Origin of the sequence: Flavobacterium sp. CAN_S2, assembly GCF_015752255.1 — a bacterium.
Lineage (GTDB): Bacteria > Bacteroidota > Bacteroidia > Flavobacteriales > Flavobacteriaceae > Flavobacterium.
Genome location: NZ_JADOVA010000001.1, coordinates 1,326,444 through 1,557,129 on the forward strand (window position 1 = coordinate 1,326,444; position 230,686 = coordinate 1,557,129).

Annotated in this window: 188 protein-coding genes, 2 tRNA genes and 2 pseudogenes (2 of these 192 only partly in view); 112 read left to right on the forward strand and 80 right to left on the reverse strand. The window is 35.6% G+C overall.

What is annotated here, in order from left to right:
- The 9 genes from IWX80_RS06030 to IWX80_RS06070 form a co-directional block, all read right to left on the reverse strand.
- Positions 1-506, reverse strand: partial view of a CoA transferase subunit A gene (locus tag IWX80_RS06030; protein WP_196852584.1) — the 5' portion only. 196 nt of this gene lie to the left of the window's left edge; only the first 506 of its 702 coding nucleotides appear in the window; the start codon lies at positions 504-506; its stop codon lies off the left edge, out of view.
- A gap of 185 nt (positions 507-691) precedes the next feature.
- Positions 692-3,001 (reverse strand): penicillin-binding protein 1A, encoded by a 2,310-nt coding sequence (locus tag IWX80_RS06035; RefSeq protein WP_196852586.1) that lies wholly within the window; start codon positions 2,999-3,001, stop codon positions 692-694.
- 9 nt (positions 3,002-3,010) lie between these two features.
- Positions 3,011-3,490: a gliding motility lipoprotein GldH gene (locus IWX80_RS06040; RefSeq protein WP_113635905.1), complete on the reverse strand. Its 480-nt coding sequence runs from the start codon at positions 3,488-3,490 to the stop codon at positions 3,011-3,013.
- Positions 3,474-4,748 (reverse strand): PSP1 domain-containing protein, encoded by a 1,275-nt coding sequence (locus tag IWX80_RS06045; RefSeq protein ID WP_196852587.1) that lies wholly within the window; start codon positions 4,746-4,748, stop codon positions 3,474-3,476. Before IWX80_RS06045 ends, IWX80_RS06040 begins: the two co-directional genes overlap by 17 nt.
- Before the next feature lie 186 nt (positions 4,749-4,934).
- Complete coding sequence (gene trhO, locus IWX80_RS06050) at positions 4,935-6,302, reverse strand: oxygen-dependent tRNA uridine(34) hydroxylase TrhO (RefSeq protein WP_196852588.1); 1,368 nt, start codon at positions 6,300-6,302, stop codon at positions 4,935-4,937.
- A 164-nt stretch (positions 6,303-6,466) separates the two neighbouring features.
- On the reverse strand, positions 6,467-6,877 hold the full coding sequence (locus tag IWX80_RS06055; protein ID WP_091172289.1) for a BrxA/BrxB family bacilliredoxin: 411 nt from the start codon (positions 6,875-6,877) through the stop codon (positions 6,467-6,469).
- A gap of 102 nt (positions 6,878-6,979) precedes the next feature.
- Positions 6,980-8,131, reverse strand: a complete 1,152-nt coding sequence (locus IWX80_RS06060) for a lycopene cyclase family protein (protein WP_196852590.1) — start codon at positions 8,129-8,131, stop codon at positions 6,980-6,982.
- Between the two features lie 36 nt (positions 8,132-8,167).
- The gene (locus IWX80_RS06065; RefSeq protein WP_196852591.1) at positions 8,168-8,635 is read right to left on the reverse strand and encodes a thioredoxin family protein; all 468 of its coding nucleotides are present in this window, start codon (positions 8,633-8,635) and stop codon (positions 8,168-8,170) included.
- Entirely contained in the window at positions 8,635-10,878 is a 2,244-nt protein-coding gene (locus IWX80_RS06070) for a TonB-dependent receptor (protein ID WP_196852957.1), read from the reverse strand. The genes IWX80_RS06065 and IWX80_RS06070 overlap by 1 nt, the downstream gene beginning before the upstream one ends.
- Before the next feature lie 178 nt (positions 10,879-11,056).
- Here IWX80_RS06070 and IWX80_RS06075 point away from each other — a divergent pair, with 178 nt between their 5' ends.
- Genes IWX80_RS06075 through IWX80_RS06085 form a run of 3 tightly spaced genes read left to right on the forward strand, consistent with a single transcriptional unit; the run spans position 11,057 to position 12,989 of the window.
- Entirely contained in the window at positions 11,057-11,704 is a 648-nt protein-coding gene (locus IWX80_RS06075) for a metal-dependent transcriptional regulator (RefSeq protein WP_196852592.1), read from the forward strand.
- Positions 11,705-11,706: 2 nt separating this feature from the next.
- Positions 11,707-12,525: a ZIP family metal transporter gene (locus IWX80_RS06080; protein ID WP_113635924.1), complete on the forward strand. Its 819-nt coding sequence runs from the start codon at positions 11,707-11,709 to the stop codon at positions 12,523-12,525.
- 47 nt (positions 12,526-12,572) lie between these two features.
- Entirely contained in the window at positions 12,573-12,989 is a 417-nt protein-coding gene (locus tag IWX80_RS06085; protein ID WP_196852593.1) for a hypothetical protein, read from the forward strand.
- 2 nt (positions 12,990-12,991) lie between these two features.
- Here IWX80_RS06085 and IWX80_RS06090 read toward each other — a convergent pair whose 3' ends face one another.
- The 5 genes from IWX80_RS06090 to IWX80_RS06110 all read right to left on the reverse strand — a co-directional run bounded on the left by IWX80_RS06090 (position 12,992) and on the right by IWX80_RS06110 (position 18,683).
- Positions 12,992-13,120, reverse strand: coding sequence for a FeoB-associated Cys-rich membrane protein (locus tag IWX80_RS06090; protein ID WP_113635929.1), 129 nt, complete (start codon positions 13,118-13,120; stop codon positions 12,992-12,994).
- Between the two features lie 66 nt (positions 13,121-13,186).
- Entirely contained in the window at positions 13,187-15,415 is a 2,229-nt protein-coding gene (locus IWX80_RS06095; RefSeq protein WP_196852594.1) for a TonB-dependent receptor family protein, read from the reverse strand.
- Between the two features lie 111 nt (positions 15,416-15,526).
- On the reverse strand, positions 15,527-17,629 hold the full coding sequence (feoB, locus tag IWX80_RS06100) for a ferrous iron transport protein B (protein ID WP_196852595.1): 2,103 nt from the start codon (positions 17,627-17,629) through the stop codon (positions 15,527-15,529).
- The gene (locus IWX80_RS06105; protein ID WP_091172304.1) at positions 17,623-17,865 is read right to left on the reverse strand and encodes a FeoA family protein; all 243 of its coding nucleotides are present in this window, start codon (positions 17,863-17,865) and stop codon (positions 17,623-17,625) included. The genes feoB and IWX80_RS06105 overlap by 7 nt, the downstream gene beginning before the upstream one ends.
- 152 nt (positions 17,866-18,017) lie before the next feature.
- Complete coding sequence (locus IWX80_RS06110; RefSeq protein WP_196852596.1) at positions 18,018-18,683, reverse strand: SCO family protein; 666 nt, start codon at positions 18,681-18,683, stop codon at positions 18,018-18,020.
- 230 nt (positions 18,684-18,913) lie between these two features.
- On the opposite strand from IWX80_RS06110, the gene IWX80_RS06115 reads away from it, so the two are divergent.
- On the forward strand, positions 18,914-20,977 hold the full coding sequence (locus IWX80_RS06115; protein WP_196852597.1) for a M13 family metallopeptidase: 2,064 nt from the start codon (positions 18,914-18,916) through the stop codon (positions 20,975-20,977).
- Positions 20,978-21,039: 62 nt separating this feature from the next.
- Here the strand turns inward: IWX80_RS06115 and IWX80_RS06120 are convergent, their stop codons facing one another.
- From IWX80_RS06120 to IWX80_RS06140, 5 genes are all read right to left on the reverse strand, one after another.
- The gene (locus IWX80_RS06120) at positions 21,040-21,975 is read right to left on the reverse strand and encodes a DMT family transporter (RefSeq protein ID WP_196852598.1); all 936 of its coding nucleotides are present in this window, start codon (positions 21,973-21,975) and stop codon (positions 21,040-21,042) included.
- Between the two features lies 1 nt (position 21,976).
- On the reverse strand, positions 21,977-22,780 hold the full coding sequence (locus IWX80_RS06125) for an SDR family oxidoreductase (RefSeq protein ID WP_196852599.1): 804 nt from the start codon (positions 22,778-22,780) through the stop codon (positions 21,977-21,979).
- A gap of 11 nt (positions 22,781-22,791) precedes the next feature.
- Positions 22,792-25,110, reverse strand: a complete 2,319-nt coding sequence (locus IWX80_RS06130; protein WP_196852958.1) for a M28 family peptidase — start codon at positions 25,108-25,110, stop codon at positions 22,792-22,794.
- Positions 25,111-25,214: 104 nt separating this feature from the next.
- Positions 25,215-25,565 carry a hypothetical protein gene (locus IWX80_RS06135; protein ID WP_196852601.1) on the reverse strand — a complete coding sequence of 117 codons (351 nt, stop codon included), beginning with the start codon at positions 25,563-25,565 and terminating at the stop codon, positions 25,215-25,217.
- A complete protein-coding gene (locus tag IWX80_RS06140; protein WP_121363973.1) occupies positions 25,562-27,091 on the reverse strand; it encodes a bifunctional GNAT family N-acetyltransferase/carbon-nitrogen hydrolase family protein in 1,530 nt (509 codons plus the stop codon). Before IWX80_RS06140 ends, IWX80_RS06135 begins: the two co-directional genes overlap by 4 nt.
- A 186-nt stretch (positions 27,092-27,277) precedes the next feature.
- On the opposite strand from IWX80_RS06140, the gene IWX80_RS06145 reads away from it, so the two are divergent.
- Positions 27,278-27,610 carry a single-stranded DNA-binding protein gene (locus IWX80_RS06145; protein ID WP_196852602.1) on the forward strand — a complete coding sequence of 111 codons (333 nt, stop codon included), beginning with the start codon at positions 27,278-27,280 and terminating at the stop codon, positions 27,608-27,610.
- A gap of 83 nt (positions 27,611-27,693) precedes the next feature.
- On the opposite strand, the gene IWX80_RS06150 is transcribed toward IWX80_RS06145, so the two are convergent.
- The 5 genes from IWX80_RS06150 to metG form a co-directional block, all read right to left on the reverse strand.
- Complete coding sequence (locus IWX80_RS06150) at positions 27,694-28,323, reverse strand: CatA-like O-acetyltransferase (protein WP_196852604.1); 630 nt, start codon at positions 28,321-28,323, stop codon at positions 27,694-27,696.
- A gap of 175 nt (positions 28,324-28,498) precedes the next feature.
- Positions 28,499-29,755, reverse strand: a complete 1,257-nt coding sequence (locus IWX80_RS06155) for an OmpA family protein (RefSeq protein WP_196852605.1) — start codon at positions 29,753-29,755, stop codon at positions 28,499-28,501.
- Positions 29,756-30,035: 280 nt separating this feature from the next.
- A complete protein-coding gene (locus IWX80_RS06160; protein WP_196852606.1) occupies positions 30,036-30,722 on the reverse strand; it encodes an HAD family hydrolase in 687 nt (228 codons plus the stop codon).
- Between the two features lie 11 nt (positions 30,723-30,733).
- Entirely contained in the window at positions 30,734-32,155 is a 1,422-nt protein-coding gene (locus tag IWX80_RS06165) for a hypothetical protein (RefSeq protein WP_196852607.1), read from the reverse strand.
- 33 nt (positions 32,156-32,188) lie between these two features.
- Positions 32,189-34,249 (reverse strand): methionine--tRNA ligase, encoded by a 2,061-nt coding sequence (gene metG, locus IWX80_RS06170; RefSeq protein WP_196852608.1) that lies wholly within the window; start codon positions 34,247-34,249, stop codon positions 32,189-32,191.
- A 219-nt stretch (positions 34,250-34,468) separates the two neighbouring features.
- Between metG and IWX80_RS06175 the strand changes: the two genes are divergently transcribed.
- From IWX80_RS06175 to proC, 9 genes are all read left to right on the forward strand, one after another.
- A complete protein-coding gene (locus IWX80_RS06175) occupies positions 34,469-35,176 on the forward strand; it encodes a hypothetical protein (protein ID WP_196852609.1) in 708 nt (235 codons plus the stop codon).
- Positions 35,177-35,326: 150 nt separating this feature from the next.
- Positions 35,327-35,497: a hypothetical protein gene (locus IWX80_RS06180; protein WP_196852610.1), complete on the forward strand. Its 171-nt coding sequence runs from the start codon at positions 35,327-35,329 to the stop codon at positions 35,495-35,497.
- Between the two features lie 68 nt (positions 35,498-35,565).
- Complete coding sequence (locus IWX80_RS06185) at positions 35,566-36,105, forward strand: DMP19 family protein (protein ID WP_196852611.1); 540 nt, start codon at positions 35,566-35,568, stop codon at positions 36,103-36,105.
- Between the two features lie 270 nt (positions 36,106-36,375).
- A complete protein-coding gene (serS, locus tag IWX80_RS06190) occupies positions 36,376-37,647 on the forward strand; it encodes a serine--tRNA ligase (RefSeq protein WP_196852613.1) in 1,272 nt (423 codons plus the stop codon).
- Positions 37,648-37,740: 93 nt separating this feature from the next.
- Positions 37,741-39,516: a tetratricopeptide repeat protein gene (locus IWX80_RS06195; protein WP_196852614.1), complete on the forward strand. Its 1,776-nt coding sequence runs from the start codon at positions 37,741-37,743 to the stop codon at positions 39,514-39,516.
- Between the two features lie 70 nt (positions 39,517-39,586).
- Positions 39,587-39,898 (forward strand): DUF4286 family protein, encoded by a 312-nt coding sequence (locus tag IWX80_RS06200; RefSeq protein WP_196852616.1) that lies wholly within the window; start codon positions 39,587-39,589, stop codon positions 39,896-39,898.
- Between the two features lie 173 nt (positions 39,899-40,071).
- Positions 40,072-40,851, forward strand: coding sequence for a 16S rRNA (adenine(1518)-N(6)/adenine(1519)-N(6))-dimethyltransferase RsmA (gene rsmA, locus IWX80_RS06205; RefSeq protein ID WP_131907873.1), 780 nt, complete (start codon positions 40,072-40,074; stop codon positions 40,849-40,851).
- Positions 40,841-42,193 carry a magnesium transporter gene (mgtE, locus tag IWX80_RS06210; RefSeq protein ID WP_196852618.1) on the forward strand — a complete coding sequence of 451 codons (1,353 nt, stop codon included), beginning with the start codon at positions 40,841-40,843 and terminating at the stop codon, positions 42,191-42,193. The genes rsmA and mgtE overlap by 11 nt, the downstream gene beginning before the upstream one ends.
- A gap of 163 nt (positions 42,194-42,356) precedes the next feature.
- Entirely contained in the window at positions 42,357-43,133 is a 777-nt protein-coding gene (proC, locus tag IWX80_RS06215; RefSeq protein ID WP_196852620.1) for a pyrroline-5-carboxylate reductase, read from the forward strand.
- A gap of 246 nt (positions 43,134-43,379) precedes the next feature.
- Here the strand turns inward: proC and IWX80_RS06220 are convergent, their stop codons facing one another.
- Complete coding sequence (locus IWX80_RS06220) at positions 43,380-43,829, reverse strand: PA2169 family four-helix-bundle protein (RefSeq protein WP_196852621.1); 450 nt, start codon at positions 43,827-43,829, stop codon at positions 43,380-43,382.
- Positions 43,830-44,163: 334 nt separating this feature from the next.
- Between IWX80_RS06220 and IWX80_RS06225 the strand changes: the two genes are divergently transcribed.
- Both IWX80_RS06225 and IWX80_RS06230 read left to right on the forward strand, forming a co-directional pair.
- On the forward strand, positions 44,164-44,571 hold the full coding sequence (locus tag IWX80_RS06225) for an MFS transporter (protein WP_196852623.1): 408 nt from the start codon (positions 44,164-44,166) through the stop codon (positions 44,569-44,571).
- A 108-nt stretch (positions 44,572-44,679) separates the two neighbouring features.
- Positions 44,680-45,060 carry a Dabb family protein gene (locus IWX80_RS06230; RefSeq protein ID WP_196852624.1) on the forward strand — a complete coding sequence of 127 codons (381 nt, stop codon included), beginning with the start codon at positions 44,680-44,682 and terminating at the stop codon, positions 45,058-45,060.
- A 114-nt stretch (positions 45,061-45,174) separates the two neighbouring features.
- Here the strand turns inward: IWX80_RS06230 and nhaA are convergent, their stop codons facing one another.
- The gene (gene nhaA / locus IWX80_RS06235) at positions 45,175-46,344 is read right to left on the reverse strand and encodes a Na+/H+ antiporter NhaA (protein ID WP_196852625.1); all 1,170 of its coding nucleotides are present in this window, start codon (positions 46,342-46,344) and stop codon (positions 45,175-45,177) included.
- A gap of 145 nt (positions 46,345-46,489) precedes the next feature.
- On the opposite strand from nhaA, the pseudogene IWX80_RS06240 reads away from it, so the two are divergent.
- Both IWX80_RS06240 and IWX80_RS06245 read left to right on the forward strand, forming a co-directional pair.
- Positions 46,490-47,428: pseudogene (locus tag IWX80_RS06240) on the forward strand (2-hydroxyacid dehydrogenase); the annotation flags it as partial.
- A 457-nt stretch (positions 47,429-47,885) separates the two neighbouring features.
- Complete coding sequence (locus IWX80_RS06245) at positions 47,886-48,167, forward strand: TM2 domain-containing protein (RefSeq protein WP_113635993.1); 282 nt, start codon at positions 47,886-47,888, stop codon at positions 48,165-48,167.
- 149 nt (positions 48,168-48,316) lie between these two features.
- On the opposite strand, the gene IWX80_RS06250 is transcribed toward IWX80_RS06245, so the two are convergent.
- Positions 48,317-50,119 carry a GNAT family N-acyltransferase gene (locus tag IWX80_RS06250; protein ID WP_113635995.1) on the reverse strand — a complete coding sequence of 601 codons (1,803 nt, stop codon included), beginning with the start codon at positions 50,117-50,119 and terminating at the stop codon, positions 48,317-48,319.
- Between the two features lie 115 nt (positions 50,120-50,234).
- Here IWX80_RS06250 and IWX80_RS06255 point away from each other — a divergent pair, with 115 nt between their 5' ends.
- The 3 genes from IWX80_RS06255 to IWX80_RS06265 all read left to right on the forward strand — a co-directional run bounded on the left by IWX80_RS06255 (position 50,235) and on the right by IWX80_RS06265 (position 53,368).
- Entirely contained in the window at positions 50,235-50,996 is a 762-nt protein-coding gene (locus IWX80_RS06255) for an exodeoxyribonuclease III (protein WP_196852626.1), read from the forward strand.
- 164 nt (positions 50,997-51,160) lie between these two features.
- On the forward strand, positions 51,161-52,102 hold the full coding sequence (locus IWX80_RS06260; protein WP_196852627.1) for an OmpA/MotB family protein: 942 nt from the start codon (positions 51,161-51,163) through the stop codon (positions 52,100-52,102).
- Between the two features lie 228 nt (positions 52,103-52,330).
- The gene (locus IWX80_RS06265; RefSeq protein WP_196852628.1) at positions 52,331-53,368 is read left to right on the forward strand and encodes an aldo/keto reductase; all 1,038 of its coding nucleotides are present in this window, start codon (positions 52,331-52,333) and stop codon (positions 53,366-53,368) included.
- 52 nt (positions 53,369-53,420) lie between these two features.
- Here IWX80_RS06265 and IWX80_RS06270 read toward each other — a convergent pair whose 3' ends face one another.
- The 9 genes from IWX80_RS06270 to panC form a co-directional block, all read right to left on the reverse strand.
- The gene (locus IWX80_RS06270) at positions 53,421-55,388 is read right to left on the reverse strand and encodes a transglycosylase domain-containing protein (protein ID WP_196852959.1); all 1,968 of its coding nucleotides are present in this window, start codon (positions 55,386-55,388) and stop codon (positions 53,421-53,423) included.
- 203 nt (positions 55,389-55,591) lie between these two features.
- The gene (locus IWX80_RS06275) at positions 55,592-56,032 is read right to left on the reverse strand and encodes a hypothetical protein (protein ID WP_196852629.1); all 441 of its coding nucleotides are present in this window, start codon (positions 56,030-56,032) and stop codon (positions 55,592-55,594) included.
- Between the two features lie 43 nt (positions 56,033-56,075).
- A complete protein-coding gene (locus IWX80_RS06280) occupies positions 56,076-56,480 on the reverse strand; it encodes a hypothetical protein (protein WP_334682244.1) in 405 nt (134 codons plus the stop codon).
- Positions 56,481-56,600: 120 nt separating this feature from the next.
- A complete protein-coding gene (locus IWX80_RS06285; RefSeq protein ID WP_196852631.1) occupies positions 56,601-57,125 on the reverse strand; it encodes a hypothetical protein in 525 nt (174 codons plus the stop codon).
- A 125-nt stretch (positions 57,126-57,250) separates the two neighbouring features.
- The gene (locus IWX80_RS06290; protein WP_196852633.1) at positions 57,251-58,462 is read right to left on the reverse strand and encodes a GAF domain-containing sensor histidine kinase; all 1,212 of its coding nucleotides are present in this window, start codon (positions 58,460-58,462) and stop codon (positions 57,251-57,253) included.
- Between the two features lie 339 nt (positions 58,463-58,801).
- Positions 58,802-60,163: a DNA repair protein RadA gene (radA, locus tag IWX80_RS06295; protein ID WP_196852634.1), complete on the reverse strand. Its 1,362-nt coding sequence runs from the start codon at positions 60,161-60,163 to the stop codon at positions 58,802-58,804.
- Positions 60,163-61,311 (reverse strand): alpha/beta hydrolase, encoded by a 1,149-nt coding sequence (locus tag IWX80_RS06300; RefSeq protein WP_196852636.1) that lies wholly within the window; start codon positions 61,309-61,311, stop codon positions 60,163-60,165. Before IWX80_RS06300 ends, radA begins: the two co-directional genes overlap by 1 nt.
- A 223-nt stretch (positions 61,312-61,534) precedes the next feature.
- The gene (panD, locus tag IWX80_RS06305; protein WP_196852638.1) at positions 61,535-61,885 is read right to left on the reverse strand and encodes an aspartate 1-decarboxylase; all 351 of its coding nucleotides are present in this window, start codon (positions 61,883-61,885) and stop codon (positions 61,535-61,537) included.
- Between the two features lie 14 nt (positions 61,886-61,899).
- Positions 61,900-62,748 carry a pantoate--beta-alanine ligase gene (panC, locus tag IWX80_RS06310; RefSeq protein ID WP_196852639.1) on the reverse strand — a complete coding sequence of 283 codons (849 nt, stop codon included), beginning with the start codon at positions 62,746-62,748 and terminating at the stop codon, positions 61,900-61,902.
- Positions 62,749-62,856: 108 nt separating this feature from the next.
- Here panC and IWX80_RS06315 point away from each other — a divergent pair, with 108 nt between their 5' ends.
- From IWX80_RS06315 to IWX80_RS06345, 7 genes are all read left to right on the forward strand, one after another.
- Positions 62,857-63,663: a glycogen/starch synthase gene (locus tag IWX80_RS06315; protein WP_113636017.1), complete on the forward strand. Its 807-nt coding sequence runs from the start codon at positions 62,857-62,859 to the stop codon at positions 63,661-63,663.
- 20 nt (positions 63,664-63,683) lie between these two features.
- Positions 63,684-65,345 (forward strand): DUF4270 domain-containing protein, encoded by a 1,662-nt coding sequence (locus IWX80_RS06320; protein ID WP_196852641.1) that lies wholly within the window; start codon positions 63,684-63,686, stop codon positions 65,343-65,345.
- Positions 65,346-65,354: 9 nt separating this feature from the next.
- Positions 65,355-67,202, forward strand: coding sequence for a glutamine--fructose-6-phosphate transaminase (isomerizing) (glmS, locus tag IWX80_RS06325; RefSeq protein ID WP_196852642.1), 1,848 nt, complete (start codon positions 65,355-65,357; stop codon positions 67,200-67,202).
- A 378-nt stretch (positions 67,203-67,580) separates the two neighbouring features.
- Positions 67,581-70,406, forward strand: coding sequence for a carboxypeptidase-like regulatory domain-containing protein (locus IWX80_RS06330; RefSeq protein WP_196852643.1), 2,826 nt, complete (start codon positions 67,581-67,583; stop codon positions 70,404-70,406).
- A gap of 34 nt (positions 70,407-70,440) precedes the next feature.
- Positions 70,441-71,934, forward strand: a complete 1,494-nt coding sequence (locus tag IWX80_RS06335) for an SGNH/GDSL hydrolase family protein (RefSeq protein WP_196852645.1) — start codon at positions 70,441-70,443, stop codon at positions 71,932-71,934.
- A gap of 260 nt (positions 71,935-72,194) precedes the next feature.
- A complete protein-coding gene (gene atpD / locus IWX80_RS06340) occupies positions 72,195-73,706 on the forward strand; it encodes a F0F1 ATP synthase subunit beta (RefSeq protein ID WP_113636027.1) in 1,512 nt (503 codons plus the stop codon).
- Between the two features lie 80 nt (positions 73,707-73,786).
- Entirely contained in the window at positions 73,787-74,068 is a 282-nt protein-coding gene (locus IWX80_RS06345; protein WP_196852647.1) for a FoF1 ATP synthase subunit delta/epsilon, read from the forward strand.
- A gap of 48 nt (positions 74,069-74,116) precedes the next feature.
- On the opposite strand, the gene IWX80_RS06350 is transcribed toward IWX80_RS06345, so the two are convergent.
- From IWX80_RS06350 to IWX80_RS06375, 6 genes are all read right to left on the reverse strand, one after another.
- Positions 74,117-74,659 (reverse strand): GNAT family N-acetyltransferase, encoded by a 543-nt coding sequence (locus IWX80_RS06350; RefSeq protein ID WP_196852648.1) that lies wholly within the window; start codon positions 74,657-74,659, stop codon positions 74,117-74,119.
- 77 nt (positions 74,660-74,736) lie between these two features.
- Complete coding sequence (locus IWX80_RS06355) at positions 74,737-75,210, reverse strand: DoxX family membrane protein (protein WP_196852649.1); 474 nt, start codon at positions 75,208-75,210, stop codon at positions 74,737-74,739.
- A gap of 121 nt (positions 75,211-75,331) precedes the next feature.
- Positions 75,332-76,888, reverse strand: a complete 1,557-nt coding sequence (locus tag IWX80_RS06360) for a phosphatase PAP2 family protein (protein WP_196852651.1) — start codon at positions 76,886-76,888, stop codon at positions 75,332-75,334.
- Positions 76,878-77,801 (reverse strand): hypothetical protein, encoded by a 924-nt coding sequence (locus tag IWX80_RS06365; RefSeq protein ID WP_196852653.1) that lies wholly within the window; start codon positions 77,799-77,801, stop codon positions 76,878-76,880. Before IWX80_RS06365 ends, IWX80_RS06360 begins: the two co-directional genes overlap by 11 nt.
- Before the next feature lie 82 nt (positions 77,802-77,883).
- The gene (locus tag IWX80_RS06370) at positions 77,884-79,011 is read right to left on the reverse strand and encodes a hypothetical protein (protein WP_334682248.1); all 1,128 of its coding nucleotides are present in this window, start codon (positions 79,009-79,011) and stop codon (positions 77,884-77,886) included.
- Positions 79,012-79,491: 480 nt separating this feature from the next.
- Positions 79,492-80,031, reverse strand: coding sequence for a hypothetical protein (locus IWX80_RS06375; RefSeq protein WP_196852654.1), 540 nt, complete (start codon positions 80,029-80,031; stop codon positions 79,492-79,494).
- Positions 80,032-80,327: 296 nt separating this feature from the next.
- Here IWX80_RS06375 and IWX80_RS06380 point away from each other — a divergent pair, with 296 nt between their 5' ends.
- From IWX80_RS06380 to IWX80_RS06400, 6 genes are all read left to right on the forward strand, one after another.
- Positions 80,328-81,479, forward strand: coding sequence for an aminotransferase class I/II-fold pyridoxal phosphate-dependent enzyme (locus tag IWX80_RS06380; protein ID WP_196852655.1), 1,152 nt, complete (start codon positions 80,328-80,330; stop codon positions 81,477-81,479).
- Between the two features lie 47 nt (positions 81,480-81,526).
- Positions 81,527-81,691, forward strand: a complete 165-nt coding sequence (locus IWX80_RS16955) for a GxxExxY protein (RefSeq protein ID WP_334682249.1) — start codon at positions 81,527-81,529, stop codon at positions 81,689-81,691.
- Between the two features lies 1 nt (position 81,692).
- A complete protein-coding gene (locus IWX80_RS16960) occupies positions 81,693-81,920 on the forward strand; it encodes a GxxExxY protein (RefSeq protein ID WP_334682250.1) in 228 nt (75 codons plus the stop codon).
- Between the two features lie 56 nt (positions 81,921-81,976).
- Complete coding sequence (bioD, locus tag IWX80_RS06390) at positions 81,977-82,594, forward strand: dethiobiotin synthase (protein ID WP_196852656.1); 618 nt, start codon at positions 81,977-81,979, stop codon at positions 82,592-82,594.
- A gap of 85 nt (positions 82,595-82,679) precedes the next feature.
- Positions 82,680-83,951, forward strand: a complete 1,272-nt coding sequence (bioA, locus tag IWX80_RS06395; RefSeq protein WP_196852657.1) for an adenosylmethionine--8-amino-7-oxononanoate transaminase — start codon at positions 82,680-82,682, stop codon at positions 83,949-83,951.
- Between the two features lie 94 nt (positions 83,952-84,045).
- Positions 84,046-85,203, forward strand: coding sequence for a beta-ketoacyl synthase N-terminal-like domain-containing protein (locus IWX80_RS06400; protein WP_196852658.1), 1,158 nt, complete (start codon positions 84,046-84,048; stop codon positions 85,201-85,203).
- 57 nt (positions 85,204-85,260) lie between these two features.
- Here the strand turns inward: IWX80_RS06400 and IWX80_RS06405 are convergent, their stop codons facing one another.
- Positions 85,261-88,545 (reverse strand): T9SS sorting signal type C domain-containing protein, encoded by a 3,285-nt coding sequence (locus IWX80_RS06405; RefSeq protein ID WP_196852659.1) that lies wholly within the window; start codon positions 88,543-88,545, stop codon positions 85,261-85,263.
- A gap of 240 nt (positions 88,546-88,785) precedes the next feature.
- The gene (locus tag IWX80_RS06410) at positions 88,786-89,283 is read right to left on the reverse strand and encodes a regulatory protein RecX (protein WP_196852660.1); all 498 of its coding nucleotides are present in this window, start codon (positions 89,281-89,283) and stop codon (positions 88,786-88,788) included.
- 398 nt (positions 89,284-89,681) lie between these two features.
- Between IWX80_RS06410 and IWX80_RS06415 the strand changes: the two genes are divergently transcribed.
- The 3 genes from IWX80_RS06415 to IWX80_RS06425 all read left to right on the forward strand — a co-directional run bounded on the left by IWX80_RS06415 (position 89,682) and on the right by IWX80_RS06425 (position 104,084).
- On the forward strand, positions 89,682-94,742 hold the full coding sequence (locus IWX80_RS06415; protein ID WP_196852662.1) for a glycine-rich domain-containing protein: 5,061 nt from the start codon (positions 89,682-89,684) through the stop codon (positions 94,740-94,742).
- 256 nt (positions 94,743-94,998) lie between these two features.
- The gene (locus IWX80_RS06420; RefSeq protein WP_196852663.1) at positions 94,999-99,921 is read left to right on the forward strand and encodes a T9SS sorting signal type C domain-containing protein; all 4,923 of its coding nucleotides are present in this window, start codon (positions 94,999-95,001) and stop codon (positions 99,919-99,921) included.
- Positions 99,922-100,184: 263 nt separating this feature from the next.
- Entirely contained in the window at positions 100,185-104,084 is a 3,900-nt protein-coding gene (locus tag IWX80_RS06425) for a T9SS sorting signal type C domain-containing protein (protein ID WP_196852665.1), read from the forward strand.
- Positions 104,085-104,150: 66 nt separating this feature from the next.
- On the opposite strand, the gene bioB is transcribed toward IWX80_RS06425, so the two are convergent.
- The 3 genes from bioB to IWX80_RS06440 all read right to left on the reverse strand — a co-directional run bounded on the left by bioB (position 104,151) and on the right by IWX80_RS06440 (position 106,992).
- Entirely contained in the window at positions 104,151-105,236 is a 1,086-nt protein-coding gene (gene bioB, locus IWX80_RS06430; RefSeq protein ID WP_091172407.1) for a biotin synthase BioB, read from the reverse strand.
- Between the two features lie 276 nt (positions 105,237-105,512).
- Complete coding sequence (locus tag IWX80_RS06435; RefSeq protein WP_196852667.1) at positions 105,513-105,968, reverse strand: hypothetical protein; 456 nt, start codon at positions 105,966-105,968, stop codon at positions 105,513-105,515.
- A 94-nt stretch (positions 105,969-106,062) separates the two neighbouring features.
- Positions 106,063-106,992, reverse strand: coding sequence for a bifunctional riboflavin kinase/FAD synthetase (locus IWX80_RS06440; RefSeq protein WP_196852668.1), 930 nt, complete (start codon positions 106,990-106,992; stop codon positions 106,063-106,065).
- Positions 106,993-107,206: 214 nt separating this feature from the next.
- Here IWX80_RS06440 and IWX80_RS06445 point away from each other — a divergent pair, with 214 nt between their 5' ends.
- Positions 107,207-109,906, forward strand: coding sequence for a zinc-dependent metalloprotease (locus IWX80_RS06445; protein WP_196852670.1), 2,700 nt, complete (start codon positions 107,207-107,209; stop codon positions 109,904-109,906).
- A gap of 53 nt (positions 109,907-109,959) precedes the next feature.
- Here the strand turns inward: IWX80_RS06445 and pth are convergent, their stop codons facing one another.
- The 3 genes from pth to IWX80_RS06460 form a co-directional block, all read right to left on the reverse strand.
- On the reverse strand, positions 109,960-110,634 hold the full coding sequence (pth, locus tag IWX80_RS06450; RefSeq protein ID WP_196852673.1) for an aminoacyl-tRNA hydrolase: 675 nt from the start codon (positions 110,632-110,634) through the stop codon (positions 109,960-109,962).
- 285 nt (positions 110,635-110,919) lie between these two features.
- Entirely contained in the window at positions 110,920-111,531 is a 612-nt protein-coding gene (locus IWX80_RS06455) for a 50S ribosomal protein L25/general stress protein Ctc (RefSeq protein WP_073205004.1), read from the reverse strand.
- A gap of 42 nt (positions 111,532-111,573) precedes the next feature.
- Entirely contained in the window at positions 111,574-112,515 is a 942-nt protein-coding gene (locus tag IWX80_RS06460) for a ribose-phosphate pyrophosphokinase (protein ID WP_091172416.1), read from the reverse strand.
- Positions 112,516-112,804: 289 nt separating this feature from the next.
- Between IWX80_RS06460 and IWX80_RS06465 the strand changes: the two genes are divergently transcribed.
- Positions 112,805-112,884, forward strand: a tRNA-Leu gene (locus IWX80_RS06465).
- Between the two features lie 40 nt (positions 112,885-112,924).
- On the opposite strand, the gene IWX80_RS06470 is transcribed toward IWX80_RS06465, so the two are convergent.
- Entirely contained in the window at positions 112,925-113,923 is a 999-nt protein-coding gene (locus IWX80_RS06470; protein WP_196852674.1) for a GntR family transcriptional regulator, read from the reverse strand.
- 144 nt (positions 113,924-114,067) lie between these two features.
- Here IWX80_RS06470 and IWX80_RS06475 point away from each other — a divergent pair, with 144 nt between their 5' ends.
- From IWX80_RS06475 to IWX80_RS06505, 7 genes are all read left to right on the forward strand, one after another.
- Positions 114,068-115,078 carry an aldose epimerase family protein gene (locus tag IWX80_RS06475; RefSeq protein WP_334682252.1) on the forward strand — a complete coding sequence of 337 codons (1,011 nt, stop codon included), beginning with the start codon at positions 114,068-114,070 and terminating at the stop codon, positions 115,076-115,078.
- 1 nt (position 115,079) lies between these two features.
- Entirely contained in the window at positions 115,080-116,180 is a 1,101-nt protein-coding gene (locus IWX80_RS06480; protein WP_196852678.1) for a glycoside hydrolase family 53 protein, read from the forward strand.
- 6 nt (positions 116,181-116,186) lie between these two features.
- Positions 116,187-117,236, forward strand: coding sequence for a glycoside hydrolase family 53 protein (locus tag IWX80_RS06485; RefSeq protein ID WP_334682253.1), 1,050 nt, complete (start codon positions 116,187-116,189; stop codon positions 117,234-117,236).
- Positions 117,237-117,430: 194 nt separating this feature from the next.
- Positions 117,431-119,857 (forward strand): DUF4982 domain-containing protein, encoded by a 2,427-nt coding sequence (locus IWX80_RS06490; RefSeq protein ID WP_196852680.1) that lies wholly within the window; start codon positions 117,431-117,433, stop codon positions 119,855-119,857.
- A gap of 94 nt (positions 119,858-119,951) precedes the next feature.
- The gene (galK, locus tag IWX80_RS06495) at positions 119,952-121,121 is read left to right on the forward strand and encodes a galactokinase (protein WP_196852682.1); all 1,170 of its coding nucleotides are present in this window, start codon (positions 119,952-119,954) and stop codon (positions 121,119-121,121) included.
- Entirely contained in the window at positions 121,122-122,174 is a 1,053-nt protein-coding gene (locus IWX80_RS06500) for a UDP-glucose--hexose-1-phosphate uridylyltransferase (protein WP_196852683.1), read from the forward strand. It begins immediately after the preceding gene.
- A 19-nt stretch (positions 122,175-122,193) separates the two neighbouring features.
- The gene (locus tag IWX80_RS06505) at positions 122,194-123,864 is read left to right on the forward strand and encodes a sodium/sugar symporter (protein WP_196852684.1); all 1,671 of its coding nucleotides are present in this window, start codon (positions 122,194-122,196) and stop codon (positions 123,862-123,864) included.
- A 226-nt stretch (positions 123,865-124,090) separates the two neighbouring features.
- Here the strand turns inward: IWX80_RS06505 and IWX80_RS06510 are convergent, their stop codons facing one another.
- Positions 124,091-124,435 carry a toxin-antitoxin system YwqK family antitoxin gene (locus IWX80_RS06510; RefSeq protein ID WP_113636409.1) on the reverse strand — a complete coding sequence of 115 codons (345 nt, stop codon included), beginning with the start codon at positions 124,433-124,435 and terminating at the stop codon, positions 124,091-124,093.
- Between the two features lie 227 nt (positions 124,436-124,662).
- On the opposite strand from IWX80_RS06510, the gene aspS reads away from it, so the two are divergent.
- From aspS to IWX80_RS06600, 18 genes are all read left to right on the forward strand, one after another.
- Positions 124,663-126,408, forward strand: a complete 1,746-nt coding sequence (gene aspS / locus IWX80_RS06515; RefSeq protein ID WP_196852685.1) for an aspartate--tRNA ligase — start codon at positions 124,663-124,665, stop codon at positions 126,406-126,408.
- A 132-nt stretch (positions 126,409-126,540) separates the two neighbouring features.
- The gene (locus IWX80_RS06520) at positions 126,541-126,735 is read left to right on the forward strand and encodes a cold-shock protein (protein ID WP_007137066.1); all 195 of its coding nucleotides are present in this window, start codon (positions 126,541-126,543) and stop codon (positions 126,733-126,735) included.
- Between the two features lie 287 nt (positions 126,736-127,022).
- Complete coding sequence (locus IWX80_RS06525) at positions 127,023-127,388, forward strand: NADH-quinone oxidoreductase subunit A (RefSeq protein WP_113664546.1); 366 nt, start codon at positions 127,023-127,025, stop codon at positions 127,386-127,388.
- Positions 127,389-127,466: 78 nt separating this feature from the next.
- Entirely contained in the window at positions 127,467-128,015 is a 549-nt protein-coding gene (locus IWX80_RS06530) for an NADH-quinone oxidoreductase subunit B (protein ID WP_196852686.1), read from the forward strand.
- Positions 128,016-128,018: 3 nt separating this feature from the next.
- Complete coding sequence (locus tag IWX80_RS06535) at positions 128,019-128,540, forward strand: NADH-quinone oxidoreductase subunit C (protein ID WP_196852687.1); 522 nt, start codon at positions 128,019-128,021, stop codon at positions 128,538-128,540.
- Positions 128,541-128,575: 35 nt separating this feature from the next.
- Positions 128,576-129,814: an NADH-quinone oxidoreductase subunit D gene (locus tag IWX80_RS06540; protein WP_196852688.1), complete on the forward strand. Its 1,239-nt coding sequence runs from the start codon at positions 128,576-128,578 to the stop codon at positions 129,812-129,814.
- Between the two features lie 49 nt (positions 129,815-129,863).
- Positions 129,864-130,394 carry a complex I 24 kDa subunit family protein gene (locus tag IWX80_RS06545; RefSeq protein ID WP_196852689.1) on the forward strand — a complete coding sequence of 177 codons (531 nt, stop codon included), beginning with the start codon at positions 129,864-129,866 and terminating at the stop codon, positions 130,392-130,394.
- Between the two features lies 1 nt (position 130,395).
- A complete protein-coding gene (gene nuoF / locus IWX80_RS06550; protein WP_196852690.1) occupies positions 130,396-131,763 on the forward strand; it encodes an NADH-quinone oxidoreductase subunit NuoF in 1,368 nt (455 codons plus the stop codon).
- 18 nt (positions 131,764-131,781) lie between these two features.
- On the forward strand, positions 131,782-132,831 hold the full coding sequence (locus IWX80_RS06555) for a 2Fe-2S iron-sulfur cluster-binding protein (RefSeq protein ID WP_196852691.1): 1,050 nt from the start codon (positions 131,782-131,784) through the stop codon (positions 132,829-132,831).
- The gene (nuoH, locus tag IWX80_RS06560; RefSeq protein WP_196852692.1) at positions 132,824-133,876 is read left to right on the forward strand and encodes an NADH-quinone oxidoreductase subunit NuoH; all 1,053 of its coding nucleotides are present in this window, start codon (positions 132,824-132,826) and stop codon (positions 133,874-133,876) included. Before IWX80_RS06555 ends, nuoH begins: the two co-directional genes overlap by 8 nt.
- Positions 133,877-133,990: 114 nt before the next feature.
- The gene (locus IWX80_RS06565; RefSeq protein WP_113664538.1) at positions 133,991-134,536 is read left to right on the forward strand and encodes a NuoI/complex I 23 kDa subunit family protein; all 546 of its coding nucleotides are present in this window, start codon (positions 133,991-133,993) and stop codon (positions 134,534-134,536) included.
- Positions 134,536-135,048, forward strand: coding sequence for an NADH-quinone oxidoreductase subunit J family protein (locus tag IWX80_RS06570; RefSeq protein ID WP_196852693.1), 513 nt, complete (start codon positions 134,536-134,538; stop codon positions 135,046-135,048). Before IWX80_RS06565 ends, IWX80_RS06570 begins: the two co-directional genes overlap by 1 nt.
- A gap of 1 nt (position 135,049) precedes the next feature.
- Entirely contained in the window at positions 135,050-135,370 is a 321-nt protein-coding gene (gene nuoK / locus IWX80_RS06575) for an NADH-quinone oxidoreductase subunit NuoK (RefSeq protein WP_066079401.1), read from the forward strand.
- Between the two features lie 6 nt (positions 135,371-135,376).
- The gene (gene nuoL / locus IWX80_RS06580; protein WP_196852694.1) at positions 135,377-137,263 is read left to right on the forward strand and encodes an NADH-quinone oxidoreductase subunit L; all 1,887 of its coding nucleotides are present in this window, start codon (positions 135,377-135,379) and stop codon (positions 137,261-137,263) included.
- A 105-nt stretch (positions 137,264-137,368) separates the two neighbouring features.
- Positions 137,369-138,811, forward strand: a complete 1,443-nt coding sequence (locus tag IWX80_RS06585) for a complex I subunit 4 family protein (protein WP_196852695.1) — start codon at positions 137,369-137,371, stop codon at positions 138,809-138,811.
- 13 nt (positions 138,812-138,824) lie between these two features.
- Positions 138,825-140,195, forward strand: a complete 1,371-nt coding sequence (locus tag IWX80_RS06590; protein WP_196852696.1) for an NADH-quinone oxidoreductase subunit N — start codon at positions 138,825-138,827, stop codon at positions 140,193-140,195.
- Between the two features lie 197 nt (positions 140,196-140,392).
- The gene (locus IWX80_RS06595) at positions 140,393-141,109 is read left to right on the forward strand and encodes a DsbA family oxidoreductase (protein WP_196852697.1); all 717 of its coding nucleotides are present in this window, start codon (positions 140,393-140,395) and stop codon (positions 141,107-141,109) included.
- 53 nt (positions 141,110-141,162) lie between these two features.
- Positions 141,163-142,146 (forward strand): Gfo/Idh/MocA family protein, encoded by a 984-nt coding sequence (locus tag IWX80_RS06600; RefSeq protein ID WP_196852698.1) that lies wholly within the window; start codon positions 141,163-141,165, stop codon positions 142,144-142,146.
- A 75-nt stretch (positions 142,147-142,221) separates the two neighbouring features.
- Here the strand turns inward: IWX80_RS06600 and IWX80_RS06605 are convergent, their stop codons facing one another.
- Complete coding sequence (locus tag IWX80_RS06605) at positions 142,222-142,818, reverse strand: hypothetical protein (protein ID WP_196852699.1); 597 nt, start codon at positions 142,816-142,818, stop codon at positions 142,222-142,224.
- Between the two features lie 188 nt (positions 142,819-143,006).
- Between IWX80_RS06605 and IWX80_RS06610 the strand changes: the two genes are divergently transcribed.
- The gene (locus IWX80_RS06610) at positions 143,007-143,879 is read left to right on the forward strand and encodes an AraC family transcriptional regulator (RefSeq protein WP_196852700.1); all 873 of its coding nucleotides are present in this window, start codon (positions 143,007-143,009) and stop codon (positions 143,877-143,879) included.
- A 95-nt stretch (positions 143,880-143,974) separates the two neighbouring features.
- Here IWX80_RS06610 and IWX80_RS06615 read toward each other — a convergent pair whose 3' ends face one another.
- Positions 143,975-144,637, reverse strand: a complete 663-nt coding sequence (locus tag IWX80_RS06615; protein ID WP_196852701.1) for a hypothetical protein — start codon at positions 144,635-144,637, stop codon at positions 143,975-143,977.
- Positions 144,638-145,029: 392 nt separating this feature from the next.
- Here IWX80_RS06615 and IWX80_RS06620 point away from each other — a divergent pair.
- The 4 genes and pseudogenes from IWX80_RS06620 to IWX80_RS06630 form a co-directional block, all read left to right on the forward strand.
- Positions 145,030-146,103, forward strand: a pseudogene (locus tag IWX80_RS06620) (Y-family DNA polymerase); the annotation flags it as partial.
- Between the two features lie 54 nt (positions 146,104-146,157).
- Positions 146,158-146,304 (forward strand): DUF4113 domain-containing protein, encoded by a 147-nt coding sequence (locus IWX80_RS16965; protein ID WP_334682290.1) that lies wholly within the window; start codon positions 146,158-146,160, stop codon positions 146,302-146,304.
- Positions 146,295-146,735, forward strand: a complete 441-nt coding sequence (locus IWX80_RS06625) for a LexA family protein (protein ID WP_196852702.1) — start codon at positions 146,295-146,297, stop codon at positions 146,733-146,735. The genes IWX80_RS16965 and IWX80_RS06625 overlap by 10 nt, the downstream gene beginning before the upstream one ends.
- A gap of 260 nt (positions 146,736-146,995) precedes the next feature.
- Positions 146,996-147,808 (forward strand): TlpA family protein disulfide reductase, encoded by an 813-nt coding sequence (locus IWX80_RS06630; protein ID WP_334682275.1) that lies wholly within the window; start codon positions 146,996-146,998, stop codon positions 147,806-147,808.
- 77 nt (positions 147,809-147,885) lie between these two features.
- On the opposite strand, the gene IWX80_RS06635 is transcribed toward IWX80_RS06630, so the two are convergent.
- The 5 genes from IWX80_RS06635 to IWX80_RS06655 all read right to left on the reverse strand — a co-directional run bounded on the left by IWX80_RS06635 (position 147,886) and on the right by IWX80_RS06655 (position 154,819).
- Entirely contained in the window at positions 147,886-151,059 is a 3,174-nt protein-coding gene (locus IWX80_RS06635; protein WP_196852704.1) for an efflux RND transporter permease subunit, read from the reverse strand.
- Between the two features lie 77 nt (positions 151,060-151,136).
- Entirely contained in the window at positions 151,137-152,198 is a 1,062-nt protein-coding gene (locus tag IWX80_RS06640; protein ID WP_196852705.1) for an efflux RND transporter periplasmic adaptor subunit, read from the reverse strand.
- A gap of 5 nt (positions 152,199-152,203) precedes the next feature.
- Positions 152,204-153,544, reverse strand: a complete 1,341-nt coding sequence (locus tag IWX80_RS06645; protein WP_196852706.1) for a TolC family protein — start codon at positions 153,542-153,544, stop codon at positions 152,204-152,206.
- Positions 153,545-153,546: 2 nt separating this feature from the next.
- Positions 153,547-154,143, reverse strand: a complete 597-nt coding sequence (locus IWX80_RS06650) for a TetR/AcrR family transcriptional regulator (RefSeq protein ID WP_196852707.1) — start codon at positions 154,141-154,143, stop codon at positions 153,547-153,549.
- Positions 154,144-154,297: 154 nt separating this feature from the next.
- The gene (locus IWX80_RS06655) at positions 154,298-154,819 is read right to left on the reverse strand and encodes a YceI family protein (protein WP_196852708.1); all 522 of its coding nucleotides are present in this window, start codon (positions 154,817-154,819) and stop codon (positions 154,298-154,300) included.
- 210 nt (positions 154,820-155,029) lie between these two features.
- Between IWX80_RS06655 and IWX80_RS06660 the strand changes: the two genes are divergently transcribed.
- On the forward strand, positions 155,030-156,004 hold the full coding sequence (locus tag IWX80_RS06660; RefSeq protein WP_196852709.1) for a polyprenyl synthetase family protein: 975 nt from the start codon (positions 155,030-155,032) through the stop codon (positions 156,002-156,004).
- 157 nt (positions 156,005-156,161) lie between these two features.
- A complete protein-coding gene (locus IWX80_RS06665; protein WP_196852710.1) occupies positions 156,162-156,512 on the forward strand; it encodes a hypothetical protein in 351 nt (116 codons plus the stop codon).
- Here IWX80_RS06665 and IWX80_RS06670 read toward each other — a convergent pair whose 3' ends face one another.
- Complete coding sequence (locus tag IWX80_RS06670; RefSeq protein WP_196852711.1) at positions 156,513-157,844, reverse strand: alkaline phosphatase D family protein; 1,332 nt, start codon at positions 157,842-157,844, stop codon at positions 156,513-156,515. It abuts the gene before it with no gap.
- 8 nt (positions 157,845-157,852) lie between these two features.
- The gene (locus IWX80_RS06675) at positions 157,853-158,395 is read right to left on the reverse strand and encodes a hypothetical protein (protein ID WP_196852712.1); all 543 of its coding nucleotides are present in this window, start codon (positions 158,393-158,395) and stop codon (positions 157,853-157,855) included.
- A 120-nt stretch (positions 158,396-158,515) separates the two neighbouring features.
- Between IWX80_RS06675 and IWX80_RS06680 the strand changes: the two genes are divergently transcribed.
- From IWX80_RS06680 to IWX80_RS06690, 3 genes are all read left to right on the forward strand, one after another.
- Entirely contained in the window at positions 158,516-161,290 is a 2,775-nt protein-coding gene (locus IWX80_RS06680; protein WP_196852713.1) for a 2-oxoglutarate dehydrogenase E1 component, read from the forward strand.
- 83 nt (positions 161,291-161,373) lie between these two features.
- Positions 161,374-162,612, forward strand: coding sequence for a 2-oxoglutarate dehydrogenase complex dihydrolipoyllysine-residue succinyltransferase (gene odhB / locus IWX80_RS06685; protein ID WP_196852714.1), 1,239 nt, complete (start codon positions 161,374-161,376; stop codon positions 162,610-162,612).
- Between the two features lie 405 nt (positions 162,613-163,017).
- Positions 163,018-165,906: a T9SS type A sorting domain-containing protein gene (locus IWX80_RS06690; RefSeq protein ID WP_196852715.1), complete on the forward strand. Its 2,889-nt coding sequence runs from the start codon at positions 163,018-163,020 to the stop codon at positions 165,904-165,906.
- Between the two features lie 76 nt (positions 165,907-165,982).
- Here the strand turns inward: IWX80_RS06690 and IWX80_RS06695 are convergent, their stop codons facing one another.
- On the reverse strand, positions 165,983-166,423 hold the full coding sequence (locus tag IWX80_RS06695; protein ID WP_196852716.1) for a retropepsin-like aspartic protease: 441 nt from the start codon (positions 166,421-166,423) through the stop codon (positions 165,983-165,985).
- A gap of 136 nt (positions 166,424-166,559) precedes the next feature.
- Here IWX80_RS06695 and IWX80_RS06700 point away from each other — a divergent pair, with 136 nt between their 5' ends.
- From IWX80_RS06700 to IWX80_RS06715, 4 genes are all read left to right on the forward strand, one after another.
- Positions 166,560-167,339 (forward strand): TatD family hydrolase, encoded by a 780-nt coding sequence (locus IWX80_RS06700; protein WP_196852717.1) that lies wholly within the window; start codon positions 166,560-166,562, stop codon positions 167,337-167,339.
- Between the two features lie 65 nt (positions 167,340-167,404).
- Positions 167,405-168,541: a 1-acyl-sn-glycerol-3-phosphate acyltransferase gene (locus IWX80_RS06705; protein ID WP_121363892.1), complete on the forward strand. Its 1,137-nt coding sequence runs from the start codon at positions 167,405-167,407 to the stop codon at positions 168,539-168,541.
- A complete protein-coding gene (locus IWX80_RS06710; RefSeq protein WP_196852718.1) occupies positions 168,531-169,559 on the forward strand; it encodes an asparaginase in 1,029 nt (342 codons plus the stop codon). The genes IWX80_RS06705 and IWX80_RS06710 overlap by 11 nt, the downstream gene beginning before the upstream one ends.
- A gap of 61 nt (positions 169,560-169,620) precedes the next feature.
- Positions 169,621-169,707 (forward strand) — tRNA-Ser (locus IWX80_RS06715).
- 126 nt (positions 169,708-169,833) lie between these two features.
- Here IWX80_RS06715 and IWX80_RS06720 read toward each other — a convergent pair.
- The 3 genes from IWX80_RS06720 to gnd are packed head-to-tail and all read right to left on the reverse strand — an operon-like array spanning position 169,834 to position 173,548.
- Positions 169,834-171,252 carry a gluconokinase gene (locus IWX80_RS06720; RefSeq protein ID WP_196852719.1) on the reverse strand — a complete coding sequence of 473 codons (1,419 nt, stop codon included), beginning with the start codon at positions 171,250-171,252 and terminating at the stop codon, positions 169,834-169,836.
- A gap of 19 nt (positions 171,253-171,271) precedes the next feature.
- Entirely contained in the window at positions 171,272-172,591 is a 1,320-nt protein-coding gene (locus tag IWX80_RS06725; RefSeq protein WP_196852720.1) for a gluconate:H+ symporter, read from the reverse strand.
- 57 nt (positions 172,592-172,648) lie between these two features.
- Positions 172,649-173,548, reverse strand: coding sequence for a phosphogluconate dehydrogenase (NAD(+)-dependent, decarboxylating) (gnd, locus tag IWX80_RS06730; RefSeq protein WP_196852721.1), 900 nt, complete (start codon positions 173,546-173,548; stop codon positions 172,649-172,651).
- Positions 173,549-173,844: 296 nt separating this feature from the next.
- On the opposite strand from gnd, the gene IWX80_RS06735 reads away from it, so the two are divergent.
- On the forward strand, positions 173,845-174,546 hold the full coding sequence (locus IWX80_RS06735) for a porin family protein (RefSeq protein WP_196852722.1): 702 nt from the start codon (positions 173,845-173,847) through the stop codon (positions 174,544-174,546).
- Here the strand turns inward: IWX80_RS06735 and IWX80_RS06740 are convergent.
- Entirely contained in the window at positions 174,541-175,146 is a 606-nt protein-coding gene (locus IWX80_RS06740; protein WP_196852723.1) for a hypothetical protein, read from the reverse strand. The genes IWX80_RS06735 and IWX80_RS06740 overlap by 6 nt on opposite strands.
- 221 nt (positions 175,147-175,367) lie before the next feature.
- On the opposite strand from IWX80_RS06740, the gene IWX80_RS06745 reads away from it, so the two are divergent.
- The 12 genes from IWX80_RS06745 to IWX80_RS06795 all read left to right on the forward strand — a co-directional run bounded on the left by IWX80_RS06745 (position 175,368) and on the right by IWX80_RS06795 (position 191,070).
- Positions 175,368-177,809, forward strand: a complete 2,442-nt coding sequence (locus IWX80_RS06745) for a bifunctional UDP-N-acetylmuramoyl-tripeptide:D-alanyl-D-alanine ligase/alanine racemase (RefSeq protein ID WP_196852724.1) — start codon at positions 175,368-175,370, stop codon at positions 177,807-177,809.
- Between the two features lie 93 nt (positions 177,810-177,902).
- Positions 177,903-178,319 carry a large conductance mechanosensitive channel protein MscL gene (mscL, locus tag IWX80_RS06750; RefSeq protein ID WP_091172689.1) on the forward strand — a complete coding sequence of 139 codons (417 nt, stop codon included), beginning with the start codon at positions 177,903-177,905 and terminating at the stop codon, positions 178,317-178,319.
- Positions 178,320-178,532: 213 nt separating this feature from the next.
- Complete coding sequence (locus IWX80_RS06755; protein ID WP_196852725.1) at positions 178,533-179,522, forward strand: aspartate-semialdehyde dehydrogenase; 990 nt, start codon at positions 178,533-178,535, stop codon at positions 179,520-179,522.
- 156 nt (positions 179,523-179,678) lie between these two features.
- Positions 179,679-180,023: a hypothetical protein gene (locus IWX80_RS06760; RefSeq protein WP_196852726.1), complete on the forward strand. Its 345-nt coding sequence runs from the start codon at positions 179,679-179,681 to the stop codon at positions 180,021-180,023.
- Positions 180,024-180,097: 74 nt separating this feature from the next.
- The gene (locus IWX80_RS06765; protein WP_196852727.1) at positions 180,098-182,482 is read left to right on the forward strand and encodes a TonB-dependent receptor; all 2,385 of its coding nucleotides are present in this window, start codon (positions 180,098-180,100) and stop codon (positions 182,480-182,482) included.
- Positions 182,483-182,504: 22 nt separating this feature from the next.
- Entirely contained in the window at positions 182,505-183,065 is a 561-nt protein-coding gene (locus IWX80_RS06770; protein ID WP_196852728.1) for a type 1 periplasmic binding fold superfamily protein, read from the forward strand.
- Positions 183,066-183,215: 150 nt separating this feature from the next.
- Positions 183,216-183,614, forward strand: coding sequence for a DUF1016 N-terminal domain-containing protein (locus IWX80_RS16970; protein WP_334682281.1), 399 nt, complete (start codon positions 183,216-183,218; stop codon positions 183,612-183,614).
- Between the two features lie 90 nt (positions 183,615-183,704).
- A complete protein-coding gene (locus tag IWX80_RS16975) occupies positions 183,705-184,232 on the forward strand; it encodes a PDDEXK nuclease domain-containing protein (RefSeq protein ID WP_334682282.1) in 528 nt (175 codons plus the stop codon).
- Positions 184,233-184,666: 434 nt separating this feature from the next.
- On the forward strand, positions 184,667-186,769 hold the full coding sequence (locus IWX80_RS06780; RefSeq protein ID WP_442899833.1) for a prolyl oligopeptidase family serine peptidase: 2,103 nt from the start codon (positions 184,667-184,669) through the stop codon (positions 186,767-186,769).
- 314 nt (positions 186,770-187,083) lie between these two features.
- Positions 187,084-187,479, forward strand: a complete 396-nt coding sequence (locus tag IWX80_RS06785; protein ID WP_233549982.1) for a (deoxy)nucleoside triphosphate pyrophosphohydrolase — start codon at positions 187,084-187,086, stop codon at positions 187,477-187,479.
- Positions 187,476-190,616: a DEAD/DEAH box helicase gene (locus tag IWX80_RS06790; RefSeq protein WP_196852730.1), complete on the forward strand. Its 3,141-nt coding sequence runs from the start codon at positions 187,476-187,478 to the stop codon at positions 190,614-190,616. The genes IWX80_RS06785 and IWX80_RS06790 overlap by 4 nt, the downstream gene beginning before the upstream one ends.
- A 139-nt stretch (positions 190,617-190,755) precedes the next feature.
- The gene (locus IWX80_RS06795) at positions 190,756-191,070 is read left to right on the forward strand and encodes an HPF/RaiA family ribosome-associated protein (RefSeq protein WP_196852731.1); all 315 of its coding nucleotides are present in this window, start codon (positions 190,756-190,758) and stop codon (positions 191,068-191,070) included.
- Between the two features lie 96 nt (positions 191,071-191,166).
- Here IWX80_RS06795 and IWX80_RS06800 read toward each other — a convergent pair whose 3' ends face one another.
- Complete coding sequence (locus tag IWX80_RS06800) at positions 191,167-192,750, reverse strand: L,D-transpeptidase family protein (protein WP_196852732.1); 1,584 nt, start codon at positions 192,748-192,750, stop codon at positions 191,167-191,169.
- A 627-nt stretch (positions 192,751-193,377) separates the two neighbouring features.
- On the opposite strand from IWX80_RS06800, the gene IWX80_RS06805 reads away from it, so the two are divergent.
- On the forward strand, positions 193,378-195,840 hold the full coding sequence (locus tag IWX80_RS06805; protein ID WP_196852733.1) for an AsmA family protein: 2,463 nt from the start codon (positions 193,378-193,380) through the stop codon (positions 195,838-195,840).
- Between the two features lie 4 nt (positions 195,841-195,844).
- Positions 195,845-196,351 (forward strand): nuclear transport factor 2 family protein, encoded by a 507-nt coding sequence (locus tag IWX80_RS06810; protein WP_196852734.1) that lies wholly within the window; start codon positions 195,845-195,847, stop codon positions 196,349-196,351.
- A gap of 91 nt (positions 196,352-196,442) precedes the next feature.
- Here IWX80_RS06810 and IWX80_RS06815 read toward each other — a convergent pair whose 3' ends face one another.
- Both IWX80_RS06815 and IWX80_RS06820 read right to left on the reverse strand, forming a co-directional pair.
- A complete protein-coding gene (locus IWX80_RS06815; protein WP_196852735.1) occupies positions 196,443-198,488 on the reverse strand; it encodes a M13 family metallopeptidase in 2,046 nt (681 codons plus the stop codon).
- 142 nt (positions 198,489-198,630) lie between these two features.
- Positions 198,631-200,235, reverse strand: a complete 1,605-nt coding sequence (locus tag IWX80_RS06820) for a L,D-transpeptidase family protein (RefSeq protein ID WP_196852736.1) — start codon at positions 200,233-200,235, stop codon at positions 198,631-198,633.
- 233 nt (positions 200,236-200,468) lie between these two features.
- Between IWX80_RS06820 and trmB the strand changes: the two genes are divergently transcribed.
- The 13 genes from trmB (at position 200,469) to IWX80_RS06885 (ending at position 210,564) form a co-directional block, all read left to right on the forward strand.
- Positions 200,469-201,146, forward strand: coding sequence for a tRNA (guanosine(46)-N7)-methyltransferase TrmB (trmB, locus tag IWX80_RS06825; RefSeq protein WP_113636606.1), 678 nt, complete (start codon positions 200,469-200,471; stop codon positions 201,144-201,146).
- A gap of 46 nt (positions 201,147-201,192) precedes the next feature.
- The gene (locus tag IWX80_RS06830; RefSeq protein WP_196852737.1) at positions 201,193-201,828 is read left to right on the forward strand and encodes a LysE family transporter; all 636 of its coding nucleotides are present in this window, start codon (positions 201,193-201,195) and stop codon (positions 201,826-201,828) included.
- Positions 201,829-201,878: 50 nt separating this feature from the next.
- Positions 201,879-202,208: an MGMT family protein gene (locus tag IWX80_RS06835; protein WP_196852738.1), complete on the forward strand. Its 330-nt coding sequence runs from the start codon at positions 201,879-201,881 to the stop codon at positions 202,206-202,208.
- Between the two features lie 198 nt (positions 202,209-202,406).
- Positions 202,407-203,534, forward strand: coding sequence for an Mrp/NBP35 family ATP-binding protein (locus IWX80_RS06840; protein WP_113636608.1), 1,128 nt, complete (start codon positions 202,407-202,409; stop codon positions 203,532-203,534).
- A 70-nt stretch (positions 203,535-203,604) separates the two neighbouring features.
- Positions 203,605-203,844: a NifU family protein gene (locus IWX80_RS06845; RefSeq protein WP_073205171.1), complete on the forward strand. Its 240-nt coding sequence runs from the start codon at positions 203,605-203,607 to the stop codon at positions 203,842-203,844.
- 187 nt (positions 203,845-204,031) lie between these two features.
- Positions 204,032-204,349 carry a 2Fe-2S iron-sulfur cluster-binding protein gene (locus IWX80_RS06850; protein WP_035668621.1) on the forward strand — a complete coding sequence of 106 codons (318 nt, stop codon included), beginning with the start codon at positions 204,032-204,034 and terminating at the stop codon, positions 204,347-204,349.
- A gap of 87 nt (positions 204,350-204,436) precedes the next feature.
- Positions 204,437-204,799 (forward strand): S-adenosylmethionine decarboxylase family protein, encoded by a 363-nt coding sequence (locus IWX80_RS06855; RefSeq protein WP_196852739.1) that lies wholly within the window; start codon positions 204,437-204,439, stop codon positions 204,797-204,799.
- Positions 204,800-204,801: 2 nt separating this feature from the next.
- Positions 204,802-206,028 carry a DUF4178 domain-containing protein gene (locus IWX80_RS06860; protein WP_196852740.1) on the forward strand — a complete coding sequence of 409 codons (1,227 nt, stop codon included), beginning with the start codon at positions 204,802-204,804 and terminating at the stop codon, positions 206,026-206,028.
- A 4-nt stretch (positions 206,029-206,032) separates the two neighbouring features.
- On the forward strand, positions 206,033-206,218 hold the full coding sequence (locus tag IWX80_RS06865; RefSeq protein WP_113636522.1) for a hypothetical protein: 186 nt from the start codon (positions 206,033-206,035) through the stop codon (positions 206,216-206,218).
- 20 nt (positions 206,219-206,238) lie between these two features.
- Positions 206,239-206,454, forward strand: a complete 216-nt coding sequence (locus IWX80_RS06870; RefSeq protein ID WP_196852741.1) for a DUF350 domain-containing protein — start codon at positions 206,239-206,241, stop codon at positions 206,452-206,454.
- Positions 206,447-207,964, forward strand: a complete 1,518-nt coding sequence (locus IWX80_RS06875; RefSeq protein ID WP_196852742.1) for a polyamine aminopropyltransferase — start codon at positions 206,447-206,449, stop codon at positions 207,962-207,964. Before IWX80_RS06870 ends, IWX80_RS06875 begins: the two co-directional genes overlap by 8 nt.
- Positions 207,942-209,567 carry an NAD(P)-binding protein gene (locus IWX80_RS06880; RefSeq protein WP_196852743.1) on the forward strand — a complete coding sequence of 542 codons (1,626 nt, stop codon included), beginning with the start codon at positions 207,942-207,944 and terminating at the stop codon, positions 209,565-209,567. Before IWX80_RS06875 ends, IWX80_RS06880 begins: the two co-directional genes overlap by 23 nt.
- Positions 209,548-210,564, forward strand: coding sequence for a hypothetical protein (locus IWX80_RS06885; RefSeq protein WP_196852744.1), 1,017 nt, complete (start codon positions 209,548-209,550; stop codon positions 210,562-210,564). The genes IWX80_RS06880 and IWX80_RS06885 overlap by 20 nt, the downstream gene beginning before the upstream one ends.
- A 108-nt stretch (positions 210,565-210,672) precedes the next feature.
- Here IWX80_RS06885 and IWX80_RS06890 read toward each other — a convergent pair whose 3' ends face one another.
- From IWX80_RS06890 to IWX80_RS06920, 7 genes are all read right to left on the reverse strand, one after another.
- On the reverse strand, positions 210,673-211,569 hold the full coding sequence (locus tag IWX80_RS06890) for a serine/threonine protein phosphatase (RefSeq protein WP_196852745.1): 897 nt from the start codon (positions 211,567-211,569) through the stop codon (positions 210,673-210,675).
- 81 nt (positions 211,570-211,650) lie between these two features.
- The gene (locus tag IWX80_RS06895) at positions 211,651-212,424 is read right to left on the reverse strand and encodes an SGNH/GDSL hydrolase family protein (RefSeq protein WP_196852746.1); all 774 of its coding nucleotides are present in this window, start codon (positions 212,422-212,424) and stop codon (positions 211,651-211,653) included.
- Between the two features lie 63 nt (positions 212,425-212,487).
- A complete protein-coding gene (locus tag IWX80_RS06900; protein WP_196852747.1) occupies positions 212,488-213,270 on the reverse strand; it encodes a DUF3050 domain-containing protein in 783 nt (260 codons plus the stop codon).
- A gap of 92 nt (positions 213,271-213,362) precedes the next feature.
- Positions 213,363-214,541: an acyl-CoA dehydrogenase family protein gene (locus IWX80_RS06905; RefSeq protein WP_196852748.1), complete on the reverse strand. Its 1,179-nt coding sequence runs from the start codon at positions 214,539-214,541 to the stop codon at positions 213,363-213,365.
- A gap of 234 nt (positions 214,542-214,775) precedes the next feature.
- Positions 214,776-215,438 carry a tRNA1(Val) (adenine(37)-N6)-methyltransferase gene (locus IWX80_RS06910; RefSeq protein ID WP_196852962.1) on the reverse strand — a complete coding sequence of 221 codons (663 nt, stop codon included), beginning with the start codon at positions 215,436-215,438 and terminating at the stop codon, positions 214,776-214,778.
- Positions 215,439-215,581: 143 nt separating this feature from the next.
- Positions 215,582-216,106: a ribosome maturation factor RimM gene (gene rimM, locus IWX80_RS06915; protein ID WP_121363864.1), complete on the reverse strand. Its 525-nt coding sequence runs from the start codon at positions 216,104-216,106 to the stop codon at positions 215,582-215,584.
- Between the two features lie 15 nt (positions 216,107-216,121).
- A complete protein-coding gene (locus IWX80_RS06920) occupies positions 216,122-216,679 on the reverse strand; it encodes a 30S ribosomal protein S16 (RefSeq protein WP_196852749.1) in 558 nt (185 codons plus the stop codon).
- Positions 216,680-216,878: 199 nt separating this feature from the next.
- On the opposite strand from IWX80_RS06920, the gene IWX80_RS06925 reads away from it, so the two are divergent.
- Together IWX80_RS06925 and IWX80_RS06930 are read left to right on the forward strand one after the other, a co-directional pair.
- Positions 216,879-217,358 carry a DUF6252 family protein gene (locus tag IWX80_RS06925; RefSeq protein WP_196852750.1) on the forward strand — a complete coding sequence of 160 codons (480 nt, stop codon included), beginning with the start codon at positions 216,879-216,881 and terminating at the stop codon, positions 217,356-217,358.
- A gap of 153 nt (positions 217,359-217,511) precedes the next feature.
- On the forward strand, positions 217,512-217,874 hold the full coding sequence (locus IWX80_RS06930) for an RNA recognition motif domain-containing protein (protein ID WP_099713722.1): 363 nt from the start codon (positions 217,512-217,514) through the stop codon (positions 217,872-217,874).
- 158 nt (positions 217,875-218,032) lie between these two features.
- Here IWX80_RS06930 and leuB read toward each other — a convergent pair whose 3' ends face one another.
- From leuB to leuC, 4 genes are all read right to left on the reverse strand, one after another.
- The gene (gene leuB / locus IWX80_RS06935; RefSeq protein WP_196852751.1) at positions 218,033-219,094 is read right to left on the reverse strand and encodes a 3-isopropylmalate dehydrogenase; all 1,062 of its coding nucleotides are present in this window, start codon (positions 219,092-219,094) and stop codon (positions 218,033-218,035) included.
- 33 nt (positions 219,095-219,127) lie between these two features.
- Complete coding sequence (locus IWX80_RS06940; protein ID WP_196852752.1) at positions 219,128-220,654, reverse strand: alpha-isopropylmalate synthase regulatory domain-containing protein; 1,527 nt, start codon at positions 220,652-220,654, stop codon at positions 219,128-219,130.
- Between the two features lie 138 nt (positions 220,655-220,792).
- On the reverse strand, positions 220,793-221,389 hold the full coding sequence (gene leuD, locus IWX80_RS06945) for a 3-isopropylmalate dehydratase small subunit (RefSeq protein ID WP_196852753.1): 597 nt from the start codon (positions 221,387-221,389) through the stop codon (positions 220,793-220,795).
- A 183-nt stretch (positions 221,390-221,572) separates the two neighbouring features.
- Positions 221,573-222,967: a 3-isopropylmalate dehydratase large subunit gene (gene leuC, locus IWX80_RS06950; protein ID WP_196852754.1), complete on the reverse strand. Its 1,395-nt coding sequence runs from the start codon at positions 222,965-222,967 to the stop codon at positions 221,573-221,575.
- Between the two features lie 641 nt (positions 222,968-223,608).
- Here leuC and dnaE point away from each other — a divergent pair.
- From dnaE to IWX80_RS06970, 4 genes are all read left to right on the forward strand, one after another.
- Complete coding sequence (gene dnaE / locus IWX80_RS06955) at positions 223,609-228,153, forward strand: DNA polymerase III subunit alpha (RefSeq protein ID WP_196852755.1); 4,545 nt, start codon at positions 223,609-223,611, stop codon at positions 228,151-228,153.
- Between the two features lie 176 nt (positions 228,154-228,329).
- A complete protein-coding gene (locus IWX80_RS06960; protein WP_196852756.1) occupies positions 228,330-229,241 on the forward strand; it encodes an outer membrane beta-barrel protein in 912 nt (303 codons plus the stop codon).
- A gap of 331 nt (positions 229,242-229,572) precedes the next feature.
- Positions 229,573-229,890 carry a thioredoxin gene (gene trxA / locus IWX80_RS06965; protein ID WP_024980008.1) on the forward strand — a complete coding sequence of 106 codons (318 nt, stop codon included), beginning with the start codon at positions 229,573-229,575 and terminating at the stop codon, positions 229,888-229,890.
- A gap of 167 nt (positions 229,891-230,057) precedes the next feature.
- Positions 230,058-230,686, forward strand: the 5' portion of a protein-coding gene (locus IWX80_RS06970) for a DUF58 domain-containing protein (RefSeq protein ID WP_196852757.1). It continues 310 nt past the right edge of the window; the window shows 629 of its 939 coding nt (coding positions 1-629); the start codon lies at positions 230,058-230,060; its stop codon lies beyond the right edge, outside the window.

Consider the following 230,686-nt stretch of genomic DNA (forward strand, 5'->3'; position numbering starts at 1 on the left):
TTGAAAACTAGGTTTCCGGCTTCGTCACCTTTCCATGCTTTTACAATGGCAAAATCAGAGTTGAAAGCGTGTTCCATAACATGCATTTTACCATTAAATTCACGAACTTCTTTACCTTCGGCTACTTCAGTTCCATAACCGGCTGGTGTGAAAAAAGCCGGAATTCCTGCTTGTGCCGCACGACAACGTTCTGCTAAAGTTCCTTGAGGAATAAGATCTACTTCTAGTTCTCCAGAAAGCATCTGACGTTCGAATTCGGCATTTTCGCCTACGTAAGAAGAAATCATTTTTTTTATTTGGCGCTTTTGCAAAAGAAGTCCAAGACCAAAATCATCAACACCTGCATTATTTGAAATACACGTTAAATCCGTAGTTCCTTTTTTTACTAATTCGGCGATAGAATTTTCTGGAATACCACATAATCCAAAACCGCCAAGCATTATAGTCACCCCGTTTTCAATTCCTTGAAGGGCATCCTGAACGTTATTTACTTTTTTGTTAATCATATAAGTGATTTGCTATTTGTCGAATATTTATCTAATGATGAATTTTGTTTTAAGTTGTCTAGGAATCTCAAGATATAGTTCCATGGTCGAATGCCCTAGCCCAGATAGCAGTGAAAATCCTTTTTGAGGTTTTGTACCGAAAAAAAGATTGCAACATATAGCTGGAATAGCTCCTAATGAAAATTTTACAATTCAAATTCTTCGGTATCTTGTTCTACGGCCGTCGTGTCTACTACTTTTCTAGGTACGTAACAGTCTACTTTTATCGAGAGATTTGCAGGTCTTTCAAAGCTTTCCTTAGAAACTTTAAGGGCTGGATCAGCATAACAGAGTTTCATAAAATAACCCCAAACTGGCAATGCTGCTGTGGCTCCCTGACCGTAAGTGATGCTTTTGAAACGTGCCGAACGGTCTTCACAACCTACCCAAACTCCAGTTACCAGATTAGGAACCATTCCCATAAACCAACCATCAGATTGGTTTTGAGTAGTTCCTGTTTTTCCTGCAATTGGATTTTTGAAAGAGTACGGGTAACCTGTCCAACGGTTGTCTCCGTTACCGCCGCCAGTAGTTCGTAAACGGTCTCCAGAACCGCCTTCGGTTACACCTTCAAGCAATTTGACAACTGCATAAGCGATATCTTTATTTAAAACATCATGAGACTCAGGAATTGGTTCGTAGATTATCACGCCACTTTTATCTTCAATTTTAGATATAAATTGTGGTTTCATATAAACGCCTTGATTGGCAAAAGTGCTATAAGCAGCAACCATGTCTTCAACAGTTATTTCTACTGCTCCCAAAGCAATGGAAGGCTGCAAAGGAATCTCTGATTTTACACCTAATTTGTGTGCTAAATCAACAACAGCTTCTGGACCTACTTTGTCCATTAATTTTGCTGAAACAGTGTTTATAGAATTGGCCAAACCTCTTTTCAAAGTAACCATTCCGCGGTATCTGTTGTCGGAGTTTTTTGGTTCCCAATCTTCCGTAACATTATGACGCCCTTTTCGAATCATGAATGGTCCATCAATAATTGAGTCACACGGAGACATATTCAGTTGTTCGATAGCGGTCGCGTAAACGAATGGTTTGAATGTAGAACCCACTTGTCTGGCACCTTGCCCTACGTGATCGTACTGAAAATATTTATAATTGATTCCACCAACCCAAGCTTTTATATTACCGGTTTGTGGCTCCATTGCCATCAATCCGGATTGCAAAAAGTGTTTGTAATAGCGAATAGAATCCAGTGGTGTCATGATGGTGTCTTTTTCTCCTTTCCAAGAAAAGACGGTCATTTTTGCTTTTTCACTGAATGATTTTATAATTTCCTCCTCGCTTTTGTCCATTGATTTCATCACTGCCCAACGGTTAGAGGATTTCATCGCTTGATTTAATATTTTTTGTGTTTCAGCGGTTGAAATGTTCACAAAAGGAGCATTTTTATTTCCTTTAGATTGAATGAAAAACTCTTCTTGAAGGTTTGCCATATGCGCCGAAACCGCTTCTTCAGCGTGTAATTGCATTCTGGAATCAATCGTAGTGTAAATTTTCAGACCGTCTTTGTAAATATCATAATCAGAACCATCCGATTTTTTATTTTCTTCGGCCCATTTTTTCATGTAATCACGTAGGTATTCTCTGAAATAGGTCGCCGTTCCGTCTTTATGCGTCTCTAATTTGAAATTCAATTTTATCGGTAAACTTTGCAGCCTTTCTTTTTCAGCTTCGGTAATGATTTTTCCTTTTTGCATTTGCAAAAGCACTACGTTTCTGCGGTTTTTTACACCTTGTGGATTTCTGATAGGATTATATAAACCAGAATTTTTAAACATTCCCACTAATATAGCTGATTCGCTGATGGTTAAATCCTTTGGTTCTTTAGAAAAATAAGTTTTAGCAGCTGAACTGACACCAACAGAATTGTTTCCAAAATCATACACGTTGCAATACATGGCAATGATTTCATTTTTAGTGTATTGTCTTTCTAATCGAATAGCGATAATCCATTCTTTTATTTTTTGTACAATTCTAAAAGGCAAAAATTTAGATCCTTCTCCGTGAAATAATTGCTTGGCTAATTGCTGTGTCAATGTACTTGCTCCACCACTGGTTCCAAAACTAGAAACAGCACGTAAAGTTCCTCTTGCATCAATACCGGAATGATCATAAAAACGAGCATCTTCGGTAGCAATTAAAGCTTGAACTAAATTTTTTGGTAAATCGGAATATTTTAGTTGCGATCTATTTTTTTCGAAATATTTACCCAAAACCACTCCGTCAGCCGAAATGATTTCTGTCGCTAAGTTAGAATCGGGATTTTCTAAGTCTTCAAAAGAAGGCATAGAACCGAAGATTCCCCAAGAAGCAAACAGGAAAAATAAACCTACACTTCCGAGGCCGATAAAGAATATTTTCCAAAATTTCCTTTGATAATGTGCAACATCTTTGACAGTACCTTTTGCTTGATTGTTATTTTTTTTGATAGCCATAATACTATTTTATTCTTTTTTTTCTATTCTAAAACCTACCTCTGTAATTCCATCTAAAGCTGTCACACCCGGAACTTTTCCGTTTTCTCTCACCGCCTGTTTGATGTGGACTTTGTATTTTGAGCGGAACTTTACATTCTCCTTATAAAAGAGTTTGCTTTCTTTTATGTCCGTAAATCCATCGCCTAATAATGTTCCGTCCGGATCTGCCATTTGGTATTCAAGCGTGTCCACTTTTGTAAAACCATTTGGTAGTTCTAAAGCCACGATTAAAAACAAATTATTGTATTGATAATCGTTATTAGCCCTTAAATTCACAAATAAATTGTATCGTTTTGTGGAATCTAATTCCGGTAAATTGAAGGTAACAATGCTGTCTTTATGCCAGCTGCTTCCAACAGACTTATATTCATCAAAAACTCTTTTTTTATCACATGAAGAAAAGAGAATCACCACTAAAAGAAGTAAAGCGCTATTTTTTATCCACATTTTTAGTAATAATTATTGGTTTTCTAGGCTCTGCAGGTTTTTTATCAGCAGGAGCTTGGCGGTTATTGTTTGCAGGTTTATTGTTATTTGCAGGCTTATTATTATTGGCTACAATTACATTTTCTCCCGCAGGTTTGCGTTTTTTATTTGGTTTTTTCTTTGCTTTAGGTTGGTCAAAACGTGTTAAACTTTCCTGCCCCATAGCATTATTAAAGTTTTTCTCTGGCTCAACAATTAACTCAATAGCATAATCTTCTAACGAAGAAACTTTATTTTTTAATTTGTTTTCAGCAACAATTTCTTTGACCTGATCAATTTTCAATACATGCCAATTGGCGAAGTTATTGGTATAAGCAAACCACATTAAACCTTTGAAAATATCTTGTTTCTGACAAATAGCATCTCCTTTTTCGGTAACTAATTTTGTTTCGAAATCAGGGAAATGTTTCAAAGCATCCATGTACGTATCTAGCTCATAATTCAAGCAGCATTTTAACTTTCCGCATTGTCCAGCCAGTTTTTGTGGGTTCAAAGACAGTTGTTGGTAACGCGCCGCGGAGGTGTTTACACTTCTAAAATCCGTCAACCAAGTTGAACAACACAGCTCTCTTCCGCAAGAACCAATTCCGCCTAAACGAGCTGCTTCCTGACGGAAACCTACTTGTTTCATCTCGATACGAGTGCTGAATTCTTTAGCAAAATCCTTAATTAAAGCTCTAAAGTCAATACGGTCATTTGCAGTGTAATAAAACGTAGCTTTTGATCCATCACCTTGAAATTCAATATCCGAAATTTTCATTTCCAGTTTTTGAGCAATCGCCAGTTCACGTGCCCGAACCTTCATAGGCTCTTCACGATCTCTTGCTGCTGACCAAATATCAATATCTTTTTGGGATGCTTTTCTATATATTTTCGGAATTTCATTGCTTGCAGGATTGGCTCCTTTTTTCTTCATTTGAATTTTAACTAATTCTCCTGTCAAAGTTACAATTCCAATATCGTGACCCGGAGAAGCAACAGTAGCAACGATGTCGCCCATGCTTAACGTTAATTTCTCTGTATTGCGGTAAAATTCTTTTCGTCCGTTTTTGAAACGTACTTCAACACAGTCAAAAGGTGCGTCGCCATTAGGCAAACTCATATTAGAAAGCCAATCGAATACCGTTAATTTATTGCAGCTATCGGTGCCGCAAGTCCCATTATTTTTACAACCCTTAGGTGCGCCACCATCAGAAGTTGAACAACTTGTACATGCCATAATCTTATATGTAGTGTTGCGACGAGCACAACTTAAGTTCTTAAAACGTTTAATGTGTAAAGATAGTATTTTTTAATTTTACGGAACAACGCCTATTTGTGCCAATACATCATAAAATTTTAATAAAAAAACCCATTACAAATCAGCTTGTAATGGGTTAATTTCATAGGATTTTATCCTAAATATTTAATCTGTAATTTTATATAATTTATCAGATAATCGAATTCGGAATGGCAATTTGAAGGTACAAGTATCTCCCGAAACTGCTTTTTCTTGTGCTAAATCGTTCACCAGCATTTCTTCGATTACTACTTTTTGTTCTCCGGTTGTGGAACCTTTGATTAAAATCGTATCGCCAATTTTGATTTCATTTTCTTCAATTAAAAATTGACCAATACTTGCTTTTGGAAAAAAATGTGTTCCTTTTCCAATATAAACTTTCTTAACTTTTGGTTCTTTTTTAACGGCAGTCCCGACGCTTCGGGATGGTTTTTCTGCAACAAAAACACCGTGCGTTTCTTCGTTGTTTTTGAAAGTCAAAACGTCTGATTTTCCTTTTTTGAAAATCTTATTGCCGTTTTTAATTCCTCTGCGAATGGCTTTTTGCTCTTCTTCCGGCAAATGAATCACGCTCACACATTCAGCAGAACAGCAACCTTCCATTTTTTCTTTGCAAGAATCACATTGGATAAAAAGCAAATGACAGCCTTCGTTCACGCAATTCGTATGCACGTCACAAGGTTCACCACATTGATGGCATTGGGAAACAATATCGTCCGTTATTCTTTCGCCCAAGCGGTGATCAAATACGAAGTTTTTACCAATGAATTTACTTTCTAATCCTTCGGCTTTTACTTGGCGCGTATATTCAATAATTCCGCCTTCGAGTTGGTACACGTTTTCAAAACCTTTGTGTTTGAAATAAGCACTGGCTTTCTCGCAACGAATTCCTCCGGTGCAATACATCAATAGTTTTTTGTCTTGTTTGTGTTCAGCAAGTTGTTCTTCGATGATTGGTAATGATTCCCGAAAAGTATCTACATCTGGTTTTATGGCTTTGGTAAAATGTCCAATTTCACTTTCGTAATGATTTCGCATATCGACCACAATCGTGTTTGGGTCTTCTAGAAGTTCATTAAATTCAGCTGCTTTTAAGTGAATTCCAATATTCGTAACATCAAAAGTTTCATCAACTAAACCATCAGCTACAATCTTGTCACGGACTTTTACTGTAAGCTTCAAAAACGAGTGATCATCTTGTTCTACTGCAATATTCAATCGGATTCCTTTCATGAAATCGTAGACTTCGATGGAATCTTTGAATGCGTAGAAATTATCGGCAGGCAATGATAATTGGGCGTTGATTCCCTCATTGGCGACATAAATTCGACCCAAAACTTCAAGAGAGTTCCACGCCAGAAATAATTCGTTACGAAATTGTGTTGGATTTGAGATTTGCGCATAAGCATAGAAAGACAGCGTAAGACGTTGTTTTCCGGCATCATCAATCATGATGGCTCTTTCCTCTGCGCTTAATGTGTTATACAGTTGCATGCTATAAACAGTTTTAAGTTGAGAAATATATTTTTTGCAAAAGTAGCCAAAAAGGTTTAAAGAGGCAAAGTTTTGAAGGAACTAAGGTTTACAAATTTTACAAATAAAAAACCCTTTCAAAGTTTTACACTCTGAAAGGGTTGATTTATACTATAATGTAAATTTTAGCAATACTCGTTGAAAGCGTCTTTCAAGTTTTCAGCAATTAGTTCTGCTGGACGACCTTCAATGTGGTGACGCTCTAGCATGTGCACTAATTCTCCGTTTTTGAACAAAGCCATACTTGGCGATGATGGAGGAAAAGGGAACATGTGTTGTCTTGCAGCATCAACTGCATCTTTGTCAACACCTGCAAAAACAGTGATTAAATGGTCTGGTTTTTTAGCGCCATCTAAACTCATTTTTGCTCCTGGACGTGCGTTTCTAGCAGCACAACCACAAACCGAATTTACAACTACAAGCGTTGTTCCTTCTAATTTCATTGCGTTTTCTACTGCTTCAGCACTATGTAAATCTTGAAAACCTGCAGCTGTTAATTCCGCTTGCATTGGTTTTACCATTTCTTCTGGATACATATCTTTTTTATTTTAAATCAATAATAAATTCTAGTTGCAAAGTTACAAAGTTTACAATCAAGAATTGGAGTTCAATTATAAAGTTTTGTTATAGTTTGATTGTTATTTTATTGCTTTGAAAGCCACATGAAAAATAGCTTTAATAAATAGCATTTTTGGACATTTTAAAATCACCTGAATGTCTTCAATAAAAGAGGTTTCCTCGTCTAAGAATTTAAAAATCAAACTTGGATTTCCTTTCTTGAACATCGAAGAAAAAATGTGGGAACCCAATTCGTTTTTTCGGTCTAAAATATCTAATAATAATAAATCATAAAACCAGAATTTGGACTTTTTATGAAATTTGGTGAAGTCGGTTTCCCTTTGAAGAAACGCCACTAATTCACTTGATTTTTTATCGGAATTTTTGAAAGTATAACCGGTACTTGCTTTGGTCCAACCGCCGGAAGTTCCTATATTTAGTACGTTTTTAGTATTCGCTTTCCAAAAAGGATAACACGTCATCGGGATGCTGCCTTGCTCTTTTTCGACGATTTCATAATTCGTTATCCCCAATTTTTCGATGTATTGCTGGATTTCGTTTTCGTATTCCTCCGTCTTTAAATGCTGGTGCGAAAACAAAGTGTATTCCAGTAAAGCTTCGGTTTTTGATGTGGGCAACACGTACATAAAACGAGTATTTCCTTTTTGCTCTACCGAAAAATCCATAAAAGTAGCTTGCTCTGAATTGAAAACAAGCTGTTCACTTTTGATAAACCAGCCAATAAAATGCTGTTGTAAAACAGGATATTTCGTCTGGCTTTCTGCTTTGTGTCTGTTGTAAATACTGTTGAATAATTTTGAGCACGAAAAGGATTCACTTTCGGTTTGTACCAGAATTATAGTTTCGGATTCTTCAATTTCTAAGACTTTATTAGTTAGAAAAGTGATATTTTCTTGTTTCGAAAGCAAGTCAAATACCTGCGTGTAAAAATCCAGTCCTTTGACCATATTGTAGTGATACGGTTGCAAGTCTAAATCCCTGCGAAAGTTTTCATTGGCAAACAAAGCCGAATCCCATTTCTTTGAAATTGATTGTTCCCAAAGTGAATCGTTCGTTTTCCAAAAACACCATGTTCTGTCGTTGGTTTTTTTAGTATTTTCATCCAATAATAAAATACTCTTGTCCTTAAATGTACCGGATTGTACCATTTTATACACGGTCATCAAAGCCGATAATCCTGCGCCGGTAAAAATATAATCGTAGTGTTTCATTTGGGAATTTGACATTTCCCCCAAAAATAGGCAATTTTATTCTTTTAGTTTGGCTAAAATCAGCTTTAATTCTTTTGGTTTTAAGTAGCCACTGTGCTGAAAAATAATTTCGTTTTCACTGTTCAAAACACACAAAACAGGAAAGTTCAATTGCTTATTTATTGTTCCTAATGAGATGGCCAGTTCATGTGTTCCGGAGTTATTTCCCGTAGGTTTGAATTGAAAAGTGGTTTTGTTGAAAACAACTGTTCGCTTTTCTTCGGCATTGAAATCAACAAAATAAAAACCAGTGTTAAGCTCCTTGATGATTTCCTCGTTTTTGAAAGTGGTGTTTTTCATTGCATGACAAAATTGACACCAATCGGTTTGAATGAAAACAATCGTTTTTTTCTTTTCAATACGTTGTAAACTGTAGATTTCTTCGAATGAAACTGAATGCAATTGTGCGAATCCAGCCGGAATCGCACAGCATAAAAGCAACAGTACATAAAGATTCTTTTTCATTATTTTAAGGTATAGCGAAGTCCGAAAAAGCTTCTGATTCCTTGGTTCGGTCCATAGACATAAGTTGTGTCAAATGTTAATCCATAAGGATTTTCAGGTGTTGCCAGCACTTGACCGTTCGTATCGTACGTTACATTTTTATCAAAAGGATCATTGGTTCTAGCAATCAAAAACGGGTTATTTTGTTTGGGTAAAAAGTTCAACAGGTTTTTAATTCCGGCGTACAATTCAAAGTTTTTCAAGCCAGAATACGTGAATTGAATGTTTTGCAAACTGTACCAAGGCGATTCCTGAGCGCGAGGATCTAAAGCGCTCAAAAGAGGCAATTGCATCGGGCTGTACACATTTCCGGTGTAATCTACATTCAAATCAAGTGATTGAATTTTATATGAAACGCTCCAGGTAGCCGTAAATTTTTCGGTTAGAAAAGGTGTTTCTTTTCGGCCATTTTCAACGTTTTTATTGTCTAACAAGGAAGCGCCAGTGATAATTTTTAATCCATTTGGAAAATTGAAATCGATATTTGTACTGATTCCTTGGCTTATCGCATAACCGTTGATGTTGTCATAAATAATTTGGTTGGGATTGGTATCATAATCCGACACAATTTTATTGCTGAATCGCGTATGGAAAAAGGAAGTTTCAATTCCAATAAAGGTCCCGTTATCAAAATTTATCTTCTTGATATAATTCAAATTGGCATTTATGGATTGTTCCGGTTTCAGGTTATTGGCAATTATAATTTCACGAGCACCAGTCAAAGCAGCATGATCTTCGGTAAATAAATTCACCACTCTAAAACCCGTTCCAGCATTCAAACGAATGATATTATTGTCGTTCAATTTCCATTTATACGCGATTCTTGGCGTTAGGATACTTCCGTGAAAAGAGTTGTAATCGTAACGCATTCCCAGTAATAGCTTGTGTTTTTCAGTAAAAGTGATTTCGTCTTGAACAAAAATTCCCGGTAGCCACGTTTTTTCTGGGTTGTTGTTTCCCAGTTTTGAAGTTGCCGGTGTATTGTCATCGTAATAATTGTAACGGGTGGCAATTCCGGTAAGCAAATCATTTTTTCCTATTTTTTTGTCCCAAGTCAATTGTAGAAAACCGATTTTTTGATTGGCTATATAACTCGTTGTGCCGTAGCGGCTGTCTTGAAAATGTACATTCCCTGAAAAAGACAGCATCAGTTTTTCCTGAAAAGGCAATTGGTAACTTCCAATCAATTCCGCTCGTTTGGTATAAATGCTTTCGCCATAGATTTCGTCTTCGCCGCGGTGTTTTTTCTCCCAACGCACATCCCCGCCAAAACGGTCTTCATAAACGCCACGCGCCGCAATGGTAAACAATCGATTTTCTTTTCTGTCGAAAGTCCATTTTTGAAAAAGGGAAATTCGGTCAGAAAGGGAAACATCAGTAAAACCGTCGTTATCGTTGTCAGTTTTTTGATTGTAGCTGAAATAATTTAAACCTAAAAGTGCCGTGGCTTTCTTGCCAACATTGAGTTTCACTCCTAAATCAACATTGGTTTCCAACCAAGAAGTAGTAAACACATCCGTGGAGAATAGGGGAGCGCTTGTTGGGTTTTTAGTAATGATGTTGATCAAACCGCCCACAGCTTCGCTGCCGTATAAAGACGAAGCGGGACCTTTTACGATTTCAATTCGTTCCACCAATGAATTTGGAATTCCTGATAAGCCATACACCGTGGATAAACTGCTCACGATAGGCATTCCGTCGATTAGAACCAAAGTATACGGACCTTCCAGCCCATTAATATGAATATCACCGGTATTGCAAACGCCACAATTCAGTTGCGGCCGGACTCCATTTACATTCTGTAATGCTTCATAAATACTGGCTGTTGGGTTTTTCTTGAAAAATATTGGAGAATAAACTTCGACAGGAACAGCACTTTCTAATCTTTTTACCGCTTTTAATGTTCCCGAAACCACTACTTCGTTGAGTTGGTTTTCGGTACTAGAAAGTTCAAAATCCTGAATGTTGCTTTCATTACTTTTGACAATTATATTCTTTTTTAAAGTTTGAAAACCGTCTGCAACAATTTGTAATTTATAATTTCCCTCAGCAATATCCGCTATGCTGTAATTTCCCAAACTATCCGTTTGGGTGGCGTATTTTGTTCCAATCAAAAATACATGAGCCTCCGAAACTCCTTTTTTTTCTGATGAAACAATTCCCGAAAGACTCGTTTTTTCTTGGCTGTAGCCAAAGTGGAACATCAGAAAAATTGATATAATATATAATTTTTTCACTGTACTTAAATTAAATTTAGACAAAGCTAAAAATTATATTTTGCAAAACAAATTTTTTAATTACATTTGTATCAATAACTTAATTGATTTAGCGAGAAGTCTGAAATATGAAATTAAAAAACGTTAATCTTCAATCTTAAATTAAATGACCTTTTCAGAAGAAAATTATCTCAAGACCATTTACCACCTTACTTCCGTTTCGGATGCAGATATTAGCACTAATGCCATTGCTGAAAAAATGGAAACCAAAGCATCGTCCGTTACTGATATGCTTAAGAAACTCTCCGAAAAAGACTTAGTGAACTACGTAAAGTACCAAGGCGTTTCCCTTACTGATAAAGGGAAATTAGCGGCGAAGATGATCGTTAGAAAACACCGTCTTTGGGAATGTTTTCTGGTGGAGAAATTGGATTTTTCTTGGGATGAGGTGCACGATATTGCGGAACAATTGGAACACATCAAATCTGAAAAACTCATCAATAAACTCGATGATTTTCTCGGAAATCCTACCGAAGATCCGCACGGAGATCCCATTCCGGATGCTCAAGGAAGAATTATAAAAGTAGAAAAACAACTGCTTTCTGAATTCGAGAAAAACCAAATCGGGATTTGTGTGGGTGTCAAAGATACTTCTTCTGATTTTTTAAAATATTTAGACAAACAAGAAATTGCTTTGGGTTCCCAAATTGAAATTATCGAAAAGGAAAGTTTTGATTCCTCTTTCAGAATTCGGGTTGGAACCAAAGAAATAACCATTTCAAATAAAATAGCCAGTAATTTATATATCAAATAATTATGTTTCAATCTATAGTAGATTATTTCACAAGCATCGACCCAATATTAGCCGCTTTGTATGCGAGTTTGTTCACGTGGTTTCTGACCGCGTTAGGAGCTTCGTTTGTTTTTATGTTTAAAACCATGAATCGTACTGTTCTTGACGGAATGCTCGGGTTTACGGGAGGTGTTATGGTTGCGGCCAGTTTTTGGAGTTTATTGGCTCCAGCCATAGAAATGACGGGTGGTGAAGGATTTGCGAAAGTTATTCCTGCAGCTTTTGGTTTTTTCCTTGGTGCGCTTTTTATATTTGGAATTGATAAAGTGTTGCCGCATTTGCATATCAATTTTAAAGTTACCGAAGGAATCAAATCGCCTTGGCAACGTACCACATTGTTGGTTTCCGCAATTACACTGCACAATATTCCGGAAGGATTGGCGGTTGGAGTTCTTTTTGGTGGTGTTGCTGCCGGGATTCCAGAAGCTTCTATCGCGGGTGCTGTTACGTTAGCAATTGGTATTGGAATTCAAAATTTTCCAGAAGGAATTGCTGTTGCCATGCCGTTGCGCAGAATGGGAATGAGCCGATGGAAAAGTTTTATGTACGGACAATCTTCAGCATTAGTAGAGCCGGTTGCCGCTGTTTTGGGTGCTTTTGCAGTAACATTTTTTACCCCAATTTTACCGTACGCTTTGGCTTTTGCAGCAGGCGCGATGATTTTTGTAGTGGTCGAGGAAGTGATTCCGGAAACACAACAGGACAAAAATACGGATATTGCCACGCTTGGATTCGTTGGAGGATTTATCGTGATGATGGTTTTGGATGTTGCTTTGGGGTAAGAATGTATTGGTTTTAAAAAGAATATAGTAATCCGTAAACATAACGTATGAAAAAGTCAATTCTATTCCTTTTTATGATGATCAGCAGTGTAGCTTTGGCGCAAAGCCCAAAATCACAAAAAGTTAAATACACAACTATAAAGCAAAAAGTATGTCCTAATCAAAAAGGATTTCAGTTGGTTTTAAAGGCAATTGTTTCTGATTCTCGTTGCCCTGAAGGTGTGACTTGTATTTGGGCGGGAGAAGTTAGTGCTGTTGTTTCGGTCTACAAAGATTCAAAATGGATTGAAGATACGACTTTAGTGTTTTCGATGAAAAACGAAGAAGACAATAAAAAGTGGTTCACTAAATATCTGCCTGAAAAACAAAAGAAGATAAAAAACATTGGTGTAGTGCCGTATCCAAAAGAAGGAAGCAAGATTAATCCGGAAGAGTATTATCTGAAAATTGGTTATCTAAAGTAATATTAGCTACAACCACAATCACCGCTGCCACAATCTTTATCGGATTTTTTCTTTTTGAAAAAGAATTTTTTAATCAAAAAAGTCAGTGCTATTCCGAGTGCTAAAAAAGCTAAAATTTCTTGAATTTCCATATTGTAAATATAAGAAAAAGCAACCCCAAAAGGTTGCTTTTTTGCGTTAAACTAATGACAAAGTTTTTACAACTGAGCCATGATTCCAAAGTTAATTCCAAAAGGCTGCCCTGGTCGTAAACCTGCAGGAACTCTAGAAACTGCGTATTCTTTGTCCAATAAATTAATAATATTTCCCATCAAACTAATGTGTTTGTTGAGGTGATATTTAGCCGAGAAATCTATAATGAAATTTGAAGCAACTCTGTTGTTTGCCGGAATCGTTCCAATACCCGCTTCAGTTCTGAACGCATCTACGTATTTTCCGCTAAGGGCAAAATTGAATTTTTCAGTTTCAAATGCGGTTGTGATAGCCAACTGATTTTTGGCGATGTATGGAATTTCGTCCCCGCTTTCTACAGTCCCCCAAATCGTGCTGTTGAAATTATTTTTCAATTCAGTATCCGTAAAAGTATAGGAAATGGTAACGGGTAGTTTAAACCCTTTTTCTCTGTTGTTGATAACATCGTAGGTTGCCAGCACTTCAATTCCTTTTACGATAGCTCCTCCGGCATTGAACAAATCTCCAGTCCCTGCTCCTCCGCCCGACATCGAATCGGAACCTTGAAGATTTGAAAAGTTGTTGTAATATCCAATGATTTCACCTTGCAACGCATTTTTGTGAAAACGGAACCCTAATTCGGTGTTCAAACTGCTTTCTGCATCTTCTCCAGCTTTCACACCTGGAGGTGAAAACCCTTTGTGAACGCTTGTAAAAATGTTGTAATCGTGGTTTATTTTATACAAAATCCCCATTCCTGGAATCCAAACATTTGTTTTGTTACTGGCTTTCGCCAAAGATGTTCCCGCTCTGATTACATCATTTGTCCCATAATTCAACGAATTCAATTTGATGTCTTCATAACGAATTCCGGGTGTGAAAGTGAATTTATCAATACTCAAATTGTAAAGAATATGCGCTGCAATGGCTTCGGCTTTTACTATAGCATTGGCATCAGTTCCTGGAGTTCCGTTACTGGTTCTGTTCATCACACCGTTTTGAATTGCATATCCGTCAACCCATTGGAAACGATCTTCAAAGTCTTCGTGGTAGCGGATTCCAAAATCAATATCGTGTTTTGTTTTTCCGGTTTCAAAAGTGTAGTTTGCTACGGTTTGAATCCCTTTTGCTTCATAACCACGGTTGTTCGCTTTTACCAATAAAGCGTTGCTTATCGTGTTGTCAGCACCTGTTATTGCTCGGTATTCTGCATTGTAAGTGTCAGGATCTGTTAGAATGTTATTGATGCTGACCTTTGATGCACCAACCTTTACGGCATCTAATTTGTACCAGTTTCTGGCAAATTCATTTTTGTATGCTTTGGTAGTAATACTAAAGTTTTCAAACGGTTTAATCAAGTGCGTCAACATGATTTGTTTGTGCTCGGTTTCAATATAATCTTCATTGGAACCCAAATATCTTCGGTATGGATTGTTATCGTAATCGGCATCAGTTAAACCAAGGTAGGTTTCGTTTGCCAAATCTTCGCTGTACTGAATTTTTGCAGTTAAAGATTGGTATACTTTTGCATCAGCATTTGTATTAATCCTGAATTTTGCCACATAATCGTTTCCTTGAAAACCGGTATTTTTTGAGCTGTTGTCAATTTTTTTGAATCCATCAGAATTTCGGTTGTTGTATTCTAAAACGTAACCAAAATTTTTGTGTTCATCGCCAATATTCACATAGGTCTTTTTGGTGTTAAAACTTCCAATACTAGCTATTACACGACCTGAAAACCGATTTGGTATTTGAGTCGAAACCATATTCATGGCGCCTCCAGTTGTGTATGGACCGTATTGGATTTGGCTTCCGCCTTTCAATATCTCGAAAGATTGCATTCTGTTTACCGTTGGGAAATAATAGGCAGCGGGAGCTGAGTATGGAGCTGGAGCAATAAGAATTCCATCTTCCATCAAGGTTATTTTTTCACTTCGATTTGGGCTGGTTCCTCGCATTCCAATATTTGGACGTAAACCAAAACCATCTTCTTCTTGGATAGTAACTCCGGGAACAGTTCTTAGAATTCGGGAAACATCGTCGTAGTTGAAGGTTTTTAATTCTTTTGGAGAAATAAAATAAGTAGAACCGGCTTTGTTTTTAGCTTTAAATTTACTGCCAACGATCGCATCAGTAGTGATGATGACTTCATTTAAACTTTCAATACTGTCTTTTTGGGTTTTCGAAAGTTCCTTTTCTTGCGCAAACAAAGCTGATGTAACTAATAGTGAAGCTGCAATTATATTATTCCTCATTTTTATTTAGATTAATTCTACGCTGCAAAGGTAAAATCGAAATCTTATTTAGACAAATTAAAAATAGTAAAATTGTAAAATTTAACGTTTGTTGATTAAATAAAGGAGGTTTTATTTCAGGATTTGGTAAGCAATTAAAGCCACAACATAAGCAAATCCGGACATGAAGATCAATTGTCCGGCTGGCCATTTCCAAGAATTGGTTTCTTTTTTAGTAACCGCAAGCGTACTGGCACATTGCATCGCAAAAGCATAAAACAACAGTAATGATATTCCAGAGGCAAAGTTGAAAATCTTTTCTCCGGTAACGGGATTGATTTCGGCAGCCATTTTATTTTTGATGGTAACTTCATTGTCGCTTCCACCTACGCTGTAAATCGTAGCTAATGTTCCCACAAAAACTTCTCTGGCAGCAAAGGAACTGATGATGGCAATTCCTATTTTCCAGTCATAACCTAATGGTGAAATGGCAGGTTCGATGGCTTTTCCCATGATTCCAATATAGGAGTTTTCCAGTTTTTGCGATGCGACAGCATTTTCAAATTCGGTTTCAGGCAACGGATTGTTTATCGTATTCTCAATGACAATTTTTTCAGCATTATTGAATTTTTCTCCTGGACCATAAGAAGCTAAAAACCACAATACGATCGAAATAGCCAGAATTATTTTTCCGGCACCAAAAATAAAAGCCTTTGTTTTTTCGATGACATTGATTCCCACATTCTTGAAAAGCGGTAATTTATAATTCGGCATTTCTACTACAAAGTATGTTTTTCCTTTAATTTTAAGGATTTTATTCAAAATGTAAGCGGAGAAAATAGCCATTCCAAAACCTAGAAGGTACAACAACATCAAAGTCATTCCTTGCATGTTCAGAAATCCAAAAACACGATTGTCCGGTATTACGAGTGCAATAATGATAGCGTAAACAGGTAATCTGGCAGAACAAGTTGTGAATGGAGTTACCAGAATCGTAATTAGTCTTTCTTTCCAGTTTTCTATATTTCGGGTTGCCATAATTGCAGGAATCGCACAAGCGGTACCTGAAATAAGTGGCACTACGCTTTTGCCTGATAAACCAAATTTACGCATGATTTTATCCATCAGGAAAACTACTCGGCTCATGTAGCCGCTTTCTTCCAGTATTGAAATAAACATAAATAAGAAGGCGATTTGTGGTATAAATATCAAAATCCCTCCAATTCCCGGGATGATTCCCTGCGAAATTAAATTGGTTAAAACTCCTGCTGGCAGTTCTTCGGCAGCAAGCGTGCTCAACGAAGCAAAAGAAGCATCGATGAAGTCCATAGGAATCTTAGACCATTCGAAAATGGATTGGAAAATGACAAACAAAATCAAAAAGAAAATTACGTACCCCCAAACTTTATGCGTCAGCACGCGATCGAGTTTGCTACGGTAATCTCGTGCAACTGAAGAATCGATTTTTAAACCTACTTTCAGCACATCATTGATGAATTGATAGCGCTTTATGGTTTCTTTTTGCTGCAGGCGTTTTAAATCAGAGTGCGATTTAGTAAACGAGCTTCGGATTTCATTTCTTTCTAAATTCAGGAAATTTACGTCTTGCGTAATCACCAACCATAATTTATAAAGCAATTGATTTGGGAATGCTTTGCGTAAACTGTTGAAATAATCCGGATCAATTACGGAGGCATTCAGGCAAGGTTCGCTTGAAATGGTTCGATAACTGACAATCAAATTTTTCAACTCGTCAATTCCATATCCTTTTCTGGAACTGATTAGTGCAATCTTTGTTTTTAGGTGTTCTTCAAGATACGGAATATCCAGCGTAATCCCTTTGAATTTCATTCTGTCAGCCATATTGATGACCAATATAGTTGGGATTTCTAAGTCTTTTATTTGGGTAAAGAGAAGTAAGTTTCGTTTTAAATTTTCCACATCGGTAACGACAAGCGCGACATCAGGATATAATTTATCGTTTTTGTTTAGCAATAATTCAATGACAACATTTTCATCAATGGAACTGGCGTTCAGGCTGTATGTTCCAGGTAAATCCAGAATATTTGCCTTTATATTATTGGGTAATTTGCAGAAACCTATCTTTTTTTCAACGGTAATTCCGGGATAATTCCCCACTTGTTGATTCAAACCCGTAAGTTGATTAAAAACGGAAGTTTTACCCACATTCGGATTACCAATCAAAGCGACATTGATATTTTGTTTGCTTACCATAAGTTGGTTTTTATAATGTCAACCTCAATTTCTTTTGCAGTTTCCACCCGAATTGCTACATGCGAACCATTAATATTCAAATATAAAGGATCTCCAAAAGGAGCAATTTGAAGTAATTCAACCATATTGCCAGGCAAGCAACCCATTTCCAATAATTTTAATGGAACAGTGTCGATGTCAAAGTCTTTTATAATGGCTTTTTCGCCTTTTTTGAGAGAATGTATCGTTGTTTGCAAACCTTATTTAGATTGAATTAAGATTGCAAAAATACACATTTTAATACAAACACAAATGATAAATATCACATTTATACGGTAATTAAAACAAATCGATCCAACAGATAATCCAGCGGTTTTCTTTATGTAAAGGGTATTCATTTGAATACTTCTTATTCGTTACTCAAAAAAGTAATGTCTTCGATTAATCGTTTCATATCCTCTTTATTGGTGCCGTCATAAAACCCACGAACTCTTCTTTTGGTGTCGACCAAAACAAAATTTTCGGTATGAACCATATCGTATAATTCACTTGGTTTTCCAAGTTTCACGGCCAAATAGGATTTTCTGGCCATAGTATAAATTTCTTTTTTATCTCCTGTAACTAAGTTCCATTTGTTATCATCAACATTATGTTTTTTGGCGTAAGCCTTCAAAACTGGAACGCTGTCTGTTTCCGGAAAAACAGTATGAGACAGTAATTTTACTTTTGGATTATTGGCGAAAGCTTTTTGGATATCAGATAAGTTTGTGGTCATTTTTGGACAAATGGATCCGCAAGTGGTAAAGAAAAAATCAGCCACATATATTTTGCCTTCGTAATCTTTTTGGGTGATAGTTTTTCCGTTTTGGTTGATGAATGAAAAATCAGCAATCGTGTGGTATTTGCTTTTGTACTGAACGGTGCTGTCCACTAATTCCGGATTTACATCTGCAGGATTGAAAATGGGAAGTGTTTTTTTTGGCTTTAAAGCCGAATAAAATAAGGTTAAAATGATTGCCGAAAGAACAATGAAAACCCCAAAAAAGAGACGGTATTTTTTAAAAAACTCTGACATAGTGCTATTTTGATGCAAAAATACGAAAACGGGATTTGTTTTTAATTCAAATTAACACAATCTTATTTTAAGCAGATTACTTCCAAATAAAGCATATAAAATTATTTTTTTTGATTAAACCTTTTAGAAAAATTGAAGTCAAATAAAGATGTTTTCGTAAATAATTGATTTTAACTAAAAATCAAATAATTTATTAATAGCTTTGTTAACCTAACTAAAAACTAAAAAAAATGAAGAAAAACAGCAATAAGCAACTGCTTTTTGTGATTCCCGCAATTATGGGCTTTGCGGTGAGTCAAGCGCAAACCGCTCCGGCAGCTAAGGAACCGGGAATCAATGTGAATTACATGGATAAAAACGTGAAACCAAGTAATGATTTCTTTCGCTACGTGAATGGAACTTGGTTGGACAACACGGAGATTCCAGGTGACAGAACACGTTGGGGTAGTTTTGACGAATTGCGTCAACGAACTGACGCGGATGCTTTGGCAATTTTAAAAGAAGCCACGACAAATCCAATCTACAAATCGAATACAGATCAAGGAAAAGCGATTAATCTTTATAAATCTATTTTAGATACTGTAGGAAGAAACAAGTTAGGAATAGCGCCTTTGAAACCGTACTTGAAAAAAATTGATGCGGTTAAAAATGCTAAAGATTTAGAGGCTTTATTGATTGAAATGGAACCTATCGGAGGCATTGGATTTATGGGTGCCGGTGTAGGAACGGATGCAAAAAACAGCAGTAGAAACGTGATTAATTTAGGTCCTGGTGGCGTAGGTTTACCAGACAGAGATTATTATGTTTCTGAAGATGCCGATTCTAAAGAGAAACGTGCGAAATATGTTTTACACGTTGCCAAAATGTTGCAATACTTGGGCGATAAGCCTGCTGTTGCAAAAGCTAATGCTGATAAAATTCTGGCTCTTGAAATTGCCATGTCTAAACCAAGATTAGACAGAGTAGAACGTAGAGACCGTCGTAAGTCTTATAACCCAATGACATTGGCTGAATTGAGTAAATTGACTCCATCCATCAACTGGAATAATTATTTCACAAAAATTGGATTGACAAAAGTAGATACCGTAATCGTATCACAACCTAAATACATGACCGCTTTAGAAACTATTTTCAAAGAAAATAAAGTGGAAGACTGGAAAGCATACATGCGTTGGAGTTTATTGAACAGAGCTTCAAGCCAATTGTCTACTGAAATTGAAAATGCAAACTTTGAGTTTTACGGAAAAACGTTGACTGGTGCTGTAAGCCAGAGACCACGTGATGAAAGAGCACTTCAAACGATCAATGGAGCAGTTGGTGAAGCATTAGGGAAATTATATGTTGAGAAAAAATTTCCGGCTGAAGCCAAAGTAAAAGCGGAGAAAATGATCAAAAACATCTTCTTGGCTTTCGAAAACAGAATCAATAATTTATCTTGGATGTCTGCAGAAACAAAAGTAAGCGCGCTTGCTAAATTGCATAAATCAAGAATTAAAATTGGATATCCTGACAAATGGAAAGACTATTCAGCCTTGACGATTAAAAGTCCAGAAGAAGGTGGAACCTATTTTGATAACTCAAAAAACATGGCAAAATGGCGTTTTGAGGAAAACATAGCTGAGTTGAATAAGCCAGTTGATAAAGAAAGATGGGGAATGTCTCCACAAACGGTAAATGCCTATTACAATCCTTCAAACAATGAAATTGTATTCCCGGCAGCTATCTTGCAACCGCCTTTTTACAATTACCAAGCGGATGAAGCTGTAAATTATGGTGGAATCGGTGGGGTTATTGGACACGAAATTTCACATGGTTTTGATGATTCAGGTTCCCGTTACAATGCTGACGGAAACTTAGTAGACTGGTGGACGGCTGAAGATTTGAAACAATTCTCTGCTTTAACCGGAGCATTAGCTGCACAATACAGCGCATTGGAGCCATTGCCAGGAACTTTTGTAGATGGTAAATTTACTCTTGGTGAAAACATCGGAGATTTAGGTGGAGTAAATGCCGCTTATGATGGTTTACAATTGTACTTGAAAGAAAACGGAAATCCGGGATTAATTGACGGATATACTCCGGAACAGCGTTTCTTTATTTCTTGGTCAACAATCTGGCGTTCAAAAATGCGTGATGAAGCGTTGAAAAACCAAGTGAAAACAGACCCGCATTCTCCAGGAATGTACCGAGCTTATGTTCCTTTGCAAAATATAGATACGTTTTATAAAGCGTTCGATATCAAAGCAAATGACGGAATGTACATTGCACCAGAAAAACGTGTAAGAATCTGGTAATCGGTTTTTAAAACATATAAAAAATCCCATTCGTTCAGTCGAATGGGATTTTTGTTTTTACATTATTTCGCTATTGTTTTCCGACCTTTCCTCAACGAATAATTCACCAGATACAATCCAAACAATGTAACGCTTCCGCCTATGGCTATTGCGGTGTTAAGTGTTTCGCCAAAGATAAAAGCACCCAGAAGCACGGCAATAATGGGGTTGATATAGGAATAAACACTGCTAATTTCAGCAGGAAGATTTTGAAGTGCATAGATAAAGGCAATGAAAGTAAGGATGGAGCCAAAAACAACTAAATAAGCGATAGACCACCAGGAAATCGCTGGAATTTCGCTTAAACTTACAGATATTCCAGTTGCGCCGGTATAGGCAAAAACTAAAATACTCGACAAAAACATTTGTATTCCTAAGCTAAAATAAGGATTAAAAGTTGCCGCTTTTTTCTTCGTGTATAACGTCCCAAAAGCCCATGTCAATGTAGAAACTACCGAAATAATTATTCCGAATCTGAAATTTGGAATCAAAAAATCACTCAAATGGTCGTAAAAAATAACGCAAACGCCACTAAAACTGATTATCAAACCCATAACTGATAATCTGGACAATCGTTCGCCTCTGAAAAAAGTAATGATCACAATCCATAAAGGGACGCACGCACCAATTATTGCGCCTAAACCGCTACTAATATACTTGACGCCCCAAGTACTTAATCCGTTGCTTAAAACAAAATTAAGAATGCTTAGAATGATGATTGTTTTCCATTGTTTCCCCTTTGGCCAAGGTGCTTTTTTAAACAAAAAATAGGAAATATAAAGGAATCCTCCCAGAAATTGTCTGATAGCGACAAGTTGCAAGGCAGGCATATGTTTTACGCCTTCTTTTGAAGCAATCCAAGTGGTTCCCCAAAAAAAACTGACCCAGCACAATGCCAAAATAGGTAATCCAATAGCGCTAACTTTCGACGAAACAGCATTCTTAATTTTAGTTCTCACGTTACAAATTTGGTTTCGTAAAAGTATACTTTAAAACGTTTTCAATACGAGCACTTAAAATTATTTTTCCACCAGAATTTTGTTCAGAATTAAACTTTGGCAAAGCCAAATTCAAATCCATAGCCTTTTGAGTATAGTACAGTTTTCGCGAAGGATGTGATGGAGCCACCGCATTGAAGGTTTCATTCCAAGAATCCGTTTCAATAATTTTTAGAATTATACCAATACAATCGTCCTGATGAATTAAGTTAACGGGCGCATCAGGATTGTCCAAATTCTCACGACCAGCCAAGAATTTTATTGGATGACGGTCTTCGCCAATTAAGCCGCCAAAACGCAAAACAGTTGTTTTGAAATTTATATTGCTTTGCAAAAGCTGTTCGGTTTCCAGTAGTTGTTTCCCGCTTTCCGTATACGGTTTTGCAATAGTTTCTTCAGTAACAAAAATCTCGTCATCATTATAAACCGATGTTGAGCTAATGAAAAGCACTTTTTCGACAGATGATTTTTCTATAAACGAAATTACATTTCTAATCTTTGAAACAAAATTTTCTGTGCCTGAGCCGCGAAGTTTCGGCGGAACATCGATAATCAGAATTTCAGAATTTTCTAGAAATTCAGTTACGTTTCCAGAGGTTTTATTTTCTGAAAGTGCAATTAAAAAAGGTTTAATTCCGGCATTTTTTAATATTGCTATTTTCTCATCAGAAGTTGTCGAACCTTTTACTGAAAACCCATTTTTAAGTAACGCTTTCGCCAAAGGATAACCCAACCAACCACAACCCAGAATACTAATTTTTGTCATTTTTTAAAAAATTAATTAACTTTCAAACTGTCTTTCACAATTGTTAAACTATCTTTTACAACAGGAGTAGTTACAGCTGCATCCAAAGTATTCCCAACAACCGGACTCGCTTTTATTTTTTGTCGAATGACCACTGCATCGTTCAGAACAAACGGGGTTGGCATCATCCAGTTTTCTCTTTTTGTGATTTCAAATAATGGGTTTGACAACAAATCAAATGAACTTTCTAACAGTTCCATATCTAAAACTGTTGAAACATTCATGCTGAACTGAATTTCTAAAGGAGCATTTCCAACGACATAATAACTCAATATTTTCTTTCCTTTTCGTTGGTAAAGTGAGTTTTTCTGACCTAAAGTGGTTACGCCATTTGCTTTGAAATTATGAATTTCCATTTTTTCATTGGCAAAAATATCATAGCGATTAACATTTCGATTTGGGGAAATTTTTATTCTCAAATACCGTTGATTGCCTACGATTCGGTCTTCCAGAAATTCAATAGTTGGTTTCTGAAGGTCTTTTTTAGGTGCATTTGTCGCGTATGTAAAACCAGAATTGTATTTGCTGAACAAAGGAATTTCGTTCAAATTGGTTGCGTTTTTCGGGTTTTCACCCAAATAGCCTTTGGTCCAGGAATCAAGATTGGTGTCATACGTTGTCCAATTGGCTTGGTCTGTATCGGTATTATAGATATACAATAAACTGTTTGATTTTGCTTTGCCAGCTTTGTAACCGGATTCGGAGTGTGCTTTCGCAAAAAAGCCAATGGAAAGCAAAAGAAGGATTATGGACCAAATTCCCTTTTTGGCGAAAGCCCCAAAAACCGGCAACAATAAGCCAAAAGTCAGCACTGTAAGAATAGCACTTCCAAAAAGCACTTTTAGTCCCAAACCGATAGGAAACATTTGGATAAAAGGCGCTATGATTAGCAAAGTGGGAATGCTTAATAGGAGATTTAATGTTTTGTTCGATTTTTGAGTCACTATAAAAAGCCCAAAAATCAATAGCCCAAAGTACACTGGAATAATCAAAAATCCTGCTCCTGGTAAAACAAAAGCTAGAATTCCGTTGATGATAATCCATAAAAATAATGGCGCTGCATAATGATTGATAGTTACTTTTCGCTCTGAGAATAAATGATAAAAGACCATACTTATCGCTACGGATAATAACACAAAAGCGGCAATATAAGCATGTCCGTTATAGGTAAATCCGTTCAGCAAATCATTGTATTGCGGATAGGCCATTAACAAGCCTTTCCACCCGAAAAAAGTGATTAATCCAGATGCAAATATTGAACTTAATAGTGGTATAAATCCTTTGCCGATTTCCCTAAACGACAAAATGCGTTTGGCTTTTCCTAAAAACAACAGAAAAATAAACAGCGCCAATGCAAGTATTACCATGGGCAAAACCCAACTGAAAGGATAACTTATAAAGGTGTACGGAATGGTAAAATAGACGTAATCTTCGCTGGCTTGTGTTGTGTTTAAATCAGTGTTTGAGAAATAATTTAATAGCGGCATCAAATAAGAACCTTGATGTGCTAACGTGTTTTTGTTCAAATGATGGATGTCATCTTGGGCGGTGTGATAGTTAAAATGGTCATCTATAAAAGCAAAATTATAACCTTGAATGTTGCCTTGTTCTCTGAAAACGGTCAAATCGGTATCATTGGGTAACATTTTATAAATGCTGTACATTAAGGAATTAGAAACTGGAAAAGTCGCTTTTGCGGAAGCGAACTCTTTTACTAATCCTGCATTTCCTTTGTTAGTTTCCATCAGCATATAGCTTGGACCGGATGAGCCGCGTGCTTCAAAATTTAAAACTAAGCCGACTTCTTTAGCCCATTGATGTTGGGTTACAAAAAGTGCAGCGCCATTCAGTCCTAATTCCTCAGCATCTGAAAACAGAATAATTATGTCGTTTTTATGCGGCGTTTTATTGTACAAGAAAGCACGAACACTTTCCAGGATTGTTGCTACACCAGAACCCGCATCACTTGCTCCAGGAGAGTAGGAATGTGGTGCGCTGTCATAGTGTGAAAGTAACAACAATGCTTCGGAGCTATTGGAACCTTTAATTCGGGCCAAGATGTTTTTGGACTTTACCAGATTTCCCCAATCGCTGAGCGTATATCCTTCCTGAATAGAAGTTTCCAGTCCTAATTTATTTAGTTCTTTTACGAGATAATTTGCGACTACTTCATGATTTGCAGAACCTACAAAATGTGGTTGTTTTGAAATGGCTTCTACTTGATTTAAGGCTCTTTTTGTTGAAAATTCAGCAAGTGAACCTTCATCGTCAGAAGTCCCTTTTGGCATCATCGTAATGTAAATTAACACTAGAATTAATAGGATGAATAAGCCGGCAAAAATTGAAAAATAGTCTTTTTTCATGGTAGGTTAGGTAGATTTGGGGATTTACGGTATTAAATGTCTTTTTTAACTAACATATAAAAATCATTTTCTAAAATCATGTATCCTTGGTCATACAAGAAATAGTAGGTATTTCCTGTTTTGGTTTGGAGGATATTGGTAAAAAATTCAAAATCAAAGCCTTTACTTAACAATTTTGCTCGTGTGGCTTTTGATTTCCCGTCGGTGTTTAGCTCAGATAGAATGCGGTAATTTTTGCGCAACTTATTGTTGATGTTGCGCATAAAATTAGTACTGTCTTTGTTTATTTTATTGTTGAAAGCATTACGACAACCGTCGCTACAAAACTTTTTGTCTTCCCGGCCTACAATTTTTTCTCCACATTCTAAGCAGGTTTTGTTCATGGATTTATTTTTTTGATGTCGTATAAGTCAGTTCTGCGGTCTTTTAGAATACGAACACTTCCATGCTCGTGAAGTTCTTTCAGTAAGTCTAAATCTACATCGACTATCAGTGTCATTTCCGTATTTGGAGTTGCTTCGGCTTTTATTCCGTTACTTGGAAAAGCAAAATCAGAAGGTGTAAATACTGCTGATTGTGCATATTGAATGTCCATGTTGTTTACCTTTGGAAGATTACCAACACAACCTGCGATGGCTACGTAACATTCGTTTTCTATCGCTCTGGCTTGTGCGCAGTGTTTGACTCTGGTATACGCATTTTGAGTATCTGTCAAGAACGGAACAAATAAAATATTCATTCCCTCATCTGCCAGTAATCTCGAAAGTTCTGGAAATTCGACATCGTAACATATTACGATTCCAATTTTACCACAATCGGTGTCAAAAGTCTTAATTTGTGATCCACCTGTCATTCCCCAATGCTGTACTTCGTTTGGAGTGACATGGATTTTAGCATACATCTCAGAAGTTCCATCTCTTTTGCAAAGAAAACCAACATTATATAATGTACCGTTTTCTAAATACGGCATGCTTCCTGTGATGATGTTGATATTGTAAGAAATAGCCAATTCCTGGAAACGTTTGCGAACAGGTTCTGCATGTTTTGCTAATTCCCTAATCGCATCGGCTTCTGATAAATGATTGTAATCCGCCATCAAGGGAGCTGTGAATAGTTCTGGAAATAGCGCAAAATCACTGCCGTATCCTGAAACGACATCGACAAAAAATTCGCATTGTTCGAATAAAGCTTCCAGATTATTTAGTTGACGCATTTGCCATTGAACAAGTCCTAAGCGGATAACGCTTTTTTTGAGGTTTATTAATTTTGGACTTTCGTCGTAATAAATATTGTTCCATTCCAGTAAAACTGCAAATTCTTTTGAATCGGTATCACCTTCCAAGTAGTTTTTCATCACTCGGATTACGTGAAAATCATTACTCAACTGGAATGAAAGTACGGAGTCGTGTAATTCTTTTCTCTTTACTTTCTCGATATAAATTTTTGGAGTAAGTGTTGCTGCATGCTGCCCATAGTTAGGAATTCTTCCGGCAAACACAATTGCTTTCAAATTTAATTGTTCACACAATTCTTTTCGGGCATCATACAATCGTCTTCCAAGGCGCAGTCCTCTATAATTTGGATGAATAAATACATCTATTCCGTATAAAACATCTCCTTTTGGGTTGTGGGTAGAGAAGGTATATTTTCCAGTTATATCAGAGTAATTGTGGTTTTTGTCTACTAAACTTTCGTCAACAATTAGAGACAAAGCAGAGCCAACTACTTTTCCATCTACCAAAATTACCAATTGACCTTCAGGAAAAAGGCTTAATAATTTTTCAATATGATGTTCTCTCCAGTAGGAACCTACCATTTCCGGATACGATTCTACCATGGAGTTTTTCAACTCTTTGTAGTCATCAAATTTCAGATTTCGTAACTCTACTTTGTTTATTTTGGTTTGCATAAAAATTTTATTTTTATCAAATATAGCGAATTTTTCCCATTTACAAACGTTTACAAATAGTTACAACCGAAAGTAAATAGTTAGTAACCGAATAGTTTTTGATTGTCATCGCATCTTTGCAGTGTTGATTTGAAATAACAATTCAACAAATAACTTATATATACTAACATTTAAATTTTACACGCCATGAGTACATTAAGAAACAAAGTACAGTTAATTGGACACGTTGGGAATGATCCGGAAATCAAATCATTTGATGGAGGAAAAAAGTTGGCCAATTTTACGTTAGCTACAAACGAAAGCTACAAAAACGACAAAGGAGAAAAAGTAGAAGAAACCCAATGGCATAAATTAGTGGCTTGGGGAAAGACAGCTGAAATCATAGAAAAATATGTTACAAAAGGAAAGGAAGTAGCAATAGAAGGAAAACTAACCCATAGAAGTTATGATGATAAAAACGGAGAAAAGCGATATGTCACGGAAGTTGTGGTAAATGAAATAATGCTTTTAGGAAAATAAAATTAGTTTCCAATAGTATGTCCCGGTTTGCAGTGAAATTCAGCTGCAAGCCGGGACTTTTTTTTAACAAAAATTGAGCTTTTTTATCGATTCATTAACTCCTGAAAATAATCCACAAATTGTCCCAGATGAAAGCCGTCCATTAGTCCGTGATGAACATGAACTGACATTGCCATGGTTCTTTTGCCGTTGTCAGCAATTTTCATTTTTCCAAACGAAATCTTTGGGCAACTATCTGGAAAAGTAAAACTTCGGGCATGCGATAAAGAGGTAAAATCGAGCCACGGAATTGCCGAAAAGTGAATAACATTATCTTCATCAAATGTTCGGGTAAAAAGTCCGGTTGTGGTTTGAATACGGGCAATCTCTGTCGCAGCTATTCCTTTGAAAACAGCAAAATCGGAGTCGTATTCAATTAAAGAAAAACCAAACGCACCATCTGCACGGCCAATAGTTGCCGAAGCATTTATTTGGTCACAAATATATATTTGGTCATCAGAAATCCGATAGCGAAAAGATTCAATCGCATTCACTGCTACCAATGTTTTATGTAAATAGTAACTGAAAAAAGAAGCTTTCAATGTTTTTGCATTGGCGTAAGCTTTGCTACAATCAATTTCAACAGTGGCACCAAAGAAAGGTTCTTCAAATTGTCTGAAAAAATGGAAATGTTCTTTTCTAGGCCAGTTTTCTATATCTAAAAGGGTTTTCAAAATGCGTAATTTTATTTGTTTTTCAAAAGTACTGCTAATCTTTTAAATCATAAATCCGTTTTTTCGAATTTTTATTTTAAAGAAATAAGATGACGTTTTCAAATGGAAACATAAAGGCATAAAAAAACCCTAAAAGAAATTTCCTTTAGGGTTTTTAGAGAATATTGAGAAAGAATTATTTTACTATGAAAGTAACTCTTCTAACTAATTTTCTTGCAGCGTCAGAATTTTTATCAACTGAAGTATCTTCACCAGCACCAACTATATTCAATCTTGATGCATCGATATTAGCTTTTACTAAAGTGTTTTTTACATTATTTGCTCTTGCAGTAGATAATTTATCATTGTATTCAGATCTTCCTAATTCGTCAGCGTGACCAATAATGTCAACTGAAGCAGAAGGATTGTTTCTCAAATATGTTAAGATGAAATCTGTACCTTCTGTAGAAACATTTGTAGGAGTTGATTTGTTGTAGTCAAAATAAACAGCAACATAACCACCGTTGATTAAACTTTTGATTAAATCATTATTGTAAATAATAGATCCGTCACCAGTATTTCCTGCATAATTTTTCAAGATATATGCTTCAGTTTCGTCAGCAACATTGTTGTTATTCTTGTCAACTGATTTTCCTTTAGTATCAACCATTGCACCTGCAGGTGTATTAGCTTCTTCATCTAAATAATCAGCTACACCATCTTTATCAGTGTCTAGCATTTTATTTTCGATAGCCATGAATCTTTGGTCAATTGCGTCGAATCTACCTTCATTGTCAATTACCCAGTCAGCATGTTTTTCGTTTTTACCTAAGTAAACTGTTAAACCTACTGTACCATTAAAAAGAATTCCTGAAAATCCTCTTTCAGCTGGAATACTAGCACCATCAAAAGCAGCATCTTGTGTAGCATTAAAGATTGTTGTGAAATCTCCTGTCAAAGCAATTCTGTTTGAAAGTTTGATTTGACCTGTTACACCAGCAATGAAGTTACCCATTCTGTCTTTCAAAGCAGAGTTTTGATCTTCTAATTGCGCTAAACCAAAACCAGCATGACCAATTAAACCAAGTGTATTAGTCCAAGTTTCAAAATTCATGATTCTTCCTAAGTTAGCAACAGCTTGTAAGTCGGCTCTGTAATATTTAGTATCAAAATCAACTGAATTGTTTTTTCCTTCGAAACTGTTCATTCCAAAATCAGCTTTCAAACCAAATTTGTTATTAAACATATATCTAACTCCAAGATCAGCAACGAATGGACTTGGTGTAGATGTGAAATAACCAGCAGTCATTGGTTGTTGTGGTTTGTTAACACCACCTGCAATTTCGATAGACCATTTGTTAAAGTCAGTTCCTGTACTTTTTACAGTTTCTGTTTGTGCGCTCAGAGTTGTTATAGCTGAAGCAAAAACTAATGTAAGTATGATTTTTTTCATTGTATAAAAATTTAATTTTTTGCAAAATTACACCTAAAAAGTAATGTTTTAATGTAAAAGAGTAAATTATATAACAATTGGTTTTAATTGTGTAAAATGCTGTGTAATGTTTATTTTTACTGCGCTTTTTGTGAGTTATTATGGCTTAAACTGCTTTTTTAATTTTAAAATCGGACTGTGTTTTATCGAAAATAGCTTTCCTTAATGGTTGTTTTGTCAAATAGATGGTAAAAAAGGTCATTTATCATCAATTGAATTTTCGTTTTAGTGTGCCAGAACATTATTCTAATCTTTTTAAAACCTCTGTTATTTTTTCGAAAGAACTAAAGTTTTCATGTTCTACTTTATGGTCGATTTTTTCATGTGCCCAAGTCGTATGAAACGGAATATGAACAGCGTGTCCGCCAATGGCTAAAACAGGTAATACATCTGATTTTAATGAATTTCCAATCATGAAAAATTCTTCAGGCTGTATTTCCAATCGTTTAATCAAATCAGAATAATCAATTTCTTGCTTGTCCGACATCACTTCGATATGATGAAAATAATGACCTAAACCTGAATTGTGTAACTTTCTTCGTTGGTCTAATAAATCGCCTTTGGTAGCAACTACTAATTTGTATTTTCCGTGTAAAGTTTCTAAAGTTTCTTCGACACCATCCAATAAAACTATCGGTTTCTCCAACAATTCTTTTCCGTATTGAATGATTTTTTCAATGATTTCAATAGGAATCGTATTGTTAGAAATATTCATTGCGGCTTCGATCATAGAAAGAATATAGCCTTTGATTCCGTAGCCGTATAGTTTTAAATTATCGATTTCAACTTTAAATAATTCTTTGGAAATTCCCTGATGTGACAAATAATCTTCCATCAAACCACAGAATTTCTTTTCGGTTTCATCAAAATAGGTTTCGTTGATCCATAAGGTATCATCGGCGTCAAAAGCAATTACTTTTAGGCTCATATTAGGTTTTTTTAATCTGTGAATTTTAGAATGGTAAACTTTTGCAGTTTATTTTCATAATATCCTAAATAGTAAGATTCATTTATTTTAAAAATTGTTTGAGAAGTAATATCTTTTTTGTCCATCATAAAAGACTGAATTTTGTCAAATGCAAGTGGTTTTAAATCTTCTTTGACATGGTTCCCGTTTTTGTCTAATAAACTATTGAAATAAACAACTTTTCTGTTTGCGTAAGCATTAAAATTTTCTAGTGTCGGATTGCTTAAGGCATAATACATTAATACGCCAACAACACCAAACATTCCACCTACAGCAGGCCCGCTATCTCTTACTTCAGAGACGCTTCCTAATGTTGTAAAATACTTATCATTTATTTTGTATAAAGATACTCCAAGATTTAAGTTGTTGATTTTTCGAATGAATGGTCCAGTTTCGTCTATTGTTTTTGTGCTTTTTGCGCTTCCGTTTTGTTGGATTATATCTGAATTTTTGAAATCAATGCTCTTGTTGGCTGAAATTTCATATTCTTTTATCAAATTATCCTCCAAATCTTTTATAGATAAAATGGATTTAGTTGAAGATGTTTTTATTTGATATAAATTGTCCTCCATTAAAAATGAATTTGAATTTAATTCAGTTGTATTGAATGACTTATATGGAGTGTTTTTGATGATTTTTCCTGTTGCAATATATTTCTCTAAATCAATGTTAATAAGTTGTGTGAAATTATTATTGGTGTCTATGGTAATTATAATTTTCTTTTTGTCATAATAACATTTCCTCTTTTTTGCAGAATCTGTTAGTGAAGTTGGGCTTTCAGGGCTTATTTTTTGTAAGGAAAAAGATGGCTCAAAAGGAAGAAAATCATCAGCAAAAGTGTCGTATAAATTAGATCTGTGGTAGAATTTCAATTCATTTGTGGCAATATTTTTAACATCGTAATTACCTGCGGAATCAAACACGTACAATTTAAAAGCATTAGTGCTCTTTACCAAGTGTAAAATTATAAATGTATTATTGACCGAGAATTTTTCAAGATATATTTCATCTTTTATATCTAAGTCAAAAGTTTTGTCAATAATAGCTTTACTGCCAAAGTCGAATGATTGTGAAGTAATTTTTTTTGGATTTGATGATCCGAAAAACAAAGTTGTTTTATGTACTCCGGTGATGTTGCCAATGATTTTAGTTTGATTTTTTTCAGACTTTGAAGCTGATAAAGAATCAATAATATTCATTTTAGCGTCCAACCGAATTGCTTTAGTTTTCAACTTATCTGCAATAAACAACGTTAATTCTTTTGAAGTCTCATCAACAGACTGAAAAACCTGACTGTCTCTCTTTAATTCAATAGGTATTGAATTCACAATTTCCTGAGAAAAAGAAACAGCGTTTATTAAGAGGAACGCTATAAGAATATTTTTTTTAAACATGTTTTTTAAATTGGTGTGTCCGTGATTGGTTTTTTAATTTATCGTCTCTCCATTGGCAACGCCATCTGTATCCGGATTTACAAAAACCAGTTTCCCTTCAGCGTTTGTTGTCATTAAAATCATTCCTTGACTTTCTACGCCACGAAGGTTTCTCGGAGCCAAATTCACTAAGACAGTAACTTTTTTCCCTACGATATCTTCTGGTTTGAAACTTTCGGCAATTCCAGAAACGATTGTGCGAACATCAATTCCGGTGTCTACTTTTAAGATCAAAAGCTTGTTGGCTTTCGGCATTTTTTCAGCTTCCAAGATTGTTCCTACTCGGATATCCATTTTGGCAAAATCCTCAAATTGAATCGCTTCTTTCTGTGGTTCTGCAACTTTATTTTCTGCTTTGTTAGCCGTTTTAGTTGCTTCCAATTTGTCTATTTGTTTTTGGATTTCTTCGTCTTCAATTTTAGCAAACAATAATTCAGCTTCCCCAATTTGGTGTCCAGCCGGAATTAAATCAGAATTTTGAGCAATAGTATTCCAATTCAACGGACTTTCTATTTTTAGAATTCTTGATAATTTTTTTGCGGTAAAGGGTAGGAACGGTTCGCAAAGTGAACTCAACGCAGCTGCAATTTGCAACGCCACATACATTTGTGTTTGTACACGTTCCGGATTGTCTTTTATCACTTTCCAGGGCTCTTCATCAGCTAAATATTTATTTCCTAAACGAGCCACATTCATCAATTCGCTCAACGCTTCACGGAATCTGTAACGCTCTAAAGAACTTGAAATAACCGCTGGATACGCTTTCAATTCAGTCAAAGTCGCTTCGTCAACTTCCGAAAGTTCGTTAGGTTGAGGTACAATTCCGTTGTAATATTTATTGGTTAATACCACTACACGATTAATGAAATTCCCGTAAATCGCTACCAATTCATTATTATTTCTCGCCTGAAAATCTTTCCACGTAAAATCATTATCCTTTGTTTCCGGTGCATTTGATGTCAACGCATAACGCAAAACATCTTGCTGATTCGGAAATTCTTCTAAATATTCATGCAACCAAACTGCCCAGTTTTTAGAAGTCGAAAGTTTGTTTCCTTCCAAATTCAAGAACTCGTTCGCAGGCACATTGTCTGGTAAAATATAACTTCCTTCGGCTTTCAACATCGCAGGAAAAATAATGCAATGAAAAACAATATTGTCTTTCCCAATAAAGTGAACCAGTTTCGTGTCTTTATCTTTCCAATAAGGTTCCCAATCTTTTCCTTCGCGCAAAGCCCATTCTTTCGTAGATGAAATATAGCCAATCGGCGCATCAAACCAGACGTATAATTTTTTTCCTTCGGCACCTTCAACGGGAACATCAATTCCCCAATCCAAGTCACGAGTTACCGCACGAGGTTCTAAACCACCGTCAATCCATGATTTTACTTGACCGTAAACATTCGGTTTCCAGTCATTTTTATGTCCCACGAGAATCCATTCTCTCAAGAAATCTTCATAACGATCCAAAGGCAAAAACCAGTGTTTCGTAGATTTCAAAATAGGAGTTTCTCCCGTTATTGTCGATTTTGGGTTGATTAAATCCGTAGCATTCAGCGTCGAACCACATTTTTCACATTGATCACCGTAGGCTTCTTCGTTACCGCATTTTGGGCAAGTTCCCACCACAAAACGGTCAGCCAAGAATTGATCTGCTTTTGCATCATACAATTGCTCGGTCACTTCTTCAATAAAATCGCCTTGTTCATACAGTTTTCTAAAAAATTCGGAAGCCGTATCATGATGAATTTTCGCCGAAGTTCTGGAATAATTATCAAACGAAATTCCAAAATCCGAGAACGATTTACGAATGATTCCATCATATTTGTCGATTACTTCCTGTGGCGTAATGCCTTCTTTTTTGGCTTTCATCGAAATCGCCACGCCGTGTTCGTCACTTCCGCAAACAAACAAAACGTCTCTTCCCTGCAATCTTAAGTATCTGGAATATATGTCCGAAGGCACGTAAACACCCGCCAAATGGCCAATGTGAATCGGTCCGTTCGTATAAGGTAATGCCGCTGTAATCGTATATCTTTTTGGATTCTGTATCATAAAATTATTTTTAGATTCTGAAATTAATTCAGAACGAGCTGCAAAAATAAGCAATAGAATTTTTATTTGAAGCTATTTCCCGCTATCCATTGCAATCTTTTACTTTTTAAAGAAAAAAGTAAAAGGATTTTCATTGCTATCAGGGCTAAGAATATGGGGTGTCAAACCGTTTTTATGTAAATAATTACTTATTTTTGATTCAAAGCTAAAATTCAAGTCATGAAAAAAAATATAATTTTATTAATTTTTTTATCTGTTCTACTAGGATGTTCGTCCAAAATCAAATCAATTACTGAATTTTCTAATCAAGATGGTATTCTAAGTAAAAACAGAACTGCAGAGTTTGATAGGGAAGGAAATAAACTTTTAGAACAAAATTTCGGAAATGAAAGAGCTAATCGAATTACTAAATCAGAGTATGAAAATGGACTGAAAATTCTTGAAATTGATTGTGATTATTTTCAAAAACAAGACACTTGTGTTCTGCGACAATTTTCGAAATTTGAATATGATAGTAATAATAGATTAATAACTGAAACTAAATTTGAAGAAGATTCAGCAACACGATTTATTCGTAACCATCTATATTTTAAGGATATGAAAGTTGAAAAAACGATGACATGGGGAATGATTGCTTCAAAGCAGCCGGACTATAACAAGGGAAGAGTATATGTAGATACTATTTATTACGATAAGTTAAGAAGAAAAATAAAAATAATTTCTGGTAGTCCAGATTTTAGTAAACCATATATTGAAATTTATAAATATACAAAGAATGGATATTTAAGAGAATTAAAAGGGACTTATAATAACGACACGGTTCTTTCTTACAAGTACAATAAGCTCCAAAAAAAGGCAATTAAAAATAAAATTGATTTTGATTTTGGGGACATGAAAAAGAATAAGTATGAATTTGAGTATTATTAAGTGAATAGTAAATTGCCCAACTATTTGTGAAATTGCTAAGTAGTAATCAGTTTCAATAAGCGATGTTGTTATTTGATAGAGTTGATTTTATCTAATTGTAAACATCTGTTTTTTTATATTTGTAAATATAAATACATTAGCTTATAAACCATGGCAAAAGGACCCGAAAAAAATACCAAAAACAAGGCTTTGCATACCAAATTGCTAAATCGGAAAAAGACTAAACTTCAAGAAGAAGAAAAAGAAAAAGTAGCACGTTTGAAAGCTTTGGTTACAAAAATGAATCAGAAAAAGAATAGTAATGAATCTGATAGCATATAAATCGCATTGTATTTCATTTCTGTTTTTATTTACCCGAAATTTGCAACACATATTCAAATACAAAACAAATGGAATTCGGTAGAATAATTATTTCAGAAACAGCCTTTAACAGTGAAAATCTCCAAGATGTAATTCACTCTAATATTTCGGTAATCAACTTGATGCGTGAGGAAGGCGTGAATGATGATTTGATTCACGAAGATGCTATAATGAGTTATTATTTAGATTATTATACATCACAATATACTGAGGGAAATTTTGCTCAGTTTGTACACAATTCGGGTTGGGATAAAGAGCTGAACGAATTAATAGAGGAAGGTTTGGCTTTGATTGGCGCCGAAAAGCATTTGGAATTGTTCCAACAGCAATCCAAAAAAGTAAGATTAATGAGCAGCGTCAAGCTGAATAAGTTCCTGAAAGGGAAACTGGAAGGCGTAAATCCCATCAGAGATTTGCTCAACAACGACACTTTTTTCGAAATAGATGAAAACCTAGTTACGTTGAATGCTACTTTTTTAAAAACACACCCAGATTTCGAAGTGCTTTCTGTAGACGACATGTTTTCAGCTTTAGAAGAATTTGTGGGGCACGAAATTACAAGAGAATAGCAAATTTATTTTTTAAAAACATAGAAACATAGTTTTGAGTTTATTAAAAAGGCATTTCATTTTTAGCTAGAATGCATAGCTATGTAAAAATGAAATGCTATTAAATTCTTCTTAGTCCTAATTTTTCTATGATTCTATGTGTTTAAAAAAAGCCCATTGCATTTGAATTAGGATATTCTCCTTTTCCTCAAAACTTTGTCTTATAAGTCCCAAACATTTCCTTAAATTTGCTTCCATTATTATAAAAGTTAGCGTTAAAAAAATCAAGCTATGTTACAAATCGCATTTATTAGAGAGAATCAGGAAAAAGTAATCACCGCTTTAGCAAAGAGAAACATCGATGCTACAAGTGTTGTTGAAGAAGTGGTACAACTGGACGAAAAACGTCGCGCTACGCAAGTGGAGCTAGACAGCATTTTATCCGAATCTAATAAATTATCCAAAGATATTGGCGAATTAATGAAAGCGGGTGAGAAATCTAAAGCAGCTATCTTAAAAGAAAAAACCGTTTTAAACAAAGAGAAAAGCAAAGCTTTAGCGGAAACTGCTGATGCACTTGCCGCTGAACTTTTAGAGAAACTATATACCTTACCCAATCTTCCTGCTGATATTGTTCCTGTTGGAAAAACACCGGAGGAAAACCTAAACGTTTTTGAAGAAGGGGAGATTCCAGTTTTGCATGAAGGAGCGCAACCACATTGGGAATTGGTAAAAAAATACGACATTATTGATTTTGAACTTGGGGTAAAAATCACGGGTGCTGGATTCCCGGTTTATAAAGGAAAAGGAGCACGTTTACAACGCGCCTTGATCAATTATTTTTTGGATAAAAATACCGCTGCCGGTTACAACGAAGTTCAGGTTCCGCACATGGTAAATGAAGCTTCGGCTTATGGAACAGGACAATTGCCGGACAAAGAAGGGCAAATGTACCATGATAAAACCGATGATTTATACCTAATTCCAACGGCTGAAGTTCCAGTAACGAATTTGTTTCGTGATGTAATTCTTAATGAAAATGAATTGCCAGTTTTAACTACGGCGTATACGCCTTGTTTCCGTCGTGAAGCAGGTTCTTATGGAGCGCATGTACGCGGATTGAACCGTTTGCATCAATTTGACAAAGTGGAAATTGTTCGTGTAGAACATCCTGATAAATCATACGAAGCTTTGGACGGAATGGTGGAACACGTGAAAAGTATTTTACAAGAATTGAAATTACCATACAGAATATTGCGACTTTGTGGTGGCGATATGGGTTTCACATCGGCTTTGACGTATGATTTCGAAGTGTTTTCTACGGCGCAGGATCGTTGGTTAGAAATTAGTTCGGTTTCTAACTTTGAGACTTTTCAAGCCAATCGTTTGAAATTACGTTTCAAAGATAAAGACGGAAAAAACCAATTGGCACACACCTTAAACGGAAGCGCGTTGGCTTTGCCAAGAGTTTTGGCTGGAATTTTAGAAAATTACCAAACTCCGGAAGGAATCGTAATTCCGGAAGTATTGCGTCCGTATTGCGGATTTGATATTATAGATTAATTAGTGTTCAGTCCTCAGTGATCGGTGTTCAGTTAGCTTTTTGGACAATGCACCGTTTGGCAAACTGAACACTGAATACTGAACACTTTTAAGATGAAAAATATTTTTCTACATATTACCCTGTTTTTTTCATTGTTTTGTTTTTCTCAAAACGAACAGTTAGCGCAGTATTATTATGATAAAGGTGATTTTGAAAAAGCAAAAATCAGCTATGAAGAATTGCTGAAAGAAATTCCGTTGAACTCCCAATATTTTTTAAGAATAATAGATTGTTCGCAGCAATTGCAGCAGTTTGAAAGTGCTGAAAAAGCCATTCAAGAACGATTCAACAAGTACAATCAAGGGAATCTTCTGGTGGAATTGGGCTATAATTTTCAGTTGCAAAAAAATGATGACAAAGCCAAGATGTACTACGAACAGGCTTTGGAACGAATCAAAAAAAATCCAAATGAAGTCTATGGAATTTCAAATTCTTTTGAGCGAAAAGTGTTGCTCGATTACGCGTTAAAATCCTACCAAACCGCTTCGGCATTAGAACCAAATTTCAATTTTAATTATCAAATAGGATTGCTTTACGGACAATTGTCTAATATGGAAATGATGATTTCCACTTTTTTGGACGAAGCGTTTGCGAATCCTCAAAATTCCATTAGAATCCAAAATCAGCTAGTTCGTTTTATGGTGGACGAAGGCGATGCAAATTTCAATGAATTGTTGCGCAAAGCATTAATTGTTAGAACACAGAAAAATCAAGATATTTTTTGGAATCATTATTTGAGTTGGTTTTATGTACAGCAAAAAGAGTTCGAAAAAGCATTTATCCAGGAAAAAGCCATTTACAAACGCAATCCGGAATCACTTGCTAATATTGTGAATTTGGGGCAACTCGCAATTGATGAGGAGAATGATGAAGCGGCTAAGGAAATTTTAGGATTTGTATTGGAAAACACACAGGATTTAGAATTGCTGATACAGGCAAATTCCTATTTGATGTCCATGAAAATTAAAAAAGCATCCCAAAATGATTTTGCAGTCATCAGCACAGAACTAGACGGTTTGTTGAAACAATTTGAAATAAGTCCTTTTACCTTATCTTTGCAGCTGATTCAGGCACATTTCACGGCATTTAATTTAAAAAATCCAGAAGAAGGAAAGGCAATAGTCAAGAAAGCATTGGGATTGCAATTGAATGATTATGATATAGCCAATGCCAAAATGGAACTGGCAGATATTTTGCTTTTCGAGGAAAAATTCAATCAGGCTTTGATATATTATTCGCAGATAGAATTGGATTTGAAGAATGATGTAATGGCTCATGAAGCGAGTTTGAAAGCCGCAAAGACTAGTTATTTCAAAACCGATTTTGCTTGGGCATTGAAGCAATTTAAGGAATTGAAATCAGCCAATACGCAGTTGATTGCGAATGATGCTTTGGAATATTTTCTGTTAATAAATGACAATACCGTAGCCGATTCAACACAAACGGCTTTGAAGCAATTTGCTAAAGGTGATTATCTATTATATCAAAACAGGAATCAGGAAGCGGTAACACAGTTTCAATCGATTTTGAAAAATCACAAGGGACAGGAAATAGAGGCCGTGACCTTGCTGCGATTAGGAAAAATATATGAAAATAAAGGTGATTTTGCTTTGGCTTTAAGCCAATACCAAACCATTATTGACCAGCACAGCGACGGAATTTACATAGATGAAGCGTTGTATTTTTCGGCAGAAATTTATAACGAGCAATTGTTGCCTGAAAAAGCGAAGCCACTATATGAAAAGGTATTGTTCAATCATCAGGACAGTATTTATTTTGTAGAAGCAAGAAAGAAATTCAGACAATTGCGAGGAGATACTAATTTATAAAACAGATTGTTTAGATTCTTGGATTTTTTGAAAAAGTCTAATAATCTAAAAGTCTAATAATCTAAAAAAAATGATACTATACAACGTTACCACAAACATACACGAAAGCGTTCACGATCAATGGATGATCTGGATGCAACACAAGCACATTCCTGAAATTTTGGCTACGGGAAAATTCTCTTCAGCACGAATGGTACGAGTTTTAATTGAAGAGGAAATGGGAGGAGTTACGTATTCCGTTCAATATTCAACGGACAGCAAAGAAACTTTGGAGAAATATTATCAGGAAGACGCACCTAGTTTTCGGGAAGAAGGATTAAAATTATTTGGAGATAAAATGCTGGCTTTTAGAACGGAATTGGAACTTATTGCTGATTATTAGAGTCATTGTAAGGAATAAAGCAATTATATTTAGTTGTGAGTGTTCCGTCTGCAAATAATAAATCTTGAAATCACAATTTGCGATCTCCAATTTGAAATAAAATACACTTTGTGCCTAAGTGCCAAAATAAATCTAAAATAAAGCGAGATTGCTTCGTGCCTCGCAATGACAACATGGAAAAAGTAACAGCCAAAAAACACCTCGGACAACACTTCTTGAAAGACGAAAGCATTGCAAAAGACATTGCTGATACGTTGAATTTAGAAGGCTATGATGATGTATTAGAGATAGGTCCGGGAATGGGAGTTTTAACAAAATATTTGTTGGATAAACCGGTGAATACCTACGTTATTGAAATCGATACGGAATCAGTGACGTATTTGGACCAAAATTATCCAAAATTAAAAGACAGAATCATTTCTAAAGATTTTTTGAAGTATGATATTAATGAAACTTTTGAAGGGAAACAATTCGCTATAATTGGGAATTTTCCGTATAATATTTCGACTCAAATTGTGTTCAGAACTTTGGAATACCGTGACCAGATTCCCGAATTTGCAGGGATGTTCCAGAAAGAAGTAGCGCAACGTATTTGTGAAAAAAAAGGAACAAAAGCTTATGGAATTCTGTCAGTTTTGGTTCAGGCTTTTTATGATGCGGAATATTTATTTACGGTAGATGAAAATGTTTTTATTCCGCCACCAAAGGTGAAATCAGGTGTTTTACGTTTGCGCAGGAAGAAAGATTACAGCTTGCCTTGCGGCGAAAAATTGTTTTTTACGGTAGTAAAAACTGCTTTTCAACAACGACGCAAAACGTTACGAAACAGTTTGAAAACCTTAAATTTGTCGGATAGTTTGAGAGAAGATGAAATTTTTAATCTTCGACCAGAACAATTAAATGTAGAACAGTTCATAGAACTCACCCAAAAAATAGAAGCCGATGGAGTTTAAAATCAGCAAAGAATTAATACAAGAATTAGAGCAGCTCATTCAAAATAAAAACGACCAGCAACTGGAAGTGTTATTGAATGATATGCACCATGCTGATATTGCTGAAATTCTTGATGAGCTTGATTTTAATGAAGCGACCTATATTTTTAAAGTTTTAGACAGTGAAAAAACTGCCGAAATCCTTCTGGAACTAGAAGATGATTTGCGGGAAAATATATTAAGCAGGCTTTCGCCAAAAGAGATTGCGGAAGAATTAGATGAGCTGGAAACAAATGATGCAGCCGATATTATTGCGGAGCTTTCCAAAGATTTGAAAGCTGAAGTAATATCAGAACTTCAGGATGTTGAGCACGCCAAAGATATTGTTGACTTATTGCGTTATGACGAAGATACCGCAGGTGGAATCATGCACAAGGAATTGGTTAAAGTCAATGAAAATTGGAATGTACTCACTTGCGTAAAAGAGATGCGCATTCAAGCCGAAAATATCTCCAGAGTACATTCGATTTATGTGGTGGATGATGAAGACCGACTGAAAGGGCGTTTGTCTCTGAAGGATTTATTGACCACTTCTTCGAGAACACCAGTTAGTGATGTTTACATTCGAAAATTAAACTCGGTAAAAGTAGATACCGAAGATGTTGAGGTTGCCCGAATCATGCAAAAATACGATTTAGAAGCAATTCCTGTCGTAGATGAAATGGGACGATTAGTAGGAAGAATTACCATTGATGATATTGTGGATGTTATCAAGGATGAAGCGGATGAGGATTACCAGTTGGCAGCGGGTATCTCGCAAGACGTTGAAGCGGATGACAGTATTTTCGAACATACTAAAGCACGGTTGCCTTGGCTAGTTTTGGCTCTTTTGGGTGGTTTTATCTCCGTAAAAGTGCTCGGATTATTTGAAGGAGCAATGCTTCTGCATGGAAACTTATTCTTTTTCACGCCGCTTATTGCTGCAATGGCAGGAAATGTTGGGGTGCAATCCTCCGCAATTATTGTACAGGGTTTGGCAAACAATACCTTGAGCGGATCCTTGTTTAATAGATTGGTCAAAGAAGTGTCACTAAGTTTATTAAACGGACTGATTTTGGCTACGATATTGTTTTTAGGAAGTCATTTTCTGTTGAATGTCGAATTGATCATTGGAGTTATTGTTACTATAGCATTGATGTCGGTAATTATTATTGCTTCATTAATAGGAACTTTTGTTCCGTTACTGTTGGATAAATTTGGTATTGACCCCGCTTTGGCGACCGGACCGTTCATCACAACAAGTAATGATATTTGTGGAATTCTAATTTATTTTTCGATAGCAAAAATGATTTTAGGGTTTTAAAATAGAAGCAAGAGAATAGAATAAAGAAGATAGAGAATAAAATCCATATTAAAATTCAAACAGAATAACTAAAACAACTAACTATAACTACACAACCAACACTTTTCTTTAACAACTTACTTTCATTTGGATACTGTTAGGGAGAGGAAAAACCACAACCAGCATGAAAGTACACATCATTGGCGGCGGGAACTTAGGTGTTTCTATCGCATTAGGATTATCAAAATTTTCACCAGAAAATCAAGTCACTATAACCCGAAGAAACACATCCAGTATTCTGTACCTTGAAAAATTAGGTGCTACAGTTTCCACGAATAATATCCACCAGATTCAGGAAGCCGATGTCATTATTTTGACCATAAAACCATATCAAGTAGATACCGTTTTAGCCGAAATTTTGCCTGTAATTTCGAATAAAGTCATTGCTTCGGCGGTGAGCGGCTTATCCATAGAAAATTTACAAAACAAAATCGGCACTGCTAATAGTGCGATCCGAATAATGCCCAATATTGCGGCTCAGTTTGGCGCATCAGCTACTTGTATTGCGTTCCACGAAAAAGACAAAGAGAAGGGACAAGACGTAGTTTCCCTTTTTCAGAGTTTGGGAACTGCTCCTATTATTGACGAAAAACTGATGGATGCCGCAACCGTTTTGGCGGCAAGCGGAACTGCTTTTGCATTGCGCTACATTCGCGCTTCGATGCAAGCCGGAATCGAAATAGGATTTGACTGGCAGACCGCCTTAGCCATCTCAGCACAAACCGTAAAAGGTGCTGCCGAAATGCTATTAGAAGAAAAAGTACACCCGGAACAATTAATTGACCGTGTGACCACGCCACAAGGCTGTACCATAGCCGGATTGAACGAAATGGAAATGCATGGATTCAGTTCGTCTTTGATACGCGGAATCAAAACGTCATTGAAACAAATCAAGGGATAAGTTTAATTTGAGCTAGTTCTGCTCCTCAAACCAGTGTTTAATATTGCGTAAACTTCAGCTGTTGTGACGAGTCAATTTATAAAGGTTCAAAAATAATTTCCCATATAGAAATTGCTTAGCCATTAATCAAGATTCTGATATTTAGTATCTTGATTAATGGCTAAGCAATTTTTTTACTTGAAATAAATATAACCAACTGGGTAGTAAAATTAATTTTGACTGATGCCCGTTACAACAAACAAAAATTTAAGCCATAAGATTGCTTAAATCTTTTATTTTTTGGTAGTTTGCTTTTATAGCAGCATGTTGTTCTTTAATCATCATCACTTGTTCTGAAGATAAATCTTCAGCATGAGCTAATGCGTCATCGTAGGTTTCAAGTGCAGCCTCTTCTCCATATTCACATGAATTGATTATCGCTTTTCTGTCGCTACCTGTCATGGCAGATTTAATATCCATCCATACTCTAAACAATTTACCTGATGTAGTTGTTCCTTCAGTTGGTGTTCCGCCTAATCTTTTTACTTCCGCAACAAGATCTGATTTACATTTTAAACTTGTTTCAGTAAAATGAGAAAACAATGTTTTCAAATCTGTTTCATCAGCCTCTTTTGAAGCAGTTTCGTATCCTTGGATTCTATCGTTGTTGATTTGGATTAACGAATTTAATATGTCAATTGATTTTTCAGTGTTCATCTTTTTTGTATTTATTGAGTGAATTAATTTTCACATACACAAATATCAGCATACTTTACAATATAACTTTTACACAATTTTTTTTAAAATTTGTAACATTGACACATTGTTAAGTGTTTGACATACAGAATTTAAAGTGTAAAGCCGTGAAAATCTTTAATTCTGAATTCAATATATTAGTTGTGCGCATAATACTTTACACGAGAAATCATTTTATAAAATAAATCTTATATTTGACAAAAAATGCAGTGCTTCACAGAGCATTCGTAATATATGCTGCGCAAATGTCTTTGAATTTGAGTCTGCGATCACTTAAACTTTAAAAATAAAAAAAATGAACGAAAAAATTAAAGTGCTTCAAATTATTCATCTTGGTATTTGTGCAGGAACTATAGTTGCTTATTTATTTGTAGGAGATTTTTCGGTTGAAATTCTAAATGTTCCGTCTATTGATTCTTCAGATTTGATATATTTTGCGATACCAATTTTAGCACTTTTCCTGAGCAGTTTTTTATTTAAATCACAACTTAAACAAGTCAACGCAAAATTAAAACCAGAAGATAATCTGCCTATTTATCAAACCGCTTCAATAATACGTTGGTCTGTTCTTGAATCTGCGGCACTGCTTATTTTGTTTTTAAAACCTGAATTACTGGTTATTGGAATACTGATGATTATTTATCTGGTATCTTTAAGGCCAACGGAGGATAAAATTGTTAGCGAGTTTTCTAAAGTAGTATAGCGGTAATTATTTTTTTTAGCAAAAGGTTCATCACATAAACTACGTAATGCCAATATTTCGTTTTCGTTTATAACATTCAAATAAATCTTATATTTGGAAAAAACTACCATGAAAAAACTTCTTCTATTAACGCTTATTTTAATTTCAAGTTACACTGTAAACGCCCAACAAAATAAGCAAAAACAAATGCTTAGGCATGTAGTAATGTTTGGTTGGAAACCGGGAACTGATGCCGCTGCAATTGAGAAAGTGGTAACTGCTTTTGGAGACTTGGAACATAAAATTAAATTAATAAAAGCGTATGAATGGGGAATTAACAACAGTCCTGAAAACTTGAATAATGGCCTGACGCATTGTTTTACTCTAACATTCAAAAGTGAAGCCGATAGAGATGCATATTTGATTCATCCGGATCACAAAGCTTTTGTGGCTGTTTTGAGTCCGGCACCGGATAAAGTCACCGTAGTAGATTATTGGACAAATAAGTAAACAGAAAGACACAATCTATATAATGGTTTTAGTTTTTAAATAAAATTTAAACTAACATAAAAAAAGCTTCATTTAAGAGATTAAACGAAGCTTTTTTTATGAAATGAATTATAGTTAAGTTCTATTAGATTGTTTTTTTGTTTTAGCAGGTTTCAAATTAAATTTCAACCATAAAAAACCAATGGTTCCTGCTATAAAGGAAGCGACCAGAATCGCAATTTTTGAATATGTAATTACTTCTTCTCCATCGTTTTTGAAGGCAAGCAATGTGATAAAAATTGACATTGTAAATCCTATTCCACCCAGCATTCCTGCACCTAGAATAGTGCTCCATTTTAAATCTCTTGGCAGCGTACAAATCCCTAAACTCACGGCAAGGAATGAAAATAACCAAATTCCTAATGGCTTTCCTACCACAAGACCTAACATAATTCCAATCGTGTTGGGATGATTCAATCCCTCATGCCAATCGGAGTTTATGGCAATACACGTATTGGCTATGGCAAATAACGGAAGGATGAAAAACGCTACCGGATAATGTAAAAAATGCTGTAATCGATAGGAAGATGTCTTCTTGCCTCCGTCACCAAACGGAATTACAAAGGCTAATAATACTCCGGTTACAGTAGCGTGAACTCCTGAATTTAGCATGAAATACCACATTGCAGCACCACCAATTAAATACGGAATAAGACTGTGTACTTTTCTTCGGTTCAGGATAAACAAACCACCCATGATGGCAAAAGCAATCAGCAAATTCATATAGGCAATGGTTTCCGTATAAAATATGGCAATTACCATAATAGCGCCTAAATCATCAATTACTGCAAGTGCGGTTAGGAAAACTTTCAACGAGGTAGGAACACGATTTCCTAAAAGAGACAAAATACCAATTGCAAAAGCAATATCTGTCGCCATAGGGATTCCCGCTCCGTTTTGTGTGATAGTTCCAAAATTTAATAATAAAAAGATTCCTGCCGGGACAACCATTCCTCCCAAGGCACCAAAAATAGGCAATGCCGCGTTTTTTATACTAGATAATTCGCCTTGATACATTTCGCGTTCTAATTCTAAACCAATGAGCAGAAAGAAAATAGCCATTAAGCCGTCATTAATCCAGTGTGTAATGGAATGGCTTCCAATATTAGTTCCCCAAAAAGCAATGTATTCATCTTGAACGGATGAATTGGCCAATAGCATGGAAATTATGGTAACGAATAGTAATAAGAGTCCGCCTGATTTTTCGCTTTCAAAAAAAGCTTTGAAGGTTTTTGTCAATTTCATTTTTGGATTTTAATTTATTCTAAAAATAAGATTTAGAAAAAAAAATTATAAAACGCTAATTTACGATTTTACGAGCTAATTTCCTCCGATAAATCAATAAACCGTAATTTTTTTGTTAATTTGAAGAATCAAAAACCGAACAATTATGGATATCAAAATCCTTCATATAGACAGTAATCATCCCATACTTTGGGATCAGTTGCAGCAATCTGGATTTATAAATCACAGTGATTTTTCCTCTTCAAAAGAAGAAATTGAGGCCAAAATTCAGGATTATCATGGAATCGTGATTCGAAGCCGATTTAAGATTGATAAAACTTTTTTGGACAAAGCCACTAATTTGCAATTCATCGCTCGAGTTGGAGCCGGATTAGAAAGTATCGATTGTGATTATGCAACATCCAAAAATATTACGCTTATCGCTGCTCCCGAAGGAAATAGAAATGCCGTTGCCGAACATACTTTAGGGATGATTTTATCTCTTTTTAATAAATTGAACGAAGCTGATCGCGAGATACGAGAGGGACACTGGAACCGGGAAAGCAACCGCGGCCATGAACTCGACGGAAAAACGGTAGGGATTATTGGTTACGGAAACATGGGAAAATCATTTGCGAAAAAACTCCGTGGTTTTGATGTGGAAGTGCTTTGTTATGATATTCAGGAAAATGTGGGTGACGCCAATGCAAAACAGGTTTCTTTACAAGAATTGCAGCAAAAAGCAGATGTAGTAAGCCTGCATATCCCTTGGACTCCGGATACTGATAAAATGGTAGATGCTGATTTTATTAAGGGATTTACCAAGTCGTTTTGGATTATAAATACATCTCGGGGCAAGAATATTGTCACTGCCGATTTGGTTGCAGCCATGCAATCCGGGAAAATTCTCGGTGCTGGTTTGGATGTTCTGGAATATGAAAAACTATCTTTCGAAACGCTGTTTAAAGATAAACACACACCGGAGGCTTTTCAATATTTGTTGAAAGCCAAGAATGTGATTTTGACACCGCATATTGCCGGTTGGACTTTCGAAAGTCATGAGCGATTGGCACAGATTATTGTTGATAAAATAAAAGCAAAATATTTTGGTCAAGCCAAAGTTGAAGCGCTTGAACAACGCGTTACCGGAATTGGCGGTTTCTTTTTTAAATCAAAAAACTCTAAAGAATTGGTGGCTTGGTACGGGAAACATTTGGGTTTAAAAACCGATGATTATGGTTCTACTTTTTGGTGGAAGGATAAAGAAGGAAATGACTGTTCAACCCAGTGGTCGCCATTTGCGGAGGACACCACTTATTTTGCGCCAAGCGAAAAACCGTTCATGCAAAACTTCCGAGTACATGATTTAGAAGGTTTGTTAAAAAAATTATCGGATGAAGGTGTAACAATTGTGGGTAATATGGAGACTTATGAGTATGGAAAATTTGGTTGGATAGTAGATTCCGAAGGAAACAAAATCGAACTTTGGGAACCAATTGACGCCGCGTTTCAATAAAATTTATATTTTTAACCACTGAAAAACAACCTTATAACTGCAATTTATGGAAAACTCGAAAATTGAAGAATGGAATAATCCGCGGCCGGTTCGTCAGGATAATAAAAAACTGCCTGCTGGAATTTTAGCGATACTTTTAGGTCCTTTAGCAATCCATAAATTCCTTTTGGGATATACCACTGAAGGGATTATCTGGTTGGTGATAAGTCTTTTTACCTGTGGAACGGTGACGTATATATTAGGTATTATTGAAGGAATAATTTATCTAACAAAATCTGATGAAGAGTTTTACCAAACGTATCAAGTTGGTAAAAAAGCTTGGTTTTAAAACATGAAAAATCCCGTCTCGTCCTAAAAGACGAGACGGGATTTTTCATTGTCTCTAAATTTTATTTGCCAAGAATTTCATTAATAGCCACGAATTAATTTTGTGCAAATTTGTGGAATTCGTGAAAATTATTTCATTTCATGCTGAAATTAATCTTCTTTATCTGCTAATTTTCGTTCTAGTTCTTTCTGAAACTCTTCCATTACGGGTTTCATGGTGCTTTCCGGAATATCTGCAATTCGGATGTACATTAATCCGTCAACGGCATTATTAAAAAGCGGATCTACATTAAACGCTACTACTTTTGCATTCTGTTTGATGTATTTTTTAATCAAAACGGGTAAACGCAAACTTCCCGGTTCCAGTTCATCTATAATTTTATCAAACTTATTCAAATCGGATTCGGCTTCATCAAAAATGAAATCCTTATCGGCATCTTTTAGTTTAACTTTATACGCTTTCTTCGGGTGAATGTATTGTGCAATATATGGATCGTAATAATTGGATTTCATGAATTCAATCATCAGCGATTTAGAAAAATCTGAAAATTGATTGCTGATACTAACGCCGCCCAATAAAAATTTATGTTCTGGATAACGTAAAGTTGTGTGCATAATTCCTTTCCAAAGCAGGAAAAGCGGCATTGGTTTCTGCTGGTATTCTTTGATGATAAAAGCTCTTCCCATTTCTATGGATTTGTGCATCATATCATGCAATTCTGGTTCAAATCGGAATAAATCGTTGAGGTAAAAACCATTTATACCATATTTTGGATAAATTTCTGAACCCAATCCCATTCGGTACGCACCAGCAATTTTATTAGCTTCATTATCCCATAAAAATAAGTGATGGTAATATTGATCGTGCTTGTCTAAATCAATAGATTCATTCGTTCCTTCGCCTACTTCTCTAAAAGTTATTTCTCGAAGACGGCCTATTTCATGAAGGATATTTGGTATTTTTTTTGCTTCTGCAAGAAACACTTCGTAATTTTTACTTTGTAAAAGGCGACAATCTGTACTTCGCAAAGCATCCACTTCTTTGGTCATTTTGTCTTGACTGGCAGCAGTGACAATTGTTTTTGGGCTTTTAGGAATTTTTAAAGTAGGCGTTGGCAAAAAAGGAATTTCTTTCTCGAAAGGATTGGCCAACATGTATGTTTTTTTTCTTAGAAATTCAGAGTATTCCTCTAGAGTCTTGTGCTCGTTTTGTTCGCTTACTGAAATTGGTTTTCCAATGCGCACTTTAATCACACGATGTTTTTGACTAAACACTTCCGACGGCAGTTTTGCCGTTCTAAAAGTCCCGCTAATTTTAGAAAGCAAATAAAATAACCGACTGTTTTTAGCGTGAAAATAGATTGGAACAACAGGAACTTGGGCTTTTCTAATGACTTTGATGGCGCCTTCTTCCCAAGGTTTATCCACCATTAATTTCCCGTCTTTGTAAGTAGAAACTTCACCTGCAGGGAAAATACCTAACGGTTTGCCATCACTCAAATGACGAAACGTTTCTTTTAATCCTACCACACTCGATTTTGTATCCTTGTGATTTTCAAAAGGATTTACCGGCATGATGTATTTCTTGAGCGGCTCAATGCGATGCAAAAGAAAATTGGCGATAATTTTGAAATTTGGTTCTCTTTCCAGCATCAATTTCAATAACAAAACCCCATCAATTCCTCCCAATGGATGATTTGAAATCGTGATATAAGCACCTTCCTTTGGCAAACGTTTTAAATCCTCTTCGGGAATTTCGAATTTTATTTGTAAATCATCAAGAATGCCATTCAGGAAATCAACTTCCGTTAAATGTTTATTTCTATCGTATACTTTGTTTAAAGTGGAGATTTTTAGCACCTTCATCAGCATCCAGCCGGAAAAAGTACCTAAAACCCCGTACTTATCAGCATTTATTGCTTTTGCAACTTCTTTCGCGGTTACTAAACCCATGTATTTTTTGTTTTTTTAGAGCAAGAAACAAAGATAGCAAAAAACTCCATTTTCTCTATTTTTCTCCATCAAACTTCTACTTTTTTGTTACATTTGGAAATCAAAAAATACTTTAATGAGAATAATTTCATACAACGTAAACGGAATCAGAGCAGCCATTTCTAAAGGATTTATCGACTGGTTGCAACACGCAAATCCCGATATTATTTGTCTTCAGGAAATTAAAGCAACCGAAGATCAAATTCCGGTCGAAGATATTGCAAAAGCGGGATATCCGTATCAATATTATTATTCTGCAACCAAAAAAGGGTATAGCGGAGTGGCTATACTTTCTAAGATCAAACCCAATAATGTCGTTCATGGCACGGGAATTCATCACATGGATTTTGAGGGAAGAAACCTCCGCGCTGATTTTGATGGATTTTCTGTAATGAGTTTGTACTTGCCATCGGGGACAAATATCGATCGATTGGACCATAAATTCACGTTTATGGACGATTTTCAAAACTACATTGACGAACTCAAAAAAGAAACACCAAACCTAATTATTTGCGGGGATTACAACATTTGCCATGAGGCAATCGACATTCACGATCCTGTCCGAAACAAAAATGTTTCTGGATTTTTACCACAGGAAAGAACTTGGCTCGACGGATTCATGAAGTCCGGATTTGTGGATAGTTTTCGCCATTTCAACAGTGAGCCGCACCAATATACATGGTGGAGTTACCGCGCCGGAGCCAGAGGAAACAACAAAGGTTGGCGCATCGATTACAATTTAGTCAGCGATTCTTTAAAACATAAATTGAAAAGAGCCGTTATTTTATCAGATGCCGTGCATTCAGACCATTGCCCGATTTTGGTAGAAATAGAATAACGTTTTCAGGAGCTATTTCCCGTCTCGTACTAAAGACGAGATTACAATCTTTTCTCTCGTTAAAAAACTGGAGAAAAGGATTTTCACCAATATTGGGCTCATTCGAATACATTTTGAATTTTTGTATTCAAAACAACATTAGAAACAATATAAATACCAACAAAATGATTAAAAGAGTTTCCATCGGATTATTAATTCTGGCGCTTTCAACTTCTTGTGTATCCAAGAAAATATACAATGATTTAGAAAGTAAATATGCCGATTCCAAAAAAGAAAACAGAAATTTAGCAGACGAAAATGCCGATTTGCTGAAAGCTAAAAACCAATTAGAATTAGACCGCGACGGTTTGAAAAATGATTTGAGTAAATCCAAAGCGGAATTGGATAAATTGAAAGCAGATTACGTCGCAGCGCAAAATAAATTCAAAGTCCTGCAGGACTCCTACGCCGCTTTAGAAAAAAATAGCGGTGATGCTTTGCAAAGCAACATGAAGAAAAATCGTGATTTGCTGGAGCAATTAGACGAAAAAGGAAAAGCATTGGCACTAGAACAAGACCGATTGAGCAAAAGCGCACAACGTTTACAGGAATTAGAAGATTTGATTGCTGCTAAAGAAGCCAGCATGAAAAAACTAAAAGAAACCTTGTCTAAAGCCCTGAACAGTTTTGAAGGAAAAGGGTTGACAGTAGAGCAAAAAAACGGAAAAGTGTATGTTTCTATGGAGAACAAACTACTTTTCAATTCGGGAAGTTGGGCGGTAGGTTCCGAAGGAAAAAAAGCAGTTGTAGAATTGGCAAAAGTTTTGGGTGACAACCCAGACATATCAGTACTGATCGAAGGTCATACGGATGATGATGCGTTTACAGCTTCTGGACCAATTGCCGATAATTGGGATTTATCAACCAAAAGAGCCACGGCAATAGTTGCTATTTTGAGTGAAAACAAAAAAATCAACAAGCAAAATCTTACTGCGGCAGGAAGAGGAGAATTCTCCCCATTAGTAAGCAATGCAACAGCCGAAGGAAAAGCTAAAAATCGTAGAATTGAAATCATTCTAACGCCAAGATTAGACGAAATTGCGGAAATGTTAAATGAGATTAATTAAGGTTCAAAGTTTCAAAGATAGAAAGGTTCAAAGTATTACTTTGGACCTTTTCTTTTACCGCTAATTCGCTAATTTTATCTTTTGATAGAAGAATTTTAAATTCGCAAATTTGCGGTTGTATTTTTTGAATATCTTGTAAACGTTTCTCAATTTTCTGTTAACACTAAATAGTAACCACAAACTAATTTTATCTTTGTTTACAAAAAATACAATGCAACTTTCTTAATTATGAAATACACAACGTTACCGAATACTGATATAAAAGTCAGCAAGATTTGCCTTGGAACCATGACTTTTGGACAACAAAACACAGAAGCTGATGGACATGCCCAAATGGATTATGCTTTAGAAAATGGAGTTAATTTCTTTGATACTGCCGAAATGTATTCGGTTCCGGCGCGTCAGGAAACCTACGGGAGCACTGAGAAAATCCTTGGAACTTGGTTTAAAAAAACAGGAAAGAGAGAAGAAATAGTTTTGGCATCGAAAATTGCCGGACCTAATCCGAATTTTGGATATATGAGAGAAAAGTTAGATTTCTCACCAGCCAGTATCAAGTTTACATTGGATAATAGTTTACAGCGCTTACAAACAGATTATATTGATGTTTATCAATTGCATTGGCCAGAACGCAAAACCAATTATTTTGGACAACGAGGTTTCAAAGTACAGGATGATGCTTGGGAAGATAACATTCACGATGTATTGGCAACATTGGACGGTTTTGTTAAAGAAGGAAAAATCAAACACATCGGACTTTCAAATGAAAATCCTTGGGGAATCATGCGTTTTCTGGAGGAAAGTAAATACAACAATCTGCCAAGAGTAAAAACCATTCAAAATCCATATTCTCTATTAAACCGACTTTTTGAAAACGGTTCTGCTGAAGTTTGCCTGAGAGAAAATGTAGGTTTATTGGCCTATTCGCCGATGGCTTTTGGGGTTTTGTCCGGTAAATTCCTAACTGGTGAAGCGCATCCAAATGCCAGAATCAAATTGTTTCCGCAGTATTCCAGATACAACAGTGCACAAAGTACTGAAGCTACACGTTTGTATCAAGAAATAGCCAAGAAAAATGGACTGACCTTAACTGAACTGTCTTTGGCATTTATAGAACAACAGCCGTTTGTAACGAGCACAATTATTGGGGCTACCACTTTGGAACAATTAAAAGAAAATATTGATACGATTCAGGTTACACTTTCGGATGAAATTCTAAAAGCGATTGATGAAGTTCAAGCTGTTATTCCTGACCCGGCACCGTAAAGTAAGAAACCCAGTCAGATTTCTAAACTCTGACTGGGTTGTTTTTTAAGAATTAAAGATCAAATTCCTCGTCAACGGCTAAAGAGTCTACTTTTATTAACGTTGAATCTTGTACTTTAAATTTGATAAAAGATTTTGCAGGTCCTGAAATCAGTATGGGTAAGGACTTGTAAATAGTGTCTTCTGGAGTTAAAAGTCCTCTTCGAAACATAATATTGGTTAGGAACGACTCTTGTTTTATTGCAAAATCTTTCAACATTCCCTGATCGTTGAACTGATACATGAATTTTTTAGGACTCGGGATAATTCGGGCAAGATACAAGCATTCATTTAGCGATAATTCCGAAGGTGTTTTTTGGAAATAAAACCGACTTGCTTCACCAATTCCATATACATTTGGACCCCATTCGATAATATTAAAATACACTTCGAGCATGCGTTCCTTACTCACAATCCTGTTATTTTCCAGAATGTAAACCAATAAAATTTCTTCCAGTTTGCGCGAAACTGTTTTTTCCCGACTCAGAAAAGCATTTTTTACCAATTGCATGCTGATGGTACTGGCACCTCGGGAGAATTTTTTAGTTCGGATGTTTTTCACGATGGATTGTTTGAATGCTTCGGTGATAAAACCACGGTGCGAAAAGAAAGATGGATCTTCTGTAGTCAAAACCGATTTTCTTAAATACGGGGAAATTTGGTCTAATGGCGTGTAATTTGGATTGGCAGAACCAACCAAAATCGGACGTTGCAACACATTTTTGATAATGGCACGATAGACAAATTCGCCATTAAGTTTGTTGAGATTGGCTTCGCCGTATTTTGTAATTTTTAGATTTTCTTTTTTCAATTTACTGTCAAAAACTAACTGATTCGGTTTGTTTTGGTTGAAGGCAAAATCCAATTTGTAATCAAAAGTACCGCTGGCTTCCATTCCCTGAAAGTGCGTAAATAAACCTTCAGGAAGCGAAGTAATGAAATCCTGCGCGTTCATTTTTGGAATATTGACCTTGAGTTTGTAAACCGTATCTTTTTCCGTTTCGTACGCTACGTAAGGATGAAATTTTATCTTATTCAACTGAACTGTTGAACTGCTGTCAATAGAAATAAAATCTGAACCCAATAAAAATCGGTAATCAAATTTGGCGTTTTTTAATAGTACATCTTTACTGGCAATTTTTGGATGATTGATTTTTAAATTGGCAATAGCCATAAATCCATCAATATGCAGTTCGTCACCGTCTTTATCGATGTTTTGAATGTTCAATCGAATCGAGTCAAAGCTTGATTTCAGGTTGAAACGCTCGTCTAAATACGGCATTTGGATGGCACCTGTATCAATATTTACAAAGCGAATATCTGCTTTTTTGTTTCTTGGGTCGGCAAATCCTTTAATTTTCCATCGTTGTGAAATCGTATTGGTTTGAACTTTTATTGAAGTTTCGAGTTGTTTATTGATCAATCGTAATTTTTGGAAATTGACAGTTGCTTTCTTTGCGTTATCATCAAATCGAAAAGAAAGATTGTCCAGAATCATATCCGTTGGGACTAAATTCAGCGCTTTTGAAATAATTCTGTAGGCAAACTGAGCGTAGTTTCTTTTTTCGTCACGAATTTCTGTTTGATTGTCTTTTTTTAGAAATGCATCATAATTTCCCGACTTTCCTTTTTTTACAAATTGGACAAAACCATTCTGCATTTCTAAAGTTCCAAGTTGCAAGTCGCCGGTGATTAATTTCCATAAATTGACACTGGTTTTTAGTTTTTGAATTTTAAAAAGAGTGTCTGCATTTTTTGGAACCAGAATTATTTCGGTAAGATTCAAGCCCGATAATCCGTCAAAAGATGCTTTTTTTATTGAAAAAGTACTATTGTAATCTACTTCCATTTCGTGTGATACCTTAGCGATGGTTTGTTGTAAAACGGCATCACGAAATATATAAAAAGCAATAATCATGATGGCAAATAATACAAAAAGTATTTTCGCAACAAGGATTATTTTTTGTTTTCCGGTTCTCATAAATGATTTGGATACTTGATAAAATCTAAAATAAATGGAGTTTAGAATCTCGTCTATAAAGAAAAGCAAAATATTACTAAAGGAAAGTTTTTTATAGTTTTCTTTAGAATTTTGATGAATAATATAATTACGTTCCATTGTAAACATAAAAAAACTACAACTTAAATAGTGCTGTAGTTTCTAAACTTTTTTGTTGCGGTAAATTAGCTTTTTGGCTTTGGTTCTTTATATTCATAAGGATTGTAGAACCTACGGACTTTTTCTACAATTTGATTTAACGTCATTTTGTCCGCGGTTTCTACCGCTTTTAGTTTCCCCGGTTCAATTAAATGATCCGTTATTAATTTTTGTTCCAGTTTCGTTTTGGTTTGTGCCGGACCAAAAACAATAAGTTCATCCGATTTTTTGACGTACGACAGCACTGATTTTATAAAATAATCCAGCTCTTGTTTTTTTCGGTCGTCGAATTTTTTATCGCTATTTCCATGATGAACTCCTGAGAAAGTTCCTTTATTACCTTCGTCATTATGATGTACACTGTTTTCAACCTCAGAATCTATTTCGGTAATTTTTTCTGTATCACCATCAAGAGCAACAATTATTGCTTTTGAAGAATCTATCCAAATGCCAGTTTGTCTTTTCATGTCTTTGTTGTTTTAAAATTAAAGTAGATTGTTTTATGCGGTTTTATTGCAAAAGAATCGCGCTTAGTTGACTTATTAAAACGTGTTCTGATTTGTTTTTTCCTGAAAATGATGAAGCTACGGCATTGGCTGTTTTTAGAATAAGGGAATTAATTTCTGGAGTGAATAAGTGTGGATGTTCTGTTCTGAAAATTTTAAAGTCGGGCATTACTTGTTCCAATTCCCATTCATTGGCAACAAGCCAGTCAAAAACAATTTCGATTTCATAAGCAGTGTCATCACCAAATTCATTAAAACTATTTTCCAGCGGAAGCCATTCCGTCTTTATTATTTGTTTCAGTTTATCGATTTCTTCTTTACGAATGGTTTTGTCTATGGCCGCAATTGAGTAGAACACTTTGCCTAAGTGTTCGTATAAATGAGTCATAGTTTGGTGTGAGGGTTTCATTTTTTTTCGTAAGACGTTGTTAAACATAAAGTTACGAAAATAATGAATGTCTTTCTTGATTTTTTTTATTTTTATTTAAAATAAGAAATAGTTAAAGGAAGCTAAGGTTGTGAAAAAGATTTATCTCGTTTTTGTATCCAGAAACGATAGTAGATTATCTGTTTCCAGTTTTTGAGTGGCGTATTTTAATTGAAGTTCAGAACCTTCGCCCATTCTGTTGTAGTATTCCAACGCTTTTTTTGCAAAGAAGCGTTTGTTGAAATCCGGAAGTTCAGGAATTTGAGGAAATTTTTTATGAAAAAGCATTTCATAATACGCTTGCCATTCCCTTTCGTTTTTGTCTTCAATTAAGTTTTCTTTCGTTTTCTGACTCACGTGAATCATTTCATGCATCAGTAGATTGAGCATTAAATGCAGCGGATATTCGAAAGTGTTTTCAGGAATACGGATGATTTGAGGTTCGCCAAACGCGCCTTCGGTAGTCATTAGGATAAATTCCGGTTTGGCTTTTTCCCTTAATTCAAAACCTTTGAAATTGGGGTTTTCTAAACTATATTCTTCAAATAAAAACTGGGCAGCAGCAATGGTTTCTCCAAGTTCATGAAAGGTATTGACGATTTGTAAATGTTCTGGATACGATTTCATTTTACTTTATAACTATTTTATGTTATGTGCTGACTGTAATGGGAATGGATTGCAGATCTTCGCTATGGTTGTGTTAATATGCCCGTGCGGTCGGGTTTTGTGTTGTGGTTGTATAATATTTTTTCTTATAATTTGTTTTGTTTTATTGTAAAGTGGATTGTGGTCCCTTTATTTAATTCTGATGTTGCCCAAATTTCTCCATTTAGTTTTTCAACTATCTTTTTGCAAGAGGCTAAACCTAAGCCGCTACCGTCAAACTCTTCTTGATTATGTAAACGTTTGAATGGTTCAAAAATAGTTTTAAGATATTCTGGTTTTATGCCTATTCCGTTATCTTCTATTGAAAAAGTAAAGATAGAGTTCGATTCTTCGAGCTTTACATTCAATTGTGTGCGTGTTCCTTTTATTTGATATTTTAAGGCATTACTCAATATATTTTTGAATAATACGATCAGTGCCGTACGTGAACTTTTTATTACCGGCATTGTGTCAATAGTAATTTCTGGCTTGTGGCCATCGATATTTTCAGTTAGTTCTTCAAAAATAGATGTAATCAATAAGTTTACATTGATGGACTCATACTCTTTAGTAATAAAACCTCCTTTAGCATAATCCAGTAAATCATGTATCAAAAGTTTCATTCTCGTAGTGGTGTTGTTGATTAATTTAAAGAATGTTTGGTCGGTATCGTCCCATAAGTCCTCGTGTTTCACCTTGATAATTTTTAGCGCTGCTTGAACAGAACCCAACGGTTGCTTCAAATCATGTGATGCCATTGCCGAAAAAGCTTCCATGTTTGAAGAGTATTCCTGTAATTTTTGCTGATAAGAGACTAACAGTTTATTTTTCTTTCTAAGATCTAATAAAAACATTACCTGATTTGATAAACTTTGCAGTGCTTCAGTTTGTGCTGTGGATAATTTACCGGGCTTATGGTCTATAACGCACAATGAACCTAAAGCAAAACCTTCGGAAGTAACGAGTGGAATACCATAATAAAAAACGATATTAGGGTCGCCCGTTACTAACGGATTCGATGCAAATATAGGATTGTCTCGTGTGTCTGTAACTTCGAAATGCGACTGAGGACTCGCAATTGCGTGCGCGCAAAAAGAATGCTCCAATGGTGCCGGTTCACCTTCCCCAAGTCCTAAATTTGACTTGAAATACTGACGCTCACTATCAATAAAATTGATTATGGAAATTGGAGTATTACAAATTGAGGAAGCAATTTTTGTTATATCATCAAACATTTTTTCCGGAAGAGTGTCCATAATGTCGAACTCCATCAGCGCTTTTATGCGATCTATTTCATAATCGTTTTCTAGAGTCTTCATATTTTTATGTATTACTTTGTCTACTATTAATTTCAGTATGATTATTTTTTTTTAGTTTACTGTTCCCTTATTAAGGAGCAATATTTATTCATTACATTTTTCTGTAACAGTGTAATTTGCCTTTATTTTTTTTCTAAATTATTTATCACCAATACCAGCAATTAGTAAGGAATAAAATTTTACAATAGTAAAATAAAAGATGATATTTATTAAACCCTATAGCCCATACTCGTAATCTCTGCACTAAACAAATCTAAAACTAAAGCTTATACTTCATTCACCAAGCAAGCGTAATTTCTTGAAGCAATGAACCTTTAAAAAGGAATGTTATTTTAAATATCAGCCAAACAATTCACTCGCCACATCTTCAATTTTCGCTACCAATCGGATTTTGATTCCGGTATTTTTCAACGCAATTTTATTGTATTTGGAAACAAAAATGGTCGAAAAACCTAATTTTTCTGCCTCCTGAATGCGTTGGTCCACACGGTTTACAGGACGTATTTCGCCTGAAAGTCCCACTTCGCCGGCAAAACAGAAATCTTTATTGACCGCAATATCTTCATTCGAGGATAAAATGGCGGCTACAACAGCTAAATCTATCGCAGGATCATCTACTGAAATTCCTCCGGTTATGTTCAGGAAAACGTCTTTGGCGCCAAGCCTGAAACCGGCTCTTTTCTCTAAAACAGCCAGAATCATATTGAGTCTTTTGGCATTATAACCCGTGGTGCTTCGTTGCGGCGTTCCATAAACTGCGGTACTCACCAACGCTTGTATTTCAATCATCAACGGACGCATGCCTTCTAAAGTGGAGGCAATCGCGGTTCCGGATAATTCCTCGTCTTTGTGTGAAATTAATATTTCGGATGGATTCGAAACTTCTCGTAAACCATTACCCAGCATTTCATAAATCCCAATTTCGGCAGTGGAACCAAAACGGTTTTTTAAAGAACGTAAAATGCGGTATACGTGGTTTCTGTCCCCTTCAAATTGTAAAACGGTGTCCACCATGTGTTCCAATATTTTTGGTCCTGCTATGTTTCCGTCTTTGGTAATATGACCAATCAGAATCACGGGAATATTGGTTTCTTTGGCAAATTTGATTAGTTCCGCGGTGGTTTCCCGGATTTGAGAAATACTTCCGGGAGTGGATTCTATATAATCCGTATGAAGTGTTTGTATAGAATCGATAATGACGATTTCGGGTTCAATAGCTTCAATTTGTTTGAAAATATTTTGTGTTTTGGTTTCGGTCAGGATATAGCAATTGTCTCCGCTTGGCGTGATTCTTTCGGCACGCATTTTTATTTGTTTCTGACTTTCCTCGCCCGAAACATATAAGGTTTTATAAGGTAACTTTAAAGAAATTTGCAGTAATAGCGTACTTTTTCCAATGCCGGGTTCACCGCCTAAAAGAATCAAAGATCCGGGAACTATTCCACCACCCAACACGCGATTAAGTTCTGCATCTGTAGTATCCATTCGGATTTCTTGAGCCGAATTAATTTCGTTTATTCGTAACGGTTTTGGTGCTTTATTACTGGAAGTTGGTTCGCTCTTCCAAGCTACTTTTTCTTGTTTTTGGATGATTTCCTCTGCAATGGTGTTCCATTCTTTACAAGAATTGCATTGTCCTTGCCATTTTGCATATTGTGCGCCACAGTTTTGGCAAAAAAAAGTTGTTTTTACTTTTGACATTATTTTTTTGGTGTTTGACTGATCATATTATCATATTTCTCCATCATCATGTTTTTTGTAAGGTCGCCAATTTCTTCTAGTTGGGAAGCAGTTTGGTATCGTTTTGCTGCTTTTTTCATGTCACCCGTTTTTTCATACATTAAACCCAATTCATAATCGGCAAGCATTGATTTTGGATAATTTTTATTAGCAATTTCAGCTAATTTATCAAGTTCTGAATACGCTTTGTTTTTAAGAATTGCAGCTTCTATGGCTTTGAAATCATTAACGCGAATGGGAATTTTTAAACCTAAGTTTTTAGATAACACATCGTATTTGTTAGTTAGGTAATCTACATATCCGGATTGAAGAATGACAATTTTCTCCGAATATTCAGTTGAAGAAATGGGTTTGTACGTATCGAAAAATTGGTACAAAGCATTTGGAATCGAATATAGAACCAGCGAATAATGAGATGCGCCTTTGAAGTTATCAAACTTGTAATTCAGTAATGGATTGGTAACTTGTTTTATATTGCTGTCTAATTGCTTGATAGATGTTTGCAGTTTTTTTACATCACCATCACCATTTGACTGATAATAAAAAATAGGTTGTTTGAGTTTTGAAAGTTGCTCCGGAATGCGGTTTTCCATATCAGGCGCAAGTTCTGGACTCAATGAAATATAGGCATTAAAAATAGGTTTGTCTTTGTACAGAAAAAAGTTCAAAAAACCAGCAGTTGTATCATGACCGGCGATAATTCGGAAAGGGGCAACAGGATATTTCTTTTCTATGTAGGGTAGTAACTCCGCTCCAATAAATTCAAAAAATTTCGCGCCTTTTCCAGAAGGAACGCCATCAGCTTCGTCATAATTGCAGTCGTCATATCGTTCGTTGTTTTTGTTTTGGCTGATGCCAACGATAATGGTTTCTGGTAAATCATCCCAATATGCACCATAATTTAAAGCGCCATAGAAAGGTTCAAACAGATAATCGCCATCCAATAAAACGAGAATTGGGTATTTTTTATTTGGATTTTTTTCAAAAGAAGGCGGGAGCCCAATGGTAATTTCTCTGCTTTCGCCAAGCACTTGAGAATCGAAAGCAATCACAGTTTTTTGTGAAAATACGGAAACAGAAAAGAGTAATAAGAGTATTAGTTTTTTCATGAATTGGTTTGGTTTAGAAAGTATAGAATGCTCCAAATAATAGCAAGCAATATATACATTATTACTTTTATTTGAAAACGAATACCGGTAAATGTTAATATTGCGCCTTGATTTCAAGGGTGGAACTAGCGTTTAAAAAAATAACCACTGATTCTGTGATTTTAAAATGCAAAATCAGAGAATCAGTGGCTAAAAAATATTGTTGGTTTTATTCGAATAGAAATTATGTCAAAGAATTGTTATTTTCATTTGGAAAAATAACCCACGGTTTGAAGGTTTTAGCTTCTTCAAATTCTAAGGTTGCGTATGAAATGATGATGATGATATCGTCTTTTTGAACTTTTCTGGCTGCAGGACCGTTGAGTGTTATTGTTCCTGAATTTTTTTCGCCTTTGATGGCATAAGTTTCAAAGCGTTCTCCATTGTTGATGTTTACAATGGAAACTTTTTCGCCTTCAATAATATTTGAAGCCTCTAACAATGATTCGTCAATAGTGATTGACCCGATATAATTTAAATCGGCGCCGGTTACCTTAACGCGGTGAATTTTTGATTTTAATACTTGAATTTGCATGCTACAAAAGTAAATTAATTTAGTGAAATGGTGTCAATTAAACGAATATTGTTGACTAATACGGCTATGAAAGCGCGGTATTTTTTATTTTTATTTTTTCGACTGCACGATAAAAGCGTGGCTTCATCAGCAATGGTGAAATATTCTAAAGTAAAATGAGGATTGTTATCGAATGATTTTTGAACCCATTCTGAAATTTTAGCGGTACTATTTTTCGAAAATTGCTCTTTTACAGAGCTAAGAATTTTGTAGATAATAGATGCTTCATCTCTTTCCCGCGCGGATAAACGCTCATTTCTGGAGCTCATGGCAAGTTCATTAGCTTCTCTATAAATAGGACAGCCAATCACGTTCACTTTTAAGTGATTTTTAGCGACCATCTTTTTCACGATTTGCAATTGTTGAAAGTCTTTCTCGCCAAAATAAGCGTTAGTTGGTTCAATAATTTCAAAAAGTCGTTTGACGATGGTTCCTACACCATTGAAATGTCCGGGTCTGAATTTGCCTTCCATTTGGTTTTCCAATCCGTCGAAATCGAATGGTTCCGAAACCGGTTTTCCGTCATAAATATCTTCAACCGTTGGCGCATACAAGATAATGTTTGGATTCAGATTGGTTAATTTTTTCACATCTTCCTCAAGTGTTCTCGGGTATTTTGCCAAGTCTTCCGGATTATTGAATTGAGTAGGATTTACAAAAATACTGACAACGGTGGTGTCGTTTTCCAGCAATGATTTCTGCATTAAAGCCAAATGACCTTGATGTAACGCACCCATAGTTGGAACAAATCCAATAGTGGAATGGATGGTTTTTATAGGTTTCAAATAGTCCATTAAAGATGCTTTTCCGTAGAAAATATGCATGGCAGTATTATTAAAATTAAATGCAAACTTACTATTTTAGTTAATAACTGCATAAATTTTTGTAATTTTGCATGGTTTTTATTGCCAATAAATTAAGTAAATTACAATATGAAAGATAAGAGGATATTATATGTATCATCTGAAGTGGTGCCGTATCTCGCTGAAAACGAGGTCTCTTTAATGTCTTATGACGTTCCAAAAATGATTAATGATCAAGGTGGACAGATAAGAATTTTTATGCCAAGGTATGGAAATATTAACGAGAGAAGACACCAATTGCACGAGGTAATTAGACTTTCGGGGATGAATTTGGTAGTGAATGACTTGGATATGCCGTTGATTATAAAAGTGGCTTCTATTCCAAAAGAGAGAATACAAGTCTACTTTATTGATAATGATGAATATTTCAAAAGGAAAGCAACTTTTGCTGATGAAGAAGGTGTGATGTATCCTGATAATGATGAACGTGCCATTTTCTTTGCAAAAGGAGTTGTGGAAACTGTCAAAAAACTCAATTGGGTTCCTGATATTATTCATGTTCATGGATGGATGGCTGCAATGTTGCCTATTTACATGAAGCATTTTTATAAAAACGAAGCCTTATTTTCGGAAACAAAGATTGTTACTTCAGTGTACAGCCAGTCTTTTGAAGGGACTTTGAACGAAGAAATGATCAATAAAGTGAAATTCGACGGAGTTCCGGATGATGCAATAGCAGATCTGGAGGTTCCAAACTACGAAAATATCATCAAGGCGACAGTTAAACATTCTGATGCTGTGATTATTGCTTCAGAAAACCTCTCTCCAAGTTTAACAAAATTTATAGAATCTTCAGGAAAACCTTTTTTACCTTTCGCACCGAAAGATGCATTCGCGGAAGCGTATACTAATTTCTATATAAACGAGGTTCTGTAAATTAAACTTTTTTAATAAATATGTACAATAATTCTTTTTTTAAGAAAATTCTTCTAGTAGCAAGTGTTGTTTTTTTATATTCTTGTGATAAAGATTATAATGAAATTGGTGGAGATTTAATAGGTGATAATAATTTTGATCTTAATAAGCAGACATATAGTGTATTGGGTTACAATCAAAAAACAGGACCGATACAATCCAATAATCTTGAAGTAAATCCATTGGGGATTTACAGCAATACAAATTTTGGTGAAACAACAGCAAATTTCAATACCCAGTTAACATTACCCGCTCTAATTACCTCAGTAAGTACAAATTTATTTGTTGAAAGTGTTGTTCTAACAGTTCCTTATTACACGGATGCAACTCAACTAAAAGTCAATGCTGATGGAACTCGTGTATATGTTTTAGATTCTATCTACGGACCGGAAAAGGCTAAAATGAAATTAAGTGTATATGAATCTGGTTATTTTATGAGAGACGCAGATCCTGTTGGAGGATTCCAACAGCCTCAAAAATATTTCACAGACCAAGATGCTGATTTCAATAATTTGAAGGTTGGAAATCGGTTGAATAATAGTTTAAACAAAGCTGAAAATGATGAATTTTTCTTTGATCCGGCTGAACATCCTGTAGTTGCCACGGATACAGTGACAGGTGTAAAAACAACGACGTATACGGCGCCAGGGATGAAATTGAATTTAGATAAAGATTATTTTAAATCAAGAATCCTTGATGCAGTTAATTCAGGAAAATTAGCTTCGAATGATGTTTTTAAAAATTACTTCAGAGGACTTTATTTTAAAATGGAGAAATCAGCAAGCAGTGCTGGAAATTTAGCAATGTTGAATTTTAAAGCTGGTAAAATAACCATCACTTATAAAGAAGATTTGGCCTCAACAACCGGTGGTGCTACAACTAGGGTTAAAAAGACAATCGTTCTTAATATGACGGGTAATACTGTTAGTTTGTTGAAAAATGATTACAGTGTTAATGGAGGTGCTTATGATGCTTTAGCAAATACCGGAAACCAAACTGAAGGAGATGAGAAATTTTTCCTAAAAGGCGGCGAAGGTTCTATAGCGGTTTTAGATCTTTTTGATAAAAAAGATTTGAAAGGATATGATGCTAATGGTGTTTTAACGGGTCCAAACGGAATTTCAGATGAGCTGGATGATTTAAGAAACCCTGCTGATGGAAAAAAATTATTAGTGAACGAAGCCAACTTGGTTTTTCATATTGATGCGGCTGCAATGGCTAACAGTTATGAACCACAAAGAATTTATTTATACGATTTTAAGAACAGCCGACCTTTAACTGATTATTACTTAGATGTAACATCAAATAGTGTTGATGCAAAGAAGTCAAAAGGGTTTTTTGATGGTATTATAAAGAAAGATGCTACTAGTAAAAAGGGATTGACTTATAAAATTAGAATTACGAATCATATCCGAAATCTTATTAACAATAAAGATTCAACTAATGTTAAATTAGGTCTTGTGGTTACAGAAGATATTGGGATAATTGCATCTTACAAAGTAAAAACTCCAACTGCGAATATTAGTCAAGCACCAAAAGCTTCGGTTATGAATCCGTTAGGAACTGTTTTACACAGCGGAAAATCTACCGTAGCTGAGGCTAAAAGATTAAAACTGGAAATTTATTATACAAAACCTAATTAAACCAAGACTATGTGTGGAATCGTTGGATATATTGGATATAGAGAAGCTTATCCTATTGTAATTAAAGGATTAAAAAGACTCGAATATAGAGGCTATGACAGTGCTGGTGTCATGTTATTTGATGGTGAAAACCTAAAAGTATCAAAAACAAAAGGAAAAGTTTCTGATCTTGAAGAAAGATCTGCAAAAGAGATTACTACTAATGGAAGCATTGGGATTGGTCATACACGTTGGGCTACGCACGGTGTTCCAAATGACGTGAATTCACATCCACATATTTCTAATTCAGGCGATTTAGCAATCGTACACAACGGAATTATTGAAAATTACGCTCCTTTAAAAGCAGAGTTGATAAAGAGAGGGTATATTTTTCATTCGGATACAGATACTGAAGTATTGATTAATCTTATTGAAGAAGTACAGAAAAAAGATAATTTAAAATTAGGAAAAGCTGTTCAAGTGGCTTTGAATCAAGTAGTGGGAGCGTATGCGATTGCTGTTTTTGATAAAAAAAACCCAAATGAAATTGTTGCTGCTCGTTTAGGTAGCCCATTAGCAATAGGTGTTGGTGAAGGGGAGTTTTTTATAGCTTCAGATGCGTCTCCGTTTATTGAATATACATCTAATGCTATTTACTTGGAAGATGGTGAAATGGCTAATATTAGACTTCATAAACAAATGAAGGTTCGTAAAATTAAAGATGATTCTTTAGTTAATCCTACTATTCAGGAACTTCAAATGAATTTGGAGCAAATTGAAAAAGGAGGTTACGATCATTTTATGCTCAAAGAAATTTATGAGCAACCAAGCGTTATCAAAGATACTTATCGTGGAAGACTTCATGCAAATGAAGGTTTAATTCAAATGGCAGGTGTTGAGGATAATTTAGAAAAATTCTTAAATGCGGATCGAATTATAATTGTTGCTTGTGGTACCTCATGGCACGCAGGTTTAGTGGCTGAATATATTTTTGAGGAATTTGCAAGAATCCCTGTTGAAGTAGAATATGCTTCTGAATTTAGATATAGAAATCCAATTATAAACAGCAAAGATATTGTTATTGCTATTTCTCAATCAGGAGAAACGGCTGATACTATGGCTGCGATAAAATTGGCTAAAGAAAGTGGAGCATTTGTTTTTGGAGTTTGTAACGTGGTAGGTTCTTCTATTTCAAGAGAAACTCACGCTGGTGCTTACACTCATGCAGGACCTGAAATAGGAGTTGCATCAACAAAAGCATTTACAACACAGATAACTGTTTTGACAATGATCGCTTTGCGTTTGGCTAAAGCCAAAGGAACTTTATCGAATTCAGCTTTTCACACCTATTTACAAGAATTAGAAATTATTCCTGAAAAAGTTAAAGAGGCTTTAGAAACTAATGATAGAGCAAAAGAAATTGCAGCAGTTTTCAAAGATGCTCCTAACTGTTTATATTTGGGAAGAGGATATAATTTCCCAGTGGCTCTTGAGGGTGCTTTGAAATTAAAAGAGATTTCTTATATTCACGCTGAAGGATATCCTGCAGCAGAAATGAAACACGGACCAATTGCATTAATTGATGAGCATATGCCCGTGGTTGTAATTGCGCCAAAACAAGGACATTACGATAAAATTGTAAGTAATATTCAAGAAATCAAATCCAGAAGTGGAAAAATTATAGCGGTGGTAACCAAGGGCGATACGCAAGTACGTGAATTGGCTGACTATGTTATCGAAATTCCAGAAACTTCGGATGCATTATCACCCTTGATCACAACTATACCATTACAGCTGTTGTCATATCATATTGCTGTTATGCGGGGATGCAATGTAGATCAGCCTCGTAATCTTGCAAAATCAGTTACAGTAGAATAATTAGTAGTTAACTACTTTATAAATACTAAGCCTCGGAAGTTTTCTTCCGAGGCTTTTTTTGTGCGTCAAATCATCAAATTTGTCAGATACTTTTAAAGTCTCCAAAAGTGAAATAAACTATAAATTTGGGCGCTTTTATCACTTTTATCAAATATCTAAAAATTAATAATTATTTTGTGATTAATGCATTTTTTATATGCATGCATAATGATATTCTGTTTTTTCAACACAAAATTTAACATTAAATAATTAATTATAAATACGAAATAAGCGCAAATGGGGCAAATTAACTGATGAATGTGAAATTTTTTCGGGACTTTTTTATTAATATCAAAAATATTTGTACTTTGGCTACATAAACCAACAAATTATAACCCAATGAGAGTGTATTTACTTTTTTTGTCATTGTTTTTTTGTAGCCTAACTTTCGCTCAAAACTCAATTTCAGGTATTGTTACAGATAGTAACAACCAACCTATCCCTGGAGCCAACATTAAAATAGTTGGAGACTCTTCGGGTACAATAACCGATTTAGATGGTTCTTTTACTTTGCAATCATCAAAAAAACCTCCTTTTGTAATTGAGATTACAAGTGTGGGTTTTGGATCTCAAAAGATTAACGTTACTTCAGCTAATCAAAGAATTTCGGTTAAACTTTTAGATGAAGAAAATAAACTGGATGAAATTGTGGTTTCCGCATCAAGAACTCCTGAAAGAGTAATTGAGTCACCGGTTACAATTGAGAGAATGGGTATTCAACAAATAAAAAGTACAACAGCACCGACGTTTTATGATGGTTTAGAAAATCTTAAAGAGGTACATTTTAATACTAGTAGTATATCGTTCAAGTCTATTAATACAAGAGGTTTCTCTACAGTTGCCAATACTCGTTTTATGCAATTAGTTGATGGTATGGATAACTCTTCACCGGCATTGAACTTTGTTTTAGGGAATTTGATTGGACTTTCTGATATTGATGTTGCTTCGGTTGAGCTACTTCCTGGTGCATCTTCTGCGCTTTACGGGGCAAATGCTTTTAATGGTATTTTGTTCATGAATAGTAAAAATCCTTTTACAAATCAAGGAATTAGCACTTATGTGAAATACGGGCAAACAACTCAGGATGCCGCAGGTACAAATGATTATTTTGACTTTGGATTAAGAGCTGCAAAAGCTTTTTCGAAACATTTTGCCGCTAAAGCTAATTTCAATTTTTTGAGAGCGACAGAGTGGATTGCTGCGGATGACAGAAGTATAACAGGCGGTTCAGTTGGACACGCAAACAATCAAAACTATGACGGTTTGAACTTGTATGGAGATGAAGTTACTACTTTCATTACCAATGTAGGTCAGGTAAGTAGAACGGGATACCGCGAGCAAGATTTAAATGATAATAAAGTTAAAAGTGTAAAAGCAGATTTCTCTTTGCATTTTAAACCATGGGAAGGTGAAACCGAAATTATATTACAACATAAACTAGGTTTGGGAAGCACGATTTATCAAGGAGCAAACAGATATGCATTAGGTGATTTCTTTATGCAACAATCTAAAATCGAGATAAAAGGAAAAAATTTCTTTGTAAGAGGATATGTTACGGATGAAGATGCCGGTAATTCTTATGATATGCGTTTTGCTGCATGGAATGTTAACAGAGCTGCAAAATCAGATACAGAATGGTTTACGAATTATGCTACTGCCTACCAACTTTCGGGTGCGGTATTAGGAACAAATGCACAGCAATCAGCAGCGAATGCTAGAAATTATGCAGATTATAATATCAAACCTACAGGTTTACCTTTTTTACCAACTCCAACAGGAAGTGCTAGATTTGAGCCGGGTTCTGCACAATTCAAAAGTGCTTTAGCGGCAGCAATCGCTGAGCCGGATTTAACTAAAGGAGCTAAATTTATCGATCAGTCTAAAATTTACCATTCTGATGTAAATTATAATTTTAAAGATTTAGTGAAATTTGCTGAGATTCAATTAGGAGGTTCATTCAGACAATATGAAATGAACTCACAAGGAACAATCTTTACTGATTTTGACGGTCCATTAAGATATAATGAATATGGTGCTTACGGGCAATTGACTAAAAAATTCATGGATGACAGATTGAAATTTACAGGATCTGCTCGTTATGATAAAAGTCAAAATTTTGACGGAAATATTTCACCTCGTGTCTCTTTTGTATATTCTGCGGGTGAAACTAAAAGACACAATTTTAGAGTTTCATACCAAACTGGATTTAGAAATCCAACTACACAAGATCAATATATTGGTTTAGACTTAGGGCCATTTGCTTTGATTGGTTCTGCTGCTGAGAATTTAGATCGTTTCACAGAGGTTAGAGGTGTTAGTGCTGCTGGTCAAGCATTGGGAGTTCCTGCAACTTTAACTTTGACGGGTCAAAATGCTTACACTAATTCTTACACTTTAACATCAGTTCAGGCCTTTAGTAATGCAATTGCTGCAAGTCCAACAAATATTCCTGCAGCAGCAGCTTTATTGCAAGTGGCTAATCCAGGATTGGTTAAGCCGGAAGAAGTTCAGGCTTTGGAAGTAGGATATCGTTCTGTAGTTAACAATGATTTGTCAATTGATATTAATGGATATTATAATATTTATAATGATTTCATGAATACTTCAAGAGTAATTAGCCCGTATTACGGAAATGTTAATACCGCTTTTGATTTTGGTAATCCAGCAACTTTAGCTACACTTTCAGCTTTAAGTAATGGAGATAGAAGAGTGTATCAAGTGTATACCAATACAACTGCAAAAATTACGTCATTAGGTTTCGGTTTAGGTTTATCTAAAAAAGTATACAAGGATTTTGAATTGGGTGTAAATTATAACTACGCTGAATTTAATTTCAATCAAGAAGAAGATCCTAGTTTTGTTGCTGGTTTTAATACTCCAAAACACAGAGTAAAAGCATCTATTGGGAATGCTAAATTGTTTGAAAACTTTGGTTTCAATATTAATGCAAGATACAATACAGAATATTTATGGCAATCTTCTTTTGCTGATGGAATTGTTCCTGAAAACACAGTGTTAGACGCTCAGATTAACTATGGTTTTCCTAAATTGAAATCAGTACTTAAAGTTGGTGCTACTAATATTGGTGGGAAGGATTATATTCAAGTAATTGGAGCAGGTGCTATCGGACAACAATGGTTTGCTTCTTGGACAATCAATCCATAATTCAAAAAAGGTCAATAATTTTAAAAAATATATTATGATAAAAAATTTCAAATGGCTGTTGTTGATTTCGCTAACCTTCGCAGCATGTAATAACGATGACGAGGTAATCGTTGAAGAGCCGCTAACTGCTGGTTCTGCAGATTTCTCTAAATATGTGGCTTTAGGCGATTCATTTGCGGCAGGATATAGTGACGGTGCGCTTTTTAAAGCTGGTCAAAAAAATTCATATCCAAATATTATGGCAGAGCAATTTGCTTTAGTTGGCGGAGGTGCTTTTACAAATCCATTTATGGCTGACGATAATAGAGGAGGTTTCTCTATTGGAGGAAATCAAATTCCACAATTTCCAACTCGTTTGTATTTTAATGGTGCTGGACCTGTTAATGTTTCAGGTGTTTCGGGAACAGTTTTTGGTGCTAGCATTTCTGGAGCATACAGTAATATGGGTGTTCCGGGTGCAAAAGCGATTCATTTAGGAGTTGCAGGATACGGTCAGGCTAATCCATACTTTGGTAGATTTGCAAAAACCGCAATGTCGAGCGTTGTAAAAGATGCTACAGATCAAAATCCAACTTTTTTCTCCTTGTTTATTGGAGGAAATGATGTTTTAGGATACGCTACTAATGGAGGTATTCCTACTTCCCAAGATGCTGTTGCAGGAAATGATATTACTCCGGCGGGTACTTTTAACGCAGCTTATAATGCTTTAGCTACTGCTCTTGCTACGGGAGGAAGAAAAGGAGTTGTTGCAAATTTACCATATATCAATAATCTTCCGTTTTTCACGACGGTTCCTTTTAATCCAGTTCCATTGGATGCTGCAACTGCAACGCAATTGAATACACAATTATTAGGACCGGTAAAACAAATTCTTACAGCTCTAGGCGCTGGAAGCAGAATCAAAACATTGTCTGCTTCGGCTACAAATCCGTTGTTGATAAGAGATGAAACTTTGGTTAATTACGGTGCGCAGATTACTGGTGCATTGATTGCTGCTGGAGTTCCGGCTCCGCAAGCTGGTTTGATGGGTAGTCTTTATGGACAAGCGCGTCATGCTAACGGAGGTGCAAATGTTGCCGATAAGGATTTTGTATTATTAACAACTAGAACAGTTATCGGAACATCACAAGCAGGAGTTCCTGCTCCGTTTAATACTGTTGGAGTAACTTATCCTTTACAAGATAATAGAGTTTTAACAGCTTCTGAGGTTGCTGAAATTAAAGTAGCTACTGACGCTTATAACGTAACAATTAAAGCTGCGGCAGAATCAAATGGGTTGGCTTTCGTTGACACAGCTTCAATATTGAATCAATTAAACAATGGTGGAATACGTTTTGGTAATTATCACATGACGGCTGGATATGTAACTGGCGGTACTTTCTCTTTAGACGGAGTTCATCCTAGTCCTAGAGGATATGCTTTGATTGCTAATAAATTCATTGAGGCGATAAATGCTAAATACGGTTCTAATTTAAAAGGAGTTGATTTAGGTTTATATAGCATTCAATATCCGGCGACTATTCAATAATCAGAAGTGACATTTTCTCATAAAAACAACCGCCCGTTTTGTTACGTGGCGGTTGTTTTTTTTAGGGATAATCTTGTCTTTTGTTAGTTTCTAAGTCATTTCTAGACAATCTATTAAAAAAATATCTTTTTTTGTAAAAAAACATATTGATTTTATATTTTAAAAATTATCTTTGCACACTGAAAAAAGTGTCTAATCGATATGTTTCGATTGGCAGTATTTCATAAACCTATAATAGCTATTTAATAAATACATAAGTAATGTCAAAAGTAATAGGAAAAGTTGCCCAAATCATTGGCCCAGTAGTTGACGTTGTTTTCAACGGTAAGGATGTTGAACTTCCAAAAATTTATGATTCATTAGAAATCACAAAAAAAGATGGTACTTTATTAGTGCTTGAAGTACAATCTCACATTGGTGAAAATACAGTACGTACCATTTCGATGGACTCAACAGATGGTTTGAGTAGAGGTTATGAAGTAGTTGGAACAGGAAACCCTATCCAAATGCCAATTGGTGCCGATGTTTACGGTCGTTTGTTCAATGTAATTGGAGATGCCATTGATGGTTTACCTGAATTGCCAAAAACTGGTGAAAACGGAATGTCAATTCACAGAGCAGCTCCAAAATTCGAAGATTTATCTACTTCTTCTGAAGTTTTATTCACAGGTATTAAAGTAATCGATTTAATTGAGCCTTACTCAAAAGGGGGTAAAATTGGATTGTTTGGTGGTGCTGGAGTTGGTAAAACAGTATTGATTCAGGAGTTGATTAACAATATTGCAAAAGGTCACGGTGGACTTTCTGTATTCGCAGGAGTAGGAGAAAGAACACGTGAAGGGAATGACTTACTTCGTGAGATGTTAGAGTCAGGAATTATAAAATACGGTGACGAATTCATGCACTCTATGGAAAATGGAGGTTGGGATTTATCTAAAGTAGATTTGCCAGGAATGAGAGAGTCTAAAGCTACTTTTGTTTTCGGACAAATGAATGAGCCTCCAGGAGCTCGTGCTCGTGTAGCACTTTCTGGATTATCTATCGCTGAATATTTCCGTGATGGAGCAGGAACTGATCAAGGGAAAGATGTATTGTTCTTCGTGGATAATATCTTCCGTTTTACACAAGCAGGTTCTGAGGTTTCGGCTCTTTTAGGTCGTATGCCATCTGCGGTAGGATACCAACCAACATTAGCTACTGAAATGGGTGCGATGCAAGAACGTATCACATCTACAAACAAAGGTTCTATTACATCTGTACAGGCGGTTTACGTTCCTGCGGATGATTTAACGGATCCGGCTCCGGCTACAACTTTTGCTCACTTAGATGCAACAACAGTATTGTCTCGTAAAATTGCTGAGTTAGGTATTTATCCTGCGGTTGATCCATTGGATTCAACTTCAAGAATTCTTACTCCTCAAATTTTAGGTGATGAGCACTATGATTGTGCACAAAGAGTAAAAGAAATTTTGCAAAAATACAAGCAATTACAAGATATCATCGCGATCCTTGGTATGGAGGAATTATCAGAAGATGATAAATTAGCAGTTTCAAGAGCGCGTCGTGTACAACGTTTCTTATCTCAACCTTTCCACGTTGCTGAGCAATTTACAGGATTAAAAGGAGTTTTAGTAGATATCAAAGATACTATCAAAGGATTTAACATGATTATTGACGGTGAATTAGATCACTTGCCAGAATCAGCTTTTAACCTTAAAGGTACAATTGAAGAGGCTATCGAAGCTGGAGAAAAAATGTTAGCGGAAGCTTAAAATTAGTTTAAATGTTTAAAGTTTAAGGTTCACTCGTAACTTTAAACTTTTAAACTTTAAACTTTAAACTAAAAAGAATTATGTTATTAGAAATAGTTTCACCAGAAGCAAAATTGTTTTCAGCAGAAGTAACTTCGGTAACACTGCCAGGAGTTGATGGGAGCTTTCAGATTTTGAATAACCACGCGCCAATTGTTTCTATTTTAGAAAAAGGAGTAGTGAAAATTACAGCTTCAAACTTTGCTTTTGCAAAAGAAGTAGCAGGTAAATTCACTAAGCTGGATGCCCAAAATTATACACTTGCTATCAATTCAGGAACAATTGAAATGAAAGACAATAAAGTTATTGTTTTAGTTGACTAAGATAATTTCGATTATATAAATGAAAGCCTCGCAATTTGCGGGGTTTTTTTATATCCAGTCCCAAAGGATGATATTCCATTCGATTCCATCTTCTTGATATGTATCAATTATTTTAAATCCAATAGCGTGGTGTGCTTGCATAGAGCGAATGTTTATGGTGGCAACTTCAGTGATTAAATAATCAAATTGATGTTGTAATTCTTCTCTGTAAAAATGATAAAGCTCTCTGAATATTCCTTGTTTTCTATAGTTCTTATTTATACAAATTTGGCCCATTACAACATAGGTTTTGTCTTTAAGCAGTAATTCATCTATTCTCTCAAACATTGGAATAAGAACCGCGATTTCGTGCCTAAAATCGGGAAGCATTACTAAAGCGAAACCTATGACAGTATTATCATCTACAGCTATAATATGTGGGCAAGCAGAATTCATTTGATATAACAATGCAAGGGAATGTTGTACCGTAACAAATCCTTGTTGAAGTTTTTCTTCGGAAGTAATATTTTGGGAACTGTTTTGTAATTGAAGTGTTCTGATTTGTTCCAGTTCCTCTTGATTTGATGCTCTTTTATAACTTATAGTTTTCATTAGCCTTCAATGTTTCAAATTTAATTAATTTATTACTTTCATAAAATTATAAAATTCTAGAGGTTAACGAATAGTTTTCATTTGCTATTTTTGATTCGTTCCAAATTCATTTCAACATAATACTTTTTATTGTATTTTCCTGCAACAATAAGAGCTCCAGAAATAAGAATCAGATTTTTGATAATGTATTGTCCCGCTAAAGTAGGGCAGTATGGAAAAGCATCAAAACAGATGGTTTTTAGAATGAAAACAGGAAAAAATGTAGCTGCCATATGTAATAATAATAACGGAATAGTGTAAGGAATACATCTTGTTATAAGCAAACCAATACCTATAAGAACTTCGCAAACACCAAGGATTGGAATGAATATTTGCGGTTGAAACCAATGAACGGTTTGTTCTACTAATTCGTCGGCCGGGCTCATCCCGAAAATTTTTAATCCACCAAACCAAATATATACAATAGCCAGAGCAATGCGCATGATATTGATGCTGTGTTTCTCCATTTTGTGACTAAATCTAAAATAGAAGTCTTCAAATAGTGTTTTCATAGTATAGTAGTTTCAGTCTTTTATAAAAAAGCCTAACAGGTTTCCAACATCTGTTAGGCTTGAGCTGATAAAGAATTTTTAAACAAACCTTTAAACAAATTATCAACTTAATTGTTTTAAATTATTCTGCGCCATCAGTAATGGCTCTTGCTACAGCAAAACTCCCTACTTTTTCTCCTAGTTCAAGTCCTTTCTCACAATCGCTTCTGTAATGAATGCAACCAAACATTCTAGAATCCGAAGCTTCTTTTGCCATAGAGATAAAACTTTGTTTTTTTGCCGGAATTATATGTGATAAAACTACACATGCAGCACCGCTAAACGTGGAGTGTCCTGACACGTAGGAAGGGAAATTAGGTGTTCCTGTTAATGTTTTTATTGATGGATCAACTTGAGATGGTCTTGGGTTAAAGTAGGTATATTTTGCATCCCAACAGCTGATAGCCGCATCCATCATGGCAATATTTAGCAGCGCCAGATTTCTTGCCCATCGTACTTCACTATAATTTAGTTCTACAAACGACTCTGATGCAATTGCATTCCAGTGTCCGGGAGGTGTGTAAGTTCCTACGCCGTCAGCCCAAAAAGTAACAATTTGCATGTTCTTTCTAGTGGCATTTTTTCCATAGCTTTTTACTTCAGCTAATTCCTTTGCAAATTGTTGTGATTTTGTAGAAGGCGGTGGAACCGGACGACTGGCAACAACCATTTCTGGTGTCATTAAGAATGATTTTACTTTTCCAAACAATGGTAACATTGGAGGTCTTACAGGTACATCTAATGATTTCCAAGGAGTTTCTCCTGTGGCTGCAGTTTGTATTTCCAGTTGTGACCAAAGTGCTTGATTGCCAATAGCTGCTCCAGTTCCATCAGAAGCCGCTCTGGCGATAAATTTACCTGCAATTTTTCTTCCTAAAATGATTCCCGCATCAATATCACTCCTAACATTAGCGCCACTAATAATACGATATAATTTTTGTTCCTCTGCCTTTTCTTGTATGTAAGCAATTTCTGTTGGAAACAATAATTTTAATAATTCAACCGTAACGCCTGCTAAAACAGCATCTTCAGATGGATAAGAAGGTAAGGTGCTTTTTGGGATTAAAACGGGTAAAGCAGCATCAACTGTAAAAGGCGCAGCTCTATTATACAGTTTTTTATAATGCCAAGTTGCAATCATCGCATCGTATTGCGCCGCACTTACATAAGCATAAGCTCTGGCTGCGTATGGAGGATTTGAAAAAGGAAATTCAGGATTCGCAAATGGATTTGCTGCAGATGGTGCTGGATAAGTTCCGTCTTCATTTTGATATGGCGGACGATTGTGTCTAGCCACTAATGTTCGCATGATTTCATTCCAACGTAAAACACCTCCGGCACTCCAGTATTTTATTATTTTTTTTTGCTCGGGCGTTATACTCGCCTGATAACTTTTTATCTCGTTAATTTCTCTTGTAAATGCAGCTGCGGTAGTTGCTATTGGTGCATCCAAAGAAAATTCATTTGGTGTAGTCAATAAGAATGTTTTCCAAGTTCCAGCTAATTCATCAGTATTGTCTGGATTCAATTGAGGAAATTGTTCGTTGCGTTCTGTTAACTCGTCACTACAAGAATAGTTTAACGTAAGAAACAAAACCAAAAGACTATTATAGGCTATTTTTTGTATTTTATTTTTCATTTTCTTGTGCTGCTTTTTTTAAATTAAGGATATAAAATAAACCACCATAAAAGGTGTTTGATTGCCCTACATTTCGGCCTTCTGTAACAAAATTACATCCTCCAATAATAGATAATGCGGGTATTTTTTTGAGTGTGTATTTCGTATTCACACCTACTTTTAATGCATTCATCGTATTGCTTGGAAAGGGCATATTGTTTTTTGTAATGTCAAATCCTCCAGATTGTGTAACCCAGTTGTCAAGAACTGCTTCGGCTATTAATCTATTGGAACGATATCCTATTCTGTAGTTTACCGAAATAGCGTCTGGCATGTCAACTTCATTGGTATAATGTATTTCGTCTGTATAATAGGAATTTCGGTCAATGGTTATGTTGGCTCTTTTTATATACGCTCCAGATAGCGTGGTAAAAAAACGACCTCTTTGATAATCACCCATTAATCGTAAAGATGCAGTTTTGCTTTTTAGACCAAGACTCAAAGGTAAATAATCAGCTGAATAATTAGAAACTGGAGCCGAAAGTCCTCCTAAAGCATATAAAGAGTAGGTGGCTTTTCCAATTGTTTTTTCAAAAGGCATGTATTTTATCGTTAACGATAGATCTTGTAATCCTTTTTGACCTTCCATTGTTCCTGCAGAAGCTTTTGTTTCTACATAAGGAAGACTGAAAATAATATTCAATTTATCAGAAACACCATAGTTTCCCATTAGTGCAACTGATTTTGTGGAAACAGTTCCAAGATTGAGGTTTTCCCTTTTAAAAGTTCCTTCCCAATATTCGTCCCAGCTGCTATATTGGTATACAGCCCCAAAACAAAAATTGTTCTTGCTCATCATAATGCCATCAATCTCTGTTTGAGCATTCATAAATAAAGGTGCCAATAGCAGGCAACTCAAATAAAATTTTTTCATTAAAAATGGTTTTTTGGTTAGTGGTTTTGGTATTTTATTTTTTAAAAGTGTGTTGTTTCTATTATTGCTACTGCAGGGAATGTTAAAATCTAGTTGATATACCAATGTTAATGGTGTAATCAGCAAATGCCGCATCTCCTTGAACATGAGTTCCTGTTGTTACAGAATTTTCCTTGTCGGTTACACTTTGAGTACGGTTACGAACCACTGCAAAAGGTACCGATGCAAACAGAACAACTTTTTTATATTCATAATTTATGGAAGGTTCAACCGACCAGATATAACCTGGACGACGGAAATCTCCACTGCCACCCACAAGATCATTCACAGGAATCCCTTCTAATCTGGCACCTGCGGCTAGAGACAATCCTTTAATTTGATTCACTGAATAATTGAAACCCGCTCTAAACATATATTGATCCGGAACACTCATAATAGCTTCGTTAGCAAGTCGTGATGCTAATGTTTCACGATAGGTTCGAGTTCCGTTTTGTTCACGTGGATTTATCAAATAATAGAAATTACCGTAAACGCCAAAGTTTTCTATGAAGTTGTAGAATGTATTTACTTCAAATGTAAATCCCGTTCCGCCGTCTCCTAACTGGATGGATTGATCTACTGGTCGCAATTCTTTTGTTCCGTTTGGACCTACATTATAAAAATAATCTTTGTAGTTGTAATCACCAGTTGGTAATTTTATACCTAATCCTAGTTGTATGTTTCCATTGGTGCTTTTTGCGGGGTCTAACATCCATCTGTAAGCGGCGAATCTTATGTCGCCAATACCAAATGAACTTGTTGAATTTCGTTCTCTTTTTACGTAAGTCCCGTTTACCAATCCATGTTCGTACAATGAAGAACGAACGTTATTTGAAATAGGAAGATCGACCATAACAGACCAGCGGTTGTTTAATATTCGGGTGAGTGAAAGATTGAAAACGGATGTGTAATTGATGACTTCTGTTTTTTGAACTAGCCTGTCTTTGTTTTCCTCTGTTCCTGAAAAGTGTCTGAATGATCTAAAATAGCGTCCGCTGCTGGCAAATTGCCATCCAGAAACATTGGTGCTGTCTGCATGAATCGACATGCAACTTGTCGCGTTACCTTTAATAGCGACACAGCCTTGCGCAGCTATTTTTTGGGAGTTAAATGCAATTGTTACGAACAGGATAAATCTACAAACGGATTGTAAAGTGGATAAATTTTTCAAGTTTTTGGTTTTTTGAATGGTTAATGATTTAAAATAGGCCTATAACAACTTCTTCCAGAATGAAGTAATTGTTAAAAATTTAGATTGATAGGTAGTGTCGCTTTAAAACAAGATTTTCTGTTGGCTCTTGCCAAAGATTTACGTGTGATTTTACAAGGCAAAGTTGATGGGTGAAAGCTTTTCTTTGAAATAAAGAATGCTGTTCAGAAATCCAAATTTGAATTTTCCAATCCATTTAAATCACGATACTGAAAGCTAATTGTATAAAACAAACCAGAATAGAAATAAAATAAGCCTTTGAAAACATGAAAAATAAATGAATTCAGAAAATACAAAAGACTATTTTGTATTTATAACGGGCATAATTTCTAATAAAAGAGTGTAATAAATGTACAGATTTAGCTAAAAAATAATCGTGAATTATCTTGACTTTACAAATGCTAGATAAAAGCGAATGATTCCACTAAAATGAAAGAAGATTTAAACGAAATCTGGTGGTGAATACGATAAAGAAAGGTATCCAGAATCTATCGCTTGGTTTGGTGTAATGATAGATTCAGTTGAGTGTAGGACTGTTTTCAGAGAAAAATCTATGCAAACAGCATTATTTGGAATATAATCTTGAAGAAAAGACTTCATGAGTTTTTTTACAGGAGACTCTTTAGATGAAGATCCGTTGAATAGTTGATTGTCAACAATGTCTTTTAAATCCTGACTTATTGCATCTTGATGTGAATTGCGCAGGTAATATAAGCTAAGTATGTTGTTTTGAATTCTTTTCTTGAAAATGTGATAACTCTTGTTGTTGATAACCACATCTTCATTTACATACTCAAAGTCAGTATCTTCGATAAAGGAGTATAAAGTTGCATTTAATTGGATTACTTGAAACTCTGAATCGTGTCTTTTTTCCATAGAAGCTACCCATGCTTGCTCTTCTTGATAAGCAAACATCAGATAGTATCCCATCACGTTGTAGAACAACGTTACTATTAGAAAAAGTGATGCAATTCGTTTCATATTTGCCGAAAGTAGAAAACTATTTCATTGGTTAACATCTTCGATATTAATTTTAAGATTTTTTTAACATAATTTTATGAAGTTTCTAAATCGAAACCGTTTTCGGAAAAAATTACAAGTATTTTTTTAATTGCTTTAATTCAAATGTTAATTTGTAATAGAATTATTTATTCGGTGAGCAAGTTGAATATCGTTTTGAGGAAATGAGTTTTATTTATTTTTTAAAATTTGATAAAAAAACTAACAAACAGTTCCTAAAATTCTTAAACCAAAAAAGATGCTTATTTTTGTGGACTATGAAACATTTTGCAGAAAATTTATCCGCTAAACTTGAAATGCGTAAGCAGCATAATGCGTTGCGAAAATTATCTTTGTCAAGTAATATGATCGATTTTTCTTCCAATGATTACTTGGGTTTCTCACAATCAGAAATTATTTTTAAGGAAACGCATCAGCATTTAATTGCCAATGGAATCATTCAAAACGGAGCAACGGGTTCCCGATTATTATCTGGAAACCACAAAATGTATCAAGAAACTGAAGATTTTATTGCAAAGTTTCACAAATCGGAATCGGCTTTAATTTTCAATTCCGGTTACGATGCTAATCTTGGATTCTTTGGCTCGGTTCCACAAAAAGGGGATTTAATTTTATACGATGAATTGTGTCATGCTTCTATTCGGGACGGAATTCAACTTTCGAATGCCAAAGCCTATAAATTCAATCACAATGATTTTGAAGACTTAGAAAAGTTAATTTTACGGAATCCAAATACCAATATCTATATCGTAACTGAATCTGTTTTTTCTATGGATGGTGATTGTCCAAATCTAGAAGAATTGGTTTCGGTTTCAAATAAACACCAGTGTTATCTTGTTGTTGATGAAGCGCATGCTTTGGGAGTTTTTGGTTCAACAGGCGAAGGATTTGTTCAAATGCTGGGCTTGCAAGATCACGTTTTTGCCAGAATTATGACTTTTGGTAAAGGATTGGGATGTCATGGAGCCGCGATTTTGGGTTCGGTTGAATTAAGGGATTATTTAGTAAATTTTGCCCGAAGTTTTATTTATACTACAGGACTTTCACCACATTCTGTTGCCACGATTTTGATTGCGTATAACTATTTAGAAAAGGATTCGGATTCCATTTTAAAATTAAGAGAAAATATTATTTCTTTTAATCAGCAGAAGAATTTGTTGGGTTTGAAGCCGCTTTTTGTCCGAAGCAAATCGGCTATTCAATCTGCCATTATTCCAGGAAATGAAAAAGTAAAAACTATTGCGAATCAACTGCAGGAAAAAGGATTTGATGTGAAAGCGATACTTTCTCCAACTGTTCCAGAAGGCCAGGAAAGACTGCGTTTTTGTTTGCACAGTTATAATTCGCAAGAGGAAATCTCGGAAGTCTTGCGATTGTTGAGTACTTTTGTTTTTATGGAACGCGGATAATACGGATTTAACTGATTAACACGGATTTTATATTTAAAACACATACAATGGGTGATTTATTGCATAAAAATTTGAGCGACACTATTTTGAAAATCTATTTTGAAGTTTACAACGAACTTGGATATGGGTTTCTTGAAAAAGTGTATCAAAACGCCATGTATTTGGAATTAAAATCCCAAGGGTATAAAAGTAGAAGCTCAAAAACAAATTAAAGTGTATTACAAAAGTCAATTGGTAGGTGATTATTTTGCGGACTTATTGATTGAAGATGCTATTATTCTTGAACTTAAGGCCTGTGGATGTTTGTTAGACGAGCATAAAGCCCAACTTTTGAATTATCTTAAGGCAACTGATGTAGAAATTGGCTTGTTATTGAACTTTGGAACAACTCCAGAATTTAAAAGGTCTATTTATACCAACGATAGAAAAAAACTAAAATAAATTTTAAAAAAATCCGTGATAATCAGTCAAATCTGTGTCATCCGTGTGCTAAACTTATGAAACTATTTGTAACAGGAATTGGAACCGACGTAGGTAAAACCATCGCGTCAGCCATTATAACAGAAGCTTTAGAAGCTGATTATTGGAAGCCTGTTCAAGCAGGCGATTTACAAAACTCCGACAGTCATAAAATTAAATCATTTTTGTCCAATGAAAAAACAGTGATTCATCCCAATAGCTATGCTTTGAGCACACCGGCGAGTCCACATCTCGCTGCTGAATTGGACGGAATTGTGATTGATTTAAAGAAAATTATTGAACCCAAAACAGAAAATCATTTGGTTGTTGAAGGAGCGGGAGGTGTTTTCGTACCATTAAATGATACTGATTGCGTGATTGATTTAATCCAAAATGAATATAAAGTGATTGTGGTTTCCCGACACTACTTGGGAAGTATCAATCATACGTTATTGACGATTGAAGCCTTGCAAAACAGAAAAATAGTAGTTGCAGGGATTGTTTTCTCCGGAGATGAAAATAAAGCGCCAGAGAAAATAATTTTAAATAAAACTGGTATCAAATGTATTGGAAGAATAGAACAAGAACCCTATTTTGACCAAAATGTAATTAAAGAATACGCTGATTTGTTTCGGGAACAGTTACTGACTTTATAAAAAATAAGAATCAAGAGTAAAGAATCAAGACTTGTTTTTTATGTTTTTCTCGCTTCTTGTAGCTTGCTTATTTTATCTTTGCAAAATGAATTTAACAGAAAGAGACCGCCAATATCTTTGGCATCCGTATACCCAACACAAAACTGCAGCGTTACCAATTGCCATTAAAAAAGGGAAAGGCGCTTTGCTTTGGGACGAAAATAATAAGGAATATATTGATGCAATCGCTTCTTGGTGGGTGAATCCTTATGGGCATTCCAATACGTTTATAGCCGATGCGATTTACAAACAACTCACTACATTAGAGCACGTTCTTTTTGGTGGTTTTACGCATGAACCCGCTATTTTGGTAGCAGAGAAATTGATGGAAATTTTACCAAAAAACCAACAAAAAATATTTTTTTCAGATAATGGCTCTACGGCTGTTGAAGTCGCGATTAAAGTGGCGTTACAGTATTTTTTCAATAAAGGAGAAAAGAGAACTACGATAATTGCTTTCGAAAATGCATTTCACGGGGACACTTTTGGCGCTATGGCAGCAAGTGGAATCTCGTTTTTTATAGAAGCTTTTCAGGGAATGTTTATTGATGTGGTTCGGATTCCAGTTCCGGTTAAAGGACAGGAGCAGGAAAGTTATGATGCGTTACAATCAGTTATAGAAAACAACAATTGTGCGGGTTTTATTTTTGAGCCATTGGTTCAAGGAGCCGCAGGAATGGTGATGTACGAACCGGAATCGTTAGATAAATTAATGCGAATTTGTCAGGAGAATAATGTCCTAACCATTGCGGATGAAGTAATGACAGGCTTTGGGAAAACCGGAAAAACGTTTGCAACGGATTATTTGGTGGAAGAACCAGATATGATGTGTCTGTCCAAAGCGTTGACTGGAGGAACTATTCCTATGGCGATTACGACTTTTACTCAGGATTTATTTGATGCTTTTTATGATGACGATATCAATAAAGCCTTGTTTCATGGACACACCTTTACAGCAAATCCAACAGGTTGTGCGGCAGCTTTGGCCAGTTTAGAATTGTTGCAAACCAATGAAATACAGGCGAATATAATTCGTGTTAATCAAAATCATTTGGATTTTCAGGAGCGAATTAAAAATCACCCAAAAGTTATTACAACACGAGTGTTGGGAGTCATTTTTGCATTAGAAATAAAAACAGAAAGTTCAGCCAGTTACTATGGAACATTACGTAATAAACTCTATGATTTTTTTATCGAAAACGGAGTGATTTTGCGTCCGGTAGGTAACATTGTCTACATTTTGCCACCTTACATTATTAGGGATGAGCAGTTACAAAAAGTATATGACGTAGTCGAAAATGCTTTAGAAATAGTTTAAATTCGCATACGTTTTTTCACAGAAATTCAGAGAAAAAAACGAAGATCAACAACGGTTTTTGTTTGTTAATCTTCGTGTAATAAAATTAAATATCTTGTCAACAATAATCTCCATAACCGCCATAGCTTCCATTTCACCGTTGGGTGCTGACTCAAAAATAATTTGGGAAAATTATCTTAATGAAAATCATTGTTTTACGGAACATGTTTTAGACGATAAGAAAACTTTCGTTGCTAAGTTGGACAATGATTCAAAAGAAGTTGTGGATACTTTACGAGAGTCAGATAACAAATATAAGTCTTTAGATAAGTCAGTTTTGTATGCTATGGCAGCTTCGCGGAAAGCGATGCAAAATGCGTGTTGGACACAAAACGATATTTTTGGGATTAACATTGGTTCGTCTCGTGGTGCAACAGATTTATTTGAAAAACACTATCAGGAGTATTTAAAAACTGGAAAAGCACAAACTTTAGCTTCACCGACGACGACTTTGGGAAATATTTCTTCTTGGGTTGCCCATGATTTACAAAGTTCCGGTCCTGAAATCTCACATTCTATAACTTGTTCTACTGCTTTGCATGCCGTGTTGAACGGTGTGGCGTGGCTTCGAGCTGGAATGGCGGATAAGTTTTTAGTTGGTGGTAGCGAAGCGCCTTTAACTGATTTTACGATTGCCCAAATGCGGGCTTTGAAAATTTATTCGAACAGTACAGAAGAATATCCGAATCGCGCACTTGATTTGAAAAAAAAGCAAAACACCATGATTCTTGGTGAAGGTGCCGGTGTGTGTTGTCTCGAAATAGGGAAAAAAGAAAACGCATTAGCTTACATTGAAGGAATTGGTTATGCTACAGAGATATTGGAACATAATATTTCTATTTCGGCGGAAGCTACTTGTTTCCAAAAATCAATGAAAATGGCGCTGCAAAACACTAATTTGTCCGAGGTTGATGTCATTGTCATGCATGCTCCGGGAACCATAAAAGGCGATTTGACGGAATATAAAGCGATAGAAAAAATCTTTGGCGAAAGCCTGCCTTTATTGACTACCAATAAATGGAAAATTGGACACACTTTTGGCGCATCGGGAATATTGAGTATGGAACTCGCTATACTGATGATGCAACACAATAGATTTATCGGAGTTCCTTTCGCGGAAGCACAAAAACAAACAAAACCGATTAAAAAAGTATTGATTAATGCCGTTGGTTTTGGTGGAAACGCAGTGAGTATTTTACTTCAAAAAGCATAAAAAAACCCAACAAATCAAATAGATAGTTGGGCTTGATTGTGGTTAAAATTTGGAGTATTATAGTAGCATTTTTTTTGTAATTTCTAGTCCGTCTTCTGTTTTTATCTTAATGATAACAAGCTGTTTTTGAGTTTGGATCCCATTTGTTGTGTGTTCCAAAGTGTTAATGTTGTTTTTTTGATAAATCGATCTACCCAATACATCATAAATTGTAACGTTTTGAATGGTTTTGTCGTCTGAAACAAGTTGAACTTGATTCCCTTTTTTAAACACTACTATTCCGTTTTGGACTAATTCAGGATTTTCTACCCCTAAGGTTTTGTCCTTGAATTTTAATTCAAAACGATCATTGAAAGTTCCTTTTTCAGTTGTAAAAGTATAGCGCTCTTGTTTTAAATTTATAGTAACATCAGTTTTTTTATCATATAAGAATACGTCTTGATTGTTGAAGAAACCATCAAAACTGTCAATCCCTATCGAGAATTTTCTGCCAATAGTGTTTTCAAATCCAAGAGGAATGCTGTCTTCTTCGTCAAATGGTAGTGCTCGTCCTTGGATAGACAAATTTTCCTCACCTAAAACGGAGTACATTGAAACAAAATTATCTGAAGAAAACGTTTTTCCGTCATAACCGCTGTCGTATTCATTCGTTGCCCCGGTAATGTAACCCAAAAGCATTTCGGAGTATGCACCTTGCTCGTTGGTAATATTTATCCAAACTCTGTTTTTTTCAATAGCACTGCTTGAGGAGCTTTTATTGGTTTTTGTTTTAAAGAATTGTGTATTACCACTTTCTCCTTTGACTCTCATGCTGTTGTTGAAAACAAGTTTTTTTGTGGTCGGAGCAGTTGCTTTAATCTCTGCAAAAAAACCTTGTCCAGAAGCTATATTTCCTTGTGGTCTGTTGTTATTGTTATCTCTTTTTCCTGAAAGTGCCGGACTGGTAGTTACGGTGCTTCCCGTTAAATTGTAAGAAGCATAATCGTCACCAGAATACGCATAAACACCGGAACCCGGATTGGGAGTATTTGCCGCTATGGCTGTGTTGTGTGTCCAGAAATATAGTGTCCCTTCCAAAACATCTTTGTTGTTTGCATTTGTAAGAAATGCATCTGCATCTAAAGCGCTCGGATAAGGATTTCCAATAAGTCCTAACGTCCCTCTTTCTGCTGTAGCAATTGGAAGTTCAATTAAACCTGTGAAAGGAACGCCGGTAAAAGTTGTAGATACAATTTGTGTTGTCAAATCGTTTTCAGGAGCTCGGGCAATATATCCTTTTCCGGGAGCCATTATGGTATTCTCTGATTCGAACTGCCAGTTGTCAACAGCATCATTAAAAGAATAATAGAGATAAGATTCTTTAAAATTGGACAGTTTAATACCAGCAACTGGTGAAGACCAATACGTGTAATCGTATTGCTTCATAAGCGAGGAATTTCTAATTACGGTTGCATTTCCAATACTCTTTGCTTCATCATCATTTTGAACCAAACTACCATTATTCTCAATAATTAAATTTCCAATAATAGAAATGTCATTTTGTACCTCTACAAATTTCCCAGAAGTTATAGTGAGCGTTTTTCCAGTGTTTATTACCAGTTCACAAGTGGTAATATTTCCATGATTCTGAGTGATGTATGTTCCGTTTATTATTGCTTTTATGGAAATTGTAGGTGTTCCGTTTGACCAATTAGTACCATTCCAGGTGGATGATGTTTTACATTTGTTATATTCATCGGCGCCCATATCTGGAGCGGTTATGCTTCTGGATTCTTCGTCAATATCAGTAGGAATTAACGCTAGTGGAGTTCCTTTGTCATCAAATGATTCGTTGGTTCCGCTTAAATGTAAATCGGAAATCGATACAAATGTTGGAATCACATTAATTGAGTTTCGGTCTTTTGTGGTTGCCGTTTGCCAATTTGCTAATGTTGTTCTGTTGCCGCCCAAAAAACCGATATGTCTTGCAGAATAGTAATCATTGTAATCAATATTCGAAAATGATGAAGCAGAAACATTTGAATAAACGGCATAAGGGGTTCCAGTAGTGCTTGTGTTTCCAAAAATGTTGTTTATAATGTCGAGTTCTGTTCCTGCATTTATATTCAATGCTGCAGAGATATTGTTTTGGTTTCCATTCAAGACTACTGAATTATGATACAATTTTATATTTCTACCAGATTGTATCTGTATTCCTGAAGCACCATTTGTAGTTGTTCCGGTAGTTGTTATGTCGCTAATAAAGTTATTGGCAACAAGGATGTTTGCGGAGGTATTCGAACTCATTTCTAAACTTACTGTTCTGATAATACCGAATCCTGTATTTTTTACATTTGTTATTTTATTTTCAGAAATAACACCATTTGTATGTGTTCCACTTAGTAAGATTGCATATTGAATGATATGATTTGTAGTTAAGCGTACATCCGAGATTGAATTTCTTTTCATACTATAATTACTTCCGTTTTCAATTGTAATTCCGCTGATAAACGGATTAGCAGTATTGTCGTTAAAAACTCCATTGATAATATTGTCACTTATATTAAAATCTTCAGTGTTAAACATATAAATTGGTAAGGACGGTTTTTCTACGTTATTTGTACTTCCGAAGATATTTGAATCCAAAGTCGTTTTACTTGTTTTTAATGTAGCGCTGCTGTTGATATAAACCCCTTGACGAACATTTATGAATTCATTATTTGTAATGGTGGTTCCTGAATTGTTTGATAATGCTCTATTTACACCCAAACTATTGTTTCCGCCCAAGCTATTGTTTCCCGAATATATTCCCGAGAGTTGTCTGGCAGGCTGGTTTTTATTGTTCGTTTTTAGGATTGTGTTTTTTATATTAATATTCGTAGCTCCTTTAGTTCCATTACTGGCAACCCAAAGGACTGTTCTTTCGATATAATCTATTGCGTCATTATTGTTTATGGTGAGATTTCGAGTTGTTCCCGTTGCATTGTTCCCGTTGATACTAATGTTATCAGCTCCGTTAAATTCAATTACTGCAGGAACTCCAGTAAATCCATTTATATTTGTGGCTGTAATGCTTACTGTTTTTCCAGTGTTGGGTTTGATAGTCAATGTGTTTGCTGTACTTGAGCCACTGAATTGAGTAATTATTATAGGGAATCGTTCTCCTGTGGCATTGCTGTAAGTAGCGTCGTCAAGCAAAAAGACGACTGGTCCGGATACTCCCACACTGTTTATTCTGGCCACTGCATTTGTCAATGTGTTAAACGGAGCTGCATTTGATGCTCTAATGATATAATTACCAGATAATGCTTGCGAAAATCCTATAAAAGGCAATAGTAAAAGTAATAGTAAAATTTTTTTCATAGACAATTTTTTTAATTATTCCAGATGTGATTTATTTTCGAATAAATCACTGCAATTTCAATTACGTAATTGAATTGTATTTGGATTGAATAAATTTAAAATATTGGCAAAAAAAATTAAGAAGGGATGTTTTGTAGTTCTAAAGTAATTGATTTTTATGTACCTACATGCGAAAGTGACTTACACGAAAGGCAGGTTTTTTTGTCAATTTATTTGATTTAAGAAAAGGGCAAAGGTGTTCTACTCCAGAAAATCCGTGAGGTTTGTGTTTGAATTCTCCAGCTCTTTTACTTTTTCGTAAACCAAATTGCTCTCAAAGCCTTTGCGTAACAAGAAATCACAGAATTTTTTGCGTTTTTTCAGCACATTTTTTTCAGGGATGGATTCCCAATTTCTCTCTGCCACAGTATGAAAAGTCGATAAATATTCCTCAGAAGTGATTTCTTTGAGTGCCAAATTGATATTGTATTGGGTGATTTTTCGAAATTTCAATTCGTTTACAATTCTGATTTTTCCCCAAAATTTGATACGGTGTTTTCCTCGGGCGAAACTGCAGGCAAAACGGCTTTCATTCAGAAAATTATCTTTGATCAGATGTACTAAAATGGTGTCAATTTCATCAGAATCCATTTTCATGCTTCGCAATTTCTGTACGACTTCTTCGTGACAGCGTTCTTGATAGGCGCAGTAATGCTCTATTTTATGGATGGCTTCTTTTACTGAAAAAACTGGATTCATTTTTTTTGGTTTTACAACAGAATTATCGAGCTTAAAGTTAATTTATGGTTTAGATAATTTAATTTCAAAAATAAACCTTTAAATCGAGATTGCCCCAAAGGGTAAATAGGAATTTAATTTTTGTTGAATTTATCGAAAAAACAGATTATCATTTTATTGGTAATAAACCTTATTTTAAAGGGATTTAGTCCTAAAAAAATGATTTTTTAAAAGGTCAAAAACTAGAAGTTTTAAACTCCTAAAATATGTATTTCAACCGATTATTAAGTACTTGGTCGATTAAATTGTAGGTTATTTAAAAACCGAAACTAACTTGCAAGTGTAGCTATATTTTTGGTTTTTTTAAATAAAAAATGCCGTCAAATGTACTGTTAAGACAAATAAAATAATAATACAATATGAATAAAAAAATACTATTACTAAATACAAGATTTCTTCTTTTTGCTTTTTTTATGTTTTTGTCCTCTTTGTCAAATGGTCAAACTACACAAACCTTTAATTCTTTAGGAACTTTTACAGTGCCAGCTGGAGTTACCTCCATTAATGTACAAGCTTGGGGTGGTGGTGGCTCTAGCGGCATTAATAATAGAGCTTCTGGAGGCGGAGGCGGAGGTGCTTTTGCTAGCGGGACGATAACTGTAACACCTGGGCAAACATTAATAGTAACCGTTGGGTCTGGAGGAGTTTTTAGTATTAATGATTCTGCTACAGATGATGGAGGAGCTTCGTCGGTAGGGGTAATTGTTGCTAATGGAGGGACAAGAGGAGCGGTTGGTGGACGTAATGGTGGTGAAGGAGGAGCGGCATCTGCAAACCCTGGAGGTGTGACTGGTTTTGTTTCTTTTTCAGGCGGTAAAGGCGGAAATGGTTCAAGTGTGAGTAACGGCGGCGGTGGCGGTGGTGGCGCCTCAGCTTCTGCTACAGCAGCTGGTGGAGATGGTGTCAATGGCGTAAATAATGGCACAGGAGGCATAGGAGGTGTTTCGCCAGGTACAGGAGGAGGAAATGGAGGTAGAGGGGCTGATAATGATGGTGCACCAAACAGTCAAAGCGGTTCTAACCCGGGTGGTGGAGGAGGTGGTAACGCTGATGATGCAGGAAACAATACAAATGGAGGTTCAGGAAGGGTAATTTTAAGTTGGACAGCTTGTGCTGCCCCATTAGTGCCAACGAACACAAGATCAGATAATGTTAATTGGTGTACTTCTACTATTAGATGGGATGGTTCAGCTTCAACATTTTTTTTAGATGTAGCGACTAGTGATACATTTTCAGCAGGTACAATACTTTCTAGCTATAATAATCTAAATGTAGGGAATGGAAATAGTCTGGTTTTATCAGGTTTGTCTCCAAATACAACATATCATTTTAGAGTTAGAGCTTCTAATAGTTGTGGTGTAAGTACTGATTCAAATGCACACAGTTTTACAACAAGGACTATTGCGGCACCTACAGCTAATTCAGGGTATGTAAGTTGTAATGATTGGGTAGCGCAATGGAATGGTGTTTATAACACAAGCGGACAAGAAGCAGATGGATACTTTTTAGATGTAGCTATAGATAATACTTTTACAAATTATGTTACTGGTTATCAAAATCGACCAGTAGGTAAAACACTTTCTCATACCATAACTGGACTAGCCCCAGGGGGTCTTTACTATTATAGAGTGAGAGCTAATACAACTTGTGGGACCGGAGGAAACTCAAATGTAATTAGTTTCATTCTTACAGGTAATGGTTCGTCAACTCCTGGCACAATTGGAGGTGGGACAGCGTCAATTTGTTCAGGATCAAATACTACATTTACCATCAGTGGTAGTAATCCTTCTACAGGGGGGCAATGGTCAATCTTTAATCAAACAGGTAGTGCTACAATAACACAAGCGGGATTAGTAACAGGAGTTAGTGCTGGTACAGTTAGGGTTATTTTTACTACTCAAAATGGAGTTTGTAGAACATCAACAAGTAGTAATTTAACAATTACCGCAGGCGCTACAGTAAGTGCAGCATCATCAACACCAACAATTTGTGCTAATTTAGCTTTAACTCCAATAACACATACTACAATTGGATTTAGTGGAATATCTAATGGTGGAGTTTCAGGAGCAAATGGTTTACCAGCAGGAGTTAGTGCGGTTTTTGCTTCAAACACAATAACAATTAGTGGTACACCTACAGCAATAGGTACATTTAATTATAGTATTCCATTAACAGGAGGTAGTTGTGGTTCAGCTAATGCCACTGGTACAATAATTGTTACCCCTCAGCCAACAGCTGCCAATGCAGGTCCAGACCAGTCATTGGCAAATGCGACATCTTTTACTTTAGCAGCCAATATCCCAACTGTAGGTACTGGAGTATGGACAATCGTGAGTGGACCTAGCACAGCGTCAAGTCAGTTTGGTAATACGACCATTCCAGGGACTACATTTACTCCTGCAACTCCAGGAACTTATGTATTGAATTGGGCAATAAGCAATAGCTGTGGTTCTTCTTCAGATCAGGTGGTTATTGCTAATAATTGCGTAACTAATTTAATTAGTAATGGTAATTTTAGTGCGGGTACTGCAGGATGGACAACTTCAACCACTCAAGGATTTACTGTTGAAGTAAATCCTGAAAACACCTATTTTAGTAACAATAATACAGGTCCTACTGCCGAATTAGATAGTCAAGCCTCGTTAAGACAAGTGCTAACTTTAATACCTGGTGTTTCTTATACTGTCAGTTTTCTTTACGCCCGTAGATTAAATTCTAGTACGCCTACAACTACCGGAGTGACAGTAAAAGTTACTGGCGGGACTTCGGATATTGTCTCAACAGGTTTTACTTCAACGAATTCTACTGCTCAAATAGCTACTTTCACTTTCACGGCGACTAGTGCTTCTATTGGGCTTGAATTCTATAATACTTTAAGCGGAAGTAGTACTTACGGTACAATAATAGATGATATTGTTTTGTTGCCTGCTTCTCAAGTCGCTCCAACTGCTGTAACGAATCCGAGGGGGAATTTTAATACATCATCTTCATGCGCAGGAGTTTCAGTAGCATTAGATGTGGTAAATGTTCCTTCATCAGGTGTTAGCTATTCTTGGACAGGAACTGCAGGTGCAGTGTTCTCAGCTACCAACATAAGGAACCCTACCGTAACCTTTACAGGTTCAGGCCTTCAACAAGCAACAGTAACAGTAACTCCAGCAGGAGGTTGTTCGGTTACTTCTACAACCTATGTAAATGTAGCTGCTGCACCAGTTATAACTGCACCGTTAGCTACTGCTGTTTGTAGTGGAAGTACGTTTTCAAGTGGTGCTATTACGTCAACAGGAACTGATTATAATTGGAGTCGTGCCGCAGTTGCTAATATTAATGGTGGTGCCGCAAATACAGGCGGAACAAATATTGCTATAGGTACGGGTTTTTCCGAAGTACTGACGAACTCAACTACTTCTCCTATTAATGTAACCTATGTTTTAACACCCAGGTCTTCCTCGTCCACTTGTACAGGCATACCTTATAATTTAGTTATTACTGTTAATCCTAGTACAGGTGTTCCAGCCTTGGGAGCAATCACACAACCTAATTGTGTTGTTCCTACAGGGAGCATAGCTTTAAGTGGTTTGCCTACAGGAGATTGGACAATAACACGTAGTGGAACTTCAGCTGCTACTATAAACGGGACAGGTAGTGCTACTACAATATCAAGTTTAGCAGCGGGAACCTACTTTTTCTCCGTTTTTAATGGCACTTGTACGTCAGCATTGAGTCAAGCCGTTGTAATTGATCCTGTAGTAACAACTACCTTTAATGGTACAAATTGGTCTTCTCCACCTACGATTTTAAAACTTGGTGTAATTACCTCTTCATCAACTGCTCCAGTATCCATATCCGCTAACACTGAATTATGCAATTGTACGGTGAGTGCCAACACCAATGTAGTTGTCAATACAGGGATTTCACTTAAACTTCAAGACAGACTTACCGTAAATGGTTCCTTAACCTTTCGAGACGATGCCAGTTTAGTTCAAGTAAATGATGTTGCTAATTCAGGAAACATTATCTATGAACGTGAAACTACACCAATTAAAAGGTTTGATTATACTTATTGGTCATCTCCAGTTTTGAACCAGAAATTGATAGATGTTTCCTCAGAAACGGACTATGATAAGTTTTATTCATTTGATGCAACAATTGATAATTGGAAAACAGAGGACCCTGAAGGGTTTATGCAAAGAGGAATTGGGTATATTATAAGAGCGCCAGAGGGAACCAATGCTCCACCATCTCCTTTAAGTCCTTATCTAGCTACTTTTATAGGTGTACCGTTTAATGGTGCGTTTACAATTCCTAGAATTATTCAGGACAGATCTTATCTTTTAGGAAATCCATACCCATCAGCTTTAGACGCAGATAAGTTTTTACTTGCGAATAGTTCCGTGTTAGATGGTACGCTATATTTTTGGACACATACTACCAATATTGGAATAGGAGTTAGTAATCCTGGATCCGGTGTTTATGCATATTCATCAGATGATTATGCTACTTATAATCTTACGGGTGGAGTTGGGACTGCTGGTAACTTTATTGGTACTGTAGAACAAACTATAAATAGGCCTACAGGAAAAATTGCAGCCGGTCAAGCTTTTTTTACGAGTAGTCAAGTTAGTGTTCCAATCAACAGCAACATTGTGTTTAATAATACTATGAGGCTTGACGTAAACGATGCTATTATGGATAATTCACAGTTTTTCAAAGTAAATAATTCAACAAAAAAGACAAACATAATAGAGAAACATCGCGTGTGGTTAAACCTTACTAATAAGCAAGGTGCGTTCAAGCAAATGTTAGTGGGCTATCTTACGGGCGCTACTAACGGATACGATTCGTTTTTTGACGGGCCAAGCTATAACGGTAACGAGTTTATTGATTTCTATAGTATTAGTGACTCTGAATTTTTGGCGATACAGGGAAGAGCGTTACCATTTGATGAAAATGATAGTGTTACATTAGGATACAGTTCTGCGATAGAAGGTGATTTCTCAATTAGTATTGATGAGGTGGACGGATTGTTAGTTGGTCAAAATATTTATTTAGAAGATAAATTTAATAATAGCATTCACAATTTGACAAAGGAGGCTTACACTTTTGAAACTTCAAAAGGAACTTTTGACGATCGTTTTGTATTGCGTTATACAGATAAAACTTTAGGGACTGGAGATTTTGATACTATTAATATGCAGGTTTTAGTATCGGTGAAGAACAAGCAGATTAAGATTAATTCATCAGTAGAATCTATCGATAAGGTTTTGATTTTTGATATACTAGGTAAACAAATATTTAGTAAGATAAACGTTGGTGCTACTGAATTAGTAATTCCTAATTTAGGTTTTAGTGAACAGGTTTTGATTATTAAAACACTGTTACAAAACGGTCAAACGGTAACTACAAAATTGATTTATTAAAATTGTATAATTGATATAGATCTCAAGCCCATTTTGTTAAATCAAAATGGGCTTTTTTTGTTAATTTCTTTTAATATTCGTCATCTGTATAGTTTTGTGTGTTTTCTATTTAAAAAAAGATGTATTTCAACGAATATAATTGCTTTTTAACGTATTAATTTTGTTTCCATAATAATTTTATGTGTTTTTGTGAGAATCCCCCGTTGTTAAATACCATATTGTACAGCAGGTTTTAATTTAAATTCCAAAACAACTTATGATTAAGAGATTATTGCCTCATTTTTCTTTTTTTTTGATAATAAATCTAATTTCTTTCCAAAATAAAAATCTCTTAAATAATATTTTTCATAGGCATAGTTTAATCCATACTTCACAATCATTAAGTCCTTTATTTTCAGCAACAATCGCCAGGATCAACACTTGGAAACTAGCGTTTGTCTCTATTTTATTTTTTACAGTTTCATTTGTTAATGCTGCTACTAGAACGAGTACCGCCGCAGGAGGAACATGGGCAACAGGTTCTACTTGGGTTGGAGGCGTTGCGCCAGTAGCTGGAGATGATGTTATTATTGCCACAACCGGAACAAATACAGTTACAGTAGGAACAAGTACAAGTATTGTCAATGTTACCATTAATGCAGGGGCAACTTTAAATATTGCCAATCGAACACTTACGACCACCGGATTTTTTGTGAACAACGGAAGATTGACAGGAACAACGGGAATTGTTGCGCTTACGGGTGATTTCACAAATTCAGGTAATTTTACATTGACCACTGGTCGCTTAACGATTGCATCTGGAAATTTCAATAATTCTGGAAATTTTACACTGAGTGGCGCGGGAAGATTGTTATTGGGAGGGAATTATAGCACTTCTGGGTCAGTTACGTTAAGCTCCGCTTTAGTTCAATTTACGGGTACTGCAAACCAAACCATACAAGGATTTACAACAACAGGAACAGTCAGTATGCTTAAAACGGGTGGTGTAGCCACATTTACAGGAAATGTAAATGGAGCCGGATTAACAATTGATGGATCAGGAGGAACATTACATCTTGGAGCCGGATTAAAGCATACTTTTTCAGGAACTTGGACAAGATCCGCAGGTACTGGAATATTGAATTGCGGTTCGAGTCTTTTAAAAATTGGTGCTAGTATTTCAGGTTCGGGAGGGACATTTATCCCAGGAACAGGAACCGTAGATTATTATAGATTAGGTAATCAAAACGGTGCAGCTGTTGTGTATAACAATTTAATACTATCAGGAACAGGCAGAAAAACATTTGCAACAACACCAACTGTAAATGGAAAGCTTACACTAGCAGGAACAGCAACTGTGTTAGTATCGACCGGAGTTGTTACTTACGGTCCCAGTGCAACATTAGAGTATAACACTACAAATGCTAGAACAGTATCTTCGGAGGAATGGATAATTCCATTCGCAGCTTCTGGAGGTATTGTGATTAATACAACCCAAAACGTAACCCTAAATTCGGCTAAAGCGTTTAATAATTCAGTTCCGTTAACCTTAAACAGTGGCGGAAAGTTACTTTTATCTACTTTTTTGTTAACTTTAAATGGAGACCTTATTAATAATGGCGGTAGTGTAACTGGAACCACAGGCGGCGTTACAATTGCTGGGACAGTTCCTCAAAATATTGGAGCTTTCTCCACAACAGGAATAATATCTATGGTAAAGACTGCAGGAACAGCAACTTTTACAGGTCCTGTCAGCGGAGGTGCATTAACAATTAATGGAACTGGCGGAACTTTAAATCTAGGTTCAGGATTTGTACATACTTTATCGGGTATTGTAACCTTATCAAACGGAATATTGAATGGTGGTTCAAGCAGGCTTAATGTAAATGCGACAAGTGCCACAGCTTGGAATGGTACAGGTACAAATTTTTTAGCAGGAACGGGAACTGTAAATTTTGGTGGAGCTGCACAGACATTAGCAACAGCATCAATATTTAATAATCTGATATTTTCAAATTCCGGGATAAAAACCCTCAATGGTATTCCTACAATCAATGGTATTCTTTCTATGGAAGGGACAGCAACGGTTTCAGCAGTTCCAAATTATAGTTCTGCAGCTACGCTTCAATACAATAGAAGTGTATCTCAGGTTACAGGCTTAGAGTGGAGAACTCCATTTACAGGAACTGGTGGAGTTACCGTTATAAATACGGGAATAATCACGGTAAACGGGATTAAAACTTTTGGAGCTTCTTCGTCTCTTACGATTGCTGGTGGAGCAACATTGGATAATGGAGGTTTTGCAATTTCTGGAGGGTTAACGCTAAATGTTAATAATGGTGGTTTATTAAAGGTTACTGCAACAAGCACATTGCCTTCGTTTACCAATACTAATTTGACAGCTCTAAGTACAGTTGAATATAGTGGAAATATTCAAACTGTTGCTCCAAGAACCTATGGGAACTTAATCCTTAGTGGTACTGGGAATAAAACGTTCCCCGCAGCTACAACTATAGTGGGAGATTTAAAAATTAGCGGATCAGCTGTTGCACTACTTTCAAGTGGATTTTCTTCTTCGCAATCTTTGACTTTTGGTATAGCATTGCAAAGCACAGGATCTTGGGGAGGTACTACATCTGCAGCAACAAACATTGATGGTATAAGGTTTGGCTCTACTACAAATGGTATTCTGAACGTGAATGTTTCTTGTGTAGAAGGTACGTGGATAGGCAGTATAAGTTCTAGTTGGAATACTCCTGGAAATTGGTGTGGTGGAATACTACCATCGGGAACTACCGATGTTATAATTACATCAGCATCAACCAATCAACCAGCATTGGGCACAAATGGGAATGTTCGAAATTTAACTATTTCTAATGGTGCGATTTTATCCATTTCAGGCACTAATACATTAAATGTTAGTGGTAACTGGGATAATGATGGAACATTTATTCCAAATAGCAGTACTGTGAATTTTAATGGAACTTTACCTCAAATAATTGAAGGGACAATAACTTCAACTTTTCATAATCTTACAAACTCAAACGTTCTTTCTCCTATTACAGCCGCAATAGGAGTTACAGTAAATAATATACTAAACATAAGCAATCCGTCATCTGTGCTTGATATGTCAACTTTTGTATTGACTGGAGGAGGGATTTTTTCAAATTCGGGTAGTGGGCAAATTCTAACAGCTAATAGCTCTGCAACTCCAATTCCTGTAGGTAAAGCTTGGACCTGCTCAGTTATTTATGATAATGCAGTGGGAGGTCAAACTATTGTTGGTGGTACTTATAACGGAACACCTTCTTTAGAATTGAAAAATAGTTCCGGCACACAAAATGCATCAGGGAATATTGTTACCGGTAATAAATTAAATATTGAGGCTGCGGGAACAACGGTATTCAATATGAATGGATTTAATTTAACGGCCACTATTTTAAATATTGCCGCAGCTGATGCTGTACTGGATATGAAAAATGGTAATTTATTATATACCATTATTGACGCTATGGATGGGAAAATACGTTTTTCAGGCGCTTCAAATGGATTGTCATTCCCTTCAGGCACTGTAGATTATTACGGAGTAGGACAAACAGTAGCGAGCGGAAATTATTATAATCTGCTATTTTCAGGTCTCGGAGGCAGTTATAGTATTGCTAATGATATTGATGTCGCTAACACATTTACCATTACTAATGGAGATGTAACTGTTGATGATTCTGTTTCTTTAAACCTTGATAGTGCAATAACGTTGCTTTCTCCTGGCACACTGACTTTAGAAAATAATTCAAGTTTAGTCCAAACTACTTTTACAGGAAACAATGTTGGCAACGTTACAGTAAGAAGAAATACAACTCCAATTGTTTTAGATGATTTTACCTATTGGTCATCGCCAACAAATGGAACTCAAACATTACGTGATTTTTCACCTAATACTCAGAACGATAAGTATTTTGAGTACAATAATGATTGGGCTAATGTGAATGCAGCTACAACTGTTTTTGCACCCGGAATAGGATATGCTATCCGGGCAGAAGGGACATTGATTCCACCTGGTATGCCTGCGGTCGATGATTCTTTAAAGTTTATTGGAGTACCTAATAATGGTACAATTGATATTCCGGTTACGGTCAGAACAGCAGATGATTTGGGCGAGCGATTGTTGGGGAATCCATATCCTTCTGCTATAGATGCAGATGCTTTTATCAATGCCAATCTTGTGGGAACGGGCACAATCAACCAGACCATTACCGGGACTTTATATTTCTGGACACATAATCATACTTTGGTAGGGAATGATTATTTAGCTTCTGATTATGCTACTTATAATTTATTCGGAGCTGTTGGAGTAGATTCAGGAACCGGGAACATAACTGATCCAACTCAATACATCTCATCAGGCCAAGGATTTTTTGTGGAGAATGATTTTGCTGGTAACGTTACTTTTGACAACAGCATGCGAGTTATTTCAAACAATACTAATTTCTACAGACAGAAGAAGACTAAAAATACTGAAGAAGAAAAGCACAGGATTTGGCTGAAATTACAAAAAGGAACAAGTGATTTGACGGGAACATTAGTTGGTTATGGCTCTAATTCTACGAATGATTTTGACCCCGGATATGACAGTTATGTGTATGATGAGGCCCAAGCGTTTTCTTTGTATAGCTTTATTGGAACTTCTAAAATGGCGATTCAAAGTAAAGCGATGCCGTTTGTGGATACTGACGTAATTCCTTTTGGGTACAGTATAAATGTTGCCGGAGATGCGACAATAAGCATCGATAAATTGGATGGTATATTTTCAGACAATCAAAATATTTATTTAGAAGATAAAGTATTAAATGTAGTTCACAATTTAAAAGAAGATCCGTACATCTTTAGTTCAGAAAAAGGAACTTTCAATGAGCGTTTTGAATTGCGTTTTACAGATAAAACTTTGGCGTCAGCTGATTTTGAATTAAATGACAGCAGTGTTCTGATTGCTAAAGATAAAAGCGAATTAAAGATAAAATCACAAACTGAAATTATTTCTCAAATTGCCGTTTTTGATTTACTAGGAAGAAAAGTGTTTGAAAAAACCGCAATAAATTCTAATGAATTCCAAACTTCTGGCATAAAACTAACTAATCAAGTTGTTTTAGTAAAAGTGACTTTAGCAAATGGAAAGTTAATTTCTAAAAAAGTCATGTACTAGAAACGGCTAAACGATTTCACATTATATTTTAAGTCCCATTCTGCTTGTTCAGAATGGGATTTTTTTTGTCTTTTAAGTTCAAATAACACTGTTTTAAATTAATTTTTATTAGTCTAAATATCACTAAATGTGGGTATTGCGATAGCGAAAGATTGTATTTAAATTTATAAAGTTATTGTTGCTATTTCTTTATCAAAAGAGTTTCAATAAAAACGGAAATAATTTAAAACAATCATTATGAAAAGTAATTCTTTGTTACCAATATGAATTTTCGAGCGATTTTCGCAAACGCCAGCAATTCAATTTTAGATTTAAAAATAAGTCACTTCACTATTTTTTTCATATTTCTTTTTATCAATGTAGCTTTTTCGCAACAAGGTAAGTCAGATGTAACATTCAACACTTATGATGATGGTTTGTTAGGCGATGGTTTCGATGGTACTGTCAGAACCGTTTCTGTGCAAACGGATGGGAAACTAATTGTTGGAGGCGAGTTTTCAAATTTTAATGGTGCTGCAACTCCGTTCTTATGCAGATTGTTATCAGATGGCTCCAAAGATCTTTCGTTCAATTTAGGTTCCGGAATCAATGGCAAAGTTTATTGTTCCTTAATACAGCCTGATGGTAAGATTATTTTAGGTGGTTCTTTTACAAGTTTTAACGGTGTAAATGCAGTTCGTCTAGTTCGGATTAATAGTGATGGTTCGATAGATACTACATTCAATACTACAAGCGGAGCGAGTTCAGGGATAATTTACTCCATTTCATTACAAACAGATGGAAACCTAATTGTTGGCGGTAGTTTTACAAAGTATAATGACGTTAATGCTAATCGGGTAGCCCGGATTTTGCCCAACGGAAATTTAGATCTAACATTTGCAATAGGCAGTGGTGCAGGTTCACTTGTTGAGGAAGTTCACATTCAGCAAGACGGGAAGATTATTTTGGGAGGTTCATTTACTTCCTTCAATGGAACTGCTTGCGGCAGAATTATTCGATTGAATATTAATGGGACTGTCGACGCTACTTTTGTTCAAGGAACGGGTTTTGATGATAATATATCAGCCCTTACGACACAAGCTGATGGTAAGATTTTAGCGGGTGGTTCTTTTTTAAAATTCAATGATGTAGCTGCCAGTAGAATAATTCGGTTGAATTTTGATGGAAGTATCGACAACTCCTTTATTTCCGGAACTGGTTTTAGTAATGGTGCAGTTGAAATTATTAAAATAAGCGCTGCTGGCGCTATAATGATTGGTGGCTCATTTACGGGAACTTATAATGGGACTGATGTTAATAGGGTGGTTCTTTTAGATAGTTCCGGATACATCAATTCTGGATTCGATATTGGATCGGGGCCATCAACTGGGACAGTGAATGCCCTTGCAGAGGATTTGGCAAACTCGTGGTACATTGGCGGTTCATTTACGGTTTTCGATTCCCAGACTCAAGGCCGACTGGCTAGAATTGGCGGTGCTGGAACTTTAGATTTTGGATATCTTACCGCCGGAGTTGGTTTTGATAATTCGGTTTTAAAAGTAATTGCCTTATCCGACAATAAAACGATGGCTTTTGGAAATTTCACAAAATTTAACGGAACAATTTGCAACAGAGTTACACGGTTGTCTGAAGACGGAGTACTTGATTCTTCTTTTAATAACGCAGCTACCGGAGCTAATAGTTCAATAAAAACCGCTATTTTACAGCCTGATGGCAAAGTTGTTATTGCTGGTGTTTTTACAAATTACAATGGTGTCTTAAGGAATAGAATCGCCAGAATTCAAGCGAATGGAGAAATTGATGCAGCTTTTACCATTGGAACAGGCTTCAATAATCAGGTATATTCTTTGGCGTTACAGCCAGATGGTAAAATAATTGTTTCGGGGAATTTCACAAGCTACAATGGAGTATTGATGAACAGAATCGTTCGATTATTACCTGATGGGGCTTTGGATTCTAGTTTTACTATTGGTTCCGGAGCCGATGCTATCGTAGACTGTATTTTGTTGCAACCAGACGGAAAGATTGTTTTGGGTGGCCAGTTTTCTCTTTTTAATGGAATATCATATAATCGAATGGTGCGTTTGAATCCCAATGGAAGTATAGATTCAGGTTTTTCAATTGGAGTTGGTTTTGATAAAAATGTGTATTCAATCGCATTCCAATCGGACAATAAACTCATTGTTGGCGGGTCATTTACAAGTTATAAAGGCGTTTCTGCAAAAAGATTGTTGAGATTGAACATCGATGGGACTTTAGACACCACTTTTTCAACGGGATTGGGTTTTAGTAATGGTGAAATTAGAACTATTTTAGTCCAGCCTGATGATCGATTATTGATTGGGGGAACATTCTCTGGAACTTACAACGGAACAGTTGTGAAGCGAATGGTACGGCTACTGGCTACTGGAGTTTATGATGGTACGTTTTCGGTGAATTTAAATAATGCGCTTTTCAGTATTTGTTTTACACCAAATTATAAAGTGATTATTGGAGGAAATTTTAATTCTGTTTCTGGTGTGACAAAACACCGTGTGGCTCGAATTAAGCTTTGTACAAACAGCTCTAATTGGAATGGAGTTTCTTGGAGTAATGGAGCTCCGTCCGCTGAAAAGTCACTTTTTTTCAACGAAAATTATTCGGCATTTACAACTGTAAATTCCTGTTCCTGTACAATCAGTTCGGGAAAAACAGTTACAATTCCAGAAGGAAATACTTTAGGTTTGGTTTTCGATTATTCTGGTTCGGGTACATTAATTTTAGAAAATAATGCTGCATTGTATCAATCCGAAGATCAGGTCACTAATTCAGGAGCTATTCAACTAAAAAGAAAAACAACACCTATTCTCTTTACAGATTATACCTATTGGTCATCACCAGTATCAAGTCAAAAATTAATTGATGTTTCTCCTGATACGCCATCGGATAAGTTTTATTCCTTTGATGCTTTTAGAGATTCTTGGGCAAATGAGATTGCGACAAATGTAATGTCAGTGGGTAAAGGTTATATTATTCGAGGGCCAAAAAATTTTTCAGAAACTGTAGCGGCACGGCACGAAGCTGTTTTTATTGGGGTTCCAAATAACGGCGAGGTATCGGTTCCTATTAGTGTTACTGACACATCAAATCTTATTGGGAATCCTTATCCTTCAGCCATAAATGCAGATTTGTTCATAACTAGGAATAAAGATATTATGGATGGGACTATCTATCTTTGGACACATAATACTGCGATTACGAAAAATGTTTATACTTCTGATGATTATGCGGTTTATAATTTATTGGGTGGAGTTGGTACGAGTGCTGCCATAAATTCAGGAATTAATAATGCTAAACCAGACGGAAAAATAGCTTCGGGACAATCTTTTTTTGTTACCAGCATTAATGGTGGCGGTACAGTTGTTTTTCAAAATAATATGCGTGTGATTGGTCAAAATGCTAATTTTTTTAAATCAAGTTCGCCTAAAAAATCGAAATCTGATGAGGTTGAAAAACATCGTATTTGGTTGAATTTGACTAATAGCGAAGGTGCTTTTAAGCAAATTTTGATAGGATATGCAACTGGCGCCACTAATGATTTTGACAGTTCTTTTGATGGTGAAAGTTTTGATGGAAATCAATTTTTAGATTTTTACAGCATCAATCAGGATATGAATTTAGTCATTCAAGGACGAGCATTGCCACTTGAAGAAACCGATGAAATTAAATTAGGTTTCAGCAGTAGTGTAGCTGGAAGTTATATGATAAAAATTGATGAAAGAGATGGTGAGTTAGTCAATAAAAATGTTTTTATTGAGGATAAATTAACCAATAGTATTGTTGATATAACAAACGAAAGCTATGCTTTTAATACTGTCATTGGAACATTTGATGATCGTTTTGTGTTGCGGTACGCGGATAAAACCTTGAATACGGATGAATTTTCAAATAATAAAGAATCCGTTTTTGTATCGAGTAAAAATGAACAATTACAAATAAATTCAACTAATGAATTCATTGATGAGGTTGCTATTTATAATTTGAATGGAAGAAAAATATATCAAAAGAAAGAGATAAATAACAGTGATTTATCAGTGTTGAATTTGCAAGCCGGTCACCAGGTTGTTATGGTGAAAATTGTTCTTCGGAATGGTGAGTCAGTTAGCAGGAAAATAATGCATTAAAGTAAACAGCACAAAAAAACCATCCTGTGAGACAAGATGGTTTTGAGTATTTATTCAAAACAAAGTTTATTTCTCTTTGCCGGATGCTTCAAGATTTCTCTCGATAGTATGTCCTGGTCTTGACCATTTTGGTTTTTCACCTAATGGAGCAAATTGAGAATCTTCCGCTTCAACAGTTTGCGGCTGCGAAACTTTTGTAAATGGTTTTTGTGGATTTAAACCTAACATTTCAAACATTTTCATGTCTTCGTTTACATCAGGATTTGGAGTAGTCAATAACTTATCTCCCGCAAAAATGGAATTGGCTCCAGCAAAAAAGCACATGGCTTGACCTTCGCGGCTCATGTTCATTCTTCCTGCAGAAAGACGAACTTGGGTTTCCGGCATGATGATTCTGGTTGTTGCCACCATTCGAATCATTTCCCAGATTTCAACTGGTTTTTCTTCTTCCATTGGAGTTCCTTCAACAGCTACCAAGGCATTTATTGGTACTGATTCTGGTTGAGGATTTAATGTAGAAAGTGCAACAAGCATTCCAGCTCGGTCTTCGATACTTTCTCCCATTCCGATAATTCCTCCGCTACAAACAGTAACATTTGTTTTACGAACATTTTCAATAGTTTGCAAACGATCTTCAAATCCACGAGTCGAGATTACTTCTTTGTAATATTCTTCAGAGGTGTCTAAATTGTGGTTATATGCATACAAACCTGCTTCTGCCAACCGATGCGCTTGGTTTTCCGTGATCATACCAAGGGTACAGCACACTTCCATATCGAGCTTGTTAATGGTACGAACCATTTCCAGAACTTGGTCAAATTCAGGGCCGTCTTTAACATTTCTCCAGGCTGCTCCCATACAAACACGGGATGATCCGCTTGATTTTGCTCGCAAAGCTTGGGCTTTCACTTGACTAACTGACATTAAATCATTGCCTTCAATTTCAGTATGATACCTTGCAGCTTGTGGACAATAGCCACAATCCTCGGGACATCCACCTGTTTTTATAGAAAGTAAAGTAGAAACCTGAACCACATTAGGATCGTGATGTTCTCTATGAATAGAAGCTGCTTCGTAAAGCAAATCCATCATAGGTTTATTATATATTGCGATAATTTCGTCTTTGGTCCAATTGTGTTTTGTAATACTCATCGATACGATTTTTTGATACGTCAAAAGTAGTTAAATTGTTCTAAAGAACCAATGCAATAATATTGAAAAGCCTGCCACAAAACATTTTTTGAATAAGGTTAGGCTCTTGTGTGCAGGTGTTTCGGCATTTTATAAAATCTCATCAAATAATTTAGGCAAAGCTATTTATTGAATACAAGGAATAGATAATTTCAAAAATATAAAAAAACAAACGCTGTAAAACAACAATGGCTGCTGGTTTGCGACGTGGTATTAAGATATAGAAAGGCTAAAAAATTAAGATTCGGCGCCGTGCTTATCTGAAGAATAGCGGGTGTCCCAGTATAACATCAACATGAAGGTAACGATTACTGCCGAAACAATTCCTTCAAATAACAGAGAAATAGAATATGTCATTACGGATGGATCGCCACCAAATAAAAATGTTTTTGACAATGTGCCCACATAGGCATCTCCACCTTGGGCGTAGCTATAAACAATTAACCCTACAATGCTCAAGAAAATACCAGTGAGGGAAGTTAATAACGCAGAAACAGCGTTAGAAACTAATACGTTTTTGCCTTCTGCGAAGTTAGATTTTAGTGTTTTATAGGTTCCGAAAAATACAAATAGGACATTAAATAAACGTAATAAGTAAATATCCGCTAGGCCTAAAAGTTCCATTAATAGGAAATAAAAGCCAATTCCCATGAAAATAATGAATCCGTTTACTATTTCTTTTGGAAGTTTCATATAACTAGTTTTAAAAGTTAGAAAGTATATCGTTATGACAAACAGGATATTACCTTCAAATTTACAGAAAAAATAGTAATATTATATTAAAAAATCAAAATTTATTCAAGTACGCCAGCGCTGTTGTTTTGTCTTTTTCAAGTTGTTCTTTCAGCAAATTAACTGATTCGAATTTTTGTTCGGAACGAATTCTTTGTAGTATTGAAACACGGATTTCTTGATTGTATAAATCAGCATTGAAATCAAAATAATGAATTTCGATGGACTGATTTTGCCCGTCGACAGTAGGATTGAACCCAATGTTCATCATCCCAAAAACAGTTTTTTCATTGAGAATACTTTGCACAATGTAGACTCCGTTTTTTGGAATAAGCTTATAATTTTCTTCGATTTTTAAGTTTGCCGTTGGGAAATTGATGGTTCTTCCCAATTGTTTTCCTTGAATAACAGTCCCTGTCAGAAAATAATCATAACCTAAATACTCGTTGGCCAAAGTCATGTCTCCTTCCAATAACGCATTTCTAATTTTGGTTGAACTCACGGAAATGTCGTTGATTTCCTGAACAGATATTTGTTCTACTTCAAAATCATATTGTTTTCCAAAAGCGATCAGATTATCAATATTAGCCGTTCGATTTCGTCCAAATCGGTGGTCGTGGCCAATGATTATTTTCTGGATGTGAAAGCGATCTACAAGAATAGTGCTTACAAATTCTTCGGCAGTCAATCTTGAAAAAGTTTCGTCAAAAGGATGAATGACAAGATTTTCGATACCAATTTTTTCCAGCAAATCAATTTTCTCAGTGATGGTGTTGAGCAATTTTATATCAGAATGTTCCTGTAAAACCATCCGAGGATGCGGAAAAAAAGTAAGTACCAGACTTTCATATTTCTCGTTTTCCGTGTTTTTGGTCAGTTTATTCAGAATTTTTTTGTGACCAATGTGAACTCCATCAAAGGTTCCCAACGTTAGGATTGTTTTTTTTGTGGAAGTGAAATCGTTTATAGAATGAAAAATCTTCAAAGCAAGTGTTTTATAAGAGCGCAAATTTAAGGTATCTTATTTAAAAGTAGCGATATGACTAATTGAATTTCAATATAATTTTTAATTAAAATATGAAAAAAGGGATTAAAAATAGAAAAGAACTGAGTTTTCCATAATTTGATTTAAAATATTAAATAATTGAAGTAACCATTACTATAAATACTTTAATTTTGAAGCTTAAATTCATGATATTATGAAAAGAATTATACTATTTTTTATAATTATTTTTTCCAATTCTGCGGTCCATGCCCAAGATGCCTCTTTTTGGAATAGAATTGTTCAGGATAAAGTTGCAGTTTATGATAGAATCAATGTTAAACCCGTTGCTGAAAATCAGTTGTTGTTTAATTTAAACGAAGTTGCAATAAAAAAATCTTTGGAAACACTTCAAAATAAAACTTCAAAGCTGAGCAGAATTGAAATTACGATACCCAATATGAATGGTGAGTTAGAAAAATTTTGGGTTTGGGAATCTTCTAATTTTGAACCGGAATTGCAAGCACAAAATCCTGATATAAGAGCCTATAATGGTGTTGGAATTACAGATCGAAAAGCTTCTTTGTATTTCAGTTTGTCGCCAAAAGGTATTCAGACCATGATTTTGAGAGGGGAAAGTGGCTCTGAATTTATCGAACCTTATTCGAAAGACCATACTGTTTATGTTCTTTTTGATTCCAAAAGCAGAGTCCGAGGAAGTTTGCCTTTCACTTGCAAAACAGAAGATGTCGCATTGAATAAAGAACTTTTAAACAAGACAGGCAAAGTAGCTGCAAATAATAGAGTTTTCAAAACTTTAAGATTAGCGTTGTCATGTACTGGTGAGTATACAGCGTTTCATGGCGGGACTGTTGCAAATGCTTTGGCTGCGATGAATGCCACTATGACAAGGGTTAACGGAGTTTTTAATAAAGATTTAGCGGTAAAGCTGAGTATTATTGCAAATAACAATCTTATAATTTATACGGATGCCGCCACAGATCCGTATTCAGATTCCTCAGAAGGAGCATCGGGTGCCTGGAACCTAGAATTACAAGAAAATTTAAGCGCTACAATAACGGATGCCGGATACGATATTGGCCATTTGTTTGGGGCAGATGGTGGTGGTGGAAACGCCGGTTGTATAGGATGTGTGTGTATAAATCCAACGGTTGATGAGCCTTCGGCAAAAGGAAGTGCTTTTACTTCGCCAAGTGATGCCGTACCTCAAGGAGATACTTTCGATATTGATTTTGTAGCGCATGAAATCGGACATCAATTAGGTGCAAATCATACTTTTTCTTTCGAGATTGAAGATACTGGCGTAAATGTGGAACCCGGTAGCGGTTCTACTATTATGGCCTATGCAGGAATTACTTCGGGATATAATGTTCAAAATAATTCTGATGATTATTTTGCCTACGCAAGCATAAAGCAAATACAAGATAATCTATTGTCTAAGACTTGTCCAGTAAGTACGGTTCTTACTAATAGTCCTCCAACAATCAGTGCTGGCTTAGATTATACTATTCCTAAAGGAACTGCATTTGTCTTAAAAGGTTCCGGTTCTGATTTAAATGGTGATGTAGTTACTTATTGTTGGGAACAAAATGATACAGCTGTAAATACTTTAAATCCTCCGGTAAACGAAGAGGGTGATTTTAGCTTTGCGTCACCTACAAAAATCTATGGCCCTAACTTTAGATCTTTTTATCCAAGTAGTTCACCAGTTCGATACATGCCAGCTTTAAGTTCGGTTTTGGCTAATGAATTAACAACGACTTGGGAATCCGTTTCTACAGTTGAAAGAACTCTTGCTTTTACTTTAACAGGAAGGGACAATGCGGCTCTTGGAACAGCGCAAACAAATACAGATTTGATGATGGTTAACGTGAGTGGTACAGCTGGTCCATTTGAAGTAACATCACAAAATACTGAAAATTCAGGTTGGTTGCAGGGATCGACTCAAACAGTCACTTGGAACGTAAATAATTCTAATTCTCTTGCCGGTTCTACGAATGTGAATATCAAACTTTCAACTGACGGAGGATTAAATTTCACTACAGTTTTGGCTTCTAATACGCCGAATGACGGTTCACAAACAATTACTGTTCCAAATGTAACGGCTAAAGATTGCAGAATTCTAATTGAGCCAACAGCAAATATTTATTATGCAGTAAACAGTAAATCTTTTGCAATTGGGTATTCCGTTGTTTCATCTTGTAATACGTATGCTTTTGCAACACCTTTTTCTATACCGGAATCTTCAACTTATCGAACTAGAACAACGACTGTTCCAGCTACAGCTGATGTGATTTCTGATGTGAATTTTGCTATTTCTTTTACACATACTTATTTGAGTGATGTGCAAATAGAAGTAGTAAATCCGCAAGGTACTGTTGTAAAGTTATTTGAAAGAAGTTGTGGGTCTACAAGCAATAGTTTAGTATTGAATTATGATGATCTGGGAGTTTCCCTTGATTGCGCAGCGAAAACTGCCCAAACTGTAGCGCCTTTTGAATTATTATCCAGATTTAATGGGTCTAGTCCGCAAGGAAATTGGACTTTGCGTGTTCGTGATATAGATACAGGTGACTTTGGTACAATAGATTCTGCATCAATAACAATTTGTACAAAAACATACACTTTAGCAACGCCGGACTTTGAAATCAATGATTTTGTTGTGTTTCCTAATCCAAATAAAGGGAATTTTAATGTTCAATTCACTACTAAATCCGATGCAGGAGTAAAAGTTATGGTTTATGATTTATTAGGAAGAAAGCTTTTTGAAAATGACTTTAAAAATAAGTCAAATTTCAATGAAAATATCCAATTGAAAAATGTCTATCCAGGAGTTTATTTACTGACGGTGACTGATGGAGAACGAAAAGAGGTCAGAAAGATTGTGATCGAATAATCAAAATAGAATTATTAAAAAAGGGAAACGTTAGTAAAACGTTTCCCTTTTTTTTATTTTCCGTTGAAGGCGGTCATGGTGTTTTCCAATCCGGCTGTCCCAAAAGATTTTATGATTTCGGAACCTATTTCGAGTCGTTCCGGAAGTGCCGTTTTTTCAGCATCATCCCAATCACCAAGGACATAATCAACTTGTTTTCCTTTTTTGAATTCATCGCTAATGCCAAAACGGAATCGGGCGTAGTTTTGTGTATTCAGTACCAGATTGATGTTTTTAAGACCGTTGTGTCCTCCGTCACTTCCTTTTTGTCGAATGCGAATGGTTCCGAAAGACAGATTTAAATCATCTGTAATTACCAAAATATTTTCCAAAGGAATTTTCTCTTTCTCCATCCAGTATTGCACGGCTTTTCCGCTCAAATTCATGTAGGTGTTGGGTTTCAAAAGTAAAAACGTTCTTCCTTTGAATTTATATTGGGCTAATGCGCCCAGTTTTACGGTTTCGAAGTTAATTCCTTCCTTTCTGGCAAAATGATCCAGAATTTTAAATCCGATGTTGTGTCTTGTGTTTACATATTCGGCGCCAATGTTACCGAGACCAACTATTAAAAATTTATTACTCACGTTTTTTATATTGTTTTTTTGGTGTTCGTGAACCTCTAGTTTCGTACAATCTGTATTGTTCTCTGTTTTTGTTGAAGAGAATAAATTTGAAATCCATTTTATCATATTGCAAAAATAGACTTAATTAGAATATTGGACTATTAGATTTTTAGAAAATCGTTATTGAGGGCAAAATAGTTCTGAATAGCCCTGATGGAAGTGGCATCCCGCGCTTTTTGGCGTGGATATAACGGACAGCAGGACCAAAGTTATTATGAAAAGGAGTAGTGGTGCTCCTAATAATTTAAAATAGGGTAATGAGATTGCTTCGTTCCTCGCAATGACAAAATATAAAGCAAAAAAAAAGCACCAGTTTTACAACTGATGCTTTCTTGAATGATTGAAAAAATATTATTTTTTCTTTCCTTTTGCAGGGGCTTTCGCTGCTTTTGCTGCTTCTTGAGCTGCTTTCATAGCTGCACGAGAGATTCTTACTTGAGCAACAACAGTGTTGTCAGGGTGAATCAATTTGTAGTTTTCGTTCACTAATTTAGTAACGTACAATTTGTTCCCCATTTCAAGTGGAGTAATGTCAGCTTCAATAAAATCTGGAAGATTTTTTGGTAAAGCTTTTACTTTAAGTTTACGAGTGTTCAAACGTAAAACACCACCAGCAAGAACTCCTTTAGATGTTCCAACTACTTTTACAGGAACTTCCATAGTGATTTCTTTGTCATCAAATAATTGAAAGAAGTCAATGTGTAAAATCTTGTCAGATACCGGGTGAACCTGGATATCTTGTAGAATAGCGTTAAATGATTTTCCTTTTCCAAGATCGATCTCAACTGTGTGAGCGTTTGGAGTGTAAACCAAGTTTTTGAAAGCCATAACTTCTGCTGAGAAATGAACTGCCTGATTTCCTCCGTATAATACGCAAGGAACCAATCCAGCATTACGTAGGGCTTTAGTCGCAACTTTACCCACGCTTTCTCTTTCTGATCCTTTAATTGTAATCGATTTCATTGTAAAAAAATATAGTTATTAAATAATATTACTTGTTTGGGGTTACATTATGAACTTTCCACTTATGGAATTGTTATGATGTACCATGTGCATAACTTCAGCAAAAAGTGGCGCACAACTCAACACTCTTATTTTGTTTGATTCTTTCTTCAACGGAATAGAATCGGTAACTATTAATTCTAATAATTTAGAATTTTCTATTTTTTCGTAAGCCTCACCAGATAAAATGGCGTGAGTACAAATCGCTCTTACGCTCAATGCTCCTTTTTCCATCATTAAATCAGCGGCTTTCGCCAAAGTGCCTCCGGTATCAATCATGTCATCTACTAAGATTACATTTTTACCTTTTACTTCACCAATCAATTCCATGGTGTCAATAATGTTGGCCTCTTTTCTTTGTTTATAACATATAACTACGTCAGATTCTAAAAATTTAGAATAAGCGTAAGCTCTTTTAGAACCTCCCATGTCCGGAGAAGCAATTGTTAAATTGTCTAATCCTAAACTCTTTACATATGGCAAAAATATTGTCGATGCAAAAAGGTGATCAACTGGTTTTTCAAAAAATCCTTGAATTTGATCTGCGTGCAAATCCATTGTCATTACTCTTGTTGCACCAGCACTTTCTAATAATTTAGCCACTAATTTAGCTCCTATCGGAACTCTTGGCTTATCTTTTCTGTCTTGTCTTGCCCAACCAAAATAAGGAATTACTGCGGTGATGTGTCGTGCCGAAGCACGCTTTGCAGCATCAATCATCAATAATAATTCCATCAGATTATCTGCCGTTGGAAAAGTCGAACAAACGATAAAAACACGTAATCCTCTGATAGACTCTTCATAAGAAGGTTGAAATTCACCGTCGCTGTATTTTGACATGGTAATTTTCCCTAAAGGTATTCCGTATTGCTCTGCTATTTTCTCAGCAAGATATACACTTTGTGAACAAGCAAAAATTTTAGCTTCTGGTTCTAGGTGTGACATTTAATTTGTTGTTTTTATTCCGCTGCGCTCAATACAATTCGGCTTTGAATTTCTATAAAGCCTTATGTGTGTATTTGCCTCGGGTGTAGTTAGTTGTGTGTTGTGTTTTTAACGAGGTGCAAATTTATAAAATTTATTCAACTCTGAAAGGAAAAAATTAAGTATTTTTAGTTGAACATTTAATATTATTTTTTACATTTGCACCGTGTTAAAGGAATTGATGGTTGATTTAAACACAATCACATCTTTTATTGCGTTGAGATAACTGTCGTTATTTCATGTCTGCTAAGCCCGGATGGCGGAATTGGTAGACGCGCTGGTCTCAAACACCTGTGGGAAACCGTGCCGGTTCGACTCCGGCTCCGGGTACAAAAACCGCTTCGAAAGAAGCGGTTTTTTTGGTTTTATATCACAATGAATTCCTGATAATCAAAGCGCTTTTATTTTCAATTTGTTCTTTTATGCCTTTTAAAATCATCTCTGCCAATACCTTTCCCATGACTTCAAAATTTGTCGAAATCGTTGTTATACCGTTTTCGACTACTTTTTTAAGCGGGGTTTCATTATATGAAATAATGCCGTAATCACTGCCCAATTGTAGGTTTTGAATTTTTGCTTTTTCAATAACGCTTACTAAATCCCTGTCGCTCGGAATGATATAGACTTGGCCTTTATTAATTTCCCGATTCCTGAATTCCGTGATGATTTCATAATCGAAATCGAAGTCTTTGCAGAAATTCTCAAAACCTATTTTCATGCCAAGCGGTTCGCGGAATCCCGGGAAAATCATTATCAGTTTTTCGTATTTGTTCAATTTGGATTTTCCTTTTAATAAGCCGTCATAAATGTCTTTTACGAAATTTTGATACACTGCCGGAAACGATTTTAGGTCGGGGTTAGTCTGGTCTAATATGTATACTTCATTAACTGGTAGGGTTTTTATCACTGCAGCGGCTTCGGCTAAATTGGTCGGCATAATGATGTATTTGGTGTAATTGCCGTTACTGTCATTGATTAGTTTTTTGAAAACAGGCGTGTTAAAATGATGAAAGAAAATATCTACCTGAACATTTGTGCCAATGTTCTCCAGAAACGAATTATACAAGTCTTCCTTGAAAATATTCAATTCGTCAAAAAGTAAAAATATCCTTTGTTTTATGGTGACTTCAACGCTTTTTATATAATATCCTTTACCTGGAATAGCATAAATTATACCTCTTTTCTTCAATTCTTCATAGGCTTGTAAAACCGTGTCTCGGGACAAGGAGAATTCCAGGCAGACTTTGTTTACGGAGGGAAGTTTGTCCCCTTTTTGTAAATTTTCGTCTTCTATTGCCTTCTCTACAGAACTAATTATTTGTCTGTATTTAGGAACTCCAAGGTTATTTTGAATCGAAATTATTTTCATGAAGCAGTGAATTTCTTGGCAATATACAAAAACTGGTAGGTACTGGTATGTTAATGATAACAATTATTTTACTTTTGGTTTTTCACATTTCATAATTAAACCATGAAAATAAAACACATATCACATTTTAAAACCAATTCTGTAATGGAATCATTTGGTTTGATGCCAGATGGGGAAGAGGTTTCTATTTGTGAACTTTCAAACAAGAATGGCATGCAAATGAAAGTGATGGGTTATGGCGCTACACTTACTTCCTTAAAAGTTCCATTAAAAAATGGAGATTTGGTAGATGTGGTTTTAGGTTTTGACACTTTAGAGGCCTACATGCAGTCCTTTAATTTAGAAAGCGCGCCTTATCTTGGAGCAACCGTAGGACGATTTGCCGGAAGAATAAATGAAGGTGAATTTAAACTGAACGGAAAATTAATTTCCCTCAACAAAAACAACAATGGTAATTCGCTGCATGGCGGTACTATTGGCTTTAGCCAGAAAAATTGGAAAATAAAGAAACATACTGAAGGCAAGAATCCTTCCGTGACTTTTACATGTGTTAGTGCGCATAATGAGGAGCATTTTCCAGGAGAACTATCAGTTGATTTGACTTATATGCTCTCTGACGATAATGAATTAATTATAGAATACATCGCCAGCACAACAGAAGATACTATTATAAATTTAACCCACCACAGTTATTTCAATCTTAATGGTCATCAATCAAGCGTTGCGAATCAGGAAATGCGTGTAAATTCTCAACGAATATTAGAAACCGCAACTTCGGGAATTCCTACGGGACGGTTTCTGAATGTTGCCAATTGTCCTTTTGATTTTACCTCGGCGAGAACTTGTCCGTCAAAAATTGACACCACTTTTGTTTTAAATAAGGAAAAAGAATACGCAGCGTCTCTTTATAATAGTGACAAAACTTTGAAAATGTCTGTTTACACCAATCAGCCCGGGGTTCATATCTATGTTGGCGGAAATTGCTTTAATACAATAAAAGGGAAAGAAAATGCTAATTATCATACCACAAGCGGCATTTGTTTTGAGACTCAAAATTTCCCTGATGCGCCTAATCACGAACATTTTCCATCTTCTGTTTTGAGAAAAGGAGAATTATATTATCATAAAACTATTTATAAATTTCAATCTTTTTGAGATGAAGAAAAATATTCTAATTTCAGGGTTCTTGGCCCTTTTTGTACTTCTTTTTTCCTGTTCTAATAGTAATGAAACTCCAGAAACTCCAGCAGTAAAACCGCCAGTTGCAGTTGATTCTTTTATTAGAGCTGCCGATATTTCTTTTTTACCGGAAATAGAAACATCGGGTGCGGCTTTATACAACAGCAGCAACCAAGCGGAAGATATGATTACAACTCTGAAAAATGCTGGTTGTAACACGGTTCGAATTCGTCTTTGGAAAAACCCAGCGAATGGACGTTCCGGAATGACAGAAGTTAAAGCGCTGTCACGCCGAGTTAAACAAGCAGGAATGAAAGTTTGGTTAACGGTACATTACTCCGATACTTGGGCTGATCCTGCGGTTCAAACCACGCCAGCGGAATGGAAAAATTTATCATTTACCGATTTGAAAACGGCTGTCGCCAATTATACTTCGACAATACTCACGGAAATTAATCCGGATATTATCCAGATTGGGAACGAGATTAACAGCGGATTGCTTTGGCCACAAGGAAATTTAATCAATCAGGAAGTACAAAGTCTTTCTTTATTGGCAACAGCCAGCGCAACTATTCGTGCCAAAGCGCCAAATACCAAAATCATGATTCATTATGCAGGCGTAAAAGCTTCGGATACGAATTGGTTTTTTAACAAAATTAAAAGTGTAGATTACGATTACATTGGGTTATCGTATTATCCAATTTGGCACGGAAAAGATTTAGAAGTTGTAAAAACCGCCATCAATACTTTAGGAAAAACATACAATAAAAAAGTTATTATTGCCGAAACCGCTTATCCTTTTACGTTAGGATACAATGATTGGACGAATAATATAGTGGGTTTAGATTCGCAACTCGTTTCCGGTTACCCTGCCACTCCTGATGGTCAAAAAAACTTTGTTTTGGCAATAAAAACACTCGTTAAAGAGTCCGAATATGGTTTGGGATTTGCGTATTGGGGAGGCGAATGGATTTCTTTCAAAGGTAATCAGGCCGCAAATGGCTCTACTTTTGAAAACCAGGCTTTTTATGATTTTAATAATAGAGCATTACCTGTTTTGCAGGCTTTTAATAAATAAGAAAATATGAAAAATTCACAAATACATTTGCGATTCGTTTTGATGTCTTTAATGGTTTCAGTACTTTTTTCTTGTAGTACATCCAAAAATGCGCAATCAACAGCCAAGAATTCTTTTGCAAAAGGAGCTGATGTGGGATGGTTGCCGCAAATGGAAGCCACAGGATATAAATTTTATGATACCGATGGCGCTGAAAAAGATTGTTTGCAACTCCTAAAGGACAGAGGAATGAATACTATTCGTCTTCGTGTTTGGGTAAATCCAAATGATGATAAAGCCAGTGGACACTGCAGTAAAGAAGAAACCGTTGTGATGGCTTTGCGTGCGCAAAAAATGGGAATGCGTATCATGATTGATTTTCATTACAGCGATTCATGGGCAGATCCTGCTAAACAATTCAAACCAAAAGCTTGGGAAAATCATACTTTTTCAGAGTTAATGACAGATGTGTATGACCATACTTTTGATGTTTTGAGTGCATTGAAATCTGCAGGAGTTACTCCGGAATGGGTTCAAGTTGGGAATGAAATTCCTGGAGGTATGATGTGGCCTGAAGGAAGTACCAAAAATTGGAATCAGTTGGCGCAATTACTCAATAAAGGTTACGAAGCAACAAAAGCCATAGATCCTAAAATCAAAGTAATTGTTCATCTTGACGAAGGAAATAACAATGAAAAATTTCGATGGTTTTTTGATAATGCTACAGCAAATAATGTAAAGTACGATGTGATTGGATTGTCTTATTACCCTTTTTGGATCAAGAAAGATTACACGGAAACTATTTCGGATTTAGCGTATAATCTAAACGATATGGTTGCCAGATATAATAAAGAAGTGATGGTTGTGGAAGTTGGTGGTGAATATGACAAAGTACAAAACACCTTCGAAATGTTAGCAGCAACAATCAAAGCGGTAAAAGCTGTGCCTAATAACAAAGGACTTGGCGTGATATATTGGGAGCCGCAGGGAGAAAAAAGTTGGAGCGGTTATTCCTTGAGCGCTTGGCAATCTGACGGGAAACCATCAATGGCTTTAGATGCATTTAAAGAATTGTAAACATATAAGTCATTTAAGTGTTTAAAATCAGTAGACTTATGTCAAAGGTATAAAGTGGAGTATAGACCGAAATTATTTTTTACAAAGCCATCAGATATTACTTAAATTCACTATGATTTTCACTTTAATTACTCAAATTAAAAGCTTAAATGACTTATGTGTTTCAAAAAAATAAATTCTAATTTATTATAAAAATGAAGAAATTGATATGTTTTCTTGTTGTGATTTTATCATGTACACAAGTTGCTTTGTCTCAATCAAGAGAAGTTAAAGTGCTAAATACCAATTGGAAATTTCAAAAAGGCGATTTTGAAGCGGCGTACAAAGTAAATTTTAATGATTCGAAATGGGAATCTGTAACCGTTCCGCATGATTGGGCAATTTACGGACCTTTTGATAAAAATGTAGACATACAAAAAGTTGCTATTGTTCAAAACGGAGAAAAAGTTGCTACCGAAAAAACAGGACGAACTGGGGCTTTGCCTCATATTGGAACTGCTTGGTACCGCAATACATTCAACTTGCCTAAAGATGTAAAAGGCAAAAAAATAATTTTACTTTTTGAAGGTGCGATGAGCGAGCCTCAAATCTATTTAAACGGAAAAAAAGTGGGAGAATGGGCCTATGGCTATAGTTATTTCTATTTTGATGTTTCCCAATTTATACAAGAAGGAGCCAACACATTATCAGTAAAACTAACCAATAAAGAATTTGCTTCCCGTTGGTATCCTGGTGCAGGATTGTATCGAAATGTAAGTGTTATTATAAAAAATAATGAAAGTATTGACCAATGGGGTCAGTTTATAACGACACCTTTTATCAGTGAGGAAGTTGCTAAAGTTAATATCAAGACCAAAGTCTCCGGCGAAAATACGCGTTTAGTCACCACTATTTTTGATGCCGAAGGAAAGAAACTAAATTCAGAGCAGTCGACTTTGCAATTCGGAAAGGAGTTCGATCAAAATATAAAAGTAGATAATCCAAAATTATGGAGTCCCGAAACGCCTTATTTATACAAAGCGGTTTCCCAATTGTATGTTGGAAACGAACTGAAAGATGAAATTTCAACGCGTTTTGGGATTCGGGAAATAAAATACGAGGCTAATAAAGGCTTTAGCCTAAATGGAAAGATAACCAAATTCAAGGGAGTTTGTTTGCATCACGATTTGGGTCCACTTGGAGTTGCTGTAAATAAAGCGGCGATGCGCAGGCAAATGGAGATTTTAAAAGATATGGGCTGTAATGCGATACGCAGTTCGCATAACATGCCTTCTTTCGAGCAATTGGAGTTGGCGGATGAAATGGGCTTTCTGTTTTTGGCAGAGAGTTTTGATGAATGGGCAAAGCCAAAAGTAGAAAGTGGGTACCATCGATTTTTTGAGGAATATGCCGAAAAAGACATCGTGAATTTAGTCCAAGCCACACGAAATCATCCTTCGATTGTGATGTGGAGTTCTGGAAACGAAGTGCCGGATCAATGGGGTGAAGAAGGAGTGAAACGAGCTAAATGGTTGCAGGAATTATTTCATAGAGAAGACCCAACTCGTCCCGTTACAGTTGGTATGGATCAAGTAAAAGCAACTATTGAATCTGGTTTTGGCGCTTTGCTAGATATTCCGGGACTGAATTATCGCGTGCATTTATACGATGAAGCCTATAAAAAATTTCCGCAAGGGTTTATTTTAGGTTCGGAAACCGCTTCAACGGTTAGCTCGAGAGGGATTTATAAATTCCCTGTGGTTCAAGAAAAAATGAAACAATATCCAGATTTTCAGTCTTCTTCTTATGATTTGGAAGCCTGTAGCTGGTCTAATGTACCTGATGAAGATTTTGTGCTTCAAGATGATAAACCTTGGGTAATTGGCGAGTTCGTCTGGACTGGTTTTGATTATTTAGGAGAACCAACTCCTTATGATGAAATGTGGCCTTCTCGAAGTTCTTATTTTGGAATTAACGATTTAGCTGGTTTACCAAAAGACCGCTATTATTTATACCGAAGCCGTTGGAATACGAAAGAATCAACACTTCATATCTTGCCACATTGGAACTGGGAAGGTCGTGAAGGGGAAACAACTCCCGTTTTTGTATATACGAGTTACAACAGCGCCGAACTTTTTGTAAATGGAAAAAGTATGGGAATTCAGACAAAAAATAAAAACACTCCACAAAATCGCTATCGCTTGATGTGGATGGATGTAAAATATGAGCCGGGAACGGTAAAAGTGGTGGCTTTTGATGACAAAGGTAAAGCTGTTGCTGAAGAAGAAATGCGTACTGCGGGGAAACCTTATCAAATTGTTTTAGAAGCAGACAGGAAAACAATCACTGCCGATGGCGAGGATATATCTTTCGTAACGGTATCTGTGGTTGATAAAAATGGAATTCCTTGTCCAACGGCGACGAATCAGTTAAAATTTAAGGTTACAGGAGAGGGTACTTACCGAGCTGCCTGCAATGGTGATGCTACTTCACTCGAAATGTTTCATAAAGATACCATGAAACTTTTTAGCGGAAAACTAGTGGTTCTCGTAAAATCGAAAATAACTGAAGGAGATATAAAACTTGAAGTAAATGGTGCTGGGCTTAAGAGCGGAAAATTGACCTTGAATGCGACGAAATAGACGAAAAATCCATGTAATTTTTACAGAATATTTTAAAAAAACAACAACAATAACAGCGAGTTCCTAAAAAAAGGAAATGGATAATTTTTAAATTATGAATGACATTTTAATACACAAAACAACTGATTTTTTTCAACAGACTTTTGGTTCAGAACCATCAAAAACGGTTCTTTCGCCTGGAAGAATCAATATTATCGGGGAACATATTGATTACAATGACGGCTATGTTTTACCGGCAGCTATCGATAAAATCATTTGTTTTGCTTTCGAAAAAAACAATTCGGATACAGCTAAAATTGCGGCTATAGATTTGAATGACGAGTTCGAAGTTTGTGTAAAGGATGAGCAAAAGCAGACGGATAGCGTTTGGACAAATTACCTGCGTGGTGTTCTGAATCAGTTGAAAATGAACGGTTATTCCGTGGAGGGTTTCAATTGTGTTTTTAGCAGTAATATTCCGGTTGGTTCCGGTTTGTCCTCTTCTGCGGCTTTAGAATGTGGCTTTTTGTTTGGTTTAAATGAACTCTTCGATTTGAAAATTAAACCCATAGATATTGCACTTATGGGACAAAAAGCGGAACATTGGGTAGGAATCAATTGTGGTATTATGGACCAGTTTTCGAGTGTGATGGGTTCAGAAAATAAAGTCATAAAAATTGATTGTAAAACATTGGAATTCGAATATCACGACGCTAATTTTAGTGATTATTCCTTAGTTTTATTCGATAGTAATGTCAAACATTCCTTGTTTAGCTCAGCTTATAATACCAGAAGAGAAGAATGTGAGGAAGGAATTTCGATAATTAGTGCTAATTTCCCGGAAATTAGTAGTTTTAGAGATTGTAAAGAAGAGCAAGTTTTGAGTCTGAAAGATAAAATGTCTGCGAATGTTTTCAAAAGGAGCCTTTTTGTGGTGAAAGAAATTAATCGCGTGAAACTGGCATGTGACGCTTTGGATTCTGGAAACATTGAACTTTTAGGGCAATTAATGTTCGAAACGCACGAAGGATTATCATTGGATTATGAAGTGAGTTGTGCCGAATTAGATTTTTTAGTAAACACGGTTAAAGAGGATAATTCAGTGATAGGTTCCCGATTAATGGGCGGCGGTTTTGGAGGTTGTACTATTAATTTGATCAAAAAAGGACAAGAAGAAGCTGTAAAAAACAAATTGTCAAAGTTGTATCAGGACGAATTTGGAATAGAATTAAAAATTTATGATGTCAAAATTGGAAACGGAACATCACTTTATATTGCGAAATAAATGAAAAATTTTGACATCAACGAAGATCCGCACAGACGTTATAATCCGTTAATCAATGAATGGGTTTTGGTTTCTCCACACCGGTCGAAACGTCCTTGGCAAGGACAAAATGAAACAGTAACTTCGGATGCATTGCCCGAATATGACCCGACTTGTTATTTGTGTCCTGGAAATGTTCGAGCGAATGGAATGGTTAATCCGGATTATGAAAATTCTTTTGTTTTTGAAAATGATTTTGCTGCTTTAAAGCAAGAAGAAATTGCTTTTGAAGAAAATATAAACGAGACTTTTTTTAGAGCTAAACCTGAAAGAGGGATTTCTCGAGTGGTTTGCTTTTCGCCAAAACACAATTTGACATTGCCAGAAATGCCTGCTGAAGCGATTGAAAATATCATTCATACTTGGCAAAAAGAATATATAGATTTGGGTAATGTTGATTATATCAACCATGTTCAGATTTTTGAAAATAAAGGAAGCGTCATGGGTTGCAGCAATCCGCATCCACACGGACAAATTTGGGCACAATCTTCTTTGCCAACTGAAGTCGAGAAAACGCAAAACAACTTGAAAGCCTATTTTGACAAACACAACAAAACGCTTTTAGAAGATTATATAAAAGAAGAGTTGAAGTTAGGCGAACGCATTGTTATTGAGAATGATCATTTTGTGGCATTGGTTCCTTTCTGGGCGATTTGGCCTTATGAAACTATGATTGTCAGCAAGCGAAATGTGAGTAAAATAACTGATTTCACGGAAACGGAAGTAACTGATTTTGCTGTTATTTTAAAACAATTGACGACCAAATATGATAACCTTTTTGAAACGTCTTTTCCGTATTCATCAGGGATTCATCAATCGCCAACAGACGGTGAAATACATCCGGAATGGCATTTTCACATGCATTTTTATCCGCCATTGTTACGCTCCGCAACCGTAAAGAAATTTATGGTAGGTTATGAAATGATGGGCGAATCACAACGAGATATTACACCGGAAAAAAGTGCTGAAATTTTAAAAAACCAATCGAACGTTCATTATAAAATACTAACCTAAAACTAAAAACATTTAACCAATGCAAACTTTAGCAATCCAAGATTATATTGTCTTTTTATGTTATTTCATCCTGATTGTAGGTTATGGAATATGGATTTACAATAAGAAAAAGAAAGAAGAAACGAGTAGTAAAGATTATTTTTTAGCCGAAGGATCACTTACTTGGTGGGCAATTGGCGCATCATTAATTGCCAGTAATATAAGTGCGGAGCAATTTATAGGAATGAGTGGTAGCGGTTTCAAGATGGGATTAGCGATTGCTACTTACGAGTGGATGGCGGCTTTTACGTTAATTATTGTTGCCATTTTCTTTATTCCGGTGTATTTGAAAAACAAAATTTTCACCATGCCACAATACCTGAATCAAAGGTATAACAGTAATGTTGCCATGATTATGGCGGTATTTTGGTTGTTATTGTATGTTTTGGTCAATCTTACTTCCATATTGTATTTGGGAGCTTTAGCAATAAGCAGTATTTCTGGTCTGGACATTACTTTGTGTATGATTTTCTTAGCGTTTTTTGCGGTGATGATTACACTGGGCGGAATGAAAGTAATTGGATATACAGATGTTATTCAAGTTTTCTTTTTAATTTTGGGTGGATTAGTAACTACTTATTTGGCGTTGAATTTAGTTGCCGAAGAATTTGGATCTACGGGAGTTATAAACGGTTTCAATTTGATGACGACTCATGCAAACGATCATTTCCACATGATTTTTGAAAAATCTAATCCTAATTATATGGATTTACCGGGATTATCAGTTTTAATAGGAGGAATGTTAATCATCAATTTAAATTATTGGGGTTGTAACCAATACATTACGCAACGTGCATTAGGAGCTGATTTAAAAACGGCCAGAAATGGAATTTTGTTCGCTGCTTTTTTGAAATTGCTAATGCCTATAATTGTTGTTTTGCCCGGCATAGCTGCTTTTGTATTGTATCAGAATGGACATTTTGGTGCTGAAATGTTGCAAGATGGCACAGTAAATCCTGATCGTGCGTATCCAGTCTTGCTAAATTTGCTTCCGGTGGGTTTAAAAGGACTTTCATTTGCAGCTTTAACCGCGGCGATTGTTGCTTCTTTAGCTGGAAAAGCGAATAGTATTGCTACAATTTTCACTTTGGATATTTACAAAACAAAATTGAATGTAGATGCCGATGAAAAGAAATTAGTTAATGTGGGGAAAAAAGCTATTGTTGTTGCTATGTTAATTGCAGTTGTAGTAGCACCTTTTCTTGGAATTGATAAAAAAGGAGGGTTTCAATACATTCAGGAATATACGGGTTTTGTAAGTCCGGGAGTTTTTGCCATGTTTATTTTAGGATTCTTTTGGAAAAAAACAACTTCTAATGCGGCTTTGTTTGCAACAATTGGTGGATTTATGTTCTCTATTTTATTCAAATTCATGCCGGCTTTTATAGACTTATCGTTCCTTCATTCAACTGGTTTTTCAGTTCCAAATGCTAATGGCGTTTATGAAATTCCTTTTATTGACAGAATGGGATTTGTTTTCTTGATTTGCGTTATCGGAATGTACACCATTAGTATGTATGAAACAGCAAGAGGCGTTAAAACAAATGGTCTGGAAATTGACCGTACCATGTTTAAAATGTCACCAGGTTTTACAGTCGGAATGTTAATAGTACTTTCGCTTATTGCCGCTTTCTATACGATCTTCTGGTAGAAAATAGCCTAAATTCAAAAAGCGATGCATTCAATTATATTGAATGCATCGCTTTTTTATTTGATAATAAGTTTGAAAGACAATTGTCGCGAATGATATAGATTACTATAAAGTTTATTTTATGCTCAATATTTAAAAATCTTCTAAAGTGTAGCTTGATCAAAAAATATAAGGCACAAAAAAAGCCTCCGAATAACGAAAGCTTTAGTGATATTTTAATTTCTTTTTAGTTGTTAACCAATGCGTCTTGTTTCCAAGTTTTAACAGAAGCGATTCTACTATTAGAATAATCTACTTCACTTAGGTTATTTCCATTCCAGAAAAACCATTTTCCAGTTTTTTCTCCGTCTTTATAAGTAGCAACTGATTGTTTGTTACCATTTGTATCGTATGAAGTCCAAACTCCTTCAAGTTTTCCGTTTTTAAAGAAACCTTCTTGCTGTACTTTTCCGTTTTCAAAGTAGTAAGTTGTTTTAACTAGTTCACCTACAGCTTCTAATTTTGGATTGTTTTCTTGAGCGAATGCTATTCCTGAGAAAAGTAATGCCGTTAATATTATATATTTTTTCATGGTGTTTGGATTTTTTAATTCATATTAGCTTAACAAATGTATAAAACATTTTACAATAAAAAAACTTTAAGTTAACAATTTAGTAACATTGAAATAAAATTTAACATTGGGATGAAAGTTTGCTAATAAACCAATCACTAAAATTTCTTATTTCTCAATTCATTATTCATAATTAGTCCTAAATTTGCAGCGGTGTCCAAAGGACAAAATAATCAAAAATTTAGAACATGTATAGAAGTCATAACTGTGGCGAATTGAATGCCTCACATATTAATACTGAAGTTACACTTGCGGGATGGGTACAAAAATCGCGTGATAAAGGATTTATGAACTGGGTTGATTTACGGGACCGTTATGGAATAACGCAATTAATTTTTGACGAAGGACGTTCTGAAAAATCCGTTTTTGAGTTGGCTAAAACATTGGGTCGTGAATTTGTAATTCAGGTAAAAGGTACTGTTATTGAGCGTGAAGCCAAAAATAAAAACATGACTACTGGTGAAATCGAAATTTTAGTGACAGAACTTACTATTCTAAACGCTTCGCTTACGCCTCCATTTACAATTGAAGATGAAACTGATGGTGGAGAAGACATCAGAATGAAATACCGATACCTTGATATCCGTAGAAATCCGGTAAAAAACAGTTTGATGTTTCGTCATAAAGTAGCCATGGAAGTGCGTAAATATCTTTCGGATTTGGAATTCTGTGAAGTAGAAACACCGTATCTAATCAAATCTACTCCAGAAGGGGCTAGAGATTTTGTGGTCCCTTCCAGAATGAACGAAGGACAGTTTTATGCATTGCCGCAATCTCCGCAAACGTTCAAACAATTATTGATGGTGGGCGGAATGGATAAGTATTTCCAAATCGTGAAATGTTTCCGTGACGAAGATTTGCGTGCAGACAGACAGCCGGAGTTTACACAAATCGATTGTGAAATGGCTTTTGTAGAACAAGAAGATATTTTGAATGTTTTCGAAGGATTGACAAGGCATTTATTAAAAGAAATAAAAGGTATAGAAGTAGAGAAATTCCCAAGAATTACCTATGAATATGCGATGAAAACCTACGGAAATGACAAGCCGGATATCCGTTTCGGAATGGAGTTTGGAGAATTAAATGAAGTAGCACAACACAAAGAATTTCCGGTTTTTAATGCTGCGGAATTTGTGGTTGGTATTGCAGTTCCTGGAGTTGGAAATTATACTCGCAAGGAAATTGATGGATTAATTGACTGGGTTAAGCGTCCTCAAGTAGGTGCATCCGGAATGGTCTATGTAAAATGTAATGAAGATGGAACCTATAAATCATCCGTAGATAAATTCTATGATCAAGACGATTTAACACAATGGGCAAAAATCACTGGTGCAAAACCTGGAGATATGATTTTTGTACTTTCTGGTCCTACCGATAAAACACGCACACAGTTAAGCGCATTACGAATGGAATTGGCAACTCGTTTAGGATTGAGAAATCCAGCCGAATTTGCTCCGCTTTGGGTAGTTGATTTTCCTTTGTTAGAGTTTGATGAAGAAAGTGGTCGTTACCATGCGATGCATCATCCGTTTACTTCTCCAAAACCGGAAGACATGCACTTATTGGAAACCGATCCAGGAAAAGTTCGTGCGAATGCGTATGATATGGTTTTGAATGGAAATGAAATTGGCGGAGGCTCAATTCGTATTCATGATAAAGCGACACAACAATTAATGTTTAAGTATTTAGGCTTTACAGATGAAGATGCGAAAGCGCAATTCGGATTCCTAATGGATGCTTTTCAGTTCGGTGCGCCACCTCATGGAGGTTTAGCTTTTGGATTGGATAGATTGGTTGCTATTCTTGGAGGGCAAGAAACAATCCGGGACTTTATCGCTTTCCCAAAAAACAATTCCGGAAGGGATGTTATGATCGATGCGCCATCTGTAATTGATGAATCACAGTTAAAAGAGCTGCATATAAAATTAGCTTAGTTGTAGTTGGTCGGAATAATTTGTTAGAAAACGTTGAATATCAATATTTTTACAAAATAAAAACAGAAGATAGCATTTCGTATTATATTAAATATTACATTTGCTTCATTATAAATTATTATTACAATTACAATGCGTACAGGTACAGTTAAATTTTTCAATGAGTCTAAAGGTTACGGATTCATTACAGACGAAGAAACAGGAAAAGACATTTTTGTTCATGCATCAGGAATCAACGCGGAAGAATTACGCGAAGGTGATAGAGTAAGCTATGAAGAAGAAGAAGGAAGAAAAGGAAAAGTTGCTGCGAAAGTAGCAGTTATCTAAGCATAAAAAATTAATTTTTTTTGCCTACGAATGGTAAAAACGTTTCGATTTATATCGGAACGTTTTTTTTTGTACCTACAAAATCCAAAAAAATAAGCGTGGTATTTAAGATTGTCAAATAAAATAAACGTTAAACACATCTTAAGAAAACGGCCTTTTCTTATTTATAATTAATAAAAATTGTAAATTTACATCGATGTAGTAAGGATGTATTTTTAAGTTTTAATTGTTATTTAATAATTTGAAAGTTATCTTTGCCACTTACTCTTAATCAAAAAACACACAATATGCAATCCGATCAATTAAATTATATTCCAATTGTAATGCAGTTTATTTTAGCTGTAGGTTTTGTAGTTGGTACAATATTGGTTTCAGGTAAATTAGGTCCTAAGCGTTCCTCTGAAGCAAAGGATAAAAACTTTGAATGTGGTATTGAATCTGTTGGAAACGCAAGAATTCCATTTTCAGTAAAATATTTTCTAGTTGCTATTTTATTTGTTTTGTTTGATGTTGAGGTAATTTTCTTGTATCCATGGGCGGTCAATTTCAAAGAGTTGGGCATGGAAGGAATGGTTAAGATGGTGATTTTTATGCTATTGCTTTTGGTGGGTTTTTTCTACATCATCAAAAAGAAAGCCCTAGAGTGGGAATAAAGATTTATTTTAAAGGCTGAATTTTGAGTTTAAATGGGTTCACCATAATTCAAAATTTACAATTCAAAAAAATAAAAAATGAGTGATTCAAATGTAAATATGGTTGCCCCTCCAGAAGGTGTTGTTGGCGAAGGTTTCTTCGCTACAAAACTGAATGATGTTGTGGGATTGGCTCGTGCAAATTCATTGTGGCCTTTGCCTTTTGCAACTTCTTGTTGCGGAATTGAATTTATGGCAACAATGGCTTCACATTATGATTTGGCACGTTTTGGCTCGGAAAGAGTGAGTTTTTCTCCTCGTCAAGCAGATATGCTACTGGTAATGGGAACAATCTCAAAGAAAATGGCGCCTATTTTACGTCAGGTTTATGAGCAAATGGCTGAGCCTCGTTGGGTAATAGCTGTTGGAGCTTGTGCTTGCTCAGGTGGGGTTTTCGACACCTATTCTGTTTTGCAAGGAATTGATAAAGTAATTCCGGTTGATGTTTATGTTCCGGGTTGTCCGCCAAGACCAGAACAAATTGTAGACGGAGTTATGAAATTGCAAGAGTTGGTTAGAATGGAATCGGTAAGAAGAAGAAGTTCTCCAGAATACCAAGAATTATTAGCTTCTTATAATATCAAATAAATAATGGCGCTAGAAACGATACAAATCCAAGAAAAATTAGTTGAAACATTTGATTCAGCTGTTTTTGAATTCAATCAAGAAAGAGATATATTTTCATTTGAAGTCGCTGCCGATAAAATTACGGCGGTGATTCTTTTTTTGAAAAATGACCCAATATTACGTTTTCATTTTTTAACTGATTTGTGTGGGATTCACTATCCTGACAATGATGTTGATCATCAGTTTGCGGTGGTGTATCATTTGCACAATTGGTATGAAAACAAAAGAATTAAAATCAAAGCTTTTATCAATGGTGAAAAGCCTGAAATAAAAACGATATCAAATATTTTCTTGAGTTCTAACTGGATGGAAAGAGAAACGTTTGATTTTTATGGGATAAACTTCATTGGTCATCCGCAGTTGAAACGTATTTTGAATATGGATGAAATGATTTCCTTTCCAATGCGAAAAGAATTCCCAATGGAAGACAGCGGAAGAACTGATAAAGATGATCGTTTCTTTGGAAGAACAACCGACAATTATTAAAAACACACACTATTATAATTTTTCACATTAAATAAATGTCAGAACTATTATTACCACCAGAGCATCGCTATGCTAAAAGAATTGCAGCCCAACTAAATGAAGACGGAAGCGAGCTTACGATTCTTAATTTAGGACCAACTCACCCAGCTACACACGGTATTTTTCAAAATATCCTGTTGATGGATGGAGAAAGAATTCTGGAAGCTGAACCAACTATTGGTTACATTCACAGGGCTTTCGAAAAAATCGCTGAAAATCGTCCTTTTTACCAAATCACACCTCTTACGGATAGAATGAACTATTGTTCATCACCTATAAACAATATGGGCTGGTGGATGACATTAGAAAAATTATTGGATATTGAAGTTCCTAAAAGAGCACAATATTTAAGAGTTATCGTAATGGAATTGGCAAGAATCACGGATCACATTATCTGTAATTCAATCCTTGGAGTGGATACCGGAGCTTATACTGGGTTTTTATACGTATTCCAGTTTAGAGAAAAAGTATACGAAATCTATGAAGAAATTTGTGGTGCTCGTTTAACTACTAATATGGGAAGAATTGGTGGTTTCGAAAGAGATTGGTCACCAGAAGCTTTTAGAAAATTAGATGTGTTTTTACAAGACTTTCCAGCAGCTTGGAAAGAATTTGAAAACTTATTCGAAAGAAATAGAATTTTTATTGACAGAACTGTAAATGTTGGAGCTATAACGGCTGAACAAGCTATGGCTTATGGGTTTACAGGTCCAAATTTACGTGCTGCAGGTGTTGATTATGATGTTCGTGTAGCGCAACCGTATTCTTCTTACGAAGATTTTGATTTTATTATTCCTGTTGGAAAATCGGGAGATACTTACGATCGTTTTTGTGTTCGTAATGCCGAAGTTTGGGAGAGTTTGAGTATCATTCGCCAAGCATTAGCAAAAATGCCGGAAGGAAATGACTTTCATGCTGATGTTCCAGATTACTACCTTCCCCCAAAAGAAGATGTATACCATAACATGGAATCTTTGATTTACCATTTCAAAATAGTGATGGGTGAAGTTCCTGTTCCGGTTGCCGAAATATATCATCCTGTTGAAGGTGGAAACGGAGAACTAGGTTTTTATTTGGTTACTGACGGAAGTCGAACTCCTTATAGATTGCATTTCCGCAGACCTTGTTTTATTTACTATCAAGCGTATCCAGAAATGATTAAAGGTTCATTACTATCGGATGCAATTGTTATTTTGTCAAGTTTAAATGTTATTGCCGGAGAATTAGACGCATAAAAGATATCAGATTGTTGATTAACGATTTTAGATTTCAGATTTAAAAAAAATGGAAAGAACTTATCACAAACAAGAAATAAATATGACTGAAGCATTGATGTCTCGCATCAATGAATTGATTAGTCATTATCCTGAAGACAAAAGAAAATCGGCTTTATTGCCTGTTTTGCATGAAGTTCAAGATGCTCACGAGAATTGGTTGAGTATTGAATTAATGAATAAAGTAGCCGAAATACTTTTGATTAAGCCCATTGAAGTTTATGAAGTAGTGTCGTTTTATACGATGTACAACCAAAGACCAATTGGAAAATACATGTTCGAATTTTGTCAAACTTCTCCTTGTTGTTTGAATGGAGTGGAGGATTTAATGGATTACACTTGTGAAAAATTAGGTGTAAAAGTAGGAGAACCTACTCCAGATGGTCTTTTTGAAGTGAGAGGAGTTGAATGTTTAGGAGCTTGTGGTTACGCTCCAATGATGCAATTAGGCGATTTTTACAAAGAACATTTGACGGCAGCAAAAATCGACCAGTTAATTGAAGATTGCAAAAACGATACAATAATATTACACGATAAATAATATGTCACAAAAAATATTATTAGACAAAATAAATATTCCAGGAATTAAAACTTACGAAGTATACCGTCAAAACGGAGGTTATGCTTCAGTAGAAAAAGCTCTAAAAACATTAACACCGGACGAAGTTGTTGAAGAAGTGAAAACTTCAGGATTGCGTGGTCGTGGTGGAGCAGGTTTCCCAGCAGGAATGAAATGGAGTTTTATTGATAAAAAATCAGGAAAACCAAGACATTTAGTTTGTAATGCGGATGAATCAGAACCGGGAACTTTTAAAGACCGTTATTTGATGGAATTTATTCCTCATTTATTGATTGAGGGAATGATTACTTCCAGTTATGCATTGGGTGCAAACCTATCCTACATCTACATTCGTGGAGAATACATGTGGGTTTATAAAATATTAGAAAGAGCCATTAATGAAGCAAAAGCTGCTGGATTTTTGGGTAAAAATATATTAGGTTCAGGATATGATTTAGAACTTTATGTTCATTGTGGTGCCGGAGCTTACATTTGTGGTGAAGAAACTGCCTTGATTGAATCATTGGAAGGAAAAAGAGGAAATCCTCGTATCAAACCACCATTTCCTGCAATTTCAGGACTTTGGGCAAATCCAACGGTTGTAAATAACGTAGAAACAATTGCCGCTGTGCCTTGGATTGTTAATAATTCAGGTGCGGAATATGCTAAAATTGGTATTGGACGTTCTACAGGAACCAAATTAATTTCGGCTTCAGGGCATATTAAAAACCCGGGTGTTTACGAAATTGAATTGGGTTTAAGTGTTTACGAATTCATGAATTCTGATGAATATTTAGGCGGAATGAGTTCTGACAGACCTTTGAAAGCATTTGTACCGGGAGGAAGTTCTGTTCCCGTTTTACCAGCACATTTAATTTATAAAACGGCAAACGGTGAAGATCGTTTGATGTCGTACGAATCGTTAAGTGACGGTGGATTTGCAACGGGTTCTATGTTAGGATCAGGCGGATTTATTGTTTACAATGATACGTCTTGTATCGTTCGTAATACTTGGAATTTCTCTCGTTTTTATCATCATGAAAGCTGTGGACAATGTTCGCCTTGTCGTGAAGGTACAGGTTGGATGGAAAAAGTATTGCACCGAATTGAAAATGGTCACGGTCGTGAAGAAGATATTGATTTGCTATTGAGCATTCAAAGTAAAATTGAAGGAAACACCATTTGCCCATTAGGTGATGCGGCAGCTTGGCCAGTGGCAGCAGCAATTCGTCATTTTAGAGAAGAGTTTGAATACCATATTCGTTTCCCGGAAAAAATAAAGAATAGAGATCATTTTGTTTCGGAACCTTTTGAAAAAGTAAAGCATTTAGTTTCTAAAGTAATCGTATAAAGTCAAGAATTTCAGAAAATGAAAGTAACCATAGACGGTCAAAGCATAGAAGTAGAACCAGGAACAACAATCCTGCAGGCAGCACGTATGATAGGTGGAGAAGTAGTTCCGCCAGCAATGTGCTATTATTCTAAACTAAAAGGTAGCGGTGGAAAATGTCGTTGTTGTTTAGTTGAAGTTTCCAAAGGAAGTGAAGCGGACCCAAGACCAATGCCTAAATTAATGGCATCTTGTGTAACTGGTTGTATGGACGGAATGGAAGTGAACAGTAAATCTTCACCAAGGGTAACCGAAGCCAGAAAATCTGTAACAGAGTTTTTATTGATCAATCACCCATTAGATTGTCCGGTTTGTGATCAGGCAGGAGAATGTGATTTACAAAATTTAAGCTTTGAGCACGGGAAATCAGAAACTCGTTTTATCGAAGAAAAAAGAACTTTTGAGCCAGAAAATATTGGTCCAAATATTCAATTGCACATGAACCGTTGCATCCTTTGTTACCGTTGCGTAATGGTTGCAGATCAGTTGACTGACGATCGTGTTCACGGAGTAATGGATAGAGGAGATCATTCTAATATATCAACTTGTATTTCTAAAGCGGTTGATAATGAATTCTCCGGAAATATGATTGATGTTTGTCCTGTAGGTGCTTTAACTGATAAAACATTTAGATTTAAATCTAGAGTTTGGTTCAGCAAGCCTTATAATGCACACAGAGATTGCCCTACTTGTTCTGGAAAAACTACCGTTTGGATGTTTGGTGACGAAATTCAACGTGTTACTGGAAGAAAAGATGAGTACCATGAAGTAGACGAATTTATTTGTAATGGTTGTCGTTTTGATCATAAAGAAATAAAAGACTGGGTTATTGAAGGACCAAGAGCATTCGAAAAAGACTCGGTTATCAACCAAAATAAATACAACAGGAAATTACAGAAAGTTGAAATCGCTACTGAAGATCATATTCTTTTAGGTAGAGAAGAAGACCGTAAGAAAATAAGCATGGTCGAGATTCCATTGACCGAAGAAGACATTATTAATCAAAAAAGCTTGGGTAATAATGGATAGTACTATTATCATAGAAAAAAGTGTCATTATTGTTGCCGTTTTTGCTTTGACAATGTTGATGGCAATGTACAGCACTTGGGCGGAACGAAAAGTTGCCGCTTGGCTTCAAGACCGTGTTGGACCAAATAGAGCTGGTCCTTTTGGATTATTTCAACCGCTTGCCGATGGTTTAAAATTATTTTCTAAAGAGGAATTTGAACCAAATACACCAAACAGATTTTTGTTTTTTGTAGGTCCGGCAATCGCAATGAGTACTGCTTTAATGACAAGTGCCGTAATTCCTTGGGGAGATAGATTGCATTTGTTTGGAAGAGATATTTTATTGCAGGCAACGGATTTAAACATTGGATTGTTATACTTTTTTGGAGTAGTATCAGTGGGTGTTTACGGAATCATGATTGGTGGCTGGGCATCTAATAATAAGTTCTCTTTGATCAGTGCTGTACGTGCTGCTTCGCAAATGGTATCTTATGAAATTGCTATGGGTTTATCCATCATTGCATTGTTGATGATGACTGGAACTTTAAGTCTAAGAGAGATATCTGAGCAACAAGCGGGAATGAATTGGAATGTTTTTTATCAGCCCCTGTCTTTTATTATTTTTCTAATCTGTGCTTTTGCGGAAGCAAATAGAACTCCTTTTGACTTAGCGGAATGCGAAAGTGAATTAATTGGAGGGTATCACACGGAGTATTCTTCGATGAAAATGGGATTTTATTTATTTGCTGAATATGCGAATATGTTTATCTCTTCCACTATTTTAGCGGTTTTATTCTTTGGAGGATATAATTATCCAGGAATGAGTTGGGTTGTTGAAAATTGGGGTGTAAATATTGCCAATATTTTAGGATTTGGTGCTTTGTTTATCAAATTATGTGGATTCATCTTTTTCTATATGTGGGTTCGTTGGACCATTCCAAGATTCAGATATGATCAATTGATGCATTTAGGATGGAAAGTTCTAATCCCGTTAGCGATTATTAATATTATAATTACTGGAATTGTAATTTTGCGAGCAGATATTGCTGCTTATTTAGGATTTTAATTAGTACCGAAAAGCCCTAGCCCTGATAGCAGTGGAAATCCTTTTATGTTTTTTCTTCAAAAACATAAAAGATTGAAACGAATAGCAGGATTAAGCTTCAAATAAAAATAAAAAATGTCAATAGAAACTATATCCTTATCGGGAAGAAAAAAGCAAGTCTCTAACAAGGAGATGACTTTTTGGGAAAGAATGTATCTTGTTGCGATTGTCAAAGGTTTGATAATTACGATTCAGCATTTGTTTACTAGAAAAGTAACGATTCAATATCCGGAGCAAGTACGTGAAATGAGTCCGGTGTATCGCGGTCAGCACATGTTGAAGCGTGATGAGCAAGGTCGTGAGAATTGTACGGCTTGTGGTTTATGTGCGTTGTCTTGTCCTGCAGAAGCAATAACGATGAAAGCTGAAGAGCGCAGAGCAGATGAAAAACATTTGTACAGAGAAGAAAAATACGCGTCGATATATGAAATCAATATGTTGCGTTGTATTTTTTGTGGATTGTGTGAAGAGGCTTGTCCGAAAGATGCAATTTACCTGACAACTTCTAAAGTATTGGTTCCTTCCAGTTATGAGAGAGAAGATTTCATCTTTGGAAAAGACAAATTGGTCATGCCGCTTGAAATGGCAATGAAAAATGCTCAACTTAAAAACGCTAACTAATGTCTACAATACTTATAATTTTTTGTGTATTGGCTGCTATCACACTAGCAACCGCATTTTTGACAATTTTTAGCAAAAATCCGATTCACAGCGCTATTTATTTAGTGATTTGTTTCTTTTCGATTGCAGGTCATTATTTATTACTGAATGCTCAATTTTTAGCAATAGTACATGTCATTGTTTATTCGGGAGCGATTATGATTTTGTTTTTGTTCACCATCATGTTGATGAATTTAAATGAGGAAAGAGAAGTGCACCGACCTAGAATTACGCGATTAGGAGCTATTGTTTCTTTTTGTTTGATTTGTTTGGTTTTGATAGCTATTTTCATCAATTCAAAACCTATTGTTGGAGAATACGTAACTACCGGCGAAGATTATCAGTCTATAAAAGTATTGGGTAAAATCCTGCTGAATGAATATATGGTTCCGTTTGAATTTGCTTCTATATTACTTTTGGTTGCTATGATTGGAACTGTGTTATTGTCTAAAAAAGAAAAATTGCAAAAATAAGATGAACAATATTTTAAACCACATTGGTATTGAAAATTATATATTCCTAAGCGTAATACTTTTTTGTATTGGCGTTTTTGGAGTGTTGTACAGACGAAATGCCATTATCGTATTTATGTCAATTGAAATTATGCTGAATGCAGTAAACTTATTGTTTGTAGCATTTTCAACCTATCATCAAGATGCGCAAGGACAAGTTTTTGTGTTCTTTTCGATGGCTGTTGCTGCGGCAGAAGTTGCGGTAGGATTGGCAATTCTAGTTTCTATTTTTAGAAATTTAGGATCAATTACTATCGATAATTTAAAAAACTTAAAAGGATAAATGGAAATGAATACCAATATAGCTTTAGTTTTAGTTCTCGCTCCTTTTTTAGGATTTTTAATCAATATTTTCTTTGGCAAAAGTCTTGGAAAATCACTTTCTGGAATAATAGGAGCACTTTCAGTTTTAGTTTCTTTTATTGCAACTGCTTATTTCTTTAGTGGAATTTCAGCGCAACCGGAAGGAATTCGTATTTCACTTTTTGACTGGATCCAAATCAGTAACTTCAATGTTGATTTTGGATTTCAATTGGACCAATTATCTATTTTATGGTTGCTTTTCGTAACTGGAATTGGATCTTTGATTCATTTGTATTCCATAAGTTACATGCACGATGATGAAAATATGCATAAGTTTTTCGCGTATTTGAATCTGTTTATATTCTTCATGATTACATTAGTAATAGGAAGTAACTTATTAGTATTGTTCATCGGTTGGGAAGGCGTAGGTCTTTGTTCTTATCTGTTAATTGGATTTTGGCATAAAAACCAAGAGTACAATGACGCTGCAAAGAAAGCATTCATCATGAACCGTATTGGTGATTTAGGGTTGTTAGTTGGAATTTTCATTCTTGGAAATTTATTCTCAACTTTAGATTATGCTACTTTAAAAACGGCTATTGCCGGTGCAACAAATCTTGATATGTATTGGCTTTCTGTTGCTGCTTTCGCTTTATTTATTGGAGCTTGCGGTAAATCAGCTCAAATCCCGTTATATACTTGGTTACCAGATGCGATGGCAGGTCCAACACCAGTTTCAGCATTGATTCACGCGGCTACGATGGTAACTGCAGGAATTTTTATGATTACCAGATTGAATTTCTTATTTGATTTGACTCCAGATGTTCAATCGATAATTGCGATAGTTGGAGCTGTTACTGCTTTGGTAGCTGCAACCATTGGATTGGTTCAAAATGATATCAAGAAAGTTTTGGCTTATTCTACCGTTTCTCAATTAGGATTGATGTTCTTAGCTTTGGGATTGGGCGCTTATGAAGTAGCTGTTTTCCATGTAATCACACACGCTTTCTTCAAAGCTTGTTTGTTCTTGGGTTCAGGTTCTGTAATTCATGCTTTGCACGGAGAACAAGACATGCGATATATGGGTGGCTTGAAAAAAGCAATGCCAATTACGTTTGCAACGATGTTAATTGCTTCTTTAGCGATTTCCGGAGTTCCATTATTCTCAGGATTTTTCTCAAAAGACGAAATCTTATTAGTTGCTTTCCATCATAATATTCCGTTATGGGTTGTGGCTTCGGTTGCCTCTATAATGACTGCGTTTTATATGTTCCGTTTAATGTTCTTAACATTCTTCCAAGAATTTAGAGGAACCGCAGAACAAAAACACCATTTGCACGAAAGTCCTTCTTTGATTACTATTCCTTTGATTGTTTTAGCAATTTTAGCTACCATCGGTGGTATGATTAGTTTGCCAGGAAACAGTTGGTTGAATCATTATTTGATTCCAATTTTACCAAAATTAGCAACCGCTGAGCACCATTTAGGGACTACTGAATATACCTTGATGGCCATTGCTGTTGTGGGTGGATTAGTAGGAATTGGTATTGCTTACACTAAATATATCAAACAAAATACAGTTCCGACTGAAGATGCTGAAATTACAGGATTTTCTAAAGTGCTTTACAATAAATATTATATTGATGAATTTTATGACGCTATTTTTGTTAAACCAATTAATTTCTTGTCTCGTTTTTTCAGAGACACTGTAGAAACTGGTTTATCAGCTTTAGTTTTTGGATTCGGAAAAGTTACTAACGAAATAAGTTACCAAGGAAAGAAAATTCAAAATGGAAGCATTGGTCTTTATCTTTTTGTTTTTGTATTAGGACTTTGTGCCATTGTTTCTTATTTATTTTTAGCTCAACAATAATCTATCATAAAATAGACTTTTTAATACCAAAATTTCAATTTTAAAATAAATTATCTTTTAAAAGTCTATTACATTTGACCTTTAAAAAACAATAAAAAATTACAAATGAATGTATCTCTAATATTAATTATACTTTTGGTTGGTGCGTTTGCAACTTTTCTTGCAGGCGATAAACTGGCTTCAAAAGTGGCTTTGTTCTTTGGGTTAGCTGCAGCAGGCGCTTCTATTGTATTATTAAATCACTATAATTTAGGTGAAAATATCAGTTTCATCAACCAGTGGATTACGCAACCTAATATTTCTTTTGCTCTAAAAGCAGATGGATTATCGATGGCGATGCTGTTATTGACCACAGTTTTGACTCCAATAATTATTTTTTCTTCTTTTGGAAATGACTATAAAAATTCAAAATCATTTTATGCGTTAATCTTGTTTATGTCGTTTGCAATGGCAGGAACATTCTTGGCGTCAGATGGTCTTTTGTATTATATTTTCTGGGAATTATCGTTGATTCCTATTTACTTTATCGCTTTAATTTGGGGTAACGGAGATACAGAAGAGCGCAAAAAAGCAGTAGTTAAATTCTTTATCTACACCTTAGCAGGTTCTTTATTTATGTTAGTGGCTTTTGTTTATATGTATCAAAAAGCAGGAAGTCTTTTATTAGAAGATTTATACAAATTGAACCTAACAGCTACCGAACAATTATGGATATTCCTAGCTTTCTTCTTAGCGTATGCAATTAAGATTCCATTAATTCCTTTCCACACTTGGCAAGCAAATGTGTATCAAAAAGCACCAACTGTTGGGACAATGCTTTTGTCTGGTATCATGCTAAAAATGGGATTGTATAGCGTTATTCGTTGGCAATTGCCATTAGCTCCATTGGCAGCCAAAGAGTACATGTATATTTTCATAGGACTTGGAATTGCTGGTGTGATTTACGGTTCTATCGTTGCATTGAAACAAAAAGATTTAAAGAAATTATTAGCGTATTCTTCTTTGGCTCACGTTGGATTAATTGCAGCAGGAACATACACTTTGACATTAGACGGATTGCGTGGTGCAGTTTTACAAATGATTGCTCACGGTTTTGTAGTTGTTGGATTGTTTTATGCCGCTGAAATTATATTTAGAAGATATGAAACCAGAGCCATTGCTGAAATGGGTGGTATTCGAACACAATCACCAAAATTCACTTCGATGTTTTTGATTTTGGTATTGGCATCTGTTGCTTTGCCTACTACTTTTAACTTTATTGGAGAATTCACCGTTTTATACAGTCTTTCACAAATTAATATTTGGTTTGCCATTTTAGGAGGAACTACCATAATTTTAGGAGCGTATTATATGTTGAAAATGTTTCAACATGCGATGTTGGGAGAAACAAATACAAAGCCTTTTGCTGATGTGACTGTCAATGAAGGAATAACATTGGTACTTATAATTGGTGTTTTGTTCTTTTTTGGGATGTATCCAAAACCAATTACCGATTTGATTACGCCAAGTCTGGAAGAAATTTTAACTCAAATAAACCGAATTAACTAAGTCAAATAAAAAAATGAATACATTAATAGCTATAATAGGATTAGGTGTTTTATGCCTTTTATTTGAAATTTTTAATTTAAGGAAAGCCATTGTTCCAATAACAATACTTGGATTATTGGGAGTGTTGGGTTTAACTATATCTGAATTTAATTCTACGGAGAGTTACTACAATAACATGATTGTTGTGAGTAAATTTTCAAGTACCTTTTCGTCTTTGTTTATTGTGCTTACCATTTTCTTGGTGGCTTTGGGACATAATTTTTACGAAAATCATCAATCTAAAATCTCTGATTATATTGCCATAAAAATATTTTTATTGGCAGGAGCAGTAGCAATGGTTTCTTTTGGAAACTTAGCAATGTTCTTTTTAGGAATTGAAGTATTATCAATTGCGCTGTATATTCTTGCGGCAAGTGATCGTATGAATTTAAAAAGTAACGAAGCGGGAATGAAGTATTTCTTGATGGGATCTTTTGCTTCGGGAATTATTCTTTTTGGTATCTGTTTAATTTACGGAGCTATGGGAAGTTTTGATGTTACGGAAATCAGTGAATTATCACAATCAGCTGAGTTACCGGTTTGGTTCCCAATCGGAATTGTATTGGTAACTATCGGAATGTTATTTAAAGTAGCTGCAGTTCCATTCCATTTCTGGGCACCTGACGTTTACGAAGGTTCTCCGGCATTGACAACAGCATTGATGAGTACTTTAGCCAAAGTAGTTGCTATGGCAACTTTGTATAAATTATTATCAGTAATGAATGCTGATGTTTCAGAGTCATTCAAAATGGTAGTAGTTATTATTTCAATGGCTTCGATGACTGTTGGTAATATCATGGCCTTGAGACAAACGAATGTAAAACGTATGTTGGCTTTTTCAGGGGTTTCTCATGCTGGGTTTATGTTGATGACTTTATTGAGTTTGTCTACATCAGCAGGAAGCTTGTTGTATTATGCATCAGCGTATTCTTTATCTGGAATCGCTGCTTTTAGTGTGATTTTATACGTTTGTAAAAATAGAGACAACGAAGATGTGGTTAATTTCCACGGTTTAGGAAAAACGAATCCATTGTTAGCAGCTATTCTTACGGCAGCTTTACTTTCAATGGCTGGTATTCCAATTTTTGCAGGATTCTTTGCTAAGTTGGTTTTGTTCAATCAAACGATTCAAGCGGGTTACTTGGCTTTAGTAATCGTAGCGGTTGTGAACTCTATTATTAGTGTTGGTTATTACTTCAAATTGATTTTGGCGATGTATACCAAAGAACCTAATGAAGAAAGAAAAGGAACTCCGGTTATCATTTATGCCGTTGCTGTTATAGCAATTGTTTTGAATATTGCCTTAGGTTTGTATCCTTCATTTATTTTGGACTTATTGGTATAAACCAAAGTTTTAAAAATATACAGAAAACCATCAAGAGCAATTTTGATGGTTTTTTTGGTTTAAACGTGTTTTCTTGATAGGAATAAATATTTACTATTCCAGTATCTATAATTAAATACTTAAACACAAAAAGGTAAAAATTGAATTTATTAATTTTGTATCACAGAGTCAATTTGAATTTAATTAAAGAAAGTAAGATGGCAAATACATTAAAAATACAAATCTGGTCAGATATCATGTGTCCGTTTTGTTACATAGGAAAAAGAAGAATAGAAGGTGCGCTACAAAATTTCGAACATAAAGATGCAGTTGAAATCGAATGGAAAAGCTTTCAGCTAGACGCTGGCTTTGTTGCTTCTCCCGAGGATAATATGGTAGAGCATTTGGCAGAAAAATATAGAAAAGATACCAATTGGGCACAAGAGATGCTGGATAATATGACTCAAAATGCTAAAAATTCAGGATTGGATTTTCATTTTGAAAAAGCCGTTATGGCAAATTCATTGCATGCGCATCGTTTGTTACATTTGGCGAAAAAGTATAATTTGGCAAATGACTTAGAAGAATTGTTGTTCAAAGCCTATTTGACTGACGGGAAGAACATAAATGATTTGGATACATTGAAAGCATTGGGACTGGAAGTAGGACTAAATGCTGTATCCATTGATGAAGTATTACATTCTAATGCTTACGCAAATGAAGTGCAGCAAGATATTGATGAAGCACAATCTATCGGTGTCCAAGGTGTTCCGTTCTTTGTTTTCGATAATAAATATGCGGTTTCGGGTGCACAACATGTGGAAACTTTTGTGAAAACACTTGAAAAAGTATGGGAAGAAGGAAAATTTGATTCGAAAGTAAAGGTATTAAATACTACAGATGGAGACAGTTGTGGAATCGATGGTTGTGATTAAAACTATAAATCATTTTATTCTAAATTGTCAGAAGCATTGAAAAATTAGTAATTATGAGTGAACGTACAAAAGTAATCCGTTGGGGAATATTAGGCTGTGGTAATGTTACCGAACTGAAAAGTGGTCCTGCTTACCAGAAAACAGATGGTTTTGAAGTCGTAGCAGTAATGCGAAGAGATGTGGTTAAGGCTGCTGATTATGCTAAAAGACACGGAATAAGCAAGTATTACACCAATGCTGATGATTTAATTAATGATCCTGAGATTGATGCGATTTACATTGCAACGCCTCCCGACGTTCATAAATTTTATGGATTGAAGGTCGCTGCAGCCGGTAAGATTTGTTGTATCGAAAAACCTTTGGCACCAAATTACCAAGATAGTCTCGACATTTATGATGTTTTTGCTGCAAAAGATATTCCTTTGTTTGTTGCCTATTACCGCCGGACATTACCCCGTTTTGAACAGATAAAAACATGGCTTGATACAGGTTGCATCGGCGAAATCAGGCATATAAGATGGCATTTGAGTAAACCGGCAAATGCTAAAGATTTATCTGGAGAATACAATTGGCGTACTGATGCCACTATTGCTACAGGCGGTTATTTTGATGATTTAGCAAGTCATGGACTGGATTTATTCACGCATTTATTGGGAAACATAAAAGAGGTTTCGGGCTTAAGCCTCAATCAACAGGGATTGTATTCAGCTAAAGATGCCTCTGCGGCTTGTTGGTTGCATGAGTCTGGAATTACTGGCTCAGGAAGCTGGAACTTTGGTTGTTTTGAACGGGAAGATAAAGTGGACATTTATGGAAGCAAAGGAAAAATAACGTTTTCTGTGTTTGAAAATGATCCTGTAGTGCTTTCTAACGAACAAGGACAAACGGAATTGATCATTGAGCATCCTGAAAATATTCAGTTGTATCATGTTCAGCAAATGCGAGAAGATCTTTTGGGGAATAGTAAACACCCTTCTACAGGTTTAACAGCAACCCATACGAGTTGGATTATGGATTCTATAATTGGAAATTTTTAAGATTTTCATCTATTTAAAACAAAAAAAAGAGGCAATCCGAAGAAAGCCTCTTTACTACAACAATTTATTTAATCACTACTTGGTAGTCACAGTTTCAATATATGTTTTTCCGTTATAAGTAATCTCAAACGTATATTTTGAACTAGGAGCGCTAGTTAAATCAAATATTTTGCCAACATAAAGATCAGCGGTCAAAGTTTCATTATACACTTCATTTTCCTCTGAGTTGTAAATGGCAACACTAACCGGGGTTTTTTCTAAGTTTAAAATGTTCACGGTAACCATTCCGTTTTTGTTCACTAAAACTGGTTTGTACACCTCAGAAATAGCATCAGCTGATAATTTAGCTTTGTTACCTACAACTTCAATTTTGTACTTTGAAATTTTAAGATCACTCTCTGCTTTCAAGAAGTAGATTCCGTCTGGCAAAGCAGTCAAATCGTATGTTCTGCTGATATTTTCTTCAGAAGTAACTTTTTCCTGATAGATTAAACCGTCATTGGTGTCATAAATGGACAAATCAATTTTCTTTGTCTCTTTCAAATTAAAACTTACCGTTTTTCCCTCTTCTTTTATTAAATCCAGTGAAAAATCTGCGTTTCCGGCGTGTGCTTGTGCGGCAGTCAATACTACTGCGGCTAACACTAAACTAAATTTTAAAATCTTTTTCATAATTGTAAATTTTTAGATTTATAATGATATTTATCTGAGGCTAAATTACTGTAACCTATTCATTATGAGTAGTGCTGAATTTTCTAATTTGTGTGCTATTTTACCTTTTACGAAATCGATTAAGGTTAAAAAAGTTAATTGAGTGTCTATTTTTGGTAAATTTGTGCTAATTCTAAATACGGATTCGTATGAAAATTATACCGCCAGCTTTTGAAATTATTGCTCCATCCTTTGGGAGTTCTTTTTACTTTTCGAAATATGTCGAAAACGCGAATAGCAAAGCACACTTGTGGCATTATCATCCTGAAATTGAACTGGTTTTTGTAAATGGCGGTTCTGGAAAACGCCAGATTGGAAGCCATATTTCGTATTATACCGATGGGGATTTGATTTTGATAGGAAGTAACCTGCCGCACTGTGGGTTTACCAATGAAGAAACCGGGAATAAAAATGAAACGGTAATCCAGATGAAACCGGATTTCTTAGGGAACGGTTTTTTTGATATTTCTGAAATGACGAATATTCGGAATCTTTTTAGTCAAGCCAAAGCCGGAATTGCTTTTCATGGTGAAACCAAAAAAAATATCGGGAAGAAAATAGAATCGATGGAACAACAGTCGCAATTCGATCGCTTATTGACCATGCTAAGTATTCTAAATGAACTGGAATTATCCAATGAAGCGACTGTTCTGAATGCAGATGGATTTTCGATGGAAATGCAAATGCAGGATAATGACCGTATCAACGCTGTTTTTAATTACGTAAAAGATAATTTTCAGGAACATATTACGCTGGAAGAAGTTTCGGAACTGGTGAGTATGACAGAACCTTCTTTTTGCAGGTATTTCAAAAAGATTACCAATAAAACCTTTACCAAATTCGTCAATGATTATCGCTTGGTTCACGCCTCGAAATTGCTTGCTGAGAAACCTATCAGCATTAGTGAAATTTGCTATGAAAGTGGTTTCAATAATTTTAGTTATTTCAATAAATCGTTCAAAGAGTTTACCGGCAAAAGCGCTTCGCAATACCGTCAGGAATTACGATCAGTACTGAAGTAGCATAAATACTAATATTGCAGACTCTTTTCAAACAAAAAACCCGCTGATACGAATACCAACGGGAATTTTCAAACCAATCATTCCAAACCAAATAATTATCTTCTATTTAATACAATGACAGCATTATCAACTACTTTAGTTTTTTCAATTTTGGCTTTTGTGCCATTTGATTTGTAATAGTAGTAATCGTCGTCATTTGAGTTTTGGTTGTTGCCAAAATCATTGTTGCCAAAACTGTTTTGTCCATATTGGTATGCTTTACCTCCTTTTACGGTACCAAAAGTATCAACAATTTGACCACGACGGTTGTAGATAATTTCTAATCCACCTACTTTTTCTAATGCAAAACGGTTGTAGGTCATGTAAACAGAGCCAATTCTTTTTACTCTGTCATTCACATCATAATTGATGAACACATTCCCAACTTGTCTTACTCGACCCATATTGTCGTGTTCCACTTTTACACCATAATTCCCATTTCGAACATTTCCTGGAGCGCCAAATGTTTTATTGACACTATTTTTTCGGGTTGATATGTAATACATATCTCGACCTGTTGTAGGGCGTGTATTAAAATCTAATTGTCCGTCAGGGAATACGAAGAACTCAATTCCACGTTCTGTGAACACAATTGGGTCGGCGTCTCTAAAATCTACCGGAGATCTTCTTTCTACAGAAAAATCGATTTTTTCTGCTGCGTTCGCTATACTACCTCCAAATATGAAGATACTAGCAACTAAAAGGGTAATTTTTTTCATGATACAGTTATTTTGAATTTTGCCTACTCTTAAGCTTTTCGGCTTTCGCTTTTTGTGTTATTTGATTTAGGATATTCAAGTAGTATGCCAAAATTTTGAATCACGGTCTTGTGTTTTGAGAGTGAATGTTGTTTTTAAGGGTTTAAATAATTTAAAATCAATGTATTATAATTGAAAAATAATTTTATTAAATACGATATATTAAGATTTTTTTAATAGAATAGAAGGTTCGTTTTATACTTTTCCTTGCTGTTTTAGCGACGAAATATTTCCAATAAAAGAGAAATTATCTTGTTTTTAAAAACTTTTAGTATGAAAACTACTTATCAACAGTGCTTAAAATTAACTTATGTTACGAACTCGCTTCAACTGATATTGAGTAATTTTGCAGCATGTATGCATTAGTCGATTGTAACAATTTTTACGCTTCCTGCGAACGTGTTTTTCAGCCGAAATTCAACGGGAAACCGGTTGCGATTTTGTCAAATAACGACGGGTGTGTAATTTCCAGAAGTAATGAAGCGAAAGCGGTTGGGATTCCTATGGGTGCGCCAGCATTCCAGATTAAGGAATTGGTAAAAGAGAAAAATGTATAAGTATTTTCTTCAAATTATGCGTTGTATGGTGATTTGAGCAATCGCGTGATGGCAATTTTAGGTCAGTTTACACCAAATCTAGAAATTTACAGCATTGACGAAGCGTTCCTGAATTTTGATGGTTTAACGATTTCCGATTATCATGATTATGGAATCCAAATGAAAACCCGTGTTCAAAAATGGGTAGGAATTCCCGTTTGCATTGGCTTTGCCGAAACCAAAGCATTGTCAAAAGTAGCCAACAAAATTGCTAAGAAATTCCAAGACAGAACGAAAGGTGTTTACGTTATTGATAGCGAAGAAAAACGAATCAAAGCCTTGAAATGGACAAAGATTGAAGACGTTTGGGGCATTGGCTACCGAATGAATAAAAAGATGAAAGCCAAAAATATTGTGACTGCTTTAGATTTTACTGCACCGCAACACGAAGCTTGGATCAAAAAAGAAATGGGCGTGATTGGTATGCGTTTAAAATACGAACTCGAAGGAAAATCAGTCTTGGATTTAGAGCCTATTGTTGACCAAAAGAAAAGTATTGCCACAACCAGAAGTTTTCCAAAACAAATTGCTGATTTTGATTTGTTGCGGGAACGTGTTGCTACTTTTGCTTCGGTTTGCGCTGAGAAATTGCGAAAACAAAATTCCTGCTGTCATACCATTATTGTAATGCTTGTGGTGGATAAACATACGGTGAAAACCTCCAAATATTATTTTAACATGGCGGTTACATTGCCGTATGCATCAAATTCTACGTTGACAATTTCAAATGCCGCGATCTCGATGTTGAAAAAACTGCATCAAGGAAATGAGCATTTAAAATTCAAGAAAGCGGGCGTTATTGTCACTGAATTGATTGATGAAAACAAAAAACAGCTGCAGTTGTTTGATGAAGAAAATCCAAAACATTTGCTGTTGATGAAAGTAATGGACGGCCTGAATAAAAAAATTGGTGACAAGAAAGTGAAGTTGGCTACCCAAAATTTAAGTTTGACCTGGAACATGAATCAGAAGCATTTGTCACCTAAATACACCACTAATTTTAAAGATATACTCGAAATCAAATGTCAATAAACAAAGATCAAAAACTGACTTTTTTTCTGCCTGATTTTGAAAGTGAATTGCGAATTCCTTTCATCAGCGAAGGTGTTTCAGCGGGATTTCCATCGCCGGCAGCTGATTTTATGGAAATGAGCATTGATTTGAACAAACAATTGAGTGAAAATCCACTGGCTACATTTTATATAAAAGTCAAAGGAAATTCCATGATTGATGCCGGAATCAGTGACAAAGATGTTCTCGTGGTTGATAGAAGCTTGGAACCGCAAAACAATAAAATTGCAATTTGTTTTATCGACGGAGAGTTTACGGTGAAACGCATACAAGTTGAGAAAGATTGTTTGTATCTGATGCCCGAAAATCCAGATTATGCTCCTATAAAAGTTACCGAAGAAAACCAATTGATCATTTGGGGAATTGTGACGTATGTGATTAAAAAATTATAATTATATCTTTTATTTCGAATTGGAATTATTAAATTAGATTTGATTAACAATATTTAAACCACAGTTTTATGACAAAATTATTTTGTATCGTATTCGCATTTTTTTGCTTTTCTAACGGTATTGCTCAGATGAAATCGAAAATGTCTTTTCAGGCTGAAATATCCAATAGAAACACGGATTCTATTTTTATTCGTAACAGACAAAATGGAAAATTGCTCAAAACGATAGTAATCAATAAGGAGGGAATTTTTAAAGATACCTTGAGTATTGCTGAAGGGATTTACATGCTTTATGACGGTAAGGAATACGCTAAAATATTTATCAAAAATGGGTTTGATTTAAAACTTAAAATCGATGCTCAAAAATTTGATGAATCTATGGTGTTTTCTGGTAAAGGAGCAGTCGAAAACAATTACATGGTACAAAGCTTGCTTTTGGATGCTAAATATGATTACACTTCTCTTTTAGCTTCAGATCAGGAGACTTTTAAAAGATTAGTGGATGATAAAAAAAAATCTGGTTTTGCGCGTTTAGAAAATAAAAATTTAGACCTTAATTTTCAAGCACTTCAAAAAAAGGACATTGAAAGTTCGATACTTGGTTTAACCAGTTATTATAACCAAGTATTTGAGAATAATAAATTAAACGGTTCCGTTTCTCCATCATTTGATTATGATAATTATAAAGGTGGAAAAACAAAATTGGAGGATTTTAAAGGGAAGTATGTCTATTTAGATATTTGGGCTACTTGGTGTGGTCCTTGTATCGCTGAGGTTCCTTTTATAAAAGAAGCAGAAGAACTTTATCGTAATAAAAATATAGTTTTTATAAGTATTTCAATTGATAAATTAAAAGATTTAGATAAGTGGAAAACGATGGTTAATAAAAAAGAATTAGGCGGTGTTCAGCTTTTTGCGGATAACGATTGGAATTCAGATTTTATAAAAGCTTACGGAATTAAATCTATTCCAAGATTTATTTTGATAGATCCAAACGGAAAAGTTGTTAAAGCAGATGCAGCAAGGCCATCTTCTCCGAAATTTAATGAAGAAATAGGAACTTTTTTGAATTAAGAGTTTTTATATAAAAAAAGGCTGTTCGAAAAATACTTTTCGAACAGCCTTTTTTTTTAACCCAATTTCTAATATTCCTAAACCGTATGTTTTGGATTAAAACCATCTTCACTTAGTTCGATACGGTCATAATCAGCAACCATTTCCGCTTCATAATCAACTTTTTCTCCTTTACTGAATTTAGCAATCAATTTCTCCATGATTTCGTAAATTACTGGAACGACAATTAAGGTTAGGAATAATGAACTTATTAATCCACCAATAATTACCCATGCCAAACCATTTTTCCATTCGGCTCCAGCTCCAGCAGCTAATGCAATTGGGAACATACCAAAAACCATCGCAATTGTTGTCATTAAAATTGGACGAAGACGCGCATGATTCGCTTGAATTAAAGCGGTTCTAATGGTTTCACCAGCTGCTCTACGTTGGTTGGTGTAATCCACAAGCATGATCGCATTCTTACATACCAGACCAATAAGCATGATGACTCCAAGAATCGTAAAGATGTTCAAGGTGTTATTCGTTAATGCTAGTGCTAGTAATGCTCCAATGAACGAAAGCGGAATAGCAAATAATACTACGAATGGATGCACAAAACTGTCGTATAAGGAAACCATTACAAGGTAAACCAAGATAATAGCAGCTAATAAAGCAATTCCTAATGTTCCAAAACCTTCTGACTGGTTTTCTTGATCACCACCCCAAATGTAGTTGACACCGGTAGGTTTTTTTAGTTGATCTATTTTTTCTTGCCATTGCGCAACAATTGTTCCAGAAGCAACTCCCACGTTTTGCCCTTTTACTGTTACAGATGCCGTTTTGTCCCTACGTTCCAATTGGCTTGGACCAGAACCTTCCGTAACGGTTGCAAATTGATTTAACTTGATTTGTTGACCCATGTCATTGATGAAAATTAAGTTGCTTACATCAGCAATACTTTTTCTATCGAAAGCATTGTATTTAATATTGATGTCATATTCGTATTCCCCAGCTCTAAAACGTCCGTCAGTATTCCCGCTAAAAGCCGTTTGCATCGTTATACCAACTGTTTGTAAACTCAAACCAAGTGCGGCCATTTTATCTCTGTCTACTTTTACGTTTACTTCAGGATTTCCATCTTCCACAGATAATTCTATTTCTGTTGCCCCTGGAATAGTACGCAATTCTTTTTCAGCTGCAATGGCAAATTTCATGGCACTTGCTACATCTGGACCCGTTACAATAAGCCCTAAAGTAGCATCTTCAGCCGTTCCTAAAATACCTACCGGAACGGTTTTAACTTTTGCACCAACTAATAGTTTTTCTAATTTACGTTTGGTTTTTGCAGCGTAAACATTTGCAGGTTCATCGCGTTGGTCTAATTGGACCATTTTCACGTTAATTTCTGATTTGTATGCAGTTGCTTGCGAAGCTCCAAGCCCACCACTGGTTTGACCCACAATAGTAAACTGGCTTTCGACAAAAGCTTCATTCTCTAAAAAAGCTTCAGCTTTTTGTGTCATGAAGTTAGTTTGTTCTAGCGAGGCATCTTTTGGCATTTCGATTTGAACTAAAAACTCACCACTGTCTGATGCTGCAAAGAATTCACCACCAATAAATCCTGCAGGAACCAATGCAATTGAGCTGAAAAAGATAACTAAAACAATAGCTAGTGTTGTTTTGTAATGGTCTAAACTCCAAGTCAATAATCCAGAAATCCAGTTGATGAAACGCGTTAAATAACTTTCAAAACCAAGGATGATTCTTCCGAAAAGGTTTTTACCTTCAATATGTTCTAATTTTCCGTATCTAGATGATAACCAAGGAATAATAGTAAATGATGCCACTAATGATAGTAAAGTAGATATAATTACCGTTACACAAAACTGCGTAATAATATTAGAAACTAGTCCAGAACTCAATGCAATTGGTAAAAACACAACCACGATTACAAGCGTAATCGATACCACAGTTCCACCAATTTCGGCCGTACCATCATAGGCAGCACGAACTTTGTTTTTGCCCATTTCCATATGCCTGTATATATTCTCCAGAACCACAATAGCATCATCCACAAGAATACCAACAACGAGAGACAGTCCTAATAAACTCATTAAGTTCAAGGTGTATCCCATTAAATAAATTCCAATAAAAGTAGCAATTAACGAAGCTGGAATAGAAACCATTACAATCAATGAGTTTCGAATACTGTGTAAGAAAAACAACATTACAAATGCTACTAAAAGTACTGCAATAAGTAAATCATGTACCACGGCATCAGCAGCTTCAAGTGTAAATACAGTGCTGTCTTTTGCGATTTCTAGTTTTAATTCAGTCGTTTTGTACTCCGCTTCTAGTTTAGCAATTGTTTTCACCAACTCTTCACTCACCGCAACCGCATTAGCATCGGACTGTTTTATGATTTGCAAAATAATAGCACTTTTCTGATTTACACGAGCTACTTTTTCAGTGATTTTTTGTGTGTCTTGAACATCAGCGATTTCGCCTAAACGAACTTGGATTCCGTTTTTAGAAGAAACAATTAAGTTTCTTAACTCTTCAACATTCTTATATTTTCCGGCTAAACGGATTAATATTTTTTGCTCACGGGTTTGAATATTTCCGGTTGGGAAATCCAAGTTGGAGGATAAAATGTTTTGTTGCACTTGCGGTACCGAAAGTCCGTAGGCTTGCATTTTTACAGCATCAAGATTGACTTGAATTTCTCTTTCTTGTCCACCGGTAATGTTTACTTGTGCGACTCCTTGTACACGAGATAATACGGGCGCTAATTTTTTATCAACTAAGTCATAAAATTCAACTTCGTCCATTTTTCCGTTGGCACCAATGGTCATAATTGGTAAATCGCTCAACGAAAACTTATTTAATGAAGGCGCCTGAGCGTCATCCGGTAAGTCATTGATGATGGCATTTATCTTTCGCTGCGCATCGTTCATCGAAATATTAACATCAGCATTTGATGTCAATGTTATAGACACCGAAGATAAACTTTCAAAGGATTTAGAGTCGATCTTCTTGATGTTTTCTAAAGAGGAAATCGCGTCTTCAATTTTTTTGGTAACGGTATTTTCGACCTCACTAGGTGATGCACCAGGATATACAGTTGCAATCGAAATTACGTTAGTTTCAAATTTTGGAATCAATTCGTAGCCTAATTGGCTGTAACTAAACAATCCTCCTAAAGTTAGTATCGTAAATAATACGATGACTAAGGAAGGACGTTTTATGGATATTTCTGCTAATTTCATATATTTATGTTTTTATATCTTAAAGTTGTAAGGACATAAAGTTTTCTACTTTCGACCTTTGGCTTTATGATTTTCGACTATTTAATAATATCCACTTTAGATCCGTCTTGAAGGTTGATTTGACCGGTAACAATTACAGTTTCACCCTCTGAAAGTCCGTTTAAAACTTCTACTTTATCACCAAGAATTCTTCCTGCAGTAACCGTTTTCAGTTTAGCAGTTCCGTTTTCGATTACAAATATTTCATTGCTGCTCACACTTCCTACGAAAGCATTTCTAGGAACAACCATCAACGATTGTTTTCCTTGATTTGCAGAAAATTCAGCAGTTCCGTACATTCCTGCTTTCAAATCATTTGCTGCATTATTAGCAATTTCTATTTCTACAGGAAAGTTCAAACTCGCATCCGATTTTGGGGCTATGAATGAGATTTTCCCTGAGAATGTTGCATCTGGGTACACACTCGCTTTTACAGAAATGGTAGTTCCTACTTTTAAACCTGCAACCTGATTTTCATTGACATTGACCTTTAGTTTCAATTTAGAAACATTAACAATGTCAAACAATTGTGTTCCGGCACCAAGAACAGATCCTGGTTCAATGTACTTTTTGTTCACAATTCCGTTGATTGTCGCTTTGATATTCGTATCACCAATATTAACTCTTGCTTGTTGTAATCTTGATTTTGAAGTTACCAAATTTAATTTTGCCTGATCTAATTGTTGTTTAGTCACACCTCCAGTTTTGAAAGCATTTTCAAAACGACTGTAGTCTGTCAAAGCATTTTGATAGGATGCTTGTGCGGTTTGTAAATCAGCTGTGATTTGTTCGCTTCTTACAATTGCCAGTGTTTGACCAATTCGCACTCTGTCCCCTTCATCAACTAAAACACGAACTACTCTTCCTGGCTTCTCAGCAGAAAAGCTTAATTCTTGTAGTGGTGCAAAATTTCCATTGGCTACAAAATCAAGAGAAACTTCTTCGGTTTTTACTGTTGCTACTTTTACTGAAATGCTAGCATTTTTCTCCGCTACAATAGCAGTTTTTGCTTCGTTTTCCTTTTTGTTATTCATTAATACATATCCGATAATGCCTAAACTGGCTACGATTGCTACAACGATTAGTATGTTTTTTTTCATTTTAGTTAGTTATTTATAAGTGATTTTAATTCTCCTTTTGATTTGATTAATTGTATTTCTGCCAGTTTGTATTCCAGTACGGCCGATGTGTAGTTGTTTTGTGCTTCCGTCAAAGAGTTTTCAGCATCCAATAAGTCAGTTAAAGAAGCTAATCCTTGAATATAATTATTTCTGGTGTTGTCTAAAACTTCTTTGGCTAATTGTGCATTCTCTTTTTGATTGTTGATGGTAGTTAAACTGTTGTCAATTTGCGTTTTTGCATTGGCGAAAGCCAGATCAAGCGCTAATTTGGTATCAACTAAATCTTCTTGAACCGTTCTAATTTCAATATCGGCTTGTCTTACTTTGGCACGAGTACCAAAACCAGTAAAAATTGGCACTTTCAAATTCAATCCAATTGAGGAGAAATCTGACCAATAAACTCCATCAGCAGGTTTTCCTCCAATAGGCATAACAGGACCTTGACCAATATAATTGTATCCGGCGTTTAATGATAATGTTGGGTAATACGAAGCTTCAACAGCCTTTTTTTGATAAAATAAAAGTTGTTCTTGTTTCTTCAAAAGCAAATATTCCGTTCTGTTAGCTGTATTTGGAATTTCCGAGAGTGCTTGTGGTCCCACTTCAAATGCAGTTTGTGGTATCTCAATTTGCGTTTCTATAGGCATTCCCATGTAAAATTTCAATGCATTTTCCTGAATTTGAACCGCATTCAACACTTGTTGACGTTGCGTATTGATGTTTGAAATCTTCACTAAGATTCGATCCAAATCAATTTTCTTAGCTAATCCGTTGTCAAATTGCCCTTTGATAATGTCTTTTACTTTATTCGTATTTTTGTACGTACTATCAATAACTGTCAGTTTTTGTCTTTGTACATAAACCTGGTAATAATTATTGGCTACGCGTTCAATTACTTGTTCTTCGCTCAACTGGTTGTTGATTTGGTAAAATTCTCTAGTAGATTTTGCCGCCTTCAAACCGGTAAAAACCGTTTGGTCGAAAATTGCTTGAGTCAAAGAAACACCTGCTGTTGAAACCCATTTTTGACCAAAAGCGGCCTGAATAGTTGTTCCTGGTTGTCCAAATCCAGCTCCATCAATTACAGTAGTTTGAATTACAGGATTGTAAGTCAAATTTCCGTTTGCCGATATTTGTGGCAATGCTCTGGAGCGGACTTCCTGAATTTGGTATTCGCTGTTTTCCACTTGCAGTTTTGCTTTTTTGGCATCGGCTTTGTTTTCCAAAGCGTAATTTATTGCCTCTTTGAGCGTAAGTGTTCTTACTACTTGGGCATTGACGCCAAGAGTAAATGTTAAGATTATAAAAAGAATTGTTTTTTTCATTGTTATGTAATTGGGTTAAGTAAGTTTTTTTCTAATTCGGCAATTCCCTTTTCTGTTGCCATTGCTCGGGTGTGGTATTCCAGTGCTTCCATTTCTAAGGTCGCAGCCTCTCTTTCGGAACGGGTATTTTCATTAATGGTAAAAATCAAAGCGTAATAAAGTTTAACATAGACGTCAATATTGATGTCTTCTCTGTACAAACCTTGAGCAATTCCTTTTTCAATGTTTTGTTTGAAACAACTTTCACAAATTGCAATCTGATTTTCTAAGGCTGTTTCATAAACTTCCGGATAATATTTTTTTAGTTGATATATTGGGGATGTTTCGCCAGACTTAAACATATCAGCAAACATTTTTCTAATCTGGAAGTGCTCCTCAATGGCGTTGTATTTTTTAGAAATAATTCCAGAAATAATTTCATGCACTTCCTTGTGGAGTACTTGTGTGCTTTCGTGTATCAACAATTCCTTATTGGCAAAATATTTATAAATTGTTTTCTTTGATATACACATTTCACCGGCAATATCATCCATTGTTATGCTTTTGAAACCAAGTCTCAAAAACATATCTTTTGCTTTATTTATAATTTTTTCTTTCATCTTTTATGCTGAAATAGGTTCAGTATGTTTTAATTAAGTTCTATTGTAAAGGCGGACTAATCAAATCGAGTGCAAATGTATAAAGGAAACTTTGAACACTGAAATAGTTTCCTTTTAATTTGTAATTATTTAACATTTAGTTTAAATTGATTAGTTAAACCGTAAATTCAAGATTAGCAATCAGTTTGATATCTTGTCCCAAAGCCAAGCCACTGGCTTGATTGAAAGAATTAAAGGTTAGTCCGAAATCTTTACGGTTGATTTTACCTGTTATTTCAAATGCTGCTTTCTGATCGCCATTGTAAGCATTTATTCCGATGAATTCCGCATCTAATTCCACGACTTTTGTAATGTTTTTGATAGTCAAATTCCCTTTCAAGAAATTGATGTTTTTATTTACTTTTTCGAATGAAGTTGACTTAAAACTAATAATAGGATATTCAGTGACATCAAAGAGGTCATTCATTTTTAAATGCGTGTCAATTTGCTCCAGTTTTCCATCCTTATTGTTTACATCCAAAGAAAATTCGATCGAGGCGTCTTCAATTTCATTGTTTTCAATATCGATATGCCCGTTGAATTTGTTGATGGTTCCCGCTAAATAAGCAATAATTGAATGCCTCATTTTAATCAGAACATCAGATTGGTTGGAGTCAATTGTCCATTTAGTTTTCATAATTCATCGGGTGTATTAAAATTTAATTGATTTCGCAATCATTTAAAAAAGTAAGTAAGGATTTGAATTGTTAAATTCGAGTGCAAATGTAAGATGGAAACTTTGAATACCAAAACAGTTTCCAATGTATTTTGATTTATTTAACATTTGATAATGAAACGGAGTTTGTAATGCAAATTGAATACTGTAAATTAGCCAAAAATTTATTTTATGCATACCATTTATCAGTATCAGGAGTTCCTTTCGGATTATTTGCAATCACAATATGAAACCAAAGAACCTAGAAATTTATATGAGCCTATACATTATATTTTAGATCTTGGCGGAAAAAGAATGCGTCCGGTGCTTACTTTAATGAGTGCGGAGGTTTTTGATGCAGATTACAAAAAAGCGCTTCCTGCTGCTCTGGCTGTCGAAGTTTTTCATAATTTCTCGTTGGTACATGATGATATTATGGATGATGCTCCTTTGCGCAGAGGACATGAAACCGTGCATGAAAAATGGAATTTAAACACCGGAATTTTGTCAGGCGACGCAATGTTAATTTTAGCGTACCAATATTTCGAACAATACGAGCCTATTATATTTAGGGATTTAGCAAAGTTGTTCAGCAAAACAGCGCTCGAAGTTTGTGAAGGGCAACAATGGGATGTTGATTTTGAAGAGCGCACCGATGTAACTATTGCGGAATATTTGAAAATGATTCAATATAAAACAGCGGTTTTAGTTGCGGCAGCGATGAAAATGGGGGCGATTATTGCGGAAACTTCTGTTGAAAATGCCAATTTAATTTATGATTTCGGATTAAATTTAGGATTAGCCTTCCAGTTGCAGGATGATTTTCTGGATGCTTTTGGCAATCCGGAAACCTTTGGAAAACAAGTGGGCGGTGATATAATTGAAAACAAAAAAACCTATTTGTATCTCAAAGCGGTTGCATTTTCAAATGAAGAAGAAGCCCAAGAATTGAAAAGCTTATTTTCGATTCAACCAGAAGATAATACCAATAAAATAGAACGTGTAAAAGCGCTGTTTAATAGTTCTGGTGCTTCAAAGGCAACTCAGGATGCAATCCAGGATTTTACGTTCAAAGCTTTTCAAACTTTGGATAAAATGAATATCAGCACAGAGAAAAAAGAAATGTTGAAGGCTTTTGGTGAAAACTTAATGGGAAGAAAAGTTTAGATTTTGATTGCAGATTAACGATTTTTGATCGCAGAAGTTTTACTTCGGGTAAATAATGGTTTATTTCAAAAATCAGTATAATTCAAAAAAATCAAACATTTAGAGCAGTTTCTTAAAATCAAAAATCTAAATTCGTTAATCAATAATCTGAAATCAAATGTTTATAGTTCCAAAAAATACCGATTTACTACTTATTGAAGCCGAAGGTGAAAACTTATATTTGAAATTAATCGAACAAATGAATAAGGATTTCAATTTGGCTAATGAAGCCATTGATTTTCCCCTGTCTATTTCTCCAGAGCAATTGAAGTTGGAATTGCATGAAAAAATCTACCGACTCATTCAATACAAATTTGCTGAATACCTGAATTTACTGTACATAATTGATGTTTCCGAAGAAGAAATAAAAAAACTCGACGGTTCTGATTTAGTAATTCTCGCTGAGCAAGTTGCCTTTTTGATTTTGAAAAGAGAATGGCAAAAAGTATGGTTTAGGAATAAATATTAATTATTCCAAATCCTTTCTTAAGATTGTTTTATTCCACAATTCATTTCCTTTAGCATCAAAAATAGTAAGCTTCATTTGGCGGTTTTCTTTGGAACCTAAGAAGGAAATTGTTCCAAAATTATGCTGTGCAATCAAGCTGCCTTTTGTTCTGTAAATATTGTTTTCCTTCCACACTTTTTCAGAAGCGACACCGGAAGTTAACGGTGAAACAGTCCAGTCAAACAAAGGATAAGTGTTCTCTCGTGGAAGTTCAGAGAGCTCTGTAAAATGTCTGTCGCCGCTTATAAACAAAACACCTTTGATTTTATTATTGAGAATTTCTTGCAGTAATTTTTCTTTCTCTTTGGAGTAATTGCTATAATTCTCTTTTTCAGCGACTGAATTTAATACTTGGCCACCAATTACAATTATTTTGAAACTGGCTTTTGAAAAACTTAATGCGTTAATCAGCCATTCTAACTGTGTGTTACCTAATATTGTTCTTTCACCAGTAATCCTGTTGTTTGGAGTTTTGAAATAGCGGTCATCCAATAGAAAGAATTGCGCATCACCCCAGCTAAATGTTGAATAAATGCCTTCGTTTTGTTCTGGATGCATGCCGTAGCTTTTATTTGCCCAGAAGTCCTTGAATGCTTTTTGAGTTAGGAATTTGTTGTAAAAACTGCCGTCGCTATCATCTGGTCCAAAATCATGATCATCCCAGATAGCAAAATTTTGAGTTTTTGCGAGTAAAGGTTGGATTGCTTTTATAGATCGGGAATGCGTATACCTGTGATAAATTCCGGTTTTACTATCCCAATCGGCTTCTCTAAGATAGATATTGTCACCACTCCAAATCATAATATCAGGATTCTTTTTAACTATACTTTCAAAGATTACATTTTCGCTTCCATATGCTTTGCCAGGCCGATCCAGTGGTGGCTCATTAAAATAAGAGCAACTCCCAACCGCTACGGTAAAATCGGGTGCATCTTCGCGCCATTCCCAAAGTTTTTTTGATGAAAAAGAAGTCTCGTACGGCAAGATGATTTTTTTGTCATCTATGAAAACATCATACATGTATTTTTTTCCGGGACTTAATTGGTCTAGAATGATATGATGCGTAAAGCCAATCTCTTTCGAGGACGAGTAAACGTCTGAATATAATATTTTAGCAGGATTGTCAATGTCAAAATAAGCTATTTTTACGGAAGCTTTTTTGCTGGTTTGTACCCAAATCACCGCTTCTGTCATTTCGCAATACCCTACCATGGGACCGGATTGCAAAAGGCTATTTTGTGCAAAACTGTAGGTTGCAAAAAAAATAAATAGGAGTTGAAAAGTTTTTTTCATGATTAATTTTAAAAATAAACTCTGATAAAAGGCATAAAGGCACTGCCGTAAATGTTGTTTTTGTCTGTCAAAACATTGTATCGTCCGCCAATAGTAGCATTTCCGGAACGGTAACCGGCTCCAATAAACAATCCCGTATTCCAATAATCTTGTGAATTAGTATTGGATCCATCCAGATTTACATTTACTCTTAATTGTTCCAGTTCAGCCGAAAGTTGGATTTCAGGTATCGGATTAAAAAGACCTATGACGCTACCGCCATACAAATGAGAAGCATAATAATTCTTTTGTTTTAAATATTTATATTGCGCGCCAACACCTAAAGCTACATATTCATTGAAATTGTAAATGGCGCTTGGTGCCAAAGAAATATCAGTGTAGCCAGAACCAAAACCTAATCCGATTCCACCTCCAAATTGTACATTTCGCCAAAACTGATTTTCCATTTCTGGTTGCATATCATTTTGTTGCGCAAATACGCAGCTTGAAAAAAACAAAGCAATTAGCGCCAAAAAATTTTTGGAATCATTCAAAAAGCAATTCTTTGTCATAAGTTTTTGGTTTTTTAACAATATTCAATGTAAAAGTATCTTAAAATAAATTATAAATTTATTGTATTATCGTACTTTTGCCAAACTATTTTAACAAAAAAGGTATATTCACTAAATATTATGGATAGGTTTTCATTTTTAAACGCAGCACACACAGAATTTTTCGCACAATTATACGATCAATATTTAGAGAATCCAGATAGCGTAGAGCCAAGTTGGAGAAGTTTTTTTCAGGGTTTCGACTTTGGAATGACGACTTACAATGAGGAAAACCCTGTGGAACAAATAGCAAATTTTGCCTCTAATAATACGGATGTAAGTTTGGTCTCTGAAAAGCTTCAAAAAGAATTCAACGTATTAAAATTAATAGATGGATATCGTTCTCGCGGTCATTTGTTCACTAAAACAAACCCGGTTCGAGAAAGACGTACAACATCGCCAACACTTGAAATCACAAATTTCGGACTTTCATCAGCAGATTTGAATACTGTTTTTGATGCCGCTAAGGTGATTAATATTCAGCCTTGTACGCTTCAGGAAATCATCACACACCTAGATACTATATATTGCCAGCACATTGGGGTGGAATATATGTATATCCGTAAACCGGAAGTGGTGGAGTGGATTCAGAAGAAGTTAGGTGTCAATGACAACCAACCTAAATTTTCTTTGGAAGAAAAGAAATCGATTCTGAATAAATTAAACCAAGCTGTTTCTTTTGAAAACTTTTTGCATACTAAATATGTAGGTCAAAAACGTTTTTCTCTTGAAGGTGGAGAATCAATCATACCGGCTTTGGATGCTTTAATTGAAAAAGCAGCCGAAAAAGGAGTAGAGCAATTTGTTATGGGAATGGCACACCGTGGCCGTTTGAATGTTTTGGCAAATATTTTTGGCAAATCAACCCAGGACATTTTTGGAGAGTTTGATGGTAAGGATTATGACCAGGAATATTTTGACGGAGACGTAAAATACCATTTAGGACTTACCGCTGATAAAGTTACTAGCACCGGTAAAAAAATCAATATCAATTTGGCTCCAAATCCTTCGCACCTTGAAACTGTAGGTGCAGTAATCGAAGGAATTACAAGAGCGAAACAAGACAAATATTTCCCGGACGATTTCTCTAAAGTATTACCAATCGCCGTTCACGGGGATGCTGCAATTGCAGGTCAGGGAATTTTGTATGAAATTGTACAAATGGCGCAATTGGACGGTTATAAAACCGGAGGAACAATCCATATTGTAATCAATAATCAAGTTGGTTTTACGACTAATTATCTTGATGCGCGTTCATCAACTTATTGTACGGATGTTGCCAAAGTAACACTTTCGCCAGTATTGCACGTAAATGCGGATGATGCTGAAGCTGTTGTTCACGCAATGTCATTTGCGTTGGATTTCAGAATGCAATTTGGACGTGACGTTTTTATCGATTTATTAGGATATAGAAAATACGGACATAACGAAGGTGATGAGCCACGTTTTACACAGCCAGTATTGTATAAAATTATTGCTAAGCACAAAAATCCAAGAGATATTTACATGGAGAAATTACTTGCTGATGGAGTAATTGACAACACTTTTGTAAAAGGATTGGAGCAAGAATACAAATCAAACCTTGAAATTAACTTAGAAGAATCCCGTAAAAAAGATTTGACTATTATTACCCCGTTCATGAAAAATGAGTGGAAAGGTTTTGAGCAGGTTTCTGATGTTGAAATGCTTAAAAAAGTAGACACTACTTTCCCAAAAGAAGGACTTACTGAGGTAGCAAATGTAATTTGTAACTTGCCAACAGATAAAAAATTCATAAGCAAAATTCAAAAACTGATCAACGATAGAAAAACAATGTTTTTCGAAACGAATAAGTTGGATTGGGCTATGGCCGAACATTTAGCGTATGGTTCACTTTTAAAAGAAGGATACGATGTTCGTATTTCCGGACAGGATGTGGAGCGTGGGACATTCTCTCACCGTCACGCCGTTGTAAAAGTGGAAGATTCAGAAGAAGAAGTTACTTTATTGAGTAATTTAGAAGGAGCAACCGGGAAATTCAATATTTACAATTCTCTTTTGTCTGAATATGGTGTTTTAGGATTTGATTACGGATATGCTTTGGCAAACCCAAATACATTAACCATTTGGGAAGCACAGTTTGGAGATTTCAGTAATGGAGCCCAAATTATGATTGACCAATACATTTCTTGTGGAGAAGATAAATGGAACAACCAGAACGGAATTGTTTTATTGTTGCCTCACGGATATGAAGGACAAGGAGCAGAGCATTCATCAGCCAGAATGGAGCGTTATTTACAACTTTGCGCCAGACATAATATGTATGTTGCGGATTGTACAACGCCTGCCAACTTCTTTCACTTGTTGAGAAGACAAATGAAAACGACTTTCCGTAAACCACTTATTGTGTTTACACCAAAGAGTTTGTTGCGTGATCCAAGAGTAGTTTCTTCAATTGAAGAATTTGCAACAGGTAGTTTCCAAGAAACATTCGATGATGAAACAGTGAATAAAGACGAGGTGAAAACACTAGTTTTTTGTACCGGAAAATTCTATTATGACATCACCGCCGAAAGAGAAAATCTGGGTAGAAATGATGTTGCGGTTGTTAGAATCGAACAATTATTCCCATTGCCAGTGGAACAATTAAAAGAAATTATTGCTAAATATCCAAACGCTGATGATTATGTTTGGGCACAAGAAGAGCCAAAAAACATGGGCGCGTACAGCTTTATGTTGATGAATTTCGATTTAGTAAAATGGAGATTGGCGTCCCTAAAAGCATACGCAGCTCCAGCGGCAGGAAGTTATACAAGAGCAAAACGCCGTCAGGCTGATGCTTTACGAATGGTTTTTGATAAAAATTTATACAGATAAAAAAATAGTTTAAAGTTTAAGGTTTAAAGTTGCTCTCGGGTGATTTTGAACTTTAAACAATTCAAACCTTAAACAAAAAAAAGATGATTTTAGAAATGAAAGTCCCATCACCAGGGGAATCTATAAAGGAAGTTGAAATTGCAACTTGGTTGGTAAAAGACGGAGATTATGTAGAAAAAGACCAAGCAATTGCTGAGGTTGATTCTGATAAAGCAACCTTAGAATTGCCAGCAGAAGCAAGCGGAATCATTACTTTAAAAGCAGAAGAAGGCGATGCAGTTGCGGTAGGAGCAGTAGTTTGCCACATAGATACGGACGGAGCAAAACCAGCAGGTGATGCGCCAGTTGCTGAAGCTGTAAAAACAGTTGAAGCAGCAAAAGCAGAAGTTAAAGCAGAAGTGCCAAAAGCGGCACCGATAGCAGCAGCTCCAGCAGCGACTTATGCTTCAGGAACTCCATCTCCAGCAGCAAGAAAAATATTAGACGAGAAAAATATAGCGCCAGCTTCTATAACAGGAACAGGAAAAGACGGAAGAATCACTAAAGATGATGCCGTAAATGCAGTGCCTTCAATGGGAACGCCTACAGGTGGTTCTCGTGGATCAGAGCGTACTAAGTTATCGATGTTGCGTCGTAAAGTGGCTGAGAGATTAGTTGCCGCTAAAAACGAAACAGCAATGTTGACTACTTTCAACGAAGTAAACATGACGCCAATTAACACTTTGCGTAATGAATACAAAGATGCGTTCAAAGCAAAACATGGCGGAATTGGTTTAGGATACATGTCTTTCTTTACTAAAGCAGTAACCAGGGCATTAAAATTATTCCCGGATGTAAACTCAATGATGGATGGTGATCATAAGATTGCTTTCGATTTTTGCGATATTTCAATTGCAGTTTCAGGACCAAAAGGATTAATGGTTCCTGTAGTTCGTAATGCAGAGAATTTGACTTTCCGTGGAGTTGAAGCTGATATTAAAAGATTAGCAATCAAAGCGCGTGATGGTCAGATCACAGTGGATGATATGACTGGAGGAACGTTCACGATTACTAACGGTGGTGTTTTTGGAAGTATGTTAAGTACACCAATTATCAATCCTCCACAATCAGGAATTCTTGGAATGCACAACATTATCGAGCGTCCAATTGCTGTAAACGGAAAAGTGGAAATTCACCCAATGATGTATGTAGCACTTTCTTATGATCACAGAATTATTGATGGACGTGAGTCTGTTGGATTCTTGGTAGCGGTAAAAGAAGCATTAGAAAACCCAATGGAATTATTGATGGATAACAATCCTAAAAAAGCTTTAGAGTTGTAAAATTGGTTTTATTAGCTTTACAAATACATATTTTAGTCCCGCCTTGTTTCTGAAACAAGGCGGGATTTTTTTGTTGAGGAATTTGTAGTTTGTAAATTTGTATTTATTTGTGTCTTTTATTACGATTGTGGTTTTTAATTGTGTAATTAATTATATTTTATATAAAAAAAGATAATTTGTTTTGGGGATTTACCATAACATTACCACAACATTACGGATTTTGATACTGTAGCGCTTCTTTTCTTATACTTCATAAAATAAAGTTAAGTCCCAGTTATAGTAATATTTTTGGATGTTTACATCTGTGAAATTTCTTTATCGAGTTGTATAGTTTTTAGATAGGTATCATTTTAAATCACAACACAATACATTCATAAATTTGAGAATAACTAATACCTCAAAATTATGAAGAACTTTACTTTATTTATTTTTCTGTTGGTTTTTTCAACAGGATTTTCACAAAATGCACCAGTTACCTTTGAGAACGGAGAATTCGGTTCGACATGGTCGTTTAACACTTTTGAAAATGGAACTGGAGCCGGTTATTCTAAAGTCTCCAATCCATTCCCAGGCGGAATCAATAATTCAGCAACGGTTGGGAAATTTGTAGCAGGAAGCTCTGACTCGAAAGCGGCACCGTATGCAGGATTTGAGACAGCCCATGGTTCGGGAGTCAATGGCATTGGAACTTTTACCTTGAGTGCTTCCAACAGCATTGTCAAAATAATGGTCTACAAATCAGTTATTAGCGATGTGGGTATCAAATTTGCAATAGCTAATGGTGGTGCACAACAGGAAATTAAAGTGCCTAACATCAAAATCAATGAATGGGAAGAACTAACTTTTGATTTTTCAGGAAAAATAGGATTATTCGAAACTATTAACATTGATCAGATCATATTCTTTTTAGATTTTAATGAGAGAACTGCGGAAACCACCAATTATTTTGACAACGTGACTTTTTCAGCCAAACCAGCTGCAACTACACCAACTGTTGCCGCACCAACTCCTTCTCTAGCTGCTGCAGATGTTATATCTTTATTTAGCAATGCGTATACAAACGTTCCAGTTGATAATTGGCGAGCAGATTGGGGACAATCAGGAAACGTTTTGTCAGATGTTCAAATTGCTGGAAATGATACTAAAAAGTATACAGACCTGAGTTATTTTGGAGTTATCACTGAAGCTAATAAAATTGATGCTTCGTCAATGCTTAATTTTCATGTTGATGTTTGGACGCCTGATGTGACAACAATTAAAATCAAAATAGTCGATTTTGGAGCTGACGGAGCTTATCAAGGCGGTGACGATAAAGAGTTTGAAATCACTCGTGCCTTAACTTTGAGTGGTTGGAACAGTTTAGAGATTCCGCTTTCTGAATTTACCGGTTTGACAACTAAAGCGCATATTGCACAGTTTGTTTTCTCGGGTTCTGCAGGAACAATTTTTATAGATAATGTTTATTTCAATAAGGTTGCGATAGTTGCACCGCCAGCTGCCGCTCCTTATGCACCCGTTACTTTTGAAACTGGCGAATATGGATCTACTTGGACTTTGACTTCTTTTGATAATCCATCGGGAGGTTCAACAGCTTCGTTGTTAGCAGCAAATCCTAATAAAACAGGAATTAACACCTCAAATACAGCAGCTAAATTTACTGCTTTAGTTGCAGGCGCTTGGTATACTGGTTTTGAAACTGCTCATGCTTCGGGTACTAACGGCATTGGAACATTTACGTTAAATGAAACCAACAGTACGATTAAAATGATGGTGTACAAAGATGTAATCAGTAAAGTAGGTATTAAGTTGGCACGCCCTGATGGCGGTTCTACAGGTGAAATCACGGTTACTAATACTAAAATAAATGAGTGGGAAGAACTGACATTTAACTTTGCTGGAAAAATAGGGGAAGGAGTTTCTACAGGAATTGATCAAATTATTGTATTTCCTGATTTCATTCCTGAAGGGACAACAAGAACGGCAGATCATGTTTGCTACGTAGATAATATTACGTTTTCTGCAAAAACTGCGACTCCAGTTGCTGCAACATCTCCAAGTGTAGCCGCACCAACTCCTCCAACAAGAGTAGCTGCGGATGTGAAATCCTTATTTAGCGATGCTTATGCTGTTTATAAAGCAGGCGACTGGTGTAAATGTTGGAGTCAATCCACAGATGTTACTGATGAGCTTATTGCAGGCAACAACACAAGAAAATTAGCAAATTTCAACTATCAAGGGATTACTTTACCTAGTACAGAAGTTTTTGATCTTTCTGATATGACAACGATGCATGTAGATTTATGGTCTTCAAGTGCAACTTCGGTAAAAATTAATCTTATCAATCAAGGTCCTGTTGAAGCTGGAGTAACGTTGACAATCGCTGCAGGTTGGAATAGTTTTGACATGGCTTTGAACGCCGCCAATTTTCCTGGGATAAACTTCGCCACTGTTTTTCAAATGAGTTTGTCGTCTGTTCCTATCGGTACAACAGTTTATTTAGATAACTTTTACTTTTATAAATCAACTGTGGTAGTGTCACCAACTGAACCAACTGTTGCTGCACCAACACCTACAGTTTCCGCATCTAATGTTATTTCCATGTTTAGTAACGCGTATACAAATGTTCCTGTTACGACGTGGAGAACGGACTGGTCAGTAGGAAGTACTTTGACAGACATGCAAATTGCTGGAAATGACACTAAAAAATATACTAATTTGAGTTATTTTGGAGTAGATGTAACTGGTACAATAGACGCAACGCCAATGTTGTATTTTCATATTGATATTTGGACACCAGATTTAACAGCGTTCAGAGTTAAATTAGTTGATTTTGGGGCAAATGGTGCGTATCAAGGCGGCGATGATGTTGAGTTTGAAGTGACGCGTACGCCGACATTATCAGGTTGGAACAGTTATGATATTCCTTTGTCAGAGTTTACAGGCTTAACAACCAAAGGACATATTGCCCAATTAGTGTTATCAGGAGCGCCTGCAGGAACTGTATATATTGACAATGTTTATTTCAGTAAAACAGTTTCTAACTTAGGCGTTGCTAATTTTGAAACTTCAAAAGTTGTGATGTATCCAAATCCAGTTACTAATTACATGACAATTGAAGCTAATAGCGCAATAGATAAAGTTAGCGTTTATAATATTTTAGGTCAGGAAGTTTTAGTTAAAAGTCCAAAAAGTAATTCCACAACCATTCAAACCAGTGAGCTTCAAAAAGGAGTTTATATTGTTAAAACAACAGTGGATGGAAAAGTGACAATCACTAAAATGATAAAGGATTAAATTTGTTTAGGTTTGTAGTAGAAGCAGAGCGTATCGATTTTCGATACGCTCTTTTTTATTATTGGATAAGATTGTTTTATTTCAGCAAATACAAATAATGATTGTAATAATCTACAATTGCTTTTCCTTTCATCAAAATATCAGCACCTATAATTCCATGAACAGGTTTTGCTTTGTGCTGTGTTAGCGCTTCATTTACATGAGACAAATCAAAAATAACAATCTCAAAATTTGAATCTTTCCACGAACCAAGCTGCAATTGATTTTTTAAAGCCAGTTGGGTAAACATTCCGGTGGCACCTGCACCAGCGGCTTTTGTCTTTGATTTTTTTGCTTCCAATAAAAATAAATCGACACTTTCAAATCCTACACAACTGTTTGATGCTCCTGTATCCAGAATAAAATTCCCTGAAACACCATTGATTTTTGCTTTTATCAAAAGATGCTGTGTTTTAGTAATTTTAAATTTTACTTTTCTGTAATTTTCCTTTTTAAGGATTTCGTGTAGGTTCTTCATTGATGCGGAATTTATTTCCCTAAATTTTTCAATTTACAAAGATACATGGAGTTATGGAACGAATCCAACGAATCTTTTTAAAACCATTTTTTCAACAACTATTATTCTTGTAATTTTGTACACTTAAACTTTACACTTGGAAACAAATAGTACAATTACCGATACGCATACCCATTTATACTCAGAAGAATTTGATCAAGATAGAAACGAAATGATACAACGCGCTATTGATGCCGGTGTTTCGCGTTTTTTTATTCCCGCAATCGATTCTACTTGCACGGAATCAATGTATGAATTGGAGAAAAATCATCCTGAAAATGTTTTTTTGATGATGGGTTTGCATCCAACGTATGTAAAAGACAATTATCTGGAGGAATTGCAACATGTAGAAAATGAATTAGCCAAAAGAAAATTCTATGCGGTTGGCGAAATAGGAATCGATTTATATTGGGATAAAACCCATTTGCCACAGCAACAAATCGCTTTCAAAAGGCAAATACAATTAGCGAAACAGTACAAATTACCCATTGTGATTCATTGCCGAGAAGCTTTTGATGAAATCTTTGAAATTTTGGAGGAAGAAAAATCACCGGAATTGTTTGGTATTTTTCATTGTTTCACAGGAACTTATGAGCAGGCTTTACAAGCGATTTCATATAACATGAAGTTGGGAATAGGCGGTGTAGTGACTTTTAAAAATGGAAAAATAGACCAGTTCCTGAACCAAATTGATTTAGAACACATAGTTCTGGAAACAGATTCTCCCTATTTAGCTCCGGTTCCTTTTCGAGGGAAAAGAAACGAAAGTAGTTATATTGTTAATGTAGTAGATAAGTTAGCGCAAATTTATAGCCTTTCGGCAAATGAAATTGCGGGAGTCACCACAGAGAATTCTAAAGCTATTTTTGGGATTTAAAGTAGAATTTACCTTATTTTGATATTTTTTTTGTTCATTTGCCCACACAAAAATTGAGAACCAAAATGCAGAAATTTGACGCTATTCGGCCATTTTATGATTCCGAAATAAACGAAGCACTTCATAATGTAGTTAATCATCCAATGATGAAAGCATTGATGAATTTTACTTTCCCGGATGTTGCGGATGAAGTTTGGAAAGAACAACTTCGCAAAACGCATTCTATTCGTGATTTTCAGTGTAATTTCATTTACAAATCGGTACAAAAAGTGCTCGAGAAAAGCTCTGAAGGATTGACCACTTCCGGTTTTGAAAACTTAGAACCTAATACTTCTTACTTATTTATATCCAATCATCGCGATATTCTTTTAGATACTACGTTGCTGAACACGGCTTTGTTTGAGCACGGTTTAGTTATGACTGCTTCAGCGATTGGCGATAATTTAGTCAAAAAAGCTTTTTTGAATACATTAGCAAAACTGAATCGGAACTTTCTGGTGCAACGTGGCTTAACGCCAAGGGAAATGCTGCAAAGTTCAAAGCTATTGGCAGAATATATTGGGAATTTATTGCTTCATGAAAACCGTTCCGTTTGGATTGCGCAACGCGAAGGAAGAACAAAAGACGGTAATGATGAGACCAATCCTGGTGTTTTAAAAATGCTTGGAATGGGTTCTGATGAAAAAAACCTGATGGATTATTTCAAAAAGATAAAAATTGTACCGGTTTCTATTTCATACGAATACGATCCTACTGATGCTTTGAAAATGCCTCAATTAATGGCTGAAGCCAATAATGAAGTGTACGTTAAAGAGAAAAATGAAGATTTCATGACGATTCTTAGCGGTGCTTTGGGACAAAAGAAAAGAATCCACATTCATGTAGGCAAAGTTTTAGATACAGAAATTGAAGCCATCAAAACTGAAAATGACAGTTCCAATAAGCAAATTGTTGCTTTGGCACAAGTCATTGACGATGCCATATTGAGCAATTATAAATTGTGGCCAACAAATTTCATCGCCTTTGATATTGTAAATAAGACTAATCGTTTCTCACATTTATATACCGAAAATGAAAAATCATTATTCGAGCGCAGACTTGAAATGCGAATTGATCATGATAATCCGGTTGCTTTAGACGGTTTTCTAGCGATGTATGCCAATCCGGTTGTCAATAAATTAAAATACCACGATGTTGTATAAAGCCAAAATACTTTTAATCTATACCGGAGGAACCATCGGTATGAGAAAGGATTTTGAGACGGGAGCGCTCAAAGCTTTCAATTTTAGTAAATTGTTGCAGCGCATTCCGGAATTAAAACAATTAGATTGTGAAATCGAAACTATTTCTTTCGAAAATCCAATTGATTCCTCGAACATGAATCCTGAAAAATGGGCTAAAATTGCGACCATTATTGAGGATAATTACACTTCATTCGACGGATTTGTGGTGCTTCACGGGTCAGACACGATGTCGTATTCGGCATCGGCGTTGAGTTTTATGCTCGAAAATTTATCTAAACCCGTGATTTTTACCGGATCTCAATTACCAATAGGGGATTTACGTACGGACGCCAAAGAAAACTTAATTACTGCCATTCAAATTGCATCTTTGCGAAACAATGATGAACCAGTTATCAGTGAGGTATGTCTTTATTTTGAATACAAATTATACCGAGGGAACAGGACTACAAAGATAAATGCGGAACATTTTAAAGCATTTACCTCTCCAAATTATCCTGAGTTAGTAGAATCTGGTGTGCATTTGAAATTGAATCCAGAATTATTCCTGGCTAAAAGTGAAAATGAAGAATTCAAGGTTCATAAAAATTTAGATAACAATGTTGCGATTATAAAAATGTTTCCAGGGATTAGCGAAGCAGTTTTGGCAGCGATTTTTGATATTCCAAATCTCAAAGGGATTGTTTTAGAAACGTACGGAGCGGGAAATGCACCAACGGAGGATTGGTTTTTAAACCTATTAAGAAAAGCAATTACCGCAGGTTTACACATTGTCAATGTTACTCAATGCTCCGGTGGAAGCGTGAGTATGGGACAGTATGAAACGAGCACAGGCATGAAGGAAATTGGAGTTATTTCTGGAAAAGACATCACAACTGAAGCTGCAATTACTAAATTAATGTATTTGTTAGGCCAAAAAATAGATCAAAAAGATTTCAAAACTATTTTTGAAACTTCTTTGCGAGGAGAAATAGCATAATAGTTCGATTTTACTTTTCTAACTCATTTTTTTTATTGTTATTTGCAACCTCAAATAAAATAGAGAGGTGTCCGAGTGGTTGAAGGAGCTAGCCTGGAAAGCTAGTATGTGGGTAACTGCATCGTGGGTTCGAATCCCATCCTCTCTGCAAAAAATTAATGCTTTCCGAAAGGGGAGCATTTTTTGTTTTATAGCTTGGCAAACTTTTAGTTTGTCTAAGCGGATAAAATAAAAAAGAATCAGGCATGTAATGCCGAGCATTAGTTTATTCTTTTTAAATATCTTTCAACAGAGAATAAATCTTTTTAAATTTTTCAAAGCTTTGTTTGTAAATTTCTTTGGAATCTATATTTGGTAAAAAAGTTTTTCCAACTTTATTTTCAGTTGGGATTTCAATAGCAGTGGCTTTAAATCCAATCAGAACGGCTCCCCAAGAAGAAGCTTCGATTGTTTCAGCAACGATTACTTTCATTTGAAAAATATCAGCGACCATTTGCAACCAAAGTTCACTTTTTCCAAAACCGCCACTCGCCATTATGGTGATTTTGCGTCTTTCTTCGGGATTTGGGAGTAAGATTTCGGTAATGCTCAATAATCCAAATAAGATGCCTTCCAGTGTTGCCCTAATCAAATGCGCTTTGGCATGGATAATTCGGATTCCTAAAAGCGTTCCTTGAGCGGAAGCATCCCAAATAGGCGCTCTTTCGCCCAATAAATAAGGAACAAAAAGCAAGCCTTCGGATCCTGCAGGAATAGTTTCAGCCTGTTTGAACAATTCTTCGAAAGATTCATCTGTTTTTAATATGGATTCTTTGAGCCATTGCAAAACAATTGCACCATTATTGACAGCTCCAAGTTTCAAATAGTGATTGTCTATTAAATGGTAACATTGTGTTCGCATTTCCGGGTCAATAAAAGGTTTCTCAGTTGGTAAACGAACTGCGCCGCTGGTTCCAATGGATAACGCCATTCGGCCGGCTTGCATAGCTCCGGTTCCTAAATTTGCCAATACGCCGTCACCGCCACCCAAAATATAATCAAAACCGTCGGATAGTCCTTTGGCTTTATGGGTTGGACTAACAATGGTGGAAAGGTATGATTCTTCTATTTTCAAATAATCTAAAATATCCGATTCCCATTGTAGTGTATGAATGTTCATTAAACCTGTACCTGATGCCATCGAGGAATCAATTGCATATTCGCCGGTAAGATGATGCCAAATGTATTCTTTGATGCTAATGAATTTATATGTTTTAGAAAAAGTGATTGTATCGTGTTCTTTTAACCAAGCAATTTTGCTCATGGGTGAAAAGGTATGAATGGGAATTCCTGTTTTTTGATAGAAGTTTTTTCCTTGTTCGGATTTTTTTAACGCTTCGGCTAATGCATGCGCTCTATTATCGGCCCAAATGATAGCATCGGTGAGCGGTTTCCCCAAGTTGTCGATTGCTATTATACTTTGCATAGCCGAACTAAAACTGATGAACTGAGGCTGAATCCCTTTTGTTATTTCTTGGATACATCCTAAAACAGCCATTAGAATTTCATCGGGTTTTTGAATGCTCCAATCTGGCTTAGGATGGTACATAGAGTAGGATTGACTACATTCCCGAATCACTTTCCCGGTTCTGTCAAAACACACGGCTTTAGTTGCTGTGGTACCAATGTCTATTCCAATGTAAAATTGCTCCATTTTTCTAGTTTAATTTGGATTATGCGACTAGTAAATTAAGCAATAGTACGCCAATTAGTCCCATTATTCCAATGATTGTTTCCATTACAGTCCATGTTTTAAACGTATCCGAAATACTGATGCCGAAATACTCTTTAAACATCCAGAATCCCGTATCATTCACATGAGAACACATTAAACTTCCGGCACCAATTGATAATACCATCAATTCTGGACTTATCCCAGAACTAATCACTAAAGGTTGTACAATCCCTGCCGCAGTTAATCCCGCTACAGTTGCTGAGCCTAAAGCTATCCTGATAATAGTTGCCACAAGCCAGCCCAATACTAATGGAGAAAGTGTTGAGGTTTCGAAAAAAACAGCTAAATCAGTACCAATGCCACTGTCAATCAGTACTTGTTTGAAAGCTCCTCCAGCCGCAATAATCATAATAATCATAGTTGCTGAACTCAATGCCGAACTGGATTTATCCATTATGTCCTGCATTTTTCGACCGCGATTAATGCCTAAAAAAACAATTGCAAACAATACCGCTAGAAGCATGGAAGTGGTTGGACTTCCAATAAATCCAAGTGTATGACGTAAAGAAGATGACTCAGATAATGTTAATTCGCTTATGGTTGCCATAGCCATTAAGATGACTGGAATCAGGGCGGTTACAAAGCTGATTCCGAAAGAAGGCATTTCGTTGTTAGCGAATGTTTTGCTTTCGAACAATCCTTTGGGTGGATTGGCGACAATTTTCTTAATGAATTCTGGAAAAACAATTCCCGCAATCAATAAAGTAGGAATGGCAATTATCAATCCGAACAACAGCGTTTTGCCAATGTCAGCCTTGAAAATTACTGCAATGGCTGTAGGTCCCGGATGAGGCGGCAAAAAACCGTGTGTCACCGAAAGTGCAGATGCCATGGCAATTCCAAGATAAATTATGGGCTGCTTCGTGCTTTTTGCGACAGCGAAAACCATTGGAATCAAAATCACAAATCCGGCATTGTAAAACATCGAAATTCCTACGGCAAAACCCGTAAGCAACATCGCCCATTTGATGTGCTTAACGCCAAAAGACCGAATCATAACTGAACTTATTCGCTGTGCCGCACCACTATCTGAAAGTATATTTCCCAATATAACTCCAAGGGCAATAATCAAAATTAAAGAACCGAGCGTGCTTCCAATTCCTTGTTGGAGGGAATTTATAATGTCATGAAAGAGCATTCCTTTGGCAATTCCCACAAAAAAAGAAGCAATAATCAACGAGAGGAACGCATTGAGTTTTACCGCGGATATCAAGACAAGTAATAAAAGGATACTTGCAATTAAGATCAGTATTGACATGTACTTGAATTTGAAAAATTAAAAATGATATTTGAATTGGTTAGTTTGTGTAATCAATTATTCGTTTTTTTCGACAGCGTGACCGCCAAATTCATTGCGAAGTGCCGCTACCACTTTTCCGGAGAACGTATCTTGCATCTGGGAACGGTAGCGCATCATTATCGATAAAGCAATGACCGGAGTTGGAACACCTAAATCTAAAGCGGTTTCCAGAGTCCATTTTCCTTCGCCGGAGGAATGCATAATTCCTTTGATGCTGTCTAGTTTTGGGTCTTTTGAGAAGGCATTTTCGGTGAGTTCCATTAACCAACTGCGCACCACGGAACCGTGATTGAAAAGTTTGGCTGTTTTTTCGAAATCAATGTCAAATTCAGAATGCTCAAAAACTTCGAAACCTTCGGCAATAGATTGCATCATTCCGTATTCGATTCCGTTATGAACCATTTTCGTGAAATGTCCACTTCCTGCTGCACCAGTATAAAGATGTCCGTTCTCTACAGAAATATCCTTGAAAACTTGTGCCACATAGTCAAATACGGCTGGTTCTCCGCCTATCATCGTACAAGCACCATTTAGAGCTCCCGATGTTCCACCTGAAGTCCCGCAGTCCAAAAAGTCAATTCCTAGTTCCTTTAATTGAGTATAACGACGTTTGGAATCTTTATAGTTTGAGTTTCCTCCGTCAATAATAATGTCGTTTTTTTCTAAAAAAGGAACCAATGAAGTGATCACTCCATCTACAATTTCTCCTGCAGGAACCATCAGCCAAATCACTTTTCGGTGGTTCAATTTCTCACACAATTCTTCAACAGAATGTGCCGTTTTAATTCCTTCCTGACCGATTTTCTCTACAAAGTCAGTATTGACATCTTGGGCTACTACTTCGTACCCATTTCGCTGTAAGTTAAGAGCAAGATTGAAGCCCATTTTTCCTAATCCTATAATTCCAATTTGCATGGTTGTATTGTTTTAAGTCTGATTTGAAGACGTTTTTGAGTAATTGTAAAAATATTTTAAAGTAAAAATATTGGTTTTAATTTTTTAACGAGCAATTTATTCGAAAAATATTAAACTTGTTGGAGTCAATATGTTAATTATTTTTTGAGGTTTTATACCGACTCATTTTTATGAAAGTTTATTTGTTGCCATTATCCCTGAGAAATCCATCAAAATGGTATATTTGTAACGTTATAATGAGAATTGAAACCTGAAATGCTTTCAAGAACCATTGCGCAATTTAAACCCAAAACAATATGCGAATTTTTCTTAGTTGTTTTCTTCTTTTATCGGTTTTGACTGTTTTTTCCCAAGAAAATACGGCAACTCAAGACTCGATTTTTGTGAAAGTGGATTCTCTGTATCGAGAAGATCAGTTTTATTTTGCAGTAACGTATAACACACTTACCAACAAGCCTGCGGGTTTTTCGCAAAGTAAATTTTCTTCAGGATTCTCAGCGGGTTTTTTGAGAGACATGCCCATCAATAAGAACCGAAGAGTTGCTCTTGCTGCCGGTCTAGGTTTTACTTATAACAATTACAATCAGAATCTAGCGATTTCTTCTACTGCCGAAGCGCCCGTTTACACCATTATTGATTCAGATACCCAGTATAATAAAAATAAATTCTCGCTACTCTCCGTGGATGTTCCGCTTGAATTCAGATGGAGAACTTCTACCTATCAAAGCCATAAGTTTTGGCGAATTTATACGGGTATAAAGTTCAGTTATTTGTTGTATGATAAGTCTATTTTTGAGGGTAGCACCGGCAAGGTAGTACTAACCGGAAACAAAGATTTGAATAAATTTCAGTACGGTGCCTACATTTCATCAGGTTACAATACGATAAATTTATATGCATATTATGGTTTGAACCCGTTGTTTCAATCCGCTAAAGTCAATGGTAAATCCGTTGATATGAAATCACTGAATTTTGGAATTATATTCTATATTTTATAACCATAAAACTAATAAAAGTAACTGTGGGATTGCGCCTAACATAAAGCCAATAATCAGTTCTTTATTAGTGTGTGCGTTCATTTCCAGGCGGGAAGAAGCTACAATTCCGTTAAGGAGAATCAACATTGCAATGATGAAAGTACTCTGAATTTGCAGGTGCATGCTTAAGCCAATTATAAAGACGGTCAAGGAACTCATGCCAATCATGTGAAGGCTCGCTTTTATATTTCCAAACAATAATATCAGTGCTAAGAGACTACTCAAAAGTCCACCTAATAAGAAAAAGTGAAGCTCTGGATAACGATCTATGGTAATGCTTTTTCGAACTAGCAAGATGATTAAAAAGCAATGTAATAGCAACGGAATTTTACGCTGTGATACTTTGGATACCATAACGGAGTCCACATTTCCTGTTGCCCGCAAAAGGAGGAAAACCAGGACGGGAATAAATACAGTTACTATAATAATCTGAAAAAAAACAAACAACTTTTCTTGAGTCACAAATTCAGTTCCATTATAAAAAAGATAAAACAACGTAGCCATTACCGGTATGAATATCGGATGGAAAACATAAGAGAAAAAAGGAAGAATTTTTTTCAAGAGTTATTTTTTTTAAAAACAAATATAAGCAATCTGTCAAAAACAGTACAGCATAATCCTGTTGTTTCTTTCGGGTTTACAAACGGAATTGCTGATAATTATAGTATATCGAGGTTCTCGTTTTGAAAAGAAGTGGTATTTTTGGAGAAGTTATAGAGCAATAAGAACTACAATAAATATATTTTCCAGAAAAGAAATTCACCTCAATCTCTTTTATTTCCATGAGTCAAAAAATCCTAAATAGCCTTCAAAGAATCACCGCAAAATATATTGGTAACCTAGAAAATGTAACTTTAGACACTGTTTCTATAGACAGTCGTTCATTGCAAAATGGCCCTCATACGGTGTTCTTTGCATTGGTTGGCGCTCACATTGATGCACATTTTTATATCAAAGATTTAATAGCGAATGGCGTTCAAAACTTTGTTGTGACCCATATTCCGGATGATTGTAAGGAGAACGCTAATTTTTATGTTGTTGAAAATACACTTATCGCCTTACAACAATTCGCCGCAAATTACCGCAGTCTTTTTGACTTCCCTATTATCGGGTTGACCGGAAGTAACGGTAAAACGATTGTCAAGGAATGGCTCAACTTTTTATTGAGTCCTGATTATAACGTTATCCGAAGTCCAAAGAGTTATAATTCCCAAATTGGTGTTCCGCTGTCCGTTATTGCGATTAATGAAAAACACAATTTAGGGATTTTTGAAGCGGGTATTTCCACCCATTCTGAAATGGATAAATTGGAGGAGATTATTAAGCCGACTATTGGAATTCTTACGAATATTGGAACTGCACACGATGAAGGGTTTGCAACTGCAAAAGAAAAAATAACTGAAAAATTAAAGCTTTTTGAACATTCCCGCGTTTTAATTTATCAAAAGAATAAAATTATTGACGCTTGTATCAATCCGGAAATCAAAACTTTTTCCTGGAGTTTTGTAGATAAAACTGCATCTGTTTTTGTTGCTAAAAAAAGCGTCTTAGAAAAGACTGTTTTGAATATTGAATTCGGTCAGGACCATTTTGAAATAAAAATTCCTTTTCAAGACGAGGCTTCGGTCGAAAATGCAATCTCCTGTTTGATGGTTTTGTTGTATTTTGAATACGATGCAGCCACCATTCAAAACCGTATGGAATTGTTGTATCCGGTAGAAATGCGCTTGAAAGTCAAAAACGGAATCAATAATTGCAGTATTATTGATGATAGTTACAGCTCGGATTTTCAATCGTTGAAAATTGCATTGGATTTTCTCGAAAGTCAAAAACAATACAAGAAAAAAACGGTGATTTTGTCTGATATTTTTCAAAGTGGTTTGTCTACGGAGGCGCTTTACGCTAAAGTTTCTGAGTTGATTATTTCCAATAAAATTGACCGCGTTATTGGTATTGGAGAAACCATTTCGGCTTTCAAAAATAAATTTACGAATTGTATCACTTTCGAAAATACTGCTGCCTTTGTCGCTGATTTTGAAAACTTGGATTTTGGTAATGAAACCATTTTGATAAAAGGGGCGAGGTCGTTCCAGTTTGAAGAAATTGTGTATTTGTTAGAAGAGAAAACACATGAAACGGTTTTGGAAATCAACCTGAATGCAATCAGTTACAACTTGAATTTTTTTAAATCAAAGCTAAAGCCAAAAGTGAAAATTATGGTGATGGTAAAAGCATTTGGTTATGGAAATGGTGGACTCGAAATTGCCAAATTATTGGAATATCATAAGGTTGATTATTTAGGAGTGGCTTTTGCCGATGAAGGTATTTCGTTGAAAAATGGAGGGATTCAGGTGCCAATTATGGTGCTTAATCCGGAGAATACGAGTTTTTCGGCCATCATCCAACATCAATTAGAACCGGAAATTTACTGTTTGAAAGGACTTTATGCGTTTTTGAAAATAGCGAAACAGAAAAATTTAGAGCACTTTCCGATTCATATTAAATTTGATACAGGAATGCATCGATTGGGTTTTGAGGAAAACACGATTGATGACCTGATAGCCGCGCTGAAAGGAAATACAACTGTTCAAATAAAGAGTATTTTGTCACACATGGCCACGAGTGATGATCTTGAACACATGGATTTTGCTCATTCACAAATTAATTTATTCGAAAAATTGTCATCAAAATTGATGTCCGAATTACAAATAAAACCGTTGCGACACATCTTAAACACATCGGGAATCAGTAATTTCCCAGATTCACAATATGATATGGTCCGATTGGGAATTGGATTGTACGGCGTTTCAAATGACGCCGAAGAACAAAAACAACTCGAAAATGTGGGTACGCTGAAATCGGTGATTTCACAAATTAGAACGATTGCAGCTGGTGAAAGCGTAGGGTATGGCCGCCGGTTTATAGCCGAAAAACCAACAAAAATTGCTACTATTCCTATTGGCTATGCCGATGGAATTTCCAGAGGTTGGGGAAATGGATTAGGATTTGTAATGATAAAAAATACCAAAGCTTATATAGTTGGGAGTATTTGTATGGATATGCTAATGGTTGATGTCACTGGAATCGAATGTAAAGAAGGCGATTCTATACTTATTTTTGGGGAAAACCCAACGGTATCTTTTATCGCCGAAAAATTAAATACCATTCCCTATGAAATTCTCACCAGTATTTCGCAGCGTGTGAAACGGGTATTTTATCGCTAACAGCTAAACTAGAGGAAATGACTGTTAATTATGTTAAAATTTTTATTAAATTCGCTTATGAAGAAATGAATTTTTAACCTAAAAAGATAAATTATGGGATTTTTCAGTGATTTTAAAGCTTCTTTAATGAAAGGAGACGTTTTAAGTTTGGCAACTGCTGTTGTTATAGCGGGTGCATTTGGCAAAATTGTTGGATCCGCTGTGGATGATATCATTATGCCAATAGTAGGTTTGATAACTGGTGGAATCGATTTTACCCAGAAATTCATCACTTTAGACGGTAATAGTTATGCTGATTTACCTGCAGCAAAAGCAGCAGGAGCGGCAGTCATCACTTATGGAAATCTTGTGCAAGCAATTATTAACTTTGTTATTATCGCATTTTTTGTTTTTGTGATTTTAAGAGCTGCTGAGAAAGCGAAGAAAAAAGAAGTTGTTGTTGTAGCTGCTCCGGCTGGACCAACACAAGAAGAATTATTGACTCAGATAAGAGATTTATTGAAAAAGTAATTTCCGCTACATTATATATTCTAATTTATCCTGAATTCATTTCAGGACTAAACCGCTTCGTAATTGAGGCGGTTTTTCTTTTTGTTTAAAAATAGAAAATAATGATTTGTTGTATTTATAACATTTTGTTATTTTTTGTGAAGCCACTTGTTTTGGTTTTAATATTAGTTACTTTTGTATTTCAAATTTAATATTCAATAATAAAAATATAAGATGAGAATAGCAGTTGTAGGCGCTACTGGAATGGTTGGCGAAGTAATGTTGAAAGTTTTAGCAGAAAGAAATTTCCCTGTAACAGAATTAATTCCGGTTGCTTCTGAGCGATCAGTGGGTAAAGAAATTGAGTACAAGGGTAAAAAATATAAAGTAGTGGGCATGCAAACGGCAGTAGATATGAAAGCGGATATTGCTTTGTTCTCTGCAGGTGGCGACACTTCACTGGAGTGGGCTCCAAAATTTGCGGCAGCAGGAACAACTGTTATCGATAATTCATCTGCTTGGAGAATGGACCCAACTAAAAAATTAATCGTTCCGGAAATCAATGCAGCGGAATTAACTGCAGCAGATAAAATCATTGCAAATCCGAACTGTTCTACGATACAAATGGTATTAGTTTTGGCTCCTTTGCACAAAAAATACAACATCAAACGTGTAATTGTCTCTACGTACCAATCCATCACTGGAACTGGTGTAAAAGCAGTACAACAATTGGAAAATGAATACGCAGGTGTTCAAGGTGAAATGGCTTATAAGTACCCGATTCACAGAAATGCGATTCCTCAATGTGATTCTTTCGAAGAAAATGGATACACTAAGGAAGAGATGAAACTGGTTCGTGAAACTAAAAAAATCTTAAGTGACAATACGATTGCTGTTACAGCAACTGCGGTTCGTGTGCCTATTGTAGGCGGACACAGTGAAGCGGTAAACGTAGAATTCTCGAATGACTTTGACGTAAATGAAGTGAGAAGTATTTTGCATCACACCGATGGCGTAGTGGTTCAGGATAATAATGACACGTATACGTACCCAATGCCAATGTATGCACAAGGAAAAGATGAGGTCTTTGTAGGTAGAATTCGTCGTGACGAGAGCCAGGAAAACACATTGAATATGTGGATTGTTGCAGACAATTTGAGAAAAGGAGCAGCAACAAACACAATCCAAATTGCAGAATATTTGATTGCAGCTAAATTGGTGTAATACTTTATAAGCCAAATACAACAGATTTTTCAAGGCCAGAAAGCGTTTTGTAATTTGATTTTTGGTTTAAATTTTTGAAATCCATTTGTTTTTACGAAATGTATATTTTGTTAAAACAAATGGATTTATATTTCAGTATTGTTATATTTGCCAAAGATGAAAAGGAAATTTTCTATATATAGTTTCTTGCTAACGATGACAGTATTGCTTTCGATGCTGTTTCAATCGCTGCATAAATACGAACATATAGCACAGCAACTTTCTGAAATACAATGTGTCCATAAGAAAAATTCTGCCGCAGAAATTACACATCAGCACCACAATTTTGATTTTTGTGGCGTTTGTGACTATAAATTAAGTGGTTTTACATTTCCTCTTTTACCTCATTTTGAATTAAATTCAGTTGAATTATACCTAAATAATACGGGTTTCAAGTCTTTTGAAATCACACAATTCTTCAAAGGAAGCCTTTTTGCGCTTCGAGCTCCTCCATTGGTTTAAATTATATTTCACATTAATACATCATTTTCAATTTTGGAAATGATTCACATGTTTATATATTTTGAACAAGGAAAATGCAAACAAAAATCTATATTGTTTTCTGCTTCTGTTTGTTTTGCACCATAAGTTTTGCGCAAAACACCGTTAGCGGAAAAATCACTACTCAAGGAGGAATGCCTCTTTCCGGGAGTCACATACACATTGGAACAAAAACAGTTTCTTCGGATGTTTCCGGTAACTACAGCATAAAAAAACTGCCTGCAGGGAATATCAAAGTATTCGTTTCGTATGTTGGTTTTAAATCTGTTGATACACTGGTAAATATTTCTGGTGACCAAGTTTTGAACTTTAGTTTAAAAGAAAATACCGACCAACTTCAGGAAGTAGTCGTAAGGCAAAAAGCCAATACGCTGAACAAATCGATTTTGGAACAAAAGATCAAAACAGAGACGATTGAAAAATTCAGCAACCAGACACTTGGAGATATTCTCAAAGAAATAGCCGGAGTTTCCAGTTTGAAAACAGGAAGTTCCGTGGTGAAGCCGGTTATTAATGGTTTGTTTGGAAGTAGAGTTCCAGTCATCAATAATAATGTGCGATTAGAAGATCAAGAATGGGGAACGGAACACGCACCCAATTTTGATGTAAACGCTGCCGGAAAAATCACGGTTATCAAAGGCGCTTCCGGGTTGCAGTATGGCGGTGATGCCGTAGGAGGTTTGGTGGTTATTGAACCGGTTGCGGTAAAAAGAGACACGCTGTTTGGTAAAACCATTCTGAATTTGGCGTCCAATGGTAGAGGCGGTTCCGTTAGTACAAGTTTGCACAAAGGAAATGACAAAGGATGGAGTTGGAATGCTTTGGGAACATTCAAGTATTCAGGCGACAAAGAAGCACCGGATTATGTATTATCCAATTCAGGAAATCGGGAAGCTAATTTTTCCGGAGATGTAAAATTCACTGGAAAAAAATATGATATTTCCGGTTATTACAGTTTTTACAATACTACGATTGGTATTTTGAGCGCTTCACATACCGGGAATGTAAACGATTTGTACAATTCCATTACCAATAAAATTCCTTCAGTTGTAAATGATTTCACCTACACAATAAAAAATCCAAAGCAGAAGGTGCAGCATCATTTAGCTAAGTTGAACTACAACTATTATTTTGATGAAACGGCTTCTTTGGCTGTGCAATACTCTTTTCAGTTCAACAAAAGACTGGAGTTCGATGTGCGAAGAGGAGATTTTAATGACATTGCGGCTTTAGACTTGGAGTTAACCACTCATGCTATCAATGTAGATTACAAGAAAGCGCTGCATGACTGGACTTTAAAAACGGGATTCAATAGCTCAATACAGAATAATTTTGCAAATCCGGCTACGGGAATAAAACCTTTGATTCCTAATTTTGACCGAATCGAATTTGGAACTTATGGAATAGCCAGTTATGATTTGTCTGATAGTTTTTCTGTGGATGCAGGAGTGCGTTACGACTTTTCACGAGTTGATGCTACCAAGTTTTATTTGAAATCCAGATGGGAAGAAAGAGGCTATGCAACTGTATTTGCAGATTTTATAGTGGGAGAACAAGGCAATCAATGGTTGACAAAGCCAAGTTTTACATTTCATAATATTTCAGCCAGCACTGGGTTTCACAAGGAATTTGAGGCAGACTTGAATTGGTATTCTAATATCAGTCTTGCGACAAGAAACCCAAATCCATCGGAGTTTTTTAGTGATGGTTTGCATCATTCCACGGGAATTATCGAGCTAGGCGATTTAGCTTTAGACAAAGAACAAGCAATCAAATTATCAACAACATTGCAGAAAAAATGGAATACTTTCTCGGTTGAGGTGAATCCTTTTATCAATAGTATCCGTAATTTTATGTTCTTGCGCCCTGTTGGTTTTGAGACGACCATTCGTGGTGCTTTTCCTGTTTGGGAATACCAACAAACCAACGCAAGATTGGCGGGAGTTGATGTGCAAACCCATTGGAAAATAAGTAAACAGTGGCAACATGATTTCGCTTTGGCCTATGTCAACGGGAAAGACCTCACTAACAAGGAATCTTTAATTGATATTCCGCCCTTGAATCTGAGCAATAAAATTCAGTTTTCAAAGAACGAATGGCATGATTTGAAACTCGAATTAAAGAGTGAAGTGGTGCTGCGTCAAAATCAGTTCCCTGACAATAATTTCACTACAAACATTGTCGTGAATAATGAGTTGGTGCCCGTTCTGGTAGACATCAGTACACCGCCACCGGCTTATCAATTGTTGCATTTTTATTCGGAAATGAAATTCAAGACTTTCGGTAAAACCAATGCAACGGTCGCATTTTCTGTTCAAAATATTTTAAACACCAGTTATAGGGACTATCTCAACAGGCAACGTTTTTTTGCTGATGAAATGGGTAGAAACTTTCAAATTCAATTAAAATTCAATTATTAAAAAGTAAACAAAAAACAATAAAATGAAAAATTCAAAAATTTTAGCAATCGCATTAATATCTATATTTACCTTTTCATCTTGTAACAATGATGATGATCCCATTGCAGTAAATGAGGAAGAAGTAATCACAACGGTGACTACAACGCTGACCGCTGGAAGCCAGACGGTGACTTTGACTTCAAGAGATCTTGACGGAGACGGACCAAATGCACCAGTGGTAACAGCTTCGGCAGATTTACAATTGAATACTACCTATACAGGAACAGTACGTTTCTTAAACGAGTCCGTGACGCCAGTTGATGATATTACATTAGAAATAAAAGAAGAAGGCGATGAGCATCAACTGTTTTTTCAAGCACCAGTAGCAATAGGAGCTTTTACTTATGCCGATGCCGATGTTAACGGAAAGCCTATTGGATTGGCTTTTACTTTGAAAACAGGAACAGTAGCAGCAACTGGAAATATAGTGGTTGTGTTGAGACATGAACCAGCTAAAAGCGCTGCTGGAGTTGCAACGGGAGATATTACGAATGCCGGTGGAGCAACAGATGCACAAATTACATATCCAGTGCAGGTCAAATAATTACTTCGTTCAGATGTCAACCATTCTAGAAAACGCTATTCGAAAGAGTAGCGTTTTTTTGGTTTTAAGGACAAAAAGCATTGATTACTATTTCAGTGCTTTTTTCGTATTATTGTATATAGAATCGAATGAATTTTATAACCCAAAACAATGATGCTACAAAATCAATCTGTAATTCCTGATATTAAAGCCATTATAGCAGCCTCGAAAGACAAAGCAATCAGAGCGGTAGATAATGAAAGAACCTTGATGTATTGGTATATTGGGCAACGTATCTTTGAGGAAGAACAAGATGGGAAGGACCGTGCAGACTATGGAGAGTACTTAACAAAATACATTTCACAACAGTTAGAACCCGAGTTTGGAAGCGGTTTTTCGAAACGACAAATAGAATTATTTAGACAGTTTTATCGCTCTTTTCCAATTGCGAACGCATTGCGTTCGCAATTGAGTTGGACGCATTACAAACTAATTATTCGTCTTGATAGTCAAGATAAAATGGACTTCTACATAGCCGAAACGGTAAAAAACAATTGGAATACCAGGTAATTAGAACGTCAAATTTATAGCAGTCTTTGGGAACGCCTTTTAATCAGCAATGATAAAGAAAGTGTACTTGCTGTAGCTAAAAATGAAAAATTGCCTTCGGATGCCAAAGAGATTATAAAAGACCCAATGTATCTGGAATTTCTGGGATTAAAACGGGAAGCAGCATACTATGAAAGGGATTTAGAAAGTGCCATAATTACTCATTTACAAGATTTTTTATTGGAACTGGGAAATGGTTTTTCATTTATAGCCAGACAAAAAAGAATACACATTGATGGCGATGAATTTTTTACTGACTTAGTTTTTTATAATCGAATATTACAATGCTTCGTCATTATCGAAATCAAAACAGATAAACTCACGCATCAGGATATTGGTCAACTTCAGATGTATGTCAATTATTCTGATCGAGTTGAAAAACTGCCTCGTGAAAATCCAACTATTGGTATTTTGCTTTGCGCCAATAAAAATGACGGTGTGGTGAAATTTACGTTGCCGGAAAATGAGAAAAATATAGTAGCCAGTCAATATAAATTATACCTGCCCACTGAACAACAGTTATTAGAAGCTGTGAATATTGAACTGCAGAATTTTGAGCAAGGAAAGGACAGTGAATAACACACTGTTCAGACGCAGATGTTGACCAGAAAACGTAGAACAATCAGCTATGAAATCAGTGTAAATCCGTTCAATCCGTTTCATCTGTGGCCACATTTGAATTACGTCTGCAGTGCGGACACAATTGTACTGGCTCTGAAATTCATTATACTTTTAACCTAAACTATAATTCGAACGATTCATGACTAAAAAAAATAGTTGCTATTTCATTCAACCCAAATGCTATTTATAAAGCAAACGTTTTTTTGGTTTTATTTAAGACTTTCCCACCTTTACAACACTAACTATTTCCCTATTTTTGTAACAACCTAAAACAGAATCTAATGAAATGAGCATGACGGTAATTGGGTTGCAAACACCAATGATGCTATGCAAATTACATATGACCGATGAAAAACATTAAATATAAACATATGAAAAAAACTTTTTTAATAATGGCTGTATCTTCTGCAATGGCGACTTTTGGACAAAACCAAAAACCAAAACAGGTAACTTATCCCGTAACCACCAAAGGGGAAACTGTAGACGTGTATTTCGATACCAAACTTCCGGATCCGTACCGCTGGCTTGAAGACGACAAATCTGCTGAAACGGGTGCTTGGGTAAAAGCCCAAAACGAAGTGACTTATGGTTATTTGGCACAAATTCCGTTTCGTGATTTGCTAAAAGCAAGAATGGAAAAACTGTGGAATTACGAAAAAATAGGAGCGCCTTTCAAAGAAGGAGATTTTACGTATTACTATAAAAACAACGGTTTGCAAAACCAATCGGTGTTGTACAGAAAAGACGCCAAAGGAACCGAAACTGTATTCTTGGACCCCAACACCTTTTCTAAAGACGGAACTACATCGCTTGGCGGATTAAATTTCTCTAAAGACGGTTCTAAAGTAGCGTATGCCATTTCAGAAGGCGGAAGCGACTGGAGAAAAGTAATTATTATGGATGCCATTTCCCAAAAAATAATCGAAGACACGATTGTCGATGTGAAATTCAGCGGCGTGTCTTGGAAAGCTAACGAAGGATTCTACTATTCCAGTTATGACAAACCAAAAGGAAGCGAATTATCAGCAAAAACCGACCAACATAAACTGTATTTCCATAAGTTAGGAACCGCACAAAAAGACGATAAAGTAATTTTTGGTGCCGACCAAAAACGCCGTTATGTAGGCGGTGGCGTGACCGAAGATGATCGTTATTTGGTTATCACAGCGTCTAATTCTACCTACGGAAACGAGTTGTACATCAAAGATTTGACAAAGCCCAACAGTCCTATTGTGACTATTGTGGATAATTTCAAAAGTGACAACAATATCATCGAAAACGAAGGCGGAAAATTATTCATAGAAACCGACTTGAATGCGCCCAACAAACGCATCGTAACCGTCGATGTCAACAACCCAAAACCGGAAAACTGGAAAGATTTTATTGCAGAAACGGAGAATGTGTTGTCGCCATCAACAGGAGGCGGGTATTTCTTTGCTAATTATATGAAAGATGCCGTTTCGGTGGTGAAACAATATGATTATTCCGGAAAATTGGTACGTGAAATCCAATTGCCTGGCGTAGGAACTGCCGGTGGATTTGGCGGAAAGAAAAAAGAAAAAACATTGTATTATTCTTTCACAAATTACATCACTCCGGGTTCTATATTTTCATTCGAACCAGGAACAGGAACTTCGGCGGTGTATGAAAAACCAAAAGTAGATTTCGACAGCGAGCTATACGAGTCTAAACAAGTGTTTTACACTTCTAAAGACGGAACCAAAATCCCGATGATAATCACCCACAAAAAAGGATTGAAACTCGATGGAACAAATCCAACGATGCTTTACGGTTACGGAGGATTCAACGTGAGTTTGACACCAAGTTTCAGTATTGCCAATGCCGTTTGGATGGAAAATGGAGGCGTTTATGCAGTACCAAATTTACGTGGCGGTGGCGAATACGGGAAAAAATGGCACGATGCGGGAACCAAAATGCAAAAACAAAATGTATTTGATGATTTCATCGCAGCGGCAGAATACTTGATTGCTCAAAAATATACCTCTTCACAATACCTGGCCATTCGTGGTGGATCAAACGGAGGATTGCTTGTGGGCGCTACCATGACGCAACGTCCGGATTTGATGCGAGTTGCTTTACCGGCAGTTGGTGTGATGGACATGTTGCGCTACCATACCTTTACCGCAGGAGCAGGTTGGGCGTATGATTACGGAACGGCGCAGGACAGCAAGGAAATGTTCAACTACATCAAGGGATATTCTCCCGTACACAACATACAAAAAGGGATTCAATATCCGGCAACCATGGTCACAACGGGCGATCACGATGATAGAGTAGTACCGGCGCACAGTTTCAAGTTTGCTGCCGAATTACAGGAAAAACAAACCGGAACAAACCCAACCCTAATCCGTATTGACATCAATGCAGGACACGGCGCCGGAAAATCCGTAGCAGCAACCATTCAGGAAAATGTCGATATTCAGGCCTTTACCTTATTCAACATGGGAGTGGTCTTATTGCCAGAGTTGGAATAAGAATAATTGTGATACCGATTTTACCCTGAGCGCAGTCGAAGGGAGGAGCTTATTCCTGCTATTCGTTACAATCTTTATATCCGCCGAAAAGTCGGAAATAAAGGATTTTCACTGCTATCAGGGCTAGGGCATTCGATTTCACAAACGATTGTCATTGCGAGGAACGTGGCAATCACATCATAAATTGATAAGAAGTTTAAAAAACGCTATTCGAAAGAGTAGCGTTTTTTTATTAGTTAGTTTTTTTAATATTGATATAAAACAGACTATCTTTCGTACAAATTAAACATTACTTTTTTATAATTATTCATAAAATGTCAAACATTGTAAACGTCACTTGTGCTATTATCTTAATTGAGAATAAAATTTTAGTCGCTCAACGCAGTGATAAAATGAAATTGCCTTTGAAATGGGAATTTCCAGGAGGGAAGCTAGAAGAAAATGAAAGTGAAATAGATTGTATTAAAAGAGAAATAAAAGAAGAGATAAATATTGAAATTGAAGTTCTAAGAAAATTGTCAAATAGCATTTATGATTATGGAAATTTTAAAATTAATTTAATTCCTTTTATAGCGAAACATATACTTGGTGAAATTATATTGGCAGAGCATAAAGATTACAAGTTATTAGAAAAAGTAGAACTATTAAATCTTGATTGGGCAGAAGCAGATTTACCAATCGTTGAAGAATTTTTAAAACTCGAATTATGAACCAAGGACTGTATGAGGAATTAGTTACTAAGCTAATAAACTATAAAATAAACGAATTAGATAAAGATACTTTTCAGGTTAAGAAAACTTCAATAGATAAAGCCGAAGCTGCTCAATTATTATCGCAACATATCGGTAAAACAATTAAACATGCTTTTACTTTAATTAAGGGGGATGATGTTGTAGAGACACAAATAGAGATTGCTAATAAGATTATTTTATTTCTGAAAGAAGAATTAAAAAAAGAAGAGTTTGAGGATGATCTAATAGAAACAGAAGGTAAAATTCTAAAAGCTGTTTTTACTAAAGTGGATGCTCATTTCACTGATTTGGATTTGCATTTAAAAGAAATTACTCCTTACACAAGATTGATTCACAGTGAACTTTTTACAGGTGGAAATTCAGGGACAACTCTTGAAAGTGAATTGAGAAAAGAGATTTTATCTTCAGATAGAATTGACTTATTAGTTTCTTTTATCAAATGGAAAGGAATTAGGATTCTAGAGCGTGAACTTAAAGAGTTTACGAGTCGAGGAGGTAAATTAAGAGTAATTACAACAACTTATATTGGAGCTACGGATGCTAAAGCAGTGGAGTTTTTAGCTTCTTTAGAAAATACAGAAGTAAAAGTTTCATACAATACAGGTAATGAAAGATTACATGCAAAAGCCTATTTGTTTCAAAGAAACACTGGTTTTCATACAGCATATATAGGTTCTTCTAATTTTTCCCGTTCTGCTTTAACCGATGGTTTAGAGTGGAATCTAAAAGTGACGACTAAAGAAGTGGGGCATATAATTGATAAATTCAAGAAAACATTTGAGGCATACTGGCAAAATTCAGAATTTGAATTATATGATCAAAATATTCATTCTGTAAAATTAGTCGAAGCTTTAAAGCAAGGGAAGTTTTCAAAAGAATATACTTTTACAACATCGTATTTTGACATTAAACCGTTTCATTATCAAAATGAAATACTTGAAAAATTAGAAGTTGAAAGAACGGTTCATAATAGATATAGGAATCTTATAGTTGCCGCTACAGGAACTGGAAAAACAGTTATTTCTGCATTTGATTATAAAAATTTTAGAAGTAATAATAAATCATCAAAGCTACTTTTTGTGGCTCATAGAAAAGAAATTTTGCAACAAGCAAAAGCCACATTTCAAGGAGTTTTAAAAGATAATAATTTTGGAGATTTATGGGTTGATGGAATGGAACCAAAATCTAATGAATATCTTTTTGTTTCAGTACAAACGTTAAATAATAGATTGAAAGATTTAAATCTATCTCCAGATTATTTTGATTTTATAATTTTAGACGAAGCTCATCATGGACCAGCGTCTAGTTATAGACCTTTTTTAAATTATTTTCAACCAAAAGTTTTATTAGGATTAACAGCGACTCCTGAAAGAATGGACAACGAAAATATTCTTGAGGATTTTTGCAATCGAATAGCTGCTGAAATTAGACTTCCAGAAGCATTAAATAAAAAATTATTAAGTCCATTTCAATATTTCGGTATTACTGATAGTATAGATTTAACTAATGTAAAATGGGAGAAAGGGAAGTATGTAGCAAGTGAATTAACGAGCTTATATACTAAGAACAATATTCGAGTTGGAGAGATAATTAGCAATCTTGATAAGTATACAAATGATATAAATGATGTTCGAGCTATTGGATTTTGTGTGACAATAGAACATGCCTCTTTTATGGCTGAAAAATTCAATTTAGCAGGATTAAAAGCAGAATGTTTAACTGCTAAAAATTCTAGTGAGCGAGATAGAATTAGAGAACAATTCAAGAAAAAAGAATTCAATTATTTATTTGTTGTTGATATTTTTAATGAAGGTGTAGATATTCCTGAAATTGATACAGTTTTGTTTTTAAGGCCAACAGAAAGTTTGACAGTTTTTCTTCAACAATTAGGACGTGGATTACGTTTGTCAGAAGGAAAAGATTGTTTAACAGTTTTAGATTTTGTTGGAAATTCAAGACCTGAATATGATTTTGAAAGTAAGTTTAGGGCGTTAATTGGAAAAACAACAACTTCGGTTCGAAAAGAAATTGAAGATGATTTTCCACATTTACCATTGGGATGCTCTATGGTTTTAGAGAAAAAGACGAAAGAAACTATTCTTGAAAACATTCGAAAAGCAACATCATTGAATGTAAATCAACTGATAACTAAAATTAGAAATTTTCAACATCAAACTAGTCTGCCTCTAACATTAAATAATTTTATTGAATTAAATCATATTTCAATTGAAACGATTTACAAAAGAGATAGTTGGTCGAGATTATGTCAAAGAGCCGGAGTAATTGAAGATTTTGAGAACATTAATGAAAAACAAATTTATTCTGCAATAAGCAATAAATGGCTTTCTACAAACTCAACAAGTTATTTTAACTTTATTCTTAGAATAGCGAAGCAAGGATTTGAAATTAATTTTAATGATTTCGATGAGAATGGAAAAGCTATGCTGTTAATGCTACATTATGATGTTTGGCAAAGTGTTGGTGGCTTTGATTCTTTAGAAAAAAGTATAAGACAAATTGGAAAAAATAAAACTCTTGTAAAAGAAATCATTGAAGTACTAGAAATATTGATTGATAAAATTGGTTTCAAAGAAATTGATATTAAACTTCCTTACGAACAACCATTAAAGTTGCATGCACGATATACAAGAGATCAAATATTAGTTGCTTTTGGGTTATCTACATTTCATAAAAAATCTTCAAATAGAGAAGGAGCGGCCGAAAATAAGAAGTTAAATACTGAAATTCTCTTTATTAATTTAATTAAATCAGAAGAAAATTTTTCTCCAACAACAATGTATGATGATTATGCAATCAGTGAAACTTTATTTCACTGGCAATCACACAACGCTTATGGTCCTGAAACAGGCAAAGGATTGTCATATATAAATCATGGTGAATTGAATAAAAAGATATTACTCTTTGTACGAGAAAAAGCAAATGACATAAACGGAAATACTCTTGGTTATGTTTTTATTGGAGAAGCAAATTTTATAGAAACCGAAGGTTCAAAACCAATGAGTATTAAATGGGAACTCAGTGAGCCAATGCCAAATTATCTTTGGAAAGAATCTGCAAAAATGTCAATTGGATAATTAGGTTGATTATTAATTAACCCATTCCCATTTCACTTCAACATTTCCGTGGCTTTATTTTCCCAATGTTTTATTAATTGGTTCGGTTTTTTGTGTTTCAATCGGTAAATTTGAAAGAGAACATTAAATATATAAAAACATGACAGTACAAATCAACACAGACAACAATGTAGAAGGAAACGCACGTTTGAAAGCGTATATAGCGGAAGAAATAGCAACGACTTTAGCGCGTTTTGAAGATAAAGTAACCCGTTTAGAGGTGCATCTTGGTGACGAAAACAGCGATAAAGGTGGCGTAAACGACAAACGATGCCTGATCGAAGCAAGACCAAATAACATGCAGCCGGTAGCAGTGACCAATCATGCGGATACTACCGAAAAAGCCTTTCACGGTGCCTTAGACAAAATCAAAAAAGTGTTGGAAACAACTTTCGAGAAAAAGAAAACGTATTAAATAGTTGCCTTTTGGCAAACAAAAAAATGACACTGTCTAAATAAGATAGTGTCATTTTTTTTTGGTTGTTATTGTCTGGAAAAAGAGCGTCTGTTTTTACTTATCAAACAGCAAGGTTGCTAATGCTTCATCTCTTTTATAAACATCTTCATAAAAATGAACCACGCCTTCCTCATCAACCCAAGAGGTGAAATAACCAATGTATACCGGAATTTTATTTTTTAGCGTGTACCAATATTCCTCTCCGTCGTTCATTGCCGTTTCTATTTTAGCAGGATTCCATTTCTTGTCATCTTTCATAATCGCGGCGGCTAGTTCTTTAGGCTTGGCCACACGAATACAACCGTGGCTAAAAGCGCGATCTTCTTTTCCAAATAAACTTTTGGACGGTGTATCGTGCAAATAAATCGCATTCGAATTTGGGAATAAAAACTTCACTAATCCCAATGAGTTTTCAGGTCCTGGTCTTTGTCTTACATTATTGTCTTTCCATTCCATGTCGTGTTCTTCCAAGTAATTCGGATTCTTTTCAATGGCAGGAAGAATTTCTTTCTTAAGGATACTGGTTGGCACATTCCAATACGGTCTGAACACTATGTATTTCATGGGAGCACTAAAAATTACGGTTTTGTGCATGGCTTTTCCCACCACAACTTTAGAGTGTAATTCTGGTTTTCCATCTCGGAAAAAAGTTAATTCATAGGCTGGAATATTCACCACAACTAGTTCCTTAGATTTGGTGATGTCATTCGAAATCCAACGACAACGTTCCATGTTCACCATTAGTGTTTTGATACGTTCCGCAACAGAAACATTCATGTATTTGATGTGTTCCGGCAGAATCGTTTTGTTGAGGGAATTCCCGCTTCTTTTCTTAAATTTTAAAATTCCTGTCGCTAATTCGTCATCGTATACAGCACTTTTAGAATCTCTGGAAATATCATTGGTGATAAACAAACGCGTTCTAATTTGTGCAATAGTAGCCGAACTGTCGCCGGGTTTGTATGATTTTACATTTGGATCCAATGCAACTGCTTTCCATCCGCCCTTTTTTTCTATGGCGCGGTATTCCTGCAGCACATCTTTAAGTAGGTAATATTGTTTCAATACTCCTTTTTCTTCTTTGTGAATTAACGAAGGGTCGATTAACAAAGAGTCTAAATAATTGACATACGATTGTTTTTTTCGAGGCAAAAACCAACCTAGATCTTTAGTTTTTTGAGCATCGATACCATCATATACTTTATCCGCGTAAAAAAAGTACAGTGCAGAACTCAACAATTCAGTGTCAATAGTTGCTTTTTGATTTTCTTCAGGATTGTCATAGATATCATCCAGTTTTTCCTTGTACGGTATCACGGTTTCTACACCTTCTTTGCTTAAATTATTCACTTTGCTGTACAGCAAACCGGCAAATTCATTAAGACCATCTTTGTCAAACCAGATGTAATGAAACTGATGTTTGCGGTATAATTTTTCTATTTCACCTTGATACGGCTGCAGTTTTGGATATTTTCCAAAGAATGTTTTGATTTGCGTGCTGTCAAACGCAACTTCTATCGCATTTAAACTCGTTTGAGTATTGGATGCCACAATATTTCCATCTTTCTTTTTGCAGGAAACAATGGTAAACAGCAGTATAAAAACAACCAATAGGATTGGGGAATGTAACTTTTTCATAGATCAACTTTTAATTCGCCTTGAATGTATTTAAGGCATTACAAAAATACATCAAATCCAGTGAGGTGCTACCAGCCTTGGACTGCGTGTGCTTTTACAAAGCGCATCTCAACCTTTACTTTAAGGGTGTTTATGAAATTAAATTAGAAATTAAGTATTTGTAAATTAATTAGTTATGAATTTTATTTTATTTTAGAGATGGTTTTTTTGGTCTAATATATTTTCAGAAATCCAAAAATTATGAAATAAATAGTGCTGCTATATGTAAAATTGTTCCTGCAACTCAATTTTGTCGAAAGAACATAAAAATAAAGTCTTACATTGACAAAAACCGAATAATGTTAGGGTTTTTACCAAAGCAAAATCAGACGGAAAACTCAATTATTAGGCCGTTTCATGTGATTTTAGTCTAATGAAAAGCTTAAGAAATGGAACGTTATAGCTCCTAAAAAACAATTGAAAATTGATAGAATTTTGTTGTAAAACTGTCATTCAGCAACCTGAAATTCCAAAAATCAAAATGGCATTCTAGCAGTTCAAAAGGTGTGTGGAAATCCGTTTTTGGATTATTAATTCTTAAACCGAATGTTTTTAGCTACCTTTATTTAAAATAGTAAAGGAATACGTATGAATCAATATTTGCAGCGCACAAAGTCTTATTTTCAAACTATAAATTTTCGAAAAATAATCAAAAGAATTGGTTTTTTACTTCTGGGAATTGTGGCTTTTTTGGTGATAGCGTCAGCGGTTTTATCAATTTATTTTAAGAATAATAAAGAGGAAATTGTCACGCAAATCAATGCGAAAATTAACGAAAATATTACGGGTACAATTGTTATTGGTGACATTAATTATAAGTTTTTTAAGGGTTTCCCCAATATGACTTTGGCGTTAAGTCAAGTAGAATTAAAAGACAGTTTGTGGGCTTTACACAAGCGAACGTTGCTCAAAGCGGAACAAATTGAGGTGCGCGTCAATGTTTTGGGATTGCTTTCTAATGAGATAAACATCGACAAAATAGAAATTCAGCAGGCCACTTTGCATTTGTTCAAAGGAAAAAATGGAATTGTAAACACGAATATTTTTAGACCTAAGCCAAAAAGCAAAAAATCAAAAAGCTCCACCGATTCTAAAGTAAAAGAAGTCGTTTTAGACCAAGTACATTTTATTTCCGAAAATCAAATGGGACATAAATTATTTGATTTTAATATAGTTGCACTGCGAAGCCAAATAGATCATGATAACGAGAATTGGCACACGAATTTGTATTTGAAAACGCTTGCTAAAAGTATGGCTTTCAATACTAAAAGAGGGAGTTTTATTCAAAACAGAATGGTAGAAGGGGTTTTGAAAGTTGATTTCTCAGAACCGAAAAACCAAATTAGTATTGCCACGGAGAATTTCGGAATTGGAGAGGAGTTTTTTGATATTAACGCTCATTTTAGTTTGGATAAAAACAAGTCTCCTTTTGATATTGCCATAAAAACTACGATTTTGTGGCGTGATGCTTCCGCATTATTGAGCGATAATATCAGTACTAAAATAAATCAGTTTGATTTAAAAAAACCAATTGACGTGGGTTGCACAATTATTGGCGATATGAATGCCACGGGCGATCCGGAAATTGTGGTGACGACAAAAATTAAAAATAATGAACTCAAAATACCGGACGGAATCATTACGGACTGCAGTTTTGGCGCAACATTCACCAACCAATATAAAAAAGGAGCAGGTTGTAATGATATTAATTCGACCATAACTTTAACGGATTTTTCGGGGAAATACAAAACGATTCCATTTGCAATTCCAATCGGGATTATTTCCAATTTTGAGAAAACTACCGCTGCAGGAAGTTTTAAATCGGACTTTGCTGTTTCGCGATTAAATGAGATAGTCAACGAGGATTTAATGCATTTTTCTGATGGTCAGGCCAAAGTGAATTTGGATTTCAAATTTGATGTAGTGCAGTTAAAAATACAAAAACCGTTGTTCACAGGAAGTGTAGCCGTGAAAAATGCAACGGTAAATTATGGTCCACGGAATTTGACTTTTGTGAAAACAGATATTCAACTTGATTTTACGGAACAAGCATTATTAATCAAAAAAATTAATTTTAAAGACCGTAGGAACATGGTTTTTATGGAAGGCAAAATTGATAATTTCCTGACATTGTATTATGAGAATCCTGAAAAAATGGTGGTGAACTGGGATATTTATGCTCCCTTTTTGGACGTGAAACAGTTTATAGGTGTTTTTACAAGTACTGGTAAAAAAGCTCCAAAAACCAAGAATAAAAAAGATGATTTTTCAGACGAATTGTATTCCGTGATTGAAATGAGCCAAATGGCGCTAAATGTTAAAGCGGACAAAATGGTCTACAGTAAACTCGAGGCGACTAATGCAAAAGCAACGATTTTGTTGCTTAACAATAAATTAATTGTCAAAAATGGCTGGGTACAAAGCGTTGGCGGAAGCATTGCTTTTGATGGGGAATTAGTTCCTGATGGAGATGATTTTCTGCTCGAATCTAATGCGAAAATTAACCGCGTGAATATTGGCCGATTCCTTGCCGGCTTGAATAATTTTGGGATTCAATCTTTTGAACCTAAAAATATAGAGGGATTTTTAACAGCTTCGGCAGCGCTTAAAGGAAAACTACTTTCCGGCGGAGAATTAAAAACGAACTCTCTTTCCGGTGCTGCTAAATTCAAGGTGGCTCAAGGCGCTTTAATCGATTTTAAACCCATTACTAACATAGGTAAGTTCGCTTTTCCTTTTAGAAATGTGAACCATATCGTTTTTAGCGATTTGTCAGGAAATTTTAAAATTAATGGAGATTTAGTAGATGTAAATGATTTGAAAGTGAGTTCCAATGTATTGAATTTAGACGTAAATGGCGTTTATTCGTTCAACAGAGGTACAAATTTAGCGATGACTATTCCGTTGAGAAATCCAAAAAACGATGAACTTATAACCAATGAAGCCGAAAAAGCCGAAAAGCGTACGAAAGGAATTGTACTGCATTTATTGGCCGTTGATGTCGATGGAAAAATAAAAATCAGATGGAATAAAGATCATGAAAAACTCTAATTATATGAAAAAACTACTGGTAGTTCTTATCATTTTTTGTTTGTCCGGATGCAAAAGTAGCATGGACCAACAAACACTTTCGAAAGCAAACATAAATGCCACACTCGATGCTTGGCACAAAGCCGCAGCGGAAGCTAACTATAAAGATTATTTCAGTTTAATGACTGATGATGCCGTCTTCATTGGTACCGATGCAACAGAAAATTGGGATAAGACAGCTTTTCAAGCGTATGCAAAACCACATTTTGACAAAGGGAAAGCGTGGAATTTTACGGCTCTGGAACGACATGTCTTTTTTGATAAAACCGGAAAAACTGCTTGGTTTGATGAATTACTGGATACCCAAATGAAAATTTGTCGTGGTTCTGGAGTTTTGGTGAAAATAGGAAAGGAGTGGAAAATACAACATTATGTTCTATCGATGACAATTCCCAATGATAACTCGAATGAAGTTATAAAAGTCAAATCCGCCTTGGAAGATGCGATGATAAAAACATTGAAGTCTAAATAATAATATCTTCGGAGTTGATGTTTTAGGTTTGGACTTTTTTGCATAAAAAAACCTCTGTTTTTAGCAGAGGTTTTTTAAAATAAAACGATAATTACCAGATTTTGACTCTTTTTTCTGGAGCTAAATACAAGGAATCTGTGGGTTTTATATTGAAAGCGGTATAAAATTCAGGAATATTTCTCACGACACCATTAATTCTGAATCTTGCCGGGGAATGCGGATCGGTTGCGATTTGATTTCGTAACGCTTCCTCACGAGATTTATTCAACCAGCATTGCGCCCAGCCTAATAGCACGCGCTGTTCGCCGGTGAAGCCTTCTAAAACCGGGGATGCTTTTCCTTCTAAGCTCATTTTGTACGCTTTTATGGCAATGGATAATCCGCCTAAATCACCAATGTTTTCACCTTGAGTAAATTCACCATTTACATTCAGATCTGGAAATACTTTGAAATCATTGTATTGCGCTACTAATGCGCCCGTTTTTTGTTTGAAAGCTGCTAAATCACCCGGCGTCCACCAGTTTCTAAGAACTCCGTCACCATCAAAGGTGCTTCCCTGATCATCAAATCCATGACCTATTTCGTGACCGATTACAGCTCCAATACCACCGTAATTTGCTGCATTTTCTACTTTTAAATCAAAGAAAGGAGGCTGTAATATGGCTGCAGGAAATACGATTTCATTAAGCGGTGGGTTGTAATAGGCGTTTACGGTTTGTGGAGTCATTCCCCATTCGGTTCTGTCAACTGGTTTTCCTAATTTATTAATTTGTCTGTTGTATTCAAAAGTGGTGGCTTTTTGTTGATTTCCGTACAAATCTCCGGGAACAACTTTTAAGGCAGCGTAATCTCTCCACTGGTCTGGATAACCAATTTTTGGAGTGAATTTCGAGAGTTTGTCTAAAGCTTGCTTTTTAGTTTCCGGACTCATCCAGTCCAGATTTTTTATGCTTTCGCCATACTCTTTAAGCAAGTTTTTAACTAGTAAAGTTACTTGCTCTTTGGCCTCAGGGGAAAAGTGTTTTTTTACATAAACCTTTCCAACGATTTCACCAAGGCTACCGTTTACTCTATCAACGCCTCTTCGCCACATTGGTTGTTGTGCTTGGATTCCATAAAGTGTTTTGCCATAGAAGTCAAAATTTTCCTTGTCTAAAGCGGTGTTTAATGATGTTGCCGCTCCGTGAATTGCATTCCATTTCAGATATGCTTTCCACGTGGTTAAAGGAGTTGTTTTTATGATTCCGTTAAGCGCTTTCAGATAATCAATTTGCGCAATGACAATGTTTTTTTGATTGAGAATTCCGGCATTTTTTAGCATACTGTCCCAATTAAAATCAGGCATGAGTTGTTTTAAATCGGTAATCTTATATTTATTGTACAGTTTTACAATGTCACGGGTTTGTTCTTTTTTCATATGCTGAGCGGCTAAAACCGTTTCAAATGCCATTATTTTTTTGGCTAGATCTGGCCCATTCGCTACTCCGCCAAGTTCTAGCATCTTCTCGATATGAATCACATATTTTTTTTGGATTTCCTTAGATTTTGCATCTTCAAGAGCATAATATTCTCTATCAGGTAATCCTAAACCGCCTTGCCAGGAAATAAGCATGTACTGGGTTGGATCTTTTAAATCCTCCATCACCGAAACTGAAAAAGGAATATTGCTTCCGGAGGTGTTTGCATATCCAAAATAAGCCGCTAAATCCGTGTAATTGGTAATAGCATCAATTTTTTTGTATTCAGTAAGTAACGGTGCAATTCCTTTTTGATCCCTCATTTTAGTATCCATGAAGGCATCGTAAAAGTCCCCAATTTTTTGCTCATCAGAACCTGTTGCAAAATCACCTTTGGAGGACGCTTCGATAATGGCTTTTACGTCTTCTTGTGCTTTTTCATGAACCATATAACCAACACCATAAGAGGCTTTGTCATCCGGTATTTTAGTTTTTTTCAGCCAAGCACCGTTCACATAGGCATCAAAATTATCGCCTGGTCGAACGGATGTGTCCATATTGTCTTTATTAATTCCGGAAATTGTTTTGTCTGTTTTTTCAAATGTGGTAAAAGCAGCTAGCAATAAAATGGAGGATGCCAACACAAGTTGGGTTTTCATTGGATATGGTTTTGATTTCATAGGGTGGTTTTTTAGAATATCAAATATAATTAAAAAAAGTTACGTCTATGTATTTATTTGATTGTTAGCGTATTGAAATTAAAAAATGGAATTCTATCTAACTGATTAAGAAAATCAAATTGAAATTTAAACAGTAGTTGTTTTATTTGGAGTCATCAGAAAAAAGAATTTCGGACAGACGATCATCCCTTAAATATATGTCGTTAAAAAAACTAATTTCACCGGAATCATTGACCCATGTAGTAAAATATCCTATGTGAACAGGGATTTTATTTTTCAGGATACAGGTAGTTTCTTTTCCGCTGTCCATGGCTTTCTTAATGCGTTCTGCGGGCCAATCCGGATTGTTTTTTAAAATTAAGTATGCTAATTCCTGCGCTTTATTCACGTTAATGCATCCGTGACTGTATGCTCTATATTCAGATTCAAATAAGCTTTTGGCAGGCGAATCGTGTAAGTAAATATCGGAAGCACTTGGAAAAATGAATTTAACTTTCCCTAGGGGATTTTTTGGACCGGGTTTCTGTCTTATTCTGCCTTTATTCCATTCCATATCATTATCAGCTAGATAATTTTTGTCACGATCCATAGCTGTTTTTATTTCGCTTTGAACGATACTCGTTGGGATATTCCAATAGGGACTGAAGATAAGATGGCTGATATTACTACTAAAAATTACGGTTTCATTCATAGTTCCGCCTACAAATACATTTGATTCTAGTTCAGTTTTGCCGTTTCTTTTATAAATTAGTTTAAAAGAAGGAATATTTATTATGATGTATTCGTCCGCTTTTGTCAACTCTGGAGCAATCCAACGACAGCGTTCCATATTGACCATAATGGTTTTGATATAATTTTCAATGGGAATATTCATCCGCTGAATGTGACTCAAAGTAATAATAGGATCTATGTTGTAACCATTTCTTTTCTTGAAGTTCAGGATTCCGGTCATTAATTCGGCATCGTACAAGGTGCTTTTGGAATCGTGTTGTAAATCTCCGGTTACGGCTAGTCTTTGTCTTATTTGACTAATGGTTGCTGAGTTGTCACCCGGCCTGTATTCTCTCCTTGAAGAATCAGCAATGATTAAATTCCATTCGCCATTTTGCTCTATTTGTCGGTATTTTTTTAAAACAGTTCTCAGTTTGTAATATTGACTAAAGAGCTGTTCCTCATTTTTATCTAATAATTGAGGATCTGCTAACAAGGTTTGGAGCAGGCTCGCGTACGAAAGGTCTTTTGTGGGTAAAAACCATCCAATCTCTCTGATTTTTTCAAGGTCAATTCCCTTGTATACTTTTTTTGCATAAAAAATATACATTGCGGATAGTAAAAGTTCCGTTTCGGTAGCCGTAAGATTGCTCTGTGAATTTTTATTGAAAATGAGATCGGCTTTTTCTTTATAAGCGAATCGGGACTTTAACCCATCGTCCGCTAGCTGATTTACTTTGGAATATAATAAATTGGCAAACTCAATAATTCCTTGGTTGTCAAACCAAATGGAGTTGTAATTTCTTTTTTTGTACAAAGCAATAACGTCTGATTTGTATTTTTTTACATTTGGGTATGTTTTGAAAAATCTGGAAATAACTGTGCTGTCAATCTTGACGAAATTTCTTTCTGGTTTGTATTTTAGCATTGATTGAGCAAAAGAAGTATTGGTAACCGTTTTGGAATTGGTACGGTAAGCAGAAGCAACTGAAAAATTGAATAATAGTACTGCAATAGATAAAACGAAGTTTTTCATAGCAAGTTTATTTGTATAAAGATACAGTAATATTTTGTGGGTGAAAAACGCATTAACAGGAATGTTAAGAATGGAAATAGTACAAAAGTCATTACTTTGACTGTTATTTTCCGAAGAGCTGCATAAAAAAAGCAGCTTACAAATAGCGATTTTGAAAACGTTTTTTCATTTTTTTACCGCTTCGGCATTCGGTCTTATATATTTCCTTAATTTTGCCGAAATATTCTAAAAAAGTGGGAAGCAAAAATAAATTAAAGCGGTTCAAAGAAAACGAGACATTCAACAATGTTTTTCAACCAACAAGAGAAGAAGTTGTAGGCGATTTATTTCCTTTAAAAGGGAAATGGAACTCAGAATTCTTTAAAAATGAAAATCCATTGGTTCTGGAATTAGGCTGTGGAAAAGGGGAATATTCTGTTGGGCTTGCGGAACGATATCCAAATAAAAATTTTGTGGGAATCGATATCAAAGGCGCTCGTTTTTGGCGTGGAGCTAAAACAGCGGTTGAAACCGGAATGTATAATGTGGCTTTTATCAGAACCCAAATCGAATTGATTAACCATATTTTTGCTGAAAACGAAGTAGATGAAATCTGGATAACTTTTCCGGATCCACAAATAAAATACAAACGAACAAAACACCGAATGACAAATTCAGAGTTTTTGCAATTGTATAAAAAAATCCTCAAAAAAGACGGTGTGGTAAACTTAAAAACCGACAGTGAGTTCATGCATGGGTATACTTTAGGGTTGTTGCATGGAGAAGGGCATGAGGTTTTGTATGCCAATCATAATGTGTATGTAAATGAAGGAAGTCCGGAGGAAGTAACTGCTTTTCAGACGTTCTATGAAAAACAATATTTAGAAATTAACAAAGCAATTACCTATATTCGATTCAAAATCAAAGAATAGTTTTATATTTGAAACAGATTTCTTTTTTTAATCTTGCACCTTGCCTATGAATTTAATCACTTCTTTGTTTTTGGGTTTCGTTACGGCCTTTGTAGGGATTACGCCTCCGGGGTTAATCAATATGACGGCTGCTAAAGTGAATCTCAAGGAAGGAAAAAGAAGTGCGTACTGGTTTGTTTTAGGTGCAGTAATTATAATTTTCTTTCAAGCAGCGCTTGCTATATTTTTTGCACAATTTATAAAAGAGCGTCCGGATGTTATTGTTTTGCTGCGCGAAGTTGGTTTTGGGATTTTTGCAGCATTGACAATCTATTTCTTACTGATTGCTAAAAAGCCAAAAAAGAAAAAAGGTAAAATGAAAAAAAAGAGTACATCCACTCGTTTTTTTCTTGGGATGTTGCTCTCTGCACTTAACTTTTTCCCTATCCCTTATTATGTTTTTGTAAGCGTTACATTGGCGTCATACAATTTGTTTTATTTTGATACGACCAATGTTTTTACCTTTGTAGCAGGTGTGGTTTTAGGATCTTTTTTTGTGTTTTATTGTTACATCACTTTCTTTCAAAAAATTCAAGACAAAACGGATTATCTGATGCGCAATATGAATACCATCATAGGAAGCATTACCGGATTGATATCCTTGATCACCTTAATCAATATTATACGGTATTATCTGCGATAATTTTTTACCGCTAAAGAACAATAAACAGACTTTTTATTAGATTCAGCATCATGTCAAACGACAATTTTTTCGAGAGAGTATATTTCATAGTCAGACAAATTCCGTACGGAAAAGTAACTTCTTATGGTGCTATTGCAAAGGCTTTAGGAACAGCTCGTTCTGCTCGAATGGTGGGATGGGCAATGAATGCTTCTCATAGTCTGGAAGATGTTCCGGCGCATCGTGTGGTGAATAGAAAGGGTTTGCTTACTGGTAAATTGCATTTTGACGGAACCAATCTGATGCAGCAATTATTGGAAAACGAGGGAATTGTTGTGGTGGATAACCAAATTTTAGATTTCGAAAAACATTTCTGGCAACCGGAAGTTAGGGCGGAGTAAAGCCTGAAAATTCAAAACGCAAGATTTTTTGATATTAAAAAACGATATCTCTGATAATTGCCGTCAATTCTCACATCAATAAATGCGATACAAATCCTTTATAATAAGAACTTTTCATAGTATCTTTGTAATCTGAAATCAGTTTAAATAAAGATAATATTTTGGCATGAAATGCCGACAGAAAACAATAAACTAAAAATGAAATTAGATAGAAAAGATATTCTTAAAGCGTTAGAAACGATTACTATAGCTGGAGAAGGAAAAAACATGGTGGAAAGTGGCGCAATAGCAAATGTGATAACTTTTGGCGATGAGGTTGTAGTTGATTTAGTATTGCACACACCGGCGATGCACATAAAAAAACGTGCCGAAGACGATATCAAAAAAACAATTCTTGAATTAGTATCTCCGGATGCTAAAATCAAAATTAATAGTAAAGTTGAGGTTCCGGACAAACCGGAAATCAAAGGAAAATCAATACCGGGAATCAAAAATATTATTGGTGTAGCCTCTGGTAAAGGTGGAGTAGGAAAATCTACTGTTACAGCAAATCTAGCGGTATCATTGGCTAAAATGGGTTTCTCAGTAGGAATTCTTGATGCGGATATTTACGGACCATCGATGCCAATCATGTTCGACGTAGAAAGTGAAAAACCAATTTCGGTGACCGTTGATGGAAAATCAAAAATGAAACCGGTTGAAAGCTACGAAGTAAAAATTCTTTCAATAGGATTTTTTACAGCGCCAAGTCAAGCGGTAATTTGGAGAGGACCAATGGCTTCAAAAGCGTTGAACCAAATGATTTTTGATGCTGACTGGGGAGAATTGGATTTCATGTTAGTCGATTTGCCTCCGGGAACAGGAGATATTCACCTTTCAATCGTACAATCATTGCCTATTACAGGTGTTGTCATCGTAAGTACGCCACAAGCAGTAGCTTTGGCCGATGCCAAAAAAGGAGTTTCGATGTTCATGTCTGAAGCTATAAATGTTCCTGTATTAGGAATTATAGAAAACATGGCGTATTTCACACCAGAAGAATTGCCAGAAAATAAATACTATATTTTTGGAAAAGAAGGAGCTAGAAATCTTTCAGAAGACTTAGGCGTGCCGTTCCTTGGCGAAGTGCCTATCGTACAATCCATTCGTGAAGCGGGAGATTACGGTCGTCCGGCAGCAATGCAAACCGGTTCCGTTATTGAAACCGTTTTCGAACAAATCACTAGAAATGTAGTGCAAGAAACCGTAAATAGAAATGAAAATTTACCTGCGACTGAGGCAGTTAAAATTACTACTATGGCCGGTTGCTCAGCAGTAAAAAAATAGAAATTAGAATCTTTTGAAAATGATTTTTAATCTTTCAATTTTCTAATCTTTCAATCTTTAAATAAAGAAAATGACAACAGAAGAATTAACAATAGAAGTTCAAAAAGCGCTCGAAGAAATTAGACCTTTTTTGAATTCTGACGGTGGCGATATCACACTGATTTCCATCGAAGACGACAAACACGTAAAAGTACGTCTCGAAGGAGCATGCACGAGTTGCAGTGTAAACCAAATGACACTGAGAGCCGGCGTGGAAACTACCATCAAAAAGTTTGCTCCCCAAATAGAAACTGTTGTAAACATTCTATAAATTTGTCATCCTGAGCGTAGTCCAAGGAGGGCGTGACCCTTTTAAGAAAAAAGGCTACTCGATATACTGGGTAGCTGCCTTTTTTCTTAAAAGCGTCGGGCTATCCGCGCTACTTCGGTAGCTTGCTGCTATCCCCCACGCAAATTTGCATACCCACAACACATAACTTATAACTCATAACTGATTTATGGATGTATTAATAAAAATTAAAGATCGAGAAGGAGTAGTGCACGAATTACAGGCTCCTACAGATATGGCCATGAATATCATGGAATTATGCAAAGCCTACGAGCTTCCTGTAGAAGGAACTTGTGGCGGAATGGCCATGTGTGCTTCTTGTCAGTGTTATGTACTTAACGATGTTGCATTACCCGAAATGGGCGATGACGAAGAAGCAATGCTTTCAGAAGCATTCTACGTAAAGTCAAACAGTCGTTTGGGTTGTCAAATACCAATCACCGAAAGTCTTGAAGGTTTAGAACTCGAGCTGGCTCCAGAAAATTAAAAAAAATCCCTTAATAGGGATTTTTTTTGTAATATAAATGCCATATATTCGTATTGTAGTATTAAGCAAATCAATTGACGTTTTTAAATGAATTCAAATTCTTACTCCCCTGGTTTACATAAACTAGTTACTCTTCAGGTTGATTCTATTGAAAAACTCACTGATAGCAAAGAATACATTGCTATTACTAATCAAATTTTAGATAAATACGGATTAGAGCAAGTAGGTATAATAGTGCATGATTTTGATAATGACAGTTTTACTATTGCTGTTTGCCTAAAAGAATCACATATTTGTATTCACACTTGGCCGGAATTCAATCAGCTTACATTAGATGTTTATTTATGTAATTATTTACAAGGTAATTCAGCAAAGGTAAAGGCTGTAACACAAGCGTATGTGGATTATTTTGATGCAGTCATAATTAAAGATTTTGAGATAAACAGATAGGTATGGATGTTTCTTGTTATCAATGTAATACGGTTACTACTATAGAAATTGTTTTTGAGGTCAAAAATTTTGTTTGCCCCAACTGCCAGAGTGTTTATATCTCAGACGCAAGCAAAGAATTACGCCGTGAAAGAGCATTCAATCACAAAATTCCGCATGTTGGTTTGCAAATTGGTCAAAAAGGAATTCTTAAAGGGATTGAATATATCGTAACTGGAATTCTTACAAAGAAAGTGTATGGAGCTTATTATTGGAATGAATATGTTCTGACTGATAAATTGAACAAGTTTGTGTATCTCTCTGAGTCAGATGGACATTGGATTTTTTTAAAAGAAATAGAAGATAAATTTGATGTTTCGAATCATCCTAAATTTCTAACTTACGAAGGAGTTGTGATGAATCTGTATGATTATACTGATGTTGAAATTGTTTCTGCTCAGGGTTTCTTTGATTTTGCACTACCAAAGAAAAAGACACACTCAACAGAATATATTAGTGTACCAAATATGATCTCTATTGAAAAAGATGGAGATACAGAGACGACTTATTTTGGAGAACATATAACTACAAAGGAAATTCGAAAAGGTTTTCCGTTTTTTACATTACCATCAAAAGTAGGAACAGGATTAGTACAACCCTTTTTCTTAAATGTAACGAATACTGCTATTATTTTTTGTATATTTTCTATTTTGATTCTGTTATCTCACTGGTTCATTTATAAAGATAAAGTAGAGAAACAGGTATTTTATAAAGATCTGACTGTTGATGCTTTTAATAATAAAGAGATTGTGAGTCCCTCATTTATATTAGAAGGAGGTTCTGCACCTATGACAATTGCGGTTAATTCAGGAGTGGATAATTCTTGGGCAAATGTGCAGGTTGCATTATTAAATGAAAAAACAAATGATGCAGTTTACGCCAGTAAAGATATCGAGTATTATCATGGATATACGGATGGCGAAAGCTGGAGTGAGGGAAATTCTTCGGAGGAGTTTAATATCTGTGGCGTTGCAGCCGGAAAATACCATTTGGTTATTACACCACAAAAAGCTCCTGAGGATTTACAAAATAATTCTTTGACAATAAAAGCATTATGGGATCAGCCTTCAGGCAGAAATCGTTGGTTAACCATAATTTTCATGGCAGTTCTACTAGTTGCTCTCTACTATCTAAATGTCAATTTTGAACAAAAAAGATGGGAAGATTCAGATCATTCTCCTTATAATTAAAACTATGGATGAAGCATTAAAATTTTTGAAAAATAATGTGTTTTCAATTGCGATAGGATTGTTTGTTTATTCGGCATATTTGTTTTTCACATATTCCGGAAATAGAATCTGTGATTGTGAAACTACTGAAAAATACAGTTCCGGTCAAACTTTGGGTCGAAGACCAATAAATACTTTTTACCATAAATAACAATTTAAAACTACCTAATCATGGATGTTCTTACATTAAAACCAATTTTCAATTCTATTATTTTTTCTCTTTTAGGAATCATTATATTATTGATTGCTTATTTTATTATTGAAAAATTGACTCCAGAAAACACTTGGAAAGAAGTGACACAGAAAAATAATATTGCTGTAGCCATTGTTTTTGGAGCCTTTATTATTGGGATTTCAATGATTATTAGCGCAGCAATTCATGGGTAAGAAGTTTTTAAAATTTGAATATTTACTTCTTTTCGCTGTATTTACTATTGCAACTTGTGGATTAGTCTATGAATTAGTAGCGGGTACTTTAGCAAGTTATCTTCTTGGAGATTCTGTAAAACAATTTTCATTTATCATTGGAGTATACCTCTTTTCGATGGGTGTGGGTTCTTATTTCTCAAAATTTCTCACAAAGAATATGCTCAACACTTTTGTTGAAATTGAGATTCTGGTTGGTTTAATAGGAGGATTGAGTTCTGTAGTGCTTTTCATGTTGTTTGAAAGCGTGTATTCCTTTCAGTTTATCCTTTACCTGTTAGTTTTTGTGACTGGTTGTTTGGTAGGACTGGAAATCCCTTTGTTAATGAATATCCTGAAAGATAAAGTCGAATTCAGAGATTTGGTATCTAATGTGTTTACCTTCGATTATATTGGAGCATTATTAGCATCCATATTATTTCCGTTAGTTTTGGTCCCCCAATTAGGGATTATGGGAACCTCTTTGTTCTTTGGTATGATTAATATCAGTATTGCCATAGCTTTGTGTTTCCTGTTAAAATCAGAACTCAAAAAAATCTATTTCCTTAGAGCAAAAGCAATTGCTTCTTTTATTTTGTTATTTGTTGTTTACTTGTTTTCAAATACTATTTTGTCGTATTCAGAAGGAAAAATGTATGGTGAAAATATTATTTATTCAAATTCGACTCAATATCAACGCATTGTTTTGACGCACAATAAAAGTGATTATCGGTTATATTTGAATAATAATCTTCAGTTCAGTTCCACAGATGAATACCGTTACCATGAGGCATTAGTACATCCTGCGATGTCAATGGCAAAGCAAGTAGATAATGTATTAGTTCTTGGTGGAGGCGATGGATTGGCAGTTCGTGAGATATTAAAATATGCAGAAGTTAAAAATGTTACCATTGTAGATTTAGATGAAGGCATGACAAAATTGTTTAAGACAAATAAAATTCTAACCGATTTTAATCATAACTCTCTCAATAATTCGAAAGTGAAAGTCTATAATCAGGATGCTTTTATATGGGCTAAAAACAGTAAATCTAAGTTTGATGTAGTAATTATAGATTTTCCGGATCCATCAAATTATAGTCTAGGGAAACTATATTCCTTGAATTTTTACAGTACTTTAAAAGCTATTCTAGCTTCTGATGCAGTAGTGGTGGTGCAGACTACTTCTCCTTATTTTGCGCCAAAATCTTTTTGGTGTATTAATAAAACTTTAATGGAGATTTTTCCTCAAGTCGATGCCTATCACGCTTATGTTCCGTCATTTGGTGAATGGGGTTTCTCCATCGCAATGAATGGTTTCGAAACTAATTTCAACAAAGTTAACAGACAAGTTGAAGGATTGCGCTTTTATAATTTCCAGTTTGATAAATTCAATTATTTTTCCAAAGATATGATTTCAAAAGACATTGAAATTAATCGTTTGGACAATCAAATTCTAGTACGTTATTTCGATGAAGAGTGGGGAAAATTATAGTTATTCCAGGCGTTTTTTTCTAAAAGGTATTGCTGCTTCCTTACTTGTGATTCCATTTTTGCAATCGTGTCAAGAAAAAGTAATTACTTTATTGATACGTTTGTCAGGGACAAATCATATTTTGGGACATCGGTTGCGGGTTAAAAACTTTCCAAAACCTTCCAGTCAAATCCATATTCCGTACTTAATTGTTGGTGGAGGAATTTCTGGTTTAAGCGCAGCGCGTCAATTTTCTAAAAAAGGAATCAATGATTTTTTATTGGTAGAATTAGAAAGTCATTTGGGAGGAAATTCCTCAAATGGAGAGAATAAATATTCTAAATTTCCATTGGGAGCACATTACTTGCCACTTCCTAATAAACAAGATGCAGCACTGCTTCAGTTTCTTGAAGAAGAGCAAATAATCATAGGGTATGATTCAAAAGGATTTCCAAAATTTGATGAGGAACAACTTACGTTTGCCCCTGATGAGCGTTTGTTTTATAAAAATAATTGGCAAGAAGGACTAGTTCCTAAAACCGGAAACGCTGCAGAAGAAGATTTTCAATTCAAAAAATTCTTTTTAAAAATGGATGCTTTCCGCACAGGAAAGGGTGTAGATGGCAAATATTTTTTTGATATTCCGCTATCACTATCTTCCAGTGAAGCTACTATCCGAGCTTTTGATGCAATTACAATGCAACAATGGTTCGAGAAGGAAGGATTCAATTCGAAGCCACTATTCGATTACATAGATTATTGCTGTAGGGATGATTTTGGGTTGGGAATTAGTTACGTTTCTGCTTGGGCAGGAATTCATTATTTCGCAGCAAGAAAGCAAGATAGCACACAAGATAATAAGGATAATGTACTTACGTGGCCGGAAGGTAATGCCAGATTAGCCCATCATTTGCAAAAATATGCTGAAAATAAAACACTGAAAAATCATTTAGTTTATGAAGTAAAAAGTATAGATGGAAAAGTTGTATCCACTGTTTTTGACGCGGATAAAAAATTAACAATAGAAATAATTGCTGATAGAGTGATTATGGCTACGCCGCAATTTGTGAATCAATATTTAATTAGAAACAGAAAAATCATGACTCAAAATTTTCATTACGCTCCATGGCTTTTGGCAACTTTGGTTGTTTCTGATTTGGCGGATAATGGTAGCTATCCTTTGTGTTGGGATAATGTGATATATGGTGCAAATGGGTTAGGTTATATTTATGACCAACACCAATCCTTGCAACAAGTACAGTCCAAAAAAGTAATTACATACTATTATAGTTTTTCATCTTCAGATATAAAGAAAAGCAGAAAGGATTTGTATCAAAAGAAAAGTACATATTGGAAACAATTAGTCTTTGATGATTTAAAAATTGCGCATCCCAATATTGAAAGCGTTACAGAAGAAATAAATATTCATCTTTTAGGACACGGAATGATTAGTCCTGTCCCTGGTTTTATATTTGGAAAACATAAGAAAGAAGCATCACAAAATATTGAAGGCAAAATTTTCTTTGCACATTCAGATTTGTCTGGAATTTCAATTTTTGAAGAAGCATTTCATCAAGGTATTAATATTGTAAATCAAATAATAGATGGCTCAACCTTGGATTGATAAAGCAAAAACAGATGGTTTTTTTATTTTAGCGCCTTCGTTTTTTGTTACTGCTGTTGTATTCTTGTTTCATGATAAATTGAACGTTATTGAGGCTAAATATTCTTTTTATATCTGGCTTTTTTTAATCGTTTTTATAGATGTAGCACATGTTTATGCTACATTATTTAAAACCTATTTCGTTCGTGAAGAGTTTAAAAAAAGAAGTAAATTACTCATTGTACTGCCGATAGTTTGTTTTGTTGTCGGGATAATTCTTTTCAGTTTAGGTAGTGTTGTTTTTTGGTCAGTTTTGGCATACATAGCTGTTTTTCATTTTATAAGACAGCAATATGGTTTTATGCGTCTTTATTCTAGAAAAGAAGTTAAAACAAATTGCAGTGTTGCTATTGATAATTTAATTATTTATACGGCTACAGTTTACCCAATGTTGTATTGGTTTTTTTCTTCACCTCGAGCATTCATTTGGTTTACTGAAAAAGATTTTATTCGATTTGAAAATCAATTATTAGTAGGGATTCTGGGCTGGATTTATGGACTGATTGTAATCTTTTATATTTTAAGAACAATTTATAAAAGTATTAAGGAACGATATTTTAATATTCCTAAAAATACAATTATTACAGGTACTTTTTTGTCATGGTATTTTGGTATTGTATATTTTAATAGTGATTTAGTTTTCACTTTACTTAATGTAGTTTCTCACGGTATACCATATATAGCGTTGATTTATCTTAATGAAATAGATAAGAAATCGGAACGTGATTTAGGAATTTTAAATTATGTAAAAGGAGTCAGAGGTTTTTTTGTCTTTATAGCATTTTTATTGATGATTGCTTTTTTTGAAGAGTATGTTTGGGAGGTATTTGTTTGGAATGAACAATTTTCATGGGACAATTCTGATTTTTCAAATTGGCAAGTATTCCTTGTTCCTTTGTTTACCATACCGCAGTTTACCCATTATATTTTGGATGGATTCATATGGAAATCAAAATAGAGAATTTAGTTTGTAAATACCAATCACCGAAAGTCTCGAAGGATTAGAACTGGAGTTGGCTCCGGAAAATTAATGATCAAGCGTTTGTTCTTAGCAAACGCTTTTTCTTTATTTATAATCCTTAAGATTTGTTGGACCTTCAAGTACTTCCCTAACAACTTGAAGAATGCCATTTTCCTTCGTGTCAATGGACCATTTTATCAATGTGATTGTTCCATTTACAATCTCGATACCAGTAATACTTCTTGGATGCACGCAGCTCCCGTCATTGAAATAAGGCGTACTGTTCTGACTTGGATAAGAAAAACTGGGACGATGCGTATGTCCTACAATGGTGATTTTACGATTATTGTTTTCAATCCATTTTTTAATCCGGAGTTCGATTTTTATTCGTTCCACATAATTTTTGGCGGGACTTGTAGGATCTGATATTCCCCAAATTTGGAGCGGTTTCCACAATAGACGTACCATAAATCTGTTGATTTTCCAGCCCACATAATTCATGAAATCAGCTTGATGTCCATGAGTCAAAAATAATTCCTGCTTAGTTTCCTGATGAACTAAAACAATAGCTTCGTGGCATTTTATGCCTGTAAATAAAGGTTCAATTCTGTCGTTCTGTGTATTTGTATAGGTGGTAAGTGTTTTTGCTACATGATCTTTATCCCTAAAAGTCATTTCATGATTTCCCCAAATTTTATGATATCTATTGGAATCATGGAACTTCTTTAGTAAAAGATAAACGTTTTTGTGTGCTTCAAAGATGGTTTTAAAAAAAATATTCTCCCATAATTCATCTCCGTCACCCAATTCACAATAGGAAAAACCATCATTGTAATATTGAGTCATTGCATGAAAGTATACGTTTCGATTGCTTGCAAAATCATCTGCAAAACTGTTGTCGCTTCTGTGACAGTCACTAAAAAGAATGAATTTGGATTGGTCGTCAAAAGGAATCCTTTCAGCTTCTTTATAGGCTTTTGTTAATCGTTCTTGAGAAGACATTTGTTTGTTTTAAAAAAATAAAGATATATAAAAACTCTAATTAAAGTGGTCTTATAGCATAACTTATTTAGAAAGGAGTTTTTATTTTTGTATTGCTACAGCTGCTTTTGGCAGGATACGTTCCACAAATAAAGAGTAGGCTGATTCTGAAGGATGAAGTCCATCTTGGGCTACAAGATTAGGATTCGTTAATCCTTTTCTGGTGATATCTGTGATATCTATAAATTCAATTGTGTTGTCATTGCAATACTTTTTGGCGAAAGCATTATATCCATCAATTTCCTTGGAAATCCTCGATTGATTTCCTGATCCTTGACCAAAAGGGGTATAGGCATAATCTGGTATAGAAACCACAATGACATTGTTTTTATCTCCTTTTGCAAAAGCAATTGCTTTACTAACTAATTCAGGAAACTCTTTCTGGTATAAAGTAAAAGGTTTGCTTTGATATTGATTGTTTACACCAATTAGTAATGTAACCAAGTCATAATCTGAACTTGGATTCTGTAAATCAATCGCCGAAATTAAGTTGGTGGTTGTCCAACCTGTTTGGGCAATAAGCTTTATTGGATAGGTGTTATTTGGATTCAAGTTTCTTAGGCTTTTCCTCAGTTGTTCCGGAAATCTGCATGTTTCGCATACGCTTTGTCCAATTGTGTAACTGTCTCCAAGGGCTAAATAGCTAAATGTTTGATTTTGTGTTTGTGGAACGGTTAAGGGTATAGGATTGGGTGTAGTTGTAGGGTTTGGTAATAGTGGTACCTGATTTGTTTCGGGAATTGGGTTTTCTGTGCTGCAACTTGCAATAAAAAACAGTAAAAAGAACGCAACTATTATTTGGAATTGTTTTTTCATTATTTTGAAATTAGATATAATACATTTCTAAATAATAGTTACGTTTAATTGGGTGTGTTGGATTTATGCCAACGCAACATTCATAGTAATTGTTTCTTCGATTGCATCCCAAAGACCGATGCGTTTTTCTAAGGCTAATTTTGAAACCTCTTCTACATCGGACCATTTCTGTGCATCAGTTCCGCATAGTTCTGTGATCATTTTCATTGCCATAGGGCCGTGTTCGTCAGCATCTAATTCTATGTGTCTTTCAAAATAGTAAATTAGTTTACTCAAGTCAGTTTCTGGGAAATTTGCTTGAAAGTTTTTCAAGATTTCTGTGAACATACTTGGAATCAAATCTTCTCTTCCAAAAGTAAAAGCAGCTGCAATTTCATGAGATTTTCCTTCTTCAATAACTCTGAAAGTAAAGTCTAAGAAAGCTTTGATATTAGGGTGCAAATTGCTTGTTTTGATGGCAACAAATATGTTTTTAAGGGAATCTACTTCGGATAAAAAATCTTCAATTCCAGCGGTGTTTGCTCCGCAGGCTTTCATTGCTTCAATGTACATTTCGTAATGACTGGAGCGGTTTCCGTCTATTGTTAAATCAGACTCTTCGGCAAGGACTATTTCATTTATCAAATATCTGGTTTGAGGATTTTGAGTGGCAAACCATGGAGTTGTTGTGCAAGTCAATTTAGATTGTAATGCTTTTAATAACGACATGAAATCCCATACTGCATAAACATGGTTTTCAAGAAAACACTGTAAATCTTCAATGGTTTTAACTTTTTTGTATAAAGAATGTTGTAACAATAGTTCTTTTTGGGGCTGAATGCTATTGTTGATTGTTTCAATATTCATAGGTGGTGTTTTTTATGTAAATATAAAAAAGCTTCCTGTTTCCAAGAAGCTTTTTCAATCAATTTTACAAATACTTTAATAATCGTTTACTACTATTTAAAAGCTGGAATTCCGGTAATATCCATTCCGGTAATCAATAGATGGATATCATGTGTTCCTTCGTACGTAATCACCGACTCTAAATTCATCATGTGACGCATAATCGAATATTCTCCGGTAATTCCCATTCCGCCTAACATTTGTCTGGCTTCGCGAGCAATATGAATCGCCATATCGACATTATTTCTTTTGGCCATTGAGATTTGAGCCGTTGTAGCTTTTCCTTCATTTCTTAAAACACCTAATCTCCAAGTCAATAATTGTGCTTTGGTGATTTCGGTAATCATTTCGGCCAATTTCTTTTGTTGCAATTGAGTTCCAGCAATAGGTTTGTCAAATTGAATTCTTTCTTTGGCATAACGTAAAGCCGTGTCATAACAATCCATTGCTGCGCCAATAGCGCCCCAAGCAATTCCGTAACGTGCTGAATCAAGACAGCCAAGTGGCGCTCCTAATCCAGATTTGTTTGGTAATAAGTTTTCTTTTGGGACTTTTACATTGTCAAAAATTAATTCTCCAGTAGACGATGCGCGAAGCGACCATTTGTTATGTGTTTCCGGAGTAGTAAAACCTTCCATTCCGCGTTCTACGATTAAACCGTGTATTCTTCCTTCTTCATTTTTTGCCCAAACAATGGCAATATCTGCAAATGGAGCATTTGAAATCCACATTTTGGCACCATTCAATAAATAATGGTCACCCATATCTTTAAAGTTGGTAATCATACTTCCCGGATCAGAACCGTAATTAGGTTCAGTCAATCCGAAACACCCCATGTATTCACCAGTGGCTAACTTTGGTAAATATTTTACACGTTGCTCTTCATTCCCGTATTTCCAAATTGGATACATAACCAAAGAGGATTGCACAGATGAAGTAGATCGTACACCAGAATCACCACGCTCAATTTCCTGCATGATTAAACCATAGGATATTTGATCAAGACCAGCTCCTCCATATTCCTCAGGAATGTAAGGGCCAAAACCACCTATTTCGCCCAAACCTTTCATGATTTGTTTTGGGAATTCCGCCTTTTGAGCATATTCTTCTATTATAGGGGAAACTTCTTTCTTTACCCAAGCACGTGCGGAGTCACGCACTAGTTTGTGTTCTTCGGTTAGTAAGTCGTCTAGTAAGTAATAATCTGGAGATTGAAATAAGTCTGGTTTCATGGATGTTAATTTTAATGTAGTGCAAATTTACATAAAGAAATATAACAAAAGCATTAACAAATGTTATATTTTTATGTCTAAACCAAAAAGTAAATGATTTTAAAAATAAAAAGTTAGTTTTTCAAAGCTGGTTTTTATTTAAAAATCATTGTACCAATTTACAATAAAATAATCAGTTCTCGTTGGAAATTTGTTTGGAGTACTAGTGCTGTTGTTCTTAGATGTGATTTTGAATTACATTTTCAAATAAAAATCTTTTGTCAATTCAATGTATTCGGGAGTGTATTGATGTCTTGAAGTTTCAATTATTAATTCATTAATTGGAAAATTCACATTTTCATTTCGGCTAAAAGCCAATAAACTGCGTTTAATTTCTGTAGTTGGAGTTCCTTTTACACGAGTAATTTTAAAAGGAAATAATTCGTATGCTGCGGCTAGTGCCAAGAAATTTTCTTCTTCTTTGAAAGGAATAATTAAAGCGAATATTCCGTTTTCCGAAAGTAATAAATCAGCAGCCTCAATCAAATCTTTAAAAGGCATAGCATCGGCAAAACGAGCTAAATCGCGCTGTTCGTTGTCAGATTTAAAATCATCGGTATAAAATGGGGGATTGGAAACAATTAAATCGTACTCGTCTTCAGGCTCTTCTACAAATTCATCAAGACCAGCATGAAAACAGAATAAGCGATCACTCCAAAGGGAGTTTTCAAAATTATCTACGGATTGCTCGTAAGCTTCTTCGTCGATTTCCAAAGCATCAATTTGTTCTGCATTGCTCCTTTGTGCAAGCATCAAAGCTATTACACCCGTTCCTGCTCCAATATCTAAAATGCTAAAAGGATTGTTTTCAATTGGTGTCCAAGCACCAAGTAAAACACCGTCGGTTCCAATTTTCATGGCACAACGATCTTGTTCAAGAGAGAACTGTTTGAATTGGAATTTAGACAACTTAGATTTTTTAAAATATTAGACAACTTAGATTTTTTCTAAAGTCGCAGACGTTTCTAATAATCTAAAAGCGCAGCGAATCTAAAAATCTTTTAAAGATACATTTCAATCAATCCTTCTGGTAAATCCATGATGACTTTTTTGTTTTCTCTATCGATTTTTACAAGGAAATGATCAATCATAGGAATAAGAATTTCTACTTCACCGTTTAAAACTTCAAAAAGAGGCTGAGCAGTAGTATCATTTATGGATTGAATTTTCCCTACAACGCCAAGACGCTTGTCTTCAACTTCAAAACCAATTACTTCGTGGAAATAGAATTTGTTACCAGTAAGTTTTGGTAACATTTTTAAAGGAAGATATATGGCATTGCCTATAATGGCATCAGCATCTTCTTCGGTATTCATGTCTTCAAAACGAATTCTAAGGAAATCGTTTTTGTGCAGTGAACTGCTTTCAATAAAAAAAGGAACCAAGTGTTTGTTGCATTCAACAAACACTGATTCCAAGTTTTCGTATAACTCAGGTTCGTCCGTGTCTAAATAGGCAAGAACTTCTCCTTTGAAACTAAATTTTTTAGCGATTTTACCTAAGTAGAAACAATCTTCTTTACGCATCTTCGCCTTCTAAAATTATGCTTCAGTTGTTTCGTTATTTTCTTCTGTAGCAGGAGCTTCTTCAGCTTCAACTTCAGCAACTTCTTCAACAGCTGGTGTTGCAGCAGCGATAGCATCAGCTTCTGCTTGAGCAGCTGCAGCTAAACGTTTAGCGTTAACATCTTGTTCTGCTTTGAAAGCTTTAGCTTTAACATCAGCTTGTGCTTTAGTTAAACCTTCTTTTTTAGCATCAACTTTTCCAGATTTAGCATCTAACCAAGCGTTTAATTTAGCATCAGCTTGTTCTTGAGTTAAAGCTCCTTTACGGATACCACCATCAAGGTGATGTTTCAATAAAGCTCCTTTGTAAGAAAGAATCGCTTTTGCAGTATCAGTTGGTTGAGCACCATTGTGCAACCATTTTACTGCGCTATCAAGGTTTAAGTCGATAGTTGCTGGGTTTGTGTTTGGATTGTAAGTACCAATTTTTTCTAGGTATTTACCGTCTCTTTTTGAGCGTGCATCTGCAGCTACAACCCAGTAAAAAGGTTTTCCTTTTTTACCGTGTCTTTGTAATCTAATTTTTACTGACATAATCTTATGATTAAATTTTGAGGTACTCGACCTCGATTAATTAAGGGTGCAAAGATACATCTTTTATCGATAAATGCTAATGTGAATAATAATTTAATGAACTAGAGTATATTAAGTGTAATTTGGTTAGGTTTTTTTGTTTGGGTTCTGTTTTTTTAAGCTTTAAAACATTATTTTTGTTTGTTAAAAAGCACTTATTATGAAAAAATATTTTACGTTTCTACTAATAATTTTTTCTCTAATTTCTTGTGAGGAAGATGTGAGTTTTAACAATCCTTCTTTTCAAGGAATGAAAGACAATATGTTTTGGAGAGCAGTGGACTCTAAAGCTTTCTTGGGTTCTGATGGTTCTTTGATAATTGAAGGATATACTGGAAATGAGGTTTTAACTTTGAGAACCACTTCTACAACCGCTCAAAGATATCCCTTGGGTACTAGTAATTCTAAAACAGCCGTTTATGTATTGACTGTTGGCGCGGATGAAATTTCATTTACAACTGGAATTGGGATTGGCAGCGGTGAAATTGTTATAACCGAATATGATGATGTGAATAGTACCATATCAGGAACATTTAAATTTAACGCAGAAAATGCAGATGGTAATCCGTTAGCAGGTGATGTTTTGAATTTTCAACAGGGCGTTTTTTATAAGGTTCCAATAAGTGCGCAAGTTCCATAAATTATGATAAATTAGAGTATTAAATTACAAAACTCAGATGTTTTGTTAGAATCATTTTAGTTAAGGATTTAAAATAAAATCATAAATAAGCTAATATATAGTAGATTAGAAAAAAAATGCAGTACATTTGTTGTATTATTTAAATAAGTACATATGAATATTTTTGTTGGAAGCCTTCCATTCAGTATTGAGGAAGCAGATTTAAGAGAGTCTTTCGAGGCTTACGGAGCAGTTGATTCAGTTAAAATTATTACTGATAAATTTACTGGAAGAAGTAAAGGATTTGGTTTTGTTGAGATGCCAAATGATGACGAAGCTCAAAAAGCAATTGACGAATTGAACGGAGCTACTGTTCAAGGACGTGCAATCGTAGTAAACAAATCTGAGCCTAAACCAGAAGGTGAAAGAAGAAGTTTTAACAATAACAGTCGTGGTGGAGATTCACGCGGTGGTTATGGTGGTGGAAACAGCCGTGGTGGAGACAACCGTGGTGGTGGAAACAGAGGAGGATATTAATATTTTTTTCTAGCTATAAAAAAAGGTGTCAATTTATTGACACCTTTTTTGTTGTTTATTATTTTGCTTAAAGCTGAGTAGAAGCTAAGAGGAGTGTTGTTTTTTCAGGTTGTAATCTTAGCTATTACTCAATTTTAAACAAATGAAACTTTTAAAATTTATAGATTAGCAACTAACCAGTCACCGACTTCACTAGTTTTGTATGCTTTAGAGTCTTTAGAAGCTAAATCCTCGGTCACAATTCCTTGTTCTAATGATTTATTCACCACTGCTCTAATAGCTTCTGCCTCTTCTTTTAATCCAAAAGCATCTTCAAACATCATCGCAGCAGATAAAACCGTAGCTAATGGATTAGCGATATTTAATCCTGTAGCTTGTGGATAAGATCCGTGAATAGGCTCGTACAATGAAGTATGTTCTCCAACAGATGCAGAAGGCATCAATCCCATAGAACCTGAAATTACAGAAGCTTCATCCGTTAATATATCTCCAAATAAGTTTTCTGTAATCAAGACATCATAAGAGTTTGGCCATTGTACTAAACGCATCGCTACGGCATCCACAAATTCATAACTTACAGTAACTTCTGGATAATCCTTTTCCATTGCCTGTACAGTTTCTCTCCACAATCTGGAAGTTTCCATCACATTGGCTTTATCCACACAACACAATTTTTTAGTTCGGGTCATCGCCAATTCAAAACCTTTTTTTGCTAAACGTTGTACTTCAGGTCTGGTGTACGTACAGGTGTCGAAAGCTGTTTCTCCATCGTCTTTTCTTCCTTTTTCTCCAAAATAAATTCCTCCGGTAAGTTCTCTCAAGAAAACCAAATCAGTTCCTTCGATGCGTTCTCTTTTCAAAGGAGAATTATCAATCAAAGACGGGAATGTAAAGGTTGGACGTACATTGGCAAACAAACCTAATTTTTTGCGCATCATTAATAAACCTTGTTCAGGTCTTACAGGCGCACTTGGGTCGTTATCATATTTTGGGTGTCCAATGGCTCCGAATAAAACAGCATCAGCGGCCATACAAATTTCATGCGTTTCATCAGGATAAGGAACTCCAACGGCGTCAATGGCACAAGCTCCTGTAAGTGCAGGCGTCCAAGTGATTTCATGGTTGAATTTTTTTGCAATAGCATCCGAAACTTTTACAGCTTCATGGATTACTTCGGGTCCAATTCCGTCTCCGGCTAATAGGGCTATGTTAAATTTCATTAGGTATATTTTATATTAATGTATTTCTATTTATTATTGGGCTGCAACAACATTCAACATCTTTTGTGTTGCAATGATTGCGGCAACTGTTTGGTCTGAATCAAGTCCTCTGGTTTTAAATTCTTTTTCATTATTCGTCCAGGTAATTATGGTTTCGCATAATGCGTCAGAACTACTTCCTGGAGGAATTCGTACGGCATAATCGATTAATTTAGGCAGTTCTAAATTTTTGCTTTTGTATATTTTTGCCAGTGCATTCATAAAAGCATCAAATTGTCCATCACCTTGTGCGTGCTCTTCAATGATTTCACCATCAATTTTTAAAGATAAAGTGGTCGATGGACGCATGCCTTTTGCATGAGATAATATATAGGACTCAACAATAATCTTTTCCTGATAAGTTTGACTGTCTAAAACATCAGAGATTATATAAGGTAAATCCTCTTTGGTAACGGTTTCTTTTTTATCACCTAATTCAATGATACGTTGCGTAACTAATTTTAAATCCTCAGGGTTTAATTGAAGGCCTAACTCCTGAAGATTTTTTTCAATATTAGCTTTTCCAGATGTTTTTCCAAGAGCATACTTTCTTTTTCGTCCAAAACGTTCCGGAAGTAAATCATTAAAATATAAGTTATTTTTGTTGTCTCCGTCAGCATGAATACCGGCTGTTTGTGTAAATACATTGTCACCAACAATTGGTTTGTTTGCCGGAATTCTGTATCCTGTAAAAGTTTCGACCAACTTACTCACAGAATATAATGAAGATTCTTTTACACCGATATCTATTTGTGGAAAAAAGTCATTTATTACAGCAACAGTGCTTTCAAGTGGAGCATTTCCAGCGCGTTCTCCCATTCCATTTACGGTCACGTGGAGTCCTTGAATACCAGCTTTTACAGCTTCCATAACATTAGCGATGCTTAAATCATAGTCGTTGTGTGCATGAAAATCAAAATGAGTATTTGGGTATCTCGCTATAATTTTCGAAATAAATTCAAAAGTTTCAGAAGGGATTAAAACTCCTAAAGTATCTGGTAATAAGACTCTTTTTATAGGTTGTTTGGTTAGAAAATCTAAATATTCAAACACATATTCAGGGGAATTCCGCATTCCGTTACTCCAATCTTCTAAATAAACATTGGTTTCAATATTGTTTTTCTGAGCCAAAGTTATGGCTTGAGCAATCTCGGTGAAATGTTGTTCGGGTGTTTTTTTTAATTGATGTGTTAAATGATTCAAAGATCCTTTGGTTAATAAATTCTGGACTTTAGCTCCGGTTTTTTTCATCCAATCTATGGAAAGTCCGCCATCTACAAAGGTTAAAACTTCAATTCTATTGGAGTAATTTTTTTCGTTAGCCCAATTCATTATTCCTTTCACACCCTGAAATTCCCCCTCGCTCACGCGTGCAGAAGCAATTTCGATTCTATCAATATTTAATTCTTCCAACAACAATTGCGCAATGGTTAGTTTTTCTGCAGCAGAAAATGATACTCCCGAGGTTTGTTCACCGTCACGGAGTGTCGTATCCATTATTTCAATTTTTCTTTTTTCCATTATAAATTTGATGCTAAAAGTAGTTTTGATTTCAGTAATTTGAAATCTTGCAATTGTGTTTTTATAAAAAGGTAAAAGCAGTTCTTAGGCTTAATTATACTATTGAACTTTAAATAACTGCTTTTTTATTGTTTGTTTTTAGTAAGGAAGTTTGTCTGCAAACCCAACAATCTCCTCTTTAATGTTTTGCAAATAATCAATATCATCAAAACCATTAATCATATTATCTTTTTTATAACCAGATATAGCGAAAGATTCTTTTTGACCAGTCGCTTTTAGCGTAATAGTTTGTTCCGGAAGATTTATTTCCAATTCTGTTTTTGGATCAGCTTCAATAGCCTTGAAAATAGTTTCGGCAAATTCTGGACTCACTTGTACTGGTAAAACACCAATGTTTAAGCAATTTCCTTTGAAGATATCTGCAAAGAAACTGGAAACAACTGCACGAAATCCGTAATCGTAAACCGCCCAAGCTGCGTGCTCTCTTGAAGAACCTGAGCCAAAGTTTTTTCCGCCAACTAATATTTTTCCACTATACGTTGCGTCATTTAGTACAAAATCTGCTTTTGGAGTCCCATCTCCGTTGTATCTCCAGTCACGGAAAAGATTGTCTCCAAAACCAACACGTTCAGTTGCTTTTAAGAAACGCGCAGGGATTATTTGATCGGTATCCACATTTTCTATTGGTAGTGGCACTGCACTACTGGTCAGGATATTAAATTTATCGTATGCCATTTAATTTATGATTTTTGATTAACGATTTATGATTTACCGTGAGGAAAATATAATCGTAAACGTTAAAATTATTTTGTGTAATGTAAATTGTCTATTCTAATATGAATGCTGTTAAAGAAATCTGTGATTTGTGGGCTAGCGAAATCTGAATTCAGAAATCGTTAATCTTCAATCTGAAATCTTTTAAAACAAATCTCTTGGGTCTGTCAATACTCCCGTTACTGCAGCAGCAGCGGCCATAATTGGACTTGCCAATAATGTTCTTGAACCTGGACCTTGACGACCTTCGAAATTCCTGTTTGAGGTACTTACAGCATATTTTCCCGCAGGAACTTTATCGTCATTCATTGCTAAACAAGCCGAACAACCAGGTTGACGCAAAACAAAACCAGCTTCAGTAAGAATGTCTAAAAGGCCTTCTTCTTTAATCTGGGCTTCTACTACGTGAGAACCTGGAACTAACCAAGCCGTAACGTTATCAGCTTTTTTTCTTCCTTTTACAATTTCTGTAAAAGCTCTGAAATCTTCAATTCTACCATTGGTACAACTTCCTAAGAAAACAAAATCGATTGGTTTGCCAATCATTACGTCATTTTCTTCAAAGCCCATGTAGGCTAAAGATTTTTTATACGTTTCTTCGCCACCTTCCACTTGGTTAGCATTAGGAATATTTTTTGAGATACCAATTCCCATTCCGGGATTTGTACCATATGTAATCATTGGTTCGATATCTGCAGCGTCAATATTTAATTCTGCATCAAAAATTGCGTCAGCATCGGTTTTTAACGTTTTCCAATACTCCACTGCTTTTGTCCAAGCTTCGCCTTTTGGAGCGTATAATCTTCCTTCTAAGAAATCGAATGTTTTTTGGTCAGGTGCAATCATACCACCACGAGCTCCCATTTCGATACTCAAGTTACAAACAGTCATACGACCTTCCATCGACATATCTTCAAAAACGTTTCCGGCATATTCTGCAAAATATCCGGTACCTCCAGAAGTTGTTAATTGAGAAATGATATACAATGCAACGTCTTTTGGACCAACACCTTTGCTCAATTTACCATTTACGTTGATACGCATTTTCTTTGGTTTTGGCTGCATAATACATTGTGTGGCCATAACCATTTCTACCTCGGAAGTTCCGATACCAAAAGCAATAGCGCCAAAAGCACCATGCGTAGAAGTATGAGAATCTCCACAAACAATAGTGGCGCCAGGCAAAGTAATTCCGTTTTCAGGACCAACTACGTGTACAATTCCGTTTTTTTTGTGACCTAATCCCCAGTGAGAAATACCATATTCTGCTGCGTTGTCTTCTAATGCTTTTAGTTGATTAGCAGATAATGCATCTTGAACCGGTAAATGTTGATTTATAGTTGGTGTGTTGTGATCCGCTGTAGCAAAAGTACGCTCAGGATATAATACTGAAATTCCTCGTTCTTTTAAACCTAAAAAAGCTACAGGACTAGTAACTTCATGGATGAAATGACGGTCAATAAAAAACACGTCCGGTCCATCTTCTATCTTACGCACCACGTGCGAATCCCATACTTTGTCAAATAATGTAGTACTCATTTTGATATATTTTAATGTATTTTTTTATAGCCAAGTTGGCTAAGATGATAACTATGAAAGCAAAACTAAAAAAACAATCAAGTCTATACTTACCAATATTTCATTATATACGATACCCAAAATCTCATCCGGATATTTCTTAACTGAATTTTGTCTTTTAGACTTCTTTTTTAGTAGTGTAGTTTTTTATTTAAATAAAATGTATCGTCAGTTTTTTTAATTTTTTGATATTTATCGAATAGTTAGTATTCATGTCTTAAAAGTGGTTATGATTATGAATATTTAATTAAATGGGATTTAAATTGATTTTTTTTTAATTTTAAATTCGCTATTTGACTTTTGTTAATGTTGTTTTTAAACCTAATTTTATTAGTATGTTGACTTTTTTTTACTCGTATTTCAGTATTTTTATTTGATAAAATACTACGACATCCAAAAATCAATATGTGGTCTTTTTATCTTTATAACAAAGTACGTTTAAGATGATTTGTTCAAAATGTTTGTAGTTTTAATAGGAGAATAGTCCTTGAAAATAAATTTAGTTTTGTTGATAACTTAGCTGCTATTCTACCCTAAAAAAAACTAAATTTGAAATTCATTTTTTGCGATTTTTTAAAATCACAAACACTTCAACTCCAGATATGTACTTAATATTCGATACCGAAACTACAGGATTACCAAAGCGTTGGGGCGCTCCCATTTCAGATACGGATAATTGGCCGCGTTGTATTCAAATCGCTTGGCAGTTGCACGACGATATGGGAAAACTTGTCGAGCATCAAGACTATTTGGTCAAGCCCGAAGGTTTTAATATTCCGTATGACGCGGAACGAATTCACGGTATTTCTACAGAATTAGCAGAAGCTGATGGAATTTCTTTGGCGGAAGTTTTGGAAAAATTCAATATCGCATTGGGTAAAGCCAAATTCATTGTAGGTCAAAATCTAGGTTTTGATATAAATATTATGGGTTGTGAGTTTTATAGAATGGGCGTTGAAAGCCAAATGAGTTCAATGCCAATTCTGGATACCTGTACTGAAGTTACTGCTTCCTTATTGAAATTGCCAGGTGGTCGAGGAGGGAAATTCAAGTTGCCTACATTAACGGAATTGCACTCGTATCTTTTTAATAAACCTTTTGGCGAAGCTCACAATGCAACTGCCGATGTGGAGGCAACTACGCGTTGTTTCCTAGAGTTAATACGTCGTGATGTTTTTACAAAAGAGGAGCTCGATGTACCTGCCAGTTATTTTCAAGATTTTCAAAGTAAAAATCCAAGTGAGATTAAACTCATTGGTTTAAAACATATAAATCTCAAGGAAGCTTCGGATAAAATTCGGCAGCAGTTTGGCGAAAAACAAGCTCCAGCTGTTTCCAGAGCAGAACTTTCAGAGAATAAAAAAGTACTTATTGATGCGCCTTTCGTGCATTTGCACAATCACACGCAGTTCTCGGTGTTGCAGTCTACGATTAGTATTGCGGCATTGGTAAAAGCGGCGGCACAGCAAAAAATGCCTGCAGTTGCCATGACGGATCATGCTAATTTGATGGGTGCTTTTCATTTTGTCCGCGATATTTTATATCATAATAAGGCAGCTGAAGCCAAAAACAAAGTAGCTATAGAAAATGGCGAGGAACCTACCGAAGTTCCGATGAAACCAATTGTAGGTTGCGAGTTTTTTGTATGTGAAGACCATAAAAATAAGTCGGTTAAGGATAATGGTTACCAAATAGTACTTTTGGCGAAGACCAAAAAAGGCTATCATAATTTGGCTAAAATGTCTTCTATCGCGTACACCGAAGGATTTTATTATGTGCCAAGAATCGACAGGAAAGTCATTCAGGAATTCAAAGAAGACATTATTGTTTTGTCTGGAAACCTTTATGGCGAAATACCAAATAAGATTTTAAATATTGGTGAAAACCAAGCTGAGGAAGCTTTGCTTTGGTGGAAAAACGAGTTCAAGGAAGATTTTTACATTGAGGTGATGCGTCACAATCAGGAAGATGAAAATCGGGTGAATGCGTCTTTGATTTCATTGGCAAGGAAACATGATGTCAAGATTATTGCGACAAACAACACCTTTTATATAGACAAGGAAAATTCAAATGCGCACGATATTTTGCTTTGTGTGCGAGATGGTGAAAAGCAAACTACGCCTATAGGCCGTGGTCGCGGCTATCGTTATGGATTGCCTAATCAGGAATACTATTTCAAGTCGGGAGAGGAGATGAAACAGCTTTTTGCTGATTTACCAGAAGCGATTTCGAATCTTTCAGAGATTGTGGATAAGATTGAAATTTTCGATTTGGCTCGTGAAGTTTTACTTCCAAAATTTGAAATTCCGGTCGAATTCAATAGTCCCGAAGATGCAGTTGATGGTGGAGTTCGAGGTGAAAACGCGTATTTGAGACATCTTACTTTTGAAGGAGCAAGACGACGATATCCCGTAATTACTGAAGAAATTCAGGAACGACTGGATTTTGAATTGTTAACGATTTCCAATTCCGGTTATCCGGGTTATTTCCTGATTGTACAGGATTTAATTGCCGAAGCGAGAAGTATGGGCGTTTCTGTTGGGCCTGGAAGGGGCTCTGCGGCGGGTTCTGTGGTGGCGTATTGTTTGAAGATTACCAATATTGACCCGTTGATGTACAACCTGCTTTTTGAGCGTTTCCTAAATCCGGATCGTGTGTCATTACCCGATATTGATATCGATTTTGATGATGAAGGTCGAAGCAGTGTAATGGATTATGTGATTCGAAAATACGGTTCGAAACAAGTGGCCCAGATTATCACTTATGGTAAAATGGCCACGAAATCAGCGATTCGAGATACCGCTCGTGTTCTGGATTTGCCTTTATTTGAAGCCGATAAAATTGCGAAATTGATTCCGGGGATGATGCCGTCCAAATGGAATTTGGCTCGTTTTTTAAATGAAAAAGAGGATGTCATTAAGAAAGCCGTTCGTCCGGAAGAATACGATAAAATAAAAGAATTAATAGGCCTTGCGACCGAAGATGATTTAGGTGGAGAAACCATTCAGCAAGCTAAAGTTTTAGAAGGGAACCTAAGAAATACGGGTATTCACGCTTGTGGAGTTATTATTACGCCAAGCGATATTACTGATTTTGTTCCTGTGGCTACCGCCAAAGATTCGGATTTGTATGTGACCCAGTTTGATAACTCGGTGGTAGAAAGTGCCGGTTTGCTGAAGATGGACTTCTTGGGTTTGAAAACCCTAACCTTGATAAAAGATACCGTTAAATTAGTAAAATACAGAACCGGAATTGATCTTGATCCAGACACATTTCCGATTGATGATTTGAAGACCTATGAGCTTTTTCAACGAGGAGAAACCGTTGGGATTTTTCAGTATGAGAGTCCGGGAATGCAAAAATACATGAAGGAATTGAAACCGACTGTTTTCCCCGATTTGATTGCCATGAATGCCTTATATCGTCCGGGACCGATTGCTTATATCCCGAGTTTCGTCAAGCGAAAAAACGGTGAGGAGGAAATTATTTATGACTTGGATGCCTGCGAAGAATTATTAAAAGATACATACGGAATTACCGTTTACCAAGAACAAGTAATGCTTTTGTCCCAAAAACTGGCAGATTTCTCTAAAGGTGATGCCGATGTTTTGCGTAAAGCGATGGGAAAAAAACAAAAGGACGTTTTGGACAAAATGAAGCCTAAATTTATCAGTCAGGCTGCCGCCAAAGGTCATGCCGAAGATAAACTGGAGAAAATTTGGAAAGACTGGGAAGCCTTTGCAGAATATGCGTTTAATAAATCACACTCTACTTGTTATGCTTGGATTGCGTACCAAACAGCTTATTTAAAAGCGAATTATCCTGCTGAATATATGGCTGCGGTACTTTCGAATAATATGAGTGATATCAAGCAAGTTTCGTTCTTTATGGAAGAGTGCAAGCGTATGGGATTACAAGTTTTGGGACCTGATGTAAATGAGTCTTTTTATAAGTTTACCGTTAATGATGATTACGCGGTACGTTTTGGAATGGGAGCGATTAAAGGTGTTGGTTCTGGCGCTGTGGCTACGATTGTTGAGAAAAGAAAAGACGGAAGATATAAATCCATTTTTGATTTGACCAAACGTATCGATTTGCGTGCGGCGAATAAAAAAGCATTAGAAAATTTGGCTTTGGCGGGAGGATTTGACTCCTTCACCGGAACTACTAGAGCGCAATATTTTCATGATGATGGCGATGGAATTACTTTTTATGAAAAAGCGATTCGGTATGGTGCAAAGTTTCAGGAAAATGAGAATTCATCGCAAGTCAGTTTGTTTGGCGACAGCAGTGATGTTCAAATCGCAGAACCTATTGTGCCGCCTTGCGAGGATTGGAGCACGATGGAAAAATTGGCTAAAGAAAAAGAAGTTGTAGGGATTTATATTTCGGGACATCCTTTAGACGATTACAAATTTGAAATGAAATATTTTTGTAATGCCAAACTGGAAGCGTTGAAAAATATGGAATTGCATGTGAGTAAAAACCTTGCGTTTGGAGGAATTATCAATAACGTGCAGCATCGTGTGGCCAAAAATGGAAAGGGTTGGGGCATGTTTACATTAGAAGGATATGATGAAAGTTATGAGTTCCGAATTTTTGGGGAAGAGTATTTAAAGTTTCGTCATTTCTTTATCCAGAATAATTTCACGTTCATGAAAGTATTGGTAAAAGAAGGCTGGACTGACCGAGATACTGGAAAAAAAGGAGAACCAAGACTTCAGTTTGTTGAGGTAAAACAATTACAGGATGTATTGGAAACTTTTGCTAGAAAATTAATTGTGCTGCTAAATATTAAGGATTTAGAAACAGATTTTATCCATAAATTGAGTCACCTTTTTCAAGAGAATAAAGGAGATAACACGGTTTCATTTGAAGTTATGGAATTGGAAAAAACAAAACACCTCGTTGCTGTAGCTCCAGTTGAATTAGAGAATGAAGAAGTTGCTTTTGTTGATGAAAATGATAATTCTGAAATGGAAACTCTCGAAATTCCGGAGACTAATGCTGTAGCAAAAGTGGAAGAAGTGGAAGAAATTAAGGTTGTAACAAAGCTGACTATGCCGAGCAGAAAATTAAAAATAAAAATTTCGAATGAATTGCTGGTTGAACTGGAGAAAATGCAAATTAACTTCAAGTTGAATTAACATCTAAATGTGATTAATCTCAGTTCGGTGTGTTGGTTAATTTTTGTTATTTTAAATTCATACGTAACCGTCTGATTGTTATGTATTAATCATTTTTAACATATAATTGGGGGTGTTTGTTATTAAATTTTCAGTACAAATGGTTTATTTTCGCATAAATGATAATAAACGAAATTATGAAAAAGCAGTTATTTTTATTAGGATTTGCGATTTGCTCGATGACAATGGTAGGGCAAACAGAAAAGAAAGAAAGTTGGTATTTTAAATTAGGTGGATCTTACTTTATTCAAACGGCTGCCACTGAGTTTCCTACTGTAGGTGGGAATGCAGCGTTAGATAAAGTGTATGTAGGTGGTAAATTAGTTTCTGAAGAAAGTGTTACGGGTTCATTTGGTGAAGGTTTTAGAACTGGAGCAACTGTTGGTTACAGATTCAATACACGTTTAGGGGTAGAAATGGGAATCAATTATTACTCTAGTGCTGATAAAACTATGGCTCAAACTACTACTGACCAAATTTTTATTTCAGGTGGGCGTCCAATTTATAATTTTAAATCCGTGGGACAAATCAGTGCTTTTGATTTAGCACCTGCTTTAGTTTTGTTTTTAGGTGAGCAAAATGGTTTTGAACCCTACACGAAAGTTGGAGTTCTTGTGCCAGTTCATGGTGATTTAGAAATAACTACAGATGCAATTGCACCTTCGGGAGTTGCTAGTCCGGCTACTTTAGCTGTTCACAGTGTGGATAAGGTGAAGCCAAATCCAACGGTTGGTTTCATGGCTGCATTGGGAACATCTTATAAGTTAGGGAAAAATATTTCTGCATTTGCAGAAGTTGAATACCGTAATTTTACCGTTCATGGTAAATCAAAAGAAACGACTGAATTTACTGCTAATGGTCAGAATGCTTTGGCAGGTCGAACTCAAGCTCAAATTCATACGAATTATGTAGACCGTTTGGATGTGAATTCAAATAATGCTGCGACTAATCCAAACGGATTGGATTCTACTAAACCAATGGATGAATTAAGTTCGTATGTTGGAATCAGTGGTCTTGGTTTGACTTTAGGATTGAAATATAGCTTGTAATATAGCTTTTTTATAAATGAAGGGATGTTTGAGAAAGCATCCCTTTTTTTGTTTAAAAAAAATAAATAGGTTTTGGGAATACATGTTTTTAGCCCTGATGGTAGCGGCATCCTTTTCAGGCTTTTTTAAGCCGGAAAAGATACAGCGTACAGCAGGAAATAGCTTCTGAAAATCAAAATCGGAATTTTGCAACCAGTAGAGATAGGAATTGATAATGGATTAATAGTCAAAACTAATTTGGGAATAGTGTTTGATTTGTTTTTAATTTCTAAATTTGTAATCTAGTTTGAAACAATAAAATATTCGGACGATAAACTTTAAATAAAAAATTATGGCATTAGCAATAACAGATGCTACTTTTGAGGAAGTAGTTTTGAAATCAGACAAACCGGTAATGGTGGATTTTTGGGCAGCATGGTGCGGACCTTGTAGAATGGTAGGTCCAATCATTGATGAATTGAGCAACGAATACGAAGGTAAAGTTGTTGTAGGTAAAGTTGATGTTGATGCAAACCAAGAATTTGCTGCTAAATACGGAGTTAGAAATATCCCAACAGTATTGGTTTTTCATAATGGAGAAGTAGTAGGAAAACAAGTAGGAGTTGCTCCGAAACAAACTTACGCTGACAGTTTAGACGCTTTGTTGTAATCGGTAGATTATGATTTATATAGAATCTGTAAGGATTCAGAGAAAAGGTTTGACGCAAGTCAAGCCTTTTTTTTGTTTAAGCTGAATTGATTTCAGTTTCTTGATTAAGTTTTGCTTCGGTAATCTTTTAATTTTTAAATCGTTCAATCTTTTAATATATTTGGTAGATGAAGATTGAATCGCAAATAGAGAAAATTTCTAGTTTTCAGCATCTGGAACTGCTGGCTAATCAAGTTGTGGAAGGTTTTATTTCCGGAATGCATAAAAGTCCGTTTCATGGCTTTTCAGCTGAATTTGCTGAACATAAAGTGTATAATGTTGGTGAAAGTACCAAGCATATTGATTGGAAGCTGTTTGCCAAAACGGATCGTTTGTTTACCAAGCGCTTTGAGGAAGAAACGAATTTGCGGTGTCATATCATTATTGATAATTCCTCATCGATGCATTATCCAAAACTAAAAGACAATCAGAACTTTTTTGAGAATAAGATTGGGTTTTCAGTATTGGCTTCGGCTGTTTTAATGAATCTTTTGAAGAAACAACGCGATGCTGTGGGTCTAAGTGTGTTTTCGGATAGATACGAGTACTACGCGCCCGAAAAAGGCAGTGATCGACATCACCGAATGATTTTGAATACACTCGAAGGCTTGCTTGTGAAGCCTCCTTTTGAAAAGAAGACAGACACAATTACATTCTTGCATCAAATAGCCGAGAAAATTCACCGCCGTTCGATGATCATCTTATTTACGGATATGTTTCAGTCCGGTCCAGAATCATCCGGTCCAGAATCACTCTT

Bases quoted from the DNA above. Each gene is read 5' to 3' on its own strand.
- IWX80_RS06035 (WP_196852586.1), bottom strand. From the start codon at position 3,001: ATGGCTATCAAAAAAAATAACAATCAAGCAAAAGGTACTGTCAAAGAT.
- IWX80_RS06040 (WP_113635905.1), bottom strand. From the start codon at position 3,490: ATGTGGATAAAAAATAGCGCTTTACTTCTTTTAGTGGTGATTCTCTTT.
- IWX80_RS06045 (WP_196852587.1), bottom strand. From the start codon at position 4,748: ATGGCATGTACAAGTTGTTCAACTTCTGATGGTGGCGCACCTAAGGGT.
- trhO (WP_196852588.1), bottom strand. From the start codon at position 6,302: ATGCAACTGTATAACACATTAAGCGCAGAGGAAAGAGCCATCATGATT.
- IWX80_RS06055 (WP_091172289.1), bottom strand. From the start codon at position 6,877: ATGTATCCAGAAGAAATGGTAAAACCAATGCAAGCGGAATTAACAGCT.
- IWX80_RS06060 (WP_196852590.1), bottom strand. From the start codon at position 8,131: ATGAAACACTACGATTATATTTTTACCGGCGCAGGATTATCGGCTTTG.
- IWX80_RS06065 (WP_196852591.1), bottom strand. From the start codon at position 8,635: ATGAAAAAGAATCTTTATGTACTGTTGCTTTTATGCTGTGCGATTCCG.
- IWX80_RS06070 (WP_196852957.1), bottom strand. From the start codon at position 10,878: ATGTTCCACTTTGGCTACAGCCAAGAAAAAACGAGTCTTTCGGGAATT.
- IWX80_RS06075 (WP_196852592.1), top strand. From the start codon at position 11,057: ATGACCTTTTCAGAAGAAAATTATCTCAAGACCATTTACCACCTTACT.
- IWX80_RS06080 (WP_113635924.1), top strand. From the start codon at position 11,707: ATGTTTCAATCTATAGTAGATTATTTCACAAGCATCGACCCAATATTA.
- IWX80_RS06085 (WP_196852593.1), top strand. From the start codon at position 12,573: ATGAAAAAGTCAATTCTATTCCTTTTTATGATGATCAGCAGTGTAGCT.
- IWX80_RS06090 (WP_113635929.1), bottom strand. From the start codon at position 13,120: ATGGAAATTCAAGAAATTTTAGCTTTTTTAGCACTCGGAATAGCACTG.
- IWX80_RS06095 (WP_196852594.1), bottom strand. From the start codon at position 15,415: ATGAGGAATAATATAATTGCAGCTTCACTATTAGTTACATCAGCTTTG.
- feoB (WP_196852595.1), bottom strand. From the start codon at position 17,629: ATGGTAAGCAAACAAAATATCAATGTCGCTTTGATTGGTAATCCGAAT.
- IWX80_RS06110 (WP_196852596.1), bottom strand. From the start codon at position 18,683: ATGTCAGAGTTTTTTAAAAAATACCGTCTCTTTTTTGGGGTTTTCATT.
- IWX80_RS06115 (WP_196852597.1), top strand. From the start codon at position 18,914: ATGAAGAAAAACAGCAATAAGCAACTGCTTTTTGTGATTCCCGCAATT.
- IWX80_RS06125 (WP_196852599.1), bottom strand. From the start codon at position 22,780: ATGACAAAAATTAGTATTCTGGGTTGTGGTTGGTTGGGTTATCCTTTG.
- IWX80_RS06130 (WP_196852958.1), bottom strand. From the start codon at position 25,110: ATGATGCCAAAAGGGACTTCTGACGATGAAGGTTCACTTGCTGAATTT.
- IWX80_RS06135 (WP_196852601.1), bottom strand. From the start codon at position 25,565: ATGAACAAAACCTGCTTAGAATGTGGAGAAAAAATTGTAGGCCGGGAA.
- IWX80_RS06140 (WP_121363973.1), bottom strand. From the start codon at position 27,091: ATGCAAACCAAAATAAACAAAGTAGAGTTACGAAATCTGAAATTTGAT.
- IWX80_RS06145 (WP_196852602.1), top strand. From the start codon at position 27,278: ATGAGTACATTAAGAAACAAAGTACAGTTAATTGGACACGTTGGGAAT.
- IWX80_RS06155 (WP_196852605.1), bottom strand. From the start codon at position 29,755: ATGAAAAAAATCATACTTACATTAGTTTTTGCTTCAGCTATAACAACT.
- IWX80_RS06160 (WP_196852606.1), bottom strand. From the start codon at position 30,722: ATGAGCCTAAAAGTAATTGCTTTTGACGCCGATGATACCTTATGGATC.
- IWX80_RS06165 (WP_196852607.1), bottom strand. From the start codon at position 32,155: ATGTTTAAAAAAAATATTCTTATAGCGTTCCTCTTAATAAACGCTGTT.
- metG (WP_196852608.1), bottom strand. From the start codon at position 34,249: ATGATACAGAATCCAAAAAGATATACGATTACAGCGGCATTACCTTAT.
- IWX80_RS06175 (WP_196852609.1), top strand. From the start codon at position 34,469: ATGAAAAAAAATATAATTTTATTAATTTTTTTATCTGTTCTACTAGGA.
- IWX80_RS06180 (WP_196852610.1), top strand. From the start codon at position 35,327: ATGGCAAAAGGACCCGAAAAAAATACCAAAAACAAGGCTTTGCATACC.
- IWX80_RS06185 (WP_196852611.1), top strand. From the start codon at position 35,566: ATGGAATTCGGTAGAATAATTATTTCAGAAACAGCCTTTAACAGTGAA.
- serS (WP_196852613.1), top strand. From the start codon at position 36,376: ATGTTACAAATCGCATTTATTAGAGAGAATCAGGAAAAAGTAATCACC.
- IWX80_RS06195 (WP_196852614.1), top strand. From the start codon at position 37,741: ATGAAAAATATTTTTCTACATATTACCCTGTTTTTTTCATTGTTTTGT.
- IWX80_RS06200 (WP_196852616.1), top strand. From the start codon at position 39,587: ATGATACTATACAACGTTACCACAAACATACACGAAAGCGTTCACGAT.
- rsmA (WP_131907873.1), top strand. From the start codon at position 40,072: ATGGAAAAAGTAACAGCCAAAAAACACCTCGGACAACACTTCTTGAAA.
- mgtE (WP_196852618.1), top strand. From the start codon at position 40,841: ATGGAGTTTAAAATCAGCAAAGAATTAATACAAGAATTAGAGCAGCTC.
- proC (WP_196852620.1), top strand. From the start codon at position 42,357: ATGAAAGTACACATCATTGGCGGCGGGAACTTAGGTGTTTCTATCGCA.
- IWX80_RS06220 (WP_196852621.1), bottom strand. From the start codon at position 43,829: ATGAACACTGAAAAATCAATTGACATATTAAATTCGTTAATCCAAATC.
- IWX80_RS06225 (WP_196852623.1), top strand. From the start codon at position 44,164: ATGAACGAAAAAATTAAAGTGCTTCAAATTATTCATCTTGGTATTTGT.
- IWX80_RS06230 (WP_196852624.1), top strand. From the start codon at position 44,680: ATGAAAAAACTTCTTCTATTAACGCTTATTTTAATTTCAAGTTACACT.
- nhaA (WP_196852625.1), bottom strand. From the start codon at position 46,344: ATGAAATTGACAAAAACCTTCAAAGCTTTTTTTGAAAGCGAAAAATCA.
- IWX80_RS06245 (WP_113635993.1), top strand. From the start codon at position 47,886: ATGGAAAACTCGAAAATTGAAGAATGGAATAATCCGCGGCCGGTTCGT.
- IWX80_RS06250 (WP_113635995.1), bottom strand. From the start codon at position 50,119: ATGGGTTTAGTAACCGCGAAAGAAGTTGCAAAAGCAATAAATGCTGAT.
- IWX80_RS06255 (WP_196852626.1), top strand. From the start codon at position 50,235: ATGAGAATAATTTCATACAACGTAAACGGAATCAGAGCAGCCATTTCT.
- IWX80_RS06260 (WP_196852627.1), top strand. From the start codon at position 51,161: ATGATTAAAAGAGTTTCCATCGGATTATTAATTCTGGCGCTTTCAACT.
- IWX80_RS06265 (WP_196852628.1), top strand. From the start codon at position 52,331: ATGAAATACACAACGTTACCGAATACTGATATAAAAGTCAGCAAGATT.
- IWX80_RS06270 (WP_196852959.1), bottom strand. From the start codon at position 55,388: ATGAGAACCGGAAAACAAAAAATAATCCTTGTTGCGAAAATACTTTTT.
- IWX80_RS06275 (WP_196852629.1), bottom strand. From the start codon at position 56,032: ATGAAAAGACAAACTGGCATTTGGATAGATTCTTCAAAAGCAATAATT.
- IWX80_RS06280 (WP_334682244.1), bottom strand. From the start codon at position 56,480: ATGAAACCCTCACACCAAACTATGACTCATTTATACGAACACTTAGGC.
- IWX80_RS06285 (WP_196852631.1), bottom strand. From the start codon at position 57,125: ATGAAATCGTATCCAGAACATTTACAAATCGTCAATACCTTTCATGAA.
- IWX80_RS06290 (WP_196852633.1), bottom strand. From the start codon at position 58,462: ATGAAGACTCTAGAAAACGATTATGAAATAGATCGCATAAAAGCGCTG.
- radA (WP_196852634.1), bottom strand. From the start codon at position 60,163: ATGTCAAAAGTAAAAACAACTTTTTTTTGCCAAAACTGTGGCGCACAA.
- IWX80_RS06300 (WP_196852636.1), bottom strand. From the start codon at position 61,311: ATGAAAAAACTAATACTCTTATTACTCTTTTCTGTTTCCGTATTTTCA.
- panD (WP_196852638.1), bottom strand. From the start codon at position 61,885: ATGCAAATTCAAGTATTAAAATCAAAAATTCACCGCGTTAAGGTAACC.
- panC (WP_196852639.1), bottom strand. From the start codon at position 62,748: ATGCATATTTTCTACGGAAAAGCATCTTTAATGGACTATTTGAAACCT.
- IWX80_RS06315 (WP_113636017.1), top strand. From the start codon at position 62,857: ATGAAAGATAAGAGGATATTATATGTATCATCTGAAGTGGTGCCGTAT.
- IWX80_RS06320 (WP_196852641.1), top strand. From the start codon at position 63,684: ATGTACAATAATTCTTTTTTTAAGAAAATTCTTCTAGTAGCAAGTGTT.
- glmS (WP_196852642.1), top strand. From the start codon at position 65,355: ATGTGTGGAATCGTTGGATATATTGGATATAGAGAAGCTTATCCTATT.
- IWX80_RS06330 (WP_196852643.1), top strand. From the start codon at position 67,581: ATGAGAGTGTATTTACTTTTTTTGTCATTGTTTTTTTGTAGCCTAACT.
- IWX80_RS06335 (WP_196852645.1), top strand. From the start codon at position 70,441: ATGATAAAAAATTTCAAATGGCTGTTGTTGATTTCGCTAACCTTCGCA.
- atpD (WP_113636027.1), top strand. From the start codon at position 72,195: ATGTCAAAAGTAATAGGAAAAGTTGCCCAAATCATTGGCCCAGTAGTT.
- IWX80_RS06345 (WP_196852647.1), top strand. From the start codon at position 73,787: ATGTTATTAGAAATAGTTTCACCAGAAGCAAAATTGTTTTCAGCAGAA.
- IWX80_RS06350 (WP_196852648.1), bottom strand. From the start codon at position 74,659: ATGAAAACTATAAGTTATAAAAGAGCATCAAATCAAGAGGAACTGGAA.
- IWX80_RS06355 (WP_196852649.1), bottom strand. From the start codon at position 75,210: ATGAAAACACTATTTGAAGACTTCTATTTTAGATTTAGTCACAAAATG.
- IWX80_RS06360 (WP_196852651.1), bottom strand. From the start codon at position 76,888: ATGAAAAATAAAATACAAAAAATAGCCTATAATAGTCTTTTGGTTTTG.
- IWX80_RS06365 (WP_196852653.1), bottom strand. From the start codon at position 77,801: ATGAAAAAATTTTATTTGAGTTGCCTGCTATTGGCACCTTTATTTATG.
- IWX80_RS06375 (WP_196852654.1), bottom strand. From the start codon at position 80,031: ATGAAACGAATTGCATCACTTTTTCTAATAGTAACGTTGTTCTACAAC.
- IWX80_RS06380 (WP_196852655.1), top strand. From the start codon at position 80,328: ATGAAACATTTTGCAGAAAATTTATCCGCTAAACTTGAAATGCGTAAG.
- IWX80_RS16955 (WP_334682249.1), top strand. From the start codon at position 81,527: ATGGGTGATTTATTGCATAAAAATTTGAGCGACACTATTTTGAAAATC.
- bioD (WP_196852656.1), top strand. From the start codon at position 81,977: ATGAAACTATTTGTAACAGGAATTGGAACCGACGTAGGTAAAACCATC.
- bioA (WP_196852657.1), top strand. From the start codon at position 82,680: ATGAATTTAACAGAAAGAGACCGCCAATATCTTTGGCATCCGTATACC.
- IWX80_RS06405 (WP_196852659.1), bottom strand. From the start codon at position 88,545: ATGAAAAAAATTTTACTATTACTTTTACTATTGCCTTTTATAGGATTT.
- IWX80_RS06410 (WP_196852660.1), bottom strand. From the start codon at position 89,283: ATGAATCCAGTTTTTTCAGTAAAAGAAGCCATCCATAAAATAGAGCAT.
- IWX80_RS06415 (WP_196852662.1), top strand. From the start codon at position 89,682: ATGAATAAAAAAATACTATTACTAAATACAAGATTTCTTCTTTTTGCT.
- IWX80_RS06420 (WP_196852663.1), top strand. From the start codon at position 94,999: ATGATTAAGAGATTATTGCCTCATTTTTCTTTTTTTTTGATAATAAAT.
- IWX80_RS06425 (WP_196852665.1), top strand. From the start codon at position 100,185: ATGAATTTTCGAGCGATTTTCGCAAACGCCAGCAATTCAATTTTAGAT.
- bioB (WP_091172407.1), bottom strand. From the start codon at position 105,236: ATGAGTATTACAAAACACAATTGGACCAAAGACGAAATTATCGCAATA.
- IWX80_RS06435 (WP_196852667.1), bottom strand. From the start codon at position 105,968: ATGAAACTTCCAAAAGAAATAGTAAACGGATTCATTATTTTCATGGGA.
- IWX80_RS06445 (WP_196852670.1), top strand. From the start codon at position 107,207: ATGAAAAGAATTATACTATTTTTTATAATTATTTTTTCCAATTCTGCG.
- pth (WP_196852673.1), bottom strand. From the start codon at position 110,634: ATGATAAAATGGATTTCAAATTTATTCTCTTCAACAAAAACAGAGAAC.
- IWX80_RS06455 (WP_073205004.1), bottom strand. From the start codon at position 111,531: ATGAAATCGATTACAATTAAAGGATCAGAAAGAGAAAGCGTGGGTAAA.
- IWX80_RS06460 (WP_091172416.1), bottom strand. From the start codon at position 112,515: ATGTCACACCTAGAACCAGAAGCTAAAATTTTTGCTTGTTCACAAAGT.
- IWX80_RS06470 (WP_196852674.1), bottom strand. From the start codon at position 113,923: ATGAAAATAATTTCGATTCAAAATAACCTTGGAGTTCCTAAATACAGA.
- IWX80_RS06475 (WP_334682252.1), top strand. From the start codon at position 114,068: ATGGAATCATTTGGTTTGATGCCAGATGGGGAAGAGGTTTCTATTTGT.
- IWX80_RS06480 (WP_196852678.1), top strand. From the start codon at position 115,080: ATGAAGAAAAATATTCTAATTTCAGGGTTCTTGGCCCTTTTTGTACTT.
- IWX80_RS06485 (WP_334682253.1), top strand. From the start codon at position 116,187: ATGAAAAATTCACAAATACATTTGCGATTCGTTTTGATGTCTTTAATG.
- IWX80_RS06490 (WP_196852680.1), top strand. From the start codon at position 117,431: ATGAAGAAATTGATATGTTTTCTTGTTGTGATTTTATCATGTACACAA.
- galK (WP_196852682.1), top strand. From the start codon at position 119,952: ATGAATGACATTTTAATACACAAAACAACTGATTTTTTTCAACAGACT.
- IWX80_RS06500 (WP_196852683.1), top strand. From the start codon at position 121,122: ATGAAAAATTTTGACATCAACGAAGATCCGCACAGACGTTATAATCCG.
- IWX80_RS06505 (WP_196852684.1), top strand. From the start codon at position 122,194: ATGCAAACTTTAGCAATCCAAGATTATATTGTCTTTTTATGTTATTTC.
- IWX80_RS06510 (WP_113636409.1), bottom strand. From the start codon at position 124,435: ATGAAAAAATATATAATATTAACGGCATTACTTTTCTCAGGAATAGCA.
- aspS (WP_196852685.1), top strand. From the start codon at position 124,663: ATGTATAGAAGTCATAACTGTGGCGAATTGAATGCCTCACATATTAAT.
- IWX80_RS06520 (WP_007137066.1), top strand. From the start codon at position 126,541: ATGCGTACAGGTACAGTTAAATTTTTCAATGAGTCTAAAGGTTACGGA.
- IWX80_RS06525 (WP_113664546.1), top strand. From the start codon at position 127,023: ATGCAATCCGATCAATTAAATTATATTCCAATTGTAATGCAGTTTATT.
- IWX80_RS06530 (WP_196852686.1), top strand. From the start codon at position 127,467: ATGAGTGATTCAAATGTAAATATGGTTGCCCCTCCAGAAGGTGTTGTT.
- IWX80_RS06535 (WP_196852687.1), top strand. From the start codon at position 128,019: ATGGCGCTAGAAACGATACAAATCCAAGAAAAATTAGTTGAAACATTT.
- IWX80_RS06540 (WP_196852688.1), top strand. From the start codon at position 128,576: ATGTCAGAACTATTATTACCACCAGAGCATCGCTATGCTAAAAGAATT.
- IWX80_RS06545 (WP_196852689.1), top strand. From the start codon at position 129,864: ATGGAAAGAACTTATCACAAACAAGAAATAAATATGACTGAAGCATTG.
- nuoF (WP_196852690.1), top strand. From the start codon at position 130,396: ATGTCACAAAAAATATTATTAGACAAAATAAATATTCCAGGAATTAAA.
- IWX80_RS06555 (WP_196852691.1), top strand. From the start codon at position 131,782: ATGAAAGTAACCATAGACGGTCAAAGCATAGAAGTAGAACCAGGAACA.
- nuoH (WP_196852692.1), top strand. From the start codon at position 132,824: ATGGATAGTACTATTATCATAGAAAAAAGTGTCATTATTGTTGCCGTT.
- IWX80_RS06565 (WP_113664538.1), top strand. From the start codon at position 133,991: ATGTCAATAGAAACTATATCCTTATCGGGAAGAAAAAAGCAAGTCTCT.
- IWX80_RS06570 (WP_196852693.1), top strand. From the start codon at position 134,536: ATGTCTACAATACTTATAATTTTTTGTGTATTGGCTGCTATCACACTA.
- nuoK (WP_066079401.1), top strand. From the start codon at position 135,050: ATGAACAATATTTTAAACCACATTGGTATTGAAAATTATATATTCCTA.
- nuoL (WP_196852694.1), top strand. From the start codon at position 135,377: ATGAATACCAATATAGCTTTAGTTTTAGTTCTCGCTCCTTTTTTAGGA.
- IWX80_RS06585 (WP_196852695.1), top strand. From the start codon at position 137,369: ATGAATGTATCTCTAATATTAATTATACTTTTGGTTGGTGCGTTTGCA.
- IWX80_RS06590 (WP_196852696.1), top strand. From the start codon at position 138,825: ATGAATACATTAATAGCTATAATAGGATTAGGTGTTTTATGCCTTTTA.
- IWX80_RS06595 (WP_196852697.1), top strand. From the start codon at position 140,393: ATGGCAAATACATTAAAAATACAAATCTGGTCAGATATCATGTGTCCG.
- IWX80_RS06600 (WP_196852698.1), top strand. From the start codon at position 141,163: ATGAGTGAACGTACAAAAGTAATCCGTTGGGGAATATTAGGCTGTGGT.
- IWX80_RS06605 (WP_196852699.1), bottom strand. From the start codon at position 142,818: ATGAAAAAGATTTTAAAATTTAGTTTAGTGTTAGCCGCAGTAGTATTG.
- IWX80_RS06610 (WP_196852700.1), top strand. From the start codon at position 143,007: ATGAAAATTATACCGCCAGCTTTTGAAATTATTGCTCCATCCTTTGGG.
- IWX80_RS06615 (WP_196852701.1), bottom strand. From the start codon at position 144,637: ATGAAAAAAATTACCCTTTTAGTTGCTAGTATCTTCATATTTGGAGGT.
- IWX80_RS16965 (WP_334682290.1), top strand. From the start codon at position 146,158: ATGGACGGCCTGAATAAAAAAATTGGTGACAAGAAAGTGAAGTTGGCT.
- IWX80_RS06625 (WP_196852702.1), top strand. From the start codon at position 146,295: ATGTCAATAAACAAAGATCAAAAACTGACTTTTTTTCTGCCTGATTTT.
- IWX80_RS06635 (WP_196852704.1), bottom strand. From the start codon at position 151,059: ATGAAATTAGCAGAAATATCCATAAAACGTCCTTCCTTAGTCATCGTA.
- IWX80_RS06640 (WP_196852705.1), bottom strand. From the start codon at position 152,198: ATGAAAAAAAACATACTAATCGTTGTAGCAATCGTAGCCAGTTTAGGC.
- IWX80_RS06645 (WP_196852706.1), bottom strand. From the start codon at position 153,544: ATGAAAAAAACAATTCTTTTTATAATCTTAACATTTACTCTTGGCGTC.
- IWX80_RS06650 (WP_196852707.1), bottom strand. From the start codon at position 154,143: ATGAAAGAAAAAATTATAAATAAAGCAAAAGATATGTTTTTGAGACTT.
- IWX80_RS06655 (WP_196852708.1), bottom strand. From the start codon at position 154,819: ATGAAAACTAAATGGACAATTGACTCCAACCAATCTGATGTTCTGATT.
- IWX80_RS06660 (WP_196852709.1), top strand. From the start codon at position 155,030: ATGCATACCATTTATCAGTATCAGGAGTTCCTTTCGGATTATTTGCAA.
- IWX80_RS06665 (WP_196852710.1), top strand. From the start codon at position 156,162: ATGTTTATAGTTCCAAAAAATACCGATTTACTACTTATTGAAGCCGAA.
- IWX80_RS06670 (WP_196852711.1), bottom strand. From the start codon at position 157,844: ATGAAAAAAACTTTTCAACTCCTATTTATTTTTTTTGCAACCTACAGT.
- IWX80_RS06675 (WP_196852712.1), bottom strand. From the start codon at position 158,395: ATGACAAAGAATTGCTTTTTGAATGATTCCAAAAATTTTTTGGCGCTA.
- IWX80_RS06680 (WP_196852713.1), top strand. From the start codon at position 158,516: ATGGATAGGTTTTCATTTTTAAACGCAGCACACACAGAATTTTTCGCA.
- odhB (WP_196852714.1), top strand. From the start codon at position 161,374: ATGATTTTAGAAATGAAAGTCCCATCACCAGGGGAATCTATAAAGGAA.
- IWX80_RS06690 (WP_196852715.1), top strand. From the start codon at position 163,018: ATGAAGAACTTTACTTTATTTATTTTTCTGTTGGTTTTTTCAACAGGA.
- IWX80_RS06695 (WP_196852716.1), bottom strand. From the start codon at position 166,423: ATGAAGAACCTACACGAAATCCTTAAAAAGGAAAATTACAGAAAAGTA.
- IWX80_RS06705 (WP_121363892.1), top strand. From the start codon at position 167,405: ATGCAGAAATTTGACGCTATTCGGCCATTTTATGATTCCGAAATAAAC.
- IWX80_RS06710 (WP_196852718.1), top strand. From the start codon at position 168,531: ATGTTGTATAAAGCCAAAATACTTTTAATCTATACCGGAGGAACCATC.
- IWX80_RS06720 (WP_196852719.1), bottom strand. From the start codon at position 171,252: ATGGAGCAATTTTACATTGGAATAGACATTGGTACCACAGCAACTAAA.
- IWX80_RS06725 (WP_196852720.1), bottom strand. From the start codon at position 172,591: ATGTCAATACTGATCTTAATTGCAAGTATCCTTTTATTACTTGTCTTG.
- gnd (WP_196852721.1), bottom strand. From the start codon at position 173,548: ATGCAAATTGGAATTATAGGATTAGGAAAAATGGGCTTCAATCTTGCT.
- IWX80_RS06735 (WP_196852722.1), top strand. From the start codon at position 173,845: ATGCGAATTTTTCTTAGTTGTTTTCTTCTTTTATCGGTTTTGACTGTT.
- IWX80_RS06745 (WP_196852724.1), top strand. From the start codon at position 175,368: ATGAGTCAAAAAATCCTAAATAGCCTTCAAAGAATCACCGCAAAATAT.
- mscL (WP_091172689.1), top strand. From the start codon at position 177,903: ATGGGATTTTTCAGTGATTTTAAAGCTTCTTTAATGAAAGGAGACGTT.
- IWX80_RS06755 (WP_196852725.1), top strand. From the start codon at position 178,533: ATGAGAATAGCAGTTGTAGGCGCTACTGGAATGGTTGGCGAAGTAATG.
- IWX80_RS06760 (WP_196852726.1), top strand. From the start codon at position 179,679: ATGAAAAGGAAATTTTCTATATATAGTTTCTTGCTAACGATGACAGTA.
- IWX80_RS06765 (WP_196852727.1), top strand. From the start codon at position 180,098: ATGCAAACAAAAATCTATATTGTTTTCTGCTTCTGTTTGTTTTGCACC.
- IWX80_RS06770 (WP_196852728.1), top strand. From the start codon at position 182,505: ATGAAAAATTCAAAAATTTTAGCAATCGCATTAATATCTATATTTACC.
- IWX80_RS16970 (WP_334682281.1), top strand. From the start codon at position 183,216: ATGATGCTACAAAATCAATCTGTAATTCCTGATATTAAAGCCATTATA.
- IWX80_RS06780 (WP_442899833.1), top strand. From the start codon at position 184,667: ATGGCTGTATCTTCTGCAATGGCGACTTTTGGACAAAACCAAAAACCA.
- IWX80_RS06785 (WP_233549982.1), top strand. From the start codon at position 187,084: ATGTCAAACATTGTAAACGTCACTTGTGCTATTATCTTAATTGAGAAT.
- IWX80_RS06790 (WP_196852730.1), top strand. From the start codon at position 187,476: ATGAACCAAGGACTGTATGAGGAATTAGTTACTAAGCTAATAAACTAT.
- IWX80_RS06795 (WP_196852731.1), top strand. From the start codon at position 190,756: ATGACAGTACAAATCAACACAGACAACAATGTAGAAGGAAACGCACGT.
- IWX80_RS06800 (WP_196852732.1), bottom strand. From the start codon at position 192,750: ATGAAAAAGTTACATTCCCCAATCCTATTGGTTGTTTTTATACTGCTG.
- IWX80_RS06805 (WP_196852733.1), top strand. From the start codon at position 193,378: ATGAATCAATATTTGCAGCGCACAAAGTCTTATTTTCAAACTATAAAT.
- IWX80_RS06810 (WP_196852734.1), top strand. From the start codon at position 195,845: ATGAAAAAACTACTGGTAGTTCTTATCATTTTTTGTTTGTCCGGATGC.
- IWX80_RS06815 (WP_196852735.1), bottom strand. From the start codon at position 198,488: ATGAAATCAAAACCATATCCAATGAAAACCCAACTTGTGTTGGCATCC.
- IWX80_RS06820 (WP_196852736.1), bottom strand. From the start codon at position 200,235: ATGAAAAACTTCGTTTTATCTATTGCAGTACTATTATTCAATTTTTCA.
- IWX80_RS06830 (WP_196852737.1), top strand. From the start codon at position 201,193: ATGAATTTAATCACTTCTTTGTTTTTGGGTTTCGTTACGGCCTTTGTA.
- IWX80_RS06835 (WP_196852738.1), top strand. From the start codon at position 201,879: ATGTCAAACGACAATTTTTTCGAGAGAGTATATTTCATAGTCAGACAA.
- IWX80_RS06840 (WP_113636608.1), top strand. From the start codon at position 202,407: ATGAAATTAGATAGAAAAGATATTCTTAAAGCGTTAGAAACGATTACT.
- IWX80_RS06845 (WP_073205171.1), top strand. From the start codon at position 203,605: ATGACAACAGAAGAATTAACAATAGAAGTTCAAAAAGCGCTCGAAGAA.
- IWX80_RS06850 (WP_035668621.1), top strand. From the start codon at position 204,032: ATGGATGTATTAATAAAAATTAAAGATCGAGAAGGAGTAGTGCACGAA.
- IWX80_RS06855 (WP_196852739.1), top strand. From the start codon at position 204,437: ATGAATTCAAATTCTTACTCCCCTGGTTTACATAAACTAGTTACTCTT.
- IWX80_RS06860 (WP_196852740.1), top strand. From the start codon at position 204,802: ATGGATGTTTCTTGTTATCAATGTAATACGGTTACTACTATAGAAATT.
- IWX80_RS06865 (WP_113636522.1), top strand. From the start codon at position 206,033: ATGGATGAAGCATTAAAATTTTTGAAAAATAATGTGTTTTCAATTGCG.
- IWX80_RS06870 (WP_196852741.1), top strand. From the start codon at position 206,239: ATGGATGTTCTTACATTAAAACCAATTTTCAATTCTATTATTTTTTCT.
- IWX80_RS06875 (WP_196852742.1), top strand. From the start codon at position 206,447: ATGGGTAAGAAGTTTTTAAAATTTGAATATTTACTTCTTTTCGCTGTA.
- IWX80_RS06880 (WP_196852743.1), top strand. From the start codon at position 207,942: ATGAAGAGTGGGGAAAATTATAGTTATTCCAGGCGTTTTTTTCTAAAA.
- IWX80_RS06885 (WP_196852744.1), top strand. From the start codon at position 209,548: ATGGCTCAACCTTGGATTGATAAAGCAAAAACAGATGGTTTTTTTATT.
- IWX80_RS06890 (WP_196852745.1), bottom strand. From the start codon at position 211,569: ATGTCTTCTCAAGAACGATTAACAAAAGCCTATAAAGAAGCTGAAAGG.
- IWX80_RS06895 (WP_196852746.1), bottom strand. From the start codon at position 212,424: ATGAAAAAACAATTCCAAATAATAGTTGCGTTCTTTTTACTGTTTTTT.
- IWX80_RS06900 (WP_196852747.1), bottom strand. From the start codon at position 213,270: ATGAATATTGAAACAATCAACAATAGCATTCAGCCCCAAAAAGAACTA.
- IWX80_RS06905 (WP_196852748.1), bottom strand. From the start codon at position 214,541: ATGAAACCAGACTTATTTCAATCTCCAGATTATTACTTACTAGACGAC.
- IWX80_RS06910 (WP_196852962.1), bottom strand. From the start codon at position 215,438: ATGAAAATTGGAACCGACGGTGTTTTACTTGGTGCTTGGACACCAATT.
- rimM (WP_121363864.1), bottom strand. From the start codon at position 216,106: ATGCGTAAAGAAGATTGTTTCTACTTAGGTAAAATCGCTAAAAAATTT.
- IWX80_RS06920 (WP_196852749.1), bottom strand. From the start codon at position 216,679: ATGTCAGTAAAAATTAGATTACAAAGACACGGTAAAAAAGGAAAACCT.
- IWX80_RS06925 (WP_196852750.1), top strand. From the start codon at position 216,879: ATGAAAAAATATTTTACGTTTCTACTAATAATTTTTTCTCTAATTTCT.
- IWX80_RS06930 (WP_099713722.1), top strand. From the start codon at position 217,512: ATGAATATTTTTGTTGGAAGCCTTCCATTCAGTATTGAGGAAGCAGAT.
- leuB (WP_196852751.1), bottom strand. From the start codon at position 219,094: ATGAAATTTAACATAGCCCTATTAGCCGGAGACGGAATTGGACCCGAA.
- IWX80_RS06940 (WP_196852752.1), bottom strand. From the start codon at position 220,654: ATGGAAAAAAGAAAAATTGAAATAATGGATACGACACTCCGTGACGGT.
- leuD (WP_196852753.1), bottom strand. From the start codon at position 221,389: ATGGCATACGATAAATTTAATATCCTGACCAGTAGTGCAGTGCCACTA.
- leuC (WP_196852754.1), bottom strand. From the start codon at position 222,967: ATGAGTACTACATTATTTGACAAAGTATGGGATTCGCACGTGGTGCGT.
- dnaE (WP_196852755.1), top strand. From the start codon at position 223,609: ATGTACTTAATATTCGATACCGAAACTACAGGATTACCAAAGCGTTGG.
- IWX80_RS06960 (WP_196852756.1), top strand. From the start codon at position 228,330: ATGAAAAAGCAGTTATTTTTATTAGGATTTGCGATTTGCTCGATGACA.
- trxA (WP_024980008.1), top strand. From the start codon at position 229,573: ATGGCATTAGCAATAACAGATGCTACTTTTGAGGAAGTAGTTTTGAAA.